Annotated in this window: 206 protein-coding genes, 22 tRNA genes, 1 other RNA gene and 1 pseudogene (2 of these 230 only partly in view); 118 read left to right on the forward strand and 112 right to left on the reverse strand. The window is 44.9% G+C overall.

The annotated features are described in order from the left end of the window. The 3 genes from purU to NL644_RS19075 form a co-directional block, all read left to right on the forward strand. Positions 1-294 carry the end of a formyltetrahydrofolate deformylase gene (purU, locus tag NL644_RS19065; protein WP_253658709.1) on the forward strand. The gene continues 540 nt to the left of window position 1, outside the view, so the window shows 294 of its 834 coding nt (coding positions 541-834); its start codon lies off the left edge, out of view; its stop codon occupies positions 292-294. Between the two features lie 204 nt (positions 295-498). Next, positions 499-2,115, forward strand: coding sequence for a serine protease (locus tag NL644_RS19070; RefSeq protein ID WP_253658710.1), 1,617 nt, complete (start codon positions 499-501; stop codon positions 2,113-2,115). A gap of 4 nt (positions 2,116-2,119) precedes the next feature. Beyond that, on the forward strand, positions 2,120-2,488 hold the full coding sequence (locus NL644_RS19075) for a hypothetical protein (protein ID WP_012842042.1): 369 nt from the start codon (positions 2,120-2,122) through the stop codon (positions 2,486-2,488). Between the two features lie 71 nt (positions 2,489-2,559). Here the strand turns inward: NL644_RS19075 and NL644_RS19080 are convergent, their stop codons facing one another. Continuing rightward, on the reverse strand, positions 2,560-3,156 hold the full coding sequence (locus NL644_RS19080) for a VOC family protein (protein ID WP_253658711.1): 597 nt from the start codon (positions 3,154-3,156) through the stop codon (positions 2,560-2,562). A 220-nt stretch (positions 3,157-3,376) separates the two neighbouring features. Between NL644_RS19080 and argS the strand changes: the two genes are divergently transcribed. Further along, the gene (gene argS, locus NL644_RS19085; RefSeq protein ID WP_114322595.1) at positions 3,377-5,110 is read left to right on the forward strand and encodes an arginine--tRNA ligase; all 1,734 of its coding nucleotides are present in this window, start codon (positions 3,377-3,379) and stop codon (positions 5,108-5,110) included. 126 nt (positions 5,111-5,236) lie between these two features. Beyond that, positions 5,237-5,665, forward strand: a complete 429-nt coding sequence (locus NL644_RS19090; protein WP_012842045.1) for an HIT domain-containing protein — start codon at positions 5,237-5,239, stop codon at positions 5,663-5,665. 93 nt (positions 5,666-5,758) lie between these two features. Here the strand turns inward: NL644_RS19090 and NL644_RS19095 are convergent, their stop codons facing one another. From NL644_RS19095 to znuA, 5 genes are all read right to left on the reverse strand, one after another. Beyond that, positions 5,759-5,989: a FeoC-like transcriptional regulator gene (locus NL644_RS19095; RefSeq protein ID WP_005396058.1), complete on the reverse strand. Its 231-nt coding sequence runs from the start codon at positions 5,987-5,989 to the stop codon at positions 5,759-5,761. Then, the gene (feoB, locus tag NL644_RS19100) at positions 5,986-8,262 is read right to left on the reverse strand and encodes a Fe(2+) transporter permease subunit FeoB (RefSeq protein ID WP_145474336.1); all 2,277 of its coding nucleotides are present in this window, start codon (positions 8,260-8,262) and stop codon (positions 5,986-5,988) included. Before feoB ends, NL644_RS19095 begins: the two co-directional genes overlap by 4 nt. Further along, positions 8,262-8,489 (reverse strand): FeoA family protein, encoded by a 228-nt coding sequence (locus NL644_RS19105; protein ID WP_005382190.1) that lies wholly within the window; start codon positions 8,487-8,489, stop codon positions 8,262-8,264. Before NL644_RS19105 ends, feoB begins: the two co-directional genes overlap by 1 nt. An 827-nt stretch (positions 8,490-9,316) precedes the next feature. Further along, positions 9,317-12,694 carry an AraC family transcriptional regulator gene (locus NL644_RS19110; protein ID WP_114322597.1) on the reverse strand — a complete coding sequence of 1,126 codons (3,378 nt, stop codon included), beginning with the start codon at positions 12,692-12,694 and terminating at the stop codon, positions 9,317-9,319. Between the two features lie 201 nt (positions 12,695-12,895). Further along, the gene (gene znuA / locus NL644_RS19115; RefSeq protein ID WP_114322598.1) at positions 12,896-13,783 is read right to left on the reverse strand and encodes a zinc ABC transporter substrate-binding protein ZnuA; all 888 of its coding nucleotides are present in this window, start codon (positions 13,781-13,783) and stop codon (positions 12,896-12,898) included. A gap of 78 nt (positions 13,784-13,861) precedes the next feature. On the opposite strand from znuA, the gene znuC reads away from it, so the two are divergent. Further along, a complete protein-coding gene (znuC, locus tag NL644_RS19120) occupies positions 13,862-14,650 on the forward strand; it encodes a zinc ABC transporter ATP-binding protein ZnuC (protein WP_006742704.1) in 789 nt (262 codons plus the stop codon). Further along, entirely contained in the window at positions 14,643-15,428 is a 786-nt protein-coding gene (gene znuB / locus NL644_RS19125) for a zinc ABC transporter permease subunit ZnuB (RefSeq protein WP_005396067.1), read from the forward strand. The genes znuC and znuB overlap by 8 nt, the downstream gene beginning before the upstream one ends. Before the next feature lie 71 nt (positions 15,429-15,499). Here znuB and sucD read toward each other — a convergent pair whose 3' ends face one another. From sucD to sdhC, 8 genes are all read right to left on the reverse strand, one after another. Then, the gene (gene sucD / locus NL644_RS19130) at positions 15,500-16,372 is read right to left on the reverse strand and encodes a succinate--CoA ligase subunit alpha (protein WP_005382181.1); all 873 of its coding nucleotides are present in this window, start codon (positions 16,370-16,372) and stop codon (positions 15,500-15,502) included. Then, a complete protein-coding gene (gene sucC / locus NL644_RS19135; RefSeq protein ID WP_005393009.1) occupies positions 16,372-17,538 on the reverse strand; it encodes an ADP-forming succinate--CoA ligase subunit beta in 1,167 nt (388 codons plus the stop codon). Before sucC ends, sucD begins: the two co-directional genes overlap by 1 nt. A 213-nt stretch (positions 17,539-17,751) precedes the next feature. Then, complete coding sequence (odhB, locus tag NL644_RS19140) at positions 17,752-18,960, reverse strand: 2-oxoglutarate dehydrogenase complex dihydrolipoyllysine-residue succinyltransferase (RefSeq protein ID WP_005393012.1); 1,209 nt, start codon at positions 18,958-18,960, stop codon at positions 17,752-17,754. Positions 18,961-18,988: 28 nt separating this feature from the next. Then, complete coding sequence (gene sucA / locus NL644_RS19145) at positions 18,989-21,814, reverse strand: 2-oxoglutarate dehydrogenase E1 component (RefSeq protein ID WP_005393014.1); 2,826 nt, start codon at positions 21,812-21,814, stop codon at positions 18,989-18,991. A gap of 170 nt (positions 21,815-21,984) precedes the next feature. Further along, positions 21,985-22,695, reverse strand: coding sequence for a succinate dehydrogenase iron-sulfur subunit (locus NL644_RS19150; protein WP_253658712.1), 711 nt, complete (start codon positions 22,693-22,695; stop codon positions 21,985-21,987). 15 nt (positions 22,696-22,710) lie between these two features. Further along, a complete protein-coding gene (gene sdhA / locus NL644_RS19155; protein WP_005393016.1) occupies positions 22,711-24,477 on the reverse strand; it encodes a succinate dehydrogenase flavoprotein subunit in 1,767 nt (588 codons plus the stop codon). After that, positions 24,478-24,822 carry a succinate dehydrogenase, hydrophobic membrane anchor protein gene (gene sdhD / locus NL644_RS19160; RefSeq protein ID WP_005382169.1) on the reverse strand — a complete coding sequence of 115 codons (345 nt, stop codon included), beginning with the start codon at positions 24,820-24,822 and terminating at the stop codon, positions 24,478-24,480. After that, complete coding sequence (sdhC, locus tag NL644_RS19165; RefSeq protein ID WP_017634811.1) at positions 24,816-25,208, reverse strand: succinate dehydrogenase cytochrome b556 subunit; 393 nt, start codon at positions 25,206-25,208, stop codon at positions 24,816-24,818. The genes sdhD and sdhC overlap by 7 nt, the downstream gene beginning before the upstream one ends. A 396-nt stretch (positions 25,209-25,604) precedes the next feature. On the opposite strand from sdhC, the gene NL644_RS19170 reads away from it, so the two are divergent. After that, entirely contained in the window at positions 25,605-26,894 is a 1,290-nt protein-coding gene (locus NL644_RS19170) for a citrate synthase (protein ID WP_005382163.1), read from the forward strand. Positions 26,895-26,986: 92 nt separating this feature from the next. On the opposite strand, the gene NL644_RS19175 is transcribed toward NL644_RS19170, so the two are convergent. Further along, entirely contained in the window at positions 26,987-27,745 is a 759-nt protein-coding gene (locus NL644_RS19175; protein WP_006742708.1) for a Nif3-like dinuclear metal center hexameric protein, read from the reverse strand. Positions 27,746-27,977: 232 nt separating this feature from the next. On the opposite strand from NL644_RS19175, the gene NL644_RS19180 reads away from it, so the two are divergent. Then, a complete protein-coding gene (locus NL644_RS19180) occupies positions 27,978-28,751 on the forward strand; it encodes a DUF1853 family protein (protein ID WP_114322599.1) in 774 nt (257 codons plus the stop codon). 61 nt (positions 28,752-28,812) lie between these two features. Here the strand turns inward: NL644_RS19180 and pgm are convergent, their stop codons facing one another. Both pgm and seqA read right to left on the reverse strand, forming a co-directional pair. Further along, the gene (gene pgm / locus NL644_RS19185) at positions 28,813-30,459 is read right to left on the reverse strand and encodes a phosphoglucomutase (alpha-D-glucose-1,6-bisphosphate-dependent) (RefSeq protein ID WP_114322600.1); all 1,647 of its coding nucleotides are present in this window, start codon (positions 30,457-30,459) and stop codon (positions 28,813-28,815) included. A gap of 92 nt (positions 30,460-30,551) precedes the next feature. Then, a complete protein-coding gene (gene seqA / locus NL644_RS19190; RefSeq protein ID WP_005393026.1) occupies positions 30,552-31,094 on the reverse strand; it encodes a replication initiation negative regulator SeqA in 543 nt (180 codons plus the stop codon). Between the two features lie 92 nt (positions 31,095-31,186). On the opposite strand from seqA, the gene NL644_RS19195 reads away from it, so the two are divergent. The 3 genes from NL644_RS19195 to fldA all read left to right on the forward strand — a co-directional run bounded on the left by NL644_RS19195 (position 31,187) and on the right by fldA (position 32,870). After that, complete coding sequence (locus tag NL644_RS19195; RefSeq protein WP_114322601.1) at positions 31,187-31,954, forward strand: alpha/beta fold hydrolase; 768 nt, start codon at positions 31,187-31,189, stop codon at positions 31,952-31,954. A gap of 112 nt (positions 31,955-32,066) precedes the next feature. Then, positions 32,067-32,288 carry a DUF2788 domain-containing protein gene (locus NL644_RS19200; protein WP_005393038.1) on the forward strand — a complete coding sequence of 74 codons (222 nt, stop codon included), beginning with the start codon at positions 32,067-32,069 and terminating at the stop codon, positions 32,286-32,288. A gap of 48 nt (positions 32,289-32,336) precedes the next feature. Then, on the forward strand, positions 32,337-32,870 hold the full coding sequence (gene fldA / locus NL644_RS19205; protein ID WP_005393040.1) for a flavodoxin FldA: 534 nt from the start codon (positions 32,337-32,339) through the stop codon (positions 32,868-32,870). A 50-nt stretch (positions 32,871-32,920) separates the two neighbouring features. Here the strand turns inward: fldA and NL644_RS19210 are convergent, their stop codons facing one another. Continuing rightward, positions 32,921-33,424 (reverse strand): DUF4442 domain-containing protein, encoded by a 504-nt coding sequence (locus tag NL644_RS19210; RefSeq protein ID WP_005393042.1) that lies wholly within the window; start codon positions 33,422-33,424, stop codon positions 32,921-32,923. 200 nt (positions 33,425-33,624) lie between these two features. Between NL644_RS19210 and fcrX the strand changes: the two genes are divergently transcribed. After that, positions 33,625-34,074, forward strand: a complete 450-nt coding sequence (gene fcrX / locus NL644_RS19215) for a ferric iron uptake transcriptional regulator FcrX (RefSeq protein ID WP_005382141.1) — start codon at positions 33,625-33,627, stop codon at positions 34,072-34,074. A gap of 289 nt (positions 34,075-34,363) precedes the next feature. Here the strand turns inward: fcrX and glnS are convergent, their stop codons facing one another. Both glnS and nagE read right to left on the reverse strand, forming a co-directional pair. After that, complete coding sequence (gene glnS / locus NL644_RS19220; RefSeq protein WP_005393044.1) at positions 34,364-36,034, reverse strand: glutamine--tRNA ligase; 1,671 nt, start codon at positions 36,032-36,034, stop codon at positions 34,364-34,366. 236 nt (positions 36,035-36,270) lie between these two features. Continuing rightward, positions 36,271-37,842, reverse strand: coding sequence for an N-acetylglucosamine-specific PTS transporter subunit IIBC (gene nagE / locus NL644_RS19225; RefSeq protein ID WP_006742711.1), 1,572 nt, complete (start codon positions 37,840-37,842; stop codon positions 36,271-36,273). 489 nt (positions 37,843-38,331) lie between these two features. Here nagE and nagA point away from each other — a divergent pair, with 489 nt between their 5' ends. The 4 genes from nagA (at position 38,332) to asnB (ending at position 44,251) form a co-directional block, all read left to right on the forward strand. After that, positions 38,332-39,468: an N-acetylglucosamine-6-phosphate deacetylase gene (nagA, locus tag NL644_RS19230; protein ID WP_199803789.1), complete on the forward strand. Its 1,137-nt coding sequence runs from the start codon at positions 38,332-38,334 to the stop codon at positions 39,466-39,468. 2 nt (positions 39,469-39,470) lie between these two features. Next, the gene (locus NL644_RS19235) at positions 39,471-40,685 is read left to right on the forward strand and encodes an ROK family protein (protein WP_005393050.1); all 1,215 of its coding nucleotides are present in this window, start codon (positions 39,471-39,473) and stop codon (positions 40,683-40,685) included. Positions 40,686-40,766: 81 nt separating this feature from the next. Continuing rightward, the gene (locus NL644_RS19240; protein WP_114322604.1) at positions 40,767-42,356 is read left to right on the forward strand and encodes a cation:proton antiporter family protein; all 1,590 of its coding nucleotides are present in this window, start codon (positions 40,767-40,769) and stop codon (positions 42,354-42,356) included. A 230-nt stretch (positions 42,357-42,586) separates the two neighbouring features. Beyond that, on the forward strand, positions 42,587-44,251 hold the full coding sequence (gene asnB, locus NL644_RS19245) for an asparagine synthase B (RefSeq protein WP_005393054.1): 1,665 nt from the start codon (positions 42,587-42,589) through the stop codon (positions 44,249-44,251). A 148-nt stretch (positions 44,252-44,399) separates the two neighbouring features. Here the strand turns inward: asnB and rfaH are convergent, their stop codons facing one another. Beyond that, positions 44,400-44,900 (reverse strand): transcription/translation regulatory transformer protein RfaH, encoded by a 501-nt coding sequence (gene rfaH / locus NL644_RS19250; protein WP_005393056.1) that lies wholly within the window; start codon positions 44,898-44,900, stop codon positions 44,400-44,402. 334 nt (positions 44,901-45,234) lie between these two features. Here rfaH and NL644_RS19255 point away from each other — a divergent pair, with 334 nt between their 5' ends. After that, positions 45,235-46,623, forward strand: a complete 1,389-nt coding sequence (locus NL644_RS19255; RefSeq protein ID WP_114322605.1) for a peptide MFS transporter — start codon at positions 45,235-45,237, stop codon at positions 46,621-46,623. Between the two features lie 43 nt (positions 46,624-46,666). On the opposite strand, the gene hemH is transcribed toward NL644_RS19255, so the two are convergent. The 3 genes from hemH to htpG all read right to left on the reverse strand — a co-directional run bounded on the left by hemH (position 46,667) and on the right by htpG (position 50,669). After that, positions 46,667-47,629 carry a ferrochelatase gene (gene hemH, locus NL644_RS19260; RefSeq protein ID WP_114322606.1) on the reverse strand — a complete coding sequence of 321 codons (963 nt, stop codon included), beginning with the start codon at positions 47,627-47,629 and terminating at the stop codon, positions 46,667-46,669. A 169-nt stretch (positions 47,630-47,798) separates the two neighbouring features. Continuing rightward, positions 47,799-48,443, reverse strand: coding sequence for an adenylate kinase (gene adk / locus NL644_RS19265; protein ID WP_005393061.1), 645 nt, complete (start codon positions 48,441-48,443; stop codon positions 47,799-47,801). A 321-nt stretch (positions 48,444-48,764) separates the two neighbouring features. After that, positions 48,765-50,669 (reverse strand): molecular chaperone HtpG, encoded by a 1,905-nt coding sequence (gene htpG, locus NL644_RS19270; protein ID WP_104974379.1) that lies wholly within the window; start codon positions 50,667-50,669, stop codon positions 48,765-48,767. Positions 50,670-50,940: 271 nt separating this feature from the next. Between htpG and NL644_RS19275 the strand changes: the two genes are divergently transcribed. From NL644_RS19275 to NL644_RS19290, 4 genes are read left to right on the forward strand one after another with little or no spacing between them, the layout of a single operon-like run. Next, positions 50,941-51,819, forward strand: a complete 879-nt coding sequence (locus NL644_RS19275) for a transcriptional regulator (protein WP_005393065.1) — start codon at positions 50,941-50,943, stop codon at positions 51,817-51,819. 10 nt (positions 51,820-51,829) lie between these two features. Then, the gene (gene toxS / locus NL644_RS19280) at positions 51,830-52,345 is read left to right on the forward strand and encodes a transmembrane regulator ToxS (RefSeq protein WP_005393067.1); all 516 of its coding nucleotides are present in this window, start codon (positions 51,830-51,832) and stop codon (positions 52,343-52,345) included. Between the two features lie 47 nt (positions 52,346-52,392). Further along, entirely contained in the window at positions 52,393-53,148 is a 756-nt protein-coding gene (locus NL644_RS19285; protein ID WP_104974380.1) for a sulfite exporter TauE/SafE family protein, read from the forward strand. A 21-nt stretch (positions 53,149-53,169) separates the two neighbouring features. Beyond that, positions 53,170-53,448: a SelT/SelW/SelH family protein gene (locus NL644_RS19290; RefSeq protein WP_005382088.1), complete on the forward strand. Its 279-nt coding sequence runs from the start codon at positions 53,170-53,172 to the stop codon at positions 53,446-53,448. Between the two features lie 39 nt (positions 53,449-53,487). Here the strand turns inward: NL644_RS19290 and yfcE are convergent, their stop codons facing one another. The 6 genes from yfcE to NL644_RS19320 all read right to left on the reverse strand — a co-directional run bounded on the left by yfcE (position 53,488) and on the right by NL644_RS19320 (position 56,723). Then, a complete protein-coding gene (gene yfcE / locus NL644_RS19295; RefSeq protein WP_199803784.1) occupies positions 53,488-54,033 on the reverse strand; it encodes a phosphodiesterase in 546 nt (181 codons plus the stop codon). A gap of 64 nt (positions 54,034-54,097) precedes the next feature. Further along, entirely contained in the window at positions 54,098-54,307 is a 210-nt protein-coding gene (locus NL644_RS19300) for a hypothetical protein (protein ID WP_005393073.1), read from the reverse strand. A gap of 149 nt (positions 54,308-54,456) precedes the next feature. Further along, positions 54,457-54,864, reverse strand: a complete 408-nt coding sequence (locus NL644_RS19305) for a CBS domain-containing protein (RefSeq protein ID WP_005393075.1) — start codon at positions 54,862-54,864, stop codon at positions 54,457-54,459. Continuing rightward, the gene (locus NL644_RS19310) at positions 54,861-55,211 is read right to left on the reverse strand and encodes a P-II family nitrogen regulator (protein WP_005393077.1); all 351 of its coding nucleotides are present in this window, start codon (positions 55,209-55,211) and stop codon (positions 54,861-54,863) included. Before NL644_RS19310 ends, NL644_RS19305 begins: the two co-directional genes overlap by 4 nt. Then, the gene (locus NL644_RS19315) at positions 55,201-55,992 is read right to left on the reverse strand and encodes a DUF1538 domain-containing protein (RefSeq protein WP_046874269.1); all 792 of its coding nucleotides are present in this window, start codon (positions 55,990-55,992) and stop codon (positions 55,201-55,203) included. The genes NL644_RS19310 and NL644_RS19315 overlap by 11 nt, the downstream gene beginning before the upstream one ends. After that, the gene (locus NL644_RS19320) at positions 55,989-56,723 is read right to left on the reverse strand and encodes a DUF1538 domain-containing protein (protein WP_046874270.1); all 735 of its coding nucleotides are present in this window, start codon (positions 56,721-56,723) and stop codon (positions 55,989-55,991) included. Before NL644_RS19320 ends, NL644_RS19315 begins: the two co-directional genes overlap by 4 nt. A gap of 252 nt (positions 56,724-56,975) precedes the next feature. On the opposite strand from NL644_RS19320, the gene NL644_RS19325 reads away from it, so the two are divergent. The 7 genes from NL644_RS19325 (at position 56,976) to NL644_RS19355 (ending at position 62,431) form a co-directional block, all read left to right on the forward strand. Then, positions 56,976-57,890 (forward strand): TIGR01777 family oxidoreductase, encoded by a 915-nt coding sequence (locus tag NL644_RS19325; protein ID WP_253658713.1) that lies wholly within the window; start codon positions 56,976-56,978, stop codon positions 57,888-57,890. A 40-nt stretch (positions 57,891-57,930) separates the two neighbouring features. Beyond that, complete coding sequence (locus NL644_RS19330; RefSeq protein ID WP_114322609.1) at positions 57,931-58,758, forward strand: SDR family oxidoreductase; 828 nt, start codon at positions 57,931-57,933, stop codon at positions 58,756-58,758. A 479-nt stretch (positions 58,759-59,237) separates the two neighbouring features. Continuing rightward, positions 59,238-60,092, forward strand: coding sequence for a co-chaperone YbbN (locus NL644_RS19335; protein WP_253658714.1), 855 nt, complete (start codon positions 59,238-59,240; stop codon positions 60,090-60,092). Between the two features lie 155 nt (positions 60,093-60,247). Continuing rightward, positions 60,248-61,165 carry an SPFH domain-containing protein gene (locus NL644_RS19340; RefSeq protein ID WP_005393087.1) on the forward strand — a complete coding sequence of 306 codons (918 nt, stop codon included), beginning with the start codon at positions 60,248-60,250 and terminating at the stop codon, positions 61,163-61,165. A gap of 3 nt (positions 61,166-61,168) precedes the next feature. After that, entirely contained in the window at positions 61,169-61,630 is a 462-nt protein-coding gene (locus tag NL644_RS19345) for an NfeD family protein (protein WP_012842052.1), read from the forward strand. Between the two features lie 324 nt (positions 61,631-61,954). After that, on the forward strand, positions 61,955-62,134 hold the full coding sequence (locus tag NL644_RS19350) for a hypothetical protein (RefSeq protein ID WP_074191004.1): 180 nt from the start codon (positions 61,955-61,957) through the stop codon (positions 62,132-62,134). Positions 62,135-62,248: 114 nt separating this feature from the next. Then, a complete protein-coding gene (locus NL644_RS19355) occupies positions 62,249-62,431 on the forward strand; it encodes a hypothetical protein (RefSeq protein WP_109168626.1) in 183 nt (60 codons plus the stop codon). A gap of 42 nt (positions 62,432-62,473) precedes the next feature. Here NL644_RS19355 and NL644_RS19360 read toward each other — a convergent pair whose 3' ends face one another. The 3 genes from NL644_RS19360 to zipA all read right to left on the reverse strand — a co-directional run bounded on the left by NL644_RS19360 (position 62,474) and on the right by zipA (position 67,453). Continuing rightward, the gene (locus tag NL644_RS19360; protein WP_253658715.1) at positions 62,474-63,883 is read right to left on the reverse strand and encodes an OprD family porin; all 1,410 of its coding nucleotides are present in this window, start codon (positions 63,881-63,883) and stop codon (positions 62,474-62,476) included. 510 nt (positions 63,884-64,393) lie between these two features. Continuing rightward, positions 64,394-66,406, reverse strand: a complete 2,013-nt coding sequence (gene ligA / locus NL644_RS19365) for an NAD-dependent DNA ligase LigA (RefSeq protein WP_114322611.1) — start codon at positions 66,404-66,406, stop codon at positions 64,394-64,396. A gap of 90 nt (positions 66,407-66,496) precedes the next feature. Next, the gene (zipA, locus tag NL644_RS19370; RefSeq protein ID WP_253658716.1) at positions 66,497-67,453 is read right to left on the reverse strand and encodes a cell division protein ZipA; all 957 of its coding nucleotides are present in this window, start codon (positions 67,451-67,453) and stop codon (positions 66,497-66,499) included. Between the two features lie 251 nt (positions 67,454-67,704). Here zipA and cysZ point away from each other — a divergent pair, with 251 nt between their 5' ends. The 5 genes from cysZ to crr all read left to right on the forward strand — a co-directional run bounded on the left by cysZ (position 67,705) and on the right by crr (position 72,635). After that, on the forward strand, positions 67,705-68,448 hold the full coding sequence (gene cysZ, locus NL644_RS19375) for a sulfate transporter CysZ (RefSeq protein WP_253658717.1): 744 nt from the start codon (positions 67,705-67,707) through the stop codon (positions 68,446-68,448). Between the two features lie 164 nt (positions 68,449-68,612). Next, positions 68,613-69,581 carry a cysteine synthase A gene (gene cysK / locus NL644_RS19380; protein WP_047009545.1) on the forward strand — a complete coding sequence of 323 codons (969 nt, stop codon included), beginning with the start codon at positions 68,613-68,615 and terminating at the stop codon, positions 69,579-69,581. 300 nt (positions 69,582-69,881) lie between these two features. Beyond that, the gene (locus tag NL644_RS19385) at positions 69,882-70,139 is read left to right on the forward strand and encodes an HPr family phosphocarrier protein (protein ID WP_005382043.1); all 258 of its coding nucleotides are present in this window, start codon (positions 69,882-69,884) and stop codon (positions 70,137-70,139) included. A 140-nt stretch (positions 70,140-70,279) separates the two neighbouring features. After that, complete coding sequence (gene ptsI, locus NL644_RS19390) at positions 70,280-72,004, forward strand: phosphoenolpyruvate-protein phosphotransferase PtsI (RefSeq protein WP_005393100.1); 1,725 nt, start codon at positions 70,280-70,282, stop codon at positions 72,002-72,004. 121 nt (positions 72,005-72,125) lie between these two features. Next, positions 72,126-72,635, forward strand: a complete 510-nt coding sequence (gene crr, locus NL644_RS19395) for a PTS glucose transporter subunit IIA (protein ID WP_005382041.1) — start codon at positions 72,126-72,128, stop codon at positions 72,633-72,635. Positions 72,636-72,716: 81 nt separating this feature from the next. Here crr and NL644_RS19400 read toward each other — a convergent pair whose 3' ends face one another. From NL644_RS19400 to NL644_RS19410, 3 genes are all read right to left on the reverse strand, one after another. Beyond that, a complete protein-coding gene (locus NL644_RS19400) occupies positions 72,717-73,841 on the reverse strand; it encodes a flagellin (protein ID WP_114322612.1) in 1,125 nt (374 codons plus the stop codon). A 117-nt stretch (positions 73,842-73,958) separates the two neighbouring features. Continuing rightward, positions 73,959-75,092 carry a flagellin gene (locus tag NL644_RS19405; RefSeq protein ID WP_005393103.1) on the reverse strand — a complete coding sequence of 378 codons (1,134 nt, stop codon included), beginning with the start codon at positions 75,090-75,092 and terminating at the stop codon, positions 73,959-73,961. A gap of 506 nt (positions 75,093-75,598) precedes the next feature. Further along, positions 75,599-76,753: a flagellin gene (locus NL644_RS19410; RefSeq protein WP_006743025.1), complete on the reverse strand. Its 1,155-nt coding sequence runs from the start codon at positions 76,751-76,753 to the stop codon at positions 75,599-75,601. 258 nt (positions 76,754-77,011) lie between these two features. On the opposite strand from NL644_RS19410, the gene NL644_RS19415 reads away from it, so the two are divergent. After that, on the forward strand, positions 77,012-77,170 hold the full coding sequence (locus NL644_RS19415) for a hypothetical protein (RefSeq protein ID WP_181869548.1): 159 nt from the start codon (positions 77,012-77,014) through the stop codon (positions 77,168-77,170). Between the two features lie 6 nt (positions 77,171-77,176). Here NL644_RS19415 and flgL read toward each other — a convergent pair whose 3' ends face one another. The 13 genes from flgL to NL644_RS19480 all read right to left on the reverse strand — a co-directional run bounded on the left by flgL (position 77,177) and on the right by NL644_RS19480 (position 90,177). Further along, positions 77,177-78,370: a flagellar hook-associated protein FlgL gene (gene flgL, locus NL644_RS19420; protein WP_005393113.1), complete on the reverse strand. Its 1,194-nt coding sequence runs from the start codon at positions 78,368-78,370 to the stop codon at positions 77,177-77,179. A 13-nt stretch (positions 78,371-78,383) separates the two neighbouring features. Beyond that, positions 78,384-80,324, reverse strand: a complete 1,941-nt coding sequence (flgK, locus tag NL644_RS19425) for a flagellar hook-associated protein FlgK (protein WP_114323789.1) — start codon at positions 80,322-80,324, stop codon at positions 78,384-78,386. Between the two features lie 159 nt (positions 80,325-80,483). Further along, the gene (gene flgJ / locus NL644_RS19430; protein WP_114323790.1) at positions 80,484-81,410 is read right to left on the reverse strand and encodes a flagellar assembly peptidoglycan hydrolase FlgJ; all 927 of its coding nucleotides are present in this window, start codon (positions 81,408-81,410) and stop codon (positions 80,484-80,486) included. Positions 81,411-81,426: 16 nt separating this feature from the next. Then, entirely contained in the window at positions 81,427-82,518 is a 1,092-nt protein-coding gene (locus NL644_RS19435) for a flagellar basal body P-ring protein FlgI (RefSeq protein ID WP_006743028.1), read from the reverse strand. A gap of 43 nt (positions 82,519-82,561) precedes the next feature. Further along, on the reverse strand, positions 82,562-83,341 hold the full coding sequence (flgH, locus tag NL644_RS19440; protein ID WP_006743029.1) for a flagellar basal body L-ring protein FlgH: 780 nt from the start codon (positions 83,339-83,341) through the stop codon (positions 82,562-82,564). A gap of 30 nt (positions 83,342-83,371) precedes the next feature. After that, positions 83,372-84,160, reverse strand: a complete 789-nt coding sequence (flgG, locus tag NL644_RS19445; protein ID WP_005382032.1) for a flagellar basal-body rod protein FlgG — start codon at positions 84,158-84,160, stop codon at positions 83,372-83,374. Between the two features lie 18 nt (positions 84,161-84,178). After that, entirely contained in the window at positions 84,179-84,928 is a 750-nt protein-coding gene (gene flgF, locus NL644_RS19450; protein ID WP_005382031.1) for a flagellar basal-body rod protein FlgF, read from the reverse strand. Between the two features lie 289 nt (positions 84,929-85,217). Continuing rightward, positions 85,218-86,531: a flagellar hook protein FlgE gene (flgE, locus tag NL644_RS19455; RefSeq protein WP_005393123.1), complete on the reverse strand. Its 1,314-nt coding sequence runs from the start codon at positions 86,529-86,531 to the stop codon at positions 85,218-85,220. A gap of 30 nt (positions 86,532-86,561) precedes the next feature. Further along, the gene (gene flgD / locus NL644_RS19460) at positions 86,562-87,272 is read right to left on the reverse strand and encodes a flagellar hook assembly protein FlgD (protein ID WP_005393125.1); all 711 of its coding nucleotides are present in this window, start codon (positions 87,270-87,272) and stop codon (positions 86,562-86,564) included. Positions 87,273-87,289: 17 nt separating this feature from the next. Beyond that, complete coding sequence (gene flgC / locus NL644_RS19465; protein ID WP_005393132.1) at positions 87,290-87,703, reverse strand: flagellar basal body rod protein FlgC; 414 nt, start codon at positions 87,701-87,703, stop codon at positions 87,290-87,292. Positions 87,704-87,708: 5 nt separating this feature from the next. Continuing rightward, entirely contained in the window at positions 87,709-88,104 is a 396-nt protein-coding gene (gene flgB / locus NL644_RS19470; protein WP_005382026.1) for a flagellar basal body rod protein FlgB, read from the reverse strand. Between the two features lie 307 nt (positions 88,105-88,411). Further along, positions 88,412-89,239, reverse strand: a complete 828-nt coding sequence (locus NL644_RS19475; protein WP_005382024.1) for a protein-glutamate O-methyltransferase CheR — start codon at positions 89,237-89,239, stop codon at positions 88,412-88,414. Positions 89,240-89,250: 11 nt separating this feature from the next. Further along, positions 89,251-90,177: a chemotaxis protein CheV gene (locus NL644_RS19480; RefSeq protein ID WP_005382022.1), complete on the reverse strand. Its 927-nt coding sequence runs from the start codon at positions 90,175-90,177 to the stop codon at positions 89,251-89,253. A gap of 76 nt (positions 90,178-90,253) precedes the next feature. Here NL644_RS19480 and flgA point away from each other — a divergent pair, with 76 nt between their 5' ends. From flgA to NL644_RS19495, 3 genes are all read left to right on the forward strand, one after another. Next, positions 90,254-91,000, forward strand: a complete 747-nt coding sequence (gene flgA, locus NL644_RS19485; protein ID WP_005393139.1) for a flagellar basal body P-ring formation chaperone FlgA — start codon at positions 90,254-90,256, stop codon at positions 90,998-91,000. A gap of 116 nt (positions 91,001-91,116) precedes the next feature. After that, complete coding sequence (gene flgM, locus NL644_RS19490) at positions 91,117-91,431, forward strand: flagellar biosynthesis anti-sigma factor FlgM (protein ID WP_005382018.1); 315 nt, start codon at positions 91,117-91,119, stop codon at positions 91,429-91,431. Between the two features lie 27 nt (positions 91,432-91,458). Beyond that, the gene (locus NL644_RS19495; RefSeq protein WP_104974391.1) at positions 91,459-91,884 is read left to right on the forward strand and encodes a flagella synthesis protein FlgN; all 426 of its coding nucleotides are present in this window, start codon (positions 91,459-91,461) and stop codon (positions 91,882-91,884) included. A 114-nt stretch (positions 91,885-91,998) separates the two neighbouring features. Here NL644_RS19495 and flgP read toward each other — a convergent pair whose 3' ends face one another. Then, a complete protein-coding gene (gene flgP, locus NL644_RS19500) occupies positions 91,999-92,430 on the reverse strand; it encodes a flagellar assembly lipoprotein FlgP (RefSeq protein WP_047009552.1) in 432 nt (143 codons plus the stop codon). A gap of 9 nt (positions 92,431-92,439) precedes the next feature. Continuing rightward, positions 92,440-93,078, reverse strand: a complete 639-nt coding sequence (locus tag NL644_RS19505; RefSeq protein WP_005382013.1) for a FlgO family outer membrane protein — start codon at positions 93,076-93,078, stop codon at positions 92,440-92,442. A 169-nt stretch (positions 93,079-93,247) separates the two neighbouring features. On the opposite strand from NL644_RS19505, the gene NL644_RS19510 reads away from it, so the two are divergent. From NL644_RS19510 to NL644_RS19520, 3 genes are all read left to right on the forward strand, one after another. Next, positions 93,248-94,381 carry a flagellar assembly protein FlgT gene (locus NL644_RS19510; RefSeq protein WP_048626114.1) on the forward strand — a complete coding sequence of 378 codons (1,134 nt, stop codon included), beginning with the start codon at positions 93,248-93,250 and terminating at the stop codon, positions 94,379-94,381. 177 nt (positions 94,382-94,558) lie between these two features. Beyond that, positions 94,559-94,635: transfer RNA gene (locus NL644_RS19515), tRNA-Arg, on the forward strand. Between the two features lie 277 nt (positions 94,636-94,912). After that, positions 94,913-95,419 (forward strand): Fe3+-citrate ABC transporter substrate-binding protein, encoded by a 507-nt coding sequence (locus NL644_RS19520; protein WP_253658718.1) that lies wholly within the window; start codon positions 94,913-94,915, stop codon positions 95,417-95,419. 113 nt (positions 95,420-95,532) lie between these two features. On the opposite strand, the gene NL644_RS19525 is transcribed toward NL644_RS19520, so the two are convergent. The 4 genes from NL644_RS19525 to chiP form a co-directional block, all read right to left on the reverse strand. Continuing rightward, on the reverse strand, positions 95,533-96,495 hold the full coding sequence (locus NL644_RS19525) for an OmpA family protein (protein ID WP_006743033.1): 963 nt from the start codon (positions 96,493-96,495) through the stop codon (positions 95,533-95,535). Between the two features lie 640 nt (positions 96,496-97,135). After that, a complete protein-coding gene (gene gltX, locus NL644_RS19530; RefSeq protein ID WP_005393148.1) occupies positions 97,136-98,563 on the reverse strand; it encodes a glutamate--tRNA ligase in 1,428 nt (475 codons plus the stop codon). Between the two features lie 178 nt (positions 98,564-98,741). Beyond that, on the reverse strand, positions 98,742-99,335 hold the full coding sequence (locus NL644_RS19535) for a DUF2057 domain-containing protein (protein ID WP_012842058.1): 594 nt from the start codon (positions 99,333-99,335) through the stop codon (positions 98,742-98,744). Between the two features lie 125 nt (positions 99,336-99,460). Next, complete coding sequence (chiP, locus tag NL644_RS19540) at positions 99,461-100,582, reverse strand: chitoporin (RefSeq protein ID WP_006743034.1); 1,122 nt, start codon at positions 100,580-100,582, stop codon at positions 99,461-99,463. 479 nt (positions 100,583-101,061) lie between these two features. On the opposite strand from chiP, the gene NL644_RS19545 reads away from it, so the two are divergent. Further along, on the forward strand, positions 101,062-103,791 hold the full coding sequence (locus NL644_RS19545; RefSeq protein ID WP_253658719.1) for a heavy metal translocating P-type ATPase: 2,730 nt from the start codon (positions 101,062-101,064) through the stop codon (positions 103,789-103,791). Positions 103,792-103,812: 21 nt separating this feature from the next. Next, entirely contained in the window at positions 103,813-104,262 is a 450-nt protein-coding gene (locus NL644_RS19550) for a DUF411 domain-containing protein (protein ID WP_012842060.1), read from the forward strand. A gap of 55 nt (positions 104,263-104,317) precedes the next feature. On the opposite strand, the gene NL644_RS19555 is transcribed toward NL644_RS19550, so the two are convergent. Then, positions 104,318-105,010: an oligogalacturonate-specific porin KdgM family protein gene (locus NL644_RS19555; RefSeq protein WP_005382004.1), complete on the reverse strand. Its 693-nt coding sequence runs from the start codon at positions 105,008-105,010 to the stop codon at positions 104,318-104,320. A gap of 438 nt (positions 105,011-105,448) precedes the next feature. Further along, entirely contained in the window at positions 105,449-108,100 is a 2,652-nt protein-coding gene (locus NL644_RS19560) for a beta-N-acetylhexosaminidase (RefSeq protein WP_253658720.1), read from the reverse strand. A 495-nt stretch (positions 108,101-108,595) separates the two neighbouring features. On the opposite strand from NL644_RS19560, the gene NL644_RS19565 reads away from it, so the two are divergent. Both NL644_RS19565 and NL644_RS19570 read left to right on the forward strand, forming a co-directional pair. Then, on the forward strand, positions 108,596-109,468 hold the full coding sequence (locus tag NL644_RS19565; RefSeq protein ID WP_114323795.1) for a TraB/GumN family protein: 873 nt from the start codon (positions 108,596-108,598) through the stop codon (positions 109,466-109,468). Positions 109,469-109,595: 127 nt separating this feature from the next. After that, a complete protein-coding gene (locus tag NL644_RS19570; protein ID WP_065645201.1) occupies positions 109,596-110,018 on the forward strand; it encodes a hypothetical protein in 423 nt (140 codons plus the stop codon). 437 nt (positions 110,019-110,455) lie between these two features. On the opposite strand, the gene NL644_RS19575 is transcribed toward NL644_RS19570, so the two are convergent. Next, positions 110,456-110,532 (reverse strand) — tRNA-Pro (locus NL644_RS19575). Positions 110,533-110,792: 260 nt separating this feature from the next. On the opposite strand from NL644_RS19575, the gene NL644_RS19580 reads away from it, so the two are divergent. The 3 genes from NL644_RS19580 to rluF all read left to right on the forward strand — a co-directional run bounded on the left by NL644_RS19580 (position 110,793) and on the right by rluF (position 112,900). Then, positions 110,793-110,933 carry a DUF3149 domain-containing protein gene (locus NL644_RS19580; protein ID WP_005382236.1) on the forward strand — a complete coding sequence of 47 codons (141 nt, stop codon included), beginning with the start codon at positions 110,793-110,795 and terminating at the stop codon, positions 110,931-110,933. 132 nt (positions 110,934-111,065) lie between these two features. Continuing rightward, entirely contained in the window at positions 111,066-111,647 is a 582-nt protein-coding gene (gene smrA, locus NL644_RS19585) for a DNA endonuclease SmrA (protein WP_005393162.1), read from the forward strand. Between the two features lie 95 nt (positions 111,648-111,742). Beyond that, a complete protein-coding gene (gene rluF / locus NL644_RS19590) occupies positions 111,743-112,900 on the forward strand; it encodes a 23S rRNA pseudouridine(2604) synthase RluF (protein ID WP_114323797.1) in 1,158 nt (385 codons plus the stop codon). Positions 112,901-112,964: 64 nt separating this feature from the next. Here rluF and ybaK read toward each other — a convergent pair whose 3' ends face one another. The 8 genes from ybaK to hemA form a co-directional block, all read right to left on the reverse strand. Next, complete coding sequence (ybaK, locus tag NL644_RS19595) at positions 112,965-113,438, reverse strand: Cys-tRNA(Pro) deacylase (RefSeq protein WP_046874289.1); 474 nt, start codon at positions 113,436-113,438, stop codon at positions 112,965-112,967. Positions 113,439-113,540: 102 nt separating this feature from the next. Continuing rightward, complete coding sequence (gene ushA, locus NL644_RS19600) at positions 113,541-115,223, reverse strand: bifunctional UDP-sugar hydrolase/5'-nucleotidase UshA (protein ID WP_253658721.1); 1,683 nt, start codon at positions 115,221-115,223, stop codon at positions 113,541-113,543. 151 nt (positions 115,224-115,374) lie between these two features. After that, the gene (gene kdsA / locus NL644_RS19605; RefSeq protein WP_114323799.1) at positions 115,375-116,226 is read right to left on the reverse strand and encodes a 3-deoxy-8-phosphooctulonate synthase; all 852 of its coding nucleotides are present in this window, start codon (positions 116,224-116,226) and stop codon (positions 115,375-115,377) included. 53 nt (positions 116,227-116,279) lie between these two features. Continuing rightward, positions 116,280-117,089: a SirB1 family protein gene (locus NL644_RS19610; protein ID WP_005384098.1), complete on the reverse strand. Its 810-nt coding sequence runs from the start codon at positions 117,087-117,089 to the stop codon at positions 116,280-116,282. Positions 117,090-117,095: 6 nt separating this feature from the next. After that, positions 117,096-117,479: a SirB2 family protein gene (locus tag NL644_RS19615; RefSeq protein WP_005382225.1), complete on the reverse strand. Its 384-nt coding sequence runs from the start codon at positions 117,477-117,479 to the stop codon at positions 117,096-117,098. 40 nt (positions 117,480-117,519) lie between these two features. After that, positions 117,520-118,374, reverse strand: a complete 855-nt coding sequence (gene prmC, locus NL644_RS19620; RefSeq protein ID WP_114323800.1) for a peptide chain release factor N(5)-glutamine methyltransferase — start codon at positions 118,372-118,374, stop codon at positions 117,520-117,522. Between the two features lie 3 nt (positions 118,375-118,377). Continuing rightward, positions 118,378-119,466 (reverse strand): peptide chain release factor 1, encoded by a 1,089-nt coding sequence (prfA, locus tag NL644_RS19625; RefSeq protein WP_006743330.1) that lies wholly within the window; start codon positions 119,464-119,466, stop codon positions 118,378-118,380. 29 nt (positions 119,467-119,495) lie between these two features. Further along, positions 119,496-120,752: a glutamyl-tRNA reductase gene (gene hemA, locus NL644_RS19630; protein ID WP_005384104.1), complete on the reverse strand. Its 1,257-nt coding sequence runs from the start codon at positions 120,750-120,752 to the stop codon at positions 119,496-119,498. A 161-nt stretch (positions 120,753-120,913) separates the two neighbouring features. Between hemA and lolB the strand changes: the two genes are divergently transcribed. The 25 genes from lolB (at position 120,914) to NL644_RS19755 (ending at position 127,909) form a co-directional block, all read left to right on the forward strand. Beyond that, positions 120,914-121,525, forward strand: a complete 612-nt coding sequence (gene lolB, locus NL644_RS19635) for a lipoprotein insertase outer membrane protein LolB (protein WP_114323802.1) — start codon at positions 120,914-120,916, stop codon at positions 121,523-121,525. Next, the gene (ispE, locus tag NL644_RS19640) at positions 121,522-122,394 is read left to right on the forward strand and encodes a 4-(cytidine 5'-diphospho)-2-C-methyl-D-erythritol kinase (protein WP_046874292.1); all 873 of its coding nucleotides are present in this window, start codon (positions 121,522-121,524) and stop codon (positions 122,392-122,394) included. The genes lolB and ispE overlap by 4 nt, the downstream gene beginning before the upstream one ends. A gap of 27 nt (positions 122,395-122,421) precedes the next feature. Further along, the gene (locus NL644_RS19645) at positions 122,422-123,366 is read left to right on the forward strand and encodes a ribose-phosphate pyrophosphokinase (protein WP_005393176.1); all 945 of its coding nucleotides are present in this window, start codon (positions 122,422-122,424) and stop codon (positions 123,364-123,366) included. Between the two features lie 151 nt (positions 123,367-123,517). Continuing rightward, positions 123,518-124,108, forward strand: a complete 591-nt coding sequence (gene pth, locus NL644_RS19650; RefSeq protein WP_005384112.1) for an aminoacyl-tRNA hydrolase — start codon at positions 123,518-123,520, stop codon at positions 124,106-124,108. 10 nt (positions 124,109-124,118) lie between these two features. Further along, on the forward strand, positions 124,119-125,210 hold the full coding sequence (gene ychF, locus NL644_RS19655; protein WP_005393178.1) for a redox-regulated ATPase YchF: 1,092 nt from the start codon (positions 124,119-124,121) through the stop codon (positions 125,208-125,210). Between the two features lie 284 nt (positions 125,211-125,494). Further along, positions 125,495-125,571: transfer RNA gene (locus NL644_RS19660), tRNA-Met, on the forward strand. Between the two features lie 40 nt (positions 125,572-125,611). Further along, a tRNA-Leu gene (locus NL644_RS19665) sits at positions 125,612-125,696 on the forward strand. 32 nt (positions 125,697-125,728) lie between these two features. Then, positions 125,729-125,803: transfer RNA gene (locus NL644_RS19670), tRNA-Gln, on the forward strand. A gap of 77 nt (positions 125,804-125,880) precedes the next feature. Continuing rightward, positions 125,881-125,957, forward strand: a tRNA-Met gene (locus NL644_RS19675). Positions 125,958-126,011: 54 nt separating this feature from the next. After that, positions 126,012-126,096: transfer RNA gene (locus NL644_RS19680), tRNA-Leu, on the forward strand. Positions 126,097-126,126: 30 nt separating this feature from the next. Then, positions 126,127-126,201, forward strand: a tRNA-Gln gene (locus NL644_RS19685). 53 nt (positions 126,202-126,254) lie between these two features. Further along, positions 126,255-126,339, forward strand: a tRNA-Leu gene (locus tag NL644_RS19690). Positions 126,340-126,369: 30 nt separating this feature from the next. After that, positions 126,370-126,444: transfer RNA gene (locus NL644_RS19695), tRNA-Gln, on the forward strand. A 69-nt stretch (positions 126,445-126,513) separates the two neighbouring features. After that, positions 126,514-126,598 (forward strand) — tRNA-Leu (locus NL644_RS19700). 30 nt (positions 126,599-126,628) lie between these two features. Continuing rightward, positions 126,629-126,703: transfer RNA gene (locus tag NL644_RS19705), tRNA-Gln, on the forward strand. A gap of 53 nt (positions 126,704-126,756) precedes the next feature. Then, positions 126,757-126,841, forward strand: a tRNA-Leu gene (locus NL644_RS19710). Between the two features lie 22 nt (positions 126,842-126,863). Further along, positions 126,864-126,940: transfer RNA gene (locus tag NL644_RS19715), tRNA-Met, on the forward strand. 54 nt (positions 126,941-126,994) lie between these two features. Next, positions 126,995-127,079, forward strand: a tRNA-Leu gene (locus tag NL644_RS19720). 30 nt (positions 127,080-127,109) lie between these two features. Continuing rightward, positions 127,110-127,184 (forward strand) — tRNA-Gln (locus tag NL644_RS19725). Between the two features lie 53 nt (positions 127,185-127,237). Then, positions 127,238-127,322, forward strand: a tRNA-Leu gene (locus tag NL644_RS19730). Positions 127,323-127,344: 22 nt separating this feature from the next. After that, positions 127,345-127,421, forward strand: a tRNA-Met gene (locus tag NL644_RS19735). Between the two features lie 46 nt (positions 127,422-127,467). Beyond that, positions 127,468-127,552 (forward strand) — tRNA-Leu (locus NL644_RS19740). A gap of 29 nt (positions 127,553-127,581) precedes the next feature. Next, positions 127,582-127,666, forward strand: a tRNA-Leu gene (locus tag NL644_RS19745). 30 nt (positions 127,667-127,696) lie between these two features. Continuing rightward, positions 127,697-127,771: transfer RNA gene (locus NL644_RS19750), tRNA-Gln, on the forward strand. Positions 127,772-127,824: 53 nt separating this feature from the next. Next, positions 127,825-127,909, forward strand: a tRNA-Leu gene (locus NL644_RS19755). Positions 127,910-128,044: 135 nt separating this feature from the next. Here the strand turns inward: NL644_RS19755 and NL644_RS19760 are convergent. Continuing rightward, on the reverse strand, positions 128,045-129,223 hold the full coding sequence (locus tag NL644_RS19760) for a 2-octaprenyl-3-methyl-6-methoxy-1,4-benzoquinol hydroxylase (protein ID WP_114323803.1): 1,179 nt from the start codon (positions 129,221-129,223) through the stop codon (positions 128,045-128,047). A 257-nt stretch (positions 129,224-129,480) separates the two neighbouring features. Here NL644_RS19760 and miaB point away from each other — a divergent pair, with 257 nt between their 5' ends. The 5 genes from miaB (at position 129,481) to lnt (ending at position 135,099) form a co-directional block, all read left to right on the forward strand. Then, positions 129,481-130,905, forward strand: a complete 1,425-nt coding sequence (gene miaB, locus NL644_RS19765; RefSeq protein WP_005391310.1) for a tRNA (N6-isopentenyl adenosine(37)-C2)-methylthiotransferase MiaB — start codon at positions 129,481-129,483, stop codon at positions 130,903-130,905. 73 nt (positions 130,906-130,978) lie between these two features. Further along, on the forward strand, positions 130,979-132,076 hold the full coding sequence (locus NL644_RS19770; RefSeq protein WP_114323804.1) for a PhoH family protein: 1,098 nt from the start codon (positions 130,979-130,981) through the stop codon (positions 132,074-132,076). A gap of 2 nt (positions 132,077-132,078) precedes the next feature. Further along, the gene (gene ybeY / locus NL644_RS19775) at positions 132,079-132,543 is read left to right on the forward strand and encodes an rRNA maturation RNase YbeY (RefSeq protein ID WP_253658722.1); all 465 of its coding nucleotides are present in this window, start codon (positions 132,079-132,081) and stop codon (positions 132,541-132,543) included. Positions 132,544-132,648: 105 nt separating this feature from the next. After that, on the forward strand, positions 132,649-133,548 hold the full coding sequence (corC, locus tag NL644_RS19780) for a CNNM family magnesium/cobalt transport protein CorC (RefSeq protein ID WP_005384118.1): 900 nt from the start codon (positions 132,649-132,651) through the stop codon (positions 133,546-133,548). A 33-nt stretch (positions 133,549-133,581) separates the two neighbouring features. Further along, positions 133,582-135,099 carry an apolipoprotein N-acyltransferase gene (gene lnt / locus NL644_RS19785; protein ID WP_114323806.1) on the forward strand — a complete coding sequence of 506 codons (1,518 nt, stop codon included), beginning with the start codon at positions 133,582-133,584 and terminating at the stop codon, positions 135,097-135,099. A gap of 84 nt (positions 135,100-135,183) precedes the next feature. On the opposite strand, the gene NL644_RS19790 is transcribed toward lnt, so the two are convergent. Further along, positions 135,184-135,654: a zinc ribbon-containing protein gene (locus NL644_RS19790; RefSeq protein WP_005373024.1), complete on the reverse strand. Its 471-nt coding sequence runs from the start codon at positions 135,652-135,654 to the stop codon at positions 135,184-135,186. Positions 135,655-135,807: 153 nt separating this feature from the next. Here NL644_RS19790 and leuS point away from each other — a divergent pair, with 153 nt between their 5' ends. The 12 genes from leuS to lipA all read left to right on the forward strand — a co-directional run bounded on the left by leuS (position 135,808) and on the right by lipA (position 148,340). Beyond that, the gene (gene leuS / locus NL644_RS19795; RefSeq protein WP_005391313.1) at positions 135,808-138,381 is read left to right on the forward strand and encodes a leucine--tRNA ligase; all 2,574 of its coding nucleotides are present in this window, start codon (positions 135,808-135,810) and stop codon (positions 138,379-138,381) included. A gap of 152 nt (positions 138,382-138,533) precedes the next feature. After that, positions 138,534-139,073: an LPS assembly lipoprotein LptE gene (gene lptE / locus NL644_RS19800; protein WP_005373019.1), complete on the forward strand. Its 540-nt coding sequence runs from the start codon at positions 138,534-138,536 to the stop codon at positions 139,071-139,073. A 5-nt stretch (positions 139,074-139,078) separates the two neighbouring features. After that, complete coding sequence (gene holA, locus NL644_RS19805) at positions 139,079-140,098, forward strand: DNA polymerase III subunit delta (RefSeq protein WP_046874295.1); 1,020 nt, start codon at positions 139,079-139,081, stop codon at positions 140,096-140,098. Positions 140,099-140,186: 88 nt separating this feature from the next. Further along, positions 140,187-140,504 carry a ribosome silencing factor gene (gene rsfS / locus NL644_RS19810; RefSeq protein WP_005373015.1) on the forward strand — a complete coding sequence of 106 codons (318 nt, stop codon included), beginning with the start codon at positions 140,187-140,189 and terminating at the stop codon, positions 140,502-140,504. 4 nt (positions 140,505-140,508) lie between these two features. After that, positions 140,509-140,979 carry a 23S rRNA (pseudouridine(1915)-N(3))-methyltransferase RlmH gene (gene rlmH, locus NL644_RS19815; protein WP_017821762.1) on the forward strand — a complete coding sequence of 157 codons (471 nt, stop codon included), beginning with the start codon at positions 140,509-140,511 and terminating at the stop codon, positions 140,977-140,979. A 29-nt stretch (positions 140,980-141,008) separates the two neighbouring features. Beyond that, on the forward strand, positions 141,009-142,925 hold the full coding sequence (mrdA, locus tag NL644_RS19820; RefSeq protein ID WP_005391316.1) for a penicillin-binding protein 2: 1,917 nt from the start codon (positions 141,009-141,011) through the stop codon (positions 142,923-142,925). Then, on the forward strand, positions 142,925-144,046 hold the full coding sequence (rodA, locus tag NL644_RS19825; RefSeq protein WP_005391317.1) for a rod shape-determining protein RodA: 1,122 nt from the start codon (positions 142,925-142,927) through the stop codon (positions 144,044-144,046). Before mrdA ends, rodA begins: the two co-directional genes overlap by 1 nt. A 2-nt stretch (positions 144,047-144,048) precedes the next feature. Further along, a complete protein-coding gene (locus NL644_RS19830; RefSeq protein ID WP_012842068.1) occupies positions 144,049-144,852 on the forward strand; it encodes a septal ring lytic transglycosylase RlpA family protein in 804 nt (267 codons plus the stop codon). Positions 144,853-144,942: 90 nt separating this feature from the next. Continuing rightward, positions 144,943-146,121 carry a serine hydrolase gene (locus NL644_RS19835; protein ID WP_012842069.1) on the forward strand — a complete coding sequence of 393 codons (1,179 nt, stop codon included), beginning with the start codon at positions 144,943-144,945 and terminating at the stop codon, positions 146,119-146,121. Between the two features lie 139 nt (positions 146,122-146,260). After that, positions 146,261-146,539 (forward strand): DUF493 family protein YbeD, encoded by a 279-nt coding sequence (ybeD, locus tag NL644_RS19840; protein ID WP_005384135.1) that lies wholly within the window; start codon positions 146,261-146,263, stop codon positions 146,537-146,539. Between the two features lie 176 nt (positions 146,540-146,715). Further along, positions 146,716-147,378, forward strand: coding sequence for a lipoyl(octanoyl) transferase LipB (gene lipB / locus NL644_RS19845; protein ID WP_005391320.1), 663 nt, complete (start codon positions 146,716-146,718; stop codon positions 147,376-147,378). Next, positions 147,375-148,340, forward strand: coding sequence for a lipoyl synthase (lipA, locus tag NL644_RS19850; RefSeq protein WP_005391329.1), 966 nt, complete (start codon positions 147,375-147,377; stop codon positions 148,338-148,340). The genes lipB and lipA overlap by 4 nt, the downstream gene beginning before the upstream one ends. 448 nt (positions 148,341-148,788) lie before the next feature. On the opposite strand, the gene glyA is transcribed toward lipA, so the two are convergent. Further along, positions 148,789-150,039 (reverse strand): serine hydroxymethyltransferase, encoded by a 1,251-nt coding sequence (glyA, locus tag NL644_RS19855; protein WP_005391333.1) that lies wholly within the window; start codon positions 150,037-150,039, stop codon positions 148,789-148,791. Between the two features lie 347 nt (positions 150,040-150,386). On the opposite strand from glyA, the gene NL644_RS19860 reads away from it, so the two are divergent. The 3 genes and pseudogenes from NL644_RS19860 to NL644_RS19870 all read left to right on the forward strand — a co-directional run bounded on the left by NL644_RS19860 (position 150,387) and on the right by NL644_RS19870 (position 153,631). Continuing rightward, positions 150,387-150,989, forward strand: a complete 603-nt coding sequence (locus tag NL644_RS19860; protein ID WP_031780204.1) for a YitT family protein — start codon at positions 150,387-150,389, stop codon at positions 150,987-150,989. 90 nt (positions 150,990-151,079) lie between these two features. Then, the gene (locus NL644_RS19865; protein ID WP_114323808.1) at positions 151,080-152,600 is read left to right on the forward strand and encodes a winged helix-turn-helix domain-containing protein; all 1,521 of its coding nucleotides are present in this window, start codon (positions 151,080-151,082) and stop codon (positions 152,598-152,600) included. Between the two features lie 131 nt (positions 152,601-152,731). Then, a pseudogene (locus NL644_RS19870) lies at positions 152,732-153,631 on the forward strand (hypothetical protein). 101 nt (positions 153,632-153,732) lie between these two features. Here NL644_RS19870 and treC read toward each other — a convergent pair. The 4 genes from treC to gmhB all read right to left on the reverse strand — a co-directional run bounded on the left by treC (position 153,733) and on the right by gmhB (position 158,710). After that, a complete protein-coding gene (treC, locus tag NL644_RS19875; RefSeq protein WP_114323810.1) occupies positions 153,733-155,418 on the reverse strand; it encodes an alpha,alpha-phosphotrehalase in 1,686 nt (561 codons plus the stop codon). Between the two features lie 87 nt (positions 155,419-155,505). Beyond that, positions 155,506-156,930 carry a PTS trehalose transporter subunit IIBC gene (gene treB / locus NL644_RS19880; protein WP_114323811.1) on the reverse strand — a complete coding sequence of 475 codons (1,425 nt, stop codon included), beginning with the start codon at positions 156,928-156,930 and terminating at the stop codon, positions 155,506-155,508. 177 nt (positions 156,931-157,107) lie between these two features. Then, positions 157,108-158,055, reverse strand: coding sequence for a trehalose operon repressor TreR (treR, locus tag NL644_RS19885; protein WP_006743211.1), 948 nt, complete (start codon positions 158,053-158,055; stop codon positions 157,108-157,110). Between the two features lie 103 nt (positions 158,056-158,158). Continuing rightward, entirely contained in the window at positions 158,159-158,710 is a 552-nt protein-coding gene (gene gmhB, locus NL644_RS19890; RefSeq protein WP_005391350.1) for a D-glycero-beta-D-manno-heptose 1,7-bisphosphate 7-phosphatase, read from the reverse strand. Positions 158,711-159,051: 341 nt separating this feature from the next. Between gmhB and metN the strand changes: the two genes are divergently transcribed. The 3 genes from metN to NL644_RS19905 are packed head-to-tail and all read left to right on the forward strand — an operon-like array spanning position 159,052 to position 161,595. After that, positions 159,052-160,086: a methionine ABC transporter ATP-binding protein MetN gene (gene metN / locus NL644_RS19895; protein ID WP_005391353.1), complete on the forward strand. Its 1,035-nt coding sequence runs from the start codon at positions 159,052-159,054 to the stop codon at positions 160,084-160,086. Further along, positions 160,076-160,753 (forward strand): methionine ABC transporter permease, encoded by a 678-nt coding sequence (locus tag NL644_RS19900; RefSeq protein WP_005391355.1) that lies wholly within the window; start codon positions 160,076-160,078, stop codon positions 160,751-160,753. The genes metN and NL644_RS19900 overlap by 11 nt, the downstream gene beginning before the upstream one ends. Before the next feature lie 32 nt (positions 160,754-160,785). After that, complete coding sequence (locus NL644_RS19905) at positions 160,786-161,595, forward strand: MetQ/NlpA family lipoprotein (RefSeq protein WP_005391357.1); 810 nt, start codon at positions 160,786-160,788, stop codon at positions 161,593-161,595. Between the two features lie 113 nt (positions 161,596-161,708). Here NL644_RS19905 and NL644_RS19910 read toward each other — a convergent pair whose 3' ends face one another. Continuing rightward, positions 161,709-162,485, reverse strand: coding sequence for a Zn-ribbon-containing protein (locus tag NL644_RS19910; RefSeq protein ID WP_114323812.1), 777 nt, complete (start codon positions 162,483-162,485; stop codon positions 161,709-161,711). 2 nt (positions 162,486-162,487) lie between these two features. Further along, the gene (gene syd, locus NL644_RS19915; RefSeq protein WP_114323813.1) at positions 162,488-163,033 is read right to left on the reverse strand and encodes a SecY-interacting protein; all 546 of its coding nucleotides are present in this window, start codon (positions 163,031-163,033) and stop codon (positions 162,488-162,490) included. 108 nt (positions 163,034-163,141) lie between these two features. On the opposite strand from syd, the gene queF reads away from it, so the two are divergent. From queF to xni, 5 genes are all read left to right on the forward strand, one after another. Beyond that, the gene (gene queF / locus NL644_RS19920) at positions 163,142-163,987 is read left to right on the forward strand and encodes an NADPH-dependent 7-cyano-7-deazaguanine reductase QueF (protein WP_253658723.1); all 846 of its coding nucleotides are present in this window, start codon (positions 163,142-163,144) and stop codon (positions 163,985-163,987) included. A gap of 165 nt (positions 163,988-164,152) precedes the next feature. After that, complete coding sequence (locus tag NL644_RS19925; RefSeq protein ID WP_114323815.1) at positions 164,153-166,435, forward strand: tetratricopeptide repeat protein; 2,283 nt, start codon at positions 164,153-164,155, stop codon at positions 166,433-166,435. Between the two features lie 98 nt (positions 166,436-166,533). Beyond that, positions 166,534-168,099, forward strand: coding sequence for a diguanylate cyclase (locus tag NL644_RS19930; RefSeq protein WP_006743207.1), 1,566 nt, complete (start codon positions 166,534-166,536; stop codon positions 168,097-168,099). A gap of 290 nt (positions 168,100-168,389) precedes the next feature. Then, the gene (gene ppnN, locus NL644_RS19935; RefSeq protein ID WP_253658724.1) at positions 168,390-169,766 is read left to right on the forward strand and encodes a nucleotide 5'-monophosphate nucleosidase PpnN; all 1,377 of its coding nucleotides are present in this window, start codon (positions 168,390-168,392) and stop codon (positions 169,764-169,766) included. Between the two features lie 58 nt (positions 169,767-169,824). Continuing rightward, positions 169,825-170,607, forward strand: coding sequence for a flap endonuclease Xni (gene xni, locus NL644_RS19940; protein WP_005391374.1), 783 nt, complete (start codon positions 169,825-169,827; stop codon positions 170,605-170,607). A 108-nt stretch (positions 170,608-170,715) separates the two neighbouring features. Here xni and rlmM read toward each other — a convergent pair whose 3' ends face one another. The 7 genes from rlmM to pomA all read right to left on the reverse strand — a co-directional run bounded on the left by rlmM (position 170,716) and on the right by pomA (position 177,611). Then, a complete protein-coding gene (rlmM, locus tag NL644_RS19945; protein WP_253658725.1) occupies positions 170,716-171,807 on the reverse strand; it encodes a 23S rRNA (cytidine(2498)-2'-O)-methyltransferase RlmM in 1,092 nt (363 codons plus the stop codon). Then, entirely contained in the window at positions 171,804-172,202 is a 399-nt protein-coding gene (locus tag NL644_RS19950; RefSeq protein WP_005391376.1) for a DUF423 domain-containing protein, read from the reverse strand. Before NL644_RS19950 ends, rlmM begins: the two co-directional genes overlap by 4 nt. Next, positions 172,192-172,815, reverse strand: a complete 624-nt coding sequence (locus tag NL644_RS19955) for an alpha/beta fold hydrolase (RefSeq protein ID WP_243327051.1) — start codon at positions 172,813-172,815, stop codon at positions 172,192-172,194. Before NL644_RS19955 ends, NL644_RS19950 begins: the two co-directional genes overlap by 11 nt. Beyond that, positions 172,796-173,716 (reverse strand): transcriptional regulator GcvA, encoded by a 921-nt coding sequence (locus tag NL644_RS19960; protein ID WP_005391378.1) that lies wholly within the window; start codon positions 173,714-173,716, stop codon positions 172,796-172,798. Before NL644_RS19960 ends, NL644_RS19955 begins: the two co-directional genes overlap by 20 nt. 511 nt (positions 173,717-174,227) lie before the next feature. Next, positions 174,228-175,676 (reverse strand): tRNA uracil 4-sulfurtransferase ThiI, encoded by a 1,449-nt coding sequence (thiI, locus tag NL644_RS19965; protein WP_253658726.1) that lies wholly within the window; start codon positions 175,674-175,676, stop codon positions 174,228-174,230. Between the two features lie 211 nt (positions 175,677-175,887). Beyond that, the gene (locus NL644_RS19970; protein WP_006741833.1) at positions 175,888-176,835 is read right to left on the reverse strand and encodes a flagellar motor protein MotB; all 948 of its coding nucleotides are present in this window, start codon (positions 176,833-176,835) and stop codon (positions 175,888-175,890) included. Positions 176,836-176,849: 14 nt separating this feature from the next. After that, a complete protein-coding gene (gene pomA / locus NL644_RS19975) occupies positions 176,850-177,611 on the reverse strand; it encodes a flagellar motor protein PomA (RefSeq protein WP_005381564.1) in 762 nt (253 codons plus the stop codon). Between the two features lie 263 nt (positions 177,612-177,874). On the opposite strand from pomA, the gene xseB reads away from it, so the two are divergent. From xseB to dxs, 3 genes are read left to right on the forward strand one after another with little or no spacing between them, the layout of a single operon-like run. Beyond that, positions 177,875-178,117: an exodeoxyribonuclease VII small subunit gene (gene xseB / locus NL644_RS19980; protein WP_005381566.1), complete on the forward strand. Its 243-nt coding sequence runs from the start codon at positions 177,875-177,877 to the stop codon at positions 178,115-178,117. 21 nt (positions 178,118-178,138) lie between these two features. Beyond that, positions 178,139-179,023 carry a (2E,6E)-farnesyl diphosphate synthase gene (gene ispA, locus NL644_RS19985; RefSeq protein ID WP_005391389.1) on the forward strand — a complete coding sequence of 295 codons (885 nt, stop codon included), beginning with the start codon at positions 178,139-178,141 and terminating at the stop codon, positions 179,021-179,023. Positions 179,024-179,043: 20 nt separating this feature from the next. Continuing rightward, positions 179,044-180,909, forward strand: a complete 1,866-nt coding sequence (dxs, locus tag NL644_RS19990; protein WP_047010153.1) for a 1-deoxy-D-xylulose-5-phosphate synthase — start codon at positions 179,044-179,046, stop codon at positions 180,907-180,909. A gap of 46 nt (positions 180,910-180,955) precedes the next feature. On the opposite strand, the gene pgpA is transcribed toward dxs, so the two are convergent. From pgpA to NL644_RS20060, 14 genes are all read right to left on the reverse strand, one after another. Further along, entirely contained in the window at positions 180,956-181,462 is a 507-nt protein-coding gene (pgpA, locus tag NL644_RS19995; RefSeq protein WP_150916388.1) for a phosphatidylglycerophosphatase A, read from the reverse strand. A gap of 90 nt (positions 181,463-181,552) precedes the next feature. Further along, positions 181,553-182,518: a thiamine-phosphate kinase gene (gene thiL / locus NL644_RS20000; protein ID WP_253658727.1), complete on the reverse strand. Its 966-nt coding sequence runs from the start codon at positions 182,516-182,518 to the stop codon at positions 181,553-181,555. Between the two features lie 78 nt (positions 182,519-182,596). Then, positions 182,597-183,064 carry a transcription antitermination factor NusB gene (gene nusB / locus NL644_RS20005; RefSeq protein WP_005381571.1) on the reverse strand — a complete coding sequence of 156 codons (468 nt, stop codon included), beginning with the start codon at positions 183,062-183,064 and terminating at the stop codon, positions 182,597-182,599. Further along, positions 183,064-183,534 carry a 6,7-dimethyl-8-ribityllumazine synthase gene (ribE, locus tag NL644_RS20010; protein WP_005381572.1) on the reverse strand — a complete coding sequence of 157 codons (471 nt, stop codon included), beginning with the start codon at positions 183,532-183,534 and terminating at the stop codon, positions 183,064-183,066. The genes nusB and ribE overlap by 1 nt, the downstream gene beginning before the upstream one ends. A gap of 169 nt (positions 183,535-183,703) precedes the next feature. Further along, positions 183,704-184,813: a bifunctional 3,4-dihydroxy-2-butanone-4-phosphate synthase/GTP cyclohydrolase II gene (gene ribBA / locus NL644_RS20015; RefSeq protein ID WP_005381573.1), complete on the reverse strand. Its 1,110-nt coding sequence runs from the start codon at positions 184,811-184,813 to the stop codon at positions 183,704-183,706. Between the two features lie 174 nt (positions 184,814-184,987). Continuing rightward, positions 184,988-185,641 (reverse strand): riboflavin synthase, encoded by a 654-nt coding sequence (locus NL644_RS20020; RefSeq protein WP_005381574.1) that lies wholly within the window; start codon positions 185,639-185,641, stop codon positions 184,988-184,990. 8 nt (positions 185,642-185,649) lie between these two features. Further along, entirely contained in the window at positions 185,650-186,777 is a 1,128-nt protein-coding gene (ribD, locus tag NL644_RS20025; RefSeq protein ID WP_253658728.1) for a bifunctional diaminohydroxyphosphoribosylaminopyrimidine deaminase/5-amino-6-(5-phosphoribosylamino)uracil reductase RibD, read from the reverse strand. A gap of 7 nt (positions 186,778-186,784) precedes the next feature. Next, a complete protein-coding gene (gene nrdR, locus NL644_RS20030; RefSeq protein ID WP_005381578.1) occupies positions 186,785-187,234 on the reverse strand; it encodes a transcriptional regulator NrdR in 450 nt (149 codons plus the stop codon). A 206-nt stretch (positions 187,235-187,440) separates the two neighbouring features. Beyond that, positions 187,441-188,691 carry a glutamate-5-semialdehyde dehydrogenase gene (locus tag NL644_RS20035; RefSeq protein WP_253658729.1) on the reverse strand — a complete coding sequence of 417 codons (1,251 nt, stop codon included), beginning with the start codon at positions 188,689-188,691 and terminating at the stop codon, positions 187,441-187,443. 17 nt (positions 188,692-188,708) lie between these two features. Further along, a complete protein-coding gene (gene proB, locus NL644_RS20040) occupies positions 188,709-189,848 on the reverse strand; it encodes a glutamate 5-kinase (RefSeq protein WP_145474374.1) in 1,140 nt (379 codons plus the stop codon). Positions 189,849-189,969: 121 nt separating this feature from the next. After that, a complete protein-coding gene (gene crl, locus NL644_RS20045; protein WP_005391414.1) occupies positions 189,970-190,359 on the reverse strand; it encodes a sigma factor-binding protein Crl in 390 nt (129 codons plus the stop codon). A 115-nt stretch (positions 190,360-190,474) separates the two neighbouring features. Continuing rightward, a complete protein-coding gene (gene frsA, locus NL644_RS20050; RefSeq protein ID WP_005391416.1) occupies positions 190,475-191,722 on the reverse strand; it encodes an esterase FrsA in 1,248 nt (415 codons plus the stop codon). A gap of 91 nt (positions 191,723-191,813) precedes the next feature. Further along, on the reverse strand, positions 191,814-192,278 hold the full coding sequence (gene tet(34), locus NL644_RS20055; protein WP_005391418.1) for an oxytetracycline resistance phosphoribosyltransferase domain-containing protein Tet(34): 465 nt from the start codon (positions 192,276-192,278) through the stop codon (positions 191,814-191,816). A 264-nt stretch (positions 192,279-192,542) separates the two neighbouring features. Next, positions 192,543-193,832 (reverse strand): NCS2 family permease, encoded by a 1,290-nt coding sequence (locus tag NL644_RS20060; RefSeq protein ID WP_047010160.1) that lies wholly within the window; start codon positions 193,830-193,832, stop codon positions 192,543-192,545. Between the two features lie 1,024 nt (positions 193,833-194,856). Here NL644_RS20060 and NL644_RS20065 point away from each other — a divergent pair. Continuing rightward, complete coding sequence (locus NL644_RS20065; protein WP_253658730.1) at positions 194,857-196,329, forward strand: aminoacyl-histidine dipeptidase; 1,473 nt, start codon at positions 194,857-194,859, stop codon at positions 196,327-196,329. Positions 196,330-196,391: 62 nt separating this feature from the next. Here NL644_RS20065 and NL644_RS20070 read toward each other — a convergent pair whose 3' ends face one another. After that, on the reverse strand, positions 196,392-196,931 hold the full coding sequence (locus tag NL644_RS20070; protein WP_047010162.1) for a DUF3332 domain-containing protein: 540 nt from the start codon (positions 196,929-196,931) through the stop codon (positions 196,392-196,394). Between the two features lie 329 nt (positions 196,932-197,260). Here NL644_RS20070 and NL644_RS20075 point away from each other — a divergent pair, with 329 nt between their 5' ends. The 3 genes from NL644_RS20075 (at position 197,261) to NL644_RS20085 (ending at position 201,341) form a co-directional block, all read left to right on the forward strand. Beyond that, entirely contained in the window at positions 197,261-198,328 is a 1,068-nt protein-coding gene (locus NL644_RS20075; RefSeq protein ID WP_005391426.1) for a succinylglutamate desuccinylase/aspartoacylase family protein, read from the forward strand. Positions 198,329-198,592: 264 nt separating this feature from the next. After that, positions 198,593-200,779 (forward strand): TonB-dependent receptor, encoded by a 2,187-nt coding sequence (locus tag NL644_RS20080; protein WP_253658731.1) that lies wholly within the window; start codon positions 198,593-198,595, stop codon positions 200,777-200,779. Positions 200,780-200,897: 118 nt separating this feature from the next. After that, complete coding sequence (locus NL644_RS20085; RefSeq protein WP_253658732.1) at positions 200,898-201,341, forward strand: DNA-directed RNA polymerase subunit beta; 444 nt, start codon at positions 200,898-200,900, stop codon at positions 201,339-201,341. Between the two features lie 90 nt (positions 201,342-201,431). Here NL644_RS20085 and NL644_RS20090 read toward each other — a convergent pair whose 3' ends face one another. Both NL644_RS20090 and purL read right to left on the reverse strand, forming a co-directional pair. Further along, positions 201,432-201,740 (reverse strand): DUF3622 domain-containing protein, encoded by a 309-nt coding sequence (locus NL644_RS20090; protein ID WP_005391432.1) that lies wholly within the window; start codon positions 201,738-201,740, stop codon positions 201,432-201,434. 295 nt (positions 201,741-202,035) lie between these two features. Next, positions 202,036-205,929, reverse strand: a complete 3,894-nt coding sequence (purL, locus tag NL644_RS20095) for a phosphoribosylformylglycinamidine synthase (protein WP_114323827.1) — start codon at positions 205,927-205,929, stop codon at positions 202,036-202,038. A gap of 299 nt (positions 205,930-206,228) precedes the next feature. On the opposite strand from purL, the gene mltF reads away from it, so the two are divergent. Next, a complete protein-coding gene (mltF, locus tag NL644_RS20100) occupies positions 206,229-207,806 on the forward strand; it encodes a membrane-bound lytic murein transglycosylase MltF (RefSeq protein ID WP_012842083.1) in 1,578 nt (525 codons plus the stop codon). Between the two features lie 585 nt (positions 207,807-208,391). On the opposite strand, the gene tadA is transcribed toward mltF, so the two are convergent. From tadA to NL644_RS20130, 6 genes are all read right to left on the reverse strand, one after another. Beyond that, on the reverse strand, positions 208,392-208,940 hold the full coding sequence (gene tadA / locus NL644_RS20105) for a tRNA adenosine(34) deaminase TadA (RefSeq protein ID WP_005391440.1): 549 nt from the start codon (positions 208,938-208,940) through the stop codon (positions 208,392-208,394). A gap of 200 nt (positions 208,941-209,140) precedes the next feature. After that, a complete protein-coding gene (locus NL644_RS20110; protein ID WP_017635695.1) occupies positions 209,141-210,700 on the reverse strand; it encodes an AbgT family transporter in 1,560 nt (519 codons plus the stop codon). Positions 210,701-211,096: 396 nt separating this feature from the next. Continuing rightward, positions 211,097-211,510, reverse strand: coding sequence for a prepilin-type N-terminal cleavage/methylation domain-containing protein (locus NL644_RS20115; protein ID WP_012842085.1), 414 nt, complete (start codon positions 211,508-211,510; stop codon positions 211,097-211,099). Beyond that, positions 211,500-212,810, reverse strand: coding sequence for a hypothetical protein (locus NL644_RS20120; protein ID WP_006741845.1), 1,311 nt, complete (start codon positions 212,808-212,810; stop codon positions 211,500-211,502). The genes NL644_RS20115 and NL644_RS20120 overlap by 11 nt, the downstream gene beginning before the upstream one ends. Then, entirely contained in the window at positions 212,807-213,397 is a 591-nt protein-coding gene (locus NL644_RS20125; protein WP_046874320.1) for a pilus assembly protein PilW, read from the reverse strand. The genes NL644_RS20120 and NL644_RS20125 overlap by 4 nt, the downstream gene beginning before the upstream one ends. Further along, the gene (locus NL644_RS20130; protein WP_114323828.1) at positions 213,378-213,884 is read right to left on the reverse strand and encodes a Tfp pilus assembly protein FimT/FimU; all 507 of its coding nucleotides are present in this window, start codon (positions 213,882-213,884) and stop codon (positions 213,378-213,380) included. Before NL644_RS20130 ends, NL644_RS20125 begins: the two co-directional genes overlap by 20 nt. Positions 213,885-213,987: 103 nt before the next feature. Here NL644_RS20130 and NL644_RS20135 point away from each other — a divergent pair, with 103 nt between their 5' ends. Beyond that, positions 213,988-214,419, forward strand: coding sequence for a type IV pilin protein (locus tag NL644_RS20135; RefSeq protein WP_114323829.1), 432 nt, complete (start codon positions 213,988-213,990; stop codon positions 214,417-214,419). 69 nt (positions 214,420-214,488) lie between these two features. On the opposite strand, the gene dnaJ is transcribed toward NL644_RS20135, so the two are convergent. From dnaJ to grpE, 4 genes are all read right to left on the reverse strand, one after another. Then, positions 214,489-215,637, reverse strand: coding sequence for a molecular chaperone DnaJ (dnaJ, locus tag NL644_RS20140; RefSeq protein ID WP_005391453.1), 1,149 nt, complete (start codon positions 215,635-215,637; stop codon positions 214,489-214,491). A 204-nt stretch (positions 215,638-215,841) separates the two neighbouring features. Continuing rightward, complete coding sequence (dnaK, locus tag NL644_RS20145; RefSeq protein ID WP_005391455.1) at positions 215,842-217,755, reverse strand: molecular chaperone DnaK; 1,914 nt, start codon at positions 217,753-217,755, stop codon at positions 215,842-215,844. A 348-nt stretch (positions 217,756-218,103) separates the two neighbouring features. Further along, positions 218,104-219,378, reverse strand: coding sequence for a dicarboxylate/amino acid:cation symporter (locus NL644_RS20150; RefSeq protein WP_012842090.1), 1,275 nt, complete (start codon positions 219,376-219,378; stop codon positions 218,104-218,106). Positions 219,379-219,795: 417 nt separating this feature from the next. After that, positions 219,796-220,392, reverse strand: coding sequence for a nucleotide exchange factor GrpE (grpE, locus tag NL644_RS20155; protein ID WP_012842091.1), 597 nt, complete (start codon positions 220,390-220,392; stop codon positions 219,796-219,798). Positions 220,393-220,538: 146 nt separating this feature from the next. Between grpE and nadK the strand changes: the two genes are divergently transcribed. The 4 genes from nadK to bamE all read left to right on the forward strand — a co-directional run bounded on the left by nadK (position 220,539) and on the right by bamE (position 225,402). After that, positions 220,539-221,423: an NAD(+) kinase gene (gene nadK / locus NL644_RS20160; RefSeq protein ID WP_005391462.1), complete on the forward strand. Its 885-nt coding sequence runs from the start codon at positions 220,539-220,541 to the stop codon at positions 221,421-221,423. 265 nt (positions 221,424-221,688) lie between these two features. Beyond that, positions 221,689-222,879, forward strand: a complete 1,191-nt coding sequence (locus NL644_RS20165) for a DUF3103 domain-containing protein (RefSeq protein WP_084742357.1) — start codon at positions 221,689-221,691, stop codon at positions 222,877-222,879. Between the two features lie 168 nt (positions 222,880-223,047). Beyond that, the gene (gene recN / locus NL644_RS20170; RefSeq protein WP_114323831.1) at positions 223,048-224,712 is read left to right on the forward strand and encodes a DNA repair protein RecN; all 1,665 of its coding nucleotides are present in this window, start codon (positions 223,048-223,050) and stop codon (positions 224,710-224,712) included. 330 nt (positions 224,713-225,042) lie between these two features. Then, positions 225,043-225,402, forward strand: a complete 360-nt coding sequence (bamE, locus tag NL644_RS20175; protein WP_005391468.1) for an outer membrane protein assembly factor BamE — start codon at positions 225,043-225,045, stop codon at positions 225,400-225,402. Between the two features lie 105 nt (positions 225,403-225,507). On the opposite strand, the gene NL644_RS20180 is transcribed toward bamE, so the two are convergent. Then, positions 225,508-225,861, reverse strand: a complete 354-nt coding sequence (locus tag NL644_RS20180; RefSeq protein WP_114323832.1) for an RnfH family protein — start codon at positions 225,859-225,861, stop codon at positions 225,508-225,510. Next, entirely contained in the window at positions 225,851-226,294 is a 444-nt protein-coding gene (locus NL644_RS20185) for an SRPBCC family protein (protein ID WP_005391473.1), read from the reverse strand. Before NL644_RS20185 ends, NL644_RS20180 begins: the two co-directional genes overlap by 11 nt. A 118-nt stretch (positions 226,295-226,412) precedes the next feature. Between NL644_RS20185 and smpB the strand changes: the two genes are divergently transcribed. Both smpB and ssrA read left to right on the forward strand, forming a co-directional pair. Beyond that, positions 226,413-226,898, forward strand: a complete 486-nt coding sequence (gene smpB / locus NL644_RS20190; RefSeq protein WP_253658733.1) for an SsrA-binding protein SmpB — start codon at positions 226,413-226,415, stop codon at positions 226,896-226,898. Between the two features lie 66 nt (positions 226,899-226,964). Beyond that, positions 226,965-227,332: a transfer-messenger RNA gene (gene ssrA / locus NL644_RS20195) on the forward strand. A gap of 285 nt (positions 227,333-227,617) precedes the next feature. On the opposite strand, the gene NL644_RS20200 is transcribed toward ssrA, so the two are convergent. Next, entirely contained in the window at positions 227,618-228,181 is a 564-nt protein-coding gene (locus NL644_RS20200) for a porin family protein (protein WP_005391484.1), read from the reverse strand. Between the two features lie 423 nt (positions 228,182-228,604). Between NL644_RS20200 and NL644_RS20205 the strand changes: the two genes are divergently transcribed. Continuing rightward, complete coding sequence (locus NL644_RS20205; protein ID WP_253658734.1) at positions 228,605-229,486, forward strand: LysR family transcriptional regulator; 882 nt, start codon at positions 228,605-228,607, stop codon at positions 229,484-229,486. Between the two features lie 120 nt (positions 229,487-229,606). Further along, a protein-coding gene (locus NL644_RS20210; RefSeq protein WP_253658735.1) for a bifunctional GNAT family N-acetyltransferase/carbon-nitrogen hydrolase family protein crosses the window boundary here: on the forward strand, positions 229,607-230,686 show its 5' portion. The gene runs 456 nt beyond the window's last position; only the first 1,080 of its 1,536 coding nucleotides appear in the window; the start codon lies at positions 229,607-229,609; its stop codon lies beyond the right edge, outside the window.

Below are 230,686 nucleotides of genomic sequence, written 5' to 3' on the forward strand. Positions count from 1 at the left end.
AAAATCATTAATATTCATCACAGCTTCTTACCTGCTTTTATTGGCGCGAAGCCATATCAACAAGCTTACGATCGCGGTGTGAAAATCATCGGTGCAACGGCACACTTCGTGACCAATGATTTAGATGAAGGGCCAATCATCAAGCAAGACGTAATTCCTGTCGACCATACATTCAATGCCCAAGATATGGCACAAGCGGGACGCGATGTAGAAAAGAATGTGTTGAGCAAAGCGTTGAATAAAGTCATTAACGACCACGTCTTTGTTTATGGAAATAAAACAGTGATCCTGTAATCCCTCCGCACTAGTTACAACGAGAATGAAACCCGTCCAACTTGGCGGGTTTCATCTTTTCAGGGATATCCCCCCGACTCTAACCATCAAAATTAAACCGATATATTATAATTTTTCATTTCACTACAACTATTTACTGAGAGAATGATTCCGTTTATCATTTGGTCCCCTTATAATAAACCACGTTAATATTACGGAATTAAAATGAAAAAAACGTTAGTGGCTTTTCTGATTGGGCTGACTTTGCCAGCAACCACAATCGCAGATACTCTTAAGCCTGTTCAGAATGATGTATCCACTCGCATTATTGGCGGCGAGCCAGCTAATACTTCCGACTGGAAGTTTATTGCTTCACTGGTCCGTAAAGGACAGCCAACATCTATTGGTCACTTCTGTGGCGGTAGTTTCCTTGGTGGAAAATACGTATTAACTGCTGCGCACTGTGTGGAAGGTCTTAATGCGGACGATATTGATATCGCTCTTGGTCTTTATGATCAAAACAACGAGTCTCACGCGCAGCGCATCGCGGTTAACAATATCTACTCGCATACTGCATATAACAGTAATACAACGAACAATGACATCGCTCTTATCGAATTAGAACGTAATGTCGATAGCGCGACTATCGATTTGGCAACGCCAGAGCTTTTGGATAGTGTACGCGTAGGAGATAAGTTGCACGTAGCTGGATGGGGAAATACGTCCACGACAGACCGAGTATACCCAACCGTTTTACAACAAGTTGATTTGGAGTACGTAGATCGAGCTACCTGCCAAAACCTACCAGGAAACTACTCTAATGTATCAGATGACGGCATTTGCGCCGGATACTATTGGGGAGGTAAAGATAGCTGCCAAGGAGATAGCGGCGGTCCGCTCATCGTTGATGATAACGGCATCAACAAATTACTAGGCGTAGTCAGTTGGGGGGATGGATGTGCTCAACCAAATGCTTATGGTGTTTATGCAAACGTCGCTCATTTTCAGCATAACGGCTGGATAGATAGTCATCGTAATACTATCAGCTACACTCAGTATCGAGATCTTCATTTCGTTGAGCGAAAAGCGCAGCAAGAGACCTTTACTATTCGTAATGACGAGGTGAATACGCCAATCAACATCACGGGCGTTACCCTAACAAGCGGAATCAGCCTCGCCAAAAATACCTGTACTGCGACACTGGCACCATCTCAGAGCTGTCAAATTACGGTAGGCTACTACCCAAGCTACTCGCACTCAGTTGAAACGATTGAAGTCTCTACTGATCATCCGAAACTATCTAAACTTTCGACTACCTTAATATATAGTGGTATTGATAAAGCAAGCAGCTCATTGAGCAGTGCCGTTACGCTAGCTGGCGCAAACGTGTACACCAATGAACACGCTTGGACCGCTGAAAATGGTGAACTTCAGTCAGCAGAAATGGGAATGTCTACTGGTGCATCCATCTTGCATTTAACCGATCTTCCAAAAGGCAAACTATCAATGGACTTTAAAGTCTTGTCAGATGGTTTCGATGTTTTTGTCGTTTACGTCAATGGCCAAGAGTATGACTACACTCGCCAGCTTCTTGAGTACAATGAACTTTCTATCGATCTTTACCGGAAGTCAAACACGGTTACTTTTGCTTATCTGAAAAACTACGAGTTTAGCGGTGGTTACAACGCGCAAGCGTATATTCGCAATATCAAGATGTCAGTTAGTTCAGATAACACTAGCGAGAGCAGCGTAACAAAAACATCGAGTTCAGGCGGCAGCTTCTCGATTAGCCTATTGATGTTGCTAGCTGCAGGTCCTTTCCTGCGTCGCAAAAAAGGATAACAAGATGCAATATATACTCAAAACAATGCTGCTTGGTTTGAGCTCAATCAGCTTAGTCGCTTGCTCGGCAAATACAGAAATGCAGCAAGGTCAAGAGTCTGAACACCAAGTCGTCATGGTTGAAGCGTACCGAACTAGCGATAGTCAAATTTCATTTATCGCCGAGTCTAATGGCTGCAGTAAGAACGATGACTTTAGCTTAAAAATAGAGCAAAACTCTTCAACGGAAGCCCTGCTCACAATCGTCAGGAACAAAGTGGATCATTGTAAACGAATGCCGTTTCCAAAGACTTTCACACTAACTCTAGACGAAGAGTTGAAAGGCAAAAAGCTTTCCATTACCAACCCAAAAAGCAAGTCACCGGCTAAATAGTGATTCGCTTACGAAAGGGAGCCTCGGCTCCCTTTTTGCCTCTCGCAACTCAGAAATTTCACTCTAGCGTTTTACGCCTGCTCAGACTCCACAATACGCTTAAGTGAATGCGGGTGCAGCTTGATACAAATGCCTTGGTACTTAAACGCCACGGTTGGGTTGTTCAAGCGTTCGCCTTCCCCTTTCGGGCTCGACAATTTGATCTTCACACCCAGCTCTTTTAACTCATCAAAACGCGCGCCAAACGCTGGGTAAGTGTGTTTCAAATCAGCAAGAAACTCATCTGCGGTTTCGACATGAGACGGAATCACAAACTCCACATGTTCCCAGCTTTCATTTGGGTAGATTTTGCCTTCCGCAGGGTATGGCAGCTCCAGACACTCAATCTTCCAGCCACGGCTTTCCAACGCTTTGTCGAATTCGATAACGATGATTGGGCGACCGTTTATTTTCGCTTGTGAAATCACCTTACCGTATTGACTCCATGCTTCATGCGCGGCTTTCGCTGTTTCAGTATCATTAATACGCAGCGCAATATGGTCAGCCTGAGCAAAGCTCAGATCCAGTTTTAACAGGGTTGCAAGCTCTTCAATCTTCGCCATAAATGCGTCCAGATCTTGGATCATCAATTCAGGCGTTAGGCGCTTTTCAACTAGTTGAGTCGTCATTATGGCTCTCTTATGGGGCGATTTATCTCATTACTTTGAGCGCAATAGTAAACGCAAACTAAGCCACATTTCCATTCAATCGAAAAAGTAAAAATTTCGCCTATTCATCTCTGTATGAAAAGCAATAAAGTTGTTATGATTAGCCCCATTTTTGTGAACTCTAACAGAGCTCGGCGTACATTCTGCCGAGTTCTTTGTCCTTGAATTGAAGGAAACGCGTGTGAATATCCAAGCACTTATTAATGACAAAGTATCTCAGGCTCTAGAAGCCGCTGGCGCACCTGCAGGTAGTCCTGCAGCCGTTCGCCAATCAGCAAAGCCACAATTTGGTGATTACCAAGCAAACGGCGTAATGGGCGTTGCTAAAAAACTGGGTACTAACCCTCGAGAATTTGCACAGAAAGTACTGGATGTTCTAGACCTAGATGGTATTGCGAGCAAAACAGAAATCGCTGGCCCTGGTTTCATCAACATTTTCCTAAGCGAAGAGTTCCTTGCGAAACAAGCCGACGCGGCGCTAGCAGACGAACGTCTTGGCGTAGCTAAAGAAGAAGCGCAAACCATCGTTGCCGACTACTCTGCACCAAACGTAGCAAAAGAAATGCACGTGGGTCACCTGCGTTCAACCATCATCGGTGATGCAGTGGTACGTACGCTTGAGTTCTTAGGTCACAAAGTGATCCGCGCGAACCACATCGGTGACTGGGGTACTCAGTTCGGTATGCTTATCGCAAACCTTGAGCGTGTACAACAAGAGTCTGGCGAAGTTTCTATGGAACTTGCGGACCTTGAAGGCTTCTACCGCGAATCGAAAAAGCTGTACGATGAAGATGAAGAGTTCGCAGTAAAGGCGCGAAACTACGTGGTAAAACTGCAAAGCGGTGACGAGTACTGTGCAGAAATGTGGAAAAAACTCGTTGATGTAACCATGATCCAAAACCAGCGCAACTACGACCGTCTAAACGTGTCACTGACTCGTGACGACGTAATGGGCGAAAGCATGTACAACGACATGCTTCCTAAGATCGTTGCAGACCTAAAAGAACAAGGTCTTGCCGTTGAAGATGATGGCGCGCAAGTTGTATTCCTAGATGAATACAAGAACAAAGATGGCGAACCAATGGGCGTTATCGTTCAAAAACGCGATGGCGGTTTCCTATACACAACAACAGACATCGCATGTGCAAAATATCGTTATGAAGAGCTAAGCGCAGACCGTGTGCTTTACTTCATCGACTCACGTCAGCACCAACACCTAATGCAAGCTTGGACGATTGTTCGTAAAGCGGGCTACGTGCCTGAGTCTGTATCTCTTGAGCACCACGCGTTCGGCATGATGCTGGGTAAAGACGGAAAGCCATTCAAGACTCGTGCGGGTGGTACCGTTCGTTTGGCAGATCTTCTGGATGAAGCAGAAGTTCGCGCAGCACAGCTGATCGAATCTAAAAACCCTGAACTAGATGCAGACGAAAAAGAGAAGATCTCTAAAACAGTTGCAATGGCAGCGGTTAAATACTCTGACTTATCTAAACACCGTACGACTGACTACGTGTTCGATTGGGACAACATGTTAGCGTTTGAAGGCAACACAGCACCATACATGCAATATGCATACACTCGTGTAGCTTCAATTTTCGCTAAAGCTGGTGTTGCTATGGATGCTCTCCAAGGTGACATCAAAATCACTGATGAGAAAGAGAAAGCACTTATTGCTAAACTTATGCAGTTCGAAGAAGCGGTGCAATCTGTTGCTCGCGAAGGCCAACCACACATCATGTGTAGCTACCTATTCGAACTAGCAGGTCAGTTCTCTAGCTTCTACGAAGCGTGCCCTATCCTAGTTGCTGAAGACGAAGCAGTGAAACAAAGCCGTCTGAAACTAGCTGCGCTAACAGCGAAGACCATCAAGCAAGGTCTGTCTCTACTGGGTATCGATACTCTAGAGCGTATGTAATCCGCTTTTACGTAGTTAGCTTAAGTAGCACAAGCTAAATGATGACAAAGGTTGACGTGAAAGCGCCAACCTTTTGTTTTATCTATCGTATACTAATTCAAACTAAAAATTAATCGGACAGCAATAATGAGTTTTGAACTTCATCCTCAATTGGCAAAAGACACTTCGGTGATTGGTCACTTCCCACTTTGCGTCGCGCTTCTTCATAAAGATAATGCTGTGCCATGGGTTATCTTGGTGCCTAAACGCGAAAATTTGAAAGAGCTACACCACTTGCCAATGCAAGAGCAACAACAGTTTTTGCTCGAATCTCAAGCGGTAAGCCAAGCACTCGAAGCGACATTCCGCCCAGACAAGTTAAACCTTGGCGCCCTAGGTAACATGGTGCCACAGCTGCACATTCACCATATTGCGCGCTTTAAAGACGATATGGCATGGCCAGGACCAGTTTGGGGGAATACAAAAGGAGAGTTTCGTACTGACGAAGAACAAGAAGAGATTCTTAACCGAATTCGTAATGTGTTGTCGTTAAGCTCTATCTTCCGTAAAGCGTAACCGTTATATAACTTTTAATTCAGGTAGAAAGTAAAAAGCCGCATCATTGCTGATGCGGCTATGTTGTTTGTGCGCGATGGTTCATTGCTCCTACTACATGGTTACGGTAAGTGACAAACCATCGTGCTTTGTGACTGCATAGCGTATTCGCGTTATATGATGAGCTTTATTTGTATCTACCAAGCGAGAAATGCGACCTTTGTTAATCCATACACTTAACATGGCGTCTGCACCGTCTTCACTCATTCCGAACTGTTTTGCTAGCTCAGATTGGGAAACCGTTCCTTTTTCGGCAATATATTGATAAAGCTCTTTTAAAATCATACGACTTGCGCCTCAAACTCGCCTTGATGTTTCTTGCCTACGCGCTTGAAAACGCGGTACGTGCCAAAGAAAATCGCAATAATTATGGCAATCCAAACGCCGCTGGTGATAGGGCTATCAGCGAAATGCATAAGCTGATGATAGAAAGTCGCACTCAAGTACGCGAGCCCCATTGTCCATACCGCTATAAAGCGCGCAAAGTTATTGCCGAATTCTCGAACATAGGCACCCATCGCAGCCACACAAGGAGTGTAAAGTAAGATAAAAACTAGGTACGCAAAAGCAGCATGACCAGAAACAAATTTCTCTTTTATGTTACCAAAGATCGATTCATCAATTTCTTGCTCCTCTGCGACTGCATGAGAATCTGCTAAATCACCGACGTCAATCCCCAGAGGATCAGAATAGCTCAGCCCTGCTAGGTTTTCAGGAATGCTCATCACCGCTTCTTCTAGGCTACCCATAAGATCAAATTCTGCATCCTCTCCATCGGTTGGCGTAGTATATAAGCTGTTCAATGTGCCCACGACTGCCTCTTTCGCGAAGATACCAGTAATAATACCAACCGTTGCTGGCCAGTTATCCTCTTGAATACCAATTGGTGCAAACACTGGCGTCACAACCTGAGCGGCTTTTGATAGAACCGATTTATCACTGTCTTCATTACCGAATGTACCGTCAGTTCCTAGCGAGTTGAGGAAGCTCAAGATAGCAACAACCACTACGATGGTTTTACCTGCACCCAATACAAACCGCTTAAGTTTTTGCCAAGTTTTGATCACGACGTTCTGCAATGTCGGAAGCTCATAGTCAGGCATTTCCATCACCAAGCTATCACTGCTGCCAGGATACAGCGTGTGCTTGAGGAACAAACCGGTAAACACCGCGGCGACAATACCAAGTAGGTAAAGTGCAAACACAATGTTTTGACCAGAGCCTGGGAAGAAAGCGGCAGCAAATAAAGCGTACACAGGTAAGCGAGCACCACATGACATAAACGGTGCCATCGACGCAGCCAACTTGCGCTCACGCTCTTGGTCTAGCGTGCGCGTTGCCATGATTGACGGAACGTTACAGCCAAAACCAAGAACCAAAGGGACAAACGCTTTACCCGGCAAGCCGATTTTCTGCATCACTTTATCAAGCACAAACGCGGCGCGTGCCATGTAACCCGAGCTCTCAAGCACAGCAAGGAATAAGTACAAACACGCTATGACCGGGATAAAGGTCGCAACTGTTTGAATACCGCCGCCTAAACCATCAGCAATCACCGTAACTAGCCATACGGGGAGGTGACCATCTAATAAGTGGTGTCCACCATCAACCAGCAATGCGCCTACACCAATGTCAAAAAAGTCGATAAATGCACTACCGATGTTAATCGAGAACATAAACATCAAGTACATAACAACAAAGAAGAATGGGATGCCAATCCACTTGTTCAAAATAAACTGGTCGAGTTTTTCAGTCACACTACGGCTTAATTTACCTTCGCTTCGGCGAACTTTTTTACACTGTTCATGCAGGTATGTGTACTTGGTATCCGCGACATGCAAATCGATATCCAAGTCTAAAGTCGCAGTGACTTCCAATACTTTGCTTCTATCAATATCGGAAAGGCTATTGAGAACCATCGTGTCTTTTTCAAGCGCACGAATCGCTAATGCACGATGGGCGACGGTTTGATCGTTAAAAAGTGTGGAAACAGTTTGAATCGCCGACTCCATCTTTTCACCGTAATGCAAAGATAGCTCTTTAAGCGCGACCCCTTGAACGATGGACTTATGAAGTTTTTCTTTAAACTCTGCAACTTGAGTTTTATTGGTTGCAGATAAACTTACTACAGGACAACCTAATGTTTTCTCAAGCTCTGAAACGTTAATCATTTGACGTTCACGTTTTAGTGCATCCATTTTGTTGAGAACAACAATCATAGGACGGCCAAGTTCGCGAAGTTGTAACGTCATATATAAGCTGCGCTCTAAACTCGTGGCATCAACCACGTTGATAATGAGATCGGCAGGATGAGTTAGAACCGCACGCGATGCAATGGATTCGTCAATACTATTGCTATCATTACCACTGTCTAACGAGTAAATACCAGGAAGGTCAGTGAGCAAAAACTCGTCACCCGCATGTTTGAATTGTCCCGTTTTCTTTTCAACGGTGACGCCTGCCCAGTTACCAACTTGCTGTTTTGCGCCAGTCAAACCATTAAATAGCGTCGTTTTACCACTATTAGGATTACCTACGGTAAGCACTTGATATTGCATTACACTCGCTCCACTTCAATTTTCTGAGCAATGGTTTCTCGCAATGCGACAGACACACCACGGACTTCGACTTGTAAAGGATCGCCCATTGGAGCACGTCGAATCACTTTGACTTCTGTATTGGGAAGCAGCCCCATTACCATGAGTTTCTTTCTGATATCTGATGAAAGACCATCTAACAACCGAATCGTCACCGTATCGCCAGGATTAATCTCTGATAACTTCATAGTGGCCCTTAAGAGTATTGCTAATGAGAAATATTATTATTTAATAAGTTTAGGCTGCCAATATTACTCTCCTATAACCCTTCAATCCTTGTGTGAAATCAAAGATTTCATAAATGTTTTCATGCTTTCAAACGTCAACTCCGTAAATTTCCTCTCGTTATTTACGTCAAAATTAACAATTAAAAATCACGACCAATGAAATAAAAATGTCACAAACAAATGGTAAAAAATAAAAATTTCTACACAAAACAACAGGTTAGATGACATTTAAAACTTTGTCGTTTTTCTCATATCAACATGGCGTTATTTTTATAAGAAAAATAAGTAACCTCTCGTATAGTTACTCCATCGAGAGGGCAACCTCTCAAATGAATTCCAGAGGTGGCATGGCAACATGTCACTCCGGCAGCAAGCGAAGGTGTCATTGACACCCGTGGTATAGTCCCCCCGGCTATACCACGATATTTTTTTTCATCTCTCTAAACTCTTTAGCTTATCCACCTTTTCAGCACAGTTCTGTTTTCACGAATTTCGCATTCCCTCACTACTCAAATGAACCAACGCACTCTAGATACAAAAATACAACCATTCATCTATTTGTCGCCGTAGGTAAATCCGTCCTCTTAAGCCATGTATGGTTATAGCTAAGAACAGCGCTACTAACAGATAGAGCGTGACCGTGCTTACGTATTGAGAATGGATTTGTAGGCTAGATGTTATGAAGAAGCAATGAGAATCACTGCATTGGTAGCTCTAGCAATAGTAGAGCACTATAAGCAGCTCCCCAGTCTTTTGAATATTCACTAGGGAGTGTGTAATGAGTTTTTTTAGTTGGTTTCTTGGCTTTCTTGAGTCAAAGCAAACTTGGAAGGAGGCAAACCAAAATGCAATTTAAACTTTTGGCTAAAGTAAGAAGGATCATTAAAGCCGCAGTTAAACGCTACTTCGCTGATTTTCTCGCCCGCTAATAACTGCTCACACGCCGTTTCTAAACGAACTTCGGTTACATAATCTTTTAACGTTCTTGACGAGGCTGATTTAAAGCGCCTCTGTAAAGAGCGTTCTGACATGAACAGCATTTTAGCCGCTAAAGCAGTACCAAACTCAGGGTCATGGTAATGCTCAGCCACCAGCTGATAGACTTTTTGCAACCATTCTTTCTCTGGGGTCACTTTATCTTCGACGATAGGTTCAGACTCAAATTCTTGCAAAGATTCATCCACATAACTCATTTCCTTCGCAGTTGGCCATGTAATTTCGATTTTATTTTGAGCGTCGGAAGTAAACACCGCCAAGTATCCTCCACTCGTTGTCACTAACTGGGCAAGATGATCAATACTCAATTCAGAGTGGTTCATATTAGATGGACGCCCGGTCGTGACTTTATTAGGCAGTTGCGTCCCATAATCAAGAAAACTCAATGAAACAATATCATTGCCCTCTTCTAGCATGATTCTCACCGTTTGGCCTCGGAAAGAACGCTTGATGATATTGGCAAAAATGCTGTTGAAGATAACATCAAGGTTAAAGCTTTCCAGAGCAATTCGACTTGTTTTTCTCTCATCTTCAAGCTCCACCATAATCCCAGCCTTCGCAAAATCATCTTGCCATACATCAACCACCGATTGAGTTATCTGACTCAAATTGTAATTGTGACTACCGCCGCTAGCTTCGCCAGGGACACTTTTTAACTCATTTAATTGCCATGTCGTTTTCGCCAGATGATCTTCCGTAGCTGCATCCAAAGGTATGGGTAATTTTGCCGCTATAAAATCGACACTGGACTTAATAGATTGCGCCACGTGATCAACCAGCAGGTTTCTGACTTGAATCTGTTTACGTAGCTGTTGGTTACTCGTCAACAACACTCGGCTTTGATGCCTCAACTGGTTAGTTTTGAGTGTCACTTGCGCAGCTAAATCACGGTTAGCCTGTACAACATAGCGAGAACGCCAGTACATAAGTAGTGCAACCATGGCAATACTCGCGACCACAAAACCTAAAATTGCGAGTTGCGATAAATACCAAGGATTAAGCACAATAAAATATGACTCGAGCCCAACCAATCCAGCAGCGACTTGAGACTCATTACTTACCTGTAGATGGTATTCACCGGAATTGAGGTGCTCTAGAGTCAGTTGGCCTCCCTCTAGCGCTTGCCAAGGATCATCGCTATTCAATCGATAATACAAATTTTGGCTGTCTGGTTTTGGCATCACGCCAAATAAGAAACTTAGAGAAGAGCCATACGGTAATTTTATGCCATTCAAATCGGCGCTACCAACTTGTAGAATCTCGTTTTCAAGCACAACTTGGCTCACGATAAACTTCGACTCTGGAGGGTTGGACACAAGCAGCTTGGATGCTTCAGCTTTTACCAACCCGTATTTCGACCCTAGGACGAGCTCTCGCTCACCACCTTCTTTTTGCTGTATAACACTGCAGATTCCTGGTAGAAACTCGTTGTTCATTAAGCCAGACGCCGATGAATAATGTTTCACTAATTCACCCGAAAGGTGGTAATAGCTTAATCCGACAGAAGAGGCTAACCACACACCTTGCCTGTCTCTGATCAAGCAAGCAGGTCGCGCGTTGGGCACACTCATTTCAACAACATGTTTCTCGTTACTTCCTTTAATCGTTTTAAAAACGCCGTAAGATGACGCAAACCACTGACTGCCATCAACCGCCGTGACCATGTCTAATGATTCACCAAATTTTTCGGAATAGCGGATGAACTGGATGTTTTCATTGCTGTATTGATAAATCCCATGATCGGTCCCTATCAATAGAGAATCTTCAGTGTCGTATAAACGCGTAACCTTAGCTGGTAAGTACTGACTTACTAGCCACTCACTTCCAAAATTTCTTACGCTTTGCTTGGTTATATCAACATTGTAAAGATGGTATCCGCTTGATACCCAGAGACGCTCATTACCATCTACAGTCACATGCTCCACTCCGTGTCCAGCCATAACCTGTAAATAAGGAAATGTCACTTTGTTAAGACCATTCAGCTCGAATATTTCGAGCCCTTTAGAGGTCGCAAGCCAAAGCATCCCACCTTGAAATGCAAATTCATTGATCTGCGAATCAAGCTCCAAGACTTTGATGTTGCCACTCTCACCTGTCCGATAAAGCTTTCGGTCATCCGCGAACCAAAGCGCATCATCAGGTCCTGTGGAGGTTTGTCGAATTCGCCCTGATAAGGTTTGCGAGTCGTAACTACTGAAGGTTACTCGTTCAAACTTTTTACTAAACAAGGAGTAATAGCGAATGCCTTGGTTAGTCGCGATCCACATCCCTCCCATGTTGTCACTCAGTAGCGAATAGATCTTTGTATTATCCAGCTCCAGTTCAAGAAAGCTTGCAGGCTCGACTTCTGTCACTTCGCCTGACAAGAATGAGTATAAATACAGACCATGCTCAGTCCCCACCCAGTACTCTTGATTTGTCTCAGCGAAAGTCAATACATGAGAACCGCCAATCTTAATCACCTCTTTATCAGGTTGATAAATATTGAAAATTAATGCCCCACGCAACGTTCCTACCAGAATTTCTCTGCGCGTGTGTGAGTAGTAGATCTTTTCAATGTAGTTCTGACCTGAAGCGACTACATGGTCAAACTTATCTCCTTCTGAAAGATAAAAGCCAGAAGTTGTAGCAAGTGCCCACTTCTCTTCGAGCAGAACCGCATCGTTAATATAAACATAGCTATTGTTGCTATGTTGATAGAGCTGCAACAACGAAAAGGACTCTAACTCGCTAGTATCGATGTTGTAAGTATAGAAATGTGCGCCATCACTAACCCAAATATAATCTTCAGAAGAACCGATTTTTCTTATTTGCGACCCGGGGTTTAAGCTAAAGACTAAACGTCTTTCTTGATTTGGATAAGTTTGATACACCTCATTCTCAACAAAGGTCCAGAACGAGCCTTCATAATAAGCCAGTTGCTTGGCAGACGTTTGTAAAAAACTGCCTGATTTAGGTAGGATATTTTGGCCATCATAAAACAACACCCGCCCATGCACGTCGTGAATCCACAAGCCCCCTTGCTCACCCAAGAACAATTTTTTAGCCGCAATAAAAGTACCCTTAACCTGAGTCGGCAAAGGGTAAAAGATGGCATTCGCATTATGAAGAGCAAATGCTTGGAAAGATAGGAAAAAGCCCAACAAGACAAGGGCTAATTGGCGTAGCAAGACGAAAACCTTTTATATCAATTTGTGCAAGGCGCTCACCGTCCATATCTTCTACAACATGGACTTACACGGTTATTTTGAGCTGCTAATTATTGATAATGATATCTCAATTACTGTTTGAGAAAAGGCTCGCCTTGCCAAAGGTTGTAATTCTTACTGCTGGATCACGTTAAAAGGACTATTCCTACACAACAACACTACTTAATCCGTCTTTTGGCTCAAGCACTGCTCAAAATTATTCGCCATATTGTTGAGAAAAGTAAAATAACTGCCCGGTTTTGCTTCAATTGTGCTCCCTAATGGGTCAAGTTCACCTTTGGCAACTTTGCTACCTCGCATCACGCTCTGAACGACAGCTGGAGTAAACTGAGGTTCAGAAAACACGCAGGCTACATCTCCTGAACTTAACTTTTGACGAATTTGGATTAAGGTTTTTGCGCCCGGCTTACGATCCGGGCTCACGGTGAAGTGCCCCATTTGATTTAACTCATAACGCTCTTCGAAATAACCATAAGCATCGTGAAACACAAAGTAACCTTTGTCTTTCACTGGCGATAATTTCTTCTTGATCTCTAGGTCCGTCTGGCTGAGCTCAGTTTCAAATTTTTTAAGGTTTTCTTGGTACTGTGCTGCATTTTCCGGATCAAGTGATCCCAGTTGATTCACGACAGCCTTGGCAACTTGTTGTACTTGACTTACACCTAACCAAAAGTGCGGATCATGTGAACCATGATCGTGGCCATCATGGTCATGGTTGTGCTCACTATCAAACTCACGCAAATCTAGATCTGGAATTTGACTAATAGTCAGAGTATTCGATCTGTCTGACACGACTTTTTCCAGAAACGGTTCGAGATCATGTCCGTACCAAATAACTAAATCAGCAGAAGCGATTTTCTTAACATCCGATGGGCGTAAAGCGTAATCATGGGGCGAAGTGTTAGACTGCAGTAATACATCTGGCGAAGTCACCCCTTGAGTAAGCTCTGTCACTAATAACTGAATAGGTTTGATACTCGTTAGTACCGTTACTGCGTGTGCTGGCAACGTTAGCATCGCTGACGCAGCAAGAATTAATGCTCTTTTCATAGTTTTACTTGGGATATGGTGTAGAAAGTGTGATAATGTTACATTATAACATTATTGATTTGCAAATGAGTTTCATTCATGTCTTCCTTAGTCCATCTTGAGCACTTATGCGTCGAGTTCGATGGCCGCAGAGTTCTCGATAACATTAGTATGGAATTACAAAAGGGCAAAATAACAACCCTAATTGGTCCCAATGGAGCGGGAAAATCAACGTTAGTCAAAGTCATTTTAGGCCTTCAAAAACCGACTAGCGGCAAATTAAACCGACAAAGAAAACTAAAAATTGGTTATGTTCCTCAAAAATTGAAACTCAATGACTCTCTTCCATTGAATGTCACCCGTTTTCTAAATTTAGCAGGAAAATACAGTAAACAAGAATGTATTGATGCATTAAGGCTTGTTGGCGCTGAGCATTTAATTAGTAGTAACATGCATCGCTTATCAGGTGGTGAAAACCAACGCGTATTACTTGCGCGTGCTTTGCTTCAACGCCCAGAGCTGTTAGTGCTAGATGAACCTGCGCAGGGTGTGGATATTCAAGGTCAAATCGATCTCTACGATCTAATTGAAAGCATTCGTCACCGATTCGATTGCGGTGTATTTATGGTGTCACACGACTTACATTTAGTAATGGCCAAAACAGATGATGTCATTTGTCTGCATCACCATGTTTGCTGTTCTGGTTCACCTGCCACGATTACTCAGCACCCTTCTTACATCGCGCTATTTGGCAATGCAGCGAGAGAATCGCTCGCGTTTTATCATCACGACCACGAGCATCATCATCACGATTTATCCGGAACGCCAGTAACTGGCGATGCGACATCATGCTCCAACCATAAACACGGACATCATCACCATGATTGAGTTTCTTCTACCTTCTATTCTTGCTGGTATTGGCATCGCGATCATTGCAGGTCCTCTTGGGTCATTTGTCGTTTGGCGCAAAATGGCTTACTTCGGTGATACCTTGGCACATGCTTCATTGATGGGTTTGGCATTAGGCTTTCTGCTCAACGTGAACCTTTATCTTGCCCTACTCGTTTGCTGTTTAGCACTCGCGGTATTGCTCGTGACACTACAGAAACAACAACTGGTCGCAACCGATACGCTTCTGGGTATACTCGCCCATAGTGCATTATCTGTTGGTCTAGTTTCTGTTAGTTTCTTGGATAATGTCCGTGTTGATCTGATGAGTTACTTGTTCGGTGACTTACTCGCAGTATCTCCGCAAGATCTGATGTTCATTTACGCAGGTGTCGTTGCTGTTAGTGTGTGTCTTTACGTTTTTTGGCGACCTTTATTGTCGAGCACAGTTAGTGAAGAGCTTGCTGCCGTCGAGGGCGTCAATACAGACTTAGTTAGATTGGTGTTAATGCTTATGGTAGGTGTTGTGATTGCCGTAGGAATGAAGTTTGTTGGGGCACTTATCATGACTTCTTTGCTGATCATCCCAGCAGCAACAGCACGTAAGGTCTCTTCATCACCAGAGCAAATGGCACTGTTCGCATCTATTATTGGCTCTGTGGCAGTACTAATGGGGCTTAGCCTATCATGGCACTTCGATACGCCGGCTGGCCCATCAGTAGTAATCAGCGCAACATCTCTGTTTATGCTTAGCCAATTTATTCGCCAAAAATCGTAAAAAGTACCTTGATACAAAAAAGCCTAGCAATAATTGCTAGGCTTTTTTAGCTTTAAGCTTCGAGTTGGAAATTACCAGCCCGTTACTTCACGTAGACCTTGGCCGATCTCTGCTAGAGATTTCACAGTCTTAACGCCCGCCGCTTCTAGTGCAGCAAATTTGTCTTCAGCAGTACCTTTACCGCCAGAGATAATCGCACCAGCGTGGCCCATACGTTTACCAGGAGGAGCAGTTACACCAGCAATGTAGGAAACCACTGGCTTCGTTACGTTTTCTTTAATGTATGCTGCTGCTTCTTCTTCGGCAGTACCACCGATTTCACCGATCATAACAATCGCTTCTGTTTCAGGGTCTTCTTGGAACAGTTTTAGAATATCAATGAAGTTTGAACCTGGGATTGGGTCACCACCGATACCAACACAAGTAGACTGGCCGAAACCTTCGTCTGTTGTTTGCTTAACTGCTTCGTAAGTTAGAGTACCGCTGCGAGATACGATACCTACTTTTCCTTTCTTGTGGATGTGACCAGGCATGATACCGATCTTACACTCGTCAGGAGTGATAACACCCGGACAGTTAGGACCGATCATGCGAACGCCAGTTTCTTCTAGCTTCACTTTCACGTCGATCATATCTGTTGTAGGGATGCCTTCCGTGATTGTTACGATTAGCTCGATGCCCGCATCAATCGCTTCTAGAATTGCATCTTTACAGAAAGGTGCTGGAACGTAGATTACTGTCGCTGTTGCGCCAGTTGCTTCTACTGCTTCGCGAACTGTGTTGAATACAGGTAGACCTAGGTGAGTTTGGCCACCTTTACCTGGAGACACACCACCAACCATCTGAGTGCCGTATGCGATAGCTTGCTCTGAGTGGAAAGTACCTTGACCACCAGTGAAACCCTGACAGATTACTTTAGTGTCTTTGTTAATTAATACAGACATTATTTAGCCTCCGCAGCAGCAACAACTTTCTGAGCAGCATCCGTTAGCGACTCAGCAGCAATGATATCAACATCAGAATTAGCAAGAACTTCGCGACCTAGGTCAGCGTTAGTACCTTCTAGACGAACAACAACAGGTACGCTTACACCTACTTCTTTAACCGCACCGATAATACCTTCTGCGATCATGTCACAACGTACGATACCACCGAAGATGTTAACAAGTACCGCTTTCACGTTGTCATCAGATAGGATGATCTTGAATGCTTCAGCAACACGCTCTTTGGTCGCGCCGCCACCTACATCTAAGAAGTTAGCTGGCTTGCCGCCGTGTAGGTTTACGATATCCATCGTACCCATTGCTAGGCCAGCACCGTTAACCATACAGCCAACGTTACCGTCTAGTGCTACATAGTTCAGTTCCCACTGAGCTGCGTGCGCTTCGCGCTCATCTTCTTGTGAAGGATCGTGCATTTCACGAAGCTTAGGCTGACGGTAAAGAGCGTTTGAGTCGATGTTGATCTTACCATCAAGACATAGCAGGTTGCCTTCACCAGTAACCACAAGCGGGTTGATCTCAAGTAGAGCAAGATCGTACTGGGCGAACATCGTGCCAAGACCCATGAAGATCTTAACGAATTGTTTGATTTGGTCGCCTTCAAGACCAAGTTTGAACGCAAGCTCGCGACCTTGGTAAGCTTGTGGGCCTACTAGTGGATCGATTGCAGCTTTGTGGATAAGCTCCGGCGTTTCTTCCGCAACTTTTTCGATTTCAACACCACCTTCTGTTGAAGCCATGAAAACGATCTTACGGCTTGCACGGTCAACAACCGCACCTAGGTATAATTCGTTTGCAATGTTTGAAGCTTCTTCAACAAGGATTTTTGTAACTGGCTGACCGTTAGCGTCAGTTTGGTAAGTCACTAGGTTTTTACCTAACCACTTTTGTGCAAACTCTTTAACGCCTTCTTTTGTATCGTGCAGCTCTACACCGCCCGCTTTACCACGGCCACCAGCGTGAACCTGACATTTAACTACTTTCTTTTCTGTACTGATACGGCCTGCGGCTTCAAAAGCTTCTTGTGGTGTATCACACGCGTAGCCTTCTGGCACAGGCAAACCGAATTCTGCAAACAGCTGTTTGGCTTGGTATTCATGCAAATTCATTTCGATATTCCGTTTGTTTTTCCCTTAAGGGATTTATTATTTCCATAACGCTGCAGTCTTGGCTGCTTGTACGTCTGTAGGGTCTTCTCAAATCAATCCCTCATCACGAGTCCTCATGGTGTGGGATTCAAATGAAGGCCAGACGTTGAGCCAGTCTAGCCATTGAAATTTTTAACGTCTAGCTACCTACGATAACTAGACGTTTTAGCGATATTAAACGTCTAATAGGAGACGTGCTGGATCTTCTAGCAACTCTTTAATCGTCACTAGGAAGCCAACAGACTCGCGACCATCAATTAGGCGGTGATCGTAAGACAGCGCTAGGTACATCATCGGCAAGATTTCAACTTTGCCATCCACTGCCATCGGACGCTCTTGGATCTTATGCATACCAAGAATCGCTGATTGAGGTGGGTTGATGATTGGTGTAGACATTAGTGAACCGAACACACCACCGTTTGTGATAGTGAAGTTACCGCCCATTAGCTCGTCTACCGTTAGCTTGCCATCACGACCTTTGATAGCCAGTTCTTTGATGCCTTTTTCAACATCAGCGAAACCAAGCTTGTCACAGTCTTTTAGGACAGGTGTAACTAGACCACGTGGCGTTGATACCGCCATGCTAATGTCGAAGTAGTTGTGGTAAACAATGTCATCGCCATCAATCGAAGCATTTACTTCTGGGTAACGCTTAAGCGCTTCTGTTACAGCTTTCACGTAGAAAGACATGAAGCCTAAACGAATACCGTGACGCTCTTCGAACTGATCTTTGTACTGCTTACGAAGGTCCATGATTGGTTTCATGTTCACTTCGTTAAACGTCGTTAGCATTGCAGTGTTGTTCTTCGCCTCTAGCAGACGGTTAGCGACTGTCTTACGCAGGCGAGTCATTGGAACACGTTTTTGGCTACGAGCCGCTGCCGGTACGTCAACCACTGCTGGTGCTTCTTCTTTTGGCGCAGCTTTAGCGTTCGCAAGATGCGCTTCAATATCTTCGCGCGTAATACGACCGCCAACGCCAGTGCCTTTCACTTGGCTCGCTTCTAGGCCATGCTCAGCCAATAAACGGCGTACTGCTGGGCTTAGCGCATCATTGCTTTCTTCGCTAAGCGCAGCTTTATGACGTTTATCAGGAGATGCTTCCGTACCTTCTGTTTTGTCTGCGGTAGGCTCACCTGCAACTGCACCTGGCTTCAATTTAGCAATGATTTGTTTAGAAAGTACTGTCGCACCTTCTTCTTCAACGATAGCTTCCAAAACGCCTGCTTCCGGAGCTGGCACTTCTAGCACGACTTTGTCTGTCTCGATGTCAACCAAAACCTCGTCACGCTCTACTGCGTCGCCTGGTTGTTTGTGCCATGTCGCTACGGTTGCATCAGCAACTGATTCAGGTAAATCTGGAACCAGAATTTCAATTGTCATATCTGTTTCTTCCTTTAACTTCTAGTTCTTAATTCGAAGTTTTTGAGTTCACGTTCAGAGCGTCTTCAACCAACGCTTTTTGTTGTTTCAAGTGCACCGACATGTAGCCAACTGCTGGCGAAGCAGAAGCTGGGCGACCTGCGTATTTAAGATCTGCACCTGCAGGAATAGCGGCACGGAAGTTGTGTTGGCTACAGTACCAAGCACCTTGGTTCTGAGGCTCTTCCTGACACCACACGAAGTCTTCAACGTTAGTGTATTGAGCAATCGCTGCTTGTACTTCTTCCATCGGGAATGGATAAAGCTGCTCGATACGCACGATAGCGACATCGTCTTGCTCGTTGTTACGGCGCTGCTCCAGTAGGTCAAAATAAACCTTACCTGAACAGAACACGACGCGTTTTACTTTGCTTGGGTCTAAATCATCTACTTCTGGAATTGCAGATTGGAATGTACCGTCCGCTAAGTCTTCAATTGTCGAAGTACATAGAGGATGGCGCAGCAAAGATTTTGGCGACATAACAATCAGAGGTCGACGCATTGGGCGTACAACTTGACGACGAATCATGTGGTATACCTGAGCCGGTGTTGAAGGAACTACAACCTGCATATTTTGCTCAGCACACAACTGAAGGTAACGCTCTAGACGTGCAGAGGAGTGCTCAGGGCCTTGACCTTCGTAACCGTGAGGTAGAAGCATTGTGAGACCACACAAGCGTGCCCATTTCTGCTCACCTGACGAGATGAATTGGTCAATCACAACCTGCGCACCGTTGGCAAAGTCACCAAACTGCGCTTCCCAAATAGTCAAACCACCTGGCTCTGCTGTTGCGTAACCGTATTCAAATGCCAATACCGCTTCTTCTGACAGTACTGAGTCAAACACTTGGAATGGACCCTGATTGTCATGAATATTCGCTAATGGAATGTACGTACTTGCATCTGTTTGGTTATGAAGAACCGAGTGACGGTGGAAGAACGTACCACGACCCGAATCCTGACCAGAAAGGCGAATACGCTTACCATCATCAACTAATGTTGCATACGCCAATGTTTCGGCCATACCCCAGTCGATTGCTTTTTCACCGGTCATCATTGCTAGGCGATCGTTGTAAAGCTTATTAACACGGCTTTGCAGTTTATGGCTTTCTGGATACTGACAAAGACGATTACCCAACTCGATAAGACGCGTCTTGTCATATTTTGAATCCCACTCCATATCCCATTCATGCCCTAAGTAAGGGGACCAGTCTACAGAGTGCAACGCCATTGGACGCCATTCTTTAACCACCACTTCACCGCGGTCTAATGCGTCGCGGTACTCATTGACTAACTGAGTCGCTGTCTCGATATCTGATTCGTTTTTATCGATCAGAATATCCGCATACAATTTGCGTGGTGTAGGGTGTTTTTTGATTTTTTGGTACATCAAAGGCTGAGTCGCGTTTGGCTCATCGGCCTCGTTGTGACCATGGCGACGGTAACACACCAAATCAATCACGACATCGCGCTTGAACTCGTTGCGGTAATCCAAAGCAATACGAGTAACAAAAGCAACCGCTTCTGGGTCATCGGCATTCACGTGGAAGATTGGCGCCTGAACCATCTTCGCGATATCTGTACAGTACATCGTTGAACGCGTGTCACGAGGGTTAGACGTCGTAAAGCCAACTTGGTTGTTAATAACGATACGCACCGTACCACCGACTTGGAAACCACGAGCCAGTGACATGTTGAACGTTTCGGCAACCACACCCTGACCAGCGATTGCAGAGTCACCGTGGATAGTGATAGGAAGCACTTTGCTACCTTGATTATCACCCAAGCGATCTTGGCGTGCTCGCACCGACCCCATGACTACTGGGTTGACGATTTCTAGATGCGATGGGTTAAATGCAAGAGCTAAGTGAACATCACCACCTGGGGTAGCAAAGTCGGCAGAGAAACCTTGGTGATATTTCACATCACCCGTGCCCCAAGTTTCGTCGTGTTTACCGGCAAACTCATCGAACAGATCTTGAGGCTTCTTACCAAGCACGTTCACCAGCATGTTCAAACGACCACGGTGAGCCATACCGATAACCACTTCACGCATCCCACTTGTTCCCGCATGACGGATCAACTCTTTCGTCATCGGAATCAGTGCGTCACCACCTTCTAGAGAGAAACGTTTTGCACCTGGGAATTTCGCCCCGAGGTAACGCTCCAAACCTTCAGCGGCTGTTAGCTCTTCTAGGAATGTGCGCTTCTCATCTTTGTTGAATGATGGCTGGCCTACGACAGACTCAAGACGTTGTTGGATCCAACGTTTTTGCTCTGTGTCAGTCATGTGCATGTATTCAGCACCGATGGAACCGCAGTAAGTTTTGTTGAGGGCTTCATAGATGTCTTTCAACTTCATGGTTTCTTGCCCAACAGCAAAAGAACCTACGTTGAAAGTTTCTTCGAAGTCATCTTCGGTAAGATTATGAAAAGCAGGGTCTAACTCCGCCACGGTTGGGCGTTGCCATAGACCTAGTGGGTCTAATTCTGCAGCTTCATGTCCGCGGAAACGGTATGCGTTGATTAGCTGTAGAACTTTTACTTGTTTTGCATCGACATCTGGGTCACTAACTTGGACATTGTAATGCTTTGTTTCTCTAGCGAGTCGACGGAAGTAGTCACGGACACGTGAATGTGGTTGTTCTGCCACTTCTTCTGACGGCTTAGGTAAGCCTTCAAAAACACGTTTCCACTCCTCACTTACCAGATCGGGATCACTTAGATACAGTTCGTAGAGGTCCTCTACATACGTTGCATTGGCGCCAGCCAAGTGTGAAGACTCGAGCCATGCCTTCATCACGCCGTTGTGCATATTTTCCCTTAACCAGTAGTTTTCACGTTTGCTTCGGTCTTTGCCGAGCTATAAGAGCCGACCAGAACTAGTCGGCAATTTTTGTATTCTTTACTCGAAATATTCTTGAAGCAGTGAAGCGGTCATATCGGGTGATCCGCAACACTGCGACATTCCTAAGAGCGAGTAAATTAAACCGAGCGATTAACCAGCATCGACTTAATATGGCCGATGGCTTTCGTCGGATTTAATCCCTTAGGACAAACACTTACACAATTCATGATGCCATGGCAACGAAAAACGCTAAATGCATCATCAAGATCAGACAAACGTTCATCTGTTGCCGTATCGCGGCTATCAATTAGCCAACGGTACGCCGCAAGAAGACCAGCTGGACCGATGAATTTGTCAGGGTTCCACCAGAATGATGGGCAAGACGTTGTACAACATGCACACATGATACATTCGTACAATCCATCTAAATGCGCACGATCATCAGGCGATTGTAGGTTCTCGCGTGATGGTGGTAATGCACCATCATCAATCAAGAATGGTTTAACTTTCGCATAGTTATCATAGAACTGCGTCATGTCAACGATAAGATCGCGCACGACAGGTAACCCTGGCAGTGGACGAATAACTATCTTATTGCCTTGTAGAGCAGATAACGGTGTGATACACGCTAGACCATTTTTACCATTCATGTTCAAACCATCAGAACCACATACCCCTTCACGGCATGAGCGACGGAACGCGATGCTTGGATCTTGCTCTTTTAGCAGAATCAATGCATCAAGCACCATCATGTCTGAGCCTTCGTCTACCTCAAGGGTATACTCTTTCATGTAAGGCTTGGTATCCACATCCGGATTGTAACGGTATAAAGAGAAGTTCAATTTCATAGTCGTATCCTCCCTTTAGTATGTACGTACTTTCGGCGGGAAAGCTTCACGATGCGTTGGCGTCATGTTCACATCACGCTTAGTCATCGCTTCTGTTTCCGGGTTGTAGATAGAGTGGCATAGCCAGTTCTCATCATCACGCTCAGGGAAATCGAAACGAGCATGTGCGCCACGGCTTTCAGTACGGTAGTTCGCCGCTACGGCTGTAGAGAATGCTGTTTCCATCAAGTTGTCTAGCTCTAGACACTCAATACGTTGCGTGTTGAATTCAGAAGACTTGTCCGCTAGATGCGCATCTTTCAGACGTTCGCGAATTACTTTCAACTCTTCTAGACCCGTTGCCATTGCATCGCCTTCACGGAATACTGAGAAGCTGTTTTGCATGCAAGCTTGTAGGTCTTTACGGATTTGAACTGGATCTTCACCGCCAGTACTATTTTCCCAACGCATGGTACGCGCTAGAGATGCTTCAATATCAGATTCAGTTGCAGGGCGTGCCTCAGCTTGCGCTGCGAGCGTTTCGCCAAGGTGCAAGCCTGTCGCGCGACCAAATACGACTAAGTCTAGTAATGAGTTGCCGCCTAGACGGTTTGCTCCGTGTACTGATACAGAAGCAATCTCACCACATGCATATAGACCTTGTACTTCCATCTCGCTGCCGTCAGCCTTTTGCTTGATTGCTTGGCCAGACACTTGAGTCGGTACACCACCCATCATGTAGTGACAGGTTGGAATCACTGGAATTGGCTCTTTCACTGGATCAACGTGCGCGAAAGTACGAGACAGCTCACAGATACCAGGCAGACGTGACTCAAGCACTTCTTTACCAAGGTGATCCAACTTCAGCTTAATGTGTGGACCCCAAGGACCATCACAACCACGGCCTTCACGAATTTCGATCATCATTGAACGTGCAACTACGTCACGACCTGCAAGGTCTTTCGCGTTAGGAGCATAGCGCTCCATGAAGCGTTCGCCATCTTTATTTAGAAGGTAACCACCTTCACCACGACAACCTTCTGTTACAAGAACACCTGCACCAGCGATACCCGTTGGGTGGAACTGCCACATTTCCATGTCTTGCATAGGTACACCCGCACGCAATGCCATACCTACACCGTCACCAGTGTTGATGTGTGCGTTAGTGGTCGACGCGTAAATACGACCTGCACCACCTGTTGCTAGAATCGTTGCTTTTGATTTGAAGTAACAGATCTCGCCTGTTTCCATACAAATCGCAGTACAGCCCATTACGGCGCCGTCTTGGTTTTTCACCAAGTCTAGTGCATACCATTCCGAGAAAATGGTGGTTTTGTGTTTCACATTTTGTTGGTAAAGCGTATGAAGAAGCGCGTGACCTGTACGGTCCGCAGCTGCTGCTGTACGTGCAGCTTGCTCACCACCAAATTCTTTTGACTGACCACCGAATGGACGTTGGTAGATAGTACCGTTATCAAAACGAGAGAATGGAAGGCCCATTTTTTCTAGTTCGATAACGGACTCAGGGCCATTCTTACACATGTATTCAATCGCATTTTGGTCACCGATGTAATCGGAACCTTTAACGGTATCGTACATGTGCCATTGCCAATCGTCTTTGTGCGAGTTACCCAGAGCAACGGTAATACCGCCCTGTGCAGACACAGTATGAGAACGTGTTGGAAATACTTTTGACAACAAAGCACATGATAGGCCTTGTTCTGAAATTTGTAGTGCAGCGCGCATACCTGCACCACCAGCGCCGATTACTACGGCGTCAAACTCACGAACTGGAATAGACACTTACGCACCCCACAGAATAAATAGACCAGAGAAGACATAGCCGAATAGCACGGCAATAACACCAAGTTGCAGTGCGCCACGCAGTTTCGCGCACTTAATGTAATCCGTTAATACCTGCCACAAACCGACCCATGCGTGGATCAGGATCGAAACAAGTGCCAACATGGTGAATACTTTAGTGAAGGTACCACCAAAGAATTGGGTCCAAGATGCGTAAGAGATATCTGAAAATGCACAGAAGCTAATCAGATAAATCGTGTATAGCGTCATAATGATTGCAGTTGCACGAATCAGTAGGAAATCGTGTACACCATTACGACCAAATGAAGATACGTGTTTTACCATACCAAGATCCCCGCCAATAATGATAATACTGCTGTTGCACCAAACGCGACTTTAGCGCTCATCGTGCCAGAATCTAGCTCTTCAAAGTGACCTAGATCCATCAACAAGTGACGGATACCACCTGCAATGTGGTAGGCAAGTGCAGTAAGAATTCCCCACAGGATGAATTTTACGAAGAAGCTATCGACGATGTCAGCGGCTTCCATAAAACCCATTGGGGATGACAGAGAAATGGACAGTAACCACAGTAGTATACCCACCGCAACAAACGTAATTACCCCAGACACACGGTGTAGGATGGATGCGATTGCTGTGATAGGAAAGTGGATGGTCTGTAAATCTAAATTAACAGGTCTTGACTTTCTTTCTTTCACGGGCTTGCTCACTCAGCTCCATTGAGCATTTATTGTTATAACCAATTTCAGCTTCCAAACGTACAAAAGTTAACACCTATTTAACAAATATCGCGAGTAACCACCCAGATAATTGTAAACAACTTGTTAACAATCGGGGTCCAGCAACAAACCTCACTCTTTGTTTCTAGCCCCGAATTTATAAGGATTTAACTAAAATTTTCTTAGCCAATATACGGCGAGCAACATTCTAATACAATTGGTGTAACAAATTATGCTACATAGAACAGATTTTTAACGATTTTCATGAGAAAAATCATAACAAGTGCACACAAAGATGGAGAAAAATTGACTTTAAGCTTTAACAACAGTACAAAAATGGCACATAAACATCCTGGACGGATTAAATAATAAACAAAGGAGATTGTTATGGCGGATAAGAAAGCGACCCTTCATGTTGAAGGTCAAGCGCCAATCGAACTGCCAATTATGGACGGTACGCTAGGTACACCTGTAATTGACGTTCGTAAGCTGGGAGCCAATGGTTACTTTACTTTTGACCCAGGTTTTCTTGCCACTGCATCTTGTGAATCATCAATCACGTACATCGATGGCGGCAAAGGTATTCTTTTGCACCGCGGTTTCCCGATTGATCAATTAGCCAATAACGCAGATTACTTAGAAGTATGTTACATCCTTCTTTATGGTGAAGCCCCTACCCGAGAACAATACGAGCAATTCAAGACAACCGTAACGCGTCATACTATGGTCCACGAGCAAATCGCAAGCTTTTTCCATGGCTTCCGACGTGATGCTCACCCGATGGCAGTAATGTGTGGTGTAGTCGGTGCACTTGCAGCCTTCTACCACGACTCTCTTGACATCAACAACGACGAGCACCGTGAGATCGCGGCGTACCGTCTGCTATCGAAGATGCCGACACTGGCTGCAATGTGTTACAAATACTCTATCGGTCAGCCATTTATCTACCCACGCAACGATTTGAGCTACGCAGAAAACTTCCTACACATGATGTTCGCAAACCCTTGCGAAGAGTATGAAGTAAACCCTGTCGTTGCGCGTGCAATGGATAAAATCTTCACGCTACACGCGGATCACGAACAGAATGCGTCGACGTCAACTGTACGTCTAGCTGGCTCTTCTGGTGCTAACCCATTTGCATGTATTGCCGCTGGTATTGCATCACTTTGGGGACCTGCTCACGGTGGTGCAAACGAAGCGTGCTTGAGAATGCTAGAAGAGATTGGCAGCGTCGATAACATCCCTGAGTATGTAGACCGCGCGAAAGACAAAGATGACCCATTCCGCTTAATGGGCTTTGGTCACCGCGTTTATAAAAACTACGATCCACGTGCGACAGTAATGCGCGAAACGTGTCATGAAGTTCTCAAAGAGCTAAACATTCAAGACCCTCTACTAGATGTAGCAATGGAACTCGAGCGCATTGCGCTTTCTGATGAGTACTTCGTTTCTAAGAAGCTGTACCCGAACGTAGACTTCTACTCAGGTATCATTCTTAAAGCGATTGGTATTCCAGTTTCTATGTTTACGGTTATCTTCGCGATTTCTCGTACCATCGGCTGGATTGCTCACTGGAACGAAATGCACAGCGATCCACTGAACCGCATCGGTCGTCCTCGTCAGCTATACACTGGTGAGACACAGCGTGAGTTTTCTCCACTTCACGAACGTGAATGATCTTTTTAGTTAGAAGATAAACAAACAAAAGGGTTGAGATTTTGTCTCAACCCTTTTTTCTTTTCAGCGTTTCACGTTATGAATAGCGAACACTAAACCGGATTATCAATATCGATAAACTCCACATGTAGGCCATACTCATCCGCTAGCCATTTTCCTAAAGCCTGAACACCATAACGCTCAGTAGCATGATGACCTGCAGCAAAGTAATGAATGTCCATTTCACGAGCGGTATAAGTGGTACGCTCTGAAATTTCTCCAGAGATAAATGCATCCAGCCCGTGTTGTACAGCAAGTTCAATAAAATCCTGCCCTCCACCAGTGCACCAACCGACCGTCTCAATCATCTTATCGGTATTCTCTGGAGCAATATGCAGTGGTTGTCTGTCAAGAACTTGATTGATCTTGCTCGCAAACTCAGCACCAGACATCGGTTTTTTCAAGCGTCCAAACATGGCTACTGATTGAGGATGTCCTTCAAGTCCACCTTCTACTTCGATTTCAAGTAAGCGAGCTAATTCGGCGTTGTTGCCTAGCTCTGGGTGAATATCCAGAGGAAGGTGATAACCATATAAGTTGATATCGTTTTTGATCAGACTACGAATTCGTTTACCTTTCATACCACGAATTGGCTCAGGTTCACCTTTCCAAAAATAACCGTGATGAACGAGTAATGCGTCTGCATTAAGCTCAATCGCTTTATCGATTAAGGCTTGGGAGGCAGTTACGCCAGTGATAATACGCTTTACGGCTGGCGTCCCTTCTACCTGTAACCCGTTTGGTGCGTAATCTTTAATTAACTGCGGTGACAGTTTGTCATTAAGAATCTGTTCTAGCTTTAAGTTATTCATTATTACTTCCAATTTCTAGCGCATGTAAGCCTAAATAACCTCTCGATGAAATCAGACCGAGAGTGTGCAACCTAGTTGATACAACAACGTTTTGACATCTGGCACCTTGATATCATTTAGGTACTTAAAGTGTATCTCGAACCTTAATATCGATGCTAGCCACCCTACCCTCAAAAGCAAATTTAGTTACAATAACAAAGCTTGTCGCCTCACCATACATATAGGGATACGGATGAACCAACTGCAAAGCTTTTACCAATGGATCGCCACTTCACCTCCTCTTTTCAAGTTACGCCCTCCGTTTACAACCTTAGAGGATCTTTCGGTAACGCCTTTAAATAACGCTGAGCAATACAATGGTAATCCAAGATTGGGCTTTTTATATCAGCACTTATGCACTGCAGTTCTCTCTAGTTCAGAACGATATCAGGTTATCGCGGAAGAGGTTCAGTTAAACGACATCGAAGGTAAGACCATTGGTGCTATCGACTTGGTGTTGCGGAATACAGAATCAAATCAAATAGAACACTGGGAAGTGGCGATTAAGTTTTATCTTCTTTATAACGGCGTTTGGTATGGTCCGAATGCTCACGACCAGCTGCATACAAAACTGAATAGAATGCTTACTCATCAGTTGAAAATGAGCGATCGCCCGGAATTTCAAAAAATAATTCCGTTAAACGACGCCCCACAAGAGCATCTATTGATGCAAGGACGACTCTATATTAATCCGTTTACTCCAGAGCCAACTCCTAGCGAGTGCTTGGGTTATGAACTAAATCCAAGTCAGATTAGTGGTTACTGGTGCTACCAGCGCCAATGGGATTTAATCGGTAAGCCACTTTATCATTTACACAAACCATGCTGGGCGATTGGTACGGACGATTTCTCTCAACCCATTGAAAAGCCTTCAGACCGATTTGTACATGCACAAACGGAGGACGGTCAATTCTGGTTTGTGGTACCGGATTCCTGGCCCGGAAACAACTCAGTTCAGGAATCTTAAAACGCAAATGGTTGATGCTTGCACATCAACCCTTTGTTTTCTAAATCGACTATTGAATGGTTTACAGGCCGGCAGCTGCAAACACTTGATTAACGATCTCTTGTGCTTCTGCTTCGATTTGTTTTAGGTGCTCTTCACCTTTGAAGCTTTCACAGTAAATCTTGTAGATGTCCTCTGTGCCTGATGGACGAGCAGCAAACCAGCCGTTTGCCGTCGTTACTTTTAGACCACCGATTGCAGCACCATTACCAGGCGCATGCGTTAGACGAGCAGTGATAGCATCACCCGCTAGAGTTTCAGCCGCGACCATTTCTGGTGACAACTTCTTCAGTACGTCTTTTTGAGGGCCATTCGCTACAGCTTGAATACGGTTGTATTTCGACTCACCGTGTTTCGCCGCTAGCTCTTCATAGTAGTCTTGTGGGTTCTTACCCGTTACCGCAGTGATCTCTGCCGCTAGAAGACATAACAAGATGCCGTCTTTGTCTGTTGACCAAGGCGTACCATCTTTACGAAGAAAAGATGCCCCGGCACTTTCTTCGCCACCGAAGCCGAATTTACCAGTGTACAGACCATCAACAAACCATTTAAAGCCTACTGGTACTTCACATAGCTCACGACCTAGATCCGCAACAACACGGTCAATCAGAGCACTTGATACTAGTGTTTTACCAACAGCTACATCTTTACCCCATGCGTCACGATGGCGGTATAGGTAGTCGATACAAACGGCTAAGAAGTGGTTCGGGTTCATCAAACCTTTTGGCGTAACGATACCGTGACGGTCGTAGTCAGGATCGTTACCAAATGCTAAATCGTATTCGTCTTTCAGTGCCAATAGACCCGCCATTGCGTATGGAGAAGAACAGTCCATACGTACAACGCCGTCTTTATCGAGAGACATGAATTGGAAAGAAGGATCAATCGCTTCACTTACTAGCGTTAGGTCTAGGTTGTATGCCTGACCAATTTGACGCCAGTAATCGATGCCGCTGCCACCCAATGGATCTACACCAATCTTCAGATTTGCTTTTTGGATTGCTTCCATATCGATAACGTTCACCAGATCATCGATATAGGGTTTAACCAAGTCCATCTCCACAAACAGATCCGATGCTTTTGCTTCTGCTAGTGGTAAGCGTTTAACACCTTGTAAACCTTCGGCAATCAGTGCGTTCGCACGATCTTCGATAGCTTGAGTCAACTCAGCTTCTGCTGGACCACCGTGAGTCGGATTGTATTTGATACCGCCGTCTTGTGGTGGGTTATGAGATGGTGTAATCACAATACCGTCTGCTTTTTCATCGTGCTTGATGTTGTAAGTCAGAATTGCGTGCGAGATACCTGGTGTTGGCGTGTAGCCGTTATCCTGCTGTACGATGACTTTTACGCCATTCGCAATCAAAACTTCAATCACGCTAGAAAATGCAGGTTCAGACAAAGCATGCGTGTCTTTACCGACAAACAAAGGACCTGTGGTCCCTTGCTGGGCACGAACTTCTGCAACCGCTTGAGCAATAGCCAAAATGTGGTTTTCGTTAAATGTATGCTTATCAGCGGTACCACGGTGACCTGATGTGCCGAATTGAACCTTGTGATCGGGGTTCTTAGCATCAGGTTGAAGCAAGAAGTAATTGGCAACAAGTGCCGGAATATTATGAAGATCTTCCTGCTGCGCTTTTTGCCCAGCACGAGGGTGCATAGCCATGTTTGACATCCTTTCTTTAAATACAAATAAAATTAAAAAAGCCTCATAATATCCGCTAACTGCGACACATTATGAGGCTTCTATCAGGTTTCTTAGATTGAACCTGTTACTTTTTCTATTAAGTCAGGTTGGTACCCCATGTGTGTCATCACTTGTTCAACCATCTGTCTTTTACGACTGGTATTGTTGTTCGTGATAACCCAAAACGGTGTGCCAGGAATGGCTTTTGGCTTGGTCGTGTTGCCATTTGCCAACAAGGTTTCTTCATTATCTGCAAAGTACACGCGTTTGCGTCCCTTTACATTCGTAGCCTGCGCGAAACCTTCTGGATTTAATTTATGTAAGGTCGATAGTACTAACATAAAGCGATCAATCGCTTTTTTTAGACCGGCAAACTCATCAGAAATAAGCAGCGAACGCATTTCTTTCACTACATCAACAGATTCCGTTTTACCCGCATCTTTACTTACTACAATCCCTTGTGGCTTCTCTACTACAGGCGCGGCTTCAGCTTCCTGCAACTGACCATCAAGGTTTAAAAGGCGTCGCAAAATATCCGAGGCGCTTTCACCGATATGCTTAGTTTGGCTAGCAATGTAACGGTATAGATCCTCATCAACCTCAATTGTTTTCATTCGCTTTTCACATTCTCAATGTTTAAACTCTGGGGGATTATAACGAGATCCTCTCGGATACTCCACGTTAAACCCATCACGAATAAGATAAAATGTCAGCATTACTCAACTATAAGCAGGAAGGCCAAGGCCAAACAGTTGTTTTGATTCACGGATTGTTTGGTAGTTTAAGTAATCTGGGTCTACTAGCCCGCGATCTTATTAAAGATCACACGGTGATCAGTATTGATCTGAGAAATCACGGCCTCTCTTTTCACTCAAACATTCATAATTACGCCGACATGGCAAAAGATGTGGCACAACTCCTACAACACTTAAATGTTGAACCATCTATTATTATTGGGCATTCAATGGGTGGAAAGGTCGCGATGACACTGGTGGACATTGCTCCAGAGCTCGTCAAACAGTTGGTTGTGCTCGACATGGCACCTGTCGCATACACAGCAAACCGTCACGACAATGTGTTTAATGGTTTACACGCCGTAATTAACGAAAAGCCAGCAAGCCGTCAACAAGCGATGGATATCCTAGCTCAACATGTTGAGATCGACGGTGTAAGACAATTTCTCTCTAAGTCACTATACAAAAATGGCGATAAAATGGACTGGCGGTTTAACGTACCGAGCCTTTTTGAGAATTACGCACAAATTATCGGCTGGCAGGAAATTGCCCCAACAGACATACCCACTCTGTTTATTAAAGGTGGTGATTCCGATTACTTAATGCCAGAGCACCAACCTGCGGTGCAAAAACAGTTCAAACAAGCAAAAGCACATATTATCGCTAATACTGGCCACTGGCTTCACGCCGAAAAACCGGCTGAAGTAATGAGAGTCATTCGGAAATACATTTCGAGTTAACAAATTCGAAAAGCAACAATAGATTATTGAAATAACCCTTCTTGTAGTGCATTAACTTTACCGTTTAACAGTGGTATAGTGCGCCCAAGATTTTTCGGCATGAAGGACTAAAATGCTTTACGACTATATGGATATGCTCGAGTCTATTGGGCTCGATCTTCTTTTTGCTGCTATCTTCTTTTTCATCGGGATGGCGATAAAAGATGTGCTAAAGCAAGGCAATGTACCTGTTTTTGGTCGTCGTATTGTGTGGTTAGTCCTTTTCCTAGGCTGTGCTGGCTTTATTGCAAAAGGTGTAATTCAGCTAACTTGGGAAGGCTCAGGGTTAGGTTAAACCCTTAGTACCATCGCCAATAACAAACAATGTAAAGGTATAGACTCTATGGCAAGTGTAGGTATCTTCTTCGGTAGCGACACAGGTAATACTGAAGCCGTTGCAAAGATGATTCAAAAGCAACTAGGTAAGCATCTAGTTCACGTTCAAGACATCGCGAAAAGCAGCAAAGAAGACATTGATAACTTCGATCTTCTTCTTCTAGGTATCCCAACTTGGTACTACGGTGAAGCCCAATGTGATTGGGATGATTTCTTCCCTGAACTTGAGCAAATCGACTTCTCTACTAAGCTAGTGGCTATCTTTGGCTGTGGCGACCAAGAGGACTACGCAGAATACTTCTGTGACGCGATGGGCACAGTACGTGATATCGTTGAGTCTAAAGGCGGCACAATTCTTGGCCATACTTCAACAGAAGGCTACGAATTTGAAGCGTCTAAAGCACTTGTTGAAGGCGACGACAGCCAATTCGTAGGTCTATGTATCGATGAAGACCGTCAACCGGAACTGACTGACGAACGTGTTGAGAACTGGGTTAAACAGATTTACGAAGAAATGTGTTTAGCTGAGCTTGAAGGCTAAATAAATCGAATTATACAAAGACCTCCGATTGGAGGTCTTTTTGTATATTTTCACAAAGCATCGGTGAGCACTTCCTCTTCACGATACTGAGGTTTCTTTCTTACATAAAGCTTGCGTTGAACCTCTGAAACCACGTTCCCCTGTTTATCTTTTACATGGGTAATAAATTCAGGAAAACACTTTTCTCCATTCCGTGTCATTTGATAAATGTTTTCTAGCATCCCTTCAGTGACCTCGAATTCTGCAAATAAATCACTTTGCCCTGGCTTAATAAAGTTAATACTCGCCTCTTTATCCCACACGTAATACTCCTCGCGTAGAATCCCCATCAGCATCAACGAGTAAATGGGATCAGTTAAAGAGAAAATACTGCCACCATACTGAGTACGATTGGCGTTTTTATTCCACCAGCGAAGTTTCAAACGCACCTTCACGGTACGAAAGTCTTCAGAAATATGTAAGATTTTAATACCAGCGCCCCAAAAAGGTGGCCAAATATTGAGTGCGAATTTTACAATTCCTGGTTTGTATATCTTCGCAAGTCGCTTATTCATCGCAGTCCGTGCCCTCTCTAAGCTCAATGTTACAAAACTGTAACTGGTCAGATCTGTAATATAATCGACCTGTTTCTAATTTACAAAAAGATTCTATTAACCCTTTGAAGTTCGTGGTTTAATGTTCTGAGCGCTTATCCTATAATGGTAGGAAGATTGAATTCTGTTAAATCGCTGCAGATGATCCAACGGGAAAGTATATGTCAGATAATAATCAGGCGCTGAAGGATGCGGGTTTAAAAGTAACCCTTCCAAGGCTAAAAATTCTAGAAGTACTTCAGCAGCCAGACTGCCAGCACATCAGTGCTGAAGATTTGTACAAAAAGTTGATTGATCTAGGTGAAGAGATTGGCCTAGCAACTGTTTACCGAGTTCTAAACCAATTCGATGATGCTGGTATTGTAACTCGTCACCACTTTGAAGGTGGTAAGTCAGTCTTCGAATTATCGACTCAACATCACCACGACCATCTAGTGTGCCTAGACTGTGGTGAGGTAATTGAATTTTCTGACGATCTTATTGAAGAACGTCAAAAAGAGATTGCAGCTAAGTACAATGTCACGCTAACAAACCACAGCTTATACTTGTACGGCAAGTGCAGTGATGGTGGTTGTAAAGACAATCCAGATGCACACAAACCAAAAAAATAACGGTTTGTTGATTTAAAATAAACGTCAGCTCATGCTGGCGTTTTTTGTTTCTGAGGGCGATATCTTTCAATAGCTGAATTGCCGTACCAACTTTTGTAAAGCGTCGATTAGACTTACCAATTCAAACCTTAATAAACATCATTGTTTTGCTTCCAAACCGAACATTTATCAAACGTCCCTCGTTCTTAAGCAACTCCCTACACTACCTATAACCGCCGCATTACGATAATGAGAATAAAAAAATGCCAGCATTTGCTGGCATTTTTATCGATTTTTGCATTAATCGAGATTATTGGTTCTCAATTTTTGCCCAAGTATCACGTAGGCCAACCGTGCGGTTGAATACTAGTTTATCTGCTGAAGAATCTTTCGAGTCTGCGCAAAAGTAACCCATACGCTCAAACTGGTAGCCTTTTTCTGCTTCTGCTGACGCTAAGCTAGGCTCTACAAAACCATTGATCACAACTAATGATTCAGGGTTGATTGTAGAAGCAAAGTCTTCTGCTGCACCCGGGTTTGGAACCGTAAATAGACGATCGTACAGACGGATTTCCGCTGGTAATGCTTTATCAGCTGATACCCAATGAATCACACCTTTTACTTTACGGCCATCAGCCGGGTTCTTACCTAGTGTGTCTGCATCGTAAGAACAGAAGATAGTCGTGATGTTGCCTTCGGCATCTTTTTCAACGCGCTCTGCTTTGATCACGTAAGCACCACGTAAGCGAACTTCTTTACCTAGCACTAAACGCTTGTACTTTTTGTTCGCCTCTTCACGGAAGTCTTCACGCTCAATCCACAACTCACGAGTGAATGGTACTTCACGCACACCCATCTCTGGTTTGTTTGGGTGATTAGCGACCGTCAAGTTTTCTACTGCACCTTCTTCAAAGTTTTCGATAACAACTTTAACAGGATCCAACACAGCCATTGCACGCGGAGCGTTCTCGTTTAGGTCATCACGAATACAAGATTCTAGTGAGCTAAACTCGATCATATTTTCTTGCTTCGTTACACCAATACGCTTACAGAACTCACGGATAGATGCTGGCGTGAAGCCTCGACGACGCAGACCTGAGACTGTTGGCATACGTGGGTCATCCCAACCGTTAACCAGTTTTTCAGTGACGAGTTGATTAAGCTTACGCTTAGACATCACTGTGTATTCAAGGTTTAAGCGACTAAACTCGTACTGATGTGGACGGCTTTCGATCGTGATGTTGTCCAGAACCCAGTCGTACAGACGACGGTTATCCATAAACTCAAGCGTACAGATAGAATGCGTAATGCCTTCTAATGCATCAGAGATACAGTGCGTGAAGTCGTACATTGGGTAAATGCACCACTTATCACCAGTTTGGTGGTGCGTAGCAAAACGCACACGGTATAAAACTGGATCGCGCATAACCATGAATGAAGAACCCATGTCAATCTTGGCACGAAGACACGCTTTACCTTCTTCAAATTCACCAGCGCGCATTTTTTCAAATAACGCTAAGTTCTCTTCAACAGAACGGTCACGGTATGGGCTTGGTTTACCTGGCGCCTTTAGCGTGCCACGGTATTCACGAATCTGCTCTGGACTTAGCTCATCTACGTACGCTAAGCCTTTGTTAATCAATTCAATTGCATATTCGTAAAGCTTATCGAAGTAGTTTGATGAGTAACATACTTCACCACTCCACTCAAAGCCCAACCAGTTTACATCTTTCTTGATAGACTCAACGTATTCGATGTCTTCTTTTTCAGGGTTCGTATCGTCGAAACGTAGATTACATTGACCCTGGTAGTCCTGAGCAATACCGAAGTTCAAACAGATAGACTTAGCATGACCGATATGCAGGTAGCCATTTGGCTCCGGCGGGAATCGAGTATGCACGCTAGTGTGTTTACCATCCGCTAGATCTTTATCAATGATCTGGCGAATAAAGTTTGATGGACGAGCATCAGCTTCACTCATCTATAGCACCTCAAAAATATTAGTATTGTCAGAGAAAACGGAACTCTGCATCCAAGTATGGTTTTGCAGAGTACATTGTTTCTAATGATCCACAATTCTAAGCAATTAGACAACAAGAACTCGCGCTAAAACGACAATATTTATCGAGTTAGTGCGAAAGCACAGCAGATTCAAAGTGCCAAAACAAAAAAAGACCTCCCAAGGGAGGTCTTTAGTCAGATATCAGTTCGATGTAATTAAGGCAATTTTACATTCGATAGGTCTTCATTAGCACCGATTGCTTTCATTTCGCCAGCAACGATTTCAGCTAGAGGGCCAAGGATAACTTGAAGGTTGTTTTCACCAAGTTTAACCACACCTTTCGCACCCAGTTTCTTCAGTACTTCCTCATCAGCGACTGAACGATCTTTTAGCGTCAAGCGTAGTCGAGTGATACATGCGTCGATTGAAGTTAGGTTGTCATGACCGCCAAGTGCTTTTAAGTATTGGCGAGCTAGGTCACCACTTTTCTTCTCACCAGCAGGCGCTGCAGCTTCGCTGTCGTCATCTTCACGGCCAGGCGATTTCAAGTTGAATGCGCGGATTGCGAAGCTGAATGTGAAGAAGTATAGAGCACCAAAGCCAAGACCAACTGCACCAAGTAGTAGCGGCTTAGTTGCTAGACCGTAGTTCAACAAGTAGTCAATTAGACCAGCTGAGAATGTGAAGCCGTGTAGCGTACCAAGCATGTTAGCAACAACTAGCGACAGACCAGTGAACACTGCGTGAATCGCGTATAGTGCAGGCGCTAGGAATACGAACATGAACTCTAGAGGCTCTGTGATACCAGTTAGGAATGAACAGAATGCAACAGAGAACAATGCACCACCAACTTGGCTGCGTTTCTCAGCAGGAGCCGCTAGGTACATAGCAAGCGCCGCACCAGGTAGACCGAACATCATTACTGGGAAGAAACCGTTCATGAACACACCAGCGCTCTTATCGCCGCCGAAGAAACGGTGTAGGTCACCAGATTTAACTGTTTCAGTTACTTCCTTCACTGTTGCAGTGATTTCAGGAGTGACAGAGTTAGCGAATTCAAATGTATGAGTTTGACCAGCCACAAGCGTTTTCGCTAGCGCAGGATCCACACACAGTTGTTGTAGAGCAGGAAGCGCTTGACCCGCAGCATTTGCACCAGTTACTAGCACTTCTTGACAAGACCCCATACCAAACCAGAAGAATGAGTTAAGTACGTGGTGTAGACCTACAGGAATAAGGGCTCGGTTCAGTGTACCGTAGATAAACTGACCAATAGCGCCAGAAGTTGAGATGCCATGAGCAAGCGCATCTAGACCACCTTGAATTGTTGGCCATACAATGCCACCAACTGCACCAGCAACTAAAGCGAATAGACCTGCCATAATCGGCACTAAACGTTTACCAGAGAAGAAAGCAAGCCACTCAGGAAGACGTGTAGCATGGAAAGCGTTGTAAGAGTGGCCAGCAATAATACCTGCGATGATACCACCAAAGAACGACATGTTTACTGATGCATCAATTGTTGACGCTGTCGCTGTCAGTACAAAGTACGCAACTGCACCAGCAAGGCCAGCTGCACCTTGACCGTCTTTAGATAGACCGATCGCAATACCAAGGCCAAATAACAATGGAAGGTTAGAAAAGATTGAGTTACCTGCTTGTGCCATAAATGCGATGTCAAAAACATCCGGCTGGCCCAAGCGCAGTAACAAGCCTGCGATTGGCAAAGTCGCAATAGGAAGCATAAGAGCTTTACCTAACTTCTGCGCGTATCCGAGAATATTCACCTTAAGTTCCCCCTATAGGATTAGATGTTATCTTGAATGACTTATTTCAGTCGTCCAATTTAGTCATCCTCAGTTTATGACATTAATTTTGCTCCGCAAATTAAAAGCTCACTGTTTGTGATCATAATCACCACAATTTGCCCTTTCGGAAGGTTTTTGCTAGCGAGATCATAAAACTTATTTTATTATGCGAAAAAATGGCGTTTTAAAGATAATATTCTCGCACTTTATGCAAGGCAGAATCAGTGTTATTTTGGTATCTAGGCGGGTAAATCACTGTAACTTTGCTCTGAAAAAGAATCATAAAAAACCATACAATTATTACTTTTCAGTTAGTTACTATGACAATAACATCGATAAAACGCGACTTGCTGTATGTGACTCGTTATCTAATTCAGTGATACAAACTAAGTACCCATATGACTAAAGCAGTCTCCACTTAGGTAACGATATAGAAATTGAATTCTCATCTATAAGGACTAGCTGACTATGTACGCGCTAAGTAACTGTAAAATTTATACCGGTAGTGATGTTCTTACCGATCATGCGGTCATCATCGAAAACGACCTTATTCAATCTATTGTGCCAGTTGCAGAGCTACCTCAGGGCATCGAAGTGAAAGACCTCGCAGGCTCAAACCTAAGTCCGGGCTTTATCGACCTGCAACTGAATGGCTGTGGCGGTGTAATGCTAAACGATGCAATCACACCGGAAACCATGCAAATCATGCACGAAGCAAACCTCAAGTCCGGCTGTACTAGCTTCTTACCAACGCTCATTACTTCATCAGACGAAGATATGCGAACTGCAATTTCTGCCGCTCGTGAATACCACAACCAATATCAAAACCAATCACTTGGTCTACACCTAGAAGGTCCTTATCTTAACGTCGCGAAAAAAGGTATCCACAACGTCGATTTTATTCGCCCGTCAGATGAAAGCATGATTGATCTTATCTGCGCAAACGCCGATATCATAGCTAAAGTAACGCTTGCACCAGAGCAAAACGATCCAGAGCATATTGCACGATTAAAAGCAGCCGGCATCGTAGTTTCTATTGGTCATACAAATGCGACCTACGCCGAAGCGCGTAAAGGCTTTGAAGCAGGTATTACTTTTGCCACACACCTATTTAACGCGATGACACCAATGGTTGGTCGTGAACCTGGAGTTGTTGGTGCAATTTACGATACGCCTGACGTTTATGCTGGCATTATTGCTGATGGTTTCCACGTAGACTACGCAAACATCCGAATTGCTCATAAAATCAAAGGTGAAAAGCTTGTTTTGGTGACGGATGCCACAGCTCCAGCAGGTGCTAACATTGATCACTTTATTTTTGTCGGTAAGAAAGTATATTACCGAGATGGTAAGTGTGTTGATGAAAACGGCACACTAGGCGGCTCAGCTTTGACAATGATAGAAGCAGTTCAGAATTCAGTTGAGCACGCGGGGATCGCTTTAGACGAAGCTCTACGAATGGCCACGTTATACCCAGCAACTGCAATTGGTGTTGAGGATCGCCTTGGCCGAGTTCGAAAAGGGATGGTTGCAAACCTAACCATTTTCGATCGTGACTTCAAAGTAAAAGCGACGGTTGTTAACGGACAATACGAGCAAAATTAAGCATGAATGGCGGACAGATTGGTAATGTAGATTTAGTAAAACAGCTTAACAGCGCTGCGGTATATAGGCTGATTGATCAGCAAGGTCCTATCTCCCGTATTCAAGTCGCAGATGTGAGCCAGCTCGCACCTGCTAGTGTTACCAAAATAACCCGCCAACTTTTAGAGCGCGGCCTTATTAAAGAGGTCGCCCAGCAAGCTTCAACTGGTGGTCGTCGTGCAATCTCTCTGACCACCGAAGTCAAACCCTTTCACTCTATTGCGGTTCGTTTAGGTCGAGATTACGTACAATTTTGTTTGTACGATTTAGGTGGCACTGCACTTGCGGAAGATCAACACGAACTGCATTACACCAACCAAGCTGACTTGATCGCTGGGCTTATCGATTTACTTAAAGAATTCGTAAACCGTTGCGAAGACAAAATTGATCAGCTCATTGCAATTGGTATTACGCTACCGGGCCTTGTAAACCCAACAACTGGCGTAGTTGAATACATGCCGAATACCGATATCGATAATCTGGCGCTGGGTGAAATTGTTGGAGAGAAGTTTAATACCGCATGCTTTGTTGGGAATGACGTACGTGGCATGGCGTTAGCGGAGCACTACTTTGGGGCAAGCCAAGACTGTCAGGACTCCATTTTAGTTAGCGTTCACCGCGGTACTGGCGCAGGTATTATCGTTAACGGCCAGGTTTTTCTTGGTTTTAACCGCAACGTCGGTGAAATTGGTCATATCCAAATCGATCCGCTTGGTGAACAGTGCCAATGTGGGAACTTTGGTTGCTTAGAAACCGTAGCAGCGAACCCAGCTATTATCCAACGAGTAAAACAACTGATTGCTCAAGGCTATGAGTCAAGCTTGACTGACCTTGAAAACATCACGATTGAAGCAGTGTGTCAGCATGCAATGGATGGTGACGAACTTGCAAAGCAGAGTTTAGTGCGAGTGGGTAACCAGTTAGGTAAAGCGATTGCAATTACCGTTAACTTGTTTAATCCTCAGAAAATTGTCATTGCGGGCGACATTACTGCCGCACAAGACATAGTCTTCCCTGCAATTCAACGTAATGTCGAAAATCAATCTCTCAAAACTTTCCATAACGACCTTCCTATCGTGGCTTCACACATTGATAAGCAGCCAACGATGGGCGCATTTGCGATGATTAAACGCGCAATGCTAAACGGAGTTTTGTTACAAAAGTTACTTGAAGACTAAGTTTATACAACTAATTGAGTTACAATCTCGGGCTGTGTTTTCACAGCCCGTTTTTGTATATCAGGAATACAGCTCAACAGTATGGAAATTATTCTAATTACAACAGCTTTTTTAGCTGGCTTTATTGCGCTTAAATGTAGCCTCCCTCCCCTCGTTGGTTTTCTACTGGCAGGATTTGGTTTGCATGCATTTGGCTATCAAAGCAATGACGTTATCGTCACTCTTGCAGATCTTGGTGTCACTCTTCTTCTATTCACGATCGGACTCAAGCTTGATGTCAAAACGCTACTGTCCAAAGAAATATGGGGAGGAGCGACCGCCCACAACATACTGTCTACCGCTTTTTTTGCACTAGCGCTATCAGGTTTAAAACTACTGGGCTTAACTTCGCTCGCCAGTATGGATAGCGGTCAAATCCTACTTTTAGCGTTTGCACTATCGTTCTCCAGTACCGTTTTTGCCGTAAAAGCATTGCAAGAAAAAGGTGAAATGAACGCCACCTACGGCACACTCGCGATCGGTATCTTGGTTATGCAAGATATTTTTGCCGTGGTATTCCTGACTGCTTCAACCGGAAAAATCCCAGAATGGTATGCCATTGGTTTGTTCGCATTGCCTTTCCTTCGTCCACTATTCTATAAACTGTTAGATAAAGTTGGCCACGGCGAAATGCTGGTGCTGTTCGGTATTTTCTTCGCGCTTGTTGTTGGGGCAGGGCTATTCGAACTGGTCGGAATGAAACCAGACTTGGGCGCGCTGATTTTAGGCATGCTACTCGCTGGCCACCCTAAAGCTTCAGAGCTATCCAAATCGCTATTCAATATGAAGGAGCTGTTCTTAGTCTGCTTCTTTTTAAACATTGGCTTGTCCGCTTCATTGAGCGTCAATGGCGTCGTACTCGCCCTACTATTTATCTTACTGCTGCCAATAAAAGGGCTCTTGTACTTCGTCACGATTAATCACTTTAAGTTTCGAGTACGTACCTCTTTGCTCGCCTCTTTATCGCTGTTCAACTACAGTGAGTTTGGCCTTATAGTAGCAGGGTTGGCCTATAAAATGGGCTGGATGCCAAGCGATATGCTCGCTGCGATTGCGGTTGCGGTGTCCGTGTCCTTTATTATTTCTGCGCCACTTAACCGCCTTAGCCACAAAATTTATCAACACTCCGGCAAGTGGCTGCAAGAGACAGCCGCAGAAAAGCTTAACCAGCGTGACCAACTCATTAACCCTGGGCATGCCCAGGTATTAATCTTAGGCATGGGGCGCATCGGGACTGGGGCCTATGATGAATTACGTGCGCGCTATGGCAAAATTTCACTAGGCATAGAAATTCGTGAAGATGCAGCACATCAGCACCGTTCAGAGGGAAGAAACGTGATCGCTGGCGATGCCACAGACCCAGATTTTTGGGAACGAATTTTAGATACAGGTCATGTCAAACTGGTGCTGCTTGCCATGCCTCATCATCAAGGTAACCAAACCGCACTTGAGCAGCTTAAACGCAGAAAATATAAAGGGCAAATAGCTGCTATCGCCGAGTACCCAGATCAGTTGGAAGGTTTGCTGGAAAGCGGAGTTGACGCCGCATTCAATATATACAGTGAAGCAGGTAGCGGTTTTGCTCGACATGTGTGTAAACAACTCGAACCTCAGTTCACACCAATAAAATAAGCAACCATACTAATATTTTTTAAAAGCCTTTCTATCAATAGAAAGGCTTTTTTGTATGGTTTTTATACCAAACCTTGATTTCATTCACCAAACGAGCCATTAAATTAAATAATATTCACACAACAAGGCTTTTTATCATTTTTATAATCACAAAACGTTGCTTTTTTTACTAGTAATGGCAAATTTAAGCCATACCGATTAGAAATTATTTAGTTTAGTAAGGATGTAGTATGTGTTCAGTATTTGGCATTTTAGACATTAAAAGCGATGCAGCCGCATTGCGCCCTATCGCATTAGAAATGTCGAAAAAACTTCGTCATCGTGGCCCTGACTGGTCTGGGATTTACTCTTCAGAGCGCGCTATTTTAGCGCATGAGCGCTTGGCGATTGTTGGTCTAAATAGTGGTGCACAACCGCTATACAGCCCAGATAAAAAGCTCATCCTTGCAGTCAATGGTGAAATCTACAACCATAAAGAAATTCGTGCTCGTTACGAAGGAAAATACGAGTTTCAAACCGATTCAGACTGTGAAGTCATTCTTGCACTGTACCAAGATATGGGTGCAGATCTCCTTGAAGAACTAAACGGTATTTTCGCTTTTGTTCTGTACGATGAAGAAAAAGACGAATATTTAGTCGGTCGCGACCACATTGGCATTATCCCTCTTTATCAAGGTCATGATGAGCATGGCAACTACTATGTTGCATCAGAGATGAAGGCACTTGTTCCAGTATGTAAAACAGTGAGCGAGTTCCCTCCTGGTAGCTACTACAGCTCAAAAGATGCCGAGCCAACGCGTTACTATGTTCGTGACTGGAACGAATACGCTGCCGTTCAAGGTAACACCACCAGCAAAGAAGAACTGACTGAAGCGCTAGAAGCGGCTGTTAAACGCCAACTAATGACTGACGTGCCTTACGGTGTACTTCTTTCAGGTGGTCTAGATTCTTCTATTACATCTGCGGTAGCAAAACGCTTTGCAGCGATGCGTATTGAAGATGATGAAAAGTCTGAAGCTTGGTGGCCACAACTGCACTCTTTTGCTGTGGGTCTAGAAGGCGCGCCTGACCTGAAAGCCGCTCGCGAAGTTGCCGACCAAATCGGTACCGTTCACCATGAAATGACTTATACAATTCAAGAAGGTCTCGACGCGATTCGCGACGTGATTTACCACATCGAAACGTACGATGTGACCACCATCCGCGCATCCACACCTATGTTCTTAATGGGTCGTAAGATCAAAGCGATGGGTATCAAGATGGTATTGTCTGGTGAGGGCGCTGACGAAATCTTTGGCGGCTACCTGTACTTCCACAAAGCGCCAAACGCGAAAGAGTTCCACGAAGAAACGGTACGTAAACTGCTTGCTCTGAACATGTTTGACTGCGCGCGCGCAAACAAATCGCTAGCGGCATGGGGGGTTGAAGGCCGAGTACCGTTCCTTGATAAAGAGTTTATCGACGTTGCAATGCGCCTAAACCCAGCAGATAAGATGTGTGGCAACGGCAAAATGGAAAAACACATTCTACGCGAGTGTTTTGAGCATTACTTGCCAGAGTCGATCGCATGGCGTCAAAAAGAACAGTTCTCTGATGGCGTAGGTTACAGCTGGATTGATACGTTGAAAGAAGTCGCAGAGCAAAAAGTGACGGATCAGCAGATGGAAACGGCTCAATACCGCTTCCCATACAACACGCCAACCACAAAAGAAGGTTACGTGTACCGAGAAATCTTTGAAGAGCTGTTCCCACTACCTTCAGCGGCTGAGTGTGTGCCAGGTGGTCCTTCAGTAGCTTGTTCATCAGCGAAAGCGATTGAATGGGATGAGTCATTCCAAAACTGTGTAGACCCGTCAGGTCGTGCGGTGCAAACCGTCCATAACGACGCTTACTAAGCGACTAAGTAGGGTGTCATGCCCTACTCCTAATCGGTAACCATCGTTGTTTTGCTAAGCTCGCTAAACAGCGTCCCACTGCTGGTGATTACCAGCAAGATTAAAAAAGAGGTGCCAAAGCACCTCTTTTTTTGTTTTTACACATTAGCTATTTCAAGTCTAAATCGCTGTTATCAATACTGACAGGCACTCGTTTAGTGATCATCTGCACTAACATGATTGAGCGTTTCTCACCATCTTGCTCTTGGAAGATAGCATCTATACCAGCAAACTGACCGCTCTTAACTCGGATTTGATCACCTGGTTTTGGCATACACTCAGAAGCGGTATTTTCATTACAGCATTTTTCTAGCTGCATCAATTCAAAGACTAAGTCACCTTGGACTTCTTTCGGTTGAGCACCAAAACGCACAAAATCAACAACCCCTCGAGTGGAGCGGACTGAGGTGAAGTTAGGTCCCTGTTCATAATCAAAGTAAGCAAACACATAACAAGGAAACAGCGGCTCTTCGACTTTTTGTCTTTTCCCGCGCAAAATCTTCTCAACTTCTACAGTTGGATAAAAGCACTCTACACCTTGGTTTTCAAGGTGCTGTTTCGCCCTAACCTGCTCCCCACGTTTACAATAAAGTAGATACCAACGTTTCATCTTTTTTACTAGCCAATTCTATTTTGTTTTTATCCTAGCATTAAGCCAAAGTTGAGTCATTGACATTCAGTTTATCTATAAAAGTATGATTATACATCGCTCGCATTAACGGTATTTTTTCAAGAACTTACGAGAAGAAGTCCATAGACAAAAATGGAAATTAAGTTTGTAACACAGCCAACACACCATCATATCATCTGCAAATACACTCAAAAACAGTCACTTAACAAACAACTTTAGTCGTAATGCAAAATTTTATTGTTTGTCACTCATTAAATTGCAATGTATACGTAGAAGTCGTTAAAAAATGTAATAACTATTATTAGAAGAGCTTATGTCAAACCAACATCAATATTTCGGCCATCCTCGTGGCTTGTTCTTATTGTTCGGTACTGAACTGTGGGAACGCTTTTCTTACTACGCAATGCGCGCCATTCTAGTACTTTACCTTACAGATACAACGATGAATGGCGGCCTTGGCTGGTCAACCAAAGACGCACTAGACCTATACGGTATTTATACTGGTCTTGTGTATATCACACCTCTTATCGGTGGTTACTTAGCGGATAACTATTTAGGTCAACGCCGTTCAATTTTGCTTGGTGGCGCGTTAATGGCTATCGGCCAGTTTACACTCGCACTTCCTGCTGACGCTCTGGGTATTGGTTCGCTACACAGTTTCTATTTAGGTCTTGGTCTGCTTATCACTGGTAACGGCCTCTTTAAGCCGAATATCTCAACCATGGTTGGCGATTTATATAAAGAAGGTGACAACCGTCGTGACGGCGCATTCACTATCTTTTATATGGGTATCAACTTAGGTGCGTTACTTGCCGGCGTCGTTTCTGGCTCTGTGACAACCTCTTACGGTTGGAAAGCCGGTTTTGTGGCCGCAGGTGTAGGTATGATTATTAGCTTAGTGATGCAAATGGTGCTAGCTCAGTCTTGGCTTGGTGACATCGGTCGCGAGCCCGCAGCAAAACGAGATCTAAGCAACAAAAACTCCACCACGAAGCAACCCCTAACGAAAGAAGAAGTAAACCGACTAAAAGTAATTTTGGTCATGAGCTTATTCACTATCGTCTTCTGGGCTGGCTTTGAGCAGGCCGGTGGCCTAATGAACATCTACACTCAACAATATACTGATCGTATGATTGGTGATTTTGAAGTACCTGCTGCGTGGTTCCAATCGCTAAACCCATTTTTCATTATTACCCTAGCACCAGTTCTGGCGGTCCTTTGGGTAAAACTGGGGAAACGCGAACCTACGTCGCCAGTGAAATTTGCGATGGCACTATTTTTCTTGGCAATTGGCTTCCTATGTATGGTTGGCGCTGTGCTAGAACAAGGTGGAGACACAACGGTAAAAACATCAATGTTGTGGCTGGTGGGTGCTTTCTTCTTCCACACCTTGGGCGAACTGTGTTTATCTCCAATTGGTCTTTCACTGGTAACCAAGTTAGCACCGCTTCGCTTAGCTTCACTCATGATGGGTGCATGGTTTGGCTGTAATGCGATTGCAAACTACGTTGCGGGCTATGTGGGGTCTCACGTAGGAGAATTGGGCGCAATGGCTATCTTTAGTGGCATTGCCGTCAGCGCTACCGTGAGTGGTGTCATCCTACTTCTATTCTCGAATACGCTCGTTCGCTGGATGCATGGTGCAGAGAATACTCACAGCACAGCAGAACAAGTCGAAGAGCAGCAAGTACAAGTCGCTTAATCGCTCTACAAAAAAGGGTCGCTTTTGCGACCCTTTTTTGTACCTAAAGCTTAGAGTGAACTAACTCAGCCATCATTTCTATATGAAGCTCACTATCGTTCAAACAAGGAATGTAGGTAAAGTTTTCACCACCTGCTTCAAGGAAAATCTCTTCACACTCTTCCGAGATTTCTTCCAACGTTTCTAAACAATCCGAAGAGAATGCTGGTGTCACTACATTGATATTTTTTACCCCTTTTGCAGGAAGTGCCTCTAGGGTTTTATCGGTATAGGGCTGTAACCACTCTTCTCGGCCAAATCGAGACTGATACGTCATACCTATCTGTTGCTCGTTTAACCCTAACGCTTCAGCGAGTAAGCGAGTCGTTTCTTCACAGTGCTGAGGGTAAACATCTCCATTATCAGCGTAACGTTTTGGAATACCGTGATAAGAACATAGCAAGTAGTCTCCCTTACCATACTCTTGCCAATGTTCACGAACTGAATGCGCTAACGCTTCAATGTATTTCGGGTGATTGTAGTAATCCCGAATAAAGCTAAAGCCCGGTATCACGGGCAGGTTTTTAAACGCTTTAGTGATTCCGTCAGAAACCGCTGCCGTTGTTGTGCCCGAGTATTGCGGATACAAAGGTAAAACGATGACTTCCCCTACCCCTTGAGCCAACAGCGCTTCAAAACCTGATTGCAAACTTGGATTTCCATAAGTCATGCCAAGTTCGACTGGCATATCAAGCTTTTGAGCCAACTTTTCTGTTTGACGCTTAGAGTACACCATCAGTGGCGAGCCCTCTTCCATCCAAACTGATTGATAGAGTTTAGCAACCTTGGGAGCTCGGATTGGAAGGATAACGCCGTGCAATAGCGGACACCAAAGCCATCGAGTCATGTCTACCACTCGGTGATCATGAAGAAACTGACTTAAAAAGCGCTTTACGGCAGGAGCGGTTGGTGCGTCAGGAGTACCCAGGTTCACAAGGAGTACACCCTGTTTATTATTCTCTTTCATAACATCCTATTCATGGTAAACGGCTTGGTTCATATACTTAAATAGCCTCACAGCGCTGCATCGCTGCAGCTTGAAGTTATTTAGATATATGTTTACGAGTAAACTAAAAAAAGCGACCACTTGGGTCGCTTTCAATATATCAAAATATTAAATTTTTGACTTCAGCAAATTAAGAAAGTGCTTTCTCGATATCTGCACTAACTTCAGCTACTTGCTTAGTACCATCAAACTTAAGGTACTTAGTGTTGCCTGCTTCAGCTTCTTTACCGTAGTAGTTGATTAGTGGTGCAGTTTGCTCGTGGTAAACACCTAGACGTGCACGTACTGTTTCTTCTTTGTCGTCATCACGAACAACAAGATCTTCACCAGTTACATCATCTTTACCTTCCACTTTAGGCGGGTTGTAAACCACGTGGTAAGTGCGACCAGAAGGAAGGTGAGCACGACGACCTGCCATGCGCTCAACAATCACATCATCTGCAACGTCAAATTCGATAACGTAGTCTACATCAACGCCCATTTCTTTTAGGCCGTCAGCTTGAGGAATAGTACGTGGGAAACCATCCAGTAGGAAACCGTTTGCACAGTCTTCTTGAGCGATACGCTCTTTGATAAGGCCAAGGATGATTTCATCAGAAACTAGCTGACCAGCGTCGATAACAGCTTTAGCTTGTTTACCAAGCTCTGTACCTGCTTTGATAGCAGCACGAAGCATATCACCAGTAGAGATTTGTGGAATACCGTATTTTTCCATGATGAAGTTTGCTTGTGTGCCTTTACCTGCACCTGGAGCACCTAGAAGAATGATGCGCATGATTTATCCTCTTTAATATTTAAGATTTATACCGAAGCTCACAATAGCTGGGCTTCTTAGACATCAAACCCGAGAAGCACTCGCAACGATAAGTTTCGGTATAACGTATATAGGCGAGCAAAAATACACGCCTTATTACTCACATTCAAGTCGCAGATTCTATCACAGGTTCGCCGCGCAAAGAGTGTATTAAGACTAAAGAATGTTAACGATACCCTCTTTCACGCCCTATTGATTATTAACTCAACACCTGAGATGCAAAATTTTGCGACAACAAACAAAAAGCTCGCGAAATGCGAGCTTTTTGATGTACTGAGGTTATTACACCTTAGTCAAAAGTTTATTAACAGCTCCTAAGAACTCCGTCGGGTCCTCAATTGAGCCTCGCTCTGCAAGCATTGCTTGACCAAGCAGGACTTCTACCCAACGACCAAATGCCTCTTCATCCGCTTCGTCAGCCATGCGCTTAACCAGCTCGTGCTCAGGGTTTAGCTCAAAGATGTACTTCACTTCTGGCACTGCCTGACCCGCCGCTGCAAGAAGCTTCGCCATTTGAGTGCCCATTTCATAATCGTCCGTTACCACAACAGCAGGTGTAGACGCGAGTTTAAAGGTCGTACGAACTTCTTTCACACGATCGCCTAGGTAAGACTTCGTGCGTTCTACAACCGACTTAAACTCTTCTTCAGTTTCTTTCTGCTTCTCTTTTTCTGCTTCATCTTCAAACTGACTTAGATCGAGCCCAGCTTTTGTGATTGATTGGAACTGCTTGCCGTCAAACTCAGTTAAGTAGTTCATCAGCCACTCATCAATGCGGTCGTACATCAAGATAACTTCAATGCCTTTCGCTTTGAACTGCTCTAAGTGAGGGCTGTTTTTCGCAGCTGCATAGCTGTCTGCCGTCAAGTAGTAGATCTTATCTTGACCTTCTTTCATGCGCTCAACGTAAGCAGCTAGACCCACGGTTTGCTCCGCAGAATCCACTTCAGTTGAAGCAAAGCGCAATAGGCCTGCAACTTTCTCTTTGTTTGCGAAGTCTTCTGCCGGACCCTCTTTCATCACAAGACCAAACTCTTTCCAGAATGATTGGTATTTCTCTTCATCATTCTTAGCCATGCGCTCTAGCATCGTTAGCACACGCTTAGTACAAGCATTACGTAGAGACTGAGTCACTTTGTTGTCTTGTAAGATCTCACGCGATACGTTGAGTGGCAGATCATTGGAGTCTATTAAACCTCGTACAAAACGTAGGTAAGACGGCATGAACTGCTCTGCATCGTCCATAATGAACACGCGTTGTACGTACAGTTTCAAGCCTGATTTGTGGTCGCGGTTCATCATATCCCATGGCGCTTTAGATGGGATGTAAAGCAAGCTCGTATAATCGTTTTTACCTTCTACACGGTTATGGCTCCAAACCAATGGATCGGCAAAGTCATGTGATACGTGCTTGTAGAACTCTTGATACTCTTCATCTGAGATATCCGATTTATTACGCGTCCACAGTGCTTGAGCTTTGTTGATTTGCTCCCACTTCTTCTCATCCGTTTCTTTGCCTTCGTCATCGCAAACAACAGTTTGGATGGAAACTGGGATGCCAATGTGATCCGAGTACTTGCTGATCACATCACGTAGACGCCATTCATTTAGGAACTCTTTACCTTCTTCACGCATATGAAGAATGATATCAGTACCACGCGATTCTTTAGTGATGTTTTCGATGGTGTACTCACCTTCACCGGCTGAGTGCCATTGCACTGCTTCATCAGCGGCTAGGCCCGCAGCACGAGTGCGTACGGTGACGGCATCAGCAACGATAAACGCAGAGTAGAAGCCAACACCAAACTGACCGATAAGCTGAGAGTCTTTGCTCTGCTCTTCAGACAGCTTTGAGAAAAACTCCGCGGTCCCGGATTTTGCAATCGTACCTAAGTGCTCGATCACATCATCGCGGCTCATACCGATACCGTTATCAGAAATGGTTAAGGTATTTGCGCTTTCATCAAACGACAGTTTCACGCAAAGGTCTGCATTACCTTCATATAAGTCTGGGTTAGAGAGCGCTTGGAAGCGCAGCTTGTCCGATGCATCTGATGCGTTAGAAATCAGCTCGCGCAAAAAGATCTCTTTATTTGAATAAAGAGAATGGATCATTAAATGCAGTAGTTGTTTTACTTCTGATTGAAAACCACGAGTTTCTTTGTTTTGAGATACGGTTTCGCTCATGTGTGCTCCATAACATCTAAACTAATTGGCTTTTTCATGGAGATAAGTTTGTGACTTTCCCCTTGAAATTACCTTACTGAGATGTCATTTAACATGTGGCTGACAAATGTAAATTCAAGGTCAATATTGCTAAAAACGGTGTTTTTTTAGAAAAATTTAATTATCCTACCAGCCTAAAAGCATCTAAAATGTCGTGCGCACTCCATGCGCTTCGGTAATTTTGTGACATAAATCACTATAATTACAACATCATCCATCTAAGAAGAACTAAATGACTAACATCGGCACCAAATTTCTACTTGCTCAAAGGTTCACCTTTGATCCAAATAGTAATTCGCTCGCTGACCAACAAAACGGCAACGACGTTGTACGATTAGGAAGCAACGAAAGCCGTATACTTCTGATGTTGGCAGAGAGACCAAACGAAGTTTTAACCCGTAACGAGCTTCACGAGTTTGTTTGGCGTGAGCAAGGTTTTGAGGTGGATGACTCAAGCCTGACTCAAGCGATCTCTACTCTGCGTAAGATGTTGAAGGACTCAACAAAATCTCCAGAGTTTGTTAAAACGGTTCCTAAACGCGGTTATCAACTCATTTGTTCAGTGGAACGCTTAAGCCCATTATCTGCTGACTCTAATACTGACGTTGAAGAAGCCACTTCTGAAAATGAAGCGCACGCTGCGGAAATAGAAACAAGTGACGCGCCGTCAACAGAAGCGGCTGCAGACACTACGACTGAAGTAGAGCCTCAAGTAGAACTACCTAAGGCACAGCCAAAACCAGCAGCCAACACGAATAACTGGCTGCCGCGTATGATCGTTCTTTTGTCTCTGCTGCTTCCTATTTGTGTATTGCTCTTCACCAATCCTGCAGAATCCCAATTCCGTCAGATTGGTGAGTATCAAAATGTACCTGTGATGACGCCAGTGAACCACCCGCAAATCAATAGTTGGTTGCCGTCCATTGAGCAGTGCATTGAACGCTACGTAAAATACCATGCAGAAGATTCAATGCCGGTAGAAGTGATTGCTACAGGTGGCCAGAACAATCAGCTGATTCTGAACTACATTCATGACAGTCAACATTCATATGAGAACGTGACATTGCGTATTTTCGCTGGTCAAAATGACCCAACCGATATCTGTAAATAAGGAGGCCAGAATGAAGATAAAATTAGCATCTGCGGTTTTGGCCGTATCCGTCCTTTTCAGTGGTTGGTTATATTGGGGTAGCGACCTAAAAGTGGAGCAGGTCCTCACTGCCAATGAGTGGCAGTCAACCATGGTGACGGTCATTACAGACAGCTTGCCTGACGATCCTGTCGGCCCACTGCGTCGTGTTAATGTTGAATCAAATGTGAAATATCTCCCTAACGGAGACTATATTCGCGTAGCAAATATCAAATTATTCGCTCAAGGTTCAACGGCAGAATCCACGATTAATATCTCGGAAAAAGGGCGATGGGAAGTAAGTGACAACTATTTGCTGGTTTCGCCTTCTGAGTTTAAAGATATTTCATCTTCTCAATCAAAAGACTTCTCCGAAGCACAGCTACGTTTGATCACTCAAATCTTTAAGCTTGATGCTGAGCAAAGTCGCCGTATTGATGTCGTGAACGAAAAAACGCTATTGCTCACTAGCTTGAACCACGGTTCTTCGGTGCTGTTTAAAAACTAACTTTGATTTGATGATAAGGGGGCAAGACGCCCCCCTTTATTTTGCTTATGGATTGGCTAGATACCCTCACCCTCTTTTTCGGCTCACTTATCGCCAATACTCTGGCTTCGCTTTCTGGCGGCGGTGCAGGCTTACTTCAATTCCCTTTGCTCATCTTTCTCGGCTTGCCATTCTCGGTTGCGCTGGGGACACATAAAGTGGCTTCCGTCGCTTTAGGCTTAGGGGCAGCAAGCACACACTTAAAAGCAGGCACAATTAAATGGAAGGTCGCGCTCTACCTTATAGTCTCTGGCAGCATTGGCGTAGTCTTAGGGGCGAACTTAATTGTCCAAATACCTGATGGTGTGGCGGAAAAAATGCTAGGGAGCATGATTCTCGCGCTCGGCATCTATTCACGATTTAAGAAATCGTTAGGCCAAGAAGAAATAATACGTAACCGTCACCCAATCGGTTGGGTCATCGGCGGTGTCGGACTAATGCTCATCGGTATCATCAACGGGTCGCTGACCGCAGGTTCTGGTTTACTCGTGACACTATTTTTAGTTCGCTGGTTTGGGTATAACTATAAACAAGCCGTTGCTTACACCATGATTTGCGTCGGGTTGTTTTGGAATGGCATTGGAGGCATTGCCGTCGTCCAAGCTGGCGCTCCGATACATTGGGCTTGGTTGCCTGTTTTATTGTTAAGCTCATTTCTAGGCGGCAGTTTAGGCGCATGGGCCGCGACTCGATACAGCAACCGAGTGATTAAAATTGCATTCGAAATTCTCACGTTTGCCGTGGGTATCAAGTTGCTAGTTTAAACCGATTAAAAGGAAAGTTTCATGGATAAAGCAATCATTGATATTTATTACTGCCGCCAGTGCAACTGGATGTTGCGTTCAACTTGGCTATCGCAAGAACTACTGCATACTTTTAGCGAAGAAATAGAAACGATCAGCTTACACCCAGATACAGGTGGTCGCTTCGAAATTTTCTGCAATGGCCAGCAAATTTGGGAACGGAAAAAAGACAGCGGCTTTCCTGAAGCAAAGGTGCTAAAACAGCGCGTAAGAGACATTATCGACCCAGAACGCGATTTAGGACATTCAGACACAAAATAGGGAGCAATTCGCTCCCTATATTTTTACTTAGTAAAACCGTTAAATCATGGTTTGTGCTAATACTTCGCCTTCTGGCGTTTTTACCGTTAGCGTATTGTCTTCTAAAGTACCAAAGCTTCTTGGTAAACCATTACGTGGAAATGTCATCGAGCCTGGGTTAAAAATAATGCCCCCATCTTGCATCTCTGCGACAGGAACATGCGTATGACCGTGGGCGATGATATCACCTTCACGCAGTGGCGGCCGTTTTTCAGAGTTGTACAAGTGACCATGAGTCAAAAAGATTCTCTTACCAGATTCAAGTAGCACCCACGAGTAATCCATCATCATTGGAAACTTCAATAGCATTTGGTCCACTTCACTATCGCAGTTACCACGCACAGAAATAATTTGATCACTGTATTGGTTCAGTAGCTCCGCCACCTGCGGTGGGTTGTAACCTTCTGGAATCGGGTTTCTTGGCCCGTGGTTTAGCGTATCCCCCAACAAAATCAGGTGCTCCGCACCAGAGGCTAAAAATAGCTCAATAGTTTCTTTAGTTGCTGGCAAAGAGCCATGCAGATCTGAGGCAAAAAATAGTTTCACGACATCGTCTCCTCACAAAGTACGAGGTCATTCTACGGCATTTTTATGACAGCTCAACCAACGACTACTGATAACGCAATGATTCAATGACCATAGGCAAAATATAGAACCATGCGGCATACGCAGTTCCAACCAACACCAGTATCCAAAACACCATCGACATAAATTTTGACTTAGCTAGGTGGTGCAGCGGGTCTGGCTCTCCGCATCCTGGACATGCGTGAGCGCGCTTTGAGATTTGTTTCTCACACACAGGGCAAGAGACTAAAGGCATGATACAAATTCCTCGACAATAGACTTAGGGCGCAAAGAATAATGGTGAATTAACACATATGCAACCTAACATATATTAAATGTTTTAGTTCTTTGTAACAGTCGCTGACTTGAGAAAAAATGCGTTGATTTTTCATTTATATCAACCTATTACACTTCTTCTCGCACCATGCCATTGATGACAATATTGTTATAACTCACCATGCCAATGACCTCCCCATCTTCAATGACAGGAGCTCGGCTAATGCCAAATCGTTCAAATAGGCGCGCACAATATTTCACATTCATATCAGGATCGACACACAAAGCGGGCTTGGTCATGATCTCATAAATATTCGTGCGCTGTGGAGAGCGATTATTCGCCAGCACCTTTTTGGCGATATCATTCATCAAGACGATGCCATATTCATCGTTGTCATCTCGCTTTTTCACCACCAGCGCTTTGACTTGGTATTTTTTAGCCAACGTTATGCCTTCATAAACTGTCATTAGCCCATCAACCATGACATAAGTAGCCGCCATTACATCTCGAACTCTAATTATCGTTTGACTGCTCATAACTCATCCTCGACCACTTTGGTCAACGTCTCTACTTGATGCGCGACACCGACTGCATCCTCAATATCGATCTGAATAGCAATGCCCTGCCCCGACTCTCGGTCGAACTCACCAACTTCATTGATGGTTTCTAATATGTGTCGAGAAAGGTGCTCCTCAACGACAAACAGCAGCACATCTTTTTGTACTTCCAGCGTTAAGCCAAAAAACGTTCGCTTTTGATTTAAGCCTTGTCCACGAGCGTTATTAATCACCGTCGCACCAGTCGCGCCAGCTTCGCGAGCAGCGTCCAGTACCTTGTCTGTTTTGCTGTCTTCAACAAACGCAAGTATCAATTTAAAGCGCATTTTCTTCGTCCTCCGAGACATCTTTATTCAGCCATTGGGTTATTTGCGCATAGCCCATCACAGAGATCATAGGAAACAGACTGGCAAAAGCGATCAAGCCAAAGCCATCAATCATTGGGTTTCTTCCTGGGACGGTAGAAGCAAGCCCCAGCCCTAGTGCGGTTACAAGCGGAACAGTGACAGTAGAAGTCGTGACGCCTCCAGAATCGTAGGCGAGTGGAACAATAAGCTTTGGCGCATAAAACGTTTGAATCACAACCACGATGTAACCCGCAATGATGTAATAGTGAATAGGGTCACCGACAACAATCCGATAGCTCCCTAGCGCGATGCCAATGGCCACCCCAAATGCAACGGCCACGCGTAAACCGTTAATACTGATACTGCCACCAGAAACTTGGTTTGCTTTTATCGCTACAGCGATTAGAGAAGGCTCAGCAATCGTGGTACTAAAACCGATAAAAAAGGCGAAGGTATACACCCAATAGTAGTCGACCCACACTAAGGCTTTTCCCACAGAGACTTTAAACTCTTGTAAAAATTCCGGTGCCGTCAGTTGCACGGCCATGGTCTCTCCGAGCGGAAACAGAGCCATTTCTAATCCGAGCAAAAAAAGAGCGAGCCCAAGAATCACATAAACAAACCCAAGCAAAACCTTCTTAAGGTTGTTAACTGGACGCCTTAACACCGCTAACTGAAAACCAAAAATAATGCTGGCGATGGGAATGACATCTCGAACGGTCGATAATAAAGTGTCTAGGAAATGTTCAATTGAAATCATGTTACAACCATTCCGTAAACCATCACAAACATCATCGGTAGCAGCGAGGCAAAAGCGATTAAACCAAAACCATCCACCATGGGGTTGCGCCCTTTAATCGCCGATGCTAAACCAACCCCTAGTGCAGTGACCAAAGGCACGGTGATAGTCGACGTCGTCACACCTCCAGAATCATAAGCAACGCCAATAATGGCTTCCGGTGCAAACCACGTCAGGACTACAACGCCGACGTAGCCGCCGATGATCATGTAATGAATTGGCCACCCTTTTAAGATGCGCAGAACGCCAATAACGATGGCGATCCCCACAGAAAGTGCCACCGTTACTCGTAGCCCTTGTCCATAGTCCTGCATGGATTGCTCTGAGTTTGTGATCATCCCTCCTTCTGCCGCAACTTCTGATGCTTCTTCTGCTACGGCCGTTAATGCTGGCTCTGCGATCGTGGTGCCAAACCCCAAACAAAACGCAAAAACTAACAACCAGAACACGCTACCTTTTTTTGCAAAGGCTTGAGCCATACTCTCTCCGATAGGAAAAAGACCAAGCTCTAGACCAAAAATAAAAAACGTTAACCCTAAAACCACAAGCAACAAGCCAAAAAGAATGGAGATGAGATTAGGAAGTGGCTCTTGCAAAACAACTAATTGAAAAAAAGTGATAACAACAACGATGGGTAGCAGATCGCGAGCACTATTAAGGAGCGCTCGAAAAAGAGCAACAAATGCTTCCATACCTATCCTCCTTGATGGTGCAAACTGATTACGCTTGTTCCGTTAGCGATGTTTTTAGTCTGGCATAGATTTAGTTCTCCTACCGTGAACGAATTAGCGCCATGCATAACATTTAGTTACATTTTTTCAATATGTGAAGTCAGTAGCCTCGCTACAGGCTTGCCACTATCCTAGAAATAATAGTCGTGAGATGATCAAGCTCAGCACAAAACGACTATAATGTTCTAATACGTGTACATTCAAAGAGATAACATGAAGATATTACTCACAGGTGGCACTGGGTTTATTGGTTCGGAGTTGCTCAAGCTGCTATCCACTCACCAAGTTATGCTACTTACACGCTCTCCAGAGAATGCAAAACAACGCCTACAGCATGCTGATCTGGGTAATATCGAATACCTTGACTCGCTCGAGTCGTTCGCCGATCTCAATCACGTTGATGCCGTCATTAATCTTGCAGGTGAGCCTATTGCAGATAAAAGGTGGACTAGCGAGCAAAAAGAAAAAATCTGCAAAAGTCGTTGGAGAATTACCGAGCAAATTGTTGAGCTGATCCACGCAAGCACCGAACCTCCCTCTGTTTTTATTAGTGGCTCGGCAGTTGGCTATTATGGAGATCAACAAGACCATCCGTTTGATGAGTGCTTACATGTTAATAGCGACGTCTTTACTCACGAAGTTTGTGCAAAGTGGGAGCAAATAGCTAAGCGCGCAGAGTCGGAACAAACACGGGTTTGTCTACTGAGAACTGGCGTGGTACTCGGCCTTAATGGCGGGGCTTTGGCGAAAATGCTCTTACCTTACAAACTTGGCGTAGGCGGCCCGCTCGGGAACGGTAATCAGTACATGCCTTGGATTCACATTCTGGATATGGTCCGCGCCATCATGTACTTGCTTGAAACACCACATGCCCATGGTGCGTTCAATATGTGTGCACCTCACCCTGTGACTAACCGTATCTTTAGCGGCACGTTGGCAAAAACGCTGAAACGACCACATACCTTGTTCACGCCTAAATGGGCGATGGAACTCCTAATGGGTGAATCTTCCTGCTTATTATTCGATAGCATGAGAGCCAAACCCAAAAAGCTCACCGAACTTGGCTTCAAATTTAGCTACTCCAGAATAGAGCCAGCACTCAAGCACTTGCTTCATGACCGGAGCTGATGAATGATGACCTCATTCAATGTTGCTTGAGGCTTAATTTATGAAAAAGTCGATTCTTATTACGGGTTGCTCAACCGGTATCGGTTACGTGTGCGCTCACGCCCTGCAAAACGAGGGATTTCATGTCATAGCATCTTGTAGGAAAGAGCAAGATGTCCAACGTCTAATTAATGAAGGGCTAACCTGCATCAAGCTAGACCTAAACAGCCCTGAAAGTATTTCTTCGGGCGTAAAGCAAGCATTAGAGCTAGCAGAAGGTAAGCTTTATGCCGTGTTCAATAATGGTGCCTATGGCCAGCCCGGTGCATTGGAAGACTTGCCCACCGAGGCTCTTCAAGCTCAATTTCAGACCAACTTTTTTGGTTGGCACCAGTTAGTCAGAGAAGTGCTTCCTCACATGCGCATACAAAGCGAAGGACGGATAATACAAAACAGTTCTGTTCTTGGCTTTGCTGCAATGAAGTACCGCGGCGCCTACAATGCGTCAAAGTTTGCCCTAGAAGGCTGGACTGACACACTACGGCTAGAGCTTGCGGATACGAATATCAAAGTGGCATTGATAGAACCTGGGCCTATCGAAACTCAATTTAGAAATAATGCATTAAAAGCCTTCGAGAAGTGGATTGATATTGAATCCAGCCCTCACCGCCTCGCCTATGAAGGACAAAGAGAGCGACTCAACAAAGACAAATCTAATAATCGATTTGTTTTACCTGCAGAGTCCTGCGTCGCACCTGTTCTTCATGCATTAACTAGCGCTTCACCTAAAATTCGCTATCGAATTACTACGCCGACTAAATTATTCGCAATCTTGAAAAGGTTATTACCAACCCGTGTGCTTGATAAAATTTTGCGACAGGCTGCATAAAAAAGTTTTGTCGAAATGTAATTTCACCGTAACAATGTGATGTCATTATGAACATGTAGGTTAAAAAAACCTCAACCAAACGAATCAATTTCTACGCAATTCAGCGGGGATTCTTTCGCCTAAAGTGATTGAGTTGCTTAGATTTGGTATCGCCACCCATTACGTTTTGTAGCAATGTTTTTACTACTGCGAGGCAACAATGACATTGAATCAGCTTAACTGGCTTAGTGTGGGTGTAGTGTTGACCATGTTCATCCTATTTTGATACCGCACTAACAAATAGCATTAGAACTGCGCTGCTTCGGCAGCGTTTTCTTTTTGCCTTACACCTATTCAGCAGTAACACTATTCTCTTACCGCATCCTTTCACAAAATAGAATGATTCATTATTGATGACGATTAGCAACCATCGCTTGAATTTCCCTTAAATCAACTCCATATCTATTATCAACGACAAGACACAAAGCAAGGATACTCTGATGCAATCCCCATTTATCGTTGAGATAACAGAACAGAACTTTCGCGAAACTCTTGAAGGATCAATGAACACGCCCGTTCTGATCCACTTTTGGGCCAATGCTCAACCAGAAAGCGCACAGATACTCCCTGAGTTGCAATCTCTTGCTCAACAGTACAACGGTGCATTTACGCTTGCTTTATTAAATTGTGAAGATCAGCCGGCTCTAGCGTCTCAATTTGGTGTGCAAGTATTGCCAACTATCGCGCTGTTTATAAATGGTCAAGCCGTCGATGGATTGGGTGGCCCTCAGCCAATTGATGCCATTGCAACCATGCTACAAAAGCATTTGCCAAGCCCAGATGAACAGCTATTAAAGCAAGTCAGTGAACTTCTTCAGCAAGGTGAGCATGCTCAGGCTTTAAGCATCATCCACACTTTGCCGCCAGAACTGCAAGAGCGTGGTGATGTGAAACTCGCGATGGCTGATTGTTTATTAGAAACCAAACAATTTGATGTCGCCCAAGAGCTACTGAACGCTATCCCTCTTGAGTATCAAGATAACTACTACAAGAGTCTAATAGCCAAGCTCGAGCTGCATTTGCAGGCTGCAGATAGCCCTGAGTTACAACGACTAGAACAAGAATACGCAGCAGACATGGCAAACTTCGAACTTGCTTGTGAATTGGCGGTACAGTACAACCAAGTGGGTCGTGATGAAGAAGCGCTGGAACTGCTGTGGAATATTCTTAAAAAAGACTTGGGCGCCCAAGACGGTGAAGTGAAGAAGACTTTTATGGATATTCTCAGCGCGCTAGGTCAAGGCAACGCATTAGCAAGCAAATATCGCCGTCAGCTGTATTCGATTCTGTACTAACTCGCTGAAAAGCGAAACTTCAACTAAAGGCCGGATATTCCGGCCTTTGTTATATAAAAAACCAATAACCTCTTAAGGTTCTCAGAACTTCAATTGTCTATTGTCTATAAATAGGTAAAAATGAATCGGACATTATGCACTTAAGGGAATAACTCATGCCAATTGATTCACTGATTACCATCGGTATTTTCGTCGTTCTTGCTGTAGTTATCTTATCTTCAGCCATTAAGACGGTGCCACAAGGAAATAACTGGACAGTCGAACGCTTCGGACGCTACACCCATACGCTAAAACCCGGCTTAAACTTGATCATCCCATTTGTTGATAAGATAGGGCAAAAAGTCAACATGATGGAGCGCGTTCTTGATATTCCAGCGCAAGAAGTTATTTCAAAAGACAACGCTAACGTAGTTATTGATGCCGTCGGATTTGTTCAAGTCATCGATGCTGCCAAAGCCGCTTATGAAGTCAACGATTTGGAACATGCCATTAGAAATTTAACTCTCACCAATATCCGCACCGTTTTAGGCTCAATGGAGTTGGACGAAATGCTGAGTCAGCGTGACATGATCAACTCCAAGCTGCTGGCAATTGTTGACCAAGCCACCAACCCATGGGGTGTAAAAGTCACACGAATTGAAATAAAAGATGTACAGCCACCATCCGATCTAACGGCGGCGATGAATGCTCAAATGAAAGCCGAGCGAAATAAACGTGCGGAGATTCTCGAAGCAGAAGGGGTACGCCAAGCTGAAATTTTAAAGGCTGAAGGTCATAAGCAATCGGAGATATTAAAAGCTGAGGGCGAAAAGCAGTCTGCTATTCTCCATGCTGAAGCTCGTGAACGCGCCGCACAAGCAGAAGCAAAAGCGACTTATATGGTTTCTGAAGCGATTGCCAAAGGCGATATGCAAGCCGTCAATTACTTCATTGCTCAGGGCTATACCGAAGCGATCAAAAGCATTGGTCAAGCTGAAAACGGCAAAATCATTATGCTTCCATTAGAAGCGACCGGACTAATGGGCTCGGTTGCAGGGATAGCAGAGATGTTTAAACAACAAGATAAAGAATAACTTATGGACTTTTTCAGTTTGCTGGAAGGCGTCTCTTTCTGGCATTGGCTAGCCTTCGGTTTTGCACTTCTAGCGGTAGAACTACTTGGGACTGCGGGATATTTTCTCTGGCTCGGAGTTTCTGCACTTATCGTTGGGGCACTAATGACTGTTTTACCAATGAGCTGGCAATTACAATGGCTTTGCTTTGCAAGTTTCAGCTTAATCACCACTTGGTTATGGTGGCGACGACAATGGTCTAAAGACAAGAAAGAAGACCAAGAAAGAGATCTGAACCAAAAGTATAAGCAGTTAATCGGACGCACACTTACCATTGAAGAGGACTTTTCTGTTGGGCTCAATCGTATCAAGGTTGCCGATACCACGTGGTCGGCACAGTCGGATCAAGCACTTCCAGCAGGAACGCGCGTTAAAATAAAAGATATCGATGGTATTATTTTAATCATTGAGCCTGATTCTAAGTAATTTATGCCAAAGTAATGGGGCAAACTATGCTCCATTACTTTAATCTAAACAACCGCTTTCATTTCATTGATTTAATTAAAATCGAACAAAAAATAAGTAGCAGCAATATTATTAATATCCTACCCTATCCTTCCAATAATTTAATTATTCATCATACGATAATCAATAAGATAGAAATATATCGATATAAATTATCTTTATAAATTTATTTTAAAAAATAAAACTTTATTGAATTATTTTTTGATCTTTTTGCCCCCCCATACATACTTAACGCATAAGCATTTAAGTTGAATGCTTTTTATTTGGTAAGTAAGAGGATGTACTATGAAGAAACTTCTCTTTTTAATGTTATGCGGTATCTTTTCTTTTTCTTCCTTTGCCTACACCAACGGAAATGGTGGTACAACTAATTTAGGACCGATAGTCGAATGTAAATTGCCAAGTGGTGATGTCACTAATATTCCAAGTGAAATGTGTCGATTTAGAGGCGGAGAATGGAACTAATATAGAAGTCAGTAGTTAGTTCAATATTAAGAAACTATTGATACCTTACTTTTCAGTAAAGTCATTATTTATCCAAGCAAGTAGATATTCAATGTCTACATTAAGGTGATGATTATGAAATTTTTAGCTGGTCTATTGTTAGCATGTTTTGCCCTAGCTCCATTAACTACTCATGCTAATGGTGCTTCAGGTGGTCGTACGCTAGCCCCAGAGATAAAGTGTGAGTTACCAAACGGTAACGTGCATATGCTACCGCCGTTATATTGCAAAATATATGATGGTCGAGAAGTAAAATAAAAAAAGGAGCCTAGCGGCTCCTTTTTATCATCTCACTAAGTATTAGTGGAAGCTGTAAGGGATAAGAACTTGTAGACGTAGGTCTGTTTCATCCGCATCACCAGCACCAGCGTACTCATCACGCTCTAGGATTGTACCGTGTAGACGGATCGTAGAACCTTTCAGTGCACCACTCTGTAGAGAGTAAGATACTGTCGCGTTAACTGCGTATTCACTTTCGTAATCCCAGTCACCTGATGCACCGCTTGCTGCAGAATCAGCACCAGTACCATAACCAAAGCCTAGGTAGTAGTTCCAGCCGTTACCTTGGTTGTAAGATAGACGGTTGTACCACGCTAGCTCACCCGATTTGTTCCAGTCAGACAGTGCATCCCACCACTGAGACCAAGTACCGTTGTTCATACCGTAAGTATGAATTGTACGAGGAACGAAGTCAGCACGGTTGTCTGTGTCTGTGTAGCGTAGCTCAGACATCCAAGCTAGCTTGCCGAAAGATTGATTCAAAGATAGACCAGTGTGGAAACCTAGACCATCGTATTTCACATCATCGTCAACACCGTAGAAATCAAATGCTAGAGTTGTACGGTCACTCACAGTGTACTTCAAGTAAGCCTTGTAAGAAGTGTTGTCAGTTTCGTTGTGGTAGCTAGTTACTTGACCTGCACCCCAGTCGATACCATTTGCATATTGAACGCCAGTAGCTTGACCCAAACCAAGTTGCATAAACAAGCTGTCAGTTAGGTTACCGTTTAGGCCTAGAGAGTGTAGGTAGCTCCATGAAGTATCAGACCAAAGCGCTGGCGCGTAGTCATCTTCGTGAAGTAGCCAAGGTGCTGTAAATTGGTCTGCACCAAAGTAGCTTAGGTTGAAATCACCTAGTTTAGCGTTCAGTTCGAAACCACGGTAAGTACCAGGTACGAAACTCCAAACGTTACCAATAGTACCGTTACCACCCGCTTGTAGCATACCAAAGCGCGCGTTGAAGCTTTCGTTTGCTTTGAACTTCAGTGCTGCTTTGTAAACTTTAAGCTGTTGACCATCACCTGCACCCCAGTCTAGGTTGTTACAAGTTGAAATTTCATTACATAGGTAGCCTTCGTTTGAATTGTAAAGGCTATCGTTGTAAAGGTCGCCAGAATAGTAAGCCGCAACATCTGCACCAACCCAACCATCGTGGTAGCCAGAAGTAAAGTCTAAAATTGCGTTGTAAGAAGAGTAGTTTAGACGACTCCAACGGTCACCGTTTTCACCGCCAGGCTTACCTGTTGTACGAGTACGAGAACGAGTATCAACTAGAAATAATGCATTAAGACTAGAGTCTTGCATAAATTCGTTCACTTTCTCTACGTACTCGCCACCTGCTGCACTTTCAGTAGACGCTGTAGCTGGAGCAACAGCAACAACACCAAACATTGCTGCGGTTAACGCTGAAACCTTAAAAAATTTGTCCATGGAAAAACTCCTAAAAATGGATATAGCTGTATTTTTCTATCTCACCTTTAGTTGGCCGCCGAAGGAGAGAAGTAAATTCCTGATCAAACCTCATTATTTCTAATTTGGCTTTTTTTAGTTCCTGCATACACACCGTGTATCCACGTGATTAAGACTAACTTCGCAGCTAAAAACATCCAAACGGAACTTATTTTTTTTCTAAAAAAATATGAGCCAGTCCAAAGTTCCATATAAGTTGTTGATCCAGATCTTACTTTTAACAACACCAACACAAAAAGACAGTTAAACATTAAATATCAATAACTTAAATCACAACCTAGAATTCCAACTTGAAGTCACTCGCAGACTAAAGAAGTAAAAAACCTTAATAATTCAATGGGAGATCTTGATCACTGAAAAGATAAAAAGCACAAATAACTCAATCAAAAAGCACTTAATTATGAGCAAGAAAAAGCCCCACATGCTTACCATGTGGGGCTTTTAGTTATTTTTTAGCTTTTTTGATAAGACTTAATTCATCAACTCGAGTAAGTCTTGTTCTGTTTTGATCTCGATACCCAGTTCTTGTGCCTTTGCCAACTTCGAGCCTGCATTTTCACCAGCAAACAAAATATCTGTTTTCTTAGAAACACTACCTGTCACTTTTGCACCTAGGGATTGGAGGGCTTCTTTAGCCTCTGTGCGACCTAATTGAGAAAGTGTTCCTGTCAATACGACTGTCTTACCTTCTAACGGTAGCTCCCCTACCTGCTCAGTAGTATTAATCTCTGGCCAGTGGATCCCTTGTTCAAGCAAATCTTTAACCACCGCTTGGTTCTGCTCTTCACTGAAGAAAGTCGTAATATGTTGAGCAACCACAGCACCGATGTCTTGCACTTCAATTAACTGCTCTTCGTTAGCATTTTGGATGGCTTCCAACGTTTTAAAGTGCATTGCTAGGTTTGCGGCGGTTGCCTCGCCAACTTCACGAATCCCCAGCGAATACAAAAAGCGAGGTAACGTTGTTTCTTTGGATTTTTCTAACGCATTCACAATGTTCTGCGCAGACTTTGGCCCCATGCGATCTAATACCGTTAAAATCCCCGCAGATAACTTAAATAAGTCAGCAGGAGTTTTCACCATCTCACGGTCAACAAGTTGCTCGATCACTTTATCGCCTAGACCGTCAACGTCTAACGCTTTACGAGACACAAAGTGTTTTAGCGCTTGTTTACGTTGGGCTTGGCAAACTAAGCCACCCGTACAACGTGTTACCGCCTCTCCTTCGATCCGCTCAACATGCGAACCACAAACCGGACACTGAGTTGGGAAAATAATATCTCGCGCCGTTTCTGGTCGACGCTCTTTGATGACAGAAACGACTTGAGGAATAACGTCACCCGCTCGACGAATCACAACGTGATCACCGATCTTAACTTGCAGACGTTCTATCTCATCTGCGTTATGAAGCGTCGCATTACTTACAGTTACCCCGCCAACAAATACAGGCTCTAGTTTAGCAACAGGTGTAATCGCACCAGTACGACCGACTTGGAATTCCACCTCATTCAACGTCGTCATTTCTTCCTGAGCCGGGAATTTGTAGGCAATCGCCCAACGTGGAGCGCGAGCAACAAATCCAAGACGCTCTTGCACGGCAATATCGTCAATTTTAATGACGACACCATCGATCTCATAAGGAAGGGCATCACGACGCTGCAAGATATCTTGGTAGTAAGCTTTTACATCCGCCAAACTTTCAACTCGCTTGGTCTCCGGGCACATTGGTAATCCCCAAGATTTAATTTGCAAGAAGCGTTCGTAGTGACTTACCGCCAATTCAGCGCCTTGCACCACGCCTACACTGTATGCATAGAAGCTAAGCGGACGAGAAGCCGTAATGCGTGAATCCAATTGTCGTAAGCTACCTGCCGCAGCATTACGTGGATTAACAAAGATTTTCTCGCCTTTCTTCCTTGCTAATTCATTGAGCTTTTCAAACCCAGCTTTCGGCATAAAGACTTCACCACGAACTTCAAGACGATTTGGCCAGTCATTACCCCTGAGTTTTAAAGGAATGGCTTTAATCGTGCGAACATTCTCTGTGATGTTCTCGCCAGTAGTGCCATCGCCTCGTGTTGCCGCCTGAACTAACACACCGTTCTCATACAGTAAACTAACTGCGAGTCCATCCAGTTTCGGCTCACAACAGTATTCTTTCACACTCTGACTGCCCACCCGCTCTTGTGCTCGCTTATGGAAACTATCAAGTTCGCTGTCATCAAACGCATTATCAAGCGAAAGCATCGGTACTTCATGTGTCACTTGGCTAAACGCAGAGAGAGGTTGTCCACCGACACGTTGACTTGGTGAATCTACGGTAATTAAATCAGGGTTCTCAGCTTCAATATCCAGGAGCTCTCGCATTAAACGGTCGTACTCGGCATCAGGGATCTCTGGGTTATCTTCCACGTAGTAACGCACAGCGTGGTAATGCAACGACTCTTTTAGTTCTTCTAATCGCTGAAGTACTGATTCAGACATAGTAAAGCCCCGTGTATTTTCAATCGGTGAGGTTGGGAAATCCAAGAAAAAGGGCTCCATCCGGAGCCCTATTATTATTTGCTGTTAAGATTATGCGTTAGCGGCATTAAACTCAACTATTTGACGTCGATAAGACGCTAAACGGTCTGGTGTCATTAAGTTACGCTGGTCATCAAGAACGTTGCCACCTAAATCATCAGCAATTTGCTGCGCAGTTCGGAGCATTAAGTTGAAGTTCTGTTCAGCCTCGCCATAACAAGGCAATGTCATGAAGAATGAAATCCCCTTCGTTGTAAACTCAGCAGGATCAGCATGCTCAAACGTACCAGGGTGCATCATATTAGCGACGCTAAACAGCACTTTGCCGTTACCGGACAAGTCGACATGACGGTGGAAAATATCCATCTCGCCATAAATTAAGCCGTTTTGTTGCATACTCTCAAATAAAGCAGTACCAACAAATGGCTCTTCACCCGCGCAGTGCACATTCAATACAATCACTTGCATTTCAGGTTCAGGCTTTGGCTCTTCCTTAGGCTCTGCAACTACAGGCTCACTAACCGTTTCGACTTGCTGTTCTTTCTCAGCGATATCAAACGCGGCGGGAATAGCTTCTTCTTCCACAGCAGGCTGGAGTCGCTCTTCAGCTACTGGTGCTTGAACAACAGGTTCAGCGTCCTCTTCTTTATCTTTTTCTGCAACAAATGAAGGGATGTCATCTGGCTCCTGCTGTGTCTGTGTTACTTCAGATGGGCCACCGAATAGCGGGTCAGATTCAAATTTGTTGTCGAAAGAACTCGCCATTCCAAAATCTGGTTCTTTGCGATCTTTACGAATGATCTCAAAGTCATCTTCAGGAGCGGGAGCGAAGTCTCGTTCTTTCTCGACAAGATCATTTTTGTCCCCTTGGTCAACATCCAGCTTACCAAGCGGTTTGTTACCAAACTTTGCTTTGCCTTCTTTTTTACTGCTCCACAAACCATGAAACAGCAATGCCGCGATGGCTAATGCGCCAACAACAATGAGTACGAATCGCAATTCCTGCATTATTTACTCTCAATATACTTGTTTTTACTACTCGCAGTTCCTTGAGCAGCAACCCAAGTGCAATAAATCTGAATGATACGTTTACTTTACCAAAACTATATGTAGATTTAGAACAACTTAATGCAAGAAGTTCCGTTTTTTGTTGTGATTCTTGCCACGATTCCACTTAACAAGACGTCATTTGTCAGGGCATTGAAAGAAAAGCCCTCACAGGTACAATGAGTTTTCATTTACACGAAGCCAAAATAGACATGAAGCAAAACAATCAGCAGAGAACCGGATTCGGTTATTTTCTATACGGGATACAATTGGCACTTGCCCCTAAAATCAGGCGCTTTGTCATTTTACCTCTACTTGCAAATATCGTGCTTGTAGGTGGTGCCATCTTCTATCTATTTTCAAACCTTAATATATGGATCGAAGACTGGATTGGGCAGCTACCTGAGTTTTTATCCTGGTTAACTTACATTCTTTGGCCTTTACTCGCTCTGACAATACTCGCAACTTTTTCTTACTTCTTCAGCACGCTCGCGAACTTTATCGCCGCGCCATTCAATGGCCTCTTAGCTGAAAAAGTGGAAGAGTACTTAACGGGACAAAAAGTAAATGATGATGGATTCACTGCCGTTCTGAAAGATGTTCCTCGCGTTTTAGCTCGTGAGTGGAGAAAGCTGCTTTACATCTTACCTAAAGCAATAGGCCTATTCCTGTTATTGCTCATCCCTGCCCTTGGACAAACAGTAGGCCCATTTTTATGGTTTATCTTTACCGCCTGGATGCTCGCGATTCAATATTGTGACTACCCGTTTGATAACCATAAAATCCCATTTAACGACATGCGTTACAAATTGAAACAAAAGCAAGGTAAGGCCTATGGCTTTGGGGTATTGGTGTCTGTGTTTACGACGATCCCAATTTTGAACCTCATTGTCATGCCTGTAGCAATATGTGGTGCAACCGCTATGTGGGTCGCGGAGTTTAAGCACCAACGATAGTCGACTAGAGATTAAGGAAAGGGATCAGCGCCAGCTTTTCCCTTTTCTTTTATCAAGTTCTGGGCCAACCTAATAAGATATAACTTTTTAATCCTTTTCCCTTTTTTTCATACCGCATATTCTTCTATCCATATTCACACAACGTGTAATGAAGGAACATCACTATGAGCAAAATCTACGAAGATAACTCTCTTACTATTGGTAATACACCTCTCGTTCGTCTAAACAAAGTAAGCAACGGCAAAGTTCTTGCGAAAATTGAAGCGCGTAACCCTAGCTTCAGTGTTAAGTGCCGTATCGGTGCAAACATGATTTGGGAAGCAGAGAAAGCGGGGCTTCTTAAGCCAGGTGTAGAGCTTGTAGAACCTACCAGTGGTAACACAGGTGTTGCTCTAGCATTCGTAGCGGCCGCTCGCGGTTACAAGCTAACATTGACCATGCCTGAATCAATGAGCCTAGAACGCCGTAAGCTACTTAAAGCACTGGGCGCTAACCTTGAGCTGACTGAAGCGGCGAAAGGCATGAAAGGGGCGATTGCTAAAGCAGAAGAAATCGTAGCAAGCAACCCTGAGAAATACCTACTTCTTCAACAATTTGACAACCCTGCGAACCCAGAGATCCACGAAAAGACTACGGGCCCTGAGATTTGGGAAGCGACAGACGGTGAAATCGACGTATTCGTTGCTGGTGTCGGTACGGGCGGTACTATCACAGGTACAAGCCGTTACATCAAAGGTGAAAAAGGCAAAGCCATCACTTCTGTTGCAGTTGAGCCAGCAGAGTCTCCAGTTATTGCACAAGCACTTGCTGGCGAAGAAATCCAACCTGCTCCGCACAAAATCCAAGGTATCGGCGCTGGTTTCATCCCAGGTAACCTCGATTTAGACATTATTGACCGCGTTGAACAAGTCACCTCAGAAGAAGCGATTGAGATGGCTCGTCGCCTAATGGAAGAGGAAGGTATCCTAGCTGGTATCTCATCTGGTGCGGCTGTTGTTGCAGCCAACCGACTTGCAGAACTCCCTGAATTTGAAGGAAAAACAATTGTAACCGTTCTACCAAGTTCAGGTGAGCGTTACCTAAGCACAGCACTCTTTGCAGGTATCTTTACCGAAAAAGAGAACCAACAATAATATGTGTTCAAATCAATTTTTAGTTTAAAAAAGCCCCGTTTAGGGGCTTTTTTGTTGATCCCTGCCCTACCTTTGGTAATATCAGGGTGTTTTATTTCTAGCTTCAAAATAAAGAAGCAGAACACAAAAAGGTTTCAAAGTGATTACGCACGCAAACAGTTGCGTAGTTACCAAACTTTTGACTAGTATCAGAACTGACGCGCTTTGAACTCTTCCCGTGCTAGCGCACAAGATGTAAAGCAGTTAAGCTAAAATCTAGTCACAAACTAACAAAAAAATACATTTATTGGGGTATATCACATGTACGAGAAGCAAGTAGAAATCACAGCAGAAAACGGCCTTCACACTCGTCCAGCTGCACAGTTTGTTAAAGAAGCAAAAGCATTCGACGCAGACATCACTGTGACTTCTAACGGTAAAAGCGCTAGCGCTAAGAGCCTATTCAAACTACAAACACTAGGCCTAGTAAAAGGTACTCAAGTAACTATTTCTGCTGAAGGCCCACAAGCTCAGCAAGCAGTTGACCACCTAGTTGCTCTAATGGACCAACTACACTAATCCGGTCTCCTACTCCAGAAGCCATTTTGTGAAAGCAAAATGGCTTCGTTGGAAATAGGCTCAAAACTAAGCTAAAACTATTCGTTAGCGCACCCATTATTCTCCCGTTTTATAAAGTTGACCAAACTTAAGGTAAGGCTATGATTTCAGGCATCCTAGCATCTCCTGGTATTGCAATCGGTAAAGCACTACTACTTCAAGAAGATGAAATTGTCCTAAACACAAACACTATTTCTGACGATCAAGTAGAAGCTGAAGTTCAGCGTTTCTTCGACGCTCGTAACAAATCTGCAGCTCAGCTAGAAACAATCAAGCAAAAAGCGCTTGAAACGTTTGGTGAAGAAAAAGAAGCGATCTTTGAAGGTCACATCATGCTTCTTGAAGACGAAGAGCTAGAAGAAGAGATCCTAGCACTTATCAAAAACGACAAGATGACTGCGGATCACGCTATCCACTCAGTTATCGAAGAGCAAGCATGTGCTCTTGAGTCACTAGATGACGAATACCTAAAAGAACGTGCAACTGACATCCGCGATATCGGTTCTCGTTTTGTGAAAAACGCACTGGGTATCAACATTGTTTCGCTTAGCGACATCAATGAAGAAGTTATCCTAGTTGCTTACGACCTAACGCCATCTGAAACGGCACAAATTAACCTAGACTACGTACTTGGTTTTGCTTGTGATATCGGCGGTCGTACATCTCACACTTCAATCATGGCTCGCTCTCTTGAGCTTCCAGCTATCGTTGGTACTAACGACATCACGAAAAAAGTTAAGAATGGCGATATGCTGATTCTTGACGCGATGAACAACAAGATTGTTGTTAACCCATCAGAAGCTGAACTAGAAGAAGCGAAAGCGGTTAAAGCGGCATTCCTAGCTGAAAAAGAAGAGCTAGCGAAACTGAAAGACCTGCACGCAGAAACGACTGACGGTCACCGTGTAGAAGTTTGCGGTAACATCGGTACAGTGAAAGACTGTGACGGTATCCTCCGTAACGGCGGTGAAGGTGTTGGTCTGTACCGTACTGAATTCCTATTTATGGACCGTACTGCACTTCCAACTGAAGAAGAACAGTACCAAGCGTACAAAGAAGTTGCGGAAGCAATGAACGGTCAAGCTGTGATCATCCGTACTATGGATATCGGCGGCGATAAAGATCTCCCATACATGGATCTTCCAAAAGAGATGAACCCATTCCTGGGCTGGCGTGCTGTACGTATCAGTCTGGATCGTCGTGAAATCCTTCGTGATCAGCTACGTGGCATCCTACGTGCGTCTGCACACGGTAAACTGCGTATCATGTTCCCAATGATCATCTCTGTTGAAGAAATCCGTGAGCTTAAGAAAGCGATCGAAGAGTACAAAGAAGAGCTACGCGCTGAAGGCCACGCATTCGACGAAAACATCGAAATCGGTGTTATGGTTGAAACTCCTGCTGCTGCTGCGATCGCACACCACTTAGCGAAGGAAGTGTCTTTCTTCTCTATCGGTACAAACGACCTAACTCAGTACACGCTAGCGGTAGACCGTGGTAACGAGATGATCTCTCATCTTTACAACCCACTATCACCAGCAGTACTAACCGTGATCAAGCAAGTTATTGACGCTTCTCACGCAGAAGGTAAATGGACTGGTATGTGTGGTGAGCTTGCAGGTGACGAGCGTGCAACGCTTCTACTTCTAGGTATGGGTCTGGACGAGTTCTCAATGAGCGGCATTTCAATCCCTAAAGTGAAGAAAGTAGTTCGTAACTCTAACTTCGCAGAAGTGAAAGCAATGGCTGAAGAAGCCCTTTCTTTACCAACAGCTGCAGAAATCGAAGCAGTGGTAGAAAAGTTTATTGCTGAGAAAGCTCAGTAATCGGTAGTACCAAGTAATTCAATACTTAATGGTCATTAGACGGCGAAAAAAGTCGTCTAATGCGCTATATTGGTATACTATAATTCGACAGAATAAAACCAAACCTTAGGAGCATGACACAATGGGTCTGTTTGACAAACTTAAGAAGCTTGTATCTGATGACAGCGCTGACGCTGGTGCTATCGAAATCATCGCGCCACTTTCTGGTGAGATTGTAAACATCGAAGACGTGCCAGATGTTGTTTTCGCTGAGAAAATCGTTGGTGACGGTATTGCTATCAAGCCAGCAGGCAACAAAATGGTAGCTCCTGTAAACGGTACTATCGGTAAGATCTTCGAAACTAACCACGCATTCTCTATCGAGTCTGACGACGGTGTTGAGCTTTTCGTTCACTTCGGTATCGACACAGTTGAACTAAAAGGCGAAGGCTTCACTCGTATCGCTGAAGAAGGTCAAACTGTTAAAGCTGGCGACACTGTAATTGAATTCGATCTAGCTCTTCTAGAAGAGAAAGCGAAGTCAACGCTAACTCCAGTTGTTATCTCTAACATGGACGAAATCAAAGAGCTGAACAAGCTTTCTGGTTCTGTGACTGTTGGTGAAACTCCAGTTCTACGTGTAACTAAGTAATTTTTACTTAGCCGAACACGAAAAAAACGCTGCCATTGGCAGCGTTTTTTATTACCTGAAGTTTATGCTTTCTTACCGGATTCAACTGAGTAGACCAAGTGCCGAACTCGGCCTTTGTTTTGCTTGAGCCAATAACGCAGTTGTCGCATCTTGGAGCACTTGAGAACGCACCATTTCCGTAGACTCTCTTGCAAAATCCGTGTCTCTTATTCGACTCTTGGATTCTGTAACACTCCGATTCACAGTATTTAAGTTATCCACCGAGCCATTTACACGGTTCTGAAAGCTGCCAATTTCACTTCGGTGCGAATCAACGTACTTAATTGCTGCATCAATCACCCCAATTGAAAGCTGCGCCTTACCTGCCGTCGACATATCGATGTCATCCATTGTGACTAATTGACCAGTGCTTAGATCAAGCTCATCCGCTAAACTGCCTTCTAACTCCACTCCTTCTGGCGTATTCATCGTAGAGGCAAAGAATTGCAGTTCATTGTTTTCCGTTACTGAGGCACTCACTACCGATTGTTGAGCATTGATGTAAGTGGCGACCTGTTCTATGCGATCACCCAATTTGAGCCCAATGGATTCCGTTTGGGTTTGCCCTTTACTGTCTTGGTATTCGACTTTTAGAGTTTGGTTATCTTTAGTGACTCGCCAATCTTTATCGACCGCATCACCAACATAATGCTGCCCTCCCATCTCTGGGATATGGCTACGCATATTACGTAACGTCAAAGAGATTGAATTAGCGTTCGCGCCAATATGAAAGCTTTGCGAGCCATAAGAACCATCAAATAAATTTTTATCCGCAAATGTTGTCGTGATCGCGACACGATCAAGCTCATCCTGCAGCGCTACGACCTCGTATTGGATGCTTTGTCGGTCACTGGTATCGTAACTACCATTTGCCGCTTGAAGCCCTAGAGAGCGTAACCGTTGCAAAATATCACTGCTCTCATGTAACGCGCCTTCCGCGGTTTGCGCGACCGAATAAGCATCGTGCGCATTTCTTAAGGCGACATCAAGCCCTCTCGTTTGCACATGGAGAGTATTGGATATCTGTAAACCTGCCGCATCATCACTCGCCGAGTTAATTCGAAAACCAGAAGTGAGGTTCCGTTGTGACTCGACGTTTTGCGCTGCCGCTTGACTCAGGTGTCTCTGCGCCACCATCGCGGCAACATTGGTATTTAAAGAGACCATCTAATCGATATGAGTGCCTTGTCGAACATCCTGTTGGGACGCATCTAAATCGTTATAGCCGATAAGCAAAAAAGCCAGGGATGAGCCTGGCTTTTGTATCTTGTCTTATTAAGGTGATTAACCTAGCAGACTTAGCGCTGAGTTTGGCGCTTGTTTCGCTTGCGCAAGGATTGAGCTTGACGCTTGCGATAGAATTTGTGACTTGGTCATTTGAGTCGTTTCTTTCGCGAAGTCAGTATCTTTGATACGGCTCTTCGACGCATTCACGTTCTCGTTGATGTTATCCAAGTTGCTGATTGCATGGTTGAAACGGTTCTGGAATGCACCCAGCTCTGCGCGGTGGCTGTCTACGTATTTCAGTGCCGCATCGATGATAGCCACAGATTCTTGTGCGCCACCAACTGAGGTTACGTCGATAGTATCTACTGTTACTTTTTTACCTTCGCCCAAACCTAGCTCGCCAGATAGGCCGCCTGAAAACTCGACTTCGCCTTCGACTTTGTTGTTGCCAGCAAAGATTTGCAGTTTACCGTCTTGGTCTACTGAGGCTTTCACTAGGTCAGTTTGACCGTTAATGTAAGTCGCAAGCTCTTCGATATCGTCACCTGCTTTTGCACTGATGTTGATTTCTTGCTCTTGACCGTAGCTGTCCGTTAGGTTGATTTTTAGGTCGTTCTTACCTTCAGCAACGTTCCAGTCTTTACCTTTACCACTTTCAGCTTGGTAGCTCACACCGCCCATCATTTTGTTGTCTGAACGCATGTCTTTTAGCTCAAGCATCACTGCTTCACCGTTATCCGCACCGATTTGGAACGATTTCGCACCGTGTGTGCCGTTTAGTAGCTTGTTACCACCGAAAGACGTGGTTTCTGCGATACGGTTTAGTTCGTCATTTAGCGCGGTCACTTCTTCTTGAATCGCCACACGCTCTGATTTCGAGTTTGAGCCGTTTGCTGATTGTAGAGACAAGTCACGCATACGTTGAAGAATGTTGGTGGTCTCGTTCATTGCACCTTCAGCGGTTTGTGCAATTGAGATACCGTCGTTCGCGTTGCGAACCGCCACATCCAAACCACGGCTTTGTACGTTCAAACGGTTCGAAATTTGAAGACCCGCAGCGTCATCTTTTGCGCTGTTGATTTTGAACCCCGAAGACAAACGCTCCATAGAAGTTTGTTGAGCTGAGTTTGCGTTGTTTAGGTAACGCTGAGCCGTCATCGCTGATACGTTAGTGTTTACATTCACTGCCATGGTGATTTCTCCAATTGATTTTCCGGTATAGCGGTTTCCGACGTCTCGGAAAACCAAGTAGTTCTCTCAAAGTTACCCCTATTAACGACACCAAATTCAGAAGCTTTAGAAAAAAATTTAAAAAAATAACATTGCGAGATTTAGCTAATAAAATTGAAGAAAAGTAAGAAAAAGTGCTCAAGTTTCCACAAATCGAGCCGAGAGGGCTAAATTGTATAGAAAACCAGCAAAAGGAAACAATTAAAGGTAAGTTCGCAGACGATAGACGTGAGAATTAGAAAAGAAAAAGCCCCTTTTCCTTTGAGAGAACTGGGGCTAGGTTGGTCGCCAGAGCCTATGTGGAGATCAAGAGAAATGAACACATTTCCGGCATACCGAGTGCAACTTTACATTGAAAATAATTGGCAGGTGAGAGATGAGAGAGCCGCTCATTCTATTATAAAGTTGCTTGCCAAAAGCCTGCATTTCCATCCACGTCTGAATGTATTGAGTACAGGCTAAGTAAACTACTGCAATAGTGACATTGCAGAGTTTGGCAACTGTTTCGCTTGAGCAAGAATTGATGTACCTGCTTGTTGCAAAATTTGTGCTTTGGTCATTTGCGTGGTTTCTTTCGCAAAGTCCGTGTCTTTAATTCGGCTGTTCGACGCGTCAACGTTTTCTTGGATGTTTGCCAAGTTGTTGATGCTGTGACTCAGACGGTTTTGCTTCGCACCCAAGTCCGCACGTTGTGAATCCACGTATTTCAGTGCCGAATCCAGCACAGAGATAGCGTTTTGAGAACCTTGTACGGTTGTCATATCAATATCTTGTACTGATGTTCTAAGAGGTTCATCGCTCAAACCAAGCTCAGACGCCAATCCACCCGAAATTGAAATTTCACCCTGAACGTTTGGATGTGCAACAAAAACTTGTAACTTGCCATCTTCACTTACAGACGCGTTGATCATATCAGACTGACCATTAATGTACGTAGCAAGCTCTTCGATGTCGTCACCTGCTTTTGCATTAATGTTGATTTCTAGATCATCGACATTGCCGTCTTCGTCTTCACCCATGCCTGGCAAAGTGATTTTTAGATCCGATTTAGCTGGGTCAACGCCCCAATCTTTATCTTTACCGTTTTCCGATAAGAAGGTCACACCGCCCATGCGAGTATCGTCCGCACGAATGCTGGTTAGCCCCATGATCATTGCTTCACCTGAGCTCGCACCAATCTGGAATGCCGCTTCACCGAATGAGCCGTTCAATAGACGACGGCCACCGAATGACGTGGTTTCTGCGATACGGTTTAGCTCGTCAATCAATGCCATTGACTCTTCGTTGATCGCCTGACGCTCAGCCGGAGAGTTAGTACCGTTCGATGATTGAATAGCAAGGTCACGCATACGTTGCATGACAGATGTTGCCTCATTCATCGCACCTTCAGCGGTTTGGGCAATCGAGATACCATCGTTCGCGTTACGCATTGCGACATCTAGGCCACGAGACTGTGCAGTTAAGCGGTTAGAGATCTGTAGACCTGCCGCATCATCTTTTGCACTGTTAATCTTATGTCCTGAAGATAAGCGCTCCATCGACGTGTTTAATTCGTCAGTCGCTTTGTTTAGGTAACGCTGCGCGGTCATCGCGGAGACGTTAGTACTAACTGTTACAGCCATTTTGCTCTCCTTTTGAGTTCGCAAGCTTTTGCGAAGCGGCCAGCTTTACTCTCATTTGGATAAGCACTGACCGTAAAAATTACTTGCTAAATCTGCCTTAAACGCAGGGTTTAGAATCTCTAAATCTGTTCTGATATTTTCAATACAATTTGTGTGCCAACTTATAAAATTTATTTCACCGCTTTTAAAAGAAGCACATAAACAATAAGTTAGCGTTATCACTAAACCATTTCCGGATAATGAGGCTCATCTTGCTTCATGGATATTGACCGCTACTTTGTTGCCGCCCGACTTGCCTCTCGCGTCATTGCCGCTTTGGGTAAAATCGTGCCGCATAGCCTGACTCTTAATTTACGTCGATTTATCGCACTTAAGGCTTTGCACATAAGGCATCAAAAATCAGACAGTGTGTCTTAAGTCAGACTAAATATAGTTAAACAACGTTAGATCTTTGGTCTTACCGAATGCTTGTTGCGATGCCTGTAACGCTCGTGAGTTTTCACTGAACTCGATAACGGCTTTAGAGTAATCCAAATCCTCAAAGTTGCTCTTCGCTTTCGCCAGAGACAAATTAAAGTCTTCGTGGTTTTGCTCTTGGATATCTAGCGTGCTCAATCGAGCTCCGGCATCAGTACGCGCTTTATTCAAATGGATAAAAGCAGCGTGAAATTCTTCTGTCATTTGGTGCAATTTGGCGGTAGCCGACGTATCCGACACCGATTTATCTGACCACGCCATTGCATCCTTGAAGGTATCGAAAATGCTGAACTCTGCCCGCTTTTCGATCTCGATGCTATCGCCAGGCGTAATTTGACCTTTTACGTGCACTTTCAGGCCTTTGTACTCAATGCCTTTTTCTGGAGAAAACTCATCGGCATCCACGACTTTACCGTTACGCTCTAGTTGGTAACCAAATTTGCCGTTGTTCATATCGACAAATGTCACGCGATACGCCGCATCATCCTTCGTATCAACGTTAGTGGCTCTGTTTAATAGCAACTCAGAACCGTTTTGTAGATCGTAATTCGGCTGATAATCGCCAAATGGGTTTGGTATCTCCATAAACAGCTTGCTGCCAGGATCGTTCATTGGCATCTCAAGCATGCTGGAGACTTTCATTTTGCGCTGGTAATCGTCTCCAGCGTACTGAACACTACCGTCTTTATCGCGATAGAATGGTTGGCTTTTTGGCTTAGTGCCAGCAAACACGTAGTTACCAGATTCATCTTGCGAGTTCACTAAGTTAAGGAAGTTGTTCGCAATCTCTTCTAGCTCACGCTTCTTTGCTTGTCGGTCTTCCGCAGAAAACGCACCGTTAATCATCTCCATCGTTAAGCGCTTCGACTCGTCGGCAAAATTCTCTGCATTGGCGATATTAACTTCGTGGTTTTCTAGACGATTACGCACCAACACTATTGAGCTAAGGTATTGTTGTAGCTGTTCTTGTTGCTGACTAATATTTTGAATGTAATGCGACGCAAGGGGATCGTCGCTAGGTTTCAGTAACTTTTTCCCTGAAGCAAGTTGCTCTTGGTTATGGTGAACCTTATTTTCTTGACGACGCAAATCATTTTGTACGGACTGATAGTTATGGAAACTAGAAATTCGGGTTAGCACTTATCTCTTCTCCTTACCTCAGTTGTAAAATGGTATTGAAGGTATCATTCGCCGCTTGCATCACACGTGATGAAGCCATGTACGCTTGTTGAAACTTCATCATGTTGGCGGCTTCTTCATCGAGGTTAACGCCAGAGATAGAAGCAACGCGCTCTTGTGCCGCTTCATGCTCTAAGCGAGCGACAGAAGCTAATCGGTTTGCTGTAGAAGATTTCAATCCGACTTCGGTATTGAGGTTGTGATAAACATCAATCAAAGTACTGGATTTTCCGTCCATCATCTTATCTGTTTGGATCTTCTGCATTTTTCTCAAGTTGCCGTTACCACCTTCAGAAGGCACCAAGTTTGCGGTGAATTTATCATTCATCAGCGCGCCTTCGCTCAGCTCAAATACAGTCGCATCGCCATTTTTATACAGCGGATGACTTTTCGGCACTGAGATTTCAATCATCGGGTTATCTTTGTCTAGCGGGTATGCGTATTTGTCCGATAGCAAATTGCCCTTGTTGTCCGTGATCTTTAACCATGGCTTATCATGTTTCTCGTCGGCTGGTTGTACGGTGACCTCAAACTCTTTGACATCCCCCGCCTCACGAATTTTGAACTTGGCGTTACCTTGAGCAAAAGTGGTTGAAGCTTCATAACTTTGCGCGGCAATGGCTTTTGCATCATTGGTTTCCATCTTGATGATGGCTGCGCCACTTCGTGTTGGGCGCAACAATACGCGCTCACCAGCGGCAAGACCTTCACCAATTTGCACTTTCATACCATCTAGAACAAACGAAGAATCTGATTGATCAATGTTCAACGACATTTGCTCACCTTTCGGTGTTGTCACGCTATACTGGTCGCCATCATAACGTAGCGAATATTCACCACCTTTGATCGCTGAGATATCATCAATGTAAACCGCAACATCAGCTTGAGAGTCAGGCGCAGCAAAAACTCGAGATTTTGCCACCAGCTCAGAGTTCACGTCGGTAAATACGTCTTTACCTATCTTACCGTTAAGATCCAGACCTTGAGATTGCAGCTGATTAATTTTGTAGGAAAAGCCCGTCGCTAAACGGCCCATTTCATCCTGAAGTTGCGGAATGTGTTTGTCGCGCATTTCAAGCAAGGCACCGATTTTGCCATCCATGTCGTCAGACTTGATCGCTTTAATGCCATCCCCTTCCACCATTGCTAATCGTCTTTGGTGAACATCAGGATAGCCGTCAATCATTTTGAGCTGGCTTGCTTCCGTGCCAGAAACTAGCGTGTGACCATTGCCGATGTGAACATTAAATCCTTCCGCATTTTTGCGTGGGGTTACGGTTACTTTGGTGTACTCAGATAGCTCAGTAACCAGCTTTTCATGCTGGTCCATCAAATCATTGTGTGGACCGGGTGTGCGCATCATTAACCGATGCACATCGCGGATTTCCAAGGCAAGTTGGTTCACGCGTTCAATGCCCATATCCAATTTTTTATTGGTGACGTCAGATTGCAACCGTACGGTTTCATGGAAGTCATTTAATGTATCAGAGAAGATTTTCGCCTTTTCCAATACCACTTTTCGTGCCCCCAAATCGTTCGGGGTATCTGCCATGGTTTTGACCGCATCGAACCACTCGTTCAAGTTCTCTGGGATTTTCTTCGATGCAACTGAGCTCAACATGCTAGAGAGCATATCAAGATTGTCTTGGGTATCCGTTTTGTTGGCATTGTTGGTTGACGACAAGTTCAGTTCATTCACGGCAAACTGATCCCACGAGCGGCGAACATTTTCCACATGCACACCCATGCCGTAGGTAGAACCACCAAACATGCGCGGATCATTCGTACCTTGGATAACAGACTGGCGGCTATAACCCTCTGTATTAACATTAGAAATGTTATGACCAGTGGTGTTTAATTGTCTCTGAGCAGTAAGCACACTTTGAGTACCTACATTCAGAAGATCTGACGCCATACATGCCCCCAAAAACGAAATAAAATCGGCAAAACCGATCACCTAGACACATCAAAGCAAAAGGTGTGCCAAATAAAAGAGAGGTGTGAATGTTCAGAAAAAGTAAAGGCTTGCACTGTGGCAAGCCTTCGAAAACAACATGAACTGGCGAAGAGTAAATTACATACTTTCGATTTTCTGCTTCACCTGCAGGACTTTGTCTGCGTAATTCGGATCGGTCGCGTAACCCGCGCTGTGGATGCCGCGAATAAATGACTCTGAATTCCCTCGCTGTTGCAATGCTGTCTCGTAACGTGGGTTGTCATTTAAAAAGCGCACAAAGTCATTAAAGCTGTCTTCGTAATTTGAGTAGGCGCGAAACGCTGCCGTCTCTTTCACTGGCGTATTATCGTGGAACTCTAGCGTTTGAGTCGTCACTTTGTCACCCAGCCAGCTTCGATCTGCTTTGATGTTAAATAAGTTGTTGCTGCTGCCACGCGCGTTCTTCACTACCTTTTGTCCCCACCCGGTTTCCAAAGCCGCTTGCGCAAGTAGCAGAGATGGCTCGACACCTAGGGCTTTCGCGGCTTTCTCCGCGTATGGCTTCATCGAGTTAACAAAAGATTCTGGCGAATCGAATCGAGTTGGTTCATTGCTTGGTCGAGATAGCTGACCAGATTCAATCAAGCGCTGTTCAATCTCACGCGCTTTTTTCGGGTCAACACGACGATATTCCACGGCATTATTTGCCGCATCACGCATTGCAGTTTCACTCTTGTCGTTACCTTGCCCAGCCGTTAATTGCTTAACAATCATATCGGCCAAGCCCATTGAACCAGACGAACTGAGCTCGCTCGCCATCTGCTCATCCAGCATTTGTCGATAGAACTTCTCGTTCTGGCTGTTCATCATGTTGGACTCAAAGCCCTCATTGGCTTCTCGCATGGATTTCAACATCATGGAGGTGAAAATAGATTCGAACTGACGAGCCGCTGCACGCAGTGCTTCTTGCTCGCCATCTTTACCTTCCTTCACTGCTTTTTGACGCAGGGTATCCAGCGAACTGATGTCATGAATAAAACCAATGTCGTTAGGATTGTTCATTATACCTACCTCCTAACCATTAAATGATGATCAACTGGCCTTCAATGGCACCAGCTTGTTTCAATGCTTGCAAGATAGCCATCAAATCCGACGGCGCTGCGCCGACTTGATTCACTGCACGGACCAAATCATCCAACGTTAAGCCTGGCTCGAACTTAAACATCTTGCCCTGCTCTTCGCTAACTTCGATATCCGAGTCTGGCACGACAACGGTTTGCCCACCAGAAAAGCCGTTAGGTTGGCTAACATTCAGGTTTTCTTTGATTGCGACCGTCATTCCGCCATGGGTTACCGCCGCAGGTTTAAGGCGAACATGTTTACCAACTACGATGGTACCCGTACGAGAGTTAACGATGATTTTGGCTGCGCCATCTGCTGGGTCAAACTCTAGGTTTTCAATTGCCGATAAGAACGCCACACGCTGGCTGACATCACGAGGGGCACGTACACGTACCGACGTCGCGTCTACCGCGCTCGCCATTTGTGGGCCAAGGAAGTTGTTTACCGCATCCGCCATACGTTGAGCCGTTGTGAAGTCTGACTCAAGCAAGTTGAACGTTATGTAATCGCCACGACCAAATGGGTTTGGAATTTCGCGCTCTACTGTCGCACCACTAGAGATAAGACCAACGGTTGGATTGTTACCTACGATTTTTGAACCGTCAGCACCTTCAGCACTGAAGCCGCTCACCACTAAGTTACCTTGAGCAACCGCGTAAACTTGACCATCGAGACCTTTGAGGAACGTTTGCAGTAGCGTACCACCACGCAAACTTTTGGCACTACCGATAGAAGAGACTGTCACGTCTACTTGCTGACCTGGTTTAGAGAATGGCGGCAACTCTGCCGTTACCATGACTGCGGCAACGTTTTTTATTTTCGGCTTTGTGCCCGGCGGCATCTGAATGCCGAAGTTTTGCAACATGGCGGCGAAACTTTGCTCCGTAAACGGGTTCGCTTCGCCTGTGCCAGGTAAGCCTGAAACCAAACCATAACCCACGAGTTGGTTGCTTCGTACACCAGCCACTTGCGCGACGTCTTTGATACGTGCAGCTTGGGCAGCGGTAGAAAACAGAGCAACGCTCATCAGTATTAAAAGGAGTTTTTTCATGCTTACTTATCTCTTGCAGTCAAATTGCCGTCAGCACGGCGTGTTATAGCGCTACATTAAAGAATCGTGCCAAGAAACCCGGCTCTTGCATATCTTGTTGTACACCGGTGCCAGAATACTGAATTCTTGCGTTAGAAACGCGGTTTGATGCAATAGTATTGTCGAAACTAATGTCATCCGGACGAATAGTGCCGCTTAAACGTATGTACTCATCACCCGTATTAAGCGTCATCCATTTTTCTCCACGGATAACGAGGTTGCCATTTGCCAAAACTTCAATCACCTCAACAGTAATGTAACCACTGATGCTGTTACTCTGCTTAGCAGAAGAGTCACCCGCAAATGAGTTTGAGTTATTTAAGTCATAAGAGAAATTGTATTTGCCACCAATTTGCAGCTCTTCGCCACCCACTTGAAGCGGGTCCATTTGCGCTTCATTGGTTTTCGATAAATCGGCATTGGCGCTTTTCGTGGCGCTGGTAGTCTCATCCAGTGTCACAGTAATAATGTCGCCAATACCACGTGGCTTGGAATCGTCGTAAAGATCGGTAATGTGCTCAGCGCTAAACAGTGAGCCTGTTGCAGCAGCATAATGCTCAGGTTTCTTTTTCGGATGAATCGGAGCCCATGCAGGATCACCCGCAACCGGATCGCTTCTGCCACGCAGTGTATCCACGATACCGCTGCTCTCTTCTTTCGATTTATCGCCTTCTACCGCGTCAACCACCGTCGTTGCTTGTGTCACTTCATCCGTTTCAATCGGCTCTAACATGGCACAACCCGACATCGTGGCAATCAAAGCAAGTAGACAAATACGTTTCATCGTGAGCTCCTCAATTCTTGCTCTTAACCGTTATAACTGCTGGTTAACGAAGCTCATCATCTTATCGACTGACGAGATCACTTTTGAGTTCATTTCGTAAACGCGCTGAGCTTCGATCATGTTGACCAACTCCTCCGTTACATTCACGTTAGACGCTTCCAGCATGGATTGACGGATTTCACCCAAACCGTCTAAACCAGGAACACCTTCTTGTGGATCGCCACTGGCACCCGTTGGTAAGTAAAGGTTCTGGCCAATTGGCTCTAGGCCACCTGGGTTAACAAAGTCTGTAATGGTTAGCTGACCAACGACTTGGTTGTCTTGCTGACCACGGACGCGAACCGATACTTCACCATCCGTACCGACAGTGATAGAAATCGCATCTTCTGGAATCACAATTTCAGGTTCTACAGGATAGCCAGAACCCGACGTGACTAACGTGCCTTCACCATTTAACGTGAACTGACCGTTACGGGTGTAACCGATGTTGCCATCCGGCAACGTCACTTGGAAGAAGCCATCGCCTTCAACCATCATGTCCAGTGCGTTGGTCGTTGTCTGCGCATTACCATGCGTGTGCACTTTTTGCGTCGCAACCACTTTAGAACCCGCACCTAGCATCAAGCCACTCGGAAGCTCAGTGTTCTGAGATGATTGGCCGCCAGGCTGGTTGATGTTCTGATAGAACAAATCTTCGAATACCGCACGGCTCTTTTTGTAGCCCACAGTAGAGGCGTTCGCCAAGTTGTTCGAAATCGTGGCAATGTTGGTTTGTTGGGCGTCTAGACCTGTTTTACTTACCCATAGTGCTGGATGCATAGTGAACCTCTAACTCTGTTAACTCATACGAAGCAGTGAATCTGAAGATTTATCCATCTCTTCAGCAGTGCTCATCATCTTGACTTGCATTTCAAACTGACGCTGTAAGTCAATCAATGCGGTCATTTCACCTACGGCATTCACGTTACTGCCTTCAATCGCTCCTGTCTGGAGGCTAACAGTAGCGTCTGCTTCGTAAGGTTGGTTTGGAGTTTTATGGCGAAATAAGCCATTGGTGTCTTTAAATAAGCTTTGATCATTAGGCTTAACAAGCTTGATGCGATCAACCGCTTGGAATTCTTCTGCCGGGGCACCTTGAGGAAGCACAGAGATGGTGCCATCTCGACCGATTTCAATTTTGGAGAGAGGAATAGGCAAAGTAATCGGCGCATCATTTTCACCTAGCACCAAATGGCCACTTGCGTTAGTAAGCATGCCATTTTGATCAACTTTTAGGTTACCGTTACGGGTCAACCCTTCTTTACCCGTGTGATCGAGTACTGATATCCAGCCGCTGCCTTCAATCGTCACATCCAGATCACGCCCTGTTGTAATCACGCTACCTTGAGCAAAGTTATGCCCTGGACGCTCTGTCATGCTGAACACACGTGAAGGATGGCCTTCACCATAAGCCTGCATTGAGCGAGCCTGTGCTAAATCCGCACGAAACCCTGTCGTGCTTACGTTAGCCAAGTTATTAGCACGCAATTGTAGTGCCTGCATATTTTGCTTGGCCCCACTCATTGCGAGAAACAGTGCGCGATCCATAAATTACTCCAAAAACTTCTCTGTACACGGAGTAAAAGCAATAGTTATGCCAACATAAAATGAGCTTATTTATCAAACACTTAAATAGGAAACAAAAGATTAAGAGGGGTTTCAGTGGCAGAAAACTGCAACAAGGGGCAAGGTTTTGATCCACATGGCGGCAACGGCGGCAAATCAGAGATCAAAGCATGCTTAACCTGAACTGAGGTATTTTCAGGCTAAGCATCAGATGAATGTCATGATATTATCAAGCCAAGCGGCGAAAGCTCGCCTAACTTGATGATGCAGATTATCGGATCTGCAGGATATTTTGTTGTAGCTGGTTGTGCACTTCTAGCGAACGTGAGTTTGCTTGGAAGTTACGCTGAGCAGAAATCAGGTCCACCAGCTCCTGCGTCATATCAATGTTTGACTGTTCCAGCATACCGTTGTTGATGGTGCCGAAAGAGCCTTTGTTAGATTCACCCCAAATCTTGTCACCAGAGAACTGAGTTGAATCCCATTGCGTACCGCCCTTCTTATCCAGACCTTGCTCGTTTGGAACACGTACTAGCGCGACACGACCCAATGTGACGTTTTCACCGTTTGAGTAAGTCCCCATTACGCTGCCGTTTTCATCGAAGTCAACCTTGGTTAGGAAGCCCGTTGTTGCACCGTCTTCATCGAACTTGGTCAGTTCGAACGGAGCAGCAAACTGTGTTGCCGAGCCTAAACCGAAGTTAAGCGTCTGCGCAGGATCGGCACCATTCATATCGACTGGTGTCGTGTTCGTCGCCGGATCGCCCAGTGCCACAGACGTAATTGGCTGACCATTGTTCAAGCTCGCCAACGTACCATCGTTGTTGAACTTCATGGTATGACCCACATGGCCTGTTGGCGTTTGTGCATCACCTGCCGCAACATTTAAAGGCTTTTCACCTTCTTTATCTGTCACGGTGTAGTAAGTGTTCCACGTGTTTGGCTGAGTCTGATCTTTCAAGTAGTACGTCGTTAGCTTGTAAGACTGACCCATCGAGTCATAAATAGTCGAAGAGGTTGAACGGTTGTATGTATCTGGGTCTGAAAAATCAAACTGAGTTGGATCTTTCAAATCGCCGTTAGCTGGCAAGTTCACGCCCACTTCAATGTTTGCTGTTTGCTTTGGCTTACCAAATTCAGCAGGAATATTGATAGGTTGTGGCTCGTATGAAGAAACCTCACCAGAGCTTGGATCCACTTGGTAACCTAATAAGAACTCATCGTTCGCGGTCACCATGTAGTTTTCTTTATTTAAATGGAATGCACCATTACGTGTCAGTTCATTCTGTTGTGGAGTCAGACGCTCCTTCGCCACGGCGAAGAAACCTGTACCCGAAACACGCAAATCCATTGGGTTGTTGGTGTAAATGCTTGAGCCTTCATGGAACTGCTGCGCCACTTGGCTTGCTTGCGCACCACCACCCGGTGTGGTTTTTGCGTTAGTAAATAAAGAGTTAGAGTAAACATCAGCAAACTCAGCACGGGACTCTTTAAAGCCGTACGTGTTGGCGTTCGCAATGTTGTTACTGGTGGTGTTCAAATCCAGTTGGGCGGCGGACAAACCGCTTAAAGATACATATGACATTCCAAAATCTCCTAATCTAGCGAGCTATGACTACGCTTTGCCGACTTCCAAAACTTCTGCAAGTCGAACTGGCGATTCAAAACCAGCCAGATTGAGTAATACGTTTCCGTCACCTTTGCCGAGCAATACGCTGTTTACGTTGGCGTATGTCGATACTGGGAACTCTTGCGACTCCCCTTCAACTAAGCCAGACGCTTTCACTTTGTATTTGCCAGCAGGCAGTGGATTTCCGCTTTCATCTTTACCATCCCAAAGCACACGCGTGTCGCCGGCTGGTTTCGCCCCTACCTCAAAAGTACGAACCAGTTGGCCAGCTTCATCCTCTACACGAACAAACAGATTATCGATAGATTGTGAAAGCTTAACCATTGCCGCCATTGGCGCGTCGTCCTGCTTCACACCTGCCGCTCCTGGGACCAATACGTCACGCCCTACCAAAGAGGAAGCTTGTAACGCTTGGTTTGATGTCATTGACGAGTTCAAACTCTCAAACTGAGTGTTCATCTTGCCAATGCCATCAACGGTCGCAAATGAAGCCATTTGCGCAATCATCTGGTCATTACTTACCGGCTTAAAAGGGTCCTGTTGAGACAATTGCTTCGTGAGCAATGATAAGAAGTCTTCCTGTTTTAGGTCCTGCTTACCCGTGCTCTCTTCCGTCTTCTTGTTACTCTCTTGTAGACTTTTAAGCTGGTCGATATAGGACAAGCCGCTTTGACCAACGTTGTTAATTCCGGCCATACGCTACCTCCTTATCCTTATTGACCCATCTGCAGCGTACGCAGCAGCATTTGTTTACTAGAATCCGCTACTTGCACATTGGTTTGGTATGCGCGAGAAGCTGAAATCATGTTCGCCATTTCTTCCATTACATTCACGTTCGGCTTGTAGATGTAGCCTTCTTCGTTTGCAAGGGGATGGTCTGGGTTGTACTCCGCACTCAGCGGTTTATCGCTTTCTACAATACCCATCACTTTCACTGGCACCGTATCACCGCCACGCATGGCGTTACTTAACTCAGCACCAAACACAGCATGGCGCGCTTTATAAGTGTCTTTCGCAGAGCTGCTGACACTGTCGGCGTTCGCCAAGTTGCTTGAGGTAGTGTTCAGACGAACGGATTCAGCGCTCATTGCGGAACCTGTCACATTGAAAACGTTAAATAAGCTCATCTAAATTATTCCCCTTTGATTGCTTTGGTTAAGTTCTTGAATTTGCTGCCTAGAAAGTCGAGTGATGCTTGGTGTCTGATTTGGTTTTGCATAAACAAGTTACGCTCTAAATCCAAATCTACCGTGTTGCCATCACCCGTATCAGGTTGCGTAGGAAGACGATATAGCTTGTCCCCGACCAACGTTGTAGTGGCAGGAATATGCCGACCATCCGTACGACTAAGACCAATGCTTGCCCCAGATGTTGCCGCTTGCAATTCCTTCGCAAAGTCTAAACCTCTTGCTTTGTAACCAGGCGTGTTGGCTTGTGCAATGTTGGTGGAAATCACCTCAGCATTGCGCTCACGTACGCCCACCGTGTGCTGGTGGATGCCTAGTGCATTGTCAAAAGATATAGCCATGTTTGCCTCTACAATTAAGAACTGACCGTGATTGATAACCAAAAAGCAATTAGCATGCCAAAAACATAAAGCGCTCTATCTACTTAATAGCTATCACCCATTGGAATAGCAATAAGTGAGCCAAAGTGACTGGAATGTCATGTCGTTTCACCTTGTTCACTTAATAAAGATACACCGTGATGAGGGAACAAAGCAAAATCGCGCTTCAATTTAGCAAGTGAAAACGTGGAAACACTCGAAGGCAGGAAACCAGCAAACAAAAAAAGCCTGACCTAGTGTCAGGCTTTTTATCAATGAAGAGATACCGCTATTTAAGCTTGTAAATGATACCCGGATTACAGCGCACCATTTCAAATTTATCAGTCAGACCAGTTAGCGACTCTGATGCCCCTAACAGCAGATAACCACCAGGGTTTAAGCTGCTCGCCATTTGGTTAAGCACTTTTGATTTCATTTCCGGTGAGAAGTAAATCAGCACGTTGCGACAAAAAATAATGTCGAACTTACCCATCAGTGCATAACTGTCCATCAAGTTTTGTGGACGAAAGTTCACCAAACGTTTGACGTTGTCTTTGACTTTCATACGGCCACCGTCCGCATTCTCAAAGAAGGTGCGGCGACGTTCTGGTGAAAGTCCGCGCCCTAGAGCCAAATTGTCATACACACCTGCACGACACATTTCAAGCATACTTGCTGAAATGTCTGTTGCTGTAATAGACACGTTTGGTAACAAACCCGGCTTGCGCTGTTGCGTTTCCAGAATCGTCATTGCAATAGAATACGGCTCTTGGCCCGATGAACTGGCTGCAGACCAGATCTTGATTGGGCGCTTGCTTGCCGCTACTTCTGGCAATAATTTGTCAGCTAAAACTGTGAACGGATAAGTATCTCGAAACCACAAGGTTTCGTTAGTCGTCATCGCGTCCACAGCGGCCACTCGTAATTCACGATTGCGCCCTGTAACAACATCACGTAGCAAATCTGATAACGATGCGAGCTTAAACTTCGTCACTAAAGGACTCAGTCGGCTACGCACAAGGTATTGCTTGCTATCACCTAACACGATGCCACATTGCGATTCTAGAAAACGGCTAAAGTCACGATACTCTTGATCACTGATTGTAATAGCAGTCATTAATGTCTCTTTTATTGTGTTAATGCAGATTTAACCGCGTTACCCAATTCATCTGGGTTAAATTTCGCAATGAAGGTATTGGCACCTACACGCTCAACCATAGCCTGGTTGAATACACCACTTAATGAAGAATGGAGGATAACATAAAGGTCTTTCAAATCGGCATGTCTGCGAATTTCAGCCGTTAAGGTATAGCCGTCCATTTCTGGCATTTCAATATCGGAAATAACCAACGAAATTTGATCGTAGATATTGCCTTCTTGAGCCATTTCAATCAACTTATTGTACGCTTCTTTGCCATCTTTGACAGATACGACCTCGAAACCGATTGATGTAATCGCACGCTCTACCTGTTTACGCGCGACAGTCGAGTCATCAGCAATCAATATACGGCGTACAATAGGCTTTTCTTGTTCTGCTTGCGCGATTTCTTCACCGATAGCGGAATCCATCGTTTCATCAACCGGCGCAATCTCTGCCAGGATTTTTTCAACGTCAAGGATTTCAACCAGCTCGTTGTCGATGTTCGTCACTGCGGTCAAGTAGTGCGCTTTACCCGCACCGTCTGGCGGTGGCAAAATCGCTTCCCAATGCATATTGATAATACGCTCAACCGATGATACCAAAAATGCTTGGATCGTACGGTTAAATTCTGCGATAACAACAAAACATTTATCCAGATCAGTGGTTGGGCGGCCACCAATTGCCAGGCTCAAATCAATAACGGACACGGTATGGCCGCGGATATGAGCGATACCTTTTACCAGCGGGTGTAGATTTGGCATTGAAGTCAGCTTAGGGCACTGCAGTACTTCTTTCACTTTGAATACGTTAATGCCGTAGCGCTGTCGGCCCATCAGTCGAAAGGTCAATAATTCCAATCGGTTCTGACCGACGAGTTGCGTACGCTGATTCACCGAGTCAAGAATCCCCGTCATATGCTCATCTCCATCTCAAACTTTTTGTTTTTAAATGATACTCTACCACTGGCAAGCACGATACCAGGGAGACAGTATGGCGTATTTCACTTTCACTTCGACACCATTGACTATGACAATATGTAGAGCGCTAATTACAAAGTACGCTAAGTCTATCGGCATTTTGCTCAGTATGTTTAGCTTTTTTGTTCATTCAGCTTCAGATAATCAGATCGAGCAAATAAAAACGGCAGCAGAACAACATATTCTTGCTACAGTTGATCAGCCTGATGGTGGCGAGCTATCTGTTAATGCGGCAGATATCGACTCGAGAATAAAAGCAACGGATTGCCCAGTGCCCCTGGATACGTCAGCTTCTTCCACCAGCAGTACTCGAAGCAACATCAATGTTCTAGTGGAATGTCCACCTGATGACTGGAAAGTCTATGTCCCTGTGAGGATCTCGGTATCAGTGCCAATGATCGTCGCAACACGAACACTAGGGAGAGGAGAAATCGTCAGCGCGTCGGATGTCACCACTTCCATGATCGAGCTGCAGCGCTTTCGCAAAGATGGCTTTTCTAACTACGATCAAGTGGTTGGCGCAAAGCTAAAACGCAACGTTCGCCTAGGTGATGTTGTTGAGCGTAATGATGTCTGTGTCGTTTGCCGGAATGAAAAGGTCACAATTAAAGCGGTGAATTCTGGCATGACAATCACCACGCAAGGCACAGCATTGCAAGATGGTGCGGCTGGCGATCAAGTAAGAGTGAAAAATGATAAGTCACAGCGTATAATAGAAGGCATAGTGACTGGCATTGCGGAAATCACTGTTAATTTTTAATAGCCACTGGTAGCGTGTTTAAACTGATCAATAAAAATGCAAAAAATGACTAAAGTTATTTTTGCACTGGTCGATAGTCTGGATACCAGTATTACGATACAAGGCAAAGGTTAAACATGGCAGGTATAGATAATATACGTTCAGGGCAAATGATGACGACGACAAGTCGTGCACCTGCGCGTAACGATTCCAATGCTACCAGCACGACTGAATCGAAAAAAGCACCCGCACAACAAGACGCTGTATCACTCAGCCAGCAAAGCAAAGCCGTTAGCAAACTCCAAAAAGATATGGCAGCTTCTCCGGCCTATGACAGCGCCAAAGTGGCGGCAATCAAAGAAGCAATCACAAACGGTTCATACAAAGTCGATCCTGAAAAATTGGCCGACAACATGATTAAGTTTGAAAACGAATTGCAAGGCAAAAGCTAACTGACTTAGGCCGAAGGTAAGTATTTTATGGCAGCATTAGTCGATCTCGTCAATTTCCAACTAGAAAATGCTAAGGCACTTTCTGCTGTTTTGCGTCAAGAAACACAAGCGATAACTGCGCGTGTCTCTACCGAGATTGAGAATATTGCCAAACAGAAGATGACACTCATTGCTCAGCTTAGAACGACTGATCAGCGAATCGCCTCTCACCCGCACGTCAATCAACTTACTGAAGATGAGCACCTAAGTCAGGTTGTTGCTCAAATCCAATCGATCGTCCTCGACTGTCAACAAGTCAACAAAGTAAATGGTGAATCGCTTAGTCGCGCACAGCTGAGTTTCAATAAACTCAATAACATGCTTCAGCGAACTCATGGCAAAGTGGGCATGACCTACAATGCTGGTGGCAAAACCCACACTATTTCGACACTTGGCACCAATATAAAAGCCTAAACGTCACTCCTACCCCACACCATCTCTAGAATGTAGATATAAAAAAGCGACTCATTGTTGCCAATCAGCCGCGGGAAAGATTATCTGGTCTTCTGAAGTAATGCGCTTAGTGCATTAGAACAAGGTTTGTTGACGCTTCTCAGGCACCTGTTGAACTTCTCCGTAATCACGCAACTTATCCATTTTACGAATATCCAGACGCAGCTCTGTCACGTAACTGTCTTCAACAAGATAACTACGTACGACTTCTGCACCGCGAATCACACCATCAACCGCGCCTGTAGTGCTCTCAATACCTAAACGCTGGTCTTGCAGTTCGGCACGTCCACTAACACGCATGCCATAAACTTGTTCTGCTAGCTCACGATAAGCATCAATTTTTGATGCGCGCATCGCTCGTACACGCTTCTCTTCAACAGTACGACCTGTTTGCTCACTGACACTCGCATAACCCACTGCCACTAAGATTTCATCTTGACGCATCTGTTGTAGTGGCTGACACCCCACCAATACCAGTGTGGCAATAATAAATAATAACTTCTTCATGCTTCTATCCTATGGACGCAGAATCACAGTGTACGGCTGACGAATGGTTGGGTCTGAGCGAATCAACACGCCATCTTGCGTACGGATACTGTTTAACGTATCTAAGTCACGACCAATACGGTCAGCCGGAAGAAAACCCTGCGCCGTTGCTACAACCACACGGCTCTGCATACCGACCACACGTGCATTGACCAGCACCCCGCCCTCTTGGCGCAGCATCGTACCGGTCAGTACATACTGAATTTGTTGCTCTTGCGCCAGATCTTGCCAATCACGGCTTAAAGCAAAATCGCCCTGCTGCGTCACTTGGATAGAGCCCGTAGTTTTGAAATCAACCACTTTAAACCCTCGGCGCTGGAACTGATGGATAAAACCTTCCGAGACCGAGTTGCCTAACCAGTTTGTTGCATCCATATTTTGTAGATCAACAAACGAGGTAATCGCAATCGGTGTCCGCGCAGATACCGCCACATTAGAAACCATCAGGTCTTCGGTCATGCTTTCAATGAAAAAGTCCATCGTATGACGTGGACTATCCATAAGCATGAACTGGCTTCCCGAGTACGGTTCTTTACCATTGTAAATCGGTGAGTACGCGCACGATGTCAGAAGCGTCATCATCGATGCGGCGACAAGCCACTTTTTCATGGTTTGATTCTCCAGATAATCTGAGGTGATACCGTTCTTGATTAATTCCTTTCTAAGAAAGTGAATATTGGAACAGTCTTTGCTTTTCTTTGTTTGCCTAACGAAGAAAAATCCACCAAACTTCACTGAAATTGTTAAAGCAATATTTATACCCGAACGGTTGTAATCAATGAAAAAAATATTAAACAGTCTGTTTTCAATCACTTTAGTGATGCTTGTGCCTTTTAAAGTAATGGCATCTTGGTATGAAGTAACAGGCGTTGCCACTATCGTTTCTTCAGAAGAAACGGCAAGGCTCCATGCGTTGGAAGACGCGCTGTTCAAAGCCGTCAATTTTTCGGGCGCAGATATTGGCAGTATTAGCAATTTGATGCCGCTATTAGAAGAAAGCCGTAACGAGTACCAGTTTACCAACCATGAAGTCCGTTACATTTTGGTCGAGTCTGAACGTAAACGTCGAGGTAAAGTCGAGGTAAAAATTCGCGTCGATATTTATCCATCGGCAACGGGTTGCCACACCGACCAATACAAAAAGACGATCCTTGTCGGCAATATTGAGGTTGCCTCACCACAACAAGCGGTGATGGGACAGATTTACCAAGTGGGTGACGATTTTAGCCGCGTGGTGAATCGCCAGCTGGATCAAACCTCTCGCAGCTTTGTATCTGTGGGTACAACGGACTATTCAATTAGCAGTAACTATCCCGCTCGTACTCAAATGATCGCGCAAGATAACGGCGCACAATACATCATTGGGGGAGTCATTACCGATCTCACTGCGACGGTCGAATCTCAACTACTGCAAGATGACATCATCAATCGTCAGTTTGCGTTAGAGATGAAAGTATTTGATGGTAAAACTGGCCATGAAGTCTTCAACAAAGCCTACCGTGAAGTGGCGCGTTGGCCATTTGCCAAAACGAGCCAAGTGGATACTCGCAGTGCGCGCTTTTGGGCGTCGACCTATGGCGAGATGATGCTACGCGTTAGTCGCAATATAATGCTGGATCTAGAGTCAGAGCTGTCTTGCAAAATTACGCTGCCAGAGGTCGTTGCTGTCTTCGGCAATACCGTAACGATGGATCTCGGCCGTATGCATGGCGTAAAAGAGGGAGACAAATTGCAGCTTTGGCACACCGCATCATTTATCGACCAAAACGGACTACCAAGAAATAAAGTATCGCAAAGTGAAATTACATTGACGGTATCACGTATATACGAACACGAAGCCGAGCTTACGATTGATCAGCCAAATTTAGCCTCTAGTGTTCAAATTGGCGACGTAATGAACAAGATCCTATAAAAGCAAACATTAAGTCTTGAGATATGCTCACTTTTTAATATCATAGGCAGCGCATCTTATTTGATTATACCAATGACCGTAGTAAGTCGTTCAAAGTGATACTGATAAAGACCTAAACAAAGTTGCTAGGTTTGCATTCAGTAAAACGGTTCAATGAACTGCAACTATTGGTATTACGCCCCCATGGCACAGCTGGATAGCGCAGTCCCCTCCTAAGGGACAGGTCGTAGGTTCGAATCCTACTGGGGGCGCCATATCATAGCCTTAGCTCCCACTTGAGCTAAGGCTTTTTTGTATCCACTATTTCGAGCTTCACAGAGCGTTTCCAAGTAACGTGTGAAACAATTTCCTCAGTAATCAATATGATCGCCTCGCTCCTTTACTCGACGAGATAAAACCTTTTACTGATCCGATCTCTTCCCCTTGAAATCATTTCAACAAGCCCTATTTACAGTTTTGTATTTTATTACTTTAATTATCTATGAGTTTTGCTTACCCTTTTAGCTATTAATAAAATTATTAGTTAGCACTATGTCTAAGAGCAATTTAATAACTAACACTGGACACCGCTTTATTTCTAGAGGCAAGACTGCCTTTAAGATTCATATCCATACCCCCGAGGACACGGTACTGCACCGCTCGGTTGGGTTTGTTCGTATTGGAGAAAAGAAAGGCTTACAAAAAGCCATTAAGCTGAGAAACGAATTAGGCCGGCAAATGTGGGGCAAATTTTGGCGACGTCTTTTGAAGGATCCTTACCTCATGACCAGACTCCCACACAGCGTTGAGCCAAAAATTGTTCACAAGCCTAACCCCACTCTTGAAAACCCAGATAACCGAGATACGTGTTACATCGCTAAGTGGCGAGAGTTCAATGATGACGGTGACTACAAATACAAAACAGTGGTTCGCTCTATTAGTAAATACGGCAAGCTTGCCGCCTACATGCAAACCAAAAAAGCGTTGTTAGAAGCACATAAAGACAACTTGGAAATCCTAACATTCATGGGGCGCTTAAACAGCATTGACCTCAAGTAATGTTTACCGTTTTTAGCTTTTCAGTCCGTTTCAAATAGAAATGAAAAAGCCCCAAAGAGCGAACTCTTTGGGGCTTTCAGCTTTAGTCTTCTATACTACGGTCGGATAGAAGCTTATTGCTGAACTTGGTATTCAAATTCTGGAACAACGATTTCTACGCGACGGTTTTGCTGACGACCTTCACGAGTGTCGTTTGAAGCGATTGGGTTGTTTTCACCTTCGCCACGTGCTTGAATACGTGATGAATCAATGCCTTTTTCAACGAGTGCGTTAGCTACAGATTCCGCGCGTTTCTCAGAAACTTTTAGGTTGTAAGCTGCTGGGCCAGAAGTATCTGTGTAACCTACAACTTCAACGTTCGCTTGTGGGTGCTCGTTTAGGAAAGCAACTAGGTTATCAAGTTTTGCAGCGCTCTCTGGTTTTAGAGTTGTGCTGTTTAGATCGAAGCTACCAGTGCCGATTGTTTGAGTTTCGAATGTTTTCGTTACAACTACGGGCTCTTCTACCACTTCTTCTACAACCACTTCTTCAACAACAACTGGCTCTTCTACGATTACTGGCTCATCGTTGCCGCCGAATTTGAAAGAAACACCCAGTGTTGCAGTGTTACCTGTCGCACGAGTTACATCGTTGCTGATATCAGTCAGAGTTTGGTATTCCGCGCGAGCAGTTACGTTTTGGCTTAGGTTGAACTCAAGGCCAGCTGCGCCTAGGTAAGAGTAATCATCTTTACCATCAAACATTACGTAAGCGCCACCCACTTTACCGTAAAGTGCGATGTCTTCAGTGATTGGTAGGCTGAATTTAGGTGCAAGAGTGATTGCTTCTACATGGCCACCGAAAGAAGTTTGGTTAAAATCACCGATGTTGTCGAAACCTGCTTCTACTGCGAAGTATTTATTCATTTCGTAACCAACAAAAGCGCCAAGAGTAGAGTCGTCTTTGTCACAAGCCTGGCCCGCTACACACGCGTCTTCCATCCATGACTTACCCATCTTACCACCAACGTATACTTCTGCTTGTGCTGCTGAAGCCATAAGTAGAGACGCTGAAATTACCGCTGCTAATTTTTTCATTATTGATTCCTCTAAAGAAGTTCTTTTGTTAGATGCCGAAATGCGCCGTCTGACTGACGTTGTATTTCAATTCTTTTTATTCATTCCTTGAGTGAGATACTTAGTCTGCTTCTTTTTATGCACATGCATTTTTTTTATGGAAGCTACTTACGTACATTTCCTGTTCAGTGATACATATCGCCATCTCGGTATCACTGACGGGGTGAACTATAACGCTAAGAAATCGCGAGAAAAATCCCAATTCTGTCAATTTATTGTCATCAAAAATCTCAACAACATGTGATCTTAAGCAAAAAAATCCCCACACAATCACGACGCAAACGTTTGCTTTATTTTCTGGAACACTACAACTTAAGCAAAGTTTTTTCTTAAAAATGAGACAACAAAAATGGAACTTTAAGGAAGGTGGATAAAAATCAATCAGATATTTGATATATAATCGCTCGTTTTTTATTCATGCCAACGATATTTGGATTAAAAAATCTTATCCATACCTAGGTGAATTACGGTCCTAAATACCACATCCTTCACCGACATATGAGAAGGTTTCTCATTATCTAGGATTCAGATACAAAAAAGCCGCGGGTGTTTACCGCGGCTTTGTGACTATTTATTCAAAAGAACCTTTAGTTCAAAGCAATTATGCGTTTGCTTCACGCTCAGCAATGAACTCAAGCGCCATCTTAATACGAGCAACACAACGCTCTTTGCCAACCAGTTCCATTACTGCATCGACAGAAGGAGATTGACCGCCGCCTGTTACAGCAACACGTAATGGCATACCGATTTTGCCCATGCCAATTTCTAGCTCTTCACAGACTGCTGCGATAACGCCATCTTTGATGTTTGCTGTTGTCCACTCGGTCAGTGCTTCAGCTTTCGCTAGAGCAAGCTCTAGAGGCTCTTTAGCCACACCGCGTAAGTGTTTCTTCGCTGCGCCCGCTTCAAACTCAGAGAAATCTTCGTAGAAGTAACGGATTTGCTCAGCTAGCTCAACCAGCGTGTTGCAACGCTCACCCACTAGCTTGATCACGTCAGTGATAGCAGGACCATTCGTTACGTCTAGTTTTTGTTGATCTAGGTGCCATTGTAGGTGCTCTGCAACGTACGCAGGATCTGAGTTCTTGATGTAATGGTTGTTCAACCATTGCAGTTTGTCCGTGTTGAATGCAGACGCTGACTTAGATACTGCATTTAGGCTGAATAGGTTGATCATCTCTTCTTGAGAGAAGATTTCTTGGTCGCCATGAGACCAACCTAGGCGCACTAGGTAGTTGTTTAGTGCTGCAGGCAGGTAACCCATATCGCGATATTGCATGACTGATACTGCACCATGACGCTTAGACAGTTTCGCACCGTCATCACCCAAGATCATTGCACAGTGCGCAAACGTTGGTACTGGCGCACCTAGTGCTTCGTAGATGTTGATTTGACGAGGCGTATTGTTGATGTGGTCTTCGCCACGAACAACGTGAGTGATACCCATGTCCCAGTCGTCCACAACTACACAGAAGTTGTAAGTAGGTGAACCGTCAGTACGACGGATGATTAAGTCATCCATTTGGTCGTTGCGGATTTCGATGCGACCACGAATTTGGTCATCAAATACTACGCTGCCCTCTTTTGGGTTACGGAAACGGATAACACATGGATCGCCATCTTTTGCCGCTTCGTTTGCCGCTTTGATTTTTGGATGGTTCGCATCGTAACGAGGCATTTCTTTGTTTGCTTCTTGCTCTGCACGGATTTCATCTAGCAGCTCTTTAGACGCGTAACATTTGTAAGCTTTGCCTTCTGCCAACAGCTTATCAACCATTTCGTTGTAACGGTCAAAACGTTGAGTTTGGTAGTAAGGACCTTCATCCCACTCCAAGCCTAGCCATTCCATGCCTTCAAGAATTGCATCAACCGCTTCCTGAGAGTTACGCTCAAGGTCTGTATCTTCGATACGTAGAACGAATTCACCACCTTGGTTTTTAGCGTATAGCCAAGAGTAAAGTGCAGTACGCGCACCACCAACGTGTAGATAGCCAGTTGGGCTAGGAGCAAAACGAGTTTTAACCGTCATTTGAGTTCCTTAGGGGTAATGAGCAACGAGAGATCTCTCGTTGTAATGTCAAGGATAAAAGTGGCGACATTTTACCACCGTAAGTCAATTCTACAATCGGTTTGACACCAGAAATACAAACAGGGCAGCACCAATAAAGGTACTGCCCTCCTATTTACTGTTAAAGTGCAGAACGAAATTACTTCAGGTTACGCATCGCCCATTGCATAAATTCTTGCTGCTCTTCACGGCTTAACTCATTAAACGATGCTTTGATTGTTTTGGTTTCCGCCGGAGAAGACGCAATGCTTGCCTTGGTCGATTCTTTGTTCATTGCATTGTTATAGTCAGCCACTTCTCGCTCGTAATCACGAAAACCTTGCAAGCCACCTTTACGAAGTTGAACCATAGAGAATGCCACTTCTTTTCCGTGTTTGTCTTTCAATACCACTTTTGGATCGAGTTCAAAAGCTTTCGCTTCTTCGATGGTACGGAACGCTTTGTAAGTCAGCGATAGTTCGGCGTCTTTTTCTGCTTCAAACTCTAATACCAGTGGCTGCGAATCGAACTTACGGCGCTTGCCATCTTCAAAGACAATTTGTCCAACCGTCACCGCCAACTGATTTTCCCCGTCCTTCAGCTCGATGCTGTTATTTTTGGAAATCCACTCAGGGTACACGAACTCACCGTTGAGAACGCGAGGAACCAGTTCAGCTTGCAGAGTCAGTTGAGCAGCAAAAGCAGGCGCAGAAAGCATTGCGCAAAGTCCGAGAAGTGTCGTTGTTTTTTTCATCGTGGTTTCTCACTTTATACCAATTTAGATAAGCCTCTAAAACTTACAGGCCAGTCATTCCAAAGGCTTATTTGAATCAGTATCAAGACAAAAAGGGCGTTTCCGCCCTTTTAGCTGCTTCTTTATTAGAAGTAGTATTCAACACCCACAGAGAACTCATCGTAGTCCGCAGATTTCCAACGCGCTTCTGTTGGTTTATCCAGTTGATATGCACCGTCGCCAAAGTCTAGAGTACGAGCACGTACGTAAAGCACTGCCGATGGGTCTACGAAATACATAACTTGTGCAGATAGTACATCGTCTGCTGTATCGTTAATGGTCTTACCGTCACGCTCTAGATCGAAGTTAGCTGCGTAAGCCAGTTTGTATTGCCAATCACCAGTGGTGTACATGATAGCGGCAGACATTGCGTCTTGCTTCTCACTCACGCCGTTGCTTGCGTCAGCTTCCATGTATTTGTATTGCGCGAAGAAAGAAATACCGTTATCAAACCAGCCTTGAGCACCCACCAAGTATGTGTTGTTTTCCCACGTTTGGCCTTCCATCTTAATGTTACGGTTACCCTCGTATGCGGCATCTAACTGAATTGGACCAATTTTGTAGTGCGCTGCGATACCACCCCAGTAATCATCACCTTCACCCAGACCCGCTTTGTCACCTGCACCTGCCGCGATATCTAGAGAGAATTTGTCCGCATACATTGGCGAGTCCCAACGAATGGTGTTTGATTGGCGGTCTTGATACTTAGCACCACCGATTGCACCACCCCAGTCGTAAACGTCACCGAGACCTGGGTTAGATGCAGGCCAGTCAACTAATTCGTACATCGGTGTTAATACACGACCTAAACGAACTTGACCCCAAGATGCACTTTCAAAACCGACGAATGTGTCACGTTCACCAAGACCTGCACCCTCGCCGCCAAAGCTAGGGTCAACGTAACCACCTTCGATTTGCCAAATAAAAGTAGGGCCGAAGTTAGCAAATTGTTTTTTACCACGGAAACCGATGCGAGATTCGTTGTTTAGCTGCATGCCACCTAGATCATCGTCCGTTGCTTTGTTGCCAGAATCGTAATCGCGGTACGCGGCCTGCATCGCGATGATCCCGTAAACTTCATAAGAGAATGAATCTTTGGTTAGGAACTCTTTTGCTGCGTCACTGTTTGCACCATCAGCAAATGCAGCACCACTGAACATCATGCCTGTGATTGCCGTAGCAAGTAGGCTTTTCTTTAGGTAAGACATTTTTAACCCCTATATTTTTTAGTTTTTTCCATTTTCAAATTCGCTAACTAGGACATGGCAGGAACTTGAAACAATGTTTGGACGGGGCAAATATGACAAACTTTTTTCGCACTAAAAAACTTTCCCTACAGCAATCTGAGCGACTTCAAAATGAGAAGATCAAAAATAATATAAATACTTAATAATCAAATAATTAAGTTCAAATATAAAAAGTTAAAAACGTTAAAAGCACTTCTTGACACTGAACTGACATTGAGAGCATCTTAAAAGCGTGAGCGACTTCATTCATCTTTTAGGTGTTTTAACGGAACTTTATATTCAGAGAGAAAAAACCTTGAGATCACTCGCAAGTAAAATGGCAGTGAACTTTTGTGATTCAAGCGATTTTGACGAAATTGTTGAGAACAAAAAATGGGTATTGACCTTACCCTTGCAGGAAGGTTTAAGCTCAATGTATCACTATTATTGAGGTGCAGATTATGTATCAGTTTGTTATACCTTTATCAGGGCTCAACTGCATGGGCTGTGCGAGAAAAGTTGAGAAGGCTTTACATGCGAATCACGATGTAGAGATCCTCACTTTGTCCCCAACGCAAGTAGAGGTCAAAACCGAGTCCTCGCTTAAAGAGCTTGTTTCATCAATTGAATCTCTTGGTTACCAAGCAGGAAATCAGTACGAGTTAAACCTTTCAGGCTTAAGCTGTGGCGGCTGCGTGAAAAAACTCTCGTCTTTATTAGACTCTCATCAAGACGTTATTTCTTTCGAGGCTTCAACAACGCACTTAGAGATTCGTACCCTACTCTCCGAGCAACAAGTCATTGAGCTAGTTGCCAGCTTGGGCTATACGGCCAACAATAGCGCTGTTACTGATAACTCAGTTGCTGAAGAGCACAAGGCAATCACTCCCGATCAACGCCAAAGCCAGACATATCAAAGCGAAAAAGGCGACCAAGCAGCGCCTGACGAGCAACCAGCAGGCACGGCTCAACTACAGATGTTGATTCAAGGTATGACCTGTGCAAGCTGTGTCGCATCAGTAGAAAAAGCCCTTACTAATGTACAAGGGGTTGAAAAAGCTCAGGTAAACCTCGCAGAACAAAGCGCACTGGTGTTTGTGACTGAAGACTCAGATTCGTTACATCAATCTATTTTGCAATCTGTCAAACAAGCGGGTTACCAAGGCGAGGTTTTACAAGACGCCGCGACACAGCAAGAAAAGCAAGCGCAGCAACAGCGTCAACAGCAAAAACGTTTTAAGTTGGATGCAATTGCCGGCCTTGTTGTAGGTGCCCCTTTGATGATTTGGGGTGTTGCTGGTGGCAACATGATGATTCGCAACACCAATGACCAATTGGTTTGGGGCGCGATCGGTATTGTGTGTTTGCTGCTGCTTGCCACTGCCGGAAAACAGTTCTTTAGTAACGCTTGGTTAGCGGCCACTCACAAGCGCGCCACGATGGATACCTTAGTTGCGCTCGGTACTGGCGCAGCGTGGTTCTATTCTATGCTTGTGGTGATTTTCCCAGATTGGTTCCCAATGGCATCTCGTCATGTTTACTTCGAAGCCAGCGCGATGATCATTGGTTTGATTTCACTTGGTCACTATATAGAAGCCAAAGCGAAAGCAAATACAACTCGCTCGCTTCAGGCTTTGGTGAACTTACAGCCTCAACAAGCGACCGTCATCACTGAGAAAGGTGATAAACAAATCGCGGTAGAAGAAATCACTCTAGGAATGAAGTTACGTATCAAGCCGGGAGAGAAAGTGCCCGTCGACGGTACGGTAATCAATGGTGAATCGTATATCGATGAGTCCATGCTAACTGGTGAACCCGTTCCTGTATTAAAAGCACAAGAGGCTCATGTATCCGCAGGGACATTGAATACCGACGGCTCTCTCACTATAGAGGCTACCGGAATCGGCGCAAATACGATGCTCGCACGTATTATTCGTATGGTGCGCAGCGCTCAGAGCAGTAAGCCCGCCATCGCTAAATTGGCAGACCAGATTTCATCGGTGTTTGTCCCTGTCGTTGTAGGCATAGCAATACTGGCCGCGCTTGTTTGGTTTGCCGTTGGCCCAGAGCCAAAAGCGAGCTATATGCTGGTGGTCACCACAACCGTACTTATCATCGCCTGCCCTTGTGCTCTAGGCTTAGCAACCCCACTTTCTGTTACGGTGGGAGTGGGTAAAGCCGCAGAACTCGGCATTTTGATCAAAGATGCTGATGCCCTGCAGCTAGCGAGTAAAATAGATACGGTTGTGTTCGATAAAACAGGCACGCTTACCCAAGGTAAACCAAGTGTGCAGCAAGTGTTTACTCACACCACCAGCCAAGAAGAGCTGTTGGGGTTAGCGTACGCCGCCGAGCGTCAGTCAGAGCACCCACTAGCAAAAGCGGTATGCGACTTTGCTAATCAGCACGACACACAAGAAGTGACTCTCGATAAATTTGAAAACGTTCGCGGACGCGGCATTTTGGCAACGTATCAAGGTAAACCGCTGCTTATTGGCTCGCTTCAATTTATGCAAGCGGAAAACGTTGCAACAGAGGCTCTTCAGGATGCAATTGACGAATGCGCTCAGAATGCATGGACTCCGGTTGCCGTTGCGCTCGATGGTGAGTTAGTCGGCCTGATCGCCATTGCTGACCCAATCAAATCGGATGCAAAACACGCGCTCTCTGCATTAAAATCGCAAGGCATCAGAACGGTAATGCTGACGGGTGACAACCAACACGTAGCCAACGCTATCGGTCAAGAACTTGGTATTGATGAAGTAATCGCTCAAGTAATGCCAGATGAGAAAGCTCAGCACATTGAGCAACTTCAATCCCAAGGCCATGTTGTGGCAATGGTGGGGGATGGCATTAACGACGCCCCTGCTCTCGCGTTAGCCAACCTTGGTATTGCAATGGGTAGCGGCAGTGATGTCGCCATTGAAAGTTCGCAAATGACCATCCTTAACACGTCACCAATGGCGGTGGTACATGCGATTGAACTGTCGCGCGCTACACTTAAAAACATGAAGCAAAACCTATTTGGAGCCTTCGTTTATAACTCACTGGGGATCCCTGTTGCCGCAGGCGTACTTTATCCTGCATTTGGATTTTTGCTCAGCCCAGTTGTCGCAGGTGCGGCAATGGCGCTGTCATCTATTACTGTCGTTAGTAATGCAAATCGACTACGACTTTTTTCAGTAAAATAACCACTTATATTTGAGGCTATTATGAAGTTGAAATTATTGACCTTTGCAATGCTTGCGACCGCATCCGCCAACGTATTGGCAGCTGATGTCATTAACCACAAATCGCCATACTGCGGCTGCTGTGGTGAATGGACAAAACACATGGAAGAGAACGGATTTACGGTCGAAGAGAAATTGCACGATGACATGAACGCCATAAAACGCGATCTAGGCATCAAGAACGAACAGCTTTACTCTTGCCACACAGCAGAAATCAACGGCTATGTGTTCGAAGGTCACATTCCAGCCGAAGACATTAAAGCATTCTTAGAAAATCCACCACGTAACGCAAAAGGGCTCTCGGTACCGGGCATGCCAATGGGTTCCCCTGGTATGGAGTATGGCGATAAAAAAGACAGCTACACTGTTTACGCCTTTAACGAAAAAGGCCAAGTGTTCGAATATAGCCACCACGAAGGCAACGACAAATAACAAGAAAGCCCAGCAAATCAATTGCTGGGCTTTTTCTTAATGGACAAATATAAGATTAGAAGCCGTAAGAGGCACCAAATACAAACGCATTGTTAACTAGGCTATCACCACTTGCGTTTTCTGCACCGTGTGCTTGGCTACGGAACTCAAAGTAAGGCTGAACACCTTTACGTGTCCACGTTGCGCGAAGCTCGTGGTCCATCGTTTCAGCTTCAATCATGTAGACGTTGTTGTAGCTTAGCGTCACATCTTCATTCATCACGTAACCAATACGGTTATCCATGCGGTAATCTGTATCCGCATCTGCGTCTGTCGCATCAATATGCGCACGAGTACGGTTACTTAGCGAGATACCGTTATCGAAGTTGTAACCAATCTTAACCAATGGACGGTACTGTACGTTCTCGCCAGCAGAGAACAAGTGTTGGTAACCCGCTGCAACCCATAAATGATCGGTAATGTTAAATGACTGCTCACCACCCACAGTGATTGCTGGTGTTGTGTTACCCGCGCCACCGTTTTCTGTTTCCAGTTTACCCAGCTGAATACCATCAAACTCGGTGTAAACCGTAAAGCCACCGAATTGGTTATCAAAAGTATGACCAGCTTCCAGTGTAGACGTAACGTCCGAACCATGGATTCGACCATCATCGTGGAATTGAACGTTACCTGTTACGTAAGAAGAACCAGCAAAAGCGCTAGAAGCGAAAGCGAGAGAAAGAGCACTTAGTGCAAAAATGTTTTTCATAATTACTGCCTTTATTTATTCACGTTATGCGACGGTTTTAAAGGGCTTCTCTTCCCTTTTATCGCAAACTTTGGAATGTGCCTCCTTGGCGATCGCAATATTGTTCCAATTAATTCGCGATGGAAAATAAAACATTTTAAAAAGTGATCTTGTTCAAACCGACGCTCAACAACCCTGATAAAAGTATGGTAAATACAGGCACTTACCGTATTTTTCTATAATGATTCAAAAAATAGAAGTGTGATCATAAACAGGTAATTTATTGATATTTAGCAGATTAAGTCGATCCAGTTCACAATAACCCTGACCATTACAAGCTAAAACTTATTTATCAATGAAAAATAATTAGACATTGGTCACGCTTAATTTCCTCTAAAAATAAAGAAACCCTCAACATGACATTGAGGGTTTGCTTAAATTTAGCTGAGAAGATTAAGGTTATTTCACGCTAGTTACGCGGCTTGCTCTTTCCCCTGTCGCCGATACAGAGCGGATAAACACTTCTCCTTTCACACTTGGACGAGCATTGTCTGCGTAAGTCAGCCAGTTTTGACCGTCTAATGAGTATTGCAGTTCAACGCCAGGGAACTGAACGTTCATAGCTAGCTTGCCGTTTTCTACTTTCGCACCAGGAATTGGAAGGCGGTAGTCGATACCAGATTTTTCTAGCTTAGCCAGTTCACGTTGGCCAAGCACGTTCGCAAAGCGGTTGTAGTCTTGGTTTAGCGATGCTTTATCAACTAGGTTAGAGTTTTGCGAGTACTCAACACCGACTTTGTAGTCGTTCTCCCAAACTGCGCGGTGCCATGCACGCTCAGCGGCTGCGAGTACGCGAGGGAATACCATGTACTCGTATTGCTCATCGTTACGTACTGTCTCAGACCAAAGCTGTGCTGATAGACCGTAGAAAGGTTTCGCTTCGATTTCACCTTTACCAGTAAAGCCGTTGCCATCGCGGTCTACAGAGGTTTCTGCGTTCTGAGGCATGTTCTCTGGTGCAAAGCCAAACATCTTACGCGTATCGGTTGCACGTGTTGCCCAGTAGTAACCACGCTCTTTCGGGTCAACTTCGTATGGCATGTCCATGTACACGTAGTCTGGGTTAGAAACGATCACGTCGTAACCTTTCTCAGACCACTCGTACACTGATGATGTACCCCCCCAGTAAAGAACGTCCCAGAAGTTAACACGCGTATTTTCTGTTGCGAATGCTTTCTCACCTTCGCTGTATTTCAAACCATCTTGCCATGCTTGGAAGTTTGGAATGCCTTTCTCAGCAACTAATTTTGATACTTCTTGCGCAAAATGACTCGGTAGGTGAGCAAAATCACTCACTGTGCCTTCTGCGATTAACGCCTGACACTGTGGAGATTGCGCGAATGGCTTGTCTTGTTTCGACAGGTCAATCGTGCCTTTCCAGCTTACTTTGTCTTCTGCGTTAACGTCTTGGAAACCAGCACCTAGCTTGATGTTCTTCGCCTCGTCACCACCAAAGTGCCATGTCGTTAGCGGTGCCCCAGCTTCAGCGTGCATTGCTGCCACTTCTGAAATCACTTTATCTACAAAGCGAGTGGAAGATTCCATACACGGGTTGATAAAGCTTTGCTTATCGTAGAACTGAACCGTAGTGACATTAGAAGCATCTTGAGGATCCATCAGGCGGTATTCGTTCGCTTCAGCTTCCTTACCTTCTTCCATCAGGCGGTCGTAACGTGCTTCCATTGATACTACCGCTGCACGCGCGTGTGCTGGCATATCGATTTCGGGAATGACTTCAATGTTACGCGCTTTCGCGTATTTCAAGATTTCCACGTAGTCTGTTTTACTGAAGTAGCCAGAGCCAAAGTTGTCTGTCGTTGGACCGGAACCAAGCTGAGGCAGTACGCAGCTTTTCTCTTGTGTATCGAAACAACGATTAGCGCCAACCTCTGTCAACTCAGGTAGGCCTGGGATTTCCAAACGCCAGCCTTCATCATCGGTTAGGTGAAGGTGAAGTTTGTTCATCTTGTACGCTGCCATTTGGTCTAGCGTTGCAAGAATGGCGTCTTTAGAGTGGAAGTTACGAGCTACATCTACCATCACACCACGGTAATCAAAGCGAGGTGCATCTTGAATAGACAGTTGTGGTAGAGAATCAGCATTTTGGCTATCTACCAGGCCAAAGATAGATTGTACTGCGTAGAAAGCACCTGCTTGGTCAAACGCTTTAATCGCAATACCATCGCCTTTGATGCTCATCTCGTAAGCACCAGATTTAGCCAATTCACCAGTGAAGTCTGCAGGAACAACAGTGATGCTTACAGGAAGATCACCACGAACGTCCACACCTACCACTTCTGCACGATCTTGAATTGCTGCGAATTGAGTCGCATCGAATGCGTCTTTAGGCAGCGCAATACCCGCCGCGATATCTACTGTACCTTTGCCTGCTTCAACAGACATTGGCGTTGGTAGTAACGTGGTTGATACATCTTGTTTTGCTAGGTCTTCGTTCTTCTCGAAGCGAGACAGAGCGTTTGCAAATACGTTGTTGTCATCTGGCGTACGTTTTAGGTTGTTACCCTCAAGGCCAGTCACGAAAGACGCAACGTCTTCTGTGTTAAGAGAAGCGATCATCTTAGGTTCTGCGTTTGGTGCAGCCACGAAAGCGCCCGGCATAAAGTCGGTTTCAAATAACTGCCAATATTCGCCAATTAGTGGAAGTACCACTTCTTCGCCCGCCGCAAAGCCATCAAACTTATCTGTTGGTTCCAGTTTGTGTAGGTCACCCGTTACACGAGAAATTTTGAACTGATCATTATCTACATCCAAAATCAGACGAATGCTGTGGAAGTAGATAGCCCAATCTTTAGAGTTAACCGCTTCACCTTGGTTAACTAGCGTCATGTTCACCTTGTTACAAGACGCCCACTCAGCTCCTAAATCCTGACAAGCAAGACCTTCGTTTGCACCGTGGTTAGTCAACACTTGGTATTGAATATCAAGGTTATTAGCCAGTGAATTTACAGCTTGTTGCTCAGAGCTTTGCAGAGCAGAGCAACCTGCTAATGTGGTGATAACAGAAACAGCAATCAGACTAGGTTTAAACATCTTACTTCCCCAAAAAAGTCAGTGGTTCAAAACGACAATGATAAAAATCGCGGCTCCTCAAATGCGAGGGGCCTAACAGTTGCATTCAACATACAACCAGTTATTTCTAAGCGTAAAATAAATAGAAATAGGAAGTGATCTAGTTCAAAAAATGATACTCAGCAAAAACCATAAAAACTTAACTTTCATGAAGTTACAAGCTACGTCAAAATCGAACAACTTGTTTTGACGAGTTTGCTGCGATCTAGGTCACTAATATTCATGAGTTACGACTGCTTTTGTAAGATTTGGATCACGCCTAATTATTTTGTGAACCATTAGTAAGCGAATTACCTATTTATCTTTCGTGAAGTGACTCTCATTTATTCGTTGTCAAAACTCGTCAATATTTTTAGAAATGACGATTTTGTCGAATATCCCCACTAGAGAAATTGCACTTAACCTCAAGCATTTTTGCGTATAAAGTTTAAAGGTATCTTACTTGAGGACCATTCTATGTTTCGTCTCTTGACACTCATATCATCCCTACTTGTTGCCTTTGCTCCCTTTTCTTCTTATGCAGAGCCGCAACATTGGTTAGCAAAAAAAGGGGGAACCGAGCTGATGATCATTGGCTCTGTGCATGTGGGCGATAAAACGATGTACCCACTCCCTAAAACTATTACTCAGCACTTAAGCCAAAGCGCTGGATTGATTATCGAAGCTGATGTCAGAAACTCTGAAGGCTTGGTTTACCCACAAACAACCATCCTTTCTAAAGATGTTTTAGACAAGGCTCAACGTCGCCACTTAGTCGAGATAGCACAAGATTTAGGGTTGCCAGAAACTCAACTTTTAAATTCTCCACCATGGACGACTGCATTAACCATCCAACTCGCTTTAGTCAACAAACTGGGGTATGTCTCTGATAAAGGGGTCGACATGCACTTAATAGGACTCGCTGATAAAAAACAAATCCCGGTCATTCCACTGGAGTCCGTGCAATTCCAAATCGATTTAATAGCAGGTCAATCAGAAGGCGGTAAAGAGATGCTCCTCTCGTCAATTGAAGAATATGACGGTGGGGAAGAATTGGTTCAGTGTTTGATAGAAAGCTGGAAGAGCGGTGATGGTAGTATGTTGGTCGAGGCATCATTAACCGATCAAGCAACAGAAGATTTTAATCAGGCTTTCTTATATGAGCGCAATCGAGATTGGGCAAAAAAACTTGATACTGGCAGTGTCCTACCTCAACGTTCGGGTCGCTATACCGTTGTTGTCGGCAGTTTGCATTTAGTTGGTAAAGATAATCTGATTGAGCTGCTTAAAAAAAGGGGCTTTGACATAAAACCACTCGGTAAAACCCGCCAAGCTAGGTGCCATATTTAGAAATTTATTTGAAGGCAGCCGGCCTCATCAATGATGAATAGCAAGGCATCACGCTAACACGATCACTGACAATGGTTTACTCCTCTGCTAAAACGACTCTAACCTATGTGGATACATAATAACTCATATGAAATTTAAAGCTTTGTTCCTATGCGTGAGCAGCATGATGCTCACTTCATCGCTTGCTTATGCTAAACCGTCATGTAACGTAGAAAATTTTCAAGCTATTGATATAACCCCGGAAGCAAAAGGCGGGGTATTAGATAAAGAGAGTGGCCAGTTTCTTATTACCGAAAAACCAATGATGCGTTGTGCGAACATCACTTTTTCCACTAACCACACCCGAAATCGCGTCGCACATATGATGAATCAAGGCTTTGAAGCTGTTTATTTTGATGGAAGTACGAGCAAATCTCACTCTGTCACGTTTGATGAAGACGAACTAAAAGCAGGTTACATCAAAGTTGGTCCAAACCATCCAAAGACCGCTTATGTTTGCTTCACAACTTCTGAAACTCCTATCAGCACCATCTCGTGTGACATCAAGTAATATATTTACTCGCTCTAAAAAATGAAAAGGCCCTACATTTCTGTAGAGCCTTCCTCTCAATACGTGTCGGTGAAGCGCCATATTCCAACGTCAGTCGAACCTCATTTGGTTCGATACTATCAAAGTCAAATTTGCTATCGCTGAAACGACAAAAGCCAGCTCATTGAGCAGGCTTTCTGAAAGTGGTCGGTGAAGTAGGGATTCGATTGGACTGGCATTCCATCGGACTGGCGCACCAGTCCCCACCCCACAGGTCCCAAACAAATACCACCGAATGCAAAAAAGCCGTAGCATTTCTGCTACGGCTTTTTCTAATACGGTTGGTGAAGAGCCATATTCTAACTTCAGGCGAACCCCATTTGGTTCGATACTATCAAAGCTAAATCTGCGACCGCTAAAACGACGAAAGCCTGCTCATTGAGCAGGCTTTCTAAAAGTGGTCGGTGAAGAGGGATTCGAACCCCCGACCCTCTGGTCCCAAACCAGATGCGCTACCAAACTGCGCTATTCACCGATATGTTTAACTGAGGACTTGTCCCCGTCAACGAATGCGTATATTACGGATTCTGAACTGTGACGCAAGTGCTTTTTACAAAAAAACCTTAGGTCTTAATTCGTTTGATGAATAACTGAACACTAGCACGTAAAATGTGACTGATAACTCACAACAAAATACAGTTTATTAACCTTAGCAACATAATTGATCCAGATCAGTGTGCAACAAGGCACTGCCATTTAGTTTTATGCCTGTCGGGAACATCTTGGAGGAAACGTATGGACTTTTGGCTTGATCTCCTATTTGGTAATGCAGTGGGTCTATCGTCAATGATAGTAATCTTTGGGGCAATTGGTCTGATGTTATTTTACGGCGGTTTCTTCATATACAAGATCATGAACGACAAATCTCCTCACTAGATCTCGCTTAGCTCTAGAAACGCTTTGCACCGGAGTCGGTTACTTGCCTACTCCGGTTTTTTATTTGATCTCAATGCACCACTCATTGATATAATCCTATTATTCCTCCCTGTTCTTAATGAGATTACTACTATGTCTCACGATGACGATTTTGATCTGTTCCAACAGATGATGGGCGATGTAAAGCCGATCACTCAAGACACCGCCGAACACAAAAAAGTACACCAAGTAACCGAAGCACAGCTCGCCAAGAGAGAAGCAGCAATCTGGCTAACAGAAGATGACCCAGAATACCTGTCACTTGATCACGCAGAAATGCTGAAACCAGAGGACTTTGTTGAGTTTAAACGTGATGGCGTACAAGACGGGGTTTACCGGAAGCTTCGTCTTGGCAAATATCCAATCCAAGCACGCCTAGATCTGCATCGTAAAACATTGAAAGAAGCTCGTGATGAAGTCGTAAAGTTTTTAAAACAGTGCCTATCAATGGACATACGAACGGTCGTTATTGTCCACGGCCGAGGAGAACGCTCAAATCCACCAGCACTAATGAAAAGCTTTGTTAGCAGCTGGCTACAACAAATCAGAGAAGTTCAGTGCGTGCATAGTGCGCAACGCTTTCACGGTGGAACCGGAGCCGTTTACGTTCTACTGAGAAAAAGTGCGGAAAAGAAATTAGAAACTCGCGAACGTCACCAAAAACGGTTGGGCTAAATTTCACCCTAATGCTAGAATGCCCGCCCTTATTCTTCCTTCCCTTTCACGGGAAGGAAACTTCATTCGCCGTTGTGAAACGTTAGGAGACAAAAATGTCACAAGACAACGCTAAACGATTAAATAAATTCATCAGTGAAACTGGCTTTTGTTCACGCCGTGAGGCAGACAGACTGATTGAACAAGGTCGTGTCACCATTAATGGAAACAAGCCTGAAATGGGAACAAAAGTACTACCTGGTGATGATGTTTGTGTGGATGGTAAGCCAGTTGCAGCAAAAGAGAAGCCGATTTATATCGCTCTCAATAAACCAACAGGCATCACCTGTACAACAGAACGAGATGTACCCGGGAACATCGTTGATTTTATCGGTCACAAAAAACGTATCTTTCCGATCGGCCGCTTGGATAAACCCTCTGATGGTCTGATTTTTTTGACCAACGATGGCGATATCGTCAACAAAATCCTCCGTGCTGGCAACAGCCACGAAAAAGAGTACGTTGTGCGCGTGGACAAACCGATTACAGGTGAGTTTCTCAAACAGATGTCGAGCGGCGTTAAGATTCTCGATACCGTCACTCTACCTTGTAAGGTAACGAAAGAGACTAAGTTCTCTTTCCGTATTGTGCTCACTCAAGGACTTAACCGCCAAATCCGTCGTATGTGTGAAGCACTAGGTTACGAAGTCTTTAAGCTTCGTCGTGTTCGAATCATGAATATCTCTCTTGACGGTATTCCGAACGGAAAATGGCGTTACTTAACTGACGATGAAGTCGCTGAGATTCTTGCTATGTGCGATGGTTCGGTGGGTACAGAAGAGGCATCAAAAACAGACTCTAGAGGTCGTAATATTCATAAAGCGACCGACGCAAAGCTGTTTGATAGCCGTGAAGAAAACCAAGATTCTACTGCTCGTCGTAACCAGAAGACACGAACTTTCCGTGGTAACAATGCTGATGAATTCCGTCACGCACCAAATTCGAAAAAAGGTCAACAAAAGCGCCGTCAGCGTGAAGACGAAGGCGGACGTCCAGCAAAAGAACATTACAAAACGAAACCACAAGGTGAACGCAGCAGACCGCAAAGCGAGCATGGTAAATCACACCGTAAACCAGATGCATCGAGCAATACGCACTCAGCAAACAAGCCTCAATCACCGAGTAAGCCTAAGCAGCATTACATGAACCCAAATGCCGCGAAGCCAAGCAAACCAGCTAAACGCACCGGTGGTACATTGAGTCTGAAGAAGTAACGCTTCACTGACAGGCAAGATCAAAAAAGGACGCTCATGAGCGTCCTTTTTATTTGTCATGAGTTTACAAACAAAGAGGTGCAAACTGACCACGAGTTAATCCAAGCAAATCTCTCGGGGCGAGTTCAATCTCTAATCCTCTCTTCCCTGCGCTTACACAGATTGTGTCTTGCTCTGCTGCGCTTTCGTGCAAAAAAGTAGGTAAGACTTTCTTCTGCCCCAGTGGGCTAATCCCACCAACAACATAACCTGTGGTCTTTTGCGCGATTTCCGGATCAGCCATATCGGCCTTTTTGCCCTTCGCAGCTTTCGCTGCCAGTTTTAGGTTCAGCTTTTGATCAACAGGGATAATCGCAACCGCAAGGTTCTTTGGCTCGCCGTTCAAGCAGAACAGCAAGGTTTTAAATACTGTTTTCGGATCCTGCCCCAATACTTCAGCAGCCTCCAAGCCATAACTATCGGCTCTAGGGTCGTGCTCATACTGATGAATCGTGTGTGGAATTTTTTTCTTTTTCGCAAGATTAATGGCCGGAGTCATCAAGATTCTCCTCATAAAAACAAAAAGCGCAGATTGAATTGGATCTGCGCTTTTAGTTAATGATATCAGCGAGTTTGAGTCAATCGCTTTTTCTCTGTTGGGTTACTGTTCAATCGCCGTATCAACTAAATACGTGATTTCACCTGAAGGGGCATACTCATTAACATCAATAGGGCTGTGTGTTTCTAAATAATCCTTCAAAACCTCAGCATCGGTAAAACCTGTATTTACATACCCTGGATGATCGTCGATTTTAGGGTAACCATCACCACCAGCGGCATTATAGCTTGGTACGGTAAAGCGGTAATTACCATCTAAGCGAAGTTGCTTATTCCCAATGAACACATTGGTTACCTCACCATTATTGATACTCATCGCAATACCCGCAAACTGCGCGTAAGCTCCAGAGTCGACAGGCTTAGTTGCAACGACATTTAGGTAATCCAATACTTCTTTGCCCGTCATATCAACGTAAGAGACCATATTGCCAAATGGCTGAACAGTCAGCACATCTTTGTAGGTAATGTCACCTGCTGCAATCGAATCACGAACGCCGCCAGAATTCATTACGGCGAAATCTGCTTTTGCACGTTCCATATGAGCCGTTGCAATCAATCGACCTAAGTTAGTTTGCTGGTAACGCACCACATTGCGGTCACCCTCAAGCTTACCGTTAGATTCTGCAATCTTCACGTTTAGCTTGCCCTGACCTTTTTCTTGATAAGGACGAAGAAACTCAAGCATCGTTTCGTCTTGTTCAATCTCTTCTTGGATCAAAACTCGTTGGGACTGGCCATCAACTTTAATTTTCTTTTTCAAGTTTACTGGGATCAGATCGTAGCTCACCATCGAGAGTTCACCATTACGAAACTCGTAATCGGCGCGTCCCACATATTTCCCCCACTCATGTGCCTGAACAATATAAGCACCATTTTGTTGATCAGGCTGACATTCATCACCCGGTTTAAAACTCTTTTTGATGACGTTTGGACCTTCCATACAAACCGGCTCTTGTGAGTGACCGCCGACAATCATATCCAGATCACCTTCATTCAAATAACGAGCTAACGCCACATCGCCAGGGGCATTGATACCTCTATTGCCATTCTCATAGTGTCCCATATGTGTGACAGCAAAAATAAGGTCTGGGTACTCTGTTTCTTTCAGCTCAGCAATTAGATTCTTGGCTTCTTCTTTTGGGTCACGGAAGTCAATTTGTTCAATGAATTCAGGGTTGCCAAGTTTCGCTGTATCTTCGGTTGTAAGACCAATTACTGCAATCTTAATACCCAGTTTGTTAAACATCGCGTACGGTTGGAATAGGCGCTTGCCAGTATTTTTATCGTAAATATTGGCAGACAACATCGGAAAACTTGCCCACTCTTGCTGCTTGAAAAGCACATCCAATGGATTATCAAACTCATGATTACCTAGCGCCATCGCATCGTAACCAATTTTGCTCATGCCTTTAAAATCTGGCTCGGCATCTTGTAAATCAGACTCAGGTACTCCAGTGTTGATGTCACCACCAGAAAGCAGTAACACACTGCCCCCCTCTGCTTGTATTTCTTCACGCAAATCATCGATTAACGTTTTACGTGCCGCCATACCGTACTCGCCGTATCGATTTTGCCAAAAACGACCGTGATGATCGTTAGTGTGTAGCACGGTCAATTTATAGGTTGTATCGGCATTCCATTCTGGTGCAGGTTGCGTAGCACACCCAGCTAACGAGGCCAAAATAGCGGCACTCAACGCAGTTTTAATAATCAGACGCTGCTTCATTTATTTACCTTTTTTCTTATTGGGAGTCACTGATGCACATTCCCAGCGGCCTAGAGCCTTTACAGCAAGAAGCTGAGAATGATGCGCCATCTGATAAAAAAATAGCCAACACGAGGTTGGCTATTGCATTTGATCACCAGTCATCTGGCGTTTACTTGATATCGATATCTGCAAAGCTCTTGATCAGATCATCAAGAGATTTCATTTGCGCTAGGAACGGTTCTAACTTATCTAGCGGCAGTGCAGATGGGCCATCACAGCGTGCTTGGTCTGGGTTTGGATGCGCCTCGATAAATAGACCTGCGATGCCTGTTGCTAGACCCGCTTTCGCAAGTTCAACTGTCTGCTCACGACGACCGCCAGACGCCGCACCTGACGGGTCACGCATCTGTAGTGAGTGCGTCACGTCAAAGATGATTGGGCTGCCTTTCGACGCATTTTTCATCACACCAAAGCCAAGCATGTCTACGACTAGGTTATCGTAACCGTGGCAAGAGCCGCGCTCACATAGGATGATCTTGTCGTTACCGCATTCCGCGAACTTCTCAACGATGTTACCCACTTGACCTGGGCTCATAAATTGAGGTTTCTTCACGTTGATAATCGCACCTGTTTTGGCCATAGCTTCAACAAGGTCAGTTTGACGAGCTAGGAATGCAGGAAGCTGAATAACGTCTACCACGTCAGCGACAGGTTGAGCTTGCGCTTCAGTGTGAACGTCAGTGATGATCTTCACACCAAATGTGTCTTTTAGCTCTTGGAAGATTTTCATACCTTCTTCAAGGCCTGGGCCACGGTATGAATGAACAGAACTGCGGTTTGCTTTGTCAAACGACGCCTTAAATACGTAAGGAATGCCAAGTTTTTCCGTTACTTTTACGTAGTGCTCACAGATCTGCATCGCAAGATCACGAGACTCAAGAACGTTCATACCTGCAAATAAGGTGAATGGCTTGTCGTTAGCAACCTGAATGTCGCCGATATTAACTATTTTCTGTTCCATTTTGATTCTCTTTTTCTGTCCACGACACGCCACAGTTCGGCACATCGATAAAATTAGTGAAGTGTGACGTGCGTTTCACTCATCACATTAACTTGTGATTTTAGTAGCTCAGAAGCCGGATCGTCAGGGCATTGGTCAATAAAGTACTGAAAATCTGACACCGCCACTTGAGGGCACTCTAGCTGTTGGAAGATAAAACCACGATCACGAATCTCGTATGGGTCATCTGGCACAAAGGTTAACGCAAGGTTCGTACAACGCAACGCCAGCGTGTAGTGCTCTTCACGTAACATCGCGCTTTTGATCAACGCTAACCAGCGACCAATAATGGTTGGATTGTCAGCTTCTTCAAAGTGTTCTGGCTTTAACTGAGCCAACGGTCCTTCTTGCCCAATAAGCCAAGCTTGGAGAATTCTTTCCCCCACATACTCACCATTAAATGGGTTAATGTAGTCTGGCTTTTTATGCATCCAATCGACTTTTAGCAGAAACTGAGTAGGGAAAGTAACTCCCTTCAACGGGAAACCCAGCTTTTTGCCTAGATATAATAAAATCGAACCTAAACTAACCGGAATACCTTTTCGGCGCTCCAACACTTTATCGATAAAGCTGTTGTCCGAAATAAAGTATTCCTGCTCGTCGCCTTTGAATCCCCACTCATGGAAAAACAGTCGTAGGAATGCATCAAATCGCTGCTCTTCATCGGTTTCATGAACAAGCGTGGCTTCTGCATCTTTGTAAAGACGCTCTAACTCTTGTTTCGCCCAATGTACTTTGGTTTCTGGGTTAATCGCTTTGTTTAGCTCAAGCGCACCTTCCACCAACGGTATATTGTCAAAATCTTCGTCAAAAAACTCTAACATGACGTCTTATCCAAATAACGTAGGGCTCTTAGACACAGCAATGTTTGCAGCCATGACTAACCAACCTAATGCGCCGAAAAAGCCAAATATCTTCAGTAGGTTGTTTTTCGCAAGCTTCAACGAGAAGAAACCGAGTGCAATGTACGCCAGTACGCAGGTGATTTTGTTTGTTAACCACGGTGCGGCATCAGTAAACGGGATGAAACCAGTAATGAAAATAAGCGCGATACCTGACACTAGCAATGCAGTATCAACGATGTGGGGAAACACTTTCAAAAAGCGATTATTTCGCTTCGGTGAGTTCATCATCATTAACACAAATCGGATCGATAATAGTGTCGCGCTGAGCGCAATCGTCACTAAGTGTATGTGTTTTAGAGCTACGTACATTCTTCTTCTCTTTTTAGTTAGTGTTTGCTGACTTCCATGATTAACTGGCCAGGCAACCAAGTGTTACTCGATCGTTACCGCCATAATCTTTTTCCGTAGCGACCTGTTGGTAACCAAAACCTAGCATTATCTCACGCACCGCCTCACCTTGATCATAACCATGTTCGAATGCCAGCCAACCGCCTACTTCAAGATACTGACGAGCAAAATCCGAGATATGACGAATATCAGCTAAGCCATTCTCTTTAGCAACTAATGCAGATTTTGGCTCAAAGCGCACATCACCTTGGGATAAATGTGGATCTTTTTCATCAATATACGGCGGATTGGAGACAATTAAAGCAAACTTCGTACCCTCTGCAATAGGCTCGAACCAACTGCCTTGAGCAAAGGTCACATTTTTGATGTTTAGCTGCTCAGCATTGTACTCTGCAAGTGCTTTCGCTTCTTGCTTGAGATCTACGCCCATCACTTGACGTTTTGGCATTTCAGATGCGAGTGCGATAGCAATTGCCCCCGTCCCCGTTCCAAGATCTAAAATAGGCCCTGTTTGCTCATAGGTCTTATCGAGTGCAACTTCGACCAAACGTTCTGTATCCGGTCTTGGGATCAAGGTAGAGGGAGAAACTTTGAACGGTAGAGACCAAAACTCTCGCTCACCAATAATATAAGCGACGGGTTCACCAGTTAAACGTCGTTCAAGTAGAGCGTCGAATTTTGCTTGTTGCTCTGCTTCTAATGCTTTTTCTGGCCAGGTCAGTAGATAAGTTCGTGGTTTGCCAAGGACATGGCAGAGGAGTACAGCTGCATCGAGAGAAGGCGACTCTTTGCCGCCTTCTGCCAGTTTCGCCGTCGCACTTTTCAGTGCTTGCTCAATCGATTGAACTTGGCTCATCGATTAGCCGTTCTCTGCGAGCGCCGCAAGTTGGTCTGCTTGGTGCTCTTGAATCACAGGATCAATCAAGCTCTGCAGGTCACCTTCCATCACTTCGTTCAAACGGTAGATGGTCAGGTTGATGCGGTGATCAGACACACGACCTTGTGGGTAGTTGTATGTACGAATACGGTCACTACGGTCACCAGAACCTAGAAGGTTACGACGTGTATCAGACACTTCTGCGGCACGACGCTCTTCTTCCGCTTGAACGATACGAGCAGCAAGAACCGCCATCGCTTTCGCTTTGTTCTTGTGCTGTGAACGCTCGTCCTGACACTCTACCACCGTACCCGTTGGTAAGTGGGTAATACGGATTGCAGAATCCGTGGTGTTAACGTGCTGACCACCCGCGCCAGATGCACGGAACGTATCGATTTTCAGGTCTGCTGCTTTGATTTCTGGCAGATCCGCCTCTGGGATTTCCGCCATCACCGCTACGGTACATGCAGAAGTATGCACACGGCCTTGGGATTCAGTTGCAGGAACACGTTGCACACGGTGACCGCCAGACTCAAACTTCAGTACGCCGTACGCACCATCGCCGCTCACTTTTGCGATCATCTCTTTGTAACCACCGTGTTCAGCTTCGTTTGAAGACATCACTTCGATGCGCCAGCCACGCTTTTCTGCGTACTTGCTGTACATACGGAATAAGTCACCCGCGAAAATACCCGCTTCGTCGCCACCCGCACCTGCGCGAATTTCTAGGAAACAGTTACGATCATCGTTCGGATCTTTTGGCAGAAGAAGAATCTGTAGCTCATCAGTAAGACGCTCAATCGTCGCTTTCGCTTCTTTGATTTCTTCTTGCGCCATTTCACGCATTTCTTCGTCGTCTTCGTTTGCCATCTCTTCAGCGGCGACAAGATCTTCTTGCGCTTGTTGATAAGCTTGGAAGCACTTGGTTACTTCTTCTAGCTGAGAGTACTCTCTTGATAGAGCACGGAATTTGTCCTGATCTCCAATAACATCAGGATCACCAAGAAGATGTTGAACTTCTTCGTAACGTTCTACTAGCGTTTCTAGCTTAGTCAGAATAGAGGCTTTCATAGTGTCGTTTTCTTAATAAAAAGCGTGAGTTATAGATCATCCAAGCCAAGTGTTTGGCGGATAATCGTTAATTTTGCTGGTTCGCCTTGCTCTGCTGCACTTTGCAATGCGCGAGTTGGGGCGTGAATCAGTTTGTTGGTGAGTTTATTACTCAGCTCGCGCAGCACTTTCTCCGGATCTGCGCCTGCCGCTAAAGATTGCAAACTTTTGCTCAGTAACTCTTCACGAATTTCGTTGGCTGATTTGCGATAGTCGCGAATACTATCGACGGCTTGCAGTGAACGCAACCATGTCATAAACGCAGCGCTTTCTTCACTAACAATCGCTTCAGCTTGAATCGCTTCGACTTTACGCTGCTCAATGTTGCTGTCGATGATAGATTGCAAGTCATCAACTGAATACAAATATGCGTCGTTCAGCTCACCAACTTCCGACTCGACATCTCGTGGCACCGCAATATCGACTAATAAGATAGGCTGATGTCGGCGCTGCTTCAGAGCCGTTTCGACCATACCTTTGCCAATAATAGGCAATGGGCTCGCCGTTGAGCTAATCACGATATCCGCTTTCGCCAAATGTTCAGGAATTTCGTTTAAACTGATGACTTCTGCGCCAAATTGATCCGCTAAGCCTTGCGCGCGCTCTTTGGTACGGTTCGCGACAATCATTTTTGTGCAGCCGTTGGATGCTAAATGCTTCGCGACCAGTTCAATCGTCTCACCGGCACCAACCAAAAGCACGGTTGAATCAGATAACGACTCAAAAATATGTTTTGCCAATGTACATGCGGCATAAGCCACGGACACAGCATTACCGCCGATATCTGTTTCTGTTCTCACACGCTTGGCGACTGAGAACGTCTTTTGAAACAGTTTATCAATTGAAGCATCGACCGCTTGATGATCTCGCGAGTCAGAAAATGCTTGCTTTACCTGCCCCAAAATTTGAGGCTCACCCAACACCAGAGAATCTAGCCCACATGATACGCGCATCAAATGCTTAATTGCGGCTTGTTCTTCATGAACATACAAACTCGGCATTAAATCTTCGCGGCTCACTTGATGAAACTGAGCAAGCCAATCGATTAACTTATTTCGCGCTCCTTGCTTAACATCGCAGTACAACTCAGTTCGGTTACAGGTTGAAACAATCACACTGCCGTTAACCGCTTCGTGCTCTCTAAGTTGCTCGAGTGCAGGGCCGAGTTTATCCGGACCAAACGCCACCTTCTCTCGCAAGTCGACAGACGCTGTATTGTGATTGATTCCAATAGCAAGCAAGGACATCTAACGTGGTATCTCTGGGATAGGTTATAAAATAGGTCCAGAATTTTACTGTAAGCACGCATTTATTGAAAGGGTAAGCCGGATTTGTTTTCCTAACTGCGACTTTTCAATGCTATAGTTGTGAGCGATTCCCGACGAAACTGATTAATAAGCCATCAAACATGACGTTACGCTCCTTTATTCTTTTTTTCTTGTCGAGCTTACTGCTCGCTGGTTGTTCCTCCGTTCCTGAAAGTGTTACCAGCGTTGAATGGCAAGCTCATGAGCAACGACTCGAGACCATCCAAGATTTTCAAGCAACGGGAAAACTTGGTTATATTGGCCCAGACCAAAGACAAAATTTAAATTTCTACTGGAAACATTCTTCAGCACTCAGTCAACTACGTTTAACTACGATTCTCGGACAAACGGCATTAAAGCTCACCATCACCCCACAAGGTGCCACAGTAGAAACTTACGACGATCAGGTCCTTTCCTCTCGCAGTGCAAACCAGCTAATTTACCGTCTTACGGGGTTAATGATGCCCGTTGAACACATGCCTGACTGGCTATTAGGCCTACCGACCGATGCCGACAAATTCCAATTGTCCTCAACCAATACACTGCAAGCGTTAAACAAACAAATTGGTTTAAATGATTGGCGTATTGCTTATCAACGGTATGGCGACGTTCAATGGCATGAGCAGTCTCTACCACTGCCAAATAAGCTGAAACTCACCACTGCTGACGTAAAAATAAATCTAGTGATCACAAAATGGAACATCACCCAATGATTGAACTTTCAACACGCTGGCCATCACCAGCGAAATTGAATCTCTTTCTATATATCAACGGCCGTACAGAGAATGGCTACCACGAGTTACAAACCTTATTCCAATTCGTCGATCACGGCGATGAGCTCACCATTCAAGCAAACCATTCTGGTGATATTACGATTTCTCCAGATATAGAAGGTGTGCCTCTTCAAGACAATTTAATTTGGAAAGCAGCAACCGCACTTCAAGCATACTCAGAGTGCCCTTTTGGCGCACATATTGAGCTACAGAAAGTGCTGCCTATGGGTGGGGGCATTGGTGGGGGCTCATCGAACGCGGCTACAGCATTAGTGGCACTGAACTACTTATGGCAGCTGAATCTAACTGACGACGAACTGGCTGAAATTGGTTTAAAACTGGGCGCAGACGTGCCCGTGTTTGTGCGCGGATTTGCAGCTTTTGCTGAAGGTGTTGGCGAGAAACTCTCCCCCGCTTATCCCGAAGAAAAGTGGTATTTAGTCGTCAGACCGAATGTTTCTATCGCAACCGTCGACGTTTTTTGTCATCCAGATCTGACTCGAAACACCCCAAAACGAGATCTAGAAACACTTTTAAATACGCCAAGCGTAAACGATTGCGAAAAAATTGTACGAATGCTCTACCCAGAGGTTGATAAGCAACTTTCTTGGCTGCTACAATACGCGCCGTCAAGATTGACGGGGACAGGATCTTGCGTTTTTGCTGAATTTTCGAGCAAATCTGAAGCAGAAACTATCCTTGCACAACTCTCTGATAAAGTCTCGGCATTTGTCGCTCAAGGGCGCAATATTTCGCCATTAAAAGAGACTTTGGCTGAATACCAATCAGCCTCACACCGACCTATTTAAACTGGACGCAAACCCGAGGTTTCCACCGTGCCTGATATGAAGCTATTTGCTGGTAACGCAACACCTGAACTAGCCCAACGTATTGCTGATCGTCTTTACATCTCTCTTGGTGATGCATCTGTTTCTCGCTTTTCTGATGGCGAAGTTGCAGTTCAAATCAATGAGAATGTTCGTGGTAGCGATGTTTTCATCATTCAATCCACTTGTGCACCGACTAACGACAACCTAATGGAATTGGTTGTTATGATTGATGCAATGCGCCGTGCTTCAGCAGGCCGTATCACTGCAGTTATCCCTTACTTCGGCTACGCTCGCCAAGACCGTCGTGTACGTTCTGCGCGTGTGCCAATTACTGCAAAAGTTGTTGCTGATTTCCTATCTAACGTTGGTGTTGACCGCGTTCTAACTATCGACCTACACGCAGAGCAAATTCAAGGCTTCTTCGATGTACCTGTAGACAACATCTTCGGCACGCCAGTGCTACTTGAAGATATGCAGGCTCGCGGTCTAGATAACCCTGTTGTGGTATCTCCTGACCTAGGTGGCGTTGTTCGTGCTCGCGCAACAGCAAAAGCACTAGGCGACATCGACATCGCAATCGTAGATAAGCGTCGTCCACGTGCAAACGTTTCTGAAGTAATGAACCTAATCGGTGATGTTGAAGGTCGTGACTGTGTGATCGTTGATGACATGATCGACACAGGTGGCACACTATGTAAAGCAGCTGAAGCACTAAAAGAGCGCGGTGCTAAGCGTGTATTCGCTTACGCTACTCACGCTGTATTCTCAGGCAACGCTGCGGACAACATCAAGAACTCAGTTCTTGACCAAGTTATCGTAACTGACTCTATCTCTCTATCTAAAGAGATGGCTGCAACAGGCAAAGTGACAACACTAAGCCTATCTCGCATGCTAGCTGAAGCGATTCGTCGTATCAGCAACGAAGAGTCAATCTCTGCAATGTTCAACTAATACGGACATTTCAGTTACACTGATTTCAAAAGCACCCCTCTTTGGGGTGTTTTTTTATTTGTACTGATAACCAGAAAATCCCTTGGTCGCCCACTGCGAGAATTCTGTGCTATCATACTGCGCTTTTTGAGATTCCAGAGAGATCCTAACCTTGAGTCAACAAATCAAACTTCTTGTTGGTCTTGCTAATCCAGGACCAGAATACGCCAGAACTCGTCACAATGCGGGCGCTTGGGTTGTAGAAGAATTAGCACGCGTTCACAACGTTACACTGAAGAACGAACCAAAGTTTTTTGGTCTAACAGGACGCATTATGGTCAATGGCCAGGATCTCCGTTTGCTTATCCCAACCACCTTCATGAATCTATCAGGTAAATCGATCGCAGCGCTTGCGAAATTTTATCAAATTAAACCTGAAGAGATCATGGTCGCTCATGACGAGCTAGACTTACCGCCAGGTGTCGCTAAGTTTAAAAAAGGTGGGGGTCACGGTGGACACAACGGTCTGCGTGACACCATTAGCAAACTGGGCAATAACAAAGATTTTTATCGTCTTCGCATTGGCATTGGTCATCCGGGACACAAAGATAAAGTGGCGGGTTTTGTATTAGGTAAAGCGCCAGCTAAAGAGCAAGAGCTTTTAGATGCAGCAGCTGATGAGGCTGTTCGTTGTCTAGATATCCTGATTAAGGATGGCCTATCTAAAGCACAAAATCGCCTCCACACGTTCAAAGCTGAATAAGGTTACTATCATGGGTTTTAAATGTGGCATCGTTGGTCTACCTAACGTAGGTAAATCAACTCTGTTCAACGCACTAACTAAAGCGGGTATCGAAGCAGCAAACTTCCCGTTCTGTACCATTGAACCAAACACTGGTGTGGTTCCTGTGCCAGATCTACGTCTAGACGCACTAGCTAAGATCGTTAACCCACAGAGAGTTCTTCCAACGACGATGGAGTTCGTGGACATCGCTGGTCTTGTTGCTGGTGCATCACGTGGTGAAGGTTTAGGTAACAAATTCCTAGCTAACATCCGTGAAACAGACGCGATTGGCCACGTTGTACGTTGTTTTGAAAACGAAAACATTGTTCATGTTTCAGGTAAAGTTTCACCTATCGAAGATATCGAAGTGATCAACCTTGAACTTGCAATGGCTGACCTTGATTCTTGTGAGCGAGCGATTCAACGTAACGCGAAGAAGGCAAAAGGCGGCGATAAAGACGCAAAATTTGAACTAACAGTACTAGAAAAACTGTTACCAGTACTAACTGAAGGCGGCATGGCGCGCACAGTTGAGCTATCTAAAGAAGAGTTAGCAGCAATCGGCTACCTAAACTTCCTTACACTGAAGCCAACTATGTACATTGCAAACGTAAACGAAGATGGTTTCGAAAATAACCCATATCTAGATGCGGTTCGCGAGTTCGCAGAAAAAGAAAACAACGTCGTTGTACCTGTATGTGCAGCTATCGAATCTGAACTATCTGAACTAGAAGATGAAGATCGCGAAGAATTCCTAGCGGATATGGGGATCGAAGAACCGGGGCTGAACCGTGTAATTCGCTCTGGTTACGAGCTACTGACTCTACACACCTACTTCACGGCGGGTGTTAAAGAAGTACGTGCGTGGACAATCCCTGTTGGTGCAACTGCGCCTCAGGCTGCAGGTAAGATCCACACTGACTTCGAGAAAGGCTTTATTCGTGCAGAAGTAGTCGGTTACGACGATTTCATCCAATTCAATGGTGAAAATGGCGCAAAAGACGCAGGTAAATGGCGTCTAGAAGGTAAAGACTACATCGTAAAAGATGGTGATGTTGTACACTTCCGCTTCAATGTTTAATTAAATGAATGAGTTTTAAACACTTCATTTACACTAAAAGCCAGCTGCTAAGCTGGCTTTTTTAATACCTTAAGTAAATGAGCAAAAATAAATTACCTAACTGCAAGCTAATTTATTTCCAGTTTTAGATCATAAACACGCCTCTTTGTTTAAAAAGGAAGCGAACGAGGTTTTTTCCGAAATTTATTAAAAAAAACTGTTGACGGATCTCACTCAACTTCGCATAATGCGCGCCGTTCCCAACGACAAGGCAACAAAGCGTTGAGAGCAAAAAATATGGTTTTGGCTACGTAGCTCAGCTGGTTAGAGCACATCACTCATAATGATGGGGTCACAGGTTCGAATCCCGTCGTAGCCACCATTCCTAAGTGTTCTTTTTATCAGAGCAATTAGGAATAGATGCGGAAGTGGCGGAATTGGTAGACGCACCAGATTTAGGTTCTGGCGCCGCAAGGTGTGAGAGTTCAAGTCTCTCCTTCCGCACCATATTTTAAATAGTCATTGTGACTATTGCCTGCAGGTCTATCGCCAAGCGGTAAGGCAGCGGCTTTTGATGCCGCCATTCCCTGGTTCGAATCCAGGTAGACCTGCCATTATTCAAGTGAGATTCCTTTATAAAAGGGGTTGTCACTGAGAGCGTGAAGGTTTATATTGTCTCGCTCCAAAAGATGGCTACGTAGCTCAGCTGGTTAGAGCACATCACTCATAATGATGGGGTCACAGGTTCGAATCCCGTCGTAGCCACCATGAACAACGTTATTTAGGTTTTTACCAATTACCTTGATAACTACAGAATAAGTTGCGGAAGTGGCGGAATTGGTAGACGCACCAGATTTAGGTTCTGGCGCCGCAAGGTGTGAGAGTTCAAGTCTCTCCTTCCGCACCATTATTGAAGTCTCTTTTATTAGAGCAATGTAGGGCTATCGCCAAGCGGTAAGGCAGCGGCTTTTGATGCCGCCATTCCCTGGTTCGAATCCAGGTAGCCCTGCCACATACAATGATATTAAGATTTTACCAATTATCTTGATATCTACAGATCAAGTTGCGGAAGTGGCGGAATTGGTAGACGCACCAGATTTAGGTTCTGGCGCCGCAAGGTGTGAGAGTTCAAGTCTCTCCTTCCGCACCATTATTGAAGTCTCTTGTATTAGAGCAATGTAGGGCTATCGCCAAGCGGTAAGGCAGCGGCTTTTGATGCCGCCATTCCCTGGTTCGAATCCAGGTAGCCCTGCCATTATTTTCCTTGAAATAGAGGAACGATATTGAGATTTTACCAATTATCTTGATATCTACAGAATAAGTTGCGGAAGTGGCGGAATTGGTAGACGCACCAGATTTAGGTTCTGGCGCCGCAAGGTGTGAGAGTTCAAGTCTCTCCTTCCGCACCATTATTAAAGTCTCTTTTATTAGAGCAATGTAGGGCTATCGCCAAGCGGTAAGGCAGCGGCTTTTGATGCCGCCATTCCCTGGTTCGAATCCAGGTAGCCCTGCCATATACAATGATATTGAGATTTTACTAATTATCTTGATATCTACAGATCAAGTTGCGGAAGTGGCGGAATTGGTAGACGCACCAGATTTAGGTTCTGGCGCCGCAAGGTGTGAGAGTTCAAGTCTCTCCTTCCGCACCATTATTGGTCAAAAGTTTAAAATGGCTACGTAGCTCAGCTGGTTAGAGCACATCACTCATAATGATGGGGTCACAGGTTCGAATCCCGTCGTAGCCACCATAAACAACGTTATTTAGGTTTTTACCAATTACCTTGATAACTACAGAATAAGTTGCGGAAGTGGCGGAATTGGTAGACGCACCAGATTTAGGTTCTGGCGCCGCAAGGTGTGAGAGTTCAAGTCTCTCCTTCCGCACCATTATTAAAGCCTCTTTTATTAGAGCAATGTAGGGCTATCGCCAAGCGGTAAGGCAGCGGCTTTTGATGCCGCCATTCCCTGGTTCGAATCCAGGTAGCCCTGCCATACACAACGATATTGAGATTTTACCAATTATCTTGATATCTACAGATCAAGTTGCGGAAGTGGCGGAATTGGTAGACGCACCAGATTTAGGTTCTGGCGCCGCAAGGTGTGAGAGTTCAAGTCTCTCCTTCCGCACCATTATTGATCAAAAGTTTAAAATGGCTACGTAGCTCAGCTGGTTAGAGCACATCACTCATAATGATGGGGTCACAGGTTCGAATCCCGTCGTAGCCACCATTGATTGGATTGCTAGCATAAGCTATCAGTCACGTAGATTTAAGATGCGGAAGTGGCGGAATTGGTAGACGCACCAGATTTAGGTTCTGGCGCCGCAAGGTGTGAGAGTTCAAGTCTCTCCTTCCGCACCATCTTAAATTAATCTACACTATCAGAATACGCGGAAGTGGCGGAATTGGTAGACGCACCAGATTTAGGTTCTGGCGCCGCAAGGTGTGAGAGTTCAAGTCTCTCCTTCCGCACCATTATTTAAGTCTCTTTTATTAGAGCAATGTAGGGCTATCGCCAAGCGGTAAGGCAGCGGCTTTTGATGCCGCCATTCCCTGGTTCGAATCCAGGTAGCCCTGCCATACACAACGATATTGAGATTTTACCAATTATCTTGATATCTACAGATCAAGTTGCGGAAGTGGCGGAATTGGTAGACGCACCAGATTTAGGTTCTGGCGCCGCAAGGTGTGAGAGTTCAAGTCTCTCCTTCCGCACCATTATCGGAAAACCCAGCATGATTTTGCTGGGTTTTTTCTTTTTTTGGTTCTGGACTCGGGAAATCATTAGATTTGCCGAATTAAAAAAGCGAGCTCATGGCTCGCTTTTTTTCTATCTGTGATTTTAGTAGCTTACTACATACCTAACGCGTATTTCAGTACTTGAGCCTTAATTGGCCCTGAGTTTTCAGCAAGCTTCAATGCAGCATTACGTACGAACTTCAATGGCCCAAGATCGTTGCTAAAACCTTTATAGAAAAAGTCCATGCCCGTCTGCATGAGTAAGTTGTCAGGTCGACGTGCGCGTTCGTATTTCGCGAGTAAGGTATCTTCCAGCTTTTCTTGGTGTTCTGTTACCGAAAGGAGAACGTCTACATCTTTGAAGCCTAAGTTTACCCCTTGCCCTGCAAGCGGGTTAATCGTATGGGCAGAGTCACCCACTAACACGCAATTTTTGCTTGAGTAGCTTTGCGCATGACGACGAGTGAGTGGGAATGAGCCAAACTGTAAAACTTCAATATCGCCCAATTCAGCAGGGAAATGACGTAAGATTTCTTCCCTCAGTTGAGGTTTACCCATCGCACACAGTTGTTTAATGCGTTTTGGCGAGTCATACCAAACCAACGAACCTTGGCCTACTTCTTGACCGTCTTCATTAGTCAAAGAGCACAAAGGTAAAAATGAACGCGGGCCTGAAGGAGTAAATTGTTGCCAAGTGATATCTTGCTGTGGCAATTCTGTTTTCACGTTAATCAACATGCAGTGTTGTCGGTAATCCCACGCAGTCACACCAATTCCAGCCAATTGACGAACTTTAGAGTTTGCACCATCAGCACCAATTACCCAGTTAGCTTCAAACTGCACCCCACTTTCTAGTGTCACAAGGTTTACATCTGCAAACTCAATGTATTTTAATCGCTCGGGACACATCACGGTTACATTGTCATACTGAGAGAAGACTTGCCAAAGACCTAATTGGATTAGGCGGTTTTCAACGATATAACCTAGCTGCTCCAATGACAGTTCATCAGAGTGAAAACGAGTACGGCACTCCGGGTGCTCCCAAGTTTCTAAACGCCGATAAGGGCAAACTCGCATACTTTTAATTTCTGACCATGCGCCGAGTGAATCAAGTAACTCCACCGACTGGTGCGAAATCGCAGATACGCGAATATCCATCGCCTGAGCGGCATCAAAAGCTTTGGGTTTTGCACCTTCAACCAAGACAACGCTTCTGCCCTGCTTGGCAAATCCAACAGCGACGGCTGCCCCAACCATACCGCCACCGATCACGGCGATGTCATACTTGTTCATTTTTTACTCTTCATCGTGCTGATTAATTGGCGTTTTTTATTGTACTTTCCATGGCTATTTTTACAAAATTGTTTAACAAAAAACCTTGTTCTGCATAGGGCGAAAAACTAGATTTCATCAGGCTTTGCAGAGAATTAGCCAGATCACTAGTCAGGTGCTTTTTAAAGCAGTACAATACGCCGCTTACCGCCGTGATGGCGGCTATAATTTGAGCAATAGCTCTCCAATTTAAGTACAACTGAACGAGCGAAAGTGAGATGAGTAAGAAACTGCTAATTAAAACCTGGGGCTGCCAGATGAACGAATACGATTCATCAAAAATGGCCGACCTGCTTAATGCTGCAAACGGCTACGAGCTGACGGAAGAGCCAGAGGAAGCAGACGTACTTCTACTTAACACCTGTTCGATCCGTGAAAAAGCGCAAGAGAAAGTTTTCCACCAGCTTGGCCGCTGGAAAACACTAAAAGATAAAAAACCTGGCGTAGTTATCGGTGTAGGTGGTTGTGTAGCAACGCAAGAAGGTGACCATATTCGTGAACGTGCACCATACGTCGACGTTATTTTTGGCCCACAAACTCTGCACCGCCTACCTGAGATGATCAAACAATCTCAGTCGGATGACGCACCAGTTATGGACATTTCGTTCCCAGAGATCGAAAAATTCGACCGCCTACCAGAACCTCGCGCTGAAGGTGCGACAGCATTCGTTTCTATTATGGAAGGCTGCTCGAAGTACTGTACTTACTGTGTCGTACCGTACACTCGTGGTGAAGAAGTAAGCCGTCCAATGGACGATGTACTGTTCGAAATCGCACAGCTTGCTGAACAAGGCGTACGTGAAGTAAACCTACTGGGTCAAAACGTAAACGCGTACCGCGGTCCAACACACGACGGTGAAATCTGTTCATTTGCAGAACTGCTTCGTTTGGTTGCGTCTATCGATGGTATCGACCGTATTCGTTTCACAACGAGCCACCCGCTAGAATTCACTGACGACATCATCGCGGTTTACGAAGATACGCCTGAGCTTGTGAGCTTCCTGCACTTACCTGTGCAAAGTGGTAGTGACCGTATCCTAACTATGATGAAACGCCCTCACACCGCTATCGAGTACAAGTCGATCATCCGTAAACTGCGTAAAGCTCGTCCTGATATTCAAATCAGTTCAGACTTTATTGTTGGTTTCCCTGGTGAGACAGACAAAGACTTCCAAGACACAATGAAGCTAATCAAAGATGTAGACTTTGACATGAGCTTCAGCTTCATCTTCTCTCCACGTCCAGGTACGCCAGCAGCGGATTACCCTTGTGATGTATCAGAACAAGTGAAGAAAGAGCGCCTTTACGAACTACAGCAAACTATCAATGCTCAAGCGATGCGTTACTCTCGCTTAATGCTTGGCACAGAACAACGTGTTCTAGTTGAAGGTCCTTCGAAGAAAAACCTAATGGAACTGCGCGCTCGTACAGAAAACAACCGTGTAGTAAACTTTGAAGGTAGTGCAGACCTAATTGGTCAGTTCGTTGATGTGAAGATCGTAGACGTATTTGCGAACTCACTGCGTGGTGAGCTAGTACGTACTGAAAAAGACATGGATCTTCGTAGTGTGATTTCCCCAACGCAGATGATGGCGAAAACACGTCGCGAAGATGAGCTGGGTGTAGCTACTTTTACGCCATAAGCTCGTATAAATAGCCATGGAGAGCCTGGTCGTTATCAGGCTCTCACTAAGTGGCAAAAAATGAGAGGCAACATTGAGTAATAAAATCGTAACTCTAGAAATTAACCTAGAACCTTCCGACAACCGCCGACTTGCTATCCTGTGCGGTCCATTCGATGACAACATCAAGCATTTAGAACGTCGTCTAGGCGTTGAAATTAACCACCGTAGTGACCATTTTACAATTGTCGGTAAACCTCATACCGCATCAGCTGCGCTGGATATCCTGAAAACTCTGTATGTTGATACCGCGCCTGTACGAGGTGAGATCCCAGACATTGAGCCTGAACAGATCCATCTAGCAATTAAAGAGTCTGGTGTTCTTGAGCAGAATACTGAGTCTAATATCGAGCATGGTAAAGAAGTCTTCGTCAAAACCAAGAAAGGCGTGATCAAACCACGTACGCCAAACCAAGCTCAGTACTTGGTTAATATGGTCACGCATGATATTTCTTTTGGTATTGGCCCAGCTGGTACAGGTAAAACTTATCTTGCTGTTGCAGCAGCAGTTGACGCACTAGAGCGCCAAGAGATCCGTCGTATTCTATTGACGCGCCCTGCGGTTGAAGCCGGTGAGAAACTGGGCTTCCTACCTGGTGACTTAAGCCAGAAAGTCGACCCATACCTACGTCCGCTATACGATGCCCTATTTGAAATGTTGGGCTTTGAGCGCGTAGAGAAGCTGATTGAACGTAACGTGATTGAGGTAGCCCCTCTTGCTTACATGCGTGGTCGTACTCTAAACGACGCTTTCATCATTCTTGATGAGAGTCAGAACACCACGGTTGAGCAGATGAAGATGTTCCTAACACGTATTGGTTTTAACTCTCGCGCAGTTATCACTGGTGACGTCACGCAAATCGACTTACCTCGTGGTGCAAAATCAGGTCTTCGTCATGCTATTGAAGTACTAAGCGAAGTCGACGACATCAGCTTTAACTTCTTCTTAGCAGACGACGTTGTACGTCATCCTGTGGTTGCTCGTATCGTTAACGCGTATGAGAAGTGGGAAGCACAAGACCAGAAAGAGCGTAAAGAGTTCGAGAAGCGTCGTCGTGAAGAACGCGATGCGAAGTTACTAGAAGCAGCAAAAGCCGAACTGAATGCACAAGTTGCTTCCACTAAGGAATAATCATGGCGATTGAACTTGATCTGCAACTGGCAGTCGAAAATGAAGAAGGGCTGCCTTCGCAGCAAGATTTCCAATTGTGGCTAGATAAGACGATTCCTCTCTTCCAGCCACAAGCCGAAGTCACCATTCGCATTGTGGATGAACAAGAAAGTCACACGCTTAACCATGAGTATCGTGGTAAAGATAAACCGACCAATGTGTTGTCTTTTCCATTTGAAGCCCCTCCAGGTATGGAAGTAGATTTACTTGGCGACTTAATTATTTGCCGCCAAGTCGTTGAAAAAGAGGCAATTGAACAGAACAAGCCTCTGTTAGCACATTGGGCGCATATGGTTGTACATGGCAGCTTGCATCTGCTAGGTTATGATCATATTGAGGATGACGAAGCCGAAGAGATGGAGTCCCTCGAAACCGAAATCATGCAAGGTATGGGCTATGAAGACCCTTACATTGCTGAAAAAGAGTAGCCATTGGCTATTCAGCAGGGAAAGGCGAACCACCTAAATGATTCTCGTGTTCGCCTCTCTATGTGTGCTATCACACTTCTGATAGCGTTACTTAATTGAGAAACAATGAACGAAGATAATTCTCCCTCTTCTAACGAAGATAAGAAAGAAAAGGCAGAAGGTCCGAGTAGAAAGTCCTTCTTTGAACGTCTAGGTCAATTATTTCAGGGCGAACCAAAAGATCGCCAAGAGCTTGTGGATGTTATCCGTGACTCTGAAGTCAATGACCTGATTGACCATGACACCCGCGATATGCTTGAAGGTGTTATGGAAATCTCCGAAATGCGCGTGCGTGACATTATGATCCCGCGTTCGCAAATGGTTACGGTTGAGCGTACTCACGACCTTGATACCTTGGTTGCCTTGATTACCGATGCTCAACACTCTCGCTACCCTGTGATCAGCGAAGATAAAGACCATGTGGAAGGCATTCTTCTTGCGAAGGACTTACTTAAATACTTAGGCTCAGGCAGTAATCCATTTGATATCGAAGAAGTTATTCGACCAGCCGTTGTGGTACCGGAAAGTAAACGCGTTGATCGACTGCTGAAAGAGTTCCGTGAAGAACGTTATCATATGGCCATTGTTGTCGATGAATTCGGTGGTGTTTCTGGTCTTGTGACCATTGAAGATATCCTTGAAGAAATCGTCGGGGATATCGAAGATGAATTCGATGAAAGCGAAGAGACAGACATTCGTAAGCTTAGCAAGCATACGTTTGCTGTCAGAGCGCTGACAACCATCGAAGAGTTTAATGAGACATTTGGAACTAACTTCAGCGATGAGGAAGTAGATACCGTTGGTGGCATGGTCATGACTGCCTTTGGTCACTTACCTTCTCGTGGTGAACTGGTTGAAATTGAAGGTTACAACTTCAAAGTCACCGCTGCCGATAACCGTCGTGTCATTCAACTCCAAGTGACGATCCCAGACGAAGAAACCCTGGTTGAAGCCACTCAAGAGTAACGCGATACCCATTGGGAATCTCAGAAAATTATAATGATGAATGAACTCTTTCATCGCCTCAAGCGGCCCTTAGTGGCCGCTTTTGTTGGCGCCTCTACTACGCTCGCTTTTGCACCTTACCAGTTGTGGCCTATTGCCATTCTTAGCCCAGCTATTCTACTGATTCTTCTTGCTAACCAAACACCGAAACGCGCACTGTGGATTGGCTATGCTTGGGGGTTAGGTCAATTTGCAACTGGCGTTAGCTGGGTGTACGTCAGTATCTCCGGCTTTGGTGGCATGCCACTGATTGCCAATTTATTTTTAATGGGCTTGCTTGTCGCCTACTTGGCTGTTTATTCAGGCTTATTTGCTTGGCTCAACAACAAGCTATTTCCTCAATTCACACTCACAAAAGCGCTTCTCGCTGCGCCCGCTTTATGGCTAATCAGTGATTGGTTGCGTGGTTGGGTGATGACCGGCTTCCCTTGGTTATGGCTAGGTTACAGCCAGATTGATGCTCCACTAGCAAGCTTTGCGCCTATCGGTGGCGTGGAACTGCTCACTCTGTTTGTCCTTATTAGTGCGGGGGCATTAGCCTATGCTTGGGTTCATAAACAGTGGCTGATGGTGGTTATTCCCGCGGTATTACTCAGCACAGGCTTTGGGATTCGAAACTACGATTGGGTAACACCTCGGCCAGAAGACACGACTAAGCTCGCGCTGATTCAAGGTAACGTTGACCAAAACCTTAAGTGGCTGCCAAGCCAACGTTGGCCAACCATCATGAAATACGCCGATCTCACTCGTGAAAACTGGGACGCTGATATTATCGTCTGGCCAGAAGCTGCAATTCCTGCTTTTGAAATTGAAGTGCCTTCATTTTTGAGCAATATCGACAGCGCAGCAAAAATGAATAACAGCGCAATCATCACTGGTGTCGTCAACCAAGCTGAAGATCGACAGTTCTACAACAGTATCCTATCCCTTGGCATCACACCATACGGTGACTACAGTTTCGACTTGAGCGAACGCTACCATAAGCATCACTTGTTACCGTTTGGTGAGTTTGTTCCATTTGAAGATATTTTGCGCCCATTAGCGCCATTCTTTAACTTGCCGATGTCGTCGTTTAGCCGGGGAGCTTTTGTGCAGCCCAACATCGTTGCGAATGGCATGCACATGGCACCAGCGCTTTGCTATGAGATCATCTTTAATGAACAAGTGCGTCAAAATGTGACTGACGAAACGGACTTCATTCTAACGTTATCAAACGACGCATGGTTTGGTCACTCTATCGGCCCTCTTCAGCATATGGAGATCGCCCGTATGCGTGCCTTAGAATTAGGTAAACCGCTCATCCGCTCGACGAACAATGGATTAACAGCGGTAACCGATCACAAGGGAAAAATCGTTGAGCAAGTACCGCAGTTTGAAACTGCAGTGCTACGCGCAGAGCTCACCCCAACCAATGGGAAAACGCCATATCGAATCGTAGGTACTTGGCCATTGTATATTTGGGTGGGATTAAGTTTAGCGCTGGCTTTCGGTTTAAGAAGAAAACAGAGCTGATAACAGCTTGAAAGTAGAAAAGACAAAAAAGAGGCGACCAAGCCTCTTTTTTATTCATTGCATTATACAGTCGTTACGCGCCATTTATGGCTTTAATGACTGGCGAGTAAAGCCTTTGTGACCACATTTAATACACGGAATGATTACAGTTGGGTGGTTATACGTTGTCTTGTGACCACACTCATCACAGACCAAAGTGCCTAAGCCTATCACCTCTCCTGCTTCATATAGCCCTTGATGCTCTAAGTCATCGAACAACTCAACCCACTCAACTTTAGTTCGGTCTGTAATCTCTAACAGCCCTTGCCATATCGAATCCGCAATCGTTAAGTAAAACGGGCCGCTTTTACTGTCCTCGTAACTCTCTGAAAACTCTTTTAAGTCTGCTTTAAGGTATGCTTTGATTAAAGCTAATTCATCTTTGGTCAAGTCATTAGCAGCATCCACCACTTTGCCCGACGTCTCAATCGCTTTGTTAACTTCTTCCGGACTGTGCTTCAAGGTTTCAATCACATCCTCGAGCATTTCCTCATAACCTGTTTTACGTTTAGGCATAACTGACCTCCATCTTTCTCCTACCTGCGTCACTTAAGGGCGCATGGGTACAGATTGGCTATTGTTGTGATCCCTAGCTTTAGGTATTCTATGACGATCTATTTAAGTCTGTTCTAACCGAACTCACAAATTCCAAGATAACGGATACCATCGATGCAAGAACAATACAACCCACAAGATATTGAACAAAAAGTTCAAAAGCACTGGGATGACAACAAAACCTTTGTTGTAAGTGAAGACCCAAATAAAGAAAAATTCTACTGTCTATCCATGTTCCCATACCCAAGTGGTCGACTGCACATGGGTCACGTGCGCAACTACACTATCGGTGATGTAGTATCTCGTTTCCAACGCCTACAAGGCAAAAACGTGATGCAACCAATCGGTTGGGACGCATTCGGTCTACCAGCAGAAAACGCAGCAGTAAAAAACAAAACTGCGCCAGCACCTTGGACTTACGAAAACATCGAATACATGAAGAACCAACTTAAGCTTCTAGGCTTTGGTTACGATTGGAACCGTGAATTCGCAACTTGTACACCGGAGTACTACCGCTGGGAGCAAGAGTTCTTCACTAAGCTTTACGAGAAAGGTTTAGTTTACAAGAAGACTTCTTCTGTTAACTGGTGTCCTAACGACCAAACTGTTCTTGCAAACGAGCAGGTTGAAGACGGTTGTTGCTGGCGTTGTGATACGCCTGTAGAGCAAAAAGAAATCCCTCAATGGTTCATCAAAATCACTGAATATGCTCAAGAGCTACTAGACGACCTAGATAAGCTTGAAGGTTGGCCTGAAATGGTAAAAACCATGCAGCGCAACTGGATTGGCCGCTCTGAAGGCGTTGAGCTGAAGTTTGAAGTTAAGGGTCAACAAGACCTAGAAGTTTACACGACACGTCCAGATACGCTAATGGGTGTGACTTACGTGGGCATCGCAGCCGGCCACCCTCTTGCAGCTCTTGCTGCAGAGAACAACCCAGAGCTTGCAGCGTTTATCGACGAATGTAAGAACAACAAAGTTGCAGAAGCTGAGCTAGCGACAATGGAGAAGAAAGGTATGGCTACTGGCCTTACTGCTATTCATCCATTGAACGGCCGTGAAGTACCAGTATACGTAGCAAACTTCGTATTGATGGACTACGGTACAGGCGCTGTAATGGCAGTACCTGCGCATGACCAACGTGACTACGAGTTCGCAACGAAGTACGGTCTAGACATCGTGCCAGTTATCAAGCCTGCTGATGGCAGCGAGCTCGACATCTCTGAAGCAGCATACACTGAGAAAGGCGTACTATTCGATTCTGGTGAGTTCGACGGCCTAGAATTCCAAGCGGCGTTCGATGCAATTGCAGCAAAGCTAGAAGCAGAAGGTAAAGGCACTAAGACTGTAAACTTCCGTCTACGCGACTGGGGTGTATCTCGTCAACGTTACTGGGGCGCACCAATCCCAATGGTAACGACTGAAGACGGTGAAGTTCACCCAGTACCCGCTGACCAACTACCAGTGATTCTTCCAGAAGACGTGGTAATGGACGGCGTAACCAGCCCAATCAAAGCAGATAAAGAATGGGCGAAGACCACATTCAACGGCGAACCTGCTCTACGTGAGACAGATACGTTCGATACGTTCATGGAATCTTCTTGGTACTACGCGCGTTACTGTTCACCGCAAGCAGACGACATCCTAGATCCAGAAAAAGCAAACTACTGGCTACCAGTAGACCAGTACATCGGCGGTATCGAGCACGCTTGTATGCACCTACTGTACTCTCGCTTCTTCCACAAGTTGCTACGTGACGCGGGCTACGTAACGTCTGACGAACCGTTCAAGCAGCTACTGTGTCAAGGCATGGTACTGGCAGACGCGTTCTACTTCGAGAACGAGAAAGGCGGTAAAGAGTGGGTAGCTCCAACAGACGTAGCCGTTGAACGTGATGGTAAAGGCCGCATTACTTCTGCTAAAGACACTGAAGGTCGCGATGTAACGCACTCAGGCATGATCAAGATGTCTAAGTCTAAGAACAACGGTATCGACCCTCAAGAAATGGTAGACAAGTACGGCGCTGACACAGTACGTCTATTCATGATGTTCGCGTCTCCAGCAGACATGACGCTTGAATGGCAAGAGTCTGGCGTAGAAGGTGCGAATCGCTTCCTGAAACGTGTTTGGAAACTAGTGAAAGAGCACACAGCGAAAGGCGCAGCAGAAGCAGTAGATACCGCAGCGCTTTCTGGTGATCAAAAAGCACTTCGCCGTGACGTTCACAAAACTATCGCGAAAGTGACGGACGATATCGCTCGTCGTCAAACATTCAACACCGCGATCGCAGCGATCATGGAGCTGATGAACAAACTAGCGAAAGCGCCTCAAGAATCTGCGCAAGATCGTGCAATCCTTGACGAAGCACTGAAAGCTATTGTTGTCATGCTTTACCCTATCACTCCGCATATCTCATACGAGCTATGGGCAGCACTAGGTGAAACAGACATTGATAACGCGGCATGGCCGACGTTTGACGAAAAAGCGCTAGTTGAAGACGAAAAAACTATCGTTGTTCAAGTTAACGGTAAGCTACGTGCGAAGCTAACAGTCCCAGCGGATATCTCTAAAGACGATATCGAACAGCTTGGTCTAAACGACGAAAACGTGGTTAAGTTCACTGATGGCCTGACTATTCGTAAAGTCATTTACGTTCCAGGTAAACTGCTGAACATCGTTGCAAACTAATCACAGCTTGCAATTTGTCTCTGTTTAGCGAACTTATTTGTTAACCAAGAGTCATTAAACAGGGTAGTTCGCTACCCTGTTTATTTACCTCAAACCATTCACATGAGTGGTTTAAGGTAAATAACCCCTTCAATTTAGGATGAATACAATCAATGCGCTTTTTCTCTTTGATTAAACTACCAGTGGTATTGGTATTAGCGGGGCTTCTTTCTGCCTGTGGTTTTCACCTTCGCGGCGAGTATTCCGTACCGGAAGAGCTGCACACTATGTCTTTCTCCAGCTACGATGAATACAGTGAATTAACTCGCTATGTTCGCTCTCAACTCGAACTAAACAAAGTTGAACTTGTTCAACCATCATCGACTGTACCCAACCTTCATTTGACGGAAGCGACTATCGATGAGCGTACACTGTCTCTGTATCAAAATAGCCGTGCAGCAGAAAAAGAGCTGACATACGTAGTAAAATACCGTGTGACGATTCCTGGCTATGGCTCTAAAAACTTTACGACAACAGTAAACCGCAACTACCTAGACAACCCGTTGACGGCACTTGCAAAATCTGTTGAACGTGACGTAATTGAAGACGAGATGCGCTTGCAAGCTGCAAAACAGATGATGCGCCAGTTGGGCCGTATTCGTGCCGAATATGAAGCAGGACAAATCTCTGAGCCAGCGAATACAAACTCTTAATCACTATGCGAATTTATGCCGATAAATTAACGGATCATTTAACTAAACACGTTAAACAAGTTTACCTAATCTTTGGTAATGAGCCGTTACTGATTCAAGAGAGCCGCCAAGCAATCCAAAAGGCAGCGTTTCAACAAGGTTTTGAGGAAAAACACCGTTTTGCGGTAGACGCAAGCATCGACTGGAATCAAGTTTACGATTGCTTCCAAGCGATGAGCCTGTTCTCAAACCGTCAATTGATCGAGCTTGAAATTCCAGAGAGTGGCGTGACAACCGCCGTCAGCAAAGAGCTGCAAACACTGTGTGATATGCTGCATGATGACATCATGCTCGTCATTGTTGGTAGCAAACTGACCAAAGCCCAAGAAAATGCGAAATGGTTCAAAGCATTAAGCTCAAAAGGCGACTGGGTAAGCTGTTTGTCGCCAGATCTACAACGCTTACCTATGTTCATTCAGACACGTTGCCGCACGTTGGGACTAAAACCCGATCAACAATCACTGCAAATGTTGGCTCAATGGCATGAAGGTAACCTATTTGCATTGTCACAAAGCTTAGAGAAATTGGCCCTACTCTACCCGGATGGTGAGCTGACTATCATACGTTTAGAGGAAGCCCTAAGTCGCCATAATCACTTCACTACGTTTAACTGGATCGACGCCTTACTGGCAGGTAAAGCAAACCGTGCACAACGTATTCTTCGCCAACTTGAGGCGGAAGGGGTCGAGACCGTGATCTTGATTCGAAGTGTACAAAAAGAGTTGAGCCAACTTTTAAATATGCATCAAGACTTAACTCAAATGGGAATGAACCAGGTATTTGAGAAATATCGAGTTTGGCAAAACAAGCGTCCACTCTATAACGCAGCACTGACCCGCTTATCGGCGAGTCGTATTTGTGCATTGCTCTCCTTGTTGGCTCAAGCAGAGATAAAAGCCAAAACTCAATATGACGAGTCTGTATGGCCAACTATTCATCAGTTGAGCTTAGAAACCTGCTCTCCTGATATTAAGCTGGCAATTTAAAAATCAAAGCGTGATATAGTGCGCGACCTGTTTTGCAAGCAAGAATGTAAAACACTGTAGAGATAAGAGACAAACCGAGGAAAACCGAGTGCTTCGCGAAGAACTGAAAGACTTTTTAGCTGATAAAGCCGACGACATGAAAGCGGAAGACATTATCGTCCTAAATGTGGAAGATAAATCAAGCGTTACAGATTACATGATCATCTGTACTGGCACATCCAAACGCCACGTTTCATCCATCGCTGACCACGTTGCAACAGAAGTGAAAAAAGCCGGTCTTGAGCCACTAGGAATGGAAGGTGAAAACGAAGGTGAATGGGTAGTCCTAGATATGGGCGACGCCATGCTTCACGTGATGCAAGAAGAGCACCGCGAACTCTACCAGCTAGAAAAACTCTGGGGTTAATCTTTTGAAAATTCAACTAATTGCTGTTGGCACAAAAATGCCAAAATGGGTTGAGGAAGGCTTTCAAGAATATCGTCGCCGTTTCCCACATGATATGCCATTGGAGTTGATTGAAATCTCTGCTGGCAAACGTGGAAAAAATGCCGATATCGCTCGCATCCTGCAAAAAGAAGGGGAAGCGATGCTCGCTGCGGTACCAAAAGGCAACCGTATCGTCACGTTAGATATCCCAGGTAAAAAATGGGACACTCCTCAACTTGCTGAGCAGTTAGAAGCTTGGAAATTAGATGGCCGTGATGTATCAATCTTAATCGGCGGTCCTGAAGGACTCGCTCCTGCATGCAAAGCTGCAGCAGACCAAAGCTGGTCATTGTCTGCCTTAACGCTACCCCACCCTTTAGTGCGTATCGTAATGGCAGAAAGCTTGTACCGAGCGTGGAGCATCACCGCGAACCATCCTTACCACCGCGAATAATCGTTGTTTAACTTTAGAGCCAAGCGTTAATGATTCGTAAGCGCCGCAGTCAAATCCGAGATTATCAAGCCGAAGCGCGTCTGTTTGCCAGCCGCGCTATTGTCGCTTTTATCGGCATTGTTCTCTTGATGGGAGCTCTGGTCGCCAATATGTACAACATTCAGGTGAACCAGTTTCAAGATTATCAAACCCGCTCGAACGATAACCGTATCAAAGTGGTTCCTATCGCGCCTAACCGAGGTCTGATTTATGATCGAAATGGTGTTTTACTGGCAGAGAACCGTCCCGTCTTTAACTTAGAACTGACTCCAGAAAAAATTAAAGACATTGATGCAACCATCCAAGAACTACAAACCATTCTGGAAATTACCCCAGATCAGATTGAACGTTTCCACCAAGAGCGTAAACGGACTCGTCGATTTAAGTCGGTCCCACTGCTTACCCAACTGAACGAAAAACAAGTAGCGGTATTCTCCGTCAATCAGTACCGCTTTCCTGGTGTAGAAATAAGTGCGACCTTAAAGCGCTACTACCCTTTCAGCGAAGTCTTAACCCACGTGATTGGTTACGTTTCTCGAATCAATGATCGCGACATGCAGCGCCTGATCCGAGAAGAAAAAGACGCAAACTATCAAGCCACTCGCGACATTGGTAAGCTAGGTATTGAAAAATACTACGAAGACCTCTTACACGGTACAGCCGGGTATCAAGAAGTCGAGGTAAACAGCCGCGGCCGAGTAATTCGTACCTTAAAGTACGTTCCACCTGTACCCGGAAAAGACATCGTTTTAAACCTTGATATCAACTTGCAGTTGTACGTACACCAATTGTTGGACGGCCGCCGAGGCAGTGCTGTAGTGATCGATCCTAGAGACAACGGCGTACTGGCTATGGTTTCAAGCCCTAGCTACGACCCTAACTCGTTTGTGCACGGAATCTCAGGTAAAGACTATCGTGCCCTTTTGAACGATAAAAACCGTCCTCTGGTCAACCGCACCACACTTGGCATTTACCCACCTGCGTCTACCATCAAGCCATTTATGGCGGTAGCCGCGCTGCAAGAAGGCGTCGTCACACCTAACACCACACGAAATGATCCTGGTTATTGGCGCATACCAAACTCTAACACACGTCCGTTCCGGGACTGGTTGCGTTGGGGGCACGGACGCGTCGATATCATTAAGTCGATCGAAGAGTCTGTTGATACTTTTTACTATCAAATCGCTTATGACATGGGTATTGACCGTATTTCGAATTGGATGATGATGTTCGGTTTTGGTGATTACACTGGCATCGATATCTACGAAGAAAGTAAGGCGAATATGCCGACTCGTGACTGGAAAATGTCTCGCCATAAAACCCCGTGGTACAAAGGCGATACGATCCCTGTGGGTATCGGCCAAGGTTATTGGACAGCAACACCAATGCAAATCGCCAAAGCGACCTCCGTATTAGTAAATGAGGGAGAAGTGATCGCACCTCACTTACTAAAAGCGACGATAGAGAACGGCAACGACTTCGAAGAACAACAAACAACAGAATACGTGACTTACCCGCCAATCAAGAATGTACCGAAAAAGTACTGGGATATGGCGAAAGAAGGCATGCGTCGTGTAAACCATGGCACGCGCGGAACAGCTCGCCGCTCATTCTACAAAATGAGTTATCAAACAGCGGGTAAATCAGGTACTGCACAGGTCTTCGGTCTGGGTGAAAACGAAGAGTACAACGCCGATGAGATCGCCGAGCACTTACGTGACCATGCGTTATTTACTGGCTTTGCACCATTTGATGATCCTAAAGTGGTCGTCACTGTAGTACTAGAAAACGCCGGCGGTGGTTCTAGCAACGGTGCCCCAGTAGTAAGGAAAATTTTTGACCGAGTCGTTCTAGGCCCAGAAGAAATTGAGCCTGAAAACAATGCGAAGAAAGAGGTAAAACAGTAATGAAGATGGATCCCTCTACAGGTAAAAATCGCGCCCTGTTTGAACGCTTCCATATCGACTTACCACTCCTACTTGGCATATTGGCCCTGATGGGGTTTGGCCTCGTGATCATGTACAGCGCTAGTGGCCAAAGTTTACTGATGATGGATCGCCAAGCTATGCGGATGGTGCTTTCACTCGTTGTGATGATCGTTCTTGCGCAGCTTTCTCCACGAACCTACGAGAGCCTGGCACCTTTGATGTTCGTCGGCGGCGTCATACTGCTCTTTGGCGTGCTGTTTTTCGGTGAAGCATCTAAAGGCGCACAGCGTTGGCTTAACCTCGGTTTTGTGCGCTTTCAACCTTCCGAGTTATTGAAGCTCGCGGTGCCATTAATGGTGGCACGCTATGTTGGTCGACAGCCCCTTCCGCCAACGCTAAAAACACTCATCGTTGCACTGATTATGGTCTGCTTGCCAACCATCCTCATTGCAAAACAGCCTGACTTAGGGACCTCTATTCTAATCGCCGCTTCCGGTATTTTTGTTATCTTCCTCGCGGGCATTAGTTGGAAAATCATCGCAGGTGCTGCGATTGCACTGGGTGGTTTCATTCCGATTTTGTGGTTTTTCTTGATGCGTGAGTATCAAAAAGTACGAGTTCGTACTCTGTTTAATCCAGAGTCTGACCCGCTAGGTGCGGGCTACCACATTATTCAGAGTAAAATTGCGATTGGCTCCGGTGGTATTTCCGGCAAAGGTTGGTTGCAAGGTACGCAGTCACAACTGGAATTTCTTCCTGAACGACACACTGACTTTATCTTTGCAGTAATTGCTGAAGAATGGGGTATGATTGGCTTCCTTTGCCTTTTAGCCATCTATCTATTTATTATTGGACGAGGTTTATACCTCGCCAGCCAAGCGCAAACCGCATTTGGACGAATGATGGCAGGCAGTATTGTACTCAGCTTCTTCGTGTATATTTTTGTAAATATTGGCATGGTAAGTGGCATCCTACCTGTAGTAGGTGTACCGTTGCCACTCATTAGTTATGGCGGCACATCAATGGTAACTTTGATGGCTGGCTTTGGTATTCTGATGTCAATTCATACGCACCGAAAAGCATTCTCTAAGGCGACCTAGACATGCAAAAACGCGCTTTATATTCCTTGGTTTTCTCAGCTCTTATTTTGGCAGGCTGTTCATCCACCAGCCAAAAAACGCAAGACGGCCGTTACGAACTCGAATCCGATGTTGCACCTGATACACCGCTTTCAGTCGAACACATCGAGGATGCGCACCCTAAATATGAACCTTACAGCTTAGGTGGCAACAAGGATTACCACTTGCGCGGAAAAGACTACAAGATAGTTCGCGATGCCAAAGGCTTTAAAGAAAAAGGCCGCGCATCTTGGTATGGGAAGAAGTTCCAAGGTCATTTGACTTCTAATGGCGAAATCTATGATATGTACTCAATGACGGCTGCGCATAAAACGCTACCGTTACCAAGTTACGTAAAAGTTACTAATACTGACAACGGCAAAACTACCGTAGTACGAGTTAATGACCGAGGTCCGTTTCACGATGGCCGTATTATCGATTTAAGCTATGCCGCAGCACATAAGTTAGATGTGATAAAAACAGGTACAGCGAACGTGGAAATTGAAGTAATCAGTATCAATCAGCCCACGGATAAAAAATCATTAGAAGCGCACCCTAAGTACGTTATTCAGGTGGCATCATCAAAAAATGAAGAACGCGCACGAACTTTAGGGACAGAGCTTGGTCAAAAACTGGATACAGAAACTTTCCTAGAAAATGCGAAAGAGTCTTATCGCTTGTTGTTAGGGCCATTTACTGACTATTCCCTGACGCAAGCCACTCTAGATAAAGTAAAGTTGCTCGGCTATTCGTCTGCATTTATTAAAAAACACAACACTGCCAAATGACCTAGTGTCATGAATTTCTCCTCGATCCCCTCTTACATAGCTGGGGATTCTGATAAGATGTCCGCAGTTAACCCAAAAATTTGAATTACCATGAATAAAAATAAGTTTGTGAAATCTATTCTCGTTTCTTCGGTTGCCCTTTCTGCAACTTTCGCTCAATCTGCTCTTGCATCACCTATCGTTGTTCCAGATGCCCCTCAAATCGCGGCGAAGGGCTACGTACTGATGGATTACCATTCAGGTAAAGTACTGGCAGAGAAAGAGATGAACACAAAATTGTCTCCAGCTAGTCTGACTAAGATGATGACCAGCTACGTAATCGGCCAAGAACTAGCGCGTGGTAATATCTCAGAAGATGACGATGTCACCATCAGTAAAAATGCATGGGCGAAAAACTTCCCTGAATCATCAAAAATGTTCATTGAAGTGGGCACGACTGTAAAAGTACGTGACCTAAACCGCGGTATCATCGTCCAATCTGGTAACGATGCCTGTGTAGCGATGGCTGAACACATTGCAGGCTCAGAAGATGCGTTTGTTGACCTAATGAACGCTTGGGCCAACACACTAGGTATGACGAACTCGCACTTTGCCAACGTTCATGGTCTAGATAACGCTGAGCTGTACTCGACACCATACGACATGGCATTGCTAGGTAAAGCCCTGATCCGTGACGTACCAAATGAGTACCGCGTGTACTCAGAGAAGAAATTCACTTACAACGGCATCACCCAATACAACCGTAACGGTCTACTTTGGGATAAGAGCATGAACGTTGATGGCATCAAAACGGGTCACACAAGCAATGCGGGTTACAGCCTAGTAAGTTCAGCAACTGAAGGCCAAATGCGTTTGGTTGCGGTCGTTATGGGCACGAAAGATGCCAATGCTCGTAAGTCAGAAAGCAAAAAGCTACTAAGCTACGGCTTCCGTTTCTTCGAAACAGTAGCGCCGCACAAAGCGGGTGAAACGTTCGTTGAAGAAAAAGTGTGGATGGGTAACAAAGACACTGTAGCGTTGGGCCTTGACCAAGATACTTACGTAACACTACCACGTGGTGAAGCGAAAAACCTAAAAGCCAGCTTCGTCCTTGAAAAAGAGCTAGAAGCCCCAATTAATAAAGGTGATGTAGTTGGTAAGCTATACTATCAGATCGATGGTGAAGATATTGCCGAATACCCACTAATGGCACTAGAAACCGTAGAGCAAGGTAGTCTATTTAGCCGCATGTGGGATTACATCGTATTGTTATTCAAGAGCTTCTTCTAAGAAGGACGTTAGAGTAGCAAACTTATTCGCAAAGCCGCCTGAAAGGGCGGCTTTTTAAGTTTGAGATCCTCGTCTTGAGTTCCCCCTAATTTGACTGTACTATTTCGCACCGCAACGAATATCTACTGGAGTTATCGATATGCTAACCATCAACTCTGATGCAAAATTAAAAGACCTGCTTGAGTTCCCTTGTTCATTTACTTACAAGGTAATGGGTCATGCAAAGCCTGAACTTCCAGAGCTTGTTCTTGAAGTTATTCAGCGCCATGCTCCAGGTGACTACAGCCCGACCGTTAAACCAAGTGCTAAGGGCAACTACCACTCGGTATCAATCAACATCACTGCAACGTCTATCGAGCAAGTTGAGACGCTATACAAAGAGTTAGGTGAAATTGACATCGTGCGCATGGTTCTATAATTTTTTGATAGATTAAATTTTTTTTGAAAGCAGCTTCGGCTGCTTTCTTTTTATTTATCAACCAGATAACAAAACTTTACATCGCTTTCAGTTAAAAATCTGTTACTCAGCGGTAGAGCATCAGGGTTATCCGGTTTATAATCCAAAAACTTTATATATTAGCAACAGGAATTCCCATGCAACACCAACTTGTTGTAAAACGACTTGGCCGCCAAGACTATGAGCCTGTATGGAAGGCGATGCATGAGTTCACCGACCAACGCACAGAAGAAACCCCTGATGAAGTCTGGTTGGTAGAACATAACCCAGTATTTACGCAAGGTCAGGCAGGTAAAGCTGAGCACCTTATTAACACTGGTGACATTCCTGTTGTACAAAGTGATCGCGGAGGCCAGGTTACGTATCATGGCCCTGGTCAGTTGGTCGCCTATTTCTTGATCAACTTACGCCGCAAAAAATTAGGTGTACGAGATCTCGTTACCACTATCGAGAACCTCGTGATCAACACGCTAAAAGCATACAATATCGATTCGGCCGCGCGACCTGACGCACCAGGCGTTTACGTTGACGGTAAAAAAATATGCTCTCTCGGTTTACGCATTCGTAAAGGATGCTCGTTTCATGGCTTAGCCTTGAACGTAAATATGGATTTAACACCGTTTCTGCGTATTAACCCTTGTGGTTATGAAGGTATGGAAATGGTTCAGGTCAGCCAATTTGGCGGCCCAGACAATGTAGAAGCCGTAGAAAAACAATTAATAGAAGAACTCGTTACTTTGCTCGACTATGAGCAAGTAGAATTCAGCACAGAAGCACCTTCTCAAGGTAATAAAGCATGAGCAAACCAATCCAGATGGAAAAAGGCGTTAAATATCGTGACGCCGATAAAATGGCATTGATTCCCGTAAAGAACATGCCTACAGAGCAGAAAGAAGTGCTACGTAAGCCTGATTGGATGAAGATCAAGCTACCAGCCGACAGCCAACGAATTCAAGACATCAAGGCGGCGATGCGCAAGAATAAACTTCACTCCGTATGTGAAGAAGCATCTTGCCCTAACCTAGCGGAATGTTTTAACCACGGTACAGCTACCTTCATGATCCTAGGTGCCATTTGTACTCGTCGTTGTCCTTTCTGTGACGTTGCTCATGGCCGCCCATTACCACCGGAAGCAGAAGAGCCTCAAAAGCTGGCGAAAACCATCGCCGATATGAAGCTGAAATACGTAGTAATCACTTCTGTTGACCGTGACGATCTGCGTGATGGTGGTGCACAGCACTTTGCCGACTGTAACCGCGAGATCCGTGCATTAAACCCGCATATTAAGATTGAAACTCTGGTTCCTGACTTCCGTGGTCGTATGGACGTAGCGCTTGATCTAATGAAAGATAACCCGCCAGATGTCTTCAACCACAACCTAGAAACAGCGCCACGTCTTTACCGTAAAGCTCGCCCAGGTGCAAACTACAAGTGGTCGCTGGAGCTTCTTAAGAAGTTCAAAGAGCAGCATCCAGATGTACCGACCAAATCTGGTTTGATGATGGGTCTTGGTGAAACCAAAGAAGAAATCATCGAAGTACTGAAAGATCTACGCGCACACGGCGTAACGATGCTGACTCTAGGTCAGTACTTAGCGCCAAGCCGTCACCACTTGCCAGTAGAGCGTTACGTTCCGCCATCAGAGTTTGACGAGCTAAAAGAAGTTGCACTAGAGCTTGGCTTCACGCACGCAGCGTGTGGTCCATTTGTTCGCTCTTCTTACCATGCCGATATGCAGGCTCAAGGCATCGAGATTAAATAAGCACTCGCTTATTTTGAAGAGAAAAGGTTGGCTCAGTGCCAACCTTTTTTGTATCAGTCAAATGGTGATAAAAAGCCATTCTACCTCCGTCATTCTGAACAGCGAGGAACGGGCGTGATTGAGAATCAGTTTCCAACGTACTGATGATTTTTTGGGGAAACGCTGAGTAAAAGAGTGTGCCTCAACAAGATTCCTGATCTCGCCTAGGCTCGTCGGAATGACGCGGTTTGGATATATTGAAAGGGACAGTGTTGGTAGCCATCTCCTTATCACACACTCTTCGCTATATCTCATTCAAAACGCCAGACAAACAAAAAGGCCCTCAATTGAGGACCTTTAGTATATCAATGTTCAAAATAGACGAGTCGAGTTTTAGGAGAACACACGGAGTTTGCGCGAGCAAGTGAGTATGTTCGACACCGAAATCGACTCATTCTATGAAGAACAGTTAGGCGTAAACCGGTAGACGCTTACAAATTTCGAGCACTTTCTGTTTAGTCGCTTCGATAACTTCTTCGTTGCCGATGTTATCTAGAACGTCACACATCCAGTTTGCTAGCTCTTTTGCATCTTCTTCAGTGAAGCCACGGCGAGTGATCGCTGGCGTACCTACACGGATACCAGACGTTACGAATGGGCTGCGTGGGTCATTTGGTACCGAGTTTTTGTTCACTGTGATGTTTGCTGCACCTAGTGCCGCGTCTGCATCTTTACCAGTGATGTCTTTGTCGATCAGGTCTACAAGGAACAAGTGGTTTTCTGTGCCGTTAGATACGATTTTGTAGCCACGCTCTTGGAATTGACCAACCATTGCTTTTGCGTTTTTCACTACGCGAGCTTGGTAAGCTTTGAACTCTGGCTCCATCGCTTCTTTGAACGCTACTGCTTTACCAGCGATAACGTGCATTAGAGGGCCACCTTGACCACCAGGGAACACTGCTGAGTTCAGTTTCTTGTACATATCTTCGCCAGCATTTGACAAGATAAGACCACCGCGAGGACCTGCTAGTGTTTTGTGTGTTGTTGTTGTTACTACGTGAGCGTGTGGAACAGGTGTTGGGTATTCGCCTGCTGCGATAAGACCCGCTACGTGCGCCATATCAACGAAAAGGTAAGCATCTACTTTGTCAGCGATTTCACGCATGCGCTTCCAATCAACGATTTGCGAGTAAGCAGAGAAACCACCGATGATCATCTTAGGCTTGTGCTCAAGCGCTAGCTGTTCCATCTCGTCGTAGTTAATTTGACCCGCTTCATCGATACCGTAAGGGATAACGTTGTAGTGCTTACCAGAGAAGTTAACTGGAGAACCGTGAGTCAGGTGACCACCGTGCGCTAGGCTCATGCCTAGAACTGTATCGCCTGGGTTAAGAAGCGCCATGTAAACTGCGCTGTTTGCTTGAGAACCTGAGTGAGGCTGTACGTTCGCGTATTCACAACCGAACAGTTTGCATGCACGGTCGATAGCAAGTTGTTCCGCTTTATCTACGTACTCACAACCGCCGTAGTAACGCTTGCCTGGGTAGCCTTCAGCGTATTTGTTCGTTAGCTGAGAACCTTGCGCTTCCATTACACGTGGGCTTGTGTAGTTTTCAGAAGCGATAAGTTCAATGTGTTCTTCCTGGCGAAGAGTTTCTTCCTGGATAGCTGCGAACAGTTCCGCATCGTAATCTGCGATGTTCATATCACGCTTAAGCATCTGTATCTCCTGACTCAGATTAGTACTGAAAGTTGCAAAAAAACTGTTGAATGACCCTACGCAAACGTTTTCGTCACCCTAATGGCGCGCATTCTACATAATTTGATCTGGGTCATAAAGAGAAATTTACAATTTTTCTCATGCAGTTTTTTCATGATGGCAAGCAATCTGTATCACGCCCGCATTGCAATTGCATAACGACGATCTATTGCCTGTCAATTTTGTGCTTTACACCCTGTAAAACAGCAATTACATAGGTTTACCGTAAATTTTACCCTCTAGCTACCGAAAAGATCATCTTTTTACTACTATGCACGCCTTATTTATCACTAATGACTGCAACATTGATGGAAAAACACTCATTAAAAGAAGACTGGATAGCGATTCTCACGGGTACCTTTTTGGTAGCTCAAGGCGTTTTCTTTCTCCAATCCGCAAACCTCCTAACAGGGGGGACGACAGGATTGGCTCTGCTTATTAGCCAATTTACACCTTTTACGTTTGGTGTGCTGTACTTTTTAGCAAACAGTCCCTTTTACTTGCTAGCATGGAAACGCTTCGGCCGTCATTTCGCCATTAATAGTGCCATTTCTGGCGCTTTGGTTTCTATCTTTGCCGATCATCTTTATTTGCTAATCTCGCTCGAATCGGTAAATGAAGTTTATTGTGCCGTCGCAGGGGGGCTTTTAATGGGACTCGGTATGCTGATCTTGTTCCGACATCGCTCCAGCTTAGGTGGCTTTAACGTGCTGTGTTTATTTATTCAGGACAAATTTGGCATTTCAGTTGGCAAAAGCCAAATGGCAATCGATGCGTGCATTCTGTTTGCGTCATTCTTCTTTGTTACTCCAGAAGTAATTGGTCTTTCGATTTTGGGCGCGTTTGCACTGAATGTCGTGTTAGCGATGAACCACAAGCCTCATCGCTACTCCGTGACCTACGGTTCATAAACTTTTGATGATAATTGGAGCGCAATTTATAAGATTTCGCGCTCCAATCGCTATATAATATTTCGCCATTTCCAAATAACGCGGTGCGGTATGCGCGATTTTTTGCAACAAGCCAAACAAACTCACAGTTGTATTGCGATTGGCGAGTTGGTCTATAATCCGAAGACACAAACTCTTCATCAAGACACTGTCGCGATTGATCTCGAACCTCGTACCATTGAGTTATTAGAGCTGCTGCTAACAAGCGTGGGACATCCGCTCTCTGCCGATACTATTATCGAAACCATTTGGCAGAGCAAATTCATCTCTAAGAATGTACTCACTAACCGCATTAGCACCTTACGTGCGCTGCTACAACAGCATCTCCCCGAGTACGATGCGACTAAGCTCTTGGTCACTTATCCTCGCAAAGGTTACTTTCTAAACCCAGCGAACATCCGTTTAGTGCCACCAGCGAAAAACCATCGACGTGCTATTACAGCTCAAGTTGCGAACCGTAAGAACATCAAGCTGATTTTGGCTTATAGCTTATGTGCCGTACTTACGGTTTGTAGCGTGACGCTCGCAAGCTTGTTATGGCAACGCCAAGAGATTTCAACGCAGCAAACACGTCATCAGTTACTTATCCCCAAAGTCGAGTTGCTGCTTAACCGTGTCGATGCGATTGGCTCCCAAGCAAGAAAATATCGCATACTGGTCAAAGCCATCTTGCTGCAACAACAGGTCGAATATCCATACACCGACATCGCCAACCAAGACGCTCCCAGTTACTTTCTTGACCCTATCGGTCATACGCCGTATTTCCCTGGCGCGCGAAACATGCAGACCAGTGATTACGAACTCAACATAGAGTTAAAAGACGGCGCAGAGCAAGGCATCTTGAAAGCTCAGATGAACCTTATTTATCCTGCGACAGGGAAACTGGCGTTTCGCAACGAATACACACTGCGCTTATCCGACCTACAATCGGATATCTTCCAAATTCACTCAGATGTCGCGCAGTACTTCAACTTGCCTGCACCTTCAGCCAGTACATGGCAACTGTCAGACGTTCACCAAAAAATGCTGTTTGAGAATGTCTTTTCTAACCAGCCTCTCCAACAAGCTGATGAGTTTGCAGCTATCACAACCGCAAGGCATCTCGCTTTGTACGAGCAAGAACCTCAAAAGCTGGAAGCGTATTTGACGCAAGTGCAGTCGTCGTTCGATGTTTTGCCAGATGAGCTAAGCCTCTGGTTGGGCGTATTGCATTTCAAACTAGGTAACCTAGACCGAGCAAAAGTTCTGCTGACCACTCCAGATGGCGACTCACGTATTCAAAACGCGCTGATTTATACGTTTGTGTCTCACATCGCTTATAAACAAAACAAACTCGAACAGTTCCGTCTCAACTACATGGAATCACTGGTGGCACTGCTGCGCGTTTTACCTTCCGAGACATTGTTTGAACGTCTTTCTCAATCTGAATCGAAAGAAACTTGCCTTCAACCATGGAAAACGTTGCATGTCAGTTTGACCGATCAAGAAATTATCAGCCGATGGAAAGCGCTCATCAACGAGTATTGCACCAACGTAGATAACGAAATAAGCCCAAATAAAACAAAGACTTAAATATAAAATTAAGCTTTCGTTAAGCCCTATTAGCTTTTGTTTTTTGCCCTTTTTAGCTCACTAAACTTAGCATGCTCGCATTCAAGCAACGGCCCAACATGAAACGGCCTAATCAATCAGGAATGTAAACCATGCTAAACAAAATGACGCTTATCGCAGCAGCAACTCTGGCTCTTTACGGCTGTGGCGGCGGTTCATCTTCTGGCAGTGCTAATCCAAACAAAGTGCCTCAAGAAAGTTTCGACATCGCGATTCAGAACTCAATCTTCGCTCCCACGCCAAGCACACAACTAAACTACGCGTTTAGCCTGGATGGCTAACCTGAAGGCGAGATGAAACTGAGTTTCCAAGCGATGGATAACGAGCAATTGTTGGCAGCATTGGCACAAATCCCAAACAGCGAAGCAATGGTCCAGTTGGTTAATGACTTGGTGAACTACGGCGCCAAACAATTCTACTATTCTGACGAACAGTACAACGACGATGAAGAGGGCAATACGCTTTATTTTGCAGGCTCTGATGGCGCACTTCATGAAGTCACCGACGCTTATTCCATTAACCAGCAGTTTGTTGCCATGCTGATGCACAGCAGCCCTATTTTCCGTCTCAACGGTGACGACGTAAAAGAGAAAAGCCCGAACATTGATATCGGTGAAGAGACCATATCTCTGCAAACCACTCTAACAGGCTACGCAGTTCACAACCTACTAGACAGTTTTGAAGATCATGAGTGGGTGCAAAACCTGCCAATGACAGCATCTTGCCAAGTGGTTTGGCAGCAGCAAATCCGAGAGACTGGCGTACGTAAAACGTTCTCGATTTCAAGCAAGAAAATTGAAGCGGCGTACCTGACGGAAGAAAATACTTACAACCTAAACTGCGATGATATGGACTCAATGGAGTTCGCCACTTCGGCAGAACGTTGGTTTAACCCGAGCTTAGGTCTGATTGAGCAAATCGAGCTGCTAAAAGTACAACAAGTACAAATCAATGAAGAGAAAGTGCTGCTAACAGCAATTGAAACAAAATAAGCCTGTACTCCACAAGTATCTCGCATCTCAATAAAAAAGGCTTTGGGGAGCACACCAAAGCCTTTATCTCGAACATCAATCTTAGGGGGTGACACCCGAGTTTATTCTTCTATCAATAAAATACGAGTTTCGTAAGGTCGTAATACTTGATGGTTTGACGCGACTGCACTCGCTGAGTTTTGATAGTTGGATAGCAAGTTTTTCGCTTTATTCATATCAAAACGCTCTGGTAGAACGCATTCCACCTCTTCAGCGTAGTAGTTGTTGATACACAGCAGCGTTTGTTTGTCGTTCTGGCGAGCGTAAGCAAAAATGCGTTGATGCTCTGGCAATAAATCTTCATAACGGCCATCGGTGATCACCGGAACCTGTTTACGTAGCTCAATCAAACGTTTGTAAAAGTAGAACACCGAGTTCAAATCAGCAACCGCTGCTTCTGCGTTGATTTCAGAGTAGTTCTGCGCCACTTCAAGCCACGGTGTGCCCTCGGTAAAACCAGCGTGCTTTTGGCTATTCCAGTGCATTGGCGCACGTGAGTTATCACGCGACTTCTGCGCTAAAATCGCCATCATCTCCTCGTGTGATACGCCATCACGGTTGACCATGATATCGTACATGTTGGTGCTTTCTACGTCGCGGTACTGGCTGATCTCAGTGTAACCTGGGTTGGTCATACCAATCTCTTCACCTTGATAAACATACGGCGTGCCTTGCATCATATGTACAGACGCTGCCAGCATTTTCGCCGACTCGACGCGGTATTGTTCGTCGTTACCTAATCGGCTCACAACGCGTGGTTGGTCGTGGTTACACCAGAACAGCGCGCCCCACCCTTTGCCATTTAAGCCCGTTTGCCAATGGTTGAAGATTTGTTTTAACTGAATGAAATCAAACGGCGCTTTGGTCCATTTTTCACCATTCGGATAATCCACTTTCAGGTGGTGGAAGTTGAACACCATGGATAGCTCTTTGCCGTCTAGCGAAGAGTATTGCTGGCAGTGATCTAGCGTGGTCGAAGACATTTCCCCCACCGTCACGCTGCCGTATTTTTGAAACACGGCTTCGCTAATCTCTTGCAGATATTCGTGCACGCGAGGACCATCAGTATAGAAACGACGGCCATCGCCAATATCATCGCTTGGGAAATCTTGTTGTTTAGAAATCAGGTTGATGACATCAAGACGGAAACCATCCACGCCTTTGTCTGCCCAGAAGCTGATGACTTCTTTGACTTCTTCGCGCACCACTGGGTTTTCCCAGTTCAAATCCGCCTGCTCTTTAGCAAAAAGGTGCAAGTAGTATTGCCCTGTCGCTTCATCCAATTCCCAAGCATTGCCTCCAAACTTCGATTGCCAGTTGTTGGGCTCTACGCCATCAACCGGATCTTTCCAGATGTAGTAATCACGGTAAGGGCTGTTTTTGTCCCCTAACGCCGATTGGAACCACTTGTGTTCTGTCGAAGTATGGTTGACCACGATGTCCATGATGATTCGAATGCCCAACTGATGAGCCTCTGCCAACAGGGTATCGAAATCTTCCATAGTGCCGAACTCTGGATTGATCGCGTAGTAATCGGAGATATCGTAACCGTTATCAACCATTGGAGACTGATACACTGGCGTCAGCCAAATCGCATCCACACCGAGATGTTTTAGATAATCCAGTTTAGAAATGATCCCTTTAATATCGCCCGTGCCTTTACTGCCGCTGTCACAAAAGCTTTTTGGGTAAATTTGATAGATGGTTGCGGTTTTCCACCAGCTCTCATCATGCTTGGTCATAGCCATTTCTAACACTCACTTACCAGTAATCGGAAACTTAAAATTTGAAAAGAAAAATAGGAGGAGGCAGCCAAGTTACTGCCTCAAATTGAATTACGCGTTTGCCGCCTCAAGCTCACCTTTCGCTTGTGCACGCTTATAAAGAAGTAACGTTAATGCAGCGGGTACCACCATCGCGACCAACATCGCCAGAGCAAAGATGCCCCAGAACTGCGGCTGGATAGATAAGATGCCCGGTAAGCCGCCCACACCGATACCGTTCGCCATGACGCCCGCACTACCACAGATAGCAGCAGCACATGCACTACCGATCATCGCACTCAACATTGGGAACTTGTATTTCAAGTTGATGCCGTACATCGCCGGCTCTGTTACGCCAAGGTAGGCAGAAATCGCTGCTGGCACTGAGATTTCACGCTCATCCTGCTTTTTACTGATGATAATGATGCCAACCACTGCCGATGCTTGAGCAATGTTCGATAGTGCAATCAAAGGCCAAATCGGCGTGCCACCCAATTCTTGCATCAACTGCAAGTCAACGGCGTTGGTTGTGTGGTGGATACCTGTGATCACAAGTGGCGCGTATAAGAAGCCGAAGATGGTTGAACCAATCATCGCAAAGTCACCCGTCATGGCTGCTTTTGCTGCGAATGCTACGCCGTCACCCAACATACGACCGAATGGGCCAATGATAGAGTGCGCAAGAATCACAGACACAATGATAGAAACAAACGGTACTACTACTAGGTAAAGGTAAGACGGAATGATGCGTTTTAAGCGTGTTTCGATAAACGCCAGTGCGATACCTGCTAACATCGCGGGAATCACCTGCGCTTGGTAACCGACTTTCTCAATCGCAAACAACCCAAAGTCCCACACTTCAGGTACTTGCTTACCAATCAGGTAGGCGTTCATTAACTGCGGCGAAACCAAAGTTACACCAAGCGTGATACCCAGAATCGGTGTACCACCGAGCTTTTTCACGGTCGACCAACACACACCAACGGGTAGGAAGAAGAAAATTGCTTCACCAATTAACCATAGGAATGAATGAACAGTCGCCCAAAACTGACTGATTTCCGTTAGGGTTTGACCATCAAACATTTTGATGTCGCCAATCACATTACGGAAACCAAGAATCAAACCACCAGTAATGATCGCAGGCAACAGTGGTACAAAGATTTCTGCAAGGTGGGAAATACCACGCTCAATGATATTCATGTTTTGGCGAGCAGCATTCTTGGATTCGTCTTTGCTCGCTTCACTTTTACCGCTTAGCTCGATCAGTACTTTGTAAACCTCATCAACTTCAGTGCCGATGACGACTTGGAATTGACCTGCGTTGGTAAAGCAGCCCTTCACCATCGGTAATGCTTCTAACTGTTTTGTGTCAGCTTTGTCCGTATCGTTTAGAACAAAACGCAAGCGAGTTAAACAGTGGCTTACACTGGCAATATTGTCCGGCCCCCCGACCAGCTCAATAAGACGCTCCACGTCTTTACGCGCAATCTTACTCATAACTTTGTCCACCCTGTATTGGATACATTCGATTCATCATTTTATTTTTTATAAATGGGAACATTCCCATTTCTTAATTTTAATATTGCCACTCAAAGACAAAAAACAAAATGGGAACAGTCCCATTAATTGAGAATGATCACAGTATAATTTTAGAGCAAATCGTTGTAGTGTGGATTAGCGGCAAATAGGTTGTTGAGTGAAGTGAACGACTTCTTCATCGCCATTTAATTGATTAATCAGCATTTTAGCGGACTTTTCACCCGCAAGGGTATAACCAGGATCGACACTAAATACTTTAGGGAAAAGGAAAGAAAGCAACTCGTTACCACCCACGCCTGTCACGACCACGTCTTCACGACCTAACTCTTGAAGACGCTTGATTACGCCCAATGCAATGGTATCGCTGGCACACACAATGGCTTGCGTGTCTGCTTTCAGAACGTGGTCCACCAGCTGATAAGCACTTTCATGGCTAAGCTTACCGGTTTGGAAGCAAGGTGTGAGTTGTTTACGTTGACACCAAGCTTTGTAAGCATTTAAACGCGCTAAGCCTGTGGTTTTATCTTCGGGATCAACACCAATATAAGCAATGCGAGATAAAGATTGCTGCTCAAGGTGAGACAAAGCCATGTCTATCACGCCTTGGTTATCATAATTGATGGAAGAGACGTTATCGGTATCCATCGCAATCACCACAATGCGATTGCCCCACTCGGCTAAGGCTTGCTCATCGCACCCAGTAAAGCCAAATACAATCACGCCATCCACATTGCGACGCTTAAGCACACTCAAGTGCTCATTGGTTTTGTCGCGGTCAAACTGACTCTCCATGATCACCGCATCATAACCAGCGGAATACAATGCATTGAGCATTGTACCAACAGCACGATTTTCGGATGGTGAGTCCAGACGGGAGATGATAACACCAATGACTTTTTGGCTACCGCCACGCATTGATTGCGCAGACTTGGACGGTACATAACCAGATTCACGAATGATTTGCTCTACTTTCTCTCGCGTTTGAGGTTTCACTTTTGGATCGTTGGTAAGCACACGGCTTACTGTTGATTTGCCAACGCCTGCCAATTTCGCGATATCAAGAATGGTGAGTTTTTTGCTCATAAGTGATCAAACTAGAATGGATGAATGCTTAGGTGACTGAACTTTAACAGTAATAAGAGAAAAGGGAAGCAAACGCTTCCCTTAAATATGCGAATTGTGCAGATTATTTCTTTAGATATGCAGGCACGTCAGCAACACTATCAAGCACAACCGTTGCCAATGCTTCACCTTGCTCAGTAATAGGCTTACCTGTGCGAACCAAAATCTTGGTACCAACGCCCGCGGCTTCTGCTGCCATCATGTCTTCGGCTTTATCACCAATCATCACAGATTTTTCCATGTCGATTTTCAAGAAGTCGCGAGCAGAGATAAACATACCAGGCTTAGGCTTGCGGCAATCACAATCCTGCTTGTAATCCCCAATGCCATGTTCAGGGTGATGTGGACAGTAGTAGATACCATCAAACTCAACACCATGATCAACAAAGTTCCAGTCCATCCATTGAGTCAGAGACAAGAAACGGTCTTCACTGAATTTACCACGTGCGATGCCCGATTGATTCGTCACTAGCACTAAGAGGTAACCTTGATCTTTCAGCGCTTTCGTCGCTTCAAACACACCATCAATGTACTCAAAATCATGTTCGTCATGAACGTAGCCGTGGTCAACGTTTATCACGCCATCACGATCGATAAAAACAGCAGGTTTTGCCAAAACGTATTTCTCTATTAACTCGGTTTAATCAGATTATTACATACCTTATAAACTTCAACACTATCTAATTCATTCTAGGCCTCGACAAAACAGTTGATTTGTTGGGCAAGAATCGGTAATTCTGAGGGGGCTCTCCACTTATCTTCTCCTCGTAACTTACTCCTCATTCTCTTCAAAACAGAACATCTATACATTTAGACGTCTAGACGTAAAAATATCTATTGACTTCATTCTGGTTAACCCATAGCATCAACTGAGAAGTGAGATAAAGCTCAACATTAAGTTCTGTCAAAGGCCGTTTTTGACAGCGAAGTTCCCCGTATCTTTGGGCAGGTTGAAACATGATAGAAATAAAAAACGTCAATAAAGTGTTCTACCAAGGCAGTAAGGAAATCCTTGCCCTGAAAGACATTAACCTACACATCGCCAAGGGCACCATCTTCGGTGTTATCGGTTCATCTGGTGCTGGTAAAAGTACGCTGATCCGCTGCGTAAACATGTTAGAAGCACCAACATCTGGCTCCATCATCGTTGATGGCATTGATTTAACAAAACTCAGCAAAAAGCAGTTGGTCGAAACGCGCCGTAACATCGGCATGATCTTCCAGCATTTTAATCTGCTCTCGTCTCGTACTGTGTTTGATAACGTGGCGCTACCACTGGAACTGGCAGGCAAAGACAAATCGCAAATCACAACAAAAGTCACTGAGTTACTAAAACTTGTTGGCTTAGCCGACAAACACGAAAGCTATCCGTCCAACCTAAGTGGCGGTCAAAAACAACGTGTGGCGATTGCTCGCGCATTGGCATCCGATCCAAGCGTTCTGCTTTGTGATGAGGCCACTAGCGCACTGGATCCTGCAACAACTCAATCTATCCTTGAGCTATTGAAAGAGATCAACCGCAAACTCAACATCACGATTCTACTGATCACCCACGAAATGGAAGTGGTAAAAAGCATCTGTCACGAAGTGGCGATCATCGGTGGTGGTGAGTTGGTGGAGAAAGGCACCGTTGGCGATATTTTCGCGCACCCTAAAACGGAGCTGGCGCACCAATTCATTCGCTCAACGCTGGATCTATCCATTCCTGAAGATTACCAAGCACGTCTGCAAGCAGAGCGTGTTGATGGCAGCTACCCGTTGGTTCGCTTAGAGTTTACTGGCGCAACCGTCGATGCACCGTTAATGTCGCAAATTTCTCGTAAATACAATATTGATGTAAGTATTTTAAGCTCCGATCTCGATTACGCTGGCGGCGTGAAATTCGGCATGATGGTCGCAGAGCTATTTGGTAATGAAGAAGATGACAACGCAGCACTGGAATACCTGCGTAAGCACAACGTAAAAGTAGAGGTACTTGGTTATGTCCTTTAATACGATTTCTGAATGGCTGAGTTTAAACAGCAAACTACTTTTAGGTGCAACGTGGGAAACGCTTTACATGGTTGCGGTTGCCGGATTAGTCGGCTTTGCCGTGGGTATTCCATTAGGCGTAATCCTCCATATTACTAAGAAAGGCGGCCTACTTGAAAACACCAAACTAAATAGCAGCTTAGGCGCTGTCGTTAACATTGGTCGTTCTGTTCCATTCCTCGTCCTGATGGTTGCGATTATTCCAGTGACAAAAATGCTAGTTGGAACCTTTATCGGTACAACCGCAGCAATCGTCCCACTGACTATTGGTGCCATTCCGTTTGTTGCCCGTCTTATTGAAGGTGCTTTGTTAGAGGTACCAACAGGCTTGGTGGAAGCGGCGCAGTCAATGGGGGCGACACCAACACAGATCATCACAAAAGTTCTACTACCTGAAGCAATGCCGACTATTGTTAACTCAGTAACGATCACCTTAGTCACTCTCGTTAGCTACTCGGCCATGGCGGGTACGGTAGGCGGCGGCGGCCTCGGCGACGTAGCCATCCGTTACGGTTTCCACCGCTACGATGTAACTATCATGGCTGTGACTGTCGTGATGCTGATTGTTCTAGTACAGATTATTCAGTCTATCGGTGACGCAGTGGTGCGCCGTGTAGACCACAGATAAGCATTGAAAATACAAATTATAAGGAGATAAAGATGAAATTTAGCCTTAAAGGTCTTTTGACTGTAGCAACAGCCGCTTCTGCTCTTGTTCTAGCGGGTTGTGGCGACAAAGAAGTAGACGTAAATAAAGTAAAAGTTGGCGTTATTGCTGGTGCTGAAGCACAAGTTGCCGAAGTGGCAGCTAAAGTAGCAAAAGAAAAGTACAACCTAGACGTTGAGTTAGTAACATTTACCGATTACGTAACGCCAAATGCCGCTCTGGATGATGGTTCAGTAGACGCGAATGCGTTCCAACATAAACCATACCTAGACCAACAAGTGAAAGACCGCGGCTACAAACTGGCTATCGCGGGTAACTCATTCGTTTACCCTATTGCTGGTTACTCTAAGCAAGTGAAGTCAATCGATGAAATCCAAGATGGCGCACGCATCGCAGTACCAAACGATCCAACAAACCTAGGTCGCTCACTACTGCTTCTTGAGCAACAAGGTTTGATTACGTTACGTGATGGCGTTGGTCTACTCGCTACAGTACGTGACATCGTAGGCAACCCTAAAAATATCGAAATCATTGAGTTAGAAGCGCCACAACTTCCACGTTCATTGGATGACGTAACGCTATCTATCATCAACACCACTTACGCAAGCTCTATCGACCTATCGCCAGAGCGTGACGGCGTGTTCGTTGAAGATAAAGACTCACCATACGTAAACCTAATTGTTGCTCGCGAAGAAAATGTTAATGCGCAAAACGTACAAAACTTCGTAAAAGCTTACCAAACGGAAGAAGTTTACGAAGCGGCAAAAGAGCTATTCAAAGGCGGCGTAGTGAAAGGTTGGTAATCCCACTTTTCTAAACCATACTGAAAATAATAGTCTGAGCATAAAAAAGGGCTGATGTGAAAACATCAGCCCTTTTTATTTCTCTATCTAACCATTTAACTAACCTCAATTAGTTACTTTAGGTGGTCCCAAGAGATATTCGACACGATTCGGCAGTCATCACACTTAAAGTGAAATATGTCATGTAGTGGCTCATCGAGTAGCCACTCTCCACCGCATTTTGGGCACTTGCGCGCTTTCTCGCTCTCCAGCGACTGACCGCCCACGCGATACTGGTAATAGTATGTTGGAACCTTGGTGATGTATTCGATACGACCTCGCAAATCCCAACCTCTGCGGAACAACACGCTGTCTACATCGCAAATCTCGTGCAGCGCCGCATGCTCTGCACGGCACCCGCCAGCCATTTGGATTTCATCGCACGCTTGCCATTCTGTCTGCCATTTGATGACGGCTTTATGGTCACCATTTAGCGTCGGCTCATTACGATACAAAGGAATCGGCAACAACGTTTCCCCACTGCGCAATGGCGAGCACGTATGAACATAAGTTGTGTACAACACTTGCCAGCTAGGGATCTCTTCTTCGGCCGCTTGTTCTGAATTTAAATCACGGCCAAGCATACGCATTTTCGGTGCAAGCAAAGACGCGTCTGACAAACGGTTCATGCACACTTTGACGAAATCTGAGTGATAACGTGGATGCAAGCTGTCTTGTTCTGGGCAAACAACACGAACGAAAAATTCACCTTCTCCCATCACTATCGGGAATTCACGACCTAATACTTGGCCGTTGTAACGCAGAGCATCCATCAAGCCATTAATGGCTTTGTCTACCGCGCTGACGGTGGTGTTATCAAAACACTCAAACTGCAACTCAACAACATACATACTTAGACGGCAGCCTCTAACTTATTCAAGAACTCAACCAATGAATCTGCCAATACATCATGTTTAGAGGTGCCCAAACGCTCTAGAATCACATTGCCAGTGAGGTTACAAATAGAAATCACATCCATTTCCTCATCTGTCGCTGCGATAAATACCGTTGGTTTAAGTTTCAAGCGGCGCTGCGTCACCAAATGACCAAGAATATTTTCTTGTAGGCGCACGAAATCGTCATCGCTCCACACTTGCAGCAGCGTCAACGAATTACCTTGCCAAGTTGCCTCCATATCGGCGCAGTATTGAGAACCATAAAAGGCTTTAACATCATCTTGCAGTGACAACTCAATCGCATTTTCCACATTGGTGAAATCGGCCATTTCATCACGTGCGACCGCTTTCCAAAGCACCTTTCCATCACGCTTCTCTTCGACACAAGGAGAAACAAGCTCTGCAAGCTCTTCACTGCTTGGCAACTCATTGTGCTTAGCTTGCCAAGCTTGTTGGTAGCGCAGGCTGAACTCTTGTAGCGCCTGAGTAACGTTTTGGGTCATGAAGGTCTCCTCATTCCTTATTTATCAGATAGCCGTACTTGCCGGATGGCAATTGACCAGCGGATTCAGTAAAATTCTCGCCATTCTAATCGAAAACGACCACAAAGTATGAGCAAATATTCTGACGCTAAAGAGCTTGCTGGCCTAACACTAGGTAAAACGACCGAGTATGCGAACCAATACGACCCAAGCTTGCTGCAACCAGTTCCTCGTAGCCTAAACCGAGATGACCTTCAGTTAGGCGAAAGCCTTCCTTTTATGGGCCACGACATTTGGACGCTGTACGAACTCTCTTGGTTAAATAGTAAAGGCTTACCACAAGTGGCCGTTGGCGAAGTATACATTCCAGCCACCAGCGCAAACTTGATTGAATCGAAGTCTTTCAAACTGTACTTAAATAGCTATAACCAAACCCGCTTTGCAAGCTGGGAAGACGTTATAGAGCGTTTAACACAAGACCTGTCTGAATGTGCCGGTGAAAAGGTGCTGATTGAGGTGAATCCAGTGACCCACTATACCAATCAACCTATCGTGACAATGGAAGGCGAATGCATTGATGACCAAGACATTGACATCACCAGTTACGATTTTGATGCCGGTTTGCTTGAAGGTGCGGCAGGTGAAATACAAGTTGAAGAGGTGCTACATAGCCACCTATTGAAATCAAACTGTTTGATCACTAACCAACCCGACTGGGGCAGTGTAGAAATTCGCTACCAAGGCGCAAAAATAGATCGTGAGAAGCTGTTACGTTACTTAGTGTCTTTCCGCGAGCACAATGAGTTCCACGAGCAGTGTGTAGAGCGTATTTTTACGGATCTAATGAAATACTGCCAACCAAGCAAACTGACCGTATTTGCCCGCTATACTCGTCGTGGTGGCTTGGATATCAACCCTTACCGCTCAACGGAACAAGATAAGCCAGCTCACAATCACCGTATGGCTCGTCAGTAAGCGTATAGGCAACAGAAATAAGTTCGGTAATCTAAAGGGTTACCGGACGTTTTTATTGTCCAAGCATGTTACTATATCAAATGGCTTCAACCTGCATTTAAGGGGCTTGTTGAGGTCTTTTACCGTTATCCGCCATATCTAAAAACAGTTCGAGGGAACGAAAGGATGTTTTGGGACAGTTCGCGTCTATTCAAGTTGATTGGCTTTCTTTGCTTGCTGTTTGTACAGCCGCTTCATGCGACTATTTTATCGTCCGCGTTACTCAACGAAGCACAACAATTGGCGGAAATAGAGCCATCACAAGCAAAACAAGCGGCAACCAACTACTTGTCACAACGTGAGCTAACGGAACGCAAAGAGAGTGACAGCCCTTCGGCTATGTCTCGTGACGAGACCGATCGTAGCGTTCGCACACCAAGCAGCACCATCGAAGCACACAAGATTATCGCTCAGGCAGACTACGCCATGGGTAACGTTCGTTCGGCTATCGAACACCTAAACAAAGCCGAGCGCTTAGCGCAAGAATATAAATTGCCGTACATGGACTTAGATCTCCAGCTGATGCGCAACCAAATGATTTGGATGTACGACAAAAACTATTCAAAAGCGGAAGATACGCTTGACCAAATTGAGCAGCAACTCGATGAAGCTGATGCGGTATTGCAACGTACCGACAGCGTTCGCTATCGATTAGTGATGCAAAGAGCGCTCCTCGCTTCACATAGTGGCGATCTGATTAAAGCGGAAAGTTTGTATTCTCAAGCCAAAACTATGCTTGAAGACAGCCGATCTGACTTAGCCTTGATCGACTATTACACAGCCGTCGGCGAGTTTTATCTGAATAGCAAGAAATACAATTTGGCTTTGTCGGAACTGCTTTACGGTTATTGGCAATCTATTGAGAGTGACAGTGGCGCAAGGTTAGCAAAAGTTAATCGCCTGTTGGCAAGACTCTTCCAAGAGCGCCGAGTTTACGACAAAGCGATCGAATACTTATCTCAAGCCGCAGACTTCTATGACTCCTACCCTAGCTCTCCCATCCTAGCGGATGTCCTTGAGCAAATGGGTGACATTTATTTTTACCAAGGCAAGTTTAACCTTGCCTTAGTGCACTACTTCAACGTGCTGGACCATGAAAGCACCAGTAAGAACATTAATCGGATTATTAAGATTCGCTTAAGCTTGGCGGCTACCTATCTGCAACTCTATAACTACGCGCTAGCTGAACAATACCTAGACCGTTCTAAAGAGCTTTTAGAATACACTGACATTCCTAAGCTTGAAGCAAAGGCAGCGTTGCTTCAGTCAGGTTTGGCTTATCATCAAAACGACAGTAAAAACGTCATTACCAATGCAAAGCTGGCGTTAGCACTTGCTGAAAAGTCACCTGAAAATAACAACTTCATTAAGCAGCAGTCTTACCGCTTACTCGGGCTTGGTTACGAACAGGCAGGCGAATACCAACTTTCTCTGCAGGCTTATAAGAAATACACCAACCTTGTGCGTTTAGAGCAAAAGCAGCTCAACCAAATCAGTGAGGATGCATTCCGCCAACAAAAAGAGTTTGCTGAACAAACCATCCACTATATCGGCCAATCGGAACGCCTTGAGCAAGTGGAAAGGGAACACCGCAAATTCCAGAAAATCTCATTCGCATTGTTTATTACTGTGTTGGTGATGTTTTTGTTCATTATGCGCCGCGGCGTGATCATGCAACGCCAAGCAAGTGAAATCGAAAAACTGCGTAATGATCTCTTCACTCACTCTCGTTCCCGTTTGCGTAACTTGCGTATGCTGAACGTGAAGCTGTCTCGTTCATTGAAAAAGTCGAGCGAAACTTTCGAGCAATGGCAAATGGGCGAATTGATCCACGAGCCACTTAACGATCGCCTGCGCTTTGTCATGATCGACTTGCCATTCCTACGAAGCATGTACGTCCATAACGGCTATAAGGCTGGTCTAGAACTAGAACGTGCATTTGGTGACTTCCTAGCGGAAAAAATAGAAAAGCCATCGCGCCTTTATCATTTCTCAGATGCAAACCTACTCTATATCGAGCCGAACGCTGACCGTGATGCTTCTGCCGAAGTCATGTTCGAGAAATTCCAGACTTGGGTGGATGAGTTCGCTCAGCAGCACAACGTCAACCGCATTATTCGCATGGGTATCAGCGATTATCCGTTCTTACCACGAGCCTACACTGCAATTAACGACGAGGAATTACTCGATCTGTTGCTGCTTGCGACTCACATTGCGCGAGAAGTCAGCTTGAAGGATAAGCAAAGCCACTGGGTTTTCTTGAAAGCCATCGATAACGCACCCGCCGCGAGCTTTGCAACGGGTAACATAAGAACCGCCTGTCAGCATGCCATTAGCCAAGGCCTGATTAAGATCCATTCGTCCTACAAGAATGAGGACGACATCAAGAAAATATTAAAAAATGGATAATTAAACGCCTGTTAGACATAATAACTAATGACGCTATAACGTTTTTTGTTATTATCGGATAATTGTCAGTAGTACATGGACTTAACCGTAGTCACTTCATGGGAATCTTGGAATCCGATATTCAGTCGCAGCTTCATCAGCTGAGTTGTCAACTTGACCAACTCAGACTGACACATCGTGATACTTCACTCAAATTCAAACGTGAACAACAAGTTCTTAAACGCGTTGTGGCATCATTGTCTTCAGCTTGCCAGGGTTCGAATACCCAGGTATCCAATTACCTGTTTGAAATCCAACAAGAGCTGCAACATCAAAAAGATATCAGTACTCTTATCCCACGTTTAGCGGTATTAGAGAGAATGCTCAAACAGCAGTCGAAGACGATGGACAAACAGAACGGCTACCTAGACGAACAAATCAAACACAGTGGTGAAACACTCCAACGTGTCACAGGTTTACCTGCGCAGTTAAAACGTGAACTACGGAACTTAATGAGTTTCTCAGAAGCTCATGCCAGCAATAAAGCCGATCAAGCCACTAAGCTACTGAGCATTTACGAACGCGCTCTGAAAATCATCACTTCCAACTCGCGTTTGCATCTCAGTGAGTTTGAGAATAATCCTGATAAGTCTCAACTTGAGTGCTTAGCCAGCGATCTACAACATACCATCACCGAGCTGGATTTTGAGGGAGAAACGGGAGATCGATTGCTCGATATTCGGGCTAAGCTGCTTCTTGGCGTGAGTGCAGAGTCTCTCATTGAGCTTACGCTCTCAACGCTGAAATTGGTTGTCGAAGCAACCAAGTTTGAGCGCGAAGCGTCTAGCCAATTCCTTGATCAGCTGAACACTTCTCTCGCAAGTAACCTAAAAACCGTTCATCAGAACGTCGACCAACATCATACCTACTTTGAGCACCGCCAAGAGCTCAACACAGAAATGAACAGTCTGGTTGAATTGAGTCAACTATCGCTCGACCAAGCTCAAGATCTAGCGGATGTAAAAAAAGAAGTCGCCCCGTTACTTGCGAAAATGGCGTCGCTGACAGAGCGACTTAAAATGACGGAAGAACGAGAACAAGCGCTGCAAGAGCGTTTGAATTACAGTAAGAACCAGCTCGAAGCCGTGTTTGAAACCACCCAAGATCATCGTCGACGCTTAGATGACCAAGCTCAGCGCATGTTGCTAGACCCTCTGACTAAAGTCTATAACCGCACCGCATTTAATGATCGACTAGAGCTAGAGTATCGGCGTTGGATTCGCTCTCAACAGAACCTGCGTGTAGTGTTGTTTGACGTTGATAACTTCAAAGCGGTGAATGACAGCTATGGTTATACGGCTGGTGATAAAGCGTTGAAGATCATCGCTCGCACCATTAATAAACGCGTATCAGAAACTGAGACGGTAGCTCGCTTTGGTGGTGAAGAGTTTATTTTACTCGTTCCAGAACAATCTGAAGAATACACACTGGATCTCATTAAACATATCCAGCGTGATATTAGCCAATTGCCATTTAAGTTCCGTGAGCAAAATATCATGATCACCCTAGCGGCTGTGTCGACCTCTTTTAAAGAGTCCGATACGCCAGAGTATGTACTCGATCGACTCGGCAAGATGCTTGCGGACGCTAAAAAACGTGGAACAAATCAGCTTAACTGGAGCTAGATTTCGTACAAAAAGCGAACAAACAAACCAGAATTGGCGCAATTTACGCTTTATAACCACCCATTTTCAACGAGTTATCACATTTCTTCCCTTTCAGTCTGCTAAGCTGTAAAAACCCAAGTCACTTCAAGATGATGCATTTACAGAACGCGAATGTACCATCTTGAGGTTGCTTGGGAGTCAATAACCATAAAACCAAATCGGCCAACTGCCTTTCATCAAACCATACGTATAACCCAAAAAGGTGAGTTGGTACTTTCCCTCAAAATAATGCAACACAAGGAGGCGTTATGATTACCCATATAAGCCCCGCTGGTAGCATGGACTTGCTATCTCAATTAGAAGTAGAGCGCTTAAAAAACACGGCCTCGAGTGAACTTTATCAACTGTACCGCAACTGCACGTTAGCGGTGTTGAACTCCGGCAGTCATACCGATAACTCGAAAGAGCTGCTCGATAAACACCAGTCGTTTGATGTCAACGTAGTGCGCCGCGAGCGTGGTATTAAGCTTGAGCTGACTAACCCACCTGAGCACGCCTTTGTCGATGGCGAGATAATTAAAGGTATCCAAGAGCATCTGTTCTCCGTGTTACGCGATATCGTTTATGTCAATATGCATTTAGCAGACGCACAACGACTCAACCTGACGAACCCAATTCACATCACTAACCTCGTGTTTGGTATTCTGCGTAATGCCAGAGCACTCACACCAGGTATCGAGCCAAACCTCGTCGTGTGTTGGGGTGGTCACTCTATCAATGGCGTGGAATATCAATACACACGTGAAGTCGGTAACGAGCTTGGCTTGCGTGAACTTAATATCTGCACGGGTTGTGGCCCTGGTGCGATGGAAGGACCAATGAAAGGTGCCGCTATCGGACATGCGAAGCAGCGTTATACTCAGCAACGTTATCTTGGTTTAACCGAGCCTTCGATTATTGCAGCCGAGCCACCAAACCCAATCGTGAATGAGCTGGTTATCATGCCGGACATCGAAAAGCGTTTGGAAGCCTTTGTACGTATGGCGCATGGCATTGTGATTTTCCCTGGTGGTCCGGGCACTGCAGAAGAGTTGCTGTATATTCTTGGCATTATGATGCACCCAGACAACGCCGATCAGCCAATGCCTATCGTGTTAACTGGACCAAAAGAGAGTGAAGAGTACTTCCACTCTATCGACGAGTTTGTTCGCGATACACTTGGCGAAGAAGGTCAAAAGCATTACGAGATCGTCATTGACGATCCGGCAGAAGTGGCACGTATCATGAAGCGCTCAATGGACTCTGTACGCCTTCACCGAAAAGAAAAAGGCGATGCTTATAGCTTTAACTGGTCATTAAAAATCGAGCCTAACTTCCAGTTACCATTCGATCCAACTCATGAGTCGATGGAGCAATTGGATTTAAGCTTAGATCAAGAACCTCAAGTCTTAGCGGCCAACCTGCGCCAAGCCTTCTCCGGTATCGTGGCTGGTAACGTGAAAGCCGAAGGAATTCGAGAAATCGAACGTCGAGGCCCTTTCACCATTCACGGTGATCCTGTGCTAATGAAAAAGCTCGATAAGTTACTACAAGACTTTGTCGAACAACACCGAATGAAATTACCTGGCGGTTCAGACTACGAACCGTGTTATCGCATCGCTCACCCAGAAATTGGTGGTCGATAGTCAGGCTAGCATTCGTTACACTAGGGGCATTACGCCCCTTTTTTATTGCTAAGTCATTATGTCTATTCATCTTGTTATTATTGATGCCCTAAACCTGATCCGCCGTGTTCACTCTGCACAACCGGATCCAACCGACATAGCAAGAACCATCACCACGACACAAAGAACCCTCACTCGCATTCTGTCAGAAGCCAACCCGACACACATCATCGCGGTTTTCGATCACCATGAACAAGACAGAGGATGGCGAGCTGAGATTCTCCCAGACTATAAGCAAAATCGAAAACCAATGCCGGAACCGCTGATGCAAGGTCTAGATGCGATTCAGCAAGCATGGTGGGAACAAGGTATTGATTCATTGCTTTCTGAAGGCGATGAAGCGGACGACTTGGTTGCTACTCTCGCGACGAAAGTGGCCAGTCATGGTGAAAAAGTCACCATCGTTTCTACGGATAAAGGCTACTGTCAGCTGCTTTCTCCTACCCTACAGATCCGTGATTACTTCCAACATCGTTGGTTAGATGAACCGTTTATCGAAAAAGAGTTCGGCGTAAAACCGAGCCAACTGGCCGATTATTGGGGGTTAACGGGGATCAGCTCTAGCCAAGTGCCGGGGGTTCCGGGCATTGGACCAAAAGCGGCGAAAGAGATTCTTACTCAGTTTGAGAATATTGAAGCAGCCTACGCCAGTGAAGACCTCGCACCGAAATACCGTAAAAAATTAGACGAGCACATTGAGTCTGCACGCTTATGTAAACGCGTCGCGGCTTTAAAGTGCGACATTGAACTCGGCTTTAACTTACAGGACATTCGCTTTACAGGACCAAATAAAGCGGAATAGTGTCTGATGATGGTTTCAAACCATAAAGCTCTCAGACAATAAAAAAGCGCCATTTGAAGGCGCTTTTTTCTATTCTCGGGACTATCCCCAAATGACTCGGAGATAGAATTAGTACGGCGACATGTTCGATAGACACTGGATATGAATCGTGATTTCTTCACGATCATGATACAAATGCTTAGCTTGTAGTCTGAACTTTACCTTATTATCAATCAGGAACTGCTTCAGGTTTTCAAGGTCTTGCAGCACCTCGTCATAGCGGCCTTTCATTGGCAGCTTAAGGTTAAAGATTGCCTCTTTCGCCCAACCTTTTAACAGCCACTGGCCCATAAGGTGAGCAACACGAGCTGGCTTTTCTACCATGTCACAAACAATCCATGTTACGTTCTTACGGTCTGGTTCGAATTTAAAACCATCCACCATATGATGCTTGATCTGGCCGGTTTCCATCAAGCTGTCTGCCATCATGCCGTTATCGACACAGTGAACGAACATCGAGCGCTTCACCAATTGGTACGTCCAACCGCCTGGACATGCCCCTAAATCGACCCCCCACATTCCTGGAGCCAAACGCTCATCCCACTCTTCACGTGGAATAAAGACGTGAAATGCTTCTTCCAGTTTAAGCGTTGAACGACTTGGGGCGTCTGCTGGGAACTTAAGGCGAGGAATACCCATGAAGAACTGAGAGTTATTGTCTGTGTAAGAATAACCGACATAACAGTGGCCAGGCTCCACAAAACAAATGTGCAGTACTGGCTTCTTCGCGTTGTCTTTGTTCAACATTAAACCTTTACCGCGCAACGCTTGACGCATTGGGACAGTAAATTTACGGCAGAATTTCAGTAGTTCTTTCGCTTCATTCGTATCCGGAGTTTCAATTCTCAAATCCCCACAGCGAGGAAACGCTTCAATGTCTGCTAGCTCGTTCAAAATTGGGCTAATGCGGTCATCACTTGGCAGCGATTGAAACTCAGCCGCTACCGCAAACATTTGGCGAGCGAAGATTAACGACTTGAAGTCCAAACCTCTCGCAAGTTTGTCCGCATCTCCATCTTGGTAACACTCGAAGACAACATAACCTGAGTTTCTCTTCACACGAGGGAAGCCATACACTTCCAACTGTGTCGCTTTGTCCTGAATTTCACCAGCACACTCTTTCTCAAAGCCAGCACGGCAATAGAGCATTAGTTGTTTCACTTGGAGACCTCTTTGATATTGAACGCAGCAAAAAAGAACAGACACCAACCAATCATGAACAGCAATCCTCCCATTGGAGTAATCGGCCCAAACCACTTAATGCCTGTCAGCGCCAGCGCGTAAAGACTGCCGCTAAAACAAAAGATGCCGATGATAAAGCAAATCGCTGCAATGAAAAAATATTTTTGTGCTTTTTGTCCCAAATTCAATAGCAATAAAACCGCACAAAACACAATCGCCAGCGTGTGAATAAATTGGTACAACACTCCAGTCTCAAATACGCCAAGTAAATACGGAGCCAGCTGAGCTTTTAGCCCATGTGCAGCAAAGGCACCTAAAGCGACAGAAACCAGCCCAGACAGACCAGAAAATGAGAGTAACCACTTACTTTTCACGGTACACCTCTTTGATAAACGCCACTAACTGCTCTACCGCGAGCTCGATGTTACCCGCCTCGGTATGGCCTGAGCTCTTGCGCGGTTTAAAGCTGTGGTCACCATCGGGTAAAAAACTCACCTTAACTTGCGATGAAAGGACAAAGTCATCGAATTCCTCACGCTTACCAAAGGTGTCTCGCTCCCCTTGTAGAATCAGCGTAGGTTTCTCGATATTCGCTAAGTGATCGCCTTTGAACTTTTCTGGCTTTCCCGGTGGGTGAAATGGAAACCCTAAACAGGCAATGCCCGCCACCAGCTCATTTTCAGCCAGTAAACTCGACATGCGGCCACCCATTGACTTACCACCAATGACAATAGGTTGAGAGGTAAAGTGAGCAATCACTTCTTCATAGGCTTCCAGCAGTTTTGGCGCACGATCTGGTGGACGCTTTTTCCCATCTTCCGCTCGCTTAATCATATACGGGAAGTTAAATCGCACCACGCGAATTCCTTGCTCAACTAATCCTTTGGCAACGGCGGCCATGAAATCATGTTCCATCCCCGCTCCAGCGCCATGGGCAAAGATAAATAGAGGACCGCTTTCAGGTCCCTCAACTATCCATTGGCTCATCTAATACTTCCTCTTGCTCTTTTCTCGCGGTCGCTAACATCCAGTCTCTAAACGTTGCGATTCGGCCCATATCTGCCTGCTGTTCATGACACACCACGTAGAATGCATTCTTGGAGATCAACACCTCGTCGAATGGCGCGATGAGTCGTCCAGCTTCCATTTCTGGCTTGGCGAGTACGTTGTTACCAAGCGCAACCCCCTGACCATGCGCAGCAGCCTGTAGCACCATCGTCGAGTGACTGAAAATAGGACCGTGGTTTACATTGATACCTTCGATGTTGTAATGACGCGCAAACTGCTTCCAGTCTTTACGCGAAGTATCATGTAACAAAGTGTGTAATTTGAGGTCACTTAGAGATTCTAATGGTTTGTTGCCTAAAAGTAACGAAGGTGAACAAAGTGGGATCAGAAACTCTTGGTACAATTTATCCGCTCGCAAACCCGGCCAATTCCCACGGCCATAGTAGATAGCGACATCTACATCATCAGTCAGTGAACCTTCATCCATATCCACAGCTTTAATACGTACATCGATATCTGGCTCTTGAGCATTAAAGTCGGCCAAACGAGGCACCAACCATTGGATAGCAAAACTCGGCGGCAGACTGATCGTCAATGCCCCTTTTTCACTACGTTCCAATACCTTATCTGTCGCCTCGGCAATCGAGGTGAAAATATCTTTGATGTCGAGAAAGTAACTTTGTCCTTCTTCTGTCAACAATAGCGAACGATTACGGCGACGAAAGAGCTTCAACGATAAGAACTCTTCGAGTGCTTTAATCTGGTGACTGACCGCGGCTTGAGTAACAAACAACTCTTCTGCCGCTCGCGTAAAACTGAGATGACGAGCAGCCGCTTCGAAGACTCGAAGCGAATTTAATGGAGGCAATCTGCGAGACATATGGGACCTCAAATAGGATTAGTTTTTTTAATCTGAAACATTATAAAATGTCCGTTGTCGAACAGCCAGATAAATTCTATATTTCACCCCGCAACACGAGCCTGAACGGCTTGATTTCTTTGGAAATCAATTGGCTTCGTTGTTGCGATGTTGTGTTTGCAAACTCGTATTTCGAGTTAGGTAGATTTCTACCATAATGTTTTGTCCACACTCCCTGTGACAAAACATATACTTCCTGTATTTATTTTTGACCTGTCTGTCAAATTTGTTACACCGCCTAAATTAGGCGGTGTTTTTTTATCTATCGAAAATCTCATCCGTATATCTGGCAGCAACATCACTTTATTACTCTTCTTTCGGATTAATTATCGTTATATCAACACAAAGTGTATGGCTTTGCGATAAGCCTCAACATTATGCTAAGTAATGATTAGCTGTAACGCGATCAAAAACAAAAAAGGCGCAAATTGATGTCTCAATTTGCGCCTTTTAACGTCTTTTTATCAGTCAACTATGGGCGGTAAACTTTTACGTTATTGAAGCCTTGCTCTTGCAAGTAAAGCGCTTGCAGACGGCTCATCACACCACGGTCACAGTACAATAGATATGTCTTAGATTGGTCTAAATCACCAAACTGTGTACCCAACTTGTAGAATGGGATATGTTTCACATCCACACCTTCGATTTCGAGCGGGTTATCGTCTTCCTCTTCAGGACTACGAATATCTAGCACAACCGCGTGCTCTTCTACCGCTTCAACCTGCTCGACTTCTGGTGCTGCTTGCTCAGACTCTTTCGCGATATCACGAATGTCCATCATGCGTGCATCACGAACTACTTGCTCAAGAATGCTAAAGTCAAACTTCTCTTCTTCCGCTTCTAGCTTCGCTTTAATCGCTTTTACTGTCGGTTTCTTAGAAATAACACCACAATACTCTGGCATAGTCTTCGCAAAGTCTTCCGTGCCGATTTCGCGTGCTAGGTTAATGATGTCTTCTTTATCCCAGTTGATAAGTGGGCGCAGAATCAACGTGTCCGTTACGTTATCGATATGGCGGAGGTTAGTTAGCGTTTGGCTCGATACCTGACCGAGCGCTTCGCCTGTTACCAATGCTTCGATCTTCATCTTCTGAGCAATCATGCCTGCTGCACGCATGAACATACGCTTCAAGATAACACCCATTTGGCCGTCATCGACTTTCTCTAGGATTTCCGCAACCACAGGTTCGAAATCAACTGAAATGAAACGTACTTTTGCTGAAGATCCGTATTTGTTCCATAGGTAGTGAGAAACCTGCTTAACGCCAATTTCGTGCGCTGGACCACCTAGGTTAAAGAAACAGTAATGTACTTTTGAACCACGCTTGATATGAAGGTAGCTAGAAACACCAGAGTCAAAACCACCAGAGATCAAGCTCAACACGTCTTCTTGCGTGCCCAGTGGGAAGCCGCCTAGACCTTTATGACGAGCCAGCACTTGGTTTAGCTTATCATTCGAGACTTCCACCTTGATCGTCACGTCTGGGTTTTGCAGCTTAACTCTTGCGCTATCAATCGCTTGGTTTAAACCACCGCCGACATAACGCTCTAGTTCGATAGAGGTAAAGTCGTGCTTACCGCGACGCTTCGCACGTACAACAAAGGTTTTATTTTCGAGTGCAGAGCGATTTAGCTCCAGTACTTGTTCGAAGATATCGTGCAAATCTTTAAATTCGGTCTGCTTCACTTCCAGTACGTGGTGAATGCCTGGTGTATGAGTCAAAACCTCAAGAACTTCAGCGTGGAATTCGTTACTCTCAGAGGTCACTTCAATGTGATCACGACGGTTGAATACCGCGACAGATTCCGTGCGGCTCTTAATGATGTTACGAATGTTGCACTCTAAAATCTTTGTGAAGCGCTTACGCACAGATTCACTTTTTACAAAAATTTCTGGATGGGGCTTTACAATAAATTTCATAGTCTAATTCGCAGGTTAGTTTCGCAATCAACAAAGAGTGACACTCAACTTCAATGCTTCATACGCAGTAAAACCGCGTTTCAGTCACAAAAAGTAGTCTGAGCTCACTTTTAAGGCGCAAGATTATACACCCAAGCGGATTGGAAAAACAAAAAAAGCGAGCAATCTGCTCGCTTTCCTATCTCTCTACTGACTTAAAACTAAAGTCTAGTTATTGAATTACAGGCACTTCTTCACTGTATAGTGGTTCGCCTTGCATGATGCTGATTTCAACCCGTCGGTTAAGCGCGCGATTTTCATCAGAATCATTCGGCAACAATGGTTCAGTATCTGCCATGCCTCGCACTCTCAAACGTTGATGAGAGAAGCCTCTCACCTTCTCCATCTCTTGTGCGACCGATACGGCGCGCTGAGAAGAGAGATCCCAGTTAGAACGATAAAGCTCTGAGTCCAACGGTCGGTTGTCCGTATGACCGGATACTCGCACAATGCCTGGCACGTCTTTTACTAACTCTGCAATTTGTCGAACTAAAGGGCGGAATTTAGGCTGCAAGAAAGCCGAACCTTCAGGGAATGCACCTTTTTCACGCATGCGTATGACAATCTGTTGGCCAAGATTTTCAACTTCAATGGCACCTTGTTCAATCTCTCGCTCTAAGGCTTTCTTGATGCTTTCCATCAAGGTTTCCATCTCTTGCGACATCTCTTCAGATTGCTGCTGTTGCATGTCCGCTTCTGCAGATTGATTGTTTTGCGTTGACGTTTCTGGCGATTGACCACCGGTTAACTTTCCTTCATCACGCTTTGTGCCACCAGCTCGGTCAGACTCCCCTTCATGAAATTCGAGCGTCTGCTGAGTGATGTCCATGGTTTGCTGCATGATGACATCAATCGGCGTTGGTTCTGGTCGGCCCGGTCGAAACTCTTGAGCAATGATGCTAGTACCTTTGGGAATGTCTTTCACTTCAAGTTGATTTTGTACACCAAAGGCAAATTTCATTGATCCCGCAATCTGTTTGAACTTCAGTACGTCCATTTCAGAAAACGAGAGCAGAAGAACAAAGAAACACATCAGTAGCGACATTAAATCCGCGAATGTCCCCATCCATAACGGGAGACCGGGTGGCGGACAATCGCATTTGTTATCTTCATCATCCATCACTACTCTCCAAGTTACTCGTCAATCTCAAGGGCACGTTTACCTTCGTTGAGGTAGTTCTTCAAGTAGCTATCAATCACTCGCGGGTTTTGACCATCTTGAATCGCTAATACGCCATCCATGATCAAACGGCGGTTTAGCGTTTCTTGGTCACGGCGCAGAGACAGCTTATCTGCAATAGGGAAAAACACCATGTTGGACAGGATCGCGCCATACAATGTGGTTAAGAGTGCAACCGCCATTGCTGGTCCAATCGCTTTTGGATCATCCATGTTCGAAAGCATTGCGACTAAGCCAACCAAGGTACCAATCATCCCCATTGCAGGGGCAACGTCACCAAAGGCGCGAAATACGCCAGTGCCTTGAGTATGTCGTTCATCCGTAAGCGCGATGTCTTTTTTTAAGGCCGCTCTTACCACGTCGGCATCATGGCCATCAACAAGCAAATCAATGCCTTTTTGCATAAAAGTGTTATTAATTTCCATCTCTTCAAGAGCAAGAAAACCACCTTTACGTGCCGCATCGGCCATTTCCACAATTTTTGCGATCAAGTCTTCCGGTTCATCCGCTTTAAACATGAAGGCTTTGCCTGCGATCTTTGTTGCACCAAAGAACTGTCCCATTGTGAACTTCATCAGTACTACAAATATTGAGCCACCAACGACAATAAGGATCGACGTGACATCGACAAACATGCCGATGCTGCCACCAAGCACCATCGCCATAATGACGAATGCAAAACCACCAATCAAACCTAATAGGGTTGCTAAATCCACAAAGCACTCCTCACGCTATACTCAAATACTGCCATTGGGCGGATTATTACCTGTATCGACAACTCGCGCAGAATTTTTAGAAAAATCTTAGCTAATGGATCACAAATTAGACTTAACAACCTTAACCAAAATATGGGGTTTCAGCGCTTAGGCTCGTTTAACGCTAATTTTGTGACAATTATATAAGGTTAAATTTGACCAAGTTACTAGGCTAAGGTAACTTTCGTGCATCTTCTCCAAGGCTTGATTAAGGCAGAAAAAAGATGGCGGTCAAGAAACCAGAAAACATGACCTTCGAAGCAACCATTGAAGAGCTTGATAGCTTGGTTGATCAATTAGAAAATGGCGATCTTGCCCTAGATGATGCTCTACGTAAGTTTGAACGAGGCATTGCCTTAGCTCGTGCTGGCCAAACGAAACTTAGCGACGCCGAACAGCGCGTAAGTATTCTTCTTAGCGAAGATGATGAAGCACCACTGAGTGACTTCAAACCAGATTCAGAATAACCATCAGTAGTGAGCAATGTGATGCAACAGACATTGACGTCTTTTCAACAAAGAAACAATCAGCAATTGAATTTGTGGCTCGATCAGCTTCCATATCAAGAGCAGCCATTGATTCAAGCAATGAAATACGGCCTTTTGCTAGGTGGAAAACGCGTTCGCCCTTTTCTTGTTTACATCACAGGTCAAATGCTCGGCTGTAAACCAGAAGACTTAGACACTCCTGCCGCTGCTATCGAATGTATACATGCCTACTCACTCATTCATGATGATCTGCCAGCCATGGACGATGATGAACTGCGTCGAGGTCAACCAACTTGTCATATTAAGTTTGATGAAGCAACCGCAATACTGACAGGTGATGCACTACAAACTCTCGCCTTCACCATTATTGCCGATGGTCAATTAAACCCGGCAGCCGAGACTCAACGCATCAACATGATCAAAGCGTTGGCGCATTCTTCTGGCGCCAACGGCATGTGTGTTGGACAAGCTTTAGATTTAGGCGCAGAGAATCGCCAAGTTTCTCTTGAAGAAATGGAAGAGATACACCGTAAAAAAACCGGAGCTCTGATTGATTGTGCGGTAAAATTAGGTGCATTAGCTGCTGGTGAGAAAGGTATCGAGGTTCTACCTCACTTGGAGCGCTACTCAAAAGCAATTGGTTTGGCGTTTCAGGTTCAAGACGATATTCTTGATATCATCAGTGACACAGAAACACTGGGTAAGCCTCAAGGTTCCGACCAAGGTCTGAATAAGAGCACTTATCCTTCCCTGCTGGGTTTAGAGGGAGCCATAGAGAAAGCTCACACTCTGTTACAGGAAGCACTTCAAGCATTGGAAGCTATCCCATACAATACTCAGTTACTCGAAGAGTTCGCCCGATATGTCATCGAGCGCAAAAATTAACACTATAAGCGCGCATTTATATGACTCTTGATATTTCAAAGTACCCAACACTGGCGTTAGCAAATACACCGGAAGAATTACGTCTCCTTCCGAAAGAAACATTACCAAATCTGTGTGATGAACTGCGAACGTATCTGCTAAATTCAGTGAGCCAATCTAGCGGACACTTAGCGTCTGGCTTAGGCACCGTGGAGCTAACTGTCGCTCTGCATTATGTTTACAACACCCCTATCGACAAATTGATCTGGGATGTTGGTCATCAGGCTTACCCGCATAAAATCCTCACCGGACGTCGCGATAAAATGCCAACAATTCGCCAAAAGGATGGTCTACACCCTTTCCCTTGGCGTGAAGAAAGTGAATATGACACCTTATCTGTCGGTCACTCTTCGACATCGATTAGTGCAGGTCTTGGCATGGCCATCAGCGCACAAAAAGAAGGCAAAGGTCGTAAAATTGTCAGTGTGATTGGCGATGGCGCAATTACAGCAGGCATGGCATTCGAAGCCATGAACCACGCTGGCGACGTTCATCCTGATATGTTGGTGATTTTGAACGACAACGAAATGTCGATTTCAGAAAACGTCGGCGCGCTGAATAACCACCTTGCTAAGGTACTTTCTGGCAGCTTGTACACTTCTATCCGTGAAGGCGGTAAGAAAGTGCTGTCTGGTGTTCCACCTATTAAAGAGTTGGTTCGCCGTACGGAAGAGCACCTCAAAGGCATGGTAGTGCCTGGTACTCTGTTCGAAGAGTTCGGCTTTAATTACATTGGTCCGATTGATGGGCACGACGTCAATGAACTCGTCAAAACGCTAAAAAACATGCGTGAGCTCAAAGGTCCTCAGTTCCTGCACATCATGACCAAGAAAGGCAAAGGTTATGAGCCTGCCGAGAAAGATCCTATCGGCTACCACGGTGTTCCTAAATTCGATCCAACGCATAACTGTCTACCGAAAAGCAGTGGCGGTAAGCCAACTTACTCAAAGATCTTTGGTGACTTTTTATGTGATATGGCGGCCCAAGATCCTAAGCTAATGGCAATTACGCCAGCAATGCGCGAAGGCTCTGGTATGGTACGTTTCTCAAAAGAATATCCAGACCAATACTTTGACGTGGCGATTGCTGAGCAACACGCTGTGACACTTGCAACAGGTATGGCAATTGCTGGCGATCATCCAATCGTAGCTATCTATTCGACTTTCTTGCAACGTGGTTATGACCAACTGATCCACGATATCGCGATCATGGATTTACCAGTAATGTTCGCTATCGACCGTGCAGGTCTCGTTGGTGCAGACGGCCAAACTCACCAAGGCGCATTCGATCTAAGCTTTATGCGCTGTATTCCGAACATGGTGATCATGGCGCCAAGTGACGAAAACGAATGTCGACAAATGCTTTACACTGGCCATAAACATACTGGCCCTAGTGCGGTTCGATACCCTCGCGGTAGCGGGATGGGCGTAGAAATCGAAACTGAGTTTACGGCTTTAGAAATCGGTAAAGGACGCATGGTTCGCCAAGGTGAAAAAGTTGCTATTCTGAACTTTGGTACTTTCTTGGGTAACGCGCTAGAAGCGGCAGAATACCTTAACGCCACTGTTGCTGATATGCGCTTTGTGAAGCCGCTCGATGAAGCATTAATTCGTCAATTAGCCGCAGATCATGACGTGCTCGTGACGTTAGAAGAAAATGTTATCGCAGGTGGTGCAGGTGCAGGTGTCGTTGAGTTCATGATGAAAGATAAAATCATTAAGCCAGTCTTAAACCTAGGCTTACCCGATGAGTTTATTCATCAAGGAACACAAGATGAACTGCATGAAGAGCTTGGTCTCGATGCAAAAGGGATTGAAAAATCCATCTTGGATTATTTAGCAAAATAGAATGTAAAAAGGGATGCTCATGGCATCCCTTTTTTATGTCCAACGTTTAATTCATCCAGCCTGCGTATTTTGCGACTAGAAACAGGGCAACACCGGCCATAATTCCCGCCACGATATCATCAACCATAATACCCAGCCCACCGTGAACTCGCTTATCTAGCCACCCAATTGGCCACGGTTTTACCATGTCGAAAAAACGGAACAAGATGAAACCAGTGAGCAACCACTTCCACTCGGTCAACGGAATATTTAGCGCAGGAACGATGCTCATCGTAATCCAAAAACCCGCAAATTCATCCCATACGATTGAACCATGATCATGTACTTTCATGTCTGCAGACGTCACTTGGCAGATTTGAATGCCGATCACACACGAAATCAGAACAACAATGACATACGCCGTAAATGGCAATTGCGCCAACAACAAAAAGAAGGGCACGGCCGCCAGTGTCCCCATTGTTCCTGGGATAAACGGGGATAATCCACTGCCAAAACCCGTCGCCAATAGATGCCACGGGTTCTTTAATGAAATCAGAGAAAGAGGGTTGGTCATATCCTTAAACCTATACTGCTAGTTTGGTTTCAATCGTCATGCCTGCGAGTTGCTCAATAGTAACAGGCTCTGGCTAGAGCTTAGCTCAGATCATTTAAAGTGGTCGAAGCCACTTAAGTCCCAATCAAGTGGTTGATTGTTATCATGCAGCTCGAAGGTTCCATTTGGTCGAATTTGACCAATACATGTGACCTTACAGCCAGTATGAGATAAAGCGCTTTGTAACGAGCCTCGATTTTGCTCCGGCACGGTAAAACACAACTCGTATTCTTCGCCACTTGCTAAAGCATACTGCTGCGCGCTGATCTTATCATCTAAAAACTGGACTAATTCTGAAGAGATCGGTAACTGAGAGACATCAATACTCACCCCTACCTGAGATCGCTGTAAAATGTGCTTAATATCAGAGATTAAACCATCTGAGATATCTATCGCCGACGAGGCTAAGCCAACAAGAGCTTGTCCAGCAAGCACACGAGGCGAGCTAAGGTAATGAGCGCGCTCTAGTGCTTCCGCGCCGGCTCTGCTGCGTAGAGAGCCATCTAGAATCACATCCAAGCCAGCTTTTGCATCGCCAAGGTTCCCCGTTACGTACACCCAGTCCCCTGACTTTGCTCCGGAACGTGTGAGAGCTTTACCTTCAGGCACAAAACCTTGCACCGTCAGAGTCAGACACAATGGCCCTTTTGTGGTATCACCGCCAATTAACTGAATACCATAGTAATCAGCCAATTCGAAAAATGCATCACAGAAAGGTGCAAGCCATTCTTCATCTGGCTCGGGCATCGTTAATGCAAAGCTCACCCACGCTGGCGTTGCTCCCATCGCTGCTAAATCACTGATGTTAGAAGCCAATGCTTTGTGCGCTACCCATGCGGGGTTCGCATCGGCTAAGAAATGCGTTCCCGCCACCAATGTATCCGTACTAATCGCAATCTGAACATTAGCCGGCGCTTTGACGAGTGCGCAATCATCACCAGCCGCTAGGTGGACATCTTTACGTTGGCTCTGACGATCGACGAAGTATTTGTCTATCAGATTAAATTCACCAGACATAATTCACTTACTTTTTGATGTAAAAGCTTTTGATACAAAAAAGGTCAGCATGTGCTGACCTTTTCATTGAAGAAATCGTTATTTCTTACGAATGTGAGGTGCTGCTTTATCAAGTACACCGTTCACAAACTTGTGGCTATCTTCTGCTGCGAAGACTTTTGCAAGTTCAATCGCTTCATTGATAACAACTTTGTAAGGAACATCTTCGCGACGAGTCATCTCGTACATAGCAAGGCGAAGAAGAGCAAGTTCCATCATATCTAAATCCTGCATAGGACGAGAGATGTATGGACGAATTTTGCTATCTAGCTCAGCGTGGCTAAGTACAACACCGCTTAGTAGTTCACGGAAGTAAGCTACGTCTGTTTCTGGAGCAGCAAGCGCTGGCTCAGATGCATGAAGTTCTTCTTCATCGTATTTGTCGCCAGACAAAAACTGTTCTTCAATCTTGGCAACATTCTCTTTAGTAATTTGCCATGAGTAGATCGCCTGTAGAGCGAATTGACGTGCGTTACGACGTGCGGCTGGTTTCACACTGGCCCCCATTAGGAATCAATTTCAGATAGTACATTAATCATTTCAAGTGCGCTTAGTGCAGCCTCTGCACCTTTATTACCAGCCTTGGTTCCTGCGCGTTCAATCGCTTGATCGATCGTATCAACAGTCAAAACACCAAATGCTACTGGAATGCTGAATTCCATAGACACTTGTGCTAGACCTTTGTTCATTTCACTACAAACATAGTCAAAGTGAGGCGTTCCACCGCGAATAACAGACCCTAGAGAAACAATAGCGTCGAATTTGCCAGTTTTAGCAACACGCTGAGCTACTAGAGGTAGTTCTACGGCACCTGGACAACGCACAACCGTGATGTTGTCTTCGCTTACTTGTCCGTGACGCTTTAGTGTATCGATCGCACCAGAAAGTAGGCTTTCGTTAATAAAACTGTTGAAACGAGAAATAACGATAGCAATTTTTGCATTTGGCGCTGGGAAGCCACCCTCGATCACTTTCATAAGCTTTCCTTTAACTCTATTTATAAGTGAAATATGTTCATCAAGTGAGAATCGCCGGATTCTAGCACAAATTTGTGAGCAATATCTAATGGAAATTGGAGGCAAATCACCGGTTCCTAGCCATTGACGAGTTGAGTGCGTAAAAGACTAGGAACTTATTGTTCGGTTGTTACTCGCAGACGTACTCAACCACGTTCAGACCAAAACCACCTAATGCGTGGTACTTTTTGTTGGTCGATGACAGAAGGCGCATATCATGTACACCGAGATCCGCAAGAATCTGTGACCCCACACCAACACGGCGAGACGTACCTTGTTTTTTAGCAAGCGTTGGTGCTTCACCTTTGTCTTGCGCTTCAAACATCTTCACGCGATGAATAAGTAGATCGGTCGATTCTTCATGGCCAAGAACAACCAGCACACCGCCTTCTTCACCAATGCGTTTCATTGCCTTATCTAGTGTCCAGCTGCGCTCTGCATTACGATCGCTACGTAGTAAGTCGGTAAAAACGTCTTGAAGATGTACGCGAACCAGTGGCGCTTTTTCTTTCAAATCGCCCTTGCACATTGCGTAGTGCACTTGGTTATCAATGGTGTCCTTGTACGTGACTAACGTGAACTCGCCAAACTCTGTCGGTAACTTGCACTCTGCCACACGTTCAATCGTTGTCTCAGTGTTATTGCGGTACTCAATTAGGTCGGCAATAGTGCCCAATTTAATACCGTGCTTCTCTGCGAAGATCTCTAGATCAGGGCGACGAGCCATGGTGCCGTCGTCATTTAAGATCTCAACAATCACCGATGCAGGCTCTAAACCAGCAAGGCGAGCCAAATCACAGCCAGCTTCAGTGTGACCAGCGCGAGTCAGTACGCCGCCATCTTGGGCCGCGAGCGGGAAGATATGACCAGGCTGCACCAAATCCGCAGCTTTGGCGTTTGGCGCGACTGCCGCTTGAACCGTACGTGCGCGATCCGCGGCTGAAATACCCGTCGTTACCCCTTCTGCCGCCTCAATCGAAACAGTAAAGTTGGTTGTGTATTGCGCATTATTGTCTTGCACCATTGGTGGCAGACCTAGGCTTTCGCAACGATCTTTGGTCATGGTTAAACAAATCAGGCCACGGCCATAGGTTGCCATAAAGTTGATGGCTTCCGGCGTAATATGCTCGGCAGCCATGATCAAGTCACCTTCATTCTCGCGGTCTTCATCATCCATTAGGATGACCATTTTGCCTGCGCGAATATCATCAATAATTTCTTGTGGCGTACTGATTGGCATAGTCTGTTTTCCCGTTATTCTAAATTTGTTATTGCGGCAGCAATGAAAAAATCATGTTGCAGTGAATGCTGGTGAGGTCAATAGTTTGAGCTTTGCACCAAGCAAGTCAATGAATCTCGCGGTGTTCTGTGAGTCTGCTCTTTATCGCATGCCTCACGCAGCCACTCCCAAGACTTATGCAAAACCGTTTTGCTGTAAAAAGTCCATCGTGATACGAGACTCGGCCTTATCTTCTTGCTGCCCTTGCAGTAAACGCTCCATATAACGCGCAAGTACATCAACTTCTAAGTTGACTTTGCGCCCCACTTGAAACTGGTCAATCGTAGTTTCTTCACTCGTATGAGGAACGATCGTCAGCTTAAAAGCATTTTTACGTAAGTCGTTGACGGTTAGGCTAATACCATCAACAGTAATCGAGCCTTTCTCTGCAACGTACTTGCTAATTTCCGCTGGCATTGCAACCCAAAACTCTATCGCACGGCCAACTGAATTGCGTTCGACAATTTCACCAACCCCATCGACATGGCCAGAAACGATATGTCCACCCAGTCGCGTTGTTGGTAACATGGCTTTTTCTAGATTCACCTTATCGCCCACTTGGTATTCGGCAAACCCAGTTTTCTTCAAGGTTTCTAATGACAGATCAGCACTGTAATAGTGGCTTCCGAAGTCAACTACCGTTAAGCAAACACCATTGGTCGCGATGCTATCGCCTAACTTAACGTCTGACATATCAAGCGTACCAGTTTCAACCGTGACGGTGATATCTTCGCCCTTCGGCGTAATCGCAGCTAACTTGCCAACTGCTTCTACTATTCCTGTAAACATACTATTTCTTATCTAAGTTCTTTACGTTTGATGGTGGCGGTGATACGAATGTCTACCCCGACCATACGAACGTCTGTAATGTTTAAATCAATGACGTCAGCCATAGCGCTTAATCCTAAAGCACCGATAAGCCCCCGACCATCGCTGCCCATGAGTTTTGGCGCAAGGTAAACAATGAGCTCATCTACAAGATTAGCCTTTATCATCGCACTCGCTAGCGTGGCTCCAGCTTCAACCCATAAGTGATTGATGTGGTGCTCATCCGAGATACGTTTTAATGTTGTTGATAAGTCAATTTGGTCAGCGCCGTCCAATAGAGGGATACAGTCTCCATCTGGGCTAACAATAACTCGCTCTCCATCGGTGTGGAACAGCTTGAGCGCATCCGTTAAATGCTTCTGACGGTCTAAGATTACACGTACTGGTTGACGAAGTTCTTCTCGTAAATACTGCGCTTGAACACTGGTAGGTAAGTCATCCCAACGCACATTGAGTGACGCATTATCATCAATCACCGTTTTGCTGGTAGAGAGAATGCCACCACTCATCGCTCGATAACGCTGCACATCTTGGCGGGCCGCTGGGGAGGTGATCCATTGGCTCTGCCCATTGCTGAGTGCGCTTTGCCCATCCAAACTGGCTGCCATTTTTAATTGAACAAACGGCATGCCTGTACGCATGTACTTTATAAAACCAGGGTTAAGGGCAAGGGCATCTTGCTCTAACAAGCCGATTTGTACTTCAATTCCGGCATCACGCAACATCTGGATGCCCCGCCCCGCAACTTTAGGGTTTGGGTCTACCATTGCGCAAACCACACGTGCCACTTTAGCTTTGATTAGCCCTTCAGCACATGGCGGTGTACGGCCGTAATGAGAGCAAGGTTCGAGCGTCACATAAGCGGTTGCACCAACTGCTTTTTCACCCGCCATGCGCATCGCGTGCACTTCGGCATGCGGCTCACCAGCGCGGTGGTGATAGCCCTCACCAACAATTTCTTCATCACGAACGATGACGCACCCCACATTTGGATTTGGGGCGGTGGTATAAATGCCACGTCTCGCTAACTTAATAGCTCGTGACATCATGGCGAAATCTAAATCAGAAAACGCTCTTTCAGGAGTGTGTTGAGTCATGAGCTACTCAGTCTTCTAGGCGGGCAATCTCTTCGCCAAACTCGCGAATGTCTTCAAAACTGCGGTAAACTGAGGCGAAACGGATATAAGCGACCTTGTCGAGTTCTTTGAGTTGGTCCATGACTAAATTACCAATCATTTCACTCGGAACCTCTCGTTCACCCGTCGCACGCAGTTGTGATTTGATCATGCTGATCGCTAACTCTATAGAATCGGCACTCACTGGGCGTTTCTCTAAAGCGCGTTGAATACCGCCAACCATTTTATCTTCATCAAATGGTTCACGGTTGCCATTCGATTTGATCACTTTAGGCATCACTAACTCTGCGCTTTCAAACGTAGTGAAACGCTCGCTACACGCCAAGCACTGACGGCGACGTCGAACTTGATGGCCATCAGCCACTAAGCGGGAATCAATAACTTTGGTATCGTTCTCGGAACAAAAAGGACAATGCATATCACCTCCATATCTATACCCAAATAACCTCATGAGCAATCACGGCTAACCACGCGTTCATGGTTATACGGACTCTATTAAAGCTATTTGGGTATAACGCTTTCAAACCGAAATAAAAGCTCATGTAGTGTAGCGGAATTGGTATGTTAGACAAAACAAAAAGGGGCCCAAAGGCCCCTTTTTCACTCAAGATCTCGTTGAATGTGTTAACTGCGTGCTAAGTAATTCGCTTTACCAACCCACTTGTAGCTAGTTAGCTCTTCTAAGCCCATTGGACCACGGGCATGTAGCTTTTGCGTGGATACTGCGACTTCTGCGCCAAGGCCAAATTGCGCACCGTCTGTAAAGCGCGTTGAAGCATTCACATAAACCGCCGCCGAACCAGCAGAATTGATGAACAGTTCTGAGTTTTCCAAACTATTGGTCATGATCGCATCTGAGTGGCTCGCGTTATGGACACGCATATGATCAATGGCATCTTTCACATCAGACACAACTTTTACACCAAGAGTGTAGCTCAACCATTCCGTATCAAAGTCACCTTCAATAGCATCGCGAACTTGTTTCGCTTGCTCCATGAGTTCTTTTGCTTTTGGCTCTGTAACGAACGTCACTTTATCGTTCATGCGCTCTACGATCATTGGTAGGAATTGCGCTGCAATTTTTTCATGCACGAGCAGCGTATCTAATGAGTTACACGCAGATGGACGTTGAACTTTAGAGTTCTCAACCACATTCAGGGATTTCTCTAGATCAGCGGATTCGTCGACAAAGATATGGCTGATACCAAAGCCGCCAATAATCACCGGAATCGTGCTGTTTTCTTTACACATTTTGTGTAGGCCAGCACCACCGCGTGGAATGATCATGTCGACGTAATCGTCCAGTTTAAGCAGTTGAGAGACTAGCTCACGATCTGGCTTTTCAATGTACTGAACCGAAGCGGCAGGAAGGTTCGCCTTTGCTAGCGCAGACTGAATAACCTTCACTAATTCCATATTCGAGAAAAATGTCTCTTTGCCGCCACGCAAAATGCTTGCGTTGCCGGTTTTCAAGCACAGTGCCGCAATATCAATAGTTACGTTAGGACGCGCTTCATAAATTACGCCCACAACACCCAGTGGTACGCGGCGACGAGACAATGACATTCCATTTTCCAGTACCTTACTGTCGATTTCGCTGCCCACAGGATCGTTCAAGCTAATGACGTTGCGAACATCATTAGCAATTGCAGTCAATCGTTCTTCATTAAGCAAAAGGCGATCAAGCAGTGCGTCGGTTAAACCCGCTTCACGGCCAAGTTCGATGTCTTTAGCGTTTGCCGCCAAAATAGCAACGGAGTTTGCTTCTAGCTCATCAGCAATGATGGCTAATGCTTGGTTCTTCTGCGCAGTTGACGCTGTCGCTAATTCGAAAGCTGCATCTTTAGCAGCTTTACCCATATTCGTTAAATCCACTTTGCTTCCCTCTAATTCTATTCCTGAATGACAACCAAATCATCGCGATGAATCACCTCAGAGCCATAATCATGACCCAAAATAGAGATGATATCTTTACTGTGCTTACCAGTAATTTTAGTTAGGTCATCACTTGAGTAGGCGCTAATGCCACGAGCCACCAACTTACCGTGAGAATTTGTTATACGCGCCACTTCGCCTCGTGCAAAGTCACCACTTACTTTGATTACCCCTTTAGCAAGTAAGCTACTGCCCTTACCGACCACTGCATTTACCGCACCATCATCAATAATGATGTCGCCCGATGCCGCAGGTCCCGCCAGAATCCAGCGTTTACGGTTTTCTAAAGCTTCAGCGCAAGGTAGGAAGCGTGTGCCTTGTGGCTCTGCGCTCAAAGAGTCAAAGATAACATTAGGTGCACTACCGGCAGCAATAATAACCTCGATACCAGCGCGGCGAGCGATGTCTGCGGCTTGCAGCTTCGTTGCCATACCGCCTGTACCCAATGTTGTACCACTTCCTCCTGCGATTTTACGCAGCGTATCGTCGATGGTTTTTACTTCCTTGATCAACTCTGCGTTTGGGTCTTTACGAGGGTCAGCAGTAAACAGACCTTTTTGGTCAGTTAAAAGCAAGAGCTTATCTGCGCCACACAAAATGCCCACCAAAGCGGAAAGGTTGTCGTTATCGCCCACTTTAATCTCACTGGTCGCAACGGCATCATTTTCGTTTACGATAGGAATAATATCGTTCGCAACGAGCGCATTGATGGTGTCACGTGCGTTTAAGAATCGCTCGCGATCTTCTAAATCAGCACGAGTTAGTAGCATTTGGCCGATCTTGATGCCGTAAATACCAAACAAAGACTCCCATGTTTGAATCAAGCGACTTTGACCCACCGCCGCAAGTAATTGTTTACTCGCCATCTCGTTGGGCAATGCGGGGTAACCAAGATGCTCACGGCCTGCTGCAATAGCACCAGACGAAACCATTACCACTGAATGGCCTTGTTTTTTAAGCTCAGCACACTGGCGCGCTAACTCAACCATGTGAGCACGGTCGAGTGCCAGAGTGCCGCCTGTCAGCACACTTGTACCCAGTTTCACAACGACAGTTTGTGGTTGTGAAACAACTGCATTTTGTTGATTCGTTGTCATGATGTCTTCTGAAGTGAAAAACAAATAAAGAGAGGATGTTTTAACAATCAAAGAGGGAATTAACAAGAGAAAAGGTGCGTTTTCGCACCTTTTTGTTTGGTATTAAATGAAAACAACCAAATTAAGCGAAATCGAAAGACTCCGTGTGATATTCGACTTCTAATTTGAAGTGTTCTTCTAAAGTATCAACCAGCTTTTGATGGAATGTGCTCTGCGTCAGATACACTTCCTCTACCGCTTTTTTAGGCAGGGCTTCAGATACCCATTGCCCTTCTTTGTTGTACTTGCCGATATGATATTTGGCAGTAAAGCCTCCTTCGATGGATTCCAAATCCATCCACCAGCCCCAAAATTCACGCTTTTCAGGCGATTTTTTGTCGTCTACACAAACAGATAGACAATCAAAATAATAGCGCCCTTCTTGCGATTGTGGTTCGCGCAGGTAAGGCCCTATCGCCTTCAACTTTGACATCAAGCGAAAGTGAGTCGGGCCCTGAGTCGTCTCTGACATATGAATCTCCGTTTTCATAGTTAAAAGTAAACACCCAAGAATGATTATTATTTTTAATTATCATGAGCTTATTTTTTGCTCAGATATATCACTCTTAACTAATTTAGGAGAATTGTCACCCTAATAATTCATCTTCTAGCCACTTTATGGCTAAATCGAGGGATTGCTCATATCCTTTTGTAATCGTTTTGGAACTGATTTTTTTCGCTCTGCCATACTGGCTAAACAGCGCAACGAGTTGGTTATCACTGTGTGGAGACACCGGATCGCCTTCAAGGCTCAAAGCTAAAATAGGTACTTTGGTTTTTCTACTGCTCAAGAAGCCCTGAACCTTCAATGACCAGGCCATCATCTGGCCCGCCATGCTATTAATATCAACCGCGCTTTTCCCTAAGCGAGAAGCCAACAGATCCAGATACATCTTCGGCATTTTTTGCAGCTTCTCAGGGGAAGTAAAAATATCATGTACGGGTGCGCCAAGGGCTACACAAGCTTTGATCTTCTCTTGCTCAACAAAAGAGAGTCGGATCATGGCATTACCACCAAAACGAAATCCAACTAACCCCACTTTGTGATGATCCACCCAAGGCAATGAATACAGCTCATTTAGTACCGCTTGGTGCAGACAGCTTGAGTTCTCAGTCAAAGGCCAGTGAGAACTGTGCCCTACCGAAGGCATGTCAACCGTCAACATCGCAATATCTCGTGGTGCAAGATGATTGCGGAACAAACGCCACATGTCGGTTTGTAACGTATCGAGACCAGCGCTCACCATCACCACAGGCAGTTGTTTGTCGGTTCTTGGCAAATGAAGGTTCGCGATGATTTTGCGATTTTGGTAAGGCACTTCAATTTGCTTGATGGTGTACTTGGTCTTCTCTGCGCCGTCAGAGTACGCTTTGTTTGCCAGCACTTGAGCCTGCAAGGCCAAATTATCATTCTTCAGATGTGGGTAGCCTGCGATACTAAAACATAGAGATGCAGTGAAGAGTTCATCGGCGGCCTCCTCACCTTGCATTTCATTTGAACGCTTCTGATGCTCCATGCCGAGCTTAATCCACTCAAATGTCCAGTTGCCGTTGTGGTATCCCATTACGGTGTCTAACCAATCATCATTGGTTCGAGAGTGGGAAGAAGAAGCGATTTTAGAAAGCACACCTTCCATCTCTATCGGAGACAACCCTTGCCAAGCCCATTGCAAGCGGCGCAAATGACGATACCAAGCACGATCACCCTGCGCCTCTCGCTCATCAAGTATTTTTTGACTGGTCGGCATGTACTGGGTAAGCGCAGAGGTTTCTTTTGCTTGCTTATGTTTCACGAACAAAGTTTCGGAAAGATTTTTACTGACGTCTTCAGACATAGGAAGAACCTTAGGCTATTAGCATGAGTTGTTATGATAATAAAAAAAATGCCCCTATACAGGGGCATTTCTCAATATTCTTTAATAGCGTTTATTTTTGCTTGCGGTTTACAGGCTCAGCGTACTGGATTGACATGTCCCAAGGTTGTTCAATCCAAGTGTCTTGCGCGATATCTACCACATAATCATCTAGCAACGCTTTGCCTGAAGGTTTTGCACACACAGCGATCATCTTCGCTTTTGGATACATCTCACGTAGTTTGCGCGCCGTATCACCACTGTCTACTAGGTCTTCAACGATTAGGTAACCTTCACCATCGCCTTCAGGTGCTTTTAGTACCGTCATATCGCGCTGATGATCATGGTCGTAGCTTGAAATACAGATTGTATCAACGTAACGAATACCCAGTTCACGAGCCAAGATAGCGCCAGGAACCAAACCACCGCGGCTTACCGCCCAAATCCCTTTCCATTGCTCAGCTGGCATTTGTTTTTCAGCCAGTTCACGGCAGTAAGTCTGCATTGCATCCCAAGTGATAATGAATTTTTTACTCATTGTAATAACCTAATAATTTGAAAATATGCATCCTCAAAATCTAGCGAACTCACTCAAAAGCGGAATGCTCACTGACCTCTCCAAAACGTATGGAGATGAGGATTTCAAGCTGCGCAAACGATTATTCTACCGAAACACACCGCTAATACCAACGGTGATATCAAAATTCTCTGCCTATTCCGCAGAAAAACCGTCTTAAGTGAACAACGTGAAAAAAGAAAAAGCCAGCGTGAATAAATCCACACTGGCTTTTTGCTCGAGAAATTAACCGACGAGGTATTTGACGATGAAGATGGCAGACATCACCCACACACTCATCGACACTTCACGGCCCTTGCCGCTGAATAATTTGATCGCCGAGTACGCGATAAAGCCTAACGTAATGCCCTCTGCAATCGAGAACGTTAATGGCATTACCAAACAAGTCACAACAACTGGTGATGCTTCCGTTAGGTCACGCCAATCAATGCTTACCAGCCCAGACAGCATCAAAATCGCGACATAGAACAGAGCACCCGATGTTGCGTAAGCTGGGATCATTCCTGCTAGTGGTGAAAACAACAGAGCAAGTAGGAAGAGCACACCAACAACCACTGCTGTTAGACCAGTACGACCACCAGCCGCCACACCAGAAACACTCTCAATGTAAGATGTGGTGTTTGAGGTACCGAGTAATGCACCTACTGACGTTGCCGTTGAGTCTGCAAGTAACGCTTTGTTTAGACGCGGGATGTTGCCATTCTCATCCGTGAGGCCTGCTTTTTGAGAAACACCAACTAGCGTACCTGCGGTATCAAACAAATCGACAAATAGAAAAGCGAACACAACGGAAATCATGCCAACTTCAAACAAACCAGAGAAATCCAGTTGCATGAAAGTGGGTGCAATGCTTGGTGGCGTTGACATAATGCCGCTCCACTGCACATCACCAAATAGAAGGCCAAGCGCTGTAACACCAAGAATGGCGATCATCACCGCACCTTTCACACCACGGTGAACAAGCGCGATAGTAAGGAAGAAACCAATCGCAGCCAATACAGATGGCAATGATGTGATCTCTCCCATAGAAACTAATGTCGCAGGGTTATCAACGACGATGCCTGCATTTTTTAATGCGATAAATGCTAAGAAAAGACCGATACCGGCTGAAATACCTGTTCGTAGAGAATGCGGGATCGAGTTAATAATCCACTCACGGATCTTAAATATACTCAAAAGAATAAACAGCAGGCCTGAAACAAACACCGCCGCTAACGCAACTTGCCACGTATAGCCCATTCCCAACACAACAGAGTAAGTGAAAAATGCGTTCAGCCCCATTCCTGGTGCTTGTGCAATTGGGTAGTTGGCAACAAATCCCATGATGAAACAGCCGATAGCGGCCGCAAGACAAGTTGCAACAAAAATGGCACCACGGTCCATACCGGTATCCGACAGGATCGCTGGGTTTACAAAAATAATGTAAGCCATAGTTAGGAAGGTGGTAACACCTGCAATGATCTCAGTGCGCACATTTGTGCCATTGTCACTGAGCTTAAAAAGCCTCTCGAGCATGATCGAATCCTGTAAAGGTAAAAAGTAAACGGTTGCGTAATCGATTGGCGGGAATTATAAAGTTATCAAATAGCAAATTCTAGATAGAATCTTCACTCTAATGCGATTTTTTTCTTTGGATATGAAACCCATTCGCTAATTCTTAAAAGCAAAACAGGAAATATATTCTTATAAAACAACAATTAATAATTATCGTTCAGAACCCAACAACAGAATAAAAACTGAACAATGTACTAAACTTTCAAATAGAAACTGGGCGTTTTAAGCGTCATATCTAGGTGGATTTGACGGGGAAGTCGATAAAACTAAAGAACGAAGAATAGAATCTAGCCTTGATGGCAGAAAATGTGTCAGAAATAGAAAGTGGAGATAAAAAAACGCCACCCAATTTGGGTGGCGGCGAATCATGTCAGCACTATCACTGAAAAAAAATTCCAATTTATAGGGGTGAACAAACTGTTCGAGTCACATGCGTTGACTTCACTTAGTAGCCAAAGCTTGTTGGGTATACAAAGTTGCCGGTGTAAACAGACTTGCTATTCCAGAACATTGTACTTGGTAAACCTTTCATAACTATCACCTTTTAAATCAATTAAACATTCGTTGATTTCTCGGTTCCTTGGAGGCGATAAAACGGACTCATCCTTTGAGCATTTCATTCTTCTCTCAGAAGCTGGTTACAAATATACCACTAAGAAATTTAATTACAAGCATTTTAGTGATTAAAATCACAAAAATGTATAAATTGACCTTCATCAAAGTTTAAATGTAATTAAATTACAGTTTTGTGAATTAAAAAATAAAGCCACTTTCAGAATGTATGATAAAGAACACATAGTGCCTGTTATTGTGTTCACAAACTGTGACAGTTCTGAGAGAAATCCTTGTGCACGCGACTACTCGTACTCCTTATCTGGTGGTATGCTAAACGGCAATTTGAAGGCCAAATCGTCTAGCATTTAATGCTATCTCGACAATATTTTTACGGTATATATTTGGCAAAGCACATCAAAAGGAGTCCTCCGTGTCTGAGTTCCATTCTGAGATCAGTACCTTATCACCTGCTCCACTTTGGCAGTTTTTCGATAAGATTTGTTCTATCCCTCACCCATCTAAGCATGAAGAAGCATTAGCACAGTACATTATCAACTGGGCAACAGAGCAAGGCTTTGACGTTCGCCGTGATCCAACCGGTAACGTGTTCATCAAAAAGCCCGCGACACCTGGAATGGAAAATAAGAAGGCTGTTGTACTTCAAGCACACATCGACATGGTGCCGCAGAAAAACGAAGACACCGAACACGACTTTACCAAAGATCCAATCCAACCTTACATCGATGGCGAATGGGTAACGGCGAAAGGCACGACGCTTGGTGCAGATAACGGGATTGGTATGGCTTCTTGCCTTGCTGTATTGGCATCTAAAGACATTAAGCACGGCCCAATCGAAGTTCTGCTTACGATTGATGAAGAAGCAGGCATGACTGGCGCATTTGGTCTTGAGGCTGGTTGGTTAGAAGGTGAGATTCTTCTCAACACAGACTCTGAACAAGAAGGCGAAGTCTACATGGGTTGCGCCGGTGGTGTTGATGGCACCATGACTTTCGGCATTTCTCGAGAAGCAACACCTGCCGGTTTCGTAACACGCCAACTAACGCTGAAAGGCCTAAAAGGTGGTCACTCAGGTTGTGACATTCACACAGGTCGTGGTAATGCCAATAAATTACTTGGCCGCTTCCTAGCGGGTCATGCTCAAGAGCTTGATTTACGTTTGGTAGAATTCCGTGGTGGTAGCTTACGTAATGCAATCCCTCGCGAAGCGTTTGTTACTGTCGCGCTTCCTGTCGAAAACCAAGACAAGCTTGCTGAGCTGTTCAACCACTACACTGGGCTGCTTAAAACTGAATTGGGTAAAATCGAAACAGGTATCGTAACCTTTAATGAATTGCTTGCTAGTGACGCACAAGTATTTTCAATCGCCGATCAACAACGCTTCATTGCCGCACTTAACGCTTGTCCAAATGGTGTCATGCGCATGAGCGACGAAATTGAAGGTGTGGTCGAAACGTCACTGAACGTTGGCGTGATCACTACTGAAGAAAATAAAGTGACAGTTTTGTGTCTGATTCGCTCTTTGATTGACTCTGGCCGCAGCCAAGTTGAGAGTATGCTACGTTCAATTGCTGAATTAGCAGGCGCACAAATTCAGTTCTCAGGTGCTTACCCTGGCTGGAAGCCAGATGCAGATTCCGAGATCATGGCAATTTTCCGTGATATGTATGAAGGCATTTACGGTCATAAGCCGAACATCATGGTCATCCATGCTGGTCTTGAGTGTGGCCTATTTAAAGAACCATACCCACACATGGATATGGTTTCTTTCGGTCCAACAATAAAATTCCCTCACTCACCAGATGAGAAAGTGAAGATTGATACTGTTCAGTTGTACTGGGATCAGATGGTAGCGCTTCTAGAGGCAATTCCAGAGAAAGCGTAATTCAATCACGAAATACAACAAAGGGTGCTTTACGGCACCCTTTTTTGTTTGGCTGGACCAATTTACACGCGATTTTGCGTATAAGCAGCTAGCTCATCCATTGAGGTTTGTGCAACGACCTCGCCATCAATGTAGTAAGTAACAAACTCACCATCGCGCACACCCATGAGTGTCGCCTTCTCGCCGTTATTGTAAGTAATATCCATTTGAACAGTATTCTCATCGATTTGCTGCATTCGACCCTGCTCAATAACACGGTTATTCGCTAACGGTGCAATTGGCGCCGTCGTTAACGATTTATCTAACTGGTGGTTTACATCAATGTAAGTATCCATCTTTGTATCGAAGATATGTGGCTTACCATTTAAAGGGTTCTTACCCGTCCAAAACTCTAGAGAGTTAAATACGATGTAGTCCGCTGCGATTGCGACACCATAAACAGGTGCTAAAAGCATGTTTAGACCACCTCGAGCGTAACGGTTATCTACAGCTTTCAAGTTAAACCCCATGACATAACCTGTCACGGCATTACTGCCAACGCAACCTGAAAGTGAAACTGCTACAGCAGTCAATGCACCAATTTTAGCAATTGCCTTTTTCATCAAAACCTCTAGTTAGAAATGTTAGACCTCAAATTCGGCGCGGATATTATCGGATAAAAAGTAGGGTTAAAAGTCCGTTTTTTTGTCCCTCATTATCAGTATTATTTTTAATACAGTCACATTTTTTAAGCCTATGATTGCTCTTCCTTCTGTACCTCTCGTTATGTATTAAACTGATAGAAAAGATCATATTGAAAACAAAAACTTCACACATGCTGAGGTTTCGCGCATGACGATTAAAGTAATTTGTCGTGTCCTTAATGAGAATGATTAGTGCGATTTTGCAGCAATTGTTACATTGCTGATAACGCATTTGACAGAGATGGTTTATGGCCAGAAGTAAAAAAAGCAAAGTGTTTGAGCTCTTAGGGCATCAAATACAACCAGGACAACGATTAGAGATCGAATTTGAAGCAGCGAAGCTATACACACATTCGCCTTTATCTATTCCCGTGGAAATCATCCATGGGAAACAAGAAGGGCCTGTGTTAATGGTGAATGCTGCTATCCATGGTGATGAGCTTAATGGCGTAGAAATCGTTCGTCAGATCATTAACCAACTGGATCCACAAAAACTGAAAGGCACTGTCATTGCAGTACCTATCGTTAACGTTTTTGGTTTCATCCATAAATCACGGTACTTGCCCGATCGACGAGATCTCAACCGTTGCTTTCCTGGCAGTGAAAAAGGCGCGCTTGCATCTCGAATGGCACACGGGTTCTTTAACAACATAGCCAAGCGTTGTGACTACATCTTGGATCTGCACACCGGAGCCATTCACCGCACGAACCTGCCACAGATTCGCGCAAACTTAAGCAACCCAGAAACTCTGCGTATTGCTCAGGCGTTTGCGACGCCAGTGATTGTTGATTCAGCATTGCGTGATGGCTCTTTACGCAGTGAGGCAGAAAAATGTGATATCCCCGTGCTCACCTACGAGGCTGGCGAAGCATTGCGTTTTGATCCACTGTCAATCAGCGCTGGTGTACTAGGGGTTCGGCGTGTAATGCAAGCCATTGGCATGCTGCGCGCTAGCCGAAAAAAGCTGCCTGAGCCTATCATAGCGAAGTCCACCAGCTGGGTTCGTGCGTCAGGTAACGGTATTTTGCGTACTGTCGTTAATCTGGGAGACAAAGTGGAACAGGGTGAAACTCTCGCCTATATCAGCTCTCCTCTTGGACATGATGAGGTAGAGCTCAAAGCGCCAAAGCGTGGCTTGGTGATCGGTCAACAAACTTTGCCACTGGTTAATGAAGGCGATGCGATCTTCCACCTTGCTTACTTCAACCAAGGTGATGATTCGGTAGAACAAGCCGTTGAAAGTTACATTGAAGGACTGACCGAGTTCGATGTCGAGCCACTGACTACCGGACAGATCCCGTTAGAAACTCAGTAATTCCTACCAAGTACGCACTTGATTAGCTCGAAAGGAGCAACAGTGCTCGCACCATCTTGTTTAAAAGCCAATGAGCTCAGCGTCCATGATGCTGGGCTTTTTGTTTTCTGTAAGCTAACGATACTCATCGTAGTTTCCACGAATGGATAAAAAACTTTACAAGCCATCGCAAAAACACACTTGATAATTAATCTCATTATCATTTATTAATCGTAATAATGTTCTTATAATCCGAGCTTCATAAAAACACTATAAATCATCAATATGAAACGATTAAAAAGTCATCCATTCAAAGTAAATCTCATTTCACTAACTTTGCTCTTCCCTCTTTATTCATATGCCGAGACAACGCCAAATGAAGAACTTGAAGTCATCGGTGTGCGTTATGCCAAACCTATTACCATTGCTGAGCCTGCGCAAACCACCATTAATTGGTCAGAGATTGAAGAGCAACAGTACTCTAATTTTGCCTCAATGATCGATGCCGTTCCGGGCGCATCATCAGATGGCGGCGGCCGTTCCGGCGGCGAACGTATTAATATTCGTGGTTTTGATGATCCAAGCGATATCGCCGTATTTGTCGATGGCGCTCCAATTGGCTTTCAACAATACCGCTACGGAACTTTCTTTTTTGATCCGTTCTTGATTGGTGAAGCAGAAATTATCAAGGGCGCGCACGACTATCGAGCACTCAACGGAAAGTTTGGTGGCTCAATTCGTATTAAAACCAAGAATGTCGATGACCTACTGTACGGCAATAGAAACTTTGGTGCTCGCATCTCAAGTGCATATAACACCAACGGCGATGAGAATGCCTACACGCTAACACTCTATGGTAAAAACGATGCTGGTTTTTATTTTCTAGCGAATGGCTCTGTAAAAGATTCTGATGACATTAAAGTCGGTGGTGGTGAAACGCTGGATTACTCAGGTTACGAGCAAGAAAACATGCTCGTAAAAGTCGGTTATGAAAACAACGATCACGAGTTTGAAATTAGCCACACTCGCTACAAAGATGAAGGTCGTAAACCTTGGGCTAACCGCCGCGGAAAAATGCCTAACATCACTGAGTACAACATCAAGAAATACGGATCATTAGAAAAAGCCAAATACGCATACACCGTCGATAATAAATACACGGATAACACCACGACCATCTCTTACCACTACATGCCGACTAACCCGTATATTGATTTCAATATCAAAATGGCACGTTCTGAAAACGATCGTCACTGGGTTCGCCCTGACGTGGCATTCGAGAAAATGTTCGTTTCTGTTGGCAGTTACGGTCACGAGTCTTGGTTGAGTTACGAGCGTGACTATGTTGATGTGTTTAACCAAGCGCAGTTCGGAGACCACACTCTAGTGACAGGGCTTCAATATCAAAAAACCGATAGAGACTCATTAGTATTCAACGCATCATACGACAGTAATGAAGCCAAAAACTACGGTTGGTATACCCCTTACTACGAACCATCTGGCACTCAGTCAATTTATGCGGCTTACATTGCTGATCACTATCAAGCAACAGACCGTTTAACCATCACACCTTCTCTGCGTTACGAATACATCAAGAGTGAAGGAAAAGGGAACGCCGCGCCGGATTATAATGATCCAGCTGCTGGACATGATTACGGTGAAACAACGCATAAAGGCTTTAGCCCACGTTTGGATATCGACTTTGATGCGACCAATAATACGCGTTTAAACGCCTCCTACGCCTACGCTTTAAAAGCACCAACCGTTGATAACATCTACTCAGTGCAATATGCGCGAGCTACCGCTACGGCTACTGCTTTGAATCTGGACGTGTCTCGTATCCATGCTTATCAAGCAAGCGTTATCAACTTAACGGAAGGGCTGGTGAACTCTCGCGATAACCTCGCAACAGAGTTAACTTTGTTCTATAACGATGTTAGCGACACAGTTGATATACGAACGGGCGAAAACCTCGACAAAAATACTACTGAGTTACAAAGCTGGAATACAAACCTAGATGGCTTTAAAAACTACGGCTTTGAGCTAATTTCACAATACCGGATTGAAGATTTCTACAGTAATTTCTCAGCAAGTTACATTCGCGGCAAAAACAAAGGCAGTCTATCTGACTCCACAGGTTCAGATGATGATCACCCTGATGTGCCACCATTAAATATCAACTTAGGTTTAGGTTACGAATGGATTCCAGGTTTACGCACTGGCTGGGAAGTCCGTTGGTATGATGCGCAAACCAAAACCAAGGCAAGCGGTAACAATTTAAAAGTGAAATCGCCAAGTGAGCAATACACGCTACAAAACGCTTACGTGGTTTGGGAAATACAACAAGTCGAAGGCTTGAGTGTTGGCGCGGTTGTGAAAAACTTAACCGATCGTTACTACGAAGCATACCTATCTAATGGCGTGCCTTCGCCTGGTCGCGAAGTCAAACTGCACCTCACTTATCAATACTAACCATACCTAAAAGATGCAGGGCAGACATTAACTGCCCTGCTGTTTCTTAACTAACAACCATAATTGCACACTGTTTTATTTATCAGTACTATCATTTCTTTTTGCTTGCATACACACTATGAACAACTTAAAAACACTGTTTCTTCTTGCTTGCTTCGTTCCAGCAAGTCAAAGCCTGGCGCAGCCCTCTGAGAGCATTGCTGACTACTTACAAGAGCAGAGTCAGCACCAAGTTATTGAGGATCATTACGCACAACCAACAACAAATAATCTGAATCTAGACGCCAAAGCAAACGCGTTAACTTGGCATGAAGAAGAAAAGCCGGATCACTGTCGTTACGCCAAGCAGCCTAAAGACGTCGCAACACATTTCGACTACGGTGAAGCAAACGATCTATCTAACGGATTGCAACACTTTGATTTACCAGAGAGGCACTCGGCAAAGGGCAAGTCAACACATCGCACTTATGCTAATAACCCTCACCTTCTTCCTGGCAATAAACAATTTGCAGCCCCTGAAGACGGTACGTTTAGCCTGTCTGTATCTTCGGATTGTTTTTAAGTCGATACAATAAAAAATGCCCTGAAACAAAGCTCAGGGCATTTTCACTTTTTGTTTGATGGGTGACGTCACCATCTCACCGACTTGAATCTATTCTTCGTCAGCGTCTACTTCAGCGTCACGTGCTTTGCGGGCTTCTTCTTTACGAACTTTTGCCGCTAGTTGTTCTGCTTCACGCTCTTGACGTTGCGCTGCTTTACGCTCGTTACGAACCACTTGGTTTTGGATAAAACCAGCCAGTTCTTGTTCAGCCCAAGCTTGTGCTTTCTCTTCGCTGTCAAAGCCAGTTTCACGCTTTGATACTACAGTCTTACGAGATGTCACTTGGCGAGTGATTTCTGCGCTCCAGCCGTTACGTTTTTCAGTGACGCGGATAGCAAATTTTGGATTCTTAGACATTTCTTTCATTTCCTAAGGGATTTAGGGATCAATCAGGGATTCGGTCAACTTGATAACTCCATCTAAGCTGAGCTGTTTAACACCATCCCTTGGTAAGCGCGGTATTAGAGCATAAAAGTAATCTAAACGCTGCAAGTTTTTTACGCGAGATAATAGATGACAAAGAAGAGACAGAACAAAGCAACGTTTCGCCCAGTCACTAGAAAGAGCGACAAAGAAAAAAGAGTGATAAGAAAAAAGAAAGCGCTGGTCTCTCAACCAACGCTTTACTTAAGCTAGATTAACCTGAGGTTAATTAACCGATATTCTTACGTGCATTTTGGAACATACGCATCCAAGCACCATTTTCACCCCAACCTTCCGGAGCCCAAGAGTTTGCAACTGTGCGGAATACGCGCTCTGGGTGAGGCATCATGATAGTTACGCGACCGTCTGCTGTTGTTAAACCGGTAATCGCGTTTGGCGAACCGTTCGGGTTGTTAGGGTATTGTTGTGTTGGGTTACCGAGGTTATCCACGTAACGAACCGCAACCGTACCTGATGCCTCGATCGCTGCTAGGTGCTCTGCATCACGTACTTCTACACGCCCTTCTCCGTGGGAAACCGCGATTGGCATGCGCGAACCAGCCATTCCGTCGAAGAATACAGAATCAGATTTCTGAACTTCAACTAGGCTAAAGCGCGCTTCAAAACGCTCAGATTCGTTACGAACAAAACGTGGCCACAAGTCTGCACCCGGGATCAGCTCTTTCAGGTTAGAAAGCATCTGACAACCGTTACATACACCTAAAGAGAACGTCTCTTTACGGTTAAAGAAGGCTTGGAACTGTTCACGGGCTTGTGCGTTAAACAGGATAGACTTAGCCCAACCCTCACCCGCACCTAGTACGTCGCCGTAAGAGAAGCCACCACAAGCTACTAGGCCATGGTATTCATCCAGAACGGCTTGACCCGTTAGGATATCACTCATATGAATGTCGGTTGCTTCAAAACCTGCGCGGTCAAACGCTGCTGCCATTTCAACGTGGGAGTTAACACCCTGCTCACGTAGAATCGCCATCTTAGGCTTCGCACCTTTTGCAATGTAAGGCGCTGCAACGTCTTCATTTACGTCGAAGCTGAGCTTAACGTTTAGACCTGGGTCTGAATTGTCTTTCTTAGCTTCGTGCTCTTGGTCAGCACACGCTGGGTTATCACGTAGACCTTGCATCTTATGCGTTGTTTCAGCCCAGATAACGCGTAGTTCGGTACGTGAACGTTCAAGCACAACTGCATCACCAGAAGTGATAATAAAGTCGTCTGAAGCTTCAACAGAACCAATCACATGTGAACATGCCTCTAAACCGTTTGCCGCCAGAGTAGATAGAACTGAATCCAGATCATCATTCTTAACTTGAACAACCGCACCTAGCTCTTCGTTAAATAGAACGGCTAGCGCATCATCACCCAGCTCTGCGATGTTCGCTTTTACGCCACAATGACCCGCGAACGCCATCTCAGCCAGTGTTACAAACAGACCGCCGTCGCCTTTATCGTGGTAAGCCACTAGCTTGCCATCACGTACTAACGCTTGCATTGCATCAAAGAAGCCTTTTAGCTGCTCTGCGTTATCTACGTCAGCAGGTTTGTCACCCAGCTGTTTGTATACTTGTGCCAATGCTGTCGCACCTAAGCGGTTTTTGCCGTTACCCAAGTCAACAAGAACTAGAGAAGTATCGCCTTTGTCAGTGCGTAGTTGTGGAGTCACGGTCTTACGTACGTCTTCCACACGACCAAATGCCGTGATAACTAGAGACAGTGGAGAAGTGACTTCTTTACTCTCGCCGTTCTCTTCCCACTTGGTTTTCATCGACATGGAGTCTTTACCAACTGGGATCGTCAAACCTAATGCAGGACAGAGCTCTTCACCCACCGCTTTGACTGCTTCATATAGACCTGCATCTTCACCTGGGTGACCCGCTGGCGACATCCAGTTCGCAGACAGTTTAATGTGTTTAATATCACCGATGTCTGTTGCCGCAATGTTCGTTAGTGACTCACCAACCGCTAGGCGAGCCGATGCACCAAAGTCTAGTAATGCCACTGGCGTGCGCTCACCCATCGACATTGCTTCGCCGTGGTAAGTGTCATAGCTTGCCGCTGTTACTGCACAGTTTGCTACTGGTACCTGCCAAGGGCCAACCATTTGATCACGAGCAACCAGACCCGTTACTGTTCGGTCACCGATAGTAATTAGGAATGTTTTTTCTGCAACCGCTGGAAGACGAAGTACGCGATCCACCGCTTCATTAAGCTCAATACCATCACGAACAATGGCAGGGCTTTCCACCTTTAGTGTGGTTGCGTCGCGGTGCATCTTCGGTGGCTTACCAAGCAGGATATCCATTGGCATATCGATTGGCGTATTGTCGAAGTGAGAATCTTCTAGCGTTAGATGACGCTCTTCAGTTGCCACACCCACCACTGCATATGGTGCGCGTTCACGCTTACAGATTGCATCGAATGCTTCCATGTTTTCTGGCGCTACCGCAAGAACGTAACGTTCCTGTGATTCATTACACCAAATTTCTAGCGGACTCATGCCCGGCTCATCGTTTGGTACATCGCGTAATTGGAACTTACCGCCACGCTCACCGTCGTCGACAAGTTCAGGCAATGCGTTAGAGATACCGCCCGCACCCACATCGTGGATAAATGCGATTGGGTTGTCGTCGCCTAGCTGCCAACAACGGTCGATCACTTCCTGACAGCGACGCTCCATCTCTGGGTTTTCACGCTGTACTGAAGCAAAGTCCAGATCTTCTGCTGACTGACCAGACGCCATTGAGGACGCCGCGCCACCACCAAGACCGATGTTCATTGCCGGACCACCAAGTACGATTAAACTCGCACCCACTGGAATTTCTTTCTTCTGCACGTGTTCGTCACGAATGTTACCCATACCACCAGCAATCATGATTGGTTTGTGGTAACCACGGATTTCTTCACCCGCGTGAGAGGTCACTTTTTCTTCGTAAGTACGGAAGTAACCCAATAGATTTGGACGACCAAATTCGTTGTTGAATGCCGCGCCGCCTAGAGGACCTTCAAGCATGATGTCTAGCGCGTTAACAATACGACCTGGCTTGCCAAAGTCGGTTTCCCACGGCTGTTCAAAACCAGGAATACGTAAGTTAGAGGTTGTAAAACCAACCAGACCCGCTTTTGGCTTACCGCCGATACCCGTCGCACCTTCGTCACGGATCTCACCGCCTGAACCAGTCGATGCGCCCGGCCATGGAGAGATTGCCGTTGGGTGGTTGTGCGTCTCTACCTTCATCAAGATGTGTGCATCTTCATGGTGGTAAGTGTATTGACGAGATTTAGGGTCTGGGAAGAAACGACCCGCTTTAGAGCCCGTCATAACGGCCGCGTTGTCTTTGTATGCAGACAGCACATAGTCAGGTGTCGTTTCGAACGTGTTTTTGATCATTTTGAACAGAGACTTAGGTTGATCTACCCCGTCGATAGTCCAATCTGCGTTAAAAATTTTGTGGCGACAGTGCTCTGAGTTCGCCTGAGCAAACATCATCAATTCAATGTCGTTTGGGTTACGCCCAAGCTTAGTAAAGTTCTCTACCAAGTAATCAATTTCATCTTCTGCGAGTGCCAAGCCAAGGGAAACGTTTGCTTCTTCAAGCGCAAGACGACCGCCCGCTAAGATATCAACATGCGCCACAGGCTTAGGCTCAGCGACTGTAAACAGCGCTGACGCAGCTTCAAATGCTGTAAATACCGTTTCCATCATGCGGTCATGAATTAACGCTTTGACAGCGCCAACTTGAGCTTCTGATAGAACAACTGAAGATTCGACATAATAAGCCGTACCGCGCTCTAGACGTTTCACTTTATCCAAGCCACAGTTAACAGCGATATCGGTAGATTTAGAAGACCAAGGCGAGATAGTGCCTGGACGAGGCGTAACAAGAAGTAGAAGACCTTCTGGCTCATGCTCTTCGATGGTTGGGCCGTAAGTTAGTAACTTTTCAAGTTTTTCTAACTCTTGGTCATCAAGGTCAGACTTTAGATCGGCAAAGTGCATAAACTCGGCATAAATGCCAGTTACAGGCAGATCTTGTTCACGACAAAGTTCCAGTAGTTTATTAACACGAAACTCAGAAAGAGCTGGGGAGCCACGCAAAATTCTCATGTGCTTAGGTCTCTTATGCAATTGATTAAGGTGATATTGGAATAAATTCAGACACTTAAAATAAGCCCTGTCGAACCTATGCCGATTCCACCTCGTCATTGCGAGCGCATTATATAGCAATTGTTTTTGTGATGTAACACCAAAAGCAACCGTTTGCGTCATTTTTTTTGTCAAATTTGAATTACGACTAAAATGTCGATAAAACACACAATGTCACGCTATAAGTGCGTGATTCACTTTGCCCCATGAGCTCGCTTTGATATAAAGGCAAATAGAAATTTCCTAAGATGTACCTATTAATGCAAATAAGCCAGCTCAACCGACTCAAGCGCAGCGCCCTAATTTTTGTTTCTGTGCTACTACTCTCTGCCTGCCAGATTGAGTCGGAACCCAAAAGTGAATTCGAAAAAATTCAGGAACGTGGCGTGCTTCGTGTTGGCACGCTAAACAATCAGCTTTCCTATTATATTGGTCCCGATGGTCCCGCTGGGTTGGATTACGAATTGGCGCGTCAGTTTGCGGAGCAGCTCGGCGTCAAGCTCGAGATTAAACCGGCCTTTCGCCAAGCCGAGCTTTTTCCTGCTCTTAAGAAAGGAGATATTGATCTCATCGCTACGGGCTTAAATCAAACGTCACAAGCGGTAAAACGCTTTAGACCTGGCCCTGCTTATTATTATGTAAGCCAACAAGTTGTGTATAAAAAGGGGCAACTTCGACCACGTGATATCGAACAGCTGATTGAATACCAAGCATCGAAAGACAGCGAATCTGACGAAGATACAAATGCAGGCGCGCAAACATTAAAGATCGTCGAACAATCGCAATATGTTCCGACCCTAACCGCATTAAAGAAGCAATACCCAGAGCTGCAGTTTGAAATTGTTGGCGATGCTGACACGAGAGACTTACTTAAATATGTATCCACTGGTGAGTTGCGTTTTACTGTGACTGACTCTGTGGAACTTTCCCTAGCTCAGCGCCTTTACCCCGATCTTGCGCTCGCGTTTGAACTTACAGAAGATCAACCAGTATCGTGGTTTACTCGACGCTCTGAAGACGAAAGTTTGTATGCGATGCTGATAGAGTTTTTCGGTAACATTAAACAATCAGGAGAACTGTCCACTCTCGAAGAGAAGTACATTGGTCATATTGAAGCATTTGACTACGTTGATACTCGCGCATTCATTCGAGCTCTGGATGACAAATTGCCTAAGTGGGCACCTTTATTCCAAAAGTACAGCGAAGAGTTCGACTGGCGCTTAATTGCAGCATTGGCGTATCAAGAATCACACTGGAAGCCAGCGGCAAAATCGCCAACAGGTGTTAGAGGGATGATGATGCTTACTCTGCCAACAGCGAAAAGCGTCGGGGTAACAAATCGTTTAGACCCTGAGCAATCTGTTCGTGGTGGTGTCGAGTACTTACGTCGCATTGTAGGTCGCGTGCCTGATAGCATCAACGAGCATGAAAAAATATGGTTTGCCCTGGCTTCATACAACATTGGCTACGGCCACATGATGGACGCACGGCGACTTACTAAAGCGCAAGGTGGCGATCCAAACGCTTGGGCAGATGTAAAAGACAGATTGCCTTTACTGCGTCAGAAGCGTTACTACAGTCAAACTCGCTATGGGTACGCCAGAGGTGATGAAGCGCGTAATTACGTAGAAAATATTCGACGTTATTATCAATCCATCATTGGTCATGTCAGCCAAAGACCAGCGATTGATGAGAATAGCGATGACTTGCAAGTTATCCCGCCGCTCAACCCTGACATTTTGATATCAGGAGCAGTAGAGACCGTTGTAGAGCAAATATCTGGCGCTTCTGACGTCACGGTTGAAGAAGACACCGAACAAGAAAGCCTTGAAGAATAGACCCGCTGTAAACTAAAAAATGACGAGCCCATGAGCTCGTCATTTTTGTTGAGTCCTAGCGAAAACTTATCTAGAATCCAAGACTCTGAGTGACACCAACCACACTCAACCATTCCTTTGGTTGGTCGCCTTTTTTCACCGTTAGTTAAACTGATTGCTTTGTAACAGATTGCTTCGTAACCACATGGTTTAGCTCACTGATGAAGCGGCGCTATCGGCTACGCTCTGCCGAAATAACGTCACTCCTATTATTAAGCATCGTATTGAAATTATTTGCTGGCTCTGTGCAATGCAGGAGTCAAATGAAGAACGTTTAAACCATCAAATGTTTAGTGCGATTATCGAGCCTATTGTAAAGCATCGATGAACCGCTATTTACTGGTATAAGTCTTGTCTGCAGGAGGTTTTGAATATGAGAAGACGTAGAGTGCAGTCAAAGCGTTTAAATAACACAGTAGCTGCTATCCGACGTAAACGTAAACTGACATGTATGAAAAAGAAAGTAAGTTCACGTAATCGTGTTTTTGTACACTTAGTCAATCACTAGTACGTTCAGGCAAACATCTACCCGGCTGTAGATGTTTGCTAACTCTCACTATTTCCATAATTTTGTCCACTCTCTCCATTTTCTAATGCTTTTTGTGCTTGTTTCTTCGCTTTAATTTCCTTACGGCGACGCTTAAAAAACGCTTGTAGCTGAGTGCGGCACTCATCTTCTAGCAGCCCCTTTTCAACTAAGGCGTAATGGTAAGCGGCTTGGCTTTCAAACAAATTAAGCACTGTTCCTGCTGCTCCCGCTTTTAAATCTGGCGCTCCAAAAACGACCCGCTTAACGCGGCTATGCAGTAAGGCTCCGGCACACATTGGACATGGCTCAAGTGTTACATACAAAGTCGTATCCAGAAGGCGGTAATTTTCTAGCTTTTGGCCTGCTTTACGCAGTGTTTGAATCTCAGCATGTGCGGTAGCGTCATTAGTACCAATAGAGCGATTCCACCCCTCAGCGATAATTTCACCATCTTTGACAAGCACTGCGCCGACAGGTACTTCCCCCTCAGCTTCTGCTTGCTCAGCAAGCACCATCGCTCTGCGCATAAACAATTCATCTTGAGGGGTAAACGGATGGTTAGACAAAGGAGGCTCCAAAGAAACAAAAAACGATTGAAGTCAGGAATTTTATCACCAACTTCGGTTTCACTACAGCAACACATCACGAGACAAAGTTTGCAACTCCAAAAAACCTAGTTACAAGACCTATCGATGTTCGTTTTGCGAGAACAAAAAAGCGCAGATCGAAGACCTGCGCTTTTCGGCTGCCAATTACCTACACGTTTTTACATTGTGTAAGTGTAAGGAGCTTGAATGCCTAGCGGGATACCTACCATCCAATAAGCAACTAGGAAGATAGACCAACCGATCAGCATTGCAATCGAGAATGGCATCATTAGTGACGCAAGCGTACCGATACCAGCCGACTTCACATAACGCTGACAGTAAACCACTACAAGAGGGAAAAATACCATTAGAGGTGAAATGATGTTCGATACAGAGTCACCCACACGGTAAGCCGCTTGAGACAGCTCAGGCGAGATACCAACCGCCATTAGCATTGGCACTAAGATTGGACCAATTAAAGCCCATTTTGCCGATGCCGAACCAATAAGTAGGTTTACAGACGCGGTTAGAAGGATCATACCGATGATGGTCACTTCACCTGGTAGGTTCATCGCTTTTAAGCCTTCTGCGCCATACAACGCTAGCATCGTACCGATGTTTGACTGAGCAAATGCAGATAAGAACTGAGCACAGAAGAACGACATTACAATGTATGCGCCCATGGTTGACATGGTGTCAGCCATCGCTTTGATAATGTCGTTGCTGGTCTTGAACGTTCCAGACACTTTACCGTAAACGTAACCAGGAATGATAAACAGAATAAAGATCAGCGGAACGATAGACTTCATGATCGGTGCTGAGAAGGCCGTAATTTCACCTTCAGGCGAGCGTAGCGCTGATGTTTCTGGAATTAATGCTGCAACAAGTAAGGCAATACCCGCCATCATTGCCCAACCAGCATAACGGAATGCTTTTGATTCCAGTTCAGTAAATGAACCTAGGTTTGGCGCGGTTTCCGCATCGTCATCAATTGGCATTTTTGATAAACGAGGCTCGATGATTTTCTCTGTCACGTACCAACCAATCCCCACAATAATGATGGAAGATAGGCCAGTAAAGAAGATGTTCGCTAATGGGTTAACCACGTATTCAGGATCAAGAACCTGCGCCGCGGTTTGCGTAAAGCCTGCAAGTAGTGGATCGATACCAGAAGGGATAAAGTTTGCAGAGAAGCCACCAGATACACCTGCAAATGCTGCCGCAATACCCGCTAGAGGGTGACGACCTGCCGCATGGAAGATAATACCGCCCAGAGGAATAACCAGAACATAGCCTGCATCTGCCGCAGTATGCGATACAATAGCAACCAAAATAAGCATTGGAGTAAGAAGCTTAGCTGGCGTGAAGTTCAGCATCTTCTTAAGACCCGTCGTAATAAAGCCCGAAGAATCTGCAACACCCACACCTAGCATTGCGACAAGCACGATACCCAATGGCGCAAAGCCAGTAAACGTCGTCACCATGTTAGCAAGGAAACTTGCTAGCGCTTCGCCCGTAAGTAAGTTGGTGATAGTAAGAGCTTCGCCCGTTCGAGGGTTTGGAAGATCGAATGATACATTCGATAAAAGTGCTGACGCCGCCCAAGTAATGATCAATGCCCAGAAGAACAAAATCGCAGGATCAGGGATTTTGTTACCTGTCCTCTCGATAAAGTTTAAAAAGCGCTCCATCCCGCTCGGCTTCGATGATGGTGCCTTATTTACAGCTTGGTTACTCATGGTAACTCCATAGTGAATGATGTTGGTGCCAAGGCCTATTTGAGTAATTATGACGGCCTACTATCCAACGAGTATTCTAGTAAACACTAATGGAGAAAGCACAAGGTTCTATATTTTTTTTCATAATTGGAGACATATTTTGCAAAAAAACAAAACCAAAGATACAAGCCTGAAACATTATGGAAAAATCAACATATACATTTAGTAAACGAGCTGGCAAAAACAGAGGTTGCATAGAGCGATGAATAGATAGTTTTAAGAAAAGAAACTATACGTGATGAGAAGCAAGAAATAATTCTCTTCAATATAAAAAGGGCAACGCGGACAGTGAACACCTTATCCAAAGAACTCCAATCGGTTTTGATTGAATCGGCGTAAAACAGGAACCTAGACTATTTAATCAAATTCGCTATGTTTAGAGATCATGGTTTTCAGCTCTACCGATTGTATTTTACCGTGGCGATCTTGCCATAGAGCTTCCATATGTATCGTTTTAAGTGCGCCCGACAGAGTTGCCGTTGGCACAGACCAAGATAAAGTATACAAGGGGTGCGTAGTATCTTCCCCAGAGACAATATTTGTATCAAAATTAGCGGCGGGCATCGAGGGGACTGCAGAAAGAGCCCCACGCGTACGAAACCACTCTAATTTCTGCTCAGCAAGATTTAGCGCTTCAATGCTATGCATCGCGTAATCTGCCCGCAGCTCAATGTAAGCTTGCAACTTAACCAATCCAAGAGCACCGACACCAATTAAAATAAAAGAAATCATTATTTCAATTAAACTAAAACCATGTTGTTTACTTGGCATTCCAACTTCCCTCTTGCCAACGAACATCATTTCTCCTTGTTGTAGGTCTTTTGCTGGAATCAAATAGTAACTCCATTGAGCCCGCAATTGAGGTTTTTAACCCATCAGTATCAAAACCATAACCACCCGTTGCGTGAAATGCCCCTGCATCAACATAAACAGTTTGTGTAAGATCAGTATATTGTTTACCAATGGTAAAATTAGTCGGTGAGCCATCAGCATTCGAGAACAAACTTTCCCAATAGCTTTTTAACTCATCAGGAGCAAACTGTGGTTTAGTTTTATCGACTAAATGAAAAAGCGAACCCTGAAATGTTGTTGAACCAGTATTGATAAAAATACCATCTTGAATAACTAACGTATATTTCTCATGGTTGCCTTGAAGTGCTAAATTCCCGTGAATGGCGCAGTCACCAGTAATCCAAACCTTATCTACTTCCTTAAAAGCATTTTCGATAGCTGATTTACACTGTGTCGCATTTGACAAATTGATTTTCCCAGCTTTCGGAAATGAAGCTTTGACTTTATCAATATTTTCCGGTGTTTTTTTGTAATCAAAAAAGGTTTGGAATGGATCGACTTCCGAGTCATAAACAAAATCGCCTTTTAGCTGCGGATCAGAAGTTTCAGGTTTATTAGTTTTCGTAATTGCATTCCCAGCTTTTACTGTAACATTGGTTGTCGTTGCAGCGGTACACCCTCCAGCAGGAGAACCATCATATAAGCTATTCGCTCTTATTGATGCAGTGTTATATTTTGATCCTGTGCTTCCGCCTTCCATGGTATAACTATACCGATAAGTCAGTGATATGCATTCATACAAATTGTCAGAATTAAGATCACCTTTCGCATCTGGATGAACCTTTAAATCACCATAAGTAGTTAACTTGGATGTGGTTTGTATCGCTCCTTTTCCACGATTACTTAGTGTACTGAAAGTTTTATTGAGCTGGGCCCAACCATTGTGAGATATAGAATTAATACGATAGACTCCTGCCCCTATATCAGTAACGTTCAGCTGGCTAAGGTTTAATTCCCTCTTACATAAGGTATTTAAATTATTGTGATTAATTGGGATGAGCTCGTTTACTATGGATACATCATCTGTGACATAAGCAAATAGACACTCAAGCCCTCCTTCCGCTTCCCAGTGCTGTTGCCGAGAACTAACTTCATTCTGCGCACGCTTAATTTGATAAAATAGATTCTTATATGAGCCTAACGTCACAACCAAAGCGACAGAGAGCAGTATGGAAGTAATAAGTAACGTGGCCACTCCTTGTTGATGCTTACGTATCATTGCCAATTCCTTTGCTGAACTTGTAATAAAATGGCGTGAGAAATTGCCGGATCATTTTTTAATTCAGCGGCCATTGAAATAGAAATAAACGCACTATCTATTGACGAACCTGATAGTAATGTTCGACTAACACCAAATTGAGTTACTTTAATTTGCTTTGGATCAAAAAGATCAAAACATCCACTAGCAGCAGACACGACACTTAAAGGTGATGGTGAATCATCCTGGCAATATTCCAACATATTATCCTTTAACCGATATATCGTATTACTCACAGAGCTTGCTGTATTTCGATAAACATAACCGATTTTTTCGGATTGTTGATATAGAACGCTAGGAGAACCGGAAAGCATCATTGATTTTGTCGTAATACCATTAAATCCAGCTCGCTGAATATCCTCTTTCACTTGTTGAATTACACTACTCATCTGCTGAAGTAGCATTATTTCCTTGCTTCGCTGCACAGCTGTTTTTTGGTTAGAAAGAAACACTGCGCCAACAATGCCCAAAGCGACAACTCCTAACAACGCAGCAATCATAAACTCAACAAGTGTACTCCCCTGCTGTTTAGCATTGTTCAAAGCCATATTTTGCCTCATTCATAGCGCACACTTTTACTCGCCCTGCTCCGTTATGAACAGTTACTTTTATCGGACTGTTATCCGCTTGAGATTTCTTCAGCTGAATACTTCCCGCATTTTTGGGATTCCCCATAACACGATCAAACTTGACGCTAGTTATATTACTCGACACCACCAGACCCCGATATAGATGACCTTGCAGCTCAGCAACAGTATTCATTGAAGTAATGTCAGTGACATTCGATACACTCGAGAGTGTGAGCTTCCAGCTTCCGGTGGATGAAGGCAAGCCTTGAATATGAACCCACAAATCTTGATTTCTCATCACCGATTCCGATTTCGCTTGGATCAAAAAACCCTGTAATTCGTTGGCTAAATTCACTATTTTCATGTGTTGGCTAACTTTTGAAAAACTTGGGGCGACAAAAAGTAGTAGTACTGACAAGACAGCAACAGTAATAAGAAGCTCCAACAACGTAAACCCGCGAGGCATTTCCCAAATTCCTATGTAAACGGCAAAAGGGCCGTAATTCATCTTGCACAGATGCTATCACCTGCCAAAAATAGGCGGAAAAGTGAAAAGGAAACTACTCGTGATGATTCGAATTTCTCGCTGTAACAGCTACAAAAAAAGATTGGGGGGGATGACATTGATCGAATTACTGATAGCCGTAGTGATTGTCGGGATCATTGCGGCTGTCGCCTACCCTTCTTACACCAATCATGTAATCAAGTCTCATAGGACGGTTGCCTTGAGCGATCTTAGTCGAATTCAGCTAGAGCTAGAGACATCTTATGATGGTGGGTACGACTGGAGTCATATTATCTCTGGAGGCACATGCACTCTATGTGATTCAGACACAGATAGATTTTCTTTCAATATTGCGAGCTCTGCAAGTACGGCCTATACCATTACAGCAACAGCAAAATCAGCTCTAGGACAAGACGACGACGAGTGCTTGACTGGCGCTAAAACGATTACTTTAACGTCAACAAATGTCGAAGAACCAAGTAATTGCTGGAATTAAAAAGAACACCGAGATGCAAAAAGGCCTGCATTTTAGCAGGCCTTTGTATTTGTGCTTTTCACTAACGTCCTAGCTGGTTAAATCATCAAAGAACTTTTTCACACCGTTGAAAAAGCCTTCTGATTTAGGCTTGTGCTTTGTCGCCGCTTCACCACCACAAGACTCTTCAAACTCTTTAAGCAGCTCTTTTTGGCGTGAGCTTAGGTTTACTGGTGTTTCAACAACCAACTTAACAATCAAGTCACCGATACCGCCACCGCGGACGCCTTTCACACCTTTACCACGCATGCGGAACATACGACCTGTTTGCGTTTCTGAAGGTACTTTTAGGCTTACGCGACCATCTAGAGTTGGTACTTCAACTTCACCACCTAGAGCCGCCATCGCAAAGCTTACAGGCACTTCACAGTATAGGTTGTTACCATCACGTTCGAAGATATGGTGCTCTTTCACGTGCACTTGTACATACAAGTCACCCGCTGGAGCTCCCATCTCTCCCGCTTCACCTTCGCCAGATAGACGAATACGGTCGCCAGTATCAACACCTGCAGGGATCTTAACGTTAAGTGTTTTGGTTTTCTGTTTACGACCTTGACCATGACACTCATTACAAGGGTCTTTAATGATCTTGCCTTTACCGTGACAGGTTGGACAGGTTTGTTGCACTGCGAAGAAGCCTTGGCGCATCTGTACTTGACCATGACCATGACAGGTACCACATGTTTCAGCAGATGAGCCTTTCTTCGCGCCACTACCATCACAGGTATCACAGTGTACTAGTGTTGGTACTTCGATCTCTTTCGTTACACCACGAACCGCCTCTTCTAGCGTCAGTTCCATGTTGTAACGTAAGTCCGCACCACGTTGAGCACGGTGACCACCACCGCCACGACGACCACCACCAAAAATGTCGCCGAATACATCGCCAAAGATGTCGCCGAAATCAGCACCGCCGCCACCAAAGCCGCCGCCACCGAAACCACCGCCGCCTTGTTCAAAAGCAGCATGACCGTACTGGTCGTACGCCGCTTTCTTTTGAGGGTCGGTCAGAACTTCGTACGCTTCTTTTACTTCTTTAAACTTGTCCGCCGCAGACTCATCACCCTGGTTTCGGTCTGGGTGGAATTTCATCGCTAGACGCTTGTACGCCTTTTTGATATCGCGCTCTGAGGCATCACGGCTTACGCCTAATACTTCGTAAAAATCACGTTTTGACATGTTCTTCGTCACCAGTTAATTACTACAAACGGCATCGATTCACCGCTTGGTGTTTGTATCGTTCTAGGTAAGTGTACTTATCCGCAACATACTTAACTAGAAAGACAGCGTTTACAAACAGACGGGCGTAAGAGTTGCCCCAAACGCCCGCACACGAAGTCTTATCGACCCCTGATGGCTTTGCAGCCATCTGGTTAAGAAATATTATTTCTTGTCGTCTTTAACTTCTTCGAACTCAGCATCTACAACGTCGTCTTCTTTAGACTGTGCATCGGCGTCAGCACCTTGTGCTTGCTGCGCTTGAGCTTGTTGTTGAGCGATTTCCATCAGTTTTTGAGAAGCGGTCATCAGTGCTTGAACTTTAGCATCGATAGCTTCTTTGTCTTCGCCTTTGCGCGCTGTTTCTAGCTCAGAAATTGCTGCTTCAATCTTCTCTTTCTCTTCTGCAGGTAGTGCTTCACCAGCTTCTTCTACTTGCTTACGAGTACCGTGAATCATTTGGTCAGCTTGGTTACGTGCAGTCGCTAGCTCTTCGAACTTTTTGTCCGCTTCTTTGTTAGCTTCTGCTTCTTGAACCATTTTCTCGATGTCTTCATCGCTTAGACCGCCAGAAGCTTGGATAGTGATCTTCTGCTCTTTACCAGTCTGCTTGTCTTTCGCTGACACGTGTAGGATACCGTCCGCATCAAGGTCAAAAGTAACCTCGATTTGTGGCATACCACGTGGTGCAGGCTGGATGCCTTCTAGGTTGAATTGACCTAGAGACTTGTTGTACATCGCTTGCTTACGCTCACCTTGTAGAACGTGGATAGTAACCGCGCTCTGGTTGTCTTCCGCTGTAGAGAAAACTTGGTTCGCTTTAGTTGGGATAGTTGTGTTCTTCTCAACTAACTTAGTCATTACGCCACCCATTGTCTCGATACCTAGAGACAGTGGAGTTACGTCTAGTAGTAGTACGTCTTTAACGTCACCAGCAAGTACACCACCTTGAACTGCAGCACCCATTGCTACTGCTTCGTCAGGGTTTACGTCACGGCGCGCTTCTTTACCAAAGAACTCAGCAACTTTCGCTTGAACCATTGGCATACGAGTCTGACCACCAACTAGGATTACGTCAGTGATGTCGTTTACTGATAGATCAGCGTCAGCTAGAGCTACTTTTAGTGGCTCAAGAGAGCGTTGTACTAGGTCTTCAACTAGAGATTCTAGTTTTGCACGAGTCACTTTAATGTTCATGTGCTTAGGACCAGTTGCATCTGCAGTAACGTAAGGTAGGTTTACGTCAGTTTGAGAAGTAGAAGAAAGCTCGATTTTCGCTTTTTCTGCTGCTTCTTTAACACGCTGCATTGCTAGTGGATCGTTCTTAAGATCGATACCTTGCTCTTTCTTAAACTCGTCTACTAAGTAGTTGATTAGGCGGTTATCAAAGTCTTCACCACCAAGGTGAGTATCACCGTTAGTCGCTAGAACTTCGAATGTTTTCTCGCCTTCAACTTCATCGATTTCGATGATAGAGATATCGAATGTACCACCACCAAGGTCGTATACCGCGATAGTGCGATCGCCGCCTTTCTTATCAAGACCGTAAGCTAGCGCTGCTGCTGTTGGTTCGTTGATGATACGTTTAACTTCTAGACCTGCGATACGGCCAGCATCTTTTGTAGCTTGACGCTGAGCATCGTTAAAGTAAGCAGGTACTGTGATAACTGCGCCAGTTACTTCCTCACCAAGGAAATCTTCAGCAGTTTTCTTCATTTTCTTAAGAACTTCAGCAGAAACCTGAGGAGCCGCCATTTTTTGGCCTTTTGCTTCTACCCAAGCGTCACCGTTGTCAGCCTTAACAATTTTGTAAGGCATGATTTGGATGTCACGCTGAACTTCTTCGTCTTCAAAACGACGACCGATTAGACGCTTAATTGCAAATAGCGTGTTTTCTGGGTTAGTTACTGCTTGACGTTTCGCAGGTTGACCTACTAGCGTCTCACCGTCAGTGTAAGCAATAACCGATGCAGTAGTACGTTCGCCCTCTGCGTTTTCAATTACACGTGGTTTGTCGCCGTCTAATACAGCAACACATGAGTTAGTAGTACCTAAGTCAATACCAATGATTTTACCCATCTGGCTATCTCCGAATAAATTCTATTTTCGTTTGGTTATAACCCCAATGTGGGGGGAGGAGAATCGGGTTTCAACCCTTGCTCACAAACAAAAATAATCAATGTTTGCTTCTCTATGCCACATAGATAAGGGCGGCAAAATGCTTTTCAAGGGCAGAATTAAAAAAAAGCGTCTTTTTTCGAAATTTATGTGTTTCTTTCTGATTAGTTGGGAACTCGTCACACTGCTGTAGCGCAACAAAACACCATTTCTCAGGTAAATGTATTTATGCCCGACTCTTCCTAAACAAAAAAACGAGCTCATAAGAGCTCGTTTCAATATTAGGGTTAAAATAAATGATTCAAGACATTATGCGTTCGCTTGAGCAGGCTCAGCGTCAACGCCTTCTTCTTTACCAATCTCACCTTCTGTTTTTGCAACAATGGTGTTTACCGCCGTGTCACCCACAACGTTTGAAGACGTACAGAACATGTCATTAATACGGTCAACCGCAGCAATAATTGCCAAGCCTTCAGGTGGTAAGCCTAGTTGGTGAAGCAAAACGCCTACCATTACCACGCCGCCTCCAGGAACGCCACCAGCACCAATAGATAATAGAAGAATAGTTAAACCAAGCGTGAAGATGTCTGCGGTGTTAATTGGCTGGCCAAAAGCGTTCGCAACAAACATCGTTGCTAGAGCAATATAGATAGACACACCAGACATGTTCATCGTTGCGCCCAGTGGTACACCGAAGCCAGCAACCGATTTAGAAACCTGAAGCTTTTCTGTCAGTGTACGCATCGTTACCGGGATAGTCGCGTTTGAGCTCGCGGTAGATAGAGAGAACAGAATCTGCTCACGAGTTGCACGTAGGAAAGTCTTTGGAGAGGTCCCTGTCGCAAGACTTACTGCCATTGGATAGAAGAAGAAGATCCAGAACACCAACATCGCAACCACCAAGGCCACATAACCAGCCACGGACATCAATGTATTGGCGTTTAATGTTGCACCCAATTGAATCATTAGCGCGAACACACCATATGGCGCAAGACTCATCACTAACCCAACCAGTTTCATCATGATTTCATTTGCCATTTTGAACGTGCGGATGGCAGGACCACCACGAGAATCCAAAGCTTGAATTGCAAGACCTGTCAGAATTGCCATGAAGATGATTTGCAGCATGTCGCCGTTAGCAAACGCTTGTACTGGGTTGCTAGGAACAATGTTAACAACTAGAGAGAAAATGTCCGGCGTTTCTGTCGTCGTCAGCTGTACGGCCTCAGATACCGTTCCTGCCAGATTAGCACCAGCTCCTGGCTGGAAAATCAAACCAACAGTCAAAGCCGCCGTAATCGCAATGATGGTGTTAAGAATGTAGAGGGTAAAAGTTTTTCCACCAAGACGACCAAATGCACTGATGTCTTTCAAGTCAACAATGCCGCATACGATTGAAACGTAAACTAAAGGAACAACAAGCAATTTGATCAGCGAGACAAACATGCCGCCAACGCCTTCTGCTGCTCCAAGTAGGTATGTATCAAAAATCGCAATACCGCTAAATAAGTACTGAATTGCTGTTCCCAGCACAAGGCCGGCAAACAAGCCTATAAAAATCTTACTAGAAAGCGATTTATCCATTATAAATCTCCGATATGTTGTGTTTGTTATTTACATCTTTGTAGTTATATATACTTACTTTTAAAGCATTAGTCGCAAATCATACACACGAAGGTTACAAAATAAAGTGATAATTTACATTTTTGTTAACGGAATTGTTGTAGAAAAAATGACTATCTTTACATTCCTATGCAGGACAAACATTCACACAACGAATGATTACAATTACTTATAGCCCTCTTCGTTCATAAACACGCAGTGAGATGAGAAGAAATCTCCTATAGGAAAATAATTAACCAATAAGAAAAAACATGAAGGGGATCAAACTTCCATTTTATCGATATACAATGAAGCTCATTACAACAACTTACGTTTAAAACAAAAAAGCGCCCATCAAAAAATGATGGGCGCTTTATATTTGAAAACAGGCAGTTAAGGTTATTTAGCAACCATTACCATTGCCGGACGAATCACACGGCCGTTTAGTTCGTAGCCTTTTTGCATAACAAACATAACTGTGTTTGATTCATGATCAGGGCTCTCCTGAATCGACATCGCTTGATGGAACTCTGGATTGAATGCTTCACCTTCAGGGTTGATTGCTTTCAAGCCAAATTTCGCTACAACGTCGACAAACGTTTTATGTGTTAACTCAACACCTTCTAGGAACGGCTTAACCGTTTCATTCTCTGTATCTGCCGCTTGAATTGCACGCTCTAGGTTATCAATAACAGGAAGCAACTCTTCGGCAAACTTGTTCAACGCAAACTTACGTGCTTTATCGATTTCTTGCTCGGTACGACGACGCATGTTTTCTACTTCAGCTTTAGAACGCAACACCGCATCTTGCTGCTCTTTTACTTTTGCCTCGCTAGACAATAGTGCCGCTTCTAGTTGAGCAATCTTAGCGTCTGTCTCATCACCAATTTCTTCAAGCTCAGCTTCAACTTCTTGTGCTTCAGCTTCTACTTTTTCAGCCTCTTCGATGATTTGATCAAGCTCTTCTTCTGTAACTTTGTTTTCTTCGTTGCTCATGATATCTCCAGAATTCAACATAATGCCCTTAAAGCCATGCGCGTTTTTGCGGGCTTTAACCACATAAAAATTCGCATATTTAGGTGACTTGCCATTATTATGGGGATGAAGATTCCTGATTCAAGCCTCTTTAATGCGGAAATGCTATGAAAAATCCATGTAACGTGATCGCGATTATCGGAAAACCAAGAGATCAACAAGCAATTCAAACTCATAAAGAGTTGTACCAATGGCTGACCTCTGAAGGCTATAAAGTATTTATTGACGATCGCCTTGCCGCAATACTGGATGATATCCCGCAGAGTCAATTTGCCAGTTTAGTTGAACTAGGAAAAAATGCCGATCTAGCCATTGTGGTTGGTGGGGATGGCAACATGCTAGGCGCGGCAAGAATTTTATCCCGATTTGATGTACCAGTCATAGGGGTGAACCGTGGAAACCTGGGCTTCTTAACTGACTTAAACCCAGACGAGTTCCAAGCGTCTCTGCAAGCGGTACTCGACGGTGAGTATATTGAAGAAGAGCGCTTTCTCTTAGAAGCGGAAGTACACCGTCACGGGCAAATTAAAAGCCACAACGCTGCGCTAAATGAAGCTGTACTTCACCCAGGGCAAATTGCCCATATGATTGAATTTGAAGTGTACATTGATGAAAGCTTCGCCTTCTCTTTACGAGCCGATGGTTTGATTGTCTCCACACCAACGGGCTCGACCGCATATTCGCTTTCTGGCGGCGGTCCAATTCTTTCGCCGAGCTTGAATGCCATTTCACTCGTGCCAATGTTCCCTCATACCTTGTCGAGTCGACCTTTGGTGGTTGATGGAAAGCGTCGAATTAAATTGGTGGTGTCACCAGAAAACCGAGGAACACAAGAAGTTAGCTGTGATGGACAAGTGTCTCTCCCTGTTTCTCCAGGAGACGAAATCCACATCTATCAAAGTCCAAATGTGCTCAAACTCATCCATCCCAAGGACTACAGCTACTATCACGTTTTACGTAACAAGCTTGGTTGGTCTAGTAAATTGTTCTAACACTTGTTACTCAGGGAAATGACTTCAATAAAAAAGCCAGCAGCTTAATTGCCACTGGCTTTTGGCTTTCTTAGACAAGAAATAGACACAAAGTAGTGAGGCGACACGATATTTGCTGTCATTAAAGAGAAGTTTATAAATTTTGATCCTGTGGGAAAAGTTTACACAAAAGATAGAAAAGCAAATTCAATGATCTATGTCCGGTGATATTCTCACCATGAATAGATTATTAACTCTATTTCATAAAATCAATAAAGGACATATTATGAAGAAAACCATCATTCTGTCTGTTCTCAGTACATTAGCACTTATTGGCTGCCAATCAGAGGAAACGCAAGTCAACAGTGTATCCAACGCAAAAGCGGAAGATATCACTAAGACGAAGCGTGCCCTCGCTCAACAATTGAGTGAGAACTATGCTGCCATTGAACCCATGTTGAGAAGAGATATTACTCCACAACAGACTAGCGTCTCTGTATCAGCATTTGTTCAACAAAACCCCAACTCCGAGTTTAGCCATCAGCTTGTACAAGCTGACACTCAAATTCGTAGCTGGAAAGGTATTTCTGAATACTCAGATCAGTTGCTGGAAGTTCGTTTAGCGAATGAGAGCATGATAACAGCATGGCAAAGTGGCGAGGTCGAGCCATTATTTGCATTTGAACCAAGTGGTGATGATGAGAATTGGCAATATATCGAAGCATTTGATGTGTATGGCAACATCCATCAACTCGATGTTTACCAACTCCCAGATGTACCTGTACTCGTTGTTGATAACAACAGCTCTGCTGAGCTAAAAGCAGGCTTGCAAGCTATGCAAGCTGAGATGAAAAAACTCGGTCAGCCAGCTTTAGTTCAACCATACGTTGCTGATGAACAACGCCAAAATGCACCGCTATTGTCAAGTAGCACAGTGGGCGAAGCGGCTCCAATTCAAACAACGCAGTTGAAAAAGATCCGTCTAGCCGATGACAAAGAACCTTGGATCTCTGGCAAGGCAGAAATCTACGCTATCGTAACGGGCGTCAATCCAAGTCGTGATGAACCGACTCTCGATTTAGTGGAGCTTCCATACTTAGACTACGATAACCAAGATTACTACCCGAATCAGATCATTATTCACTGGTCTCGTTACCGCTGGGGCGCTGCAGATATCGTGCTCATGGAACAAGATGATGGTACAGACTATAAACAGTTGGCAAAACTCCTCGTTCAAGTTGCTGGAGAAGTGCTGAAAGCGATTCCAGATCCAGAAGTTCAGGCTTACGCGATTATTCCGCAAATCACTAATAAGATCATCGACACGATCCCTGACGGCGTCCTAACGAATGATGATGACTTCGTCGACGTTTACTACACACTAATGCAAGACACATCATACGTGGATCATCCAGGTGCTGGTGTGAATGCAGTAGTCACATTAGAGCCGCTCACGATTAACCCAACTCGTCCGTAACCTGTTCAATTTTAATGAGTCGTTGTAATCACTTCGGCTCATTTTTCCCACTTCATCACAAAAAAGCACCCCACACAGAAATTTTTTCTCACCCGTCTTTACTGTGTAAAGAAACAGTATATACTGTTCTCTTATACAGTATTGTTCAGTTATACAGGTAAATAAAAAATGCTGGCTCATCTAAGTGTTAATAATTTTGCGATTGTTAAGTCTTTACAACTCGAGCTGTCTAAGGGCATGACCACCATCACAGGTGAAACAGGCGCGGGTAAATCCATTGCTATCGATGCTTTAGGGCTCTGCTTAGGCGGACGAGCCGATGCTGGCATGGTTCGACAAGGTGAAGAAAAAACCGAAGTTAGTGCCGCTTTTTTACTGGACAACAACCTACATGCAACGCGTTGGCTAGAAGATAACGATCTGCTTGATGGCAGTGAATGTATTTTGCGTCGCATCATCACAAAAGAAGGTCGCTCAAGAGCCTTCATTAATGGCAGTCCTGTCCCACTATCACAGCTCAAATCTTTAGGGCAACTGCTGATCAATATCCATGGGCAACACGCTCATCATCAATTGATGAAAAGCGAACACCAAATGGCTATGCTCGACCAATATGCAGGTCATCTAAACCTACTAAAAAGCACACGAAGTGCTTACCAGCATTGGCGTCAGGCAGACAATAACCTCAAGCAACTAAAAGAAAATAGCCAGCAAAACCAGGCGCAAAAACAGTTGCTTGAATACCAAATCAAAGAACTAAATGAGTTATCGCTAGGTGAAGAAGAATTTGCAGAGCTCGAGCAAGAGCACAAACGACTATCCAATAGTGGTGAACTCGCCACTACCTGTCAGCAAGCCATCGAACTTATTTACGAAGGTGAAGAAGTCAATGCGCTTGGTATTTTGCAATCGGCCAATCACTCCCTAATTCAACTAGCTGAGTTAGATGAAAAGCTATCTGAGCTACCCAACATGTTGTCAGAAGCGATGATTCAACTGGAAGAAACGAAGAACGAATTACGCAGTTATCTAGATGGCATAGATGTGGATCCTGCTCGTATGGCTTATGTAGAAGAACGTTTTTCTAAAGTGATGTCTGTTGCTCGCAAACACCACGTGATGCCAGAAGAACTATACCAACATCACCAAGATCTTCTGGCCCAAGTAGAAGCGTTAGATTGCTCTGATGAACGTTTAGATGAACTCGCGCAAGAAGTGGAACAAAAGTACCAAAGCTTCCTAAACCAAGCAGAAAAACTACACAAATCACGCAGCCGTTACGCAAAAGAACTGAACAAACTGATCACACAAAGCATGCACGAATTGAGCATGGAAAAAGCGGTATTCAATATCGAAGTCAGCAATGAAAACACGCACCCATCACCACTTGGCATGGACAGTGTGTGCTTCTTAGTATCGACCAACCCAGGACAGCCATTGCAACCTATAGCAAAAGTTGCGTCAGGCGGTGAGCTATCACGCATCTCATTAGCTATCCAAGTGATTACCGCTCAAAAAGTGGATACACCAAGCTTGATCTTCGATGAGGTGGATGTCGGTATTAGTGGTCCAACAGCAGCTGTAGTCGGCAAAATGCTACGCAAGCTTGGCGAGTCTACTCAGGTATTGTGTGTCACTCACCTCCCTCAAGTTGCAGGTTGTGGCCATCAACAAATGTTCGTGGCTAAACAAACAAAAGCTGGCCAAACCGAAACACAAATGCACGCATTAGATGAACAACAACGTGTGGCAGAATTAGCTCGCCTACTTGGAGGTAGCCGAATTACAGATTCTACCCTTGCAAACGCCAAAGAGCTCCTCATCGCCGCTTAGCCATGCTCTTTCAAAGATAGAGTCACGAACACTACTCCGTGACTCTACCTCCCCCATCACCATATCAAAGTGCTTGGGGGCTGATTCCCTTTCGAAACAATGGTCAGTGCCACCCCATAGCTCAATAACTTGGCTATTTGTCATTAGTTACCGCTTAAACTGGATAGAAAATCGCTCATCGACATAAACATACATGTGAGAGAATCAATAAATGCAACTCAACTCAAAATTCGTTGTCAGATTTCCTATCATACGACGCATAGCTTTTTACATCTGCGTCGAGCTTGTTTATTATCAGCGCAGTATTTTAAAGGTTACTAAGAAATTATTATGCAATTAAAGAAGTGGTTAGTTGCCGTACCATTAGCAATGACATTGCTGACAGGATGTTCGGTATTGGAAAAACTGGTTTATCGCATTGATATCAACCAAGGCAACTATGTAGAACAAAGTGCGGTAGATAAATTAAAGTTTGGGATGACTAAAGCACAGGTTCGCTTCGTACTAGGGTCGCCAATGCTTATTGAAAACGGCTACCCGAACACTTGGTACTACATTTATCACCATACTCCTGGTCACGGTGATCCAGTGCAAAAAGACCTGATCGTTAACTTTAACGACCAAGGCACGCTCGCAGATATCAGTGGTGACTTCCCAAAAAGTGACGCATTTTACGAGCAGATCCAGTAAACGGCTTTTGCAAAAAACCTCTCACATGAGAGGTTTTTTATTATCTAGATATCGCGCAATCACACTTTGAATCAATGACGCCATCCATTGGGACTGATATCAAGTCTACTTATTCTTACGTACAGAGCTAGGCTTACCACCGGTGACAGGGTCTGCACTCCCCTCGGCTTTAGCCTGCTCCGCCCGCTTACGACGAATCTCTTTCGGGTCTGCGAGTAACGGACGATATATCTCTATTCGATCTCGATCTCGAACGGTCGCATCTAACTTCACATTACGACTAAACACACCCACTTTATTCTTAGATAAATCAATTTCAGGGTATAACTCTAACACGCCAGATTGTCGAATGATCTCTTCTACCGTTGCGTGATTATTCACCACTAAATTAAATACACGCTGTTCATGAGGAAGAGCATAGACAACCTCTACGTGAATCATATCTGACTCAATACTCATAACACTCGTAGACCTGTTTTGCGCGTTTAGTGAATGCATTTACCATGTTACTGGTAAGCTCGTTAAAAACCTTACCGAAGGCCATCTCAATCATTTTACTTGAGAATTCAAACTCAAGCTTTAGCTCAACCTTGCAAGCTTGCTCATCTAGCGCGGTAAAAATCCAACCACCACGCAACGTCTTAAACGGGCCATCCACCAAGTTCATCATAATTGCTTGGCCTGGGATCAGCTCATTTGAAGTAGTAAACGTTTTGCTGATACCAGCCTTCGCCACATCGACAGAAGCCACCATACCATTACCCGAAGACTCAATGATTCTAGAGCCCGAGCAACCAGGCAGAAACTCAGGGTATTTAGCAACATCGTTAACCAGATTGAACATCTGTTCGGCGCTAAAAGACACAAGCGCAGAACGGCTGACTTGCTTCATACATACTCCTATCGATACATGTACAGATTTAAAGCTCCTGCCAATTTTACTTTTATTCCACGATTGCGCAAATAAAAGGATTTCCTATCCGATATCCAACCCGTATAATGTCGCTATTATGGCAAAGAAAAAAATGAAACAAAAAGCGGGTAGCAATACTATCGCGCTGAATAAAAAAGCTCGCCACGAGTATTTCATCGATGATGAAATCGAAGCTGGCTTGGAGCTCCAAGGTTGGGAAGTGAAAGCCCTTCGCCAAGGTAAAGCCAATATTTCTGAAAGTTACGTATTTATGCGTGACGGTGAAGCCTTTGTGAGTGGCATGACAATCACTCCTTTAAATCAGGCATCGACACACGTAGTGGCGAACCCCACACGTGTGCGTAAACTACTAATGAGTCGTCGTGAACTAGACAACCTATTCGGACGAGTGAACCGTGAAGGTATGACATTAACGGCGCTCTCTCTGTACTGGTCTAGCTCTTGGGTGAAACTAAAAATTGGCGTAGCAAAAGGTAAAAAGCTGCACGATAAACGTACGGATTTAAAAGAAAAAGACTGGGCAAGAGAGAAAGCACGCGTAATGAAGAGTACACTGCGTTAATCTTGACCACTTAAACGCATAGTACTGGACAGCCAATGCTTTTCTGTTACTATGCGAATATTACCTGGGGCTGATTTAGGATTCGACGGGAATTCAGAAGTCTGAGGTGCATGCCGAGGTGCGGTAGGCCTCGTTAACAAACCGCAAAAAAATAGTCGCAAACGACGAAAACTACGCACTAGCAGCTTAATAACCTGCTCAGAGCTCTCTCGCCCTAGCTTCCGCACGTAAGACGGGGAATAACGAGGGATCAAACCCAAACGCGCTAGCCCGGATTCTCCCGCCTGAGAGATGAACGGCGAATTTTAATTCAGGCTAGTCATTCATTAGCGTGTCGGTTCGCAGGTGGGTGGCGAAATTAAAGATCGACTAAGCATGTAGTACCAATGATGAACGGTTTTCGGACGCGGGTTCAACTCCCGCCAGCTCCACCAAACGTTTGGAAAAGGCCACCTTCAGGTGGCCTTTTTTGTATCTGCTATCCGTACTTATGTTGCAACAGTACACGATCTACTTTTACGATGTTACTTGCTATTAGTGTACGGCTTCTTTTATAGCCTATAGAAAATAAGCAGACGATCTCTAATAATCAACACTTCCAACTTTATAAATATTTTATTCATTAGTAATTTTATGCAGATAATTAAATCTCTTTAAAAAATAAAAATGCGAAGCCATTTAGCTTCGCATTTTTATTGGGTTAAACATGGTTAACAATATTAGAAACGATATTCCACACCTAGCGATGCTTGGTTAAAATCAGTTTTTGTGTTTGCACCATTCGCTACGTTCTCAGCATTCAGTTCTACGTCATACCACATATATTCTGCGTTAACTAAGAAGTTATCAGTAACTTTAAAACCAACACCGGCACCAGCGAATACACCTTCGTCATCTTTGTTGCCTTGGAAGCCCGCAACGTTGTAATCCGTCGAGTACCACATTTGACCGCCTTTTGCGTAAAGATCGACACGATCAGCAATAGGGGCTGTAACTTTTAGTGCTGCGGTGTAACCGTCCGTTTCGGCATTTGCTAAGTTATTACCGTAGCTACCAAAGTCAATGTAACCGCCCTCTAACGCTAAGTAAGGGTTAAAACGGTAACCAACCAAACCTTGAATAGCATCACTGTCATCATCAAAGTCATCTTGTCCATCAACTTTTAAGTAACCATAATTGGCGCCGACATAAACACCATGATCTTTGGAGTCCGCTGCGTGAGATAAAGTACTAAACGTTGCTAAAGAAAAAAGGCCAATCAAAGTAACAACATTGCTTTTCATTTCGTTCTCCTAATATAAGTGCCATTGAAAGTTCGAATTATACGAAGCAAATGCAATGCCAATTTTAATTTAATGAAAAACATTTTCTACTTTATAAAAAATGACATTATTTTGAAATTAAAACAACAAAACTAAAAGTTATACCGTTTTATTTACTTTGAGAAAACAATATTAGATTTGTGTAAATACTAATAATGTAAAACATTCTATTTTATTTGTAGTTTTTTCAAAATATAGGGGAGATCAATAAACAAACCCCAATCATCAATTATTTACATACCCATTATATTTAGGATTCTTAATTTTTGGTCTGGGTTCTTTATGAACGAGTAAGGAAGGTAATCACACATCGGCTTTTTCTCTCTTTGCTTCAATAGGTAAATCTCCTACTCTGTGAAGAGGCTATCTCCATGGGACTGAAGTATGTTAAAAGGCAGTGAGTACCCTTCTATCCGAGCATTAAGGACGTTTGTCGCGGTTGCAAATTACCTCAGCTTCTCAAAAGCGGCGGATGCCCTATGCATTACACAAAGTGCAGTAAGCAAACAAATTGCCGCGCTTGAACAACTAGTGGGTTTACCTTTAATACAAAGAGGCTCGAATGGTATTGAGTTAACTGAGGAAGGAAAACGCTACCTACCGCAAGTCACAGAAGCACTAGAACTTATTCAGAATGCAACCGCTAACTTAATCCAATCAGATTCAAAGCAAGAATTGCTCACCGTGGATGTTACTCCTTCTTTCGCTAGCCTTTGGTTGGTACCTCATATTGATGACTTCCACCAGCGACATCCCAATATCCGTGTAAGAATCTGTACCGGAGATGGGAACGTCAAAGCTTCAAGCGGTGAAAGCGACTTGCATATTCGTTGTCTTCCATTGTCCACGCATTATGAATACAGCCACTTGCTATGCGAAGAAATACTACTATTGGTCGGTTGTACTAACGCTCCTGCACTCAAGAGTGTGCACGCTGTTAGCGACTATCCGTTGATACCTCAAATCACTCGCCCTCAGTTGTGGGAGCAATTTAAGGCTGCACATGCAGTAGAATCAACCGTTACCTATCACTCTGTAGGCTTTGAACATTTTTACCTAGCTTACGAAGCCGTCAAAATGGGAAAAGGACTCGCCTTACTTCCTGATTTTATGGCGCAGAATTCTATTTTAAGAGGGGATATCCAACGTATTCTCAACCTATCTTTACAGAGTGGTTATGGTTATTACGTGATGATCCCTAATTATCGCCTATCGGCTAAGAAAGTGGCGGCGTTTTACGAATGGTTGAAGAGCAAACTAAGCTAATATTGTTTTCTTGAAATGCTTTTGGTAACCCAAAACAACTCAAAGACTTCAGTATCTGTCTGCTCCAAATTGTGGCATTCTCATTAACACTGTTTCAAAAGGATAAATGGATTGAAAGATATGGACAGCAATTCGCCCAAACTCTCATTACGTACCATTGAGCCAACGGATTACCCTGAGCTTGCAGAACTAATGGACTTAGTGTTTCCTGATGTTGGCGGCTCATGGCCACGGCTGACGATTATGGATCTCATTCATCAGTTTCCTGATGGCCAAATCTGTATTGAAGATAACGGCAAAATAGTCGGTGCAGCATTAACCATTAAAGTGGACTACAACCGCTTTTCTCTTCCTCACCTGTATACCGACATCATTACCGAAAACAACGTCATACAGAATAAAGTAACCGGTGATGCAATGTATGGTCTCGATGTATTTGTCCACCCAGACTATCGAGGGCTACGTTTAGGTCGACGTTTATATGATGCACGTAAAGAGCTTTGCCGTAGTAAGAACTTCAAAGCCATTTTAGCCGGTGGTCGCATTCCTAATTACCACCAATACGCAGATGAAGTGAGCGTTGCAGAGTACATCGACAAAGTAAAACGCCGTGAGCTTCATGACCCTATTTTGTCTTTTCAGCTTGCTAACGACTTCGATGTAAAACGAATCATGCGCGGCTACTTGCCAGAGGATAGCGCTTCTAAAGGTTACGCGACACTGCTGGAGTGGGATAACTTTTTCTACGAAGAGGATATTCAATCCGTACACGATGTAGAAAAAACGCTGATTCGGATTGGTGTCGTACAGTGGCAAATGCGCGCGATGAATGACCTGGAGGATTTGCTCGATCAGGCTGAGTTCTTCATCTCTTCTCTTGCTAACTATAAAGCCGATTTCGCCCTATTCCCTGAGTTCTTTAACGCACCGCTGATGGGCTTGCAAAACGACAAAAATTCCGTTGAAGCAATCCGCTTTTTGGCTAGCTTTACAGAAGAGATCAAAAACCGTTTCTCGCAGATGGCGCTCACCTACAACATCAACATTATTGCAGGCAGTATGCCCGTTATCGAAGATGGCAAACTGTATAATGTGGCCTACTTGCTGCAACGAGATGGTGAAATTAACGCTCAATATAAAATCCACATCACGCCTCATGAACAAAGAGACTGGGTGATCGACGGTGGTGACAATGTTCAA

The organism is Vibrio sp. Y10_XG_PY6, assembly GCF_024181795.1.
Taxonomy (GTDB): domain Bacteria; phylum Pseudomonadota; class Gammaproteobacteria; order Enterobacterales; family Vibrionaceae; genus Vibrio; species Vibrio diabolicus.

Coding starts and splice junctions, on each gene's coding strand:
- NL644_RS19070 (WP_253658710.1), top strand. CDS start 499: ATGAAAAAAACGTTAGTGGCTTTTCTGATTGGGCTGACTTTGCCAGCA.
- NL644_RS19075 (WP_012842042.1), top strand. CDS start 2,120: ATGCAATATATACTCAAAACAATGCTGCTTGGTTTGAGCTCAATCAGC.
- NL644_RS19080 (WP_253658711.1), bottom strand. CDS start 3,156: ATGACGACTCAACTAGTTGAAAAGCGCCTAACGCCTGAATTGATGATC.
- NL644_RS19090 (WP_012842045.1), top strand. CDS start 5,237: ATGAGTTTTGAACTTCATCCTCAATTGGCAAAAGACACTTCGGTGATT.
- NL644_RS19095 (WP_005396058.1), bottom strand. CDS start 5,989: ATGATTTTAAAAGAGCTTTATCAATATATTGCCGAAAAAGGAACGGTT.
- feoB (WP_145474336.1), bottom strand. CDS start 8,262: ATGCAATATCAAGTGCTTACCGTAGGTAATCCTAATAGTGGTAAAACG.
- NL644_RS19105 (WP_005382190.1), bottom strand. CDS start 8,489: ATGAAGTTATCAGAGATTAATCCTGGCGATACGGTGACGATTCGGTTG.
- znuA (WP_114322598.1), bottom strand. CDS start 13,783: ATGAAAAGAGCATTAATTCTTGCTGCGTCAGCGATGCTAACGTTGCCA.
- znuC (WP_006742704.1), top strand. CDS start 13,862: ATGTCTTCCTTAGTCCATCTTGAGCACTTATGCGTCGAGTTCGATGGC.
- znuB (WP_005396067.1), top strand. CDS start 14,643: ATGATTGAGTTTCTTCTACCTTCTATTCTTGCTGGTATTGGCATCGCG.
- sucD (WP_005382181.1), bottom strand. CDS start 16,372: ATGTCTGTATTAATTAACAAAGACACTAAAGTAATCTGTCAGGGTTTC.
- sucC (WP_005393009.1), bottom strand. CDS start 17,538: ATGAATTTGCATGAATACCAAGCCAAACAGCTGTTTGCAGAATTCGGT.
- odhB (WP_005393012.1), bottom strand. CDS start 18,960: ATGACAATTGAAATTCTGGTTCCAGATTTACCTGAATCAGTTGCTGAT.
- sucA (WP_005393014.1), bottom strand. CDS start 21,814: ATGCACAACGGCGTGATGAAGGCATGGCTCGAGTCTTCACACTTGGCT.
- NL644_RS19150 (WP_253658712.1), bottom strand. CDS start 22,695: ATGAAATTGAACTTCTCTTTATACCGTTACAATCCGGATGTGGATACC.
- sdhD (WP_005382169.1), bottom strand. CDS start 24,822: ATGGTAAAACACGTATCTTCATTTGGTCGTAATGGTGTACACGATTTC.
- NL644_RS19170 (WP_005382163.1), top strand. CDS start 25,605: ATGGCGGATAAGAAAGCGACCCTTCATGTTGAAGGTCAAGCGCCAATC.
- NL644_RS19175 (WP_006742708.1), bottom strand. CDS start 27,745: ATGAATAACTTAAAGCTAGAACAGATTCTTAATGACAAACTGTCACCG.
- NL644_RS19180 (WP_114322599.1), top strand. CDS start 27,978: ATGAACCAACTGCAAAGCTTTTACCAATGGATCGCCACTTCACCTCCT.
- pgm (WP_114322600.1), bottom strand. CDS start 30,459: ATGGCTATGCACCCTCGTGCTGGGCAAAAAGCGCAGCAGGAAGATCTT.
- seqA (WP_005393026.1), bottom strand. CDS start 31,094: ATGAAAACAATTGAGGTTGATGAGGATCTATACCGTTACATTGCTAGC.
- NL644_RS19195 (WP_114322601.1), top strand. CDS start 31,187: ATGTCAGCATTACTCAACTATAAGCAGGAAGGCCAAGGCCAAACAGTT.
- NL644_RS19200 (WP_005393038.1), top strand. CDS start 32,067: ATGCTTTACGACTATATGGATATGCTCGAGTCTATTGGGCTCGATCTT.
- fldA (WP_005393040.1), top strand. CDS start 32,337: ATGGCAAGTGTAGGTATCTTCTTCGGTAGCGACACAGGTAATACTGAA.
- NL644_RS19210 (WP_005393042.1), bottom strand. CDS start 33,424: ATGAATAAGCGACTTGCGAAGATATACAAACCAGGAATTGTAAAATTC.
- fcrX (WP_005382141.1), top strand. CDS start 33,625: ATGTCAGATAATAATCAGGCGCTGAAGGATGCGGGTTTAAAAGTAACC.
- glnS (WP_005393044.1), bottom strand. CDS start 36,034: ATGAGTGAAGCTGATGCTCGTCCATCAAACTTTATTCGCCAGATCATT.
- nagA (WP_199803789.1), top strand. CDS start 38,332: ATGTACGCGCTAAGTAACTGTAAAATTTATACCGGTAGTGATGTTCTT.
- NL644_RS19235 (WP_005393050.1), top strand. CDS start 39,471: ATGAATGGCGGACAGATTGGTAATGTAGATTTAGTAAAACAGCTTAAC.
- NL644_RS19240 (WP_114322604.1), top strand. CDS start 40,767: ATGGAAATTATTCTAATTACAACAGCTTTTTTAGCTGGCTTTATTGCG.
- asnB (WP_005393054.1), top strand. CDS start 42,587: ATGTGTTCAGTATTTGGCATTTTAGACATTAAAAGCGATGCAGCCGCA.
- rfaH (WP_005393056.1), bottom strand. CDS start 44,900: ATGAAACGTTGGTATCTACTTTATTGTAAACGTGGGGAGCAGGTTAGG.
- NL644_RS19255 (WP_114322605.1), top strand. CDS start 45,235: ATGTCAAACCAACATCAATATTTCGGCCATCCTCGTGGCTTGTTCTTA.
- hemH (WP_114322606.1), bottom strand. CDS start 47,629: ATGAAAGAGAATAATAAACAGGGTGTACTCCTTGTGAACCTGGGTACT.
- adk (WP_005393061.1), bottom strand. CDS start 48,443: ATGCGCATCATTCTTCTAGGTGCTCCAGGTGCAGGTAAAGGCACACAA.
- htpG (WP_104974379.1), bottom strand. CDS start 50,669: ATGAGCGAAACCGTATCTCAAAACAAAGAAACTCGTGGTTTTCAATCA.
- NL644_RS19275 (WP_005393065.1), top strand. CDS start 50,941: ATGACTAACATCGGCACCAAATTTCTACTTGCTCAAAGGTTCACCTTT.
- toxS (WP_005393067.1), top strand. CDS start 51,830: ATGAAGATAAAATTAGCATCTGCGGTTTTGGCCGTATCCGTCCTTTTC.
- NL644_RS19285 (WP_104974380.1), top strand. CDS start 52,393: ATGGATTGGCTAGATACCCTCACCCTCTTTTTCGGCTCACTTATCGCC.
- NL644_RS19290 (WP_005382088.1), top strand. CDS start 53,170: ATGGATAAAGCAATCATTGATATTTATTACTGCCGCCAGTGCAACTGG.
- NL644_RS19300 (WP_005393073.1), bottom strand. CDS start 54,307: ATGCCTTTAGTCTCTTGCCCTGTGTGTGAGAAACAAATCTCAAAGCGC.
- NL644_RS19305 (WP_005393075.1), bottom strand. CDS start 54,864: ATGAGCAGTCAAACGATAATTAGAGTTCGAGATGTAATGGCGGCTACT.
- NL644_RS19310 (WP_005393077.1), bottom strand. CDS start 55,211: ATGCGCTTTAAATTGATACTTGCGTTTGTTGAAGACAGCAAAACAGAC.
- NL644_RS19315 (WP_046874269.1), bottom strand. CDS start 55,992: ATGATTTCAATTGAACATTTCCTAGACACTTTATTATCGACCGTTCGA.
- NL644_RS19320 (WP_046874270.1), bottom strand. CDS start 56,723: ATGGAAGCATTTGTTGCTCTTTTTCGAGCGCTCCTTAATAGTGCTCGC.
- NL644_RS19325 (WP_253658713.1), top strand. CDS start 56,976: ATGAAGATATTACTCACAGGTGGCACTGGGTTTATTGGTTCGGAGTTG.
- NL644_RS19330 (WP_114322609.1), top strand. CDS start 57,931: ATGAAAAAGTCGATTCTTATTACGGGTTGCTCAACCGGTATCGGTTAC.
- NL644_RS19335 (WP_253658714.1), top strand. CDS start 59,238: ATGCAATCCCCATTTATCGTTGAGATAACAGAACAGAACTTTCGCGAA.
- NL644_RS19340 (WP_005393087.1), top strand. CDS start 60,248: ATGCCAATTGATTCACTGATTACCATCGGTATTTTCGTCGTTCTTGCT.
- NL644_RS19345 (WP_012842052.1), top strand. CDS start 61,169: ATGGACTTTTTCAGTTTGCTGGAAGGCGTCTCTTTCTGGCATTGGCTA.
- NL644_RS19350 (WP_074191004.1), top strand. CDS start 61,955: ATGAAGAAACTTCTCTTTTTAATGTTATGCGGTATCTTTTCTTTTTCT.
- NL644_RS19355 (WP_109168626.1), top strand. CDS start 62,249: ATGAAATTTTTAGCTGGTCTATTGTTAGCATGTTTTGCCCTAGCTCCA.
- NL644_RS19360 (WP_253658715.1), bottom strand. CDS start 63,883: ATGGACAAATTTTTTAAGGTTTCAGCGTTAACCGCAGCAATGTTTGGT.
- ligA (WP_114322611.1), bottom strand. CDS start 66,406: ATGTCTGAATCAGTACTTCAGCGATTAGAAGAACTAAAAGAGTCGTTG.
- zipA (WP_253658716.1), bottom strand. CDS start 67,453: ATGCAGGAATTGCGATTCGTACTCATTGTTGTTGGCGCATTAGCCATC.
- cysZ (WP_253658717.1), top strand. CDS start 67,705: ATGAAGCAAAACAATCAGCAGAGAACCGGATTCGGTTATTTTCTATAC.
- cysK (WP_047009545.1), top strand. CDS start 68,613: ATGAGCAAAATCTACGAAGATAACTCTCTTACTATTGGTAATACACCT.
- NL644_RS19385 (WP_005382043.1), top strand. CDS start 69,882: ATGTACGAGAAGCAAGTAGAAATCACAGCAGAAAACGGCCTTCACACT.
- ptsI (WP_005393100.1), top strand. CDS start 70,280: ATGATTTCAGGCATCCTAGCATCTCCTGGTATTGCAATCGGTAAAGCA.
- crr (WP_005382041.1), top strand. CDS start 72,126: ATGGGTCTGTTTGACAAACTTAAGAAGCTTGTATCTGATGACAGCGCT.
- NL644_RS19400 (WP_114322612.1), bottom strand. CDS start 73,841: ATGGTCTCTTTAAATACCAATGTTGCCGCGATGGTGGCGCAGAGACAC.
- NL644_RS19405 (WP_005393103.1), bottom strand. CDS start 75,092: ATGGCAGTGAATGTAAACACTAACGTATCAGCGATGACGGCTCAGCGT.
- NL644_RS19410 (WP_006743025.1), bottom strand. CDS start 76,753: ATGGCTGTAACAGTTAGTACTAACGTCTCCGCGATGACCGCGCAGCGT.
- NL644_RS19415 (WP_181869548.1), top strand. CDS start 77,012: ATGGATATTGACCGCTACTTTGTTGCCGCCCGACTTGCCTCTCGCGTC.
- flgK (WP_114323789.1), bottom strand. CDS start 80,324: ATGGCGTCAGATCTTCTGAATGTAGGTACTCAAAGTGTGCTTACTGCT.
- NL644_RS19435 (WP_006743028.1), bottom strand. CDS start 82,518: ATGAAAAAACTCCTTTTAATACTGATGAGCGTTGCTCTGTTTTCTACC.
- flgH (WP_006743029.1), bottom strand. CDS start 83,341: ATGAAACGTATTTGTCTACTTGCTTTGATTGCCACGATGTCGGGTTGT.
- flgG (WP_005382032.1), bottom strand. CDS start 84,160: ATGCATCCAGCACTATGGGTAAGTAAAACAGGTCTAGACGCCCAACAA.
- flgF (WP_005382031.1), bottom strand. CDS start 84,928: ATGGATCGCGCACTGTTTCTCGCAATGAGTGGGGCCAAGCAAAATATG.
- flgE (WP_005393123.1), bottom strand. CDS start 86,531: ATGTCATATGTATCTTTAAGCGGTTTGTCCGCCGCCCAACTGGATTTG.
- flgD (WP_005393125.1), bottom strand. CDS start 87,272: ATGGCCGGAATTAACAACGTTGGTCAAAGCGGCTTGTCCTATATCGAC.
- flgC (WP_005393132.1), bottom strand. CDS start 87,703: ATGAGCTTATTTAACGTTTTCAATGTGACAGGTTCCGCAATGAGCGCT.
- flgB (WP_005382026.1), bottom strand. CDS start 88,104: ATGGCTATATCTTTTGACAATGCACTAGGCATCCACCAGCACACGGTG.
- NL644_RS19475 (WP_005382024.1), bottom strand. CDS start 89,239: ATGACTGCTATTACAATCAGTGATCAAGAGTATCGTGACTTTAGCCGT.
- NL644_RS19480 (WP_005382022.1), bottom strand. CDS start 90,177: ATGACGGGGATTCTTGACTCGGTGAATCAGCGTACGCAACTCGTCGGT.
- flgA (WP_005393139.1), top strand. CDS start 90,254: ATGGCGTATTTCACTTTCACTTCGACACCATTGACTATGACAATATGT.
- flgM (WP_005382018.1), top strand. CDS start 91,117: ATGGCAGGTATAGATAATATACGTTCAGGGCAAATGATGACGACGACA.
- NL644_RS19495 (WP_104974391.1), top strand. CDS start 91,459: ATGGCAGCATTAGTCGATCTCGTCAATTTCCAACTAGAAAATGCTAAG.
- flgP (WP_047009552.1), bottom strand. CDS start 92,430: ATGAAGAAGTTATTATTTATTATTGCCACACTGGTATTGGTGGGGTGT.
- NL644_RS19505 (WP_005382013.1), bottom strand. CDS start 93,078: ATGAAAAAGTGGCTTGTCGCCGCATCGATGATGACGCTTCTGACATCG.
- NL644_RS19510 (WP_048626114.1), top strand. CDS start 93,248: ATGAAAAAAATATTAAACAGTCTGTTTTCAATCACTTTAGTGATGCTT.
- NL644_RS19520 (WP_253658718.1), top strand. CDS start 94,913: ATGTCTAAGAGCAATTTAATAACTAACACTGGACACCGCTTTATTTCT.
- NL644_RS19525 (WP_006743033.1), bottom strand. CDS start 96,495: ATGAAAAAATTAGCAGCGGTAATTTCAGCGTCTCTACTTATGGCTTCA.
- gltX (WP_005393148.1), bottom strand. CDS start 98,563: ATGACGGTTAAAACTCGTTTTGCTCCTAGCCCAACTGGCTATCTACAC.
- NL644_RS19535 (WP_012842058.1), bottom strand. CDS start 99,335: ATGAAAAAAACAACGACACTTCTCGGACTTTGCGCAATGCTTTCTGCG.
- chiP (WP_006743034.1), bottom strand. CDS start 100,582: ATGTCTTACCTAAAGAAAAGCCTACTTGCTACGGCAATCACAGGCATG.
- NL644_RS19545 (WP_253658719.1), top strand. CDS start 101,062: ATGTATCAGTTTGTTATACCTTTATCAGGGCTCAACTGCATGGGCTGT.
- NL644_RS19550 (WP_012842060.1), top strand. CDS start 103,813: ATGAAGTTGAAATTATTGACCTTTGCAATGCTTGCGACCGCATCCGCC.
- NL644_RS19555 (WP_005382004.1), bottom strand. CDS start 105,010: ATGAAAAACATTTTTGCACTAAGTGCTCTTTCTCTCGCTTTCGCTTCT.
- NL644_RS19560 (WP_253658720.1), bottom strand. CDS start 108,100: ATGTTTAAACCTAGTCTGATTGCTGTTTCTGTTATCACCACATTAGCA.
- NL644_RS19565 (WP_114323795.1), top strand. CDS start 108,596: ATGTTTCGTCTCTTGACACTCATATCATCCCTACTTGTTGCCTTTGCT.
- NL644_RS19570 (WP_065645201.1), top strand. CDS start 109,596: ATGAAATTTAAAGCTTTGTTCCTATGCGTGAGCAGCATGATGCTCACT.
- NL644_RS19580 (WP_005382236.1), top strand. CDS start 110,793: ATGGACTTTTGGCTTGATCTCCTATTTGGTAATGCAGTGGGTCTATCG.
- smrA (WP_005393162.1), top strand. CDS start 111,066: ATGTCTCACGATGACGATTTTGATCTGTTCCAACAGATGATGGGCGAT.
- rluF (WP_114323797.1), top strand. CDS start 111,743: ATGTCACAAGACAACGCTAAACGATTAAATAAATTCATCAGTGAAACT.
- ybaK (WP_046874289.1), bottom strand. CDS start 113,438: ATGACTCCGGCCATTAATCTTGCGAAAAAGAAAAAAATTCCACACACG.
- ushA (WP_253658721.1), bottom strand. CDS start 115,223: ATGAAGCAGCGTCTGATTATTAAAACTGCGTTGAGTGCCGCTATTTTG.
- kdsA (WP_114323799.1), bottom strand. CDS start 116,226: ATGGAACAGAAAATAGTTAATATCGGCGACATTCAGGTTGCTAACGAC.
- NL644_RS19610 (WP_005384098.1), bottom strand. CDS start 117,089: ATGTTAGAGTTTTTTGACGAAGATTTTGACAATATACCGTTGGTGGAA.
- NL644_RS19615 (WP_005382225.1), bottom strand. CDS start 117,479: ATGTACGTAGCTCTAAAACACATACACTTAGTGACGATTGCGCTCAGC.
- prmC (WP_114323800.1), bottom strand. CDS start 118,374: ATGAGCCAAGTTCAATCGATTGAGCAAGCACTGAAAAGTGCGACGGCG.
- prfA (WP_006743330.1), bottom strand. CDS start 119,466: ATGAAAGCCTCTATTCTGACTAAGCTAGAAACGCTAGTAGAACGTTAC.
- hemA (WP_005384104.1), bottom strand. CDS start 120,752: ATGTCCTTGCTTGCTATTGGAATCAATCACAATACAGCGTCTGTCGAC.
- lolB (WP_114323802.1), top strand. CDS start 120,914: ATGACGTTACGCTCCTTTATTCTTTTTTTCTTGTCGAGCTTACTGCTC.
- ispE (WP_046874292.1), top strand. CDS start 121,522: ATGATTGAACTTTCAACACGCTGGCCATCACCAGCGAAATTGAATCTC.
- ychF (WP_005393178.1), top strand. CDS start 124,119: ATGGGTTTTAAATGTGGCATCGTTGGTCTACCTAACGTAGGTAAATCA.
- NL644_RS19760 (WP_114323803.1), bottom strand. CDS start 129,223: ATGAACAAGTATGACATCGCCGTGATCGGTGGCGGTATGGTTGGGGCA.
- miaB (WP_005391310.1), top strand. CDS start 129,481: ATGAGTAAGAAACTGCTAATTAAAACCTGGGGCTGCCAGATGAACGAA.
- ybeY (WP_253658722.1), top strand. CDS start 132,079: ATGGCGATTGAACTTGATCTGCAACTGGCAGTCGAAAATGAAGAAGGG.
- corC (WP_005384118.1), top strand. CDS start 132,649: ATGAACGAAGATAATTCTCCCTCTTCTAACGAAGATAAGAAAGAAAAG.
- lnt (WP_114323806.1), top strand. CDS start 133,582: ATGATGAATGAACTCTTTCATCGCCTCAAGCGGCCCTTAGTGGCCGCT.
- NL644_RS19790 (WP_005373024.1), bottom strand. CDS start 135,654: ATGCCTAAACGTAAAACAGGTTATGAGGAAATGCTCGAGGATGTGATT.
- leuS (WP_005391313.1), top strand. CDS start 135,808: ATGCAAGAACAATACAACCCACAAGATATTGAACAAAAAGTTCAAAAG.
- lptE (WP_005373019.1), top strand. CDS start 138,534: ATGCGCTTTTTCTCTTTGATTAAACTACCAGTGGTATTGGTATTAGCG.
- holA (WP_046874295.1), top strand. CDS start 139,079: ATGCGAATTTATGCCGATAAATTAACGGATCATTTAACTAAACACGTT.
- mrdA (WP_005391316.1), top strand. CDS start 141,009: ATGATTCGTAAGCGCCGCAGTCAAATCCGAGATTATCAAGCCGAAGCG.
- rodA (WP_005391317.1), top strand. CDS start 142,925: ATGAAGATGGATCCCTCTACAGGTAAAAATCGCGCCCTGTTTGAACGC.
- NL644_RS19830 (WP_012842068.1), top strand. CDS start 144,049: ATGCAAAAACGCGCTTTATATTCCTTGGTTTTCTCAGCTCTTATTTTG.
- NL644_RS19835 (WP_012842069.1), top strand. CDS start 144,943: ATGAATAAAAATAAGTTTGTGAAATCTATTCTCGTTTCTTCGGTTGCC.
- ybeD (WP_005384135.1), top strand. CDS start 146,261: ATGCTAACCATCAACTCTGATGCAAAATTAAAAGACCTGCTTGAGTTC.
- lipB (WP_005391320.1), top strand. CDS start 146,716: ATGCAACACCAACTTGTTGTAAAACGACTTGGCCGCCAAGACTATGAG.
- lipA (WP_005391329.1), top strand. CDS start 147,375: ATGAGCAAACCAATCCAGATGGAAAAAGGCGTTAAATATCGTGACGCC.
- glyA (WP_005391333.1), bottom strand. CDS start 150,039: ATGCTTAAGCGTGATATGAACATCGCAGATTACGATGCGGAACTGTTC.
- NL644_RS19860 (WP_031780204.1), top strand. CDS start 150,387: ATGGAAAAACACTCATTAAAAGAAGACTGGATAGCGATTCTCACGGGT.
- NL644_RS19865 (WP_114323808.1), top strand. CDS start 151,080: ATGCGCGATTTTTTGCAACAAGCCAAACAAACTCACAGTTGTATTGCG.
- treC (WP_114323810.1), bottom strand. CDS start 155,418: ATGGCTATGACCAAGCATGATGAGAGCTGGTGGAAAACCGCAACCATC.
- treB (WP_114323811.1), bottom strand. CDS start 156,930: ATGAGTAAGATTGCGCGTAAAGACGTGGAGCGTCTTATTGAGCTGGTC.
- treR (WP_006743211.1), bottom strand. CDS start 158,055: ATGAGCAAAAAACTCACCATTCTTGATATCGCGAAATTGGCAGGCGTT.
- metN (WP_005391353.1), top strand. CDS start 159,052: ATGATAGAAATAAAAAACGTCAATAAAGTGTTCTACCAAGGCAGTAAG.
- NL644_RS19900 (WP_005391355.1), top strand. CDS start 160,076: ATGTCCTTTAATACGATTTCTGAATGGCTGAGTTTAAACAGCAAACTA.
- NL644_RS19905 (WP_005391357.1), top strand. CDS start 160,786: ATGAAATTTAGCCTTAAAGGTCTTTTGACTGTAGCAACAGCCGCTTCT.
- NL644_RS19910 (WP_114323812.1), bottom strand. CDS start 162,485: ATGTATGTTGTTGAGTTGCAGTTTGAGTGTTTTGATAACACCACCGTC.
- syd (WP_114323813.1), bottom strand. CDS start 163,033: ATGACCCAAAACGTTACTCAGGCGCTACAAGAGTTCAGCCTGCGCTAC.
- queF (WP_253658723.1), top strand. CDS start 163,142: ATGAGCAAATATTCTGACGCTAAAGAGCTTGCTGGCCTAACACTAGGT.
- NL644_RS19925 (WP_114323815.1), top strand. CDS start 164,153: ATGTTTTGGGACAGTTCGCGTCTATTCAAGTTGATTGGCTTTCTTTGC.
- NL644_RS19930 (WP_006743207.1), top strand. CDS start 166,534: ATGGGAATCTTGGAATCCGATATTCAGTCGCAGCTTCATCAGCTGAGT.
- ppnN (WP_253658724.1), top strand. CDS start 168,390: ATGATTACCCATATAAGCCCCGCTGGTAGCATGGACTTGCTATCTCAA.
- xni (WP_005391374.1), top strand. CDS start 169,825: ATGTCTATTCATCTTGTTATTATTGATGCCCTAAACCTGATCCGCCGT.
- NL644_RS19955 (WP_243327051.1), bottom strand. CDS start 172,815: ATGAGCCAATGGATAGTTGAGGGACCTGAAAGCGGTCCTCTATTTATC.
- NL644_RS19960 (WP_005391378.1), bottom strand. CDS start 173,716: ATGTCTCGCAGATTGCCTCCATTAAATTCGCTTCGAGTCTTCGAAGCG.
- thiI (WP_253658726.1), bottom strand. CDS start 175,676: ATGAAATTTATTGTAAAGCCCCATCCAGAAATTTTTGTAAAAAGTGAA.
- NL644_RS19970 (WP_006741833.1), bottom strand. CDS start 176,835: ATGGATGATGAAGATAACAAATGCGATTGTCCGCCACCCGGTCTCCCG.
- xseB (WP_005381566.1), top strand. CDS start 177,875: ATGGCGGTCAAGAAACCAGAAAACATGACCTTCGAAGCAACCATTGAA.
- ispA (WP_005391389.1), top strand. CDS start 178,139: ATGCAACAGACATTGACGTCTTTTCAACAAAGAAACAATCAGCAATTG.
- dxs (WP_047010153.1), top strand. CDS start 179,044: ATGACTCTTGATATTTCAAAGTACCCAACACTGGCGTTAGCAAATACA.
- pgpA (WP_150916388.1), bottom strand. CDS start 181,462: ATGACCAACCCTCTTTCTCTGATTTCATTAAAGAACCCGTGGCATCTA.
- thiL (WP_253658727.1), bottom strand. CDS start 182,518: ATGTCTGGTGAATTTAATCTGATAGACAAATACTTCGTCGATCGTCAG.
- nusB (WP_005381571.1), bottom strand. CDS start 183,064: ATGGGGGCCAGTGTGAAACCAGCCGCACGTCGTAACGCACGTCAATTC.
- ribE (WP_005381572.1), bottom strand. CDS start 183,534: ATGAAAGTGATCGAGGGTGGCTTCCCAGCGCCAAATGCAAAAATTGCT.
- ribBA (WP_005381573.1), bottom strand. CDS start 184,813: ATGCCAATCAGTACGCCACAAGAAATTATTGATGATATTCGCGCAGGC.
- NL644_RS20020 (WP_005381574.1), bottom strand. CDS start 185,641: ATGTTTACAGGAATAGTAGAAGCAGTTGGCAAGTTAGCTGCGATTACG.
- ribD (WP_253658728.1), bottom strand. CDS start 186,777: ATGACTCAACACACTCCTGAAAGAGCGTTTTCTGATTTAGATTTCGCC.
- nrdR (WP_005381578.1), bottom strand. CDS start 187,234: ATGCATTGTCCTTTTTGTTCCGAGAACGATACCAAAGTTATTGATTCC.
- proB (WP_145474374.1), bottom strand. CDS start 189,848: ATGACAACGAATCAACAAAATGCAGTTGTTTCACAACCACAAACTGTC.
- crl (WP_005391414.1), bottom strand. CDS start 190,359: ATGTCAGAGACGACTCAGGGCCCGACTCACTTTCGCTTGATGTCAAAG.
- frsA (WP_005391416.1), bottom strand. CDS start 191,722: ATGTCTGAAGACGTCAGTAAAAATCTTTCCGAAACTTTGTTCGTGAAA.
- NL644_RS20060 (WP_047010160.1), bottom strand. CDS start 193,832: ATGCTCGAGAGGCTTTTTAAGCTCAGTGACAATGGCACAAATGTGCGC.
- NL644_RS20070 (WP_047010162.1), bottom strand. CDS start 196,931: ATGAAAAAGGCAATTGCTAAAATTGGTGCATTGACTGCTGTAGCAGTT.
- NL644_RS20075 (WP_005391426.1), top strand. CDS start 197,261: ATGGCCAGAAGTAAAAAAAGCAAAGTGTTTGAGCTCTTAGGGCATCAA.
- NL644_RS20080 (WP_253658731.1), top strand. CDS start 198,593: ATGAAACGATTAAAAAGTCATCCATTCAAAGTAAATCTCATTTCACTA.
- NL644_RS20085 (WP_253658732.1), top strand. CDS start 200,898: ATGAACAACTTAAAAACACTGTTTCTTCTTGCTTGCTTCGTTCCAGCA.
- NL644_RS20090 (WP_005391432.1), bottom strand. CDS start 201,740: ATGTCTAAGAATCCAAAATTTGCTATCCGCGTCACTGAAAAACGTAAC.
- purL (WP_114323827.1), bottom strand. CDS start 205,929: ATGAGAATTTTGCGTGGCTCCCCAGCTCTTTCTGAGTTTCGTGTTAAT.
- mltF (WP_012842083.1), top strand. CDS start 206,229: ATGCAAATAAGCCAGCTCAACCGACTCAAGCGCAGCGCCCTAATTTTT.
- NL644_RS20110 (WP_017635695.1), bottom strand. CDS start 210,700: ATGAGTAACCAAGCTGTAAATAAGGCACCATCATCGAAGCCGAGCGGG.
- NL644_RS20115 (WP_012842085.1), bottom strand. CDS start 211,510: ATGCCAAGTAAACAACATGGTTTTAGTTTAATTGAAATAATGATTTCT.
- NL644_RS20120 (WP_006741845.1), bottom strand. CDS start 212,810: ATGATACGTAAGCATCAACAAGGAGTGGCCACGTTACTTATTACTTCC.
- NL644_RS20125 (WP_046874320.1), bottom strand. CDS start 213,397: ATGGCTTTGAACAATGCTAAACAGCAGGGGAGTACACTTGTTGAGTTT.
- NL644_RS20130 (WP_114323828.1), bottom strand. CDS start 213,884: ATGCCTCGCGGGTTTACGTTGTTGGAGCTTCTTATTACTGTTGCTGTC.
- NL644_RS20135 (WP_114323829.1), top strand. CDS start 213,988: ATGATTCGAATTTCTCGCTGTAACAGCTACAAAAAAAGATTGGGGGGG.
- dnaJ (WP_005391453.1), bottom strand. CDS start 215,637: ATGTCAAAACGTGATTTTTACGAAGTATTAGGCGTAAGCCGTGATGCC.
- dnaK (WP_005391455.1), bottom strand. CDS start 217,755: ATGGGTAAAATCATTGGTATTGACTTAGGTACTACTAACTCATGTGTT.
- NL644_RS20150 (WP_012842090.1), bottom strand. CDS start 219,378: ATGGATAAATCGCTTTCTAGTAAGATTTTTATAGGCTTGTTTGCCGGC.
- grpE (WP_012842091.1), bottom strand. CDS start 220,392: ATGAGCAACGAAGAAAACAAAGTTACAGAAGAAGAGCTTGATCAAATC.
- nadK (WP_005391462.1), top strand. CDS start 220,539: ATGAAAAATCCATGTAACGTGATCGCGATTATCGGAAAACCAAGAGAT.
- NL644_RS20165 (WP_084742357.1), top strand. CDS start 221,689: ATGAAGAAAACCATCATTCTGTCTGTTCTCAGTACATTAGCACTTATT.
- recN (WP_114323831.1), top strand. CDS start 223,048: ATGCTGGCTCATCTAAGTGTTAATAATTTTGCGATTGTTAAGTCTTTA.
- bamE (WP_005391468.1), top strand. CDS start 225,043: ATGCAATTAAAGAAGTGGTTAGTTGCCGTACCATTAGCAATGACATTG.
- NL644_RS20180 (WP_114323832.1), bottom strand. CDS start 225,861: ATGAGTATTGAGTCAGATATGATTCACGTAGAGGTTGTCTATGCTCTT.
- NL644_RS20185 (WP_005391473.1), bottom strand. CDS start 226,294: ATGAAGCAAGTCAGCCGTTCTGCGCTTGTGTCTTTTAGCGCCGAACAG.
- smpB (WP_253658733.1), top strand. CDS start 226,413: ATGGCAAAGAAAAAAATGAAACAAAAAGCGGGTAGCAATACTATCGCG.
- NL644_RS20200 (WP_005391484.1), bottom strand. CDS start 228,181: ATGAAAAGCAATGTTGTTACTTTGATTGGCCTTTTTTCTTTAGCAACG.
- NL644_RS20205 (WP_253658734.1), top strand. CDS start 228,605: ATGTTAAAAGGCAGTGAGTACCCTTCTATCCGAGCATTAAGGACGTTT.